The sequence below is a fragment of the Phytohabitans sp. LJ34 genome, from assembly GCF_052068095.1.
Classification (GTDB): Bacteria; Actinomycetota; Actinomycetes; order Mycobacteriales; family Micromonosporaceae; genus Phytohabitans.
This window is the reverse complement of sequence record NZ_JBQHDG010000018.1, coordinates 1-223,535: the sequence shown is the minus strand read 5'-3', so window position 1 is coordinate 223,535 and position 223,535 is coordinate 1. Positions and strand designations below refer to the sequence as shown.

The 223,535-nt window shown below is 70.7% G+C and carries 208 protein-coding genes, 21 tRNA genes and 4 pseudogenes (1 of these 233 running past the window's edge); 140 read left to right on the top strand and 93 right to left on the bottom strand.

The features are described from left to right. The 5 genes in view from ACTMTJ_RS30110 to ACTMTJ_RS30090 are tightly spaced (at most 11 nt apart) and all read left to right on the top strand, a layout consistent with a single transcriptional unit that may run on beyond the window. On the top strand, positions 1-1,597 hold the 3' portion of the coding sequence (locus ACTMTJ_RS30110) for a phage tail sheath family protein (protein WP_441221820.1). 5 nt of this gene lie to the left of the window's left edge; 1,597 of the gene's 1,602 nt are visible here — the last part of the coding sequence; the start codon falls outside the window, past its left edge; its stop codon occupies positions 1,595-1,597. 11 nt (positions 1,598-1,608) lie between these two features. Continuing rightward, positions 1,609-2,040 carry a phage tail protein gene (locus ACTMTJ_RS30105; protein ID WP_441221818.1) on the top strand — a complete coding sequence of 144 codons (432 nt, stop codon included), beginning with the start codon at positions 1,609-1,611 and terminating at the stop codon, positions 2,038-2,040. Next, a complete protein-coding gene (locus ACTMTJ_RS30100; RefSeq protein ID WP_441221816.1) occupies positions 2,037-2,393 on the top strand; it encodes a hypothetical protein in 357 nt (118 codons plus the stop codon). Before ACTMTJ_RS30105 ends, ACTMTJ_RS30100 begins: the two co-directional genes overlap by 4 nt. Next, positions 2,390-2,560: a DUF6760 family protein gene (locus ACTMTJ_RS30095; RefSeq protein ID WP_441221886.1), complete on the top strand. Its 171-nt coding sequence runs from the start codon at positions 2,390-2,392 to the stop codon at positions 2,558-2,560. The genes ACTMTJ_RS30100 and ACTMTJ_RS30095 overlap by 4 nt, the downstream gene beginning before the upstream one ends. Next, complete coding sequence (locus ACTMTJ_RS30090) at positions 2,553-3,011, top strand: phage tail protein (protein WP_441221814.1); 459 nt, start codon at positions 2,553-2,555, stop codon at positions 3,009-3,011. The genes ACTMTJ_RS30095 and ACTMTJ_RS30090 overlap by 8 nt, the downstream gene beginning before the upstream one ends. Before the next feature lie 171 nt (positions 3,012-3,182). Here ACTMTJ_RS30090 and ACTMTJ_RS30085 read toward each other — a convergent pair whose 3' ends face one another. Continuing rightward, positions 3,183-3,854 carry a hypothetical protein gene (locus tag ACTMTJ_RS30085; RefSeq protein ID WP_441221813.1) on the bottom strand — a complete coding sequence of 224 codons (672 nt, stop codon included), beginning with the start codon at positions 3,852-3,854 and terminating at the stop codon, positions 3,183-3,185. A gap of 379 nt (positions 3,855-4,233) precedes the next feature. Between ACTMTJ_RS30085 and ACTMTJ_RS30080 the strand changes: the two genes are divergently transcribed. From ACTMTJ_RS30080 to ACTMTJ_RS30045, 8 genes are read left to right on the top strand one after another with little or no spacing between them, the layout of a single operon-like run. Next, entirely contained in the window at positions 4,234-5,073 is an 840-nt protein-coding gene (locus ACTMTJ_RS30080) for an eCIS core domain-containing protein (RefSeq protein ID WP_441221811.1), read from the top strand. Between the two features lie 2 nt (positions 5,074-5,075). Next, positions 5,076-5,765, top strand: a complete 690-nt coding sequence (locus tag ACTMTJ_RS30075) for a CIS tube protein (RefSeq protein WP_441221809.1) — start codon at positions 5,076-5,078, stop codon at positions 5,763-5,765. Next, entirely contained in the window at positions 5,758-7,413 is a 1,656-nt protein-coding gene (locus ACTMTJ_RS30070) for a VgrG-related protein (protein ID WP_441221807.1), read from the top strand. Before ACTMTJ_RS30075 ends, ACTMTJ_RS30070 begins: the two co-directional genes overlap by 8 nt. A 10-nt stretch (positions 7,414-7,423) precedes the next feature. Then, positions 7,424-7,822 carry a PAAR domain-containing protein gene (locus tag ACTMTJ_RS30065; protein ID WP_441221805.1) on the top strand — a complete coding sequence of 133 codons (399 nt, stop codon included), beginning with the start codon at positions 7,424-7,426 and terminating at the stop codon, positions 7,820-7,822. Continuing rightward, positions 7,819-8,229, top strand: coding sequence for a GPW/gp25 family protein (locus ACTMTJ_RS30060; RefSeq protein ID WP_441221803.1), 411 nt, complete (start codon positions 7,819-7,821; stop codon positions 8,227-8,229). Before ACTMTJ_RS30065 ends, ACTMTJ_RS30060 begins: the two co-directional genes overlap by 4 nt. Further along, positions 8,226-10,184, top strand: coding sequence for a putative baseplate assembly protein (locus ACTMTJ_RS30055; RefSeq protein WP_441221801.1), 1,959 nt, complete (start codon positions 8,226-8,228; stop codon positions 10,182-10,184). Before ACTMTJ_RS30060 ends, ACTMTJ_RS30055 begins: the two co-directional genes overlap by 4 nt. Beyond that, positions 10,181-10,741, top strand: coding sequence for a phage tail protein (locus ACTMTJ_RS30050; protein WP_441221799.1), 561 nt, complete (start codon positions 10,181-10,183; stop codon positions 10,739-10,741). The genes ACTMTJ_RS30055 and ACTMTJ_RS30050 overlap by 4 nt, the downstream gene beginning before the upstream one ends. After that, positions 10,734-11,708, top strand: coding sequence for an NADase-type glycan-binding domain-containing protein (locus ACTMTJ_RS30045; protein ID WP_441221797.1), 975 nt, complete (start codon positions 10,734-10,736; stop codon positions 11,706-11,708). Before ACTMTJ_RS30050 ends, ACTMTJ_RS30045 begins: the two co-directional genes overlap by 8 nt. A 4-nt stretch (positions 11,709-11,712) precedes the next feature. Here the strand turns inward: ACTMTJ_RS30045 and ACTMTJ_RS30040 are convergent, their stop codons facing one another. Beyond that, complete coding sequence (locus tag ACTMTJ_RS30040) at positions 11,713-13,083, bottom strand: COG1470 family protein (RefSeq protein ID WP_441221795.1); 1,371 nt, start codon at positions 13,081-13,083, stop codon at positions 11,713-11,715. A gap of 391 nt (positions 13,084-13,474) precedes the next feature. Then, complete coding sequence (locus ACTMTJ_RS30035; RefSeq protein WP_441221793.1) at positions 13,475-15,403, bottom strand: hypothetical protein; 1,929 nt, start codon at positions 15,401-15,403, stop codon at positions 13,475-13,477. A gap of 638 nt (positions 15,404-16,041) precedes the next feature. Between ACTMTJ_RS30035 and ACTMTJ_RS30030 the strand changes: the two genes are divergently transcribed. Beyond that, on the top strand, positions 16,042-16,164 hold the full coding sequence (locus ACTMTJ_RS30030) for a hypothetical protein (RefSeq protein WP_441221791.1): 123 nt from the start codon (positions 16,042-16,044) through the stop codon (positions 16,162-16,164). Between the two features lie 38 nt (positions 16,165-16,202). On the opposite strand, the gene ACTMTJ_RS30025 is transcribed toward ACTMTJ_RS30030, so the two are convergent. Continuing rightward, positions 16,203-17,873: a hypothetical protein gene (locus ACTMTJ_RS30025; RefSeq protein WP_441221789.1), complete on the bottom strand. Its 1,671-nt coding sequence runs from the start codon at positions 17,871-17,873 to the stop codon at positions 16,203-16,205. 145 nt (positions 17,874-18,018) lie between these two features. Beyond that, positions 18,019-20,190 carry a glycoside hydrolase family 127 protein gene (locus tag ACTMTJ_RS30020; protein ID WP_441221787.1) on the bottom strand — a complete coding sequence of 724 codons (2,172 nt, stop codon included), beginning with the start codon at positions 20,188-20,190 and terminating at the stop codon, positions 18,019-18,021. A gap of 171 nt (positions 20,191-20,361) precedes the next feature. Between ACTMTJ_RS30020 and ACTMTJ_RS30015 the strand changes: the two genes are divergently transcribed. Further along, positions 20,362-21,780 carry an FAD-dependent oxidoreductase gene (locus tag ACTMTJ_RS30015; protein WP_441221785.1) on the top strand — a complete coding sequence of 473 codons (1,419 nt, stop codon included), beginning with the start codon at positions 20,362-20,364 and terminating at the stop codon, positions 21,778-21,780. Positions 21,781-21,822: 42 nt separating this feature from the next. Here ACTMTJ_RS30015 and ACTMTJ_RS30010 read toward each other — a convergent pair whose 3' ends face one another. Continuing rightward, entirely contained in the window at positions 21,823-22,470 is a 648-nt protein-coding gene (locus ACTMTJ_RS30010; RefSeq protein WP_441221783.1) for a slipin family protein, read from the bottom strand. Positions 22,471-22,932: 462 nt separating this feature from the next. On the opposite strand from ACTMTJ_RS30010, the gene ACTMTJ_RS30005 reads away from it, so the two are divergent. After that, entirely contained in the window at positions 22,933-23,346 is a 414-nt protein-coding gene (locus ACTMTJ_RS30005; protein ID WP_441221781.1) for a hypothetical protein, read from the top strand. On the opposite strand, the gene ACTMTJ_RS30000 is transcribed toward ACTMTJ_RS30005, so the two are convergent. The 3 genes from ACTMTJ_RS30000 to ACTMTJ_RS29990 all read right to left on the bottom strand — a co-directional run bounded on the left by ACTMTJ_RS30000 (position 23,322) and on the right by ACTMTJ_RS29990 (position 27,109). Then, positions 23,322-25,550, bottom strand: coding sequence for a heavy metal translocating P-type ATPase (locus ACTMTJ_RS30000; protein ID WP_441221779.1), 2,229 nt, complete (start codon positions 25,548-25,550; stop codon positions 23,322-23,324). The genes ACTMTJ_RS30005 and ACTMTJ_RS30000 overlap by 25 nt on opposite strands. Beyond that, positions 25,543-26,499, bottom strand: coding sequence for a hypothetical protein (locus ACTMTJ_RS29995; RefSeq protein WP_441221777.1), 957 nt, complete (start codon positions 26,497-26,499; stop codon positions 25,543-25,545). The genes ACTMTJ_RS30000 and ACTMTJ_RS29995 overlap by 8 nt, the downstream gene beginning before the upstream one ends. A gap of 64 nt (positions 26,500-26,563) precedes the next feature. Then, positions 26,564-27,109, bottom strand: a complete 546-nt coding sequence (locus tag ACTMTJ_RS29990) for a hypothetical protein (RefSeq protein ID WP_441221775.1) — start codon at positions 27,107-27,109, stop codon at positions 26,564-26,566. A gap of 119 nt (positions 27,110-27,228) precedes the next feature. Here ACTMTJ_RS29990 and ACTMTJ_RS29985 point away from each other — a divergent pair, with 119 nt between their 5' ends. Beyond that, complete coding sequence (locus ACTMTJ_RS29985) at positions 27,229-27,669, top strand: Hsp20/alpha crystallin family protein (RefSeq protein WP_441221773.1); 441 nt, start codon at positions 27,229-27,231, stop codon at positions 27,667-27,669. A 63-nt stretch (positions 27,670-27,732) separates the two neighbouring features. After that, positions 27,733-28,011 carry a hypothetical protein gene (locus ACTMTJ_RS29980; protein ID WP_441221771.1) on the top strand — a complete coding sequence of 93 codons (279 nt, stop codon included), beginning with the start codon at positions 27,733-27,735 and terminating at the stop codon, positions 28,009-28,011. 84 nt (positions 28,012-28,095) lie between these two features. On the opposite strand, the gene ACTMTJ_RS29975 is transcribed toward ACTMTJ_RS29980, so the two are convergent. The 4 genes from ACTMTJ_RS29975 to ACTMTJ_RS29960 all read right to left on the bottom strand — a co-directional run bounded on the left by ACTMTJ_RS29975 (position 28,096) and on the right by ACTMTJ_RS29960 (position 33,922). Continuing rightward, positions 28,096-28,737, bottom strand: coding sequence for a hypothetical protein (locus ACTMTJ_RS29975; protein ID WP_441221770.1), 642 nt, complete (start codon positions 28,735-28,737; stop codon positions 28,096-28,098). Between the two features lie 83 nt (positions 28,738-28,820). Then, on the bottom strand, positions 28,821-29,429 hold the full coding sequence (locus ACTMTJ_RS29970; RefSeq protein ID WP_441221768.1) for a hypothetical protein: 609 nt from the start codon (positions 29,427-29,429) through the stop codon (positions 28,821-28,823). Positions 29,430-29,501: 72 nt separating this feature from the next. After that, a complete protein-coding gene (locus tag ACTMTJ_RS29965; protein ID WP_441221766.1) occupies positions 29,502-31,076 on the bottom strand; it encodes an FAD-dependent monooxygenase in 1,575 nt (524 codons plus the stop codon). A gap of 92 nt (positions 31,077-31,168) precedes the next feature. Further along, positions 31,169-33,922 (bottom strand): ATP-binding protein, encoded by a 2,754-nt coding sequence (locus tag ACTMTJ_RS29960; protein ID WP_441221764.1) that lies wholly within the window; start codon positions 33,920-33,922, stop codon positions 31,169-31,171. Between the two features lie 687 nt (positions 33,923-34,609). Here ACTMTJ_RS29960 and ACTMTJ_RS29955 point away from each other — a divergent pair. The 7 genes from ACTMTJ_RS29955 to ACTMTJ_RS29925 all read left to right on the top strand — a co-directional run bounded on the left by ACTMTJ_RS29955 (position 34,610) and on the right by ACTMTJ_RS29925 (position 41,938). Then, positions 34,610-35,413: a 2-amino-3,7-dideoxy-D-threo-hept-6-ulosonate synthase gene (locus ACTMTJ_RS29955; protein WP_441221762.1), complete on the top strand. Its 804-nt coding sequence runs from the start codon at positions 34,610-34,612 to the stop codon at positions 35,411-35,413. Then, a complete protein-coding gene (locus tag ACTMTJ_RS29950) occupies positions 35,410-36,531 on the top strand; it encodes a 3-dehydroquinate synthase II family protein (RefSeq protein WP_441221760.1) in 1,122 nt (373 codons plus the stop codon). Before ACTMTJ_RS29955 ends, ACTMTJ_RS29950 begins: the two co-directional genes overlap by 4 nt. After that, positions 36,531-37,277 (top strand): amidohydrolase family protein, encoded by a 747-nt coding sequence (locus ACTMTJ_RS29945; RefSeq protein ID WP_441221758.1) that lies wholly within the window; start codon positions 36,531-36,533, stop codon positions 37,275-37,277. The genes ACTMTJ_RS29950 and ACTMTJ_RS29945 overlap by 1 nt, the downstream gene beginning before the upstream one ends. Further along, positions 37,274-38,566: a phenylacetate--CoA ligase family protein gene (locus ACTMTJ_RS29940; RefSeq protein ID WP_441221756.1), complete on the top strand. Its 1,293-nt coding sequence runs from the start codon at positions 37,274-37,276 to the stop codon at positions 38,564-38,566. The genes ACTMTJ_RS29945 and ACTMTJ_RS29940 overlap by 4 nt, the downstream gene beginning before the upstream one ends. A gap of 77 nt (positions 38,567-38,643) precedes the next feature. Next, complete coding sequence (locus ACTMTJ_RS29935) at positions 38,644-39,885, top strand: FAD-dependent monooxygenase (RefSeq protein WP_441221754.1); 1,242 nt, start codon at positions 38,644-38,646, stop codon at positions 39,883-39,885. After that, positions 39,806-40,450, top strand: a complete 645-nt coding sequence (locus ACTMTJ_RS29930; RefSeq protein ID WP_441221752.1) for an isochorismatase family protein — start codon at positions 39,806-39,808, stop codon at positions 40,448-40,450. Before ACTMTJ_RS29935 ends, ACTMTJ_RS29930 begins: the two co-directional genes overlap by 80 nt. A gap of 276 nt (positions 40,451-40,726) precedes the next feature. Continuing rightward, a complete protein-coding gene (locus ACTMTJ_RS29925; RefSeq protein ID WP_441221750.1) occupies positions 40,727-41,938 on the top strand; it encodes an aspartate kinase in 1,212 nt (403 codons plus the stop codon). Here the strand turns inward: ACTMTJ_RS29925 and ACTMTJ_RS29920 are convergent. Both ACTMTJ_RS29920 and ACTMTJ_RS29915 read right to left on the bottom strand, forming a co-directional pair. Continuing rightward, complete coding sequence (locus ACTMTJ_RS29920) at positions 41,928-43,913, bottom strand: CATRA conflict system CASPASE/TPR repeat-associated protein (protein WP_441221884.1); 1,986 nt, start codon at positions 43,911-43,913, stop codon at positions 41,928-41,930. The genes ACTMTJ_RS29925 and ACTMTJ_RS29920 overlap by 11 nt on opposite strands. 80 nt (positions 43,914-43,993) lie before the next feature. Continuing rightward, the gene (locus ACTMTJ_RS29915; RefSeq protein ID WP_441221748.1) at positions 43,994-44,230 is read right to left on the bottom strand and encodes a response regulator transcription factor; all 237 of its coding nucleotides are present in this window, start codon (positions 44,228-44,230) and stop codon (positions 43,994-43,996) included. 9 nt (positions 44,231-44,239) lie between these two features. Between ACTMTJ_RS29915 and ACTMTJ_RS29910 the strand changes: the two genes are divergently transcribed. Beyond that, positions 44,240-44,380, top strand: a complete 141-nt coding sequence (locus ACTMTJ_RS29910) for a hypothetical protein (RefSeq protein ID WP_441221746.1) — start codon at positions 44,240-44,242, stop codon at positions 44,378-44,380. A 124-nt stretch (positions 44,381-44,504) separates the two neighbouring features. Here ACTMTJ_RS29910 and ACTMTJ_RS29905 read toward each other — a convergent pair whose 3' ends face one another. Continuing rightward, positions 44,505-44,636 (bottom strand): hypothetical protein, encoded by a 132-nt coding sequence (locus tag ACTMTJ_RS29905; protein ID WP_441221744.1) that lies wholly within the window; start codon positions 44,634-44,636, stop codon positions 44,505-44,507. Between the two features lie 191 nt (positions 44,637-44,827). Here ACTMTJ_RS29905 and ACTMTJ_RS29900 point away from each other — a divergent pair, with 191 nt between their 5' ends. Continuing rightward, positions 44,828-45,850, top strand: coding sequence for a helix-turn-helix domain-containing protein (locus ACTMTJ_RS29900; protein WP_441221742.1), 1,023 nt, complete (start codon positions 44,828-44,830; stop codon positions 45,848-45,850). Here the strand turns inward: ACTMTJ_RS29900 and ACTMTJ_RS29895 are convergent. After that, positions 45,835-46,878: a hypothetical protein gene (locus ACTMTJ_RS29895; RefSeq protein ID WP_441221740.1), complete on the bottom strand. Its 1,044-nt coding sequence runs from the start codon at positions 46,876-46,878 to the stop codon at positions 45,835-45,837. The genes ACTMTJ_RS29900 and ACTMTJ_RS29895 overlap by 16 nt on opposite strands. A 68-nt stretch (positions 46,879-46,946) precedes the next feature. Here ACTMTJ_RS29895 and ACTMTJ_RS29890 point away from each other — a divergent pair, with 68 nt between their 5' ends. Beyond that, positions 46,947-47,348, top strand: coding sequence for a PPOX class F420-dependent oxidoreductase (locus ACTMTJ_RS29890; RefSeq protein WP_441221738.1), 402 nt, complete (start codon positions 46,947-46,949; stop codon positions 47,346-47,348). A gap of 107 nt (positions 47,349-47,455) precedes the next feature. Here the strand turns inward: ACTMTJ_RS29890 and ACTMTJ_RS29885 are convergent, their stop codons facing one another. Together ACTMTJ_RS29885 and ACTMTJ_RS29880 are read right to left on the bottom strand one after the other, a co-directional pair. Further along, the gene (locus ACTMTJ_RS29885) at positions 47,456-48,865 is read right to left on the bottom strand and encodes a glycoside hydrolase family 5 protein (protein ID WP_441221736.1); all 1,410 of its coding nucleotides are present in this window, start codon (positions 48,863-48,865) and stop codon (positions 47,456-47,458) included. Next, on the bottom strand, positions 48,862-49,923 hold the full coding sequence (locus ACTMTJ_RS29880; protein WP_441221734.1) for a LacI family DNA-binding transcriptional regulator: 1,062 nt from the start codon (positions 49,921-49,923) through the stop codon (positions 48,862-48,864). The genes ACTMTJ_RS29885 and ACTMTJ_RS29880 overlap by 4 nt, the downstream gene beginning before the upstream one ends. A gap of 208 nt (positions 49,924-50,131) precedes the next feature. On the opposite strand from ACTMTJ_RS29880, the gene ACTMTJ_RS29875 reads away from it, so the two are divergent. Genes ACTMTJ_RS29875 through ACTMTJ_RS29860 form a run of 4 tightly spaced genes read left to right on the top strand, consistent with a single transcriptional unit; the run spans position 50,132 to position 55,285 of the window. After that, positions 50,132-51,034 carry a carbohydrate ABC transporter permease gene (locus tag ACTMTJ_RS29875; protein WP_441221732.1) on the top strand — a complete coding sequence of 301 codons (903 nt, stop codon included), beginning with the start codon at positions 50,132-50,134 and terminating at the stop codon, positions 51,032-51,034. Next, on the top strand, positions 51,024-51,926 hold the full coding sequence (locus ACTMTJ_RS29870; protein ID WP_441221730.1) for a carbohydrate ABC transporter permease: 903 nt from the start codon (positions 51,024-51,026) through the stop codon (positions 51,924-51,926). Before ACTMTJ_RS29875 ends, ACTMTJ_RS29870 begins: the two co-directional genes overlap by 11 nt. A gap of 48 nt (positions 51,927-51,974) precedes the next feature. Then, complete coding sequence (locus tag ACTMTJ_RS29865; protein ID WP_441221728.1) at positions 51,975-53,267, top strand: ABC transporter substrate-binding protein; 1,293 nt, start codon at positions 51,975-51,977, stop codon at positions 53,265-53,267. Beyond that, positions 53,264-55,285, top strand: coding sequence for a hypothetical protein (locus tag ACTMTJ_RS29860; RefSeq protein ID WP_441221726.1), 2,022 nt, complete (start codon positions 53,264-53,266; stop codon positions 55,283-55,285). The genes ACTMTJ_RS29865 and ACTMTJ_RS29860 overlap by 4 nt, the downstream gene beginning before the upstream one ends. Positions 55,286-55,689: 404 nt before the next feature. On the opposite strand, the gene ACTMTJ_RS29855 is transcribed toward ACTMTJ_RS29860, so the two are convergent. The 3 genes from ACTMTJ_RS29855 to ACTMTJ_RS29845 form a co-directional block, all read right to left on the bottom strand. Beyond that, complete coding sequence (locus ACTMTJ_RS29855; protein WP_441221882.1) at positions 55,690-57,144, bottom strand: M20/M25/M40 family metallo-hydrolase; 1,455 nt, start codon at positions 57,142-57,144, stop codon at positions 55,690-55,692. Between the two features lie 128 nt (positions 57,145-57,272). Continuing rightward, positions 57,273-58,199: a serine/threonine-protein kinase gene (locus ACTMTJ_RS29850; protein WP_441221724.1), complete on the bottom strand. Its 927-nt coding sequence runs from the start codon at positions 58,197-58,199 to the stop codon at positions 57,273-57,275. Next, positions 58,196-58,456 (bottom strand): hypothetical protein, encoded by a 261-nt coding sequence (locus tag ACTMTJ_RS29845; protein WP_441221722.1) that lies wholly within the window; start codon positions 58,454-58,456, stop codon positions 58,196-58,198. Before ACTMTJ_RS29845 ends, ACTMTJ_RS29850 begins: the two co-directional genes overlap by 4 nt. Before the next feature lie 69 nt (positions 58,457-58,525). Here ACTMTJ_RS29845 and ACTMTJ_RS29840 point away from each other — a divergent pair, with 69 nt between their 5' ends. After that, entirely contained in the window at positions 58,526-59,386 is an 861-nt protein-coding gene (locus tag ACTMTJ_RS29840; protein ID WP_441221721.1) for a S41 family peptidase, read from the top strand. A gap of 80 nt (positions 59,387-59,466) precedes the next feature. After that, positions 59,467-60,540 carry a glycoside hydrolase family 19 protein gene (locus ACTMTJ_RS29835; protein ID WP_441221719.1) on the top strand — a complete coding sequence of 358 codons (1,074 nt, stop codon included), beginning with the start codon at positions 59,467-59,469 and terminating at the stop codon, positions 60,538-60,540. Between the two features lie 60 nt (positions 60,541-60,600). Here the strand turns inward: ACTMTJ_RS29835 and ACTMTJ_RS29830 are convergent, their stop codons facing one another. Continuing rightward, positions 60,601-61,242, bottom strand: a complete 642-nt coding sequence (locus ACTMTJ_RS29830) for a PaaI family thioesterase (protein ID WP_441221880.1) — start codon at positions 61,240-61,242, stop codon at positions 60,601-60,603. A gap of 111 nt (positions 61,243-61,353) precedes the next feature. On the opposite strand from ACTMTJ_RS29830, the gene rnhA reads away from it, so the two are divergent. Continuing rightward, complete coding sequence (rnhA, locus tag ACTMTJ_RS29825; protein ID WP_441221718.1) at positions 61,354-61,815, top strand: ribonuclease HI; 462 nt, start codon at positions 61,354-61,356, stop codon at positions 61,813-61,815. 18 nt (positions 61,816-61,833) lie between these two features. Here rnhA and ACTMTJ_RS29820 read toward each other — a convergent pair whose 3' ends face one another. After that, entirely contained in the window at positions 61,834-62,490 is a 657-nt protein-coding gene (locus ACTMTJ_RS29820; RefSeq protein ID WP_441221716.1) for a hypothetical protein, read from the bottom strand. Between ACTMTJ_RS29820 and ACTMTJ_RS29815 the strand changes: the two genes are divergently transcribed. Beyond that, positions 62,489-64,486 carry a histidine kinase gene (locus ACTMTJ_RS29815; protein ID WP_441221714.1) on the top strand — a complete coding sequence of 666 codons (1,998 nt, stop codon included), beginning with the start codon at positions 62,489-62,491 and terminating at the stop codon, positions 64,484-64,486. The genes ACTMTJ_RS29820 and ACTMTJ_RS29815 overlap by 2 nt on opposite strands. Continuing rightward, positions 64,477-65,130, top strand: coding sequence for a response regulator transcription factor (locus tag ACTMTJ_RS29810; protein ID WP_441221712.1), 654 nt, complete (start codon positions 64,477-64,479; stop codon positions 65,128-65,130). The genes ACTMTJ_RS29815 and ACTMTJ_RS29810 overlap by 10 nt, the downstream gene beginning before the upstream one ends. A 3-nt stretch (positions 65,131-65,133) precedes the next feature. Here ACTMTJ_RS29810 and ACTMTJ_RS29805 read toward each other — a convergent pair whose 3' ends face one another. Next, positions 65,134-65,550, bottom strand: coding sequence for a VOC family protein (locus ACTMTJ_RS29805; RefSeq protein WP_441221710.1), 417 nt, complete (start codon positions 65,548-65,550; stop codon positions 65,134-65,136). 64 nt (positions 65,551-65,614) lie between these two features. Then, on the bottom strand, positions 65,615-66,343 hold the full coding sequence (locus ACTMTJ_RS29800) for a siderophore-interacting protein (RefSeq protein ID WP_441221708.1): 729 nt from the start codon (positions 66,341-66,343) through the stop codon (positions 65,615-65,617). Between the two features lie 72 nt (positions 66,344-66,415). On the opposite strand from ACTMTJ_RS29800, the gene ACTMTJ_RS29795 reads away from it, so the two are divergent. Both ACTMTJ_RS29795 and ACTMTJ_RS29790 read left to right on the top strand, forming a co-directional pair. After that, positions 66,416-66,823, top strand: a complete 408-nt coding sequence (locus tag ACTMTJ_RS29795; RefSeq protein WP_441221706.1) for a MerR family transcriptional regulator — start codon at positions 66,416-66,418, stop codon at positions 66,821-66,823. A 49-nt stretch (positions 66,824-66,872) separates the two neighbouring features. Beyond that, positions 66,873-67,133, top strand: coding sequence for a hypothetical protein (locus tag ACTMTJ_RS29790; RefSeq protein ID WP_441221704.1), 261 nt, complete (start codon positions 66,873-66,875; stop codon positions 67,131-67,133). 19 nt (positions 67,134-67,152) lie between these two features. On the opposite strand, the gene ACTMTJ_RS29785 is transcribed toward ACTMTJ_RS29790, so the two are convergent. Together ACTMTJ_RS29785 and ACTMTJ_RS29780 are read right to left on the bottom strand one after the other, a co-directional pair. After that, complete coding sequence (locus ACTMTJ_RS29785) at positions 67,153-67,821, bottom strand: hypothetical protein (protein WP_441221702.1); 669 nt, start codon at positions 67,819-67,821, stop codon at positions 67,153-67,155. Between the two features lie 144 nt (positions 67,822-67,965). After that, a complete protein-coding gene (locus ACTMTJ_RS29780) occupies positions 67,966-71,433 on the bottom strand; it encodes a glycosyltransferase (RefSeq protein ID WP_441221700.1) in 3,468 nt (1,155 codons plus the stop codon). A 340-nt stretch (positions 71,434-71,773) separates the two neighbouring features. Between ACTMTJ_RS29780 and ACTMTJ_RS29775 the strand changes: the two genes are divergently transcribed. The 3 genes from ACTMTJ_RS29775 to ACTMTJ_RS29765 all read left to right on the top strand — a co-directional run bounded on the left by ACTMTJ_RS29775 (position 71,774) and on the right by ACTMTJ_RS29765 (position 73,274). Further along, on the top strand, positions 71,774-72,040 hold the full coding sequence (locus tag ACTMTJ_RS29775) for a lipopolysaccharide assembly protein LapA domain-containing protein (protein WP_441221698.1): 267 nt from the start codon (positions 71,774-71,776) through the stop codon (positions 72,038-72,040). Positions 72,041-72,137: 97 nt separating this feature from the next. After that, on the top strand, positions 72,138-72,674 hold the full coding sequence (locus ACTMTJ_RS29770; RefSeq protein WP_441221696.1) for a DUF5994 family protein: 537 nt from the start codon (positions 72,138-72,140) through the stop codon (positions 72,672-72,674). 210 nt (positions 72,675-72,884) lie between these two features. Beyond that, complete coding sequence (locus ACTMTJ_RS29765) at positions 72,885-73,274, top strand: STAS domain-containing protein (RefSeq protein ID WP_441221695.1); 390 nt, start codon at positions 72,885-72,887, stop codon at positions 73,272-73,274. Between the two features lie 70 nt (positions 73,275-73,344). Here the strand turns inward: ACTMTJ_RS29765 and ACTMTJ_RS29760 are convergent, their stop codons facing one another. The 7 genes from ACTMTJ_RS29760 to ACTMTJ_RS29730 form a co-directional block, all read right to left on the bottom strand. Continuing rightward, positions 73,345-74,076 carry an ANTAR domain-containing protein gene (locus ACTMTJ_RS29760; protein WP_441221693.1) on the bottom strand — a complete coding sequence of 244 codons (732 nt, stop codon included), beginning with the start codon at positions 74,074-74,076 and terminating at the stop codon, positions 73,345-73,347. 43 nt (positions 74,077-74,119) lie between these two features. After that, positions 74,120-74,845 (bottom strand): GAF and ANTAR domain-containing protein, encoded by a 726-nt coding sequence (locus tag ACTMTJ_RS29755; protein ID WP_441221691.1) that lies wholly within the window; start codon positions 74,843-74,845, stop codon positions 74,120-74,122. A 282-nt stretch (positions 74,846-75,127) separates the two neighbouring features. Then, the gene (locus tag ACTMTJ_RS29750; protein WP_441221690.1) at positions 75,128-75,463 is read right to left on the bottom strand and encodes an STAS domain-containing protein; all 336 of its coding nucleotides are present in this window, start codon (positions 75,461-75,463) and stop codon (positions 75,128-75,130) included. A 130-nt stretch (positions 75,464-75,593) separates the two neighbouring features. Then, positions 75,594-76,916 (bottom strand): AI-2E family transporter, encoded by a 1,323-nt coding sequence (locus ACTMTJ_RS29745; protein ID WP_441221688.1) that lies wholly within the window; start codon positions 76,914-76,916, stop codon positions 75,594-75,596. 26 nt (positions 76,917-76,942) lie between these two features. Then, positions 76,943-77,995, bottom strand: a complete 1,053-nt coding sequence (locus ACTMTJ_RS29740) for a fatty acid desaturase family protein (RefSeq protein ID WP_441221686.1) — start codon at positions 77,993-77,995, stop codon at positions 76,943-76,945. Positions 77,996-78,097: 102 nt separating this feature from the next. After that, positions 78,098-78,514: an ATP-binding protein gene (locus ACTMTJ_RS29735; protein ID WP_441221684.1), complete on the bottom strand. Its 417-nt coding sequence runs from the start codon at positions 78,512-78,514 to the stop codon at positions 78,098-78,100. Positions 78,515-78,656: 142 nt separating this feature from the next. Then, complete coding sequence (locus ACTMTJ_RS29730; RefSeq protein ID WP_441221682.1) at positions 78,657-79,649, bottom strand: diacylglycerol/lipid kinase family protein; 993 nt, start codon at positions 79,647-79,649, stop codon at positions 78,657-78,659. A 515-nt stretch (positions 79,650-80,164) separates the two neighbouring features. Between ACTMTJ_RS29730 and ACTMTJ_RS29725 the strand changes: the two genes are divergently transcribed. Continuing rightward, positions 80,165-80,728 carry a hypothetical protein gene (locus ACTMTJ_RS29725; RefSeq protein WP_441221890.1) on the top strand — a complete coding sequence of 188 codons (564 nt, stop codon included), beginning with the start codon at positions 80,165-80,167 and terminating at the stop codon, positions 80,726-80,728. A gap of 101 nt (positions 80,729-80,829) precedes the next feature. Here the strand turns inward: ACTMTJ_RS29725 and ACTMTJ_RS29720 are convergent. From ACTMTJ_RS29720 to ACTMTJ_RS29700, 5 genes and pseudogenes are all read right to left on the bottom strand, one after another. Beyond that, positions 80,830-81,211, bottom strand: a pseudogene (locus ACTMTJ_RS29720) (TCP-1/cpn60 chaperonin family protein); the annotation flags it as partial. Between the two features lie 61 nt (positions 81,212-81,272). Next, positions 81,273-81,347, bottom strand: a tRNA-Arg gene (locus ACTMTJ_RS29715). A gap of 61 nt (positions 81,348-81,408) precedes the next feature. Continuing rightward, positions 81,409-82,077, bottom strand: a complete 669-nt coding sequence (locus ACTMTJ_RS29710; protein ID WP_441221680.1) for a helix-turn-helix domain-containing protein — start codon at positions 82,075-82,077, stop codon at positions 81,409-81,411. A 377-nt stretch (positions 82,078-82,454) separates the two neighbouring features. Further along, positions 82,455-83,117, bottom strand: a complete 663-nt coding sequence (locus ACTMTJ_RS29705; protein ID WP_441221678.1) for a DUF305 domain-containing protein — start codon at positions 83,115-83,117, stop codon at positions 82,455-82,457. A gap of 3 nt (positions 83,118-83,120) precedes the next feature. Then, complete coding sequence (locus tag ACTMTJ_RS29700) at positions 83,121-83,981, bottom strand: DUF3105 domain-containing protein (RefSeq protein WP_441221676.1); 861 nt, start codon at positions 83,979-83,981, stop codon at positions 83,121-83,123. A 98-nt stretch (positions 83,982-84,079) separates the two neighbouring features. Here ACTMTJ_RS29700 and argS point away from each other — a divergent pair, with 98 nt between their 5' ends. From argS to ACTMTJ_RS29685, 3 genes are read left to right on the top strand one after another with little or no spacing between them, the layout of a single operon-like run. Further along, a complete protein-coding gene (gene argS / locus ACTMTJ_RS29695; RefSeq protein ID WP_441221674.1) occupies positions 84,080-85,723 on the top strand; it encodes an arginine--tRNA ligase in 1,644 nt (547 codons plus the stop codon). Positions 85,724-85,726: 3 nt separating this feature from the next. Next, complete coding sequence (gene lysA, locus ACTMTJ_RS29690; RefSeq protein WP_441221672.1) at positions 85,727-87,112, top strand: diaminopimelate decarboxylase; 1,386 nt, start codon at positions 85,727-85,729, stop codon at positions 87,110-87,112. Further along, positions 87,109-88,401: a homoserine dehydrogenase gene (locus ACTMTJ_RS29685; protein ID WP_441221670.1), complete on the top strand. Its 1,293-nt coding sequence runs from the start codon at positions 87,109-87,111 to the stop codon at positions 88,399-88,401. Before lysA ends, ACTMTJ_RS29685 begins: the two co-directional genes overlap by 4 nt. A gap of 297 nt (positions 88,402-88,698) precedes the next feature. On the opposite strand, the gene thrC is transcribed toward ACTMTJ_RS29685, so the two are convergent. Beyond that, positions 88,699-89,748, bottom strand: coding sequence for a threonine synthase (gene thrC, locus ACTMTJ_RS29680; RefSeq protein WP_441221668.1), 1,050 nt, complete (start codon positions 89,746-89,748; stop codon positions 88,699-88,701). 232 nt (positions 89,749-89,980) lie between these two features. Here thrC and ACTMTJ_RS29675 point away from each other — a divergent pair, with 232 nt between their 5' ends. From ACTMTJ_RS29675 to ACTMTJ_RS29660, 4 genes are all read left to right on the top strand, one after another. Beyond that, the gene (locus tag ACTMTJ_RS29675; protein WP_441221666.1) at positions 89,981-93,166 is read left to right on the top strand and encodes an efflux RND transporter permease subunit; all 3,186 of its coding nucleotides are present in this window, start codon (positions 89,981-89,983) and stop codon (positions 93,164-93,166) included. A gap of 136 nt (positions 93,167-93,302) precedes the next feature. Beyond that, the gene (locus ACTMTJ_RS29670; RefSeq protein WP_441221664.1) at positions 93,303-94,532 is read left to right on the top strand and encodes an MFS transporter; all 1,230 of its coding nucleotides are present in this window, start codon (positions 93,303-93,305) and stop codon (positions 94,530-94,532) included. Between the two features lie 48 nt (positions 94,533-94,580). Beyond that, the gene (locus tag ACTMTJ_RS29665; RefSeq protein WP_441221662.1) at positions 94,581-95,453 is read left to right on the top strand and encodes an SPFH domain-containing protein; all 873 of its coding nucleotides are present in this window, start codon (positions 94,581-94,583) and stop codon (positions 95,451-95,453) included. Between the two features lie 13 nt (positions 95,454-95,466). Next, positions 95,467-95,646 carry a hypothetical protein gene (locus ACTMTJ_RS29660; RefSeq protein WP_441221661.1) on the top strand — a complete coding sequence of 60 codons (180 nt, stop codon included), beginning with the start codon at positions 95,467-95,469 and terminating at the stop codon, positions 95,644-95,646. A gap of 214 nt (positions 95,647-95,860) precedes the next feature. On the opposite strand, the gene ACTMTJ_RS29655 is transcribed toward ACTMTJ_RS29660, so the two are convergent. Continuing rightward, positions 95,861-96,247 (bottom strand): hypothetical protein, encoded by a 387-nt coding sequence (locus tag ACTMTJ_RS29655; protein WP_441221659.1) that lies wholly within the window; start codon positions 96,245-96,247, stop codon positions 95,861-95,863. A gap of 35 nt (positions 96,248-96,282) precedes the next feature. Between ACTMTJ_RS29655 and thrB the strand changes: the two are divergent. The 4 genes and pseudogenes from thrB (at position 96,283) to ACTMTJ_RS29635 (ending at position 104,135) form a co-directional block, all read left to right on the top strand. After that, positions 96,283-97,235: pseudogene (gene thrB / locus ACTMTJ_RS29650) on the top strand (homoserine kinase). 218 nt (positions 97,236-97,453) lie between these two features. After that, complete coding sequence (gene rho / locus ACTMTJ_RS29645; protein ID WP_441221657.1) at positions 97,454-99,394, top strand: transcription termination factor Rho; 1,941 nt, start codon at positions 97,454-97,456, stop codon at positions 99,392-99,394. 203 nt (positions 99,395-99,597) lie between these two features. Then, the gene (locus ACTMTJ_RS29640) at positions 99,598-100,776 is read left to right on the top strand and encodes a nitric oxide synthase oxygenase (RefSeq protein ID WP_441221655.1); all 1,179 of its coding nucleotides are present in this window, start codon (positions 99,598-99,600) and stop codon (positions 100,774-100,776) included. Between the two features lie 65 nt (positions 100,777-100,841). After that, positions 100,842-104,135: a phosphodiester glycosidase family protein gene (locus ACTMTJ_RS29635; RefSeq protein WP_441221653.1), complete on the top strand. Its 3,294-nt coding sequence runs from the start codon at positions 100,842-100,844 to the stop codon at positions 104,133-104,135. Positions 104,136-104,155: 20 nt separating this feature from the next. Here the strand turns inward: ACTMTJ_RS29635 and ACTMTJ_RS29630 are convergent, their stop codons facing one another. Next, the gene (locus tag ACTMTJ_RS29630; RefSeq protein WP_441221651.1) at positions 104,156-105,052 is read right to left on the bottom strand and encodes a phosphatase domain-containing protein; all 897 of its coding nucleotides are present in this window, start codon (positions 105,050-105,052) and stop codon (positions 104,156-104,158) included. Positions 105,053-105,231: 179 nt separating this feature from the next. On the opposite strand from ACTMTJ_RS29630, the gene rpmE reads away from it, so the two are divergent. Further along, positions 105,232-105,456 carry a 50S ribosomal protein L31 gene (gene rpmE / locus ACTMTJ_RS29625; protein WP_441221649.1) on the top strand — a complete coding sequence of 75 codons (225 nt, stop codon included), beginning with the start codon at positions 105,232-105,234 and terminating at the stop codon, positions 105,454-105,456. 78 nt (positions 105,457-105,534) lie between these two features. Further along, complete coding sequence (gene prfA, locus ACTMTJ_RS29620; protein WP_441221647.1) at positions 105,535-106,623, top strand: peptide chain release factor 1; 1,089 nt, start codon at positions 105,535-105,537, stop codon at positions 106,621-106,623. Between the two features lie 27 nt (positions 106,624-106,650). Here the strand turns inward: prfA and ACTMTJ_RS29615 are convergent, their stop codons facing one another. After that, on the bottom strand, positions 106,651-108,204 hold the full coding sequence (locus tag ACTMTJ_RS29615) for a diguanylate cyclase domain-containing protein (RefSeq protein ID WP_441221645.1): 1,554 nt from the start codon (positions 108,202-108,204) through the stop codon (positions 106,651-106,653). An 88-nt stretch (positions 108,205-108,292) separates the two neighbouring features. Here ACTMTJ_RS29615 and prmC point away from each other — a divergent pair, with 88 nt between their 5' ends. The 19 genes from prmC to ACTMTJ_RS29520 all read left to right on the top strand — a co-directional run bounded on the left by prmC (position 108,293) and on the right by ACTMTJ_RS29520 (position 124,902). After that, positions 108,293-109,186 (top strand): peptide chain release factor N(5)-glutamine methyltransferase, encoded by an 894-nt coding sequence (prmC, locus tag ACTMTJ_RS29610; RefSeq protein ID WP_441221879.1) that lies wholly within the window; start codon positions 108,293-108,295, stop codon positions 109,184-109,186. Continuing rightward, entirely contained in the window at positions 109,186-109,836 is a 651-nt protein-coding gene (locus ACTMTJ_RS29605) for an L-threonylcarbamoyladenylate synthase (RefSeq protein WP_441221877.1), read from the top strand. Before prmC ends, ACTMTJ_RS29605 begins: the two co-directional genes overlap by 1 nt. Before the next feature lies 1 nt (position 109,837). After that, entirely contained in the window at positions 109,838-110,458 is a 621-nt protein-coding gene (locus tag ACTMTJ_RS29600) for an arsenate reductase/protein-tyrosine-phosphatase family protein (protein WP_441221643.1), read from the top strand. Continuing rightward, positions 110,455-111,105 carry an L-threonylcarbamoyladenylate synthase gene (locus ACTMTJ_RS29595; RefSeq protein WP_441221641.1) on the top strand — a complete coding sequence of 217 codons (651 nt, stop codon included), beginning with the start codon at positions 110,455-110,457 and terminating at the stop codon, positions 111,103-111,105. Before ACTMTJ_RS29600 ends, ACTMTJ_RS29595 begins: the two co-directional genes overlap by 4 nt. After that, complete coding sequence (locus ACTMTJ_RS29590; protein ID WP_441221639.1) at positions 111,102-111,956, top strand: lytic polysaccharide monooxygenase auxiliary activity family 9 protein; 855 nt, start codon at positions 111,102-111,104, stop codon at positions 111,954-111,956. The genes ACTMTJ_RS29595 and ACTMTJ_RS29590 overlap by 4 nt, the downstream gene beginning before the upstream one ends. Before the next feature lie 78 nt (positions 111,957-112,034). Next, a complete protein-coding gene (locus tag ACTMTJ_RS29585; RefSeq protein WP_441221637.1) occupies positions 112,035-114,101 on the top strand; it encodes a transglycosylase domain-containing protein in 2,067 nt (688 codons plus the stop codon). Positions 114,102-114,190: 89 nt separating this feature from the next. Next, complete coding sequence (gene glyA, locus ACTMTJ_RS29580) at positions 114,191-115,459, top strand: serine hydroxymethyltransferase (RefSeq protein ID WP_441221635.1); 1,269 nt, start codon at positions 114,191-114,193, stop codon at positions 115,457-115,459. Continuing rightward, positions 115,456-115,884: a hypothetical protein gene (locus tag ACTMTJ_RS29575; protein ID WP_441221633.1), complete on the top strand. Its 429-nt coding sequence runs from the start codon at positions 115,456-115,458 to the stop codon at positions 115,882-115,884. The genes glyA and ACTMTJ_RS29575 overlap by 4 nt, the downstream gene beginning before the upstream one ends. A gap of 203 nt (positions 115,885-116,087) precedes the next feature. Then, a complete protein-coding gene (locus ACTMTJ_RS29570; RefSeq protein WP_441221632.1) occupies positions 116,088-116,303 on the top strand; it encodes an AtpZ/AtpI family protein in 216 nt (71 codons plus the stop codon). Between the two features lie 15 nt (positions 116,304-116,318). Continuing rightward, positions 116,319-117,095 carry a F0F1 ATP synthase subunit A gene (atpB, locus tag ACTMTJ_RS29565; protein ID WP_441221630.1) on the top strand — a complete coding sequence of 259 codons (777 nt, stop codon included), beginning with the start codon at positions 116,319-116,321 and terminating at the stop codon, positions 117,093-117,095. 63 nt (positions 117,096-117,158) lie between these two features. Next, positions 117,159-117,386 (top strand): ATP synthase F0 subunit C, encoded by a 228-nt coding sequence (locus tag ACTMTJ_RS29560; protein WP_173039464.1) that lies wholly within the window; start codon positions 117,159-117,161, stop codon positions 117,384-117,386. Positions 117,387-117,412: 26 nt separating this feature from the next. Further along, complete coding sequence (locus tag ACTMTJ_RS29555; protein WP_441221875.1) at positions 117,413-117,949, top strand: F0F1 ATP synthase subunit B; 537 nt, start codon at positions 117,413-117,415, stop codon at positions 117,947-117,949. Then, positions 117,949-118,770, top strand: coding sequence for a F0F1 ATP synthase subunit delta (locus ACTMTJ_RS29550; RefSeq protein WP_441221628.1), 822 nt, complete (start codon positions 117,949-117,951; stop codon positions 118,768-118,770). Before ACTMTJ_RS29555 ends, ACTMTJ_RS29550 begins: the two co-directional genes overlap by 1 nt. A 40-nt stretch (positions 118,771-118,810) precedes the next feature. Beyond that, on the top strand, positions 118,811-120,454 hold the full coding sequence (gene atpA / locus ACTMTJ_RS29545; RefSeq protein ID WP_441221626.1) for a F0F1 ATP synthase subunit alpha: 1,644 nt from the start codon (positions 118,811-118,813) through the stop codon (positions 120,452-120,454). A 9-nt stretch (positions 120,455-120,463) separates the two neighbouring features. Then, positions 120,464-121,393: a F0F1 ATP synthase subunit gamma gene (locus tag ACTMTJ_RS29540; RefSeq protein ID WP_441221624.1), complete on the top strand. Its 930-nt coding sequence runs from the start codon at positions 120,464-120,466 to the stop codon at positions 121,391-121,393. After that, positions 121,393-122,832 (top strand): F0F1 ATP synthase subunit beta, encoded by a 1,440-nt coding sequence (atpD, locus tag ACTMTJ_RS29535; protein ID WP_441221622.1) that lies wholly within the window; start codon positions 121,393-121,395, stop codon positions 122,830-122,832. Before ACTMTJ_RS29540 ends, atpD begins: the two co-directional genes overlap by 1 nt. 118 nt (positions 122,833-122,950) lie before the next feature. After that, positions 122,951-124,087: an LCP family protein gene (locus ACTMTJ_RS29530; protein WP_441221873.1), complete on the top strand. Its 1,137-nt coding sequence runs from the start codon at positions 122,951-122,953 to the stop codon at positions 124,085-124,087. 85 nt (positions 124,088-124,172) lie between these two features. Beyond that, positions 124,173-124,454 (top strand): F0F1 ATP synthase subunit epsilon, encoded by a 282-nt coding sequence (locus tag ACTMTJ_RS29525; RefSeq protein ID WP_441221620.1) that lies wholly within the window; start codon positions 124,173-124,175, stop codon positions 124,452-124,454. Positions 124,455-124,464: 10 nt separating this feature from the next. Continuing rightward, positions 124,465-124,902 (top strand): DUF2550 domain-containing protein, encoded by a 438-nt coding sequence (locus tag ACTMTJ_RS29520; protein ID WP_441221618.1) that lies wholly within the window; start codon positions 124,465-124,467, stop codon positions 124,900-124,902. A 227-nt stretch (positions 124,903-125,129) separates the two neighbouring features. On the opposite strand, the gene ACTMTJ_RS29515 is transcribed toward ACTMTJ_RS29520, so the two are convergent. Continuing rightward, entirely contained in the window at positions 125,130-126,209 is a 1,080-nt protein-coding gene (locus ACTMTJ_RS29515) for a hypothetical protein (protein WP_441221617.1), read from the bottom strand. Then, the gene (locus ACTMTJ_RS29510; RefSeq protein ID WP_441221615.1) at positions 126,206-126,766 is read right to left on the bottom strand and encodes a cob(I)yrinic acid a,c-diamide adenosyltransferase; all 561 of its coding nucleotides are present in this window, start codon (positions 126,764-126,766) and stop codon (positions 126,206-126,208) included. Before ACTMTJ_RS29510 ends, ACTMTJ_RS29515 begins: the two co-directional genes overlap by 4 nt. Positions 126,767-126,830: 64 nt before the next feature. Here ACTMTJ_RS29510 and murA point away from each other — a divergent pair, with 64 nt between their 5' ends. Next, the gene (gene murA, locus ACTMTJ_RS29505) at positions 126,831-128,123 is read left to right on the top strand and encodes a UDP-N-acetylglucosamine 1-carboxyvinyltransferase (RefSeq protein ID WP_441221614.1); all 1,293 of its coding nucleotides are present in this window, start codon (positions 126,831-126,833) and stop codon (positions 128,121-128,123) included. Here the strand turns inward: murA and ACTMTJ_RS29500 are convergent. Then, complete coding sequence (locus tag ACTMTJ_RS29500) at positions 128,110-128,436, bottom strand: hypothetical protein (RefSeq protein WP_441221612.1); 327 nt, start codon at positions 128,434-128,436, stop codon at positions 128,110-128,112. The genes murA and ACTMTJ_RS29500 overlap by 14 nt on opposite strands. Before the next feature lie 80 nt (positions 128,437-128,516). On the opposite strand from ACTMTJ_RS29500, the gene ACTMTJ_RS29495 reads away from it, so the two are divergent. Further along, complete coding sequence (locus ACTMTJ_RS29495) at positions 128,517-129,371, top strand: 3-hydroxyacyl-CoA dehydrogenase family protein (protein WP_441221610.1); 855 nt, start codon at positions 128,517-128,519, stop codon at positions 129,369-129,371. 262 nt (positions 129,372-129,633) lie between these two features. On the opposite strand, the gene ACTMTJ_RS29490 is transcribed toward ACTMTJ_RS29495, so the two are convergent. Together ACTMTJ_RS29490 and ACTMTJ_RS29485 are read right to left on the bottom strand one after the other, a co-directional pair. After that, positions 129,634-130,422: an ABC transporter permease gene (locus tag ACTMTJ_RS29490; RefSeq protein WP_441221608.1), complete on the bottom strand. Its 789-nt coding sequence runs from the start codon at positions 130,420-130,422 to the stop codon at positions 129,634-129,636. A gap of 61 nt (positions 130,423-130,483) precedes the next feature. Continuing rightward, positions 130,484-131,329 carry an ABC transporter ATP-binding protein gene (locus tag ACTMTJ_RS29485; RefSeq protein ID WP_441221607.1) on the bottom strand — a complete coding sequence of 282 codons (846 nt, stop codon included), beginning with the start codon at positions 131,327-131,329 and terminating at the stop codon, positions 130,484-130,486. 64 nt (positions 131,330-131,393) lie between these two features. Between ACTMTJ_RS29485 and ACTMTJ_RS29480 the strand changes: the two genes are divergently transcribed. Then, a complete protein-coding gene (locus tag ACTMTJ_RS29480; RefSeq protein ID WP_441221605.1) occupies positions 131,394-133,394 on the top strand; it encodes a protein meaA in 2,001 nt (666 codons plus the stop codon). Here the strand turns inward: ACTMTJ_RS29480 and ACTMTJ_RS29475 are convergent. Genes ACTMTJ_RS29475 through ACTMTJ_RS29460 form a run of 4 tightly spaced genes read right to left on the bottom strand, consistent with a single transcriptional unit; the run spans position 133,377 to position 137,802 of the window. Next, entirely contained in the window at positions 133,377-134,057 is a 681-nt protein-coding gene (locus tag ACTMTJ_RS29475) for a hypothetical protein (RefSeq protein ID WP_441221603.1), read from the bottom strand. The genes ACTMTJ_RS29480 and ACTMTJ_RS29475 overlap by 18 nt on opposite strands. After that, positions 134,054-136,648, bottom strand: a complete 2,595-nt coding sequence (locus ACTMTJ_RS29470; protein WP_441221601.1) for an FtsK/SpoIIIE domain-containing protein — start codon at positions 136,646-136,648, stop codon at positions 134,054-134,056. Before ACTMTJ_RS29470 ends, ACTMTJ_RS29475 begins: the two co-directional genes overlap by 4 nt. Further along, on the bottom strand, positions 136,641-137,537 hold the full coding sequence (locus ACTMTJ_RS29465) for a hypothetical protein (RefSeq protein WP_441221599.1): 897 nt from the start codon (positions 137,535-137,537) through the stop codon (positions 136,641-136,643). Before ACTMTJ_RS29465 ends, ACTMTJ_RS29470 begins: the two co-directional genes overlap by 8 nt. A 4-nt stretch (positions 137,538-137,541) precedes the next feature. After that, complete coding sequence (locus tag ACTMTJ_RS29460) at positions 137,542-137,802, bottom strand: hypothetical protein (RefSeq protein ID WP_441221597.1); 261 nt, start codon at positions 137,800-137,802, stop codon at positions 137,542-137,544. 145 nt (positions 137,803-137,947) lie between these two features. Here ACTMTJ_RS29460 and ACTMTJ_RS29455 point away from each other — a divergent pair, with 145 nt between their 5' ends. The 5 genes and pseudogenes from ACTMTJ_RS29455 to ACTMTJ_RS29435 all read left to right on the top strand — a co-directional run bounded on the left by ACTMTJ_RS29455 (position 137,948) and on the right by ACTMTJ_RS29435 (position 141,409). Continuing rightward, positions 137,948-138,301, top strand: coding sequence for a GntR family transcriptional regulator (locus tag ACTMTJ_RS29455; RefSeq protein WP_441221595.1), 354 nt, complete (start codon positions 137,948-137,950; stop codon positions 138,299-138,301). After that, positions 138,298-139,185, top strand: a complete 888-nt coding sequence (locus ACTMTJ_RS29450; protein ID WP_441221593.1) for an ATP-binding cassette domain-containing protein — start codon at positions 138,298-138,300, stop codon at positions 139,183-139,185. Before ACTMTJ_RS29455 ends, ACTMTJ_RS29450 begins: the two co-directional genes overlap by 4 nt. Further along, positions 139,182-139,907 carry a hypothetical protein gene (locus ACTMTJ_RS29445; protein WP_441221591.1) on the top strand — a complete coding sequence of 242 codons (726 nt, stop codon included), beginning with the start codon at positions 139,182-139,184 and terminating at the stop codon, positions 139,905-139,907. Before ACTMTJ_RS29450 ends, ACTMTJ_RS29445 begins: the two co-directional genes overlap by 4 nt. Positions 139,908-139,920: 13 nt before the next feature. Further along, a pseudogene (locus tag ACTMTJ_RS29440) lies at positions 139,921-140,592 on the top strand (ABC transporter ATP-binding protein); the annotation flags it as partial. 70 nt (positions 140,593-140,662) lie between these two features. After that, positions 140,663-141,409: an ABC transporter permease gene (locus tag ACTMTJ_RS29435; protein WP_441221589.1), complete on the top strand. Its 747-nt coding sequence runs from the start codon at positions 140,663-140,665 to the stop codon at positions 141,407-141,409. A 3-nt stretch (positions 141,410-141,412) separates the two neighbouring features. Here ACTMTJ_RS29435 and ACTMTJ_RS29430 read toward each other — a convergent pair whose 3' ends face one another. Next, positions 141,413-143,725: an ATP-binding protein gene (locus tag ACTMTJ_RS29430; protein WP_441221587.1), complete on the bottom strand. Its 2,313-nt coding sequence runs from the start codon at positions 143,723-143,725 to the stop codon at positions 141,413-141,415. 39 nt (positions 143,726-143,764) lie between these two features. After that, complete coding sequence (locus ACTMTJ_RS29425) at positions 143,765-144,373, bottom strand: DUF4126 domain-containing protein (protein ID WP_441221585.1); 609 nt, start codon at positions 144,371-144,373, stop codon at positions 143,765-143,767. 89 nt (positions 144,374-144,462) lie between these two features. Here ACTMTJ_RS29425 and nucS point away from each other — a divergent pair, with 89 nt between their 5' ends. Further along, positions 144,463-145,122, top strand: a complete 660-nt coding sequence (gene nucS, locus ACTMTJ_RS29420; RefSeq protein ID WP_441221583.1) for an endonuclease NucS — start codon at positions 144,463-144,465, stop codon at positions 145,120-145,122. Between the two features lie 305 nt (positions 145,123-145,427). Here the strand turns inward: nucS and ACTMTJ_RS29415 are convergent, their stop codons facing one another. The 3 genes from ACTMTJ_RS29415 to pepN form a co-directional block, all read right to left on the bottom strand. Further along, on the bottom strand, positions 145,428-146,165 hold the full coding sequence (locus tag ACTMTJ_RS29415; RefSeq protein ID WP_441221581.1) for a hypothetical protein: 738 nt from the start codon (positions 146,163-146,165) through the stop codon (positions 145,428-145,430). A gap of 89 nt (positions 146,166-146,254) precedes the next feature. Further along, a complete protein-coding gene (locus ACTMTJ_RS29410; protein WP_441221579.1) occupies positions 146,255-146,824 on the bottom strand; it encodes a Uma2 family endonuclease in 570 nt (189 codons plus the stop codon). Positions 146,825-146,880: 56 nt separating this feature from the next. Then, positions 146,881-149,418 carry an aminopeptidase N gene (pepN, locus tag ACTMTJ_RS29405; protein ID WP_441221872.1) on the bottom strand — a complete coding sequence of 846 codons (2,538 nt, stop codon included), beginning with the start codon at positions 149,416-149,418 and terminating at the stop codon, positions 146,881-146,883. Between the two features lie 173 nt (positions 149,419-149,591). On the opposite strand from pepN, the gene ACTMTJ_RS29400 reads away from it, so the two are divergent. The 4 genes from ACTMTJ_RS29400 to ACTMTJ_RS29385 all read left to right on the top strand — a co-directional run bounded on the left by ACTMTJ_RS29400 (position 149,592) and on the right by ACTMTJ_RS29385 (position 152,871). Continuing rightward, the gene (locus ACTMTJ_RS29400) at positions 149,592-150,218 is read left to right on the top strand and encodes a mycothiol-dependent nitroreductase Rv2466c family protein (RefSeq protein WP_441221577.1); all 627 of its coding nucleotides are present in this window, start codon (positions 149,592-149,594) and stop codon (positions 150,216-150,218) included. 65 nt (positions 150,219-150,283) lie between these two features. Further along, positions 150,284-151,483, top strand: coding sequence for a DUF1015 family protein (locus ACTMTJ_RS29395; RefSeq protein ID WP_441221575.1), 1,200 nt, complete (start codon positions 150,284-150,286; stop codon positions 151,481-151,483). Continuing rightward, the gene (locus ACTMTJ_RS29390; RefSeq protein ID WP_441221573.1) at positions 151,480-152,391 is read left to right on the top strand and encodes an alpha/beta hydrolase; all 912 of its coding nucleotides are present in this window, start codon (positions 151,480-151,482) and stop codon (positions 152,389-152,391) included. The genes ACTMTJ_RS29395 and ACTMTJ_RS29390 overlap by 4 nt, the downstream gene beginning before the upstream one ends. A gap of 12 nt (positions 152,392-152,403) precedes the next feature. Then, the gene (locus tag ACTMTJ_RS29385) at positions 152,404-152,871 is read left to right on the top strand and encodes a ribose-5-phosphate isomerase (protein WP_441221571.1); all 468 of its coding nucleotides are present in this window, start codon (positions 152,404-152,406) and stop codon (positions 152,869-152,871) included. On the opposite strand, the gene ACTMTJ_RS29380 is transcribed toward ACTMTJ_RS29385, so the two are convergent. Next, the gene (locus ACTMTJ_RS29380; protein WP_441221569.1) at positions 152,868-153,227 is read right to left on the bottom strand and encodes a hypothetical protein; all 360 of its coding nucleotides are present in this window, start codon (positions 153,225-153,227) and stop codon (positions 152,868-152,870) included. The two genes, ACTMTJ_RS29385 and ACTMTJ_RS29380, sit on opposite strands and share 4 nt — an antisense overlap. A gap of 19 nt (positions 153,228-153,246) precedes the next feature. Beyond that, positions 153,247-154,476 carry a GNAT family N-acetyltransferase gene (locus ACTMTJ_RS29375; protein WP_441221567.1) on the bottom strand — a complete coding sequence of 410 codons (1,230 nt, stop codon included), beginning with the start codon at positions 154,474-154,476 and terminating at the stop codon, positions 153,247-153,249. A gap of 104 nt (positions 154,477-154,580) precedes the next feature. Here ACTMTJ_RS29375 and ACTMTJ_RS29370 point away from each other — a divergent pair, with 104 nt between their 5' ends. The 10 genes from ACTMTJ_RS29370 to ACTMTJ_RS29325 all read left to right on the top strand — a co-directional run bounded on the left by ACTMTJ_RS29370 (position 154,581) and on the right by ACTMTJ_RS29325 (position 165,828). Further along, positions 154,581-155,111, top strand: coding sequence for a hypothetical protein (locus tag ACTMTJ_RS29370; RefSeq protein ID WP_441221565.1), 531 nt, complete (start codon positions 154,581-154,583; stop codon positions 155,109-155,111). A 363-nt stretch (positions 155,112-155,474) separates the two neighbouring features. Then, on the top strand, positions 155,475-156,851 hold the full coding sequence (locus tag ACTMTJ_RS29365; protein WP_441221563.1) for a cytochrome P450: 1,377 nt from the start codon (positions 155,475-155,477) through the stop codon (positions 156,849-156,851). A 36-nt stretch (positions 156,852-156,887) separates the two neighbouring features. Further along, positions 156,888-157,712: a terpene synthase family protein gene (locus tag ACTMTJ_RS29360; RefSeq protein WP_441221561.1), complete on the top strand. Its 825-nt coding sequence runs from the start codon at positions 156,888-156,890 to the stop codon at positions 157,710-157,712. After that, positions 157,709-159,223 carry a prenyltransferase gene (locus tag ACTMTJ_RS29355; protein WP_441221559.1) on the top strand — a complete coding sequence of 505 codons (1,515 nt, stop codon included), beginning with the start codon at positions 157,709-157,711 and terminating at the stop codon, positions 159,221-159,223. The genes ACTMTJ_RS29360 and ACTMTJ_RS29355 overlap by 4 nt, the downstream gene beginning before the upstream one ends. A gap of 137 nt (positions 159,224-159,360) precedes the next feature. Beyond that, complete coding sequence (locus tag ACTMTJ_RS29350; RefSeq protein ID WP_441221557.1) at positions 159,361-161,742, top strand: sensor histidine kinase; 2,382 nt, start codon at positions 159,361-159,363, stop codon at positions 161,740-161,742. Positions 161,743-161,781: 39 nt separating this feature from the next. Then, complete coding sequence (locus ACTMTJ_RS29345) at positions 161,782-162,204, top strand: roadblock/LC7 domain-containing protein (protein ID WP_441221555.1); 423 nt, start codon at positions 161,782-161,784, stop codon at positions 162,202-162,204. A gap of 81 nt (positions 162,205-162,285) precedes the next feature. Then, complete coding sequence (locus ACTMTJ_RS29340) at positions 162,286-162,597, top strand: DUF742 domain-containing protein (protein ID WP_441221870.1); 312 nt, start codon at positions 162,286-162,288, stop codon at positions 162,595-162,597. After that, positions 162,578-163,174, top strand: a complete 597-nt coding sequence (locus ACTMTJ_RS29335; RefSeq protein ID WP_441221553.1) for a GTP-binding protein — start codon at positions 162,578-162,580, stop codon at positions 163,172-163,174. The genes ACTMTJ_RS29340 and ACTMTJ_RS29335 overlap by 20 nt, the downstream gene beginning before the upstream one ends. Positions 163,175-163,178: 4 nt before the next feature. Then, a complete protein-coding gene (locus ACTMTJ_RS29330) occupies positions 163,179-164,378 on the top strand; it encodes a CaiB/BaiF CoA transferase family protein (protein WP_441221551.1) in 1,200 nt (399 codons plus the stop codon). 25 nt (positions 164,379-164,403) lie between these two features. Next, positions 164,404-165,828: a glycoside hydrolase family 76 protein gene (locus ACTMTJ_RS29325; protein ID WP_441221550.1), complete on the top strand. Its 1,425-nt coding sequence runs from the start codon at positions 164,404-164,406 to the stop codon at positions 165,826-165,828. Here the strand turns inward: ACTMTJ_RS29325 and ACTMTJ_RS29320 are convergent. Further along, positions 165,825-166,385 (bottom strand): DUF305 domain-containing protein, encoded by a 561-nt coding sequence (locus tag ACTMTJ_RS29320; protein WP_441221548.1) that lies wholly within the window; start codon positions 166,383-166,385, stop codon positions 165,825-165,827. The genes ACTMTJ_RS29325 and ACTMTJ_RS29320 overlap by 4 nt on opposite strands. Positions 166,386-166,637: 252 nt before the next feature. Here ACTMTJ_RS29320 and ACTMTJ_RS29315 point away from each other — a divergent pair, with 252 nt between their 5' ends. The 5 genes from ACTMTJ_RS29315 (at position 166,638) to ACTMTJ_RS29295 (ending at position 172,604) form a co-directional block, all read left to right on the top strand. After that, positions 166,638-168,806, top strand: coding sequence for a discoidin domain-containing protein (locus ACTMTJ_RS29315; RefSeq protein ID WP_441221546.1), 2,169 nt, complete (start codon positions 166,638-166,640; stop codon positions 168,804-168,806). Between the two features lie 8 nt (positions 168,807-168,814). Then, entirely contained in the window at positions 168,815-170,092 is a 1,278-nt protein-coding gene (locus ACTMTJ_RS29310) for a DUF1996 domain-containing protein (RefSeq protein WP_441221544.1), read from the top strand. After that, entirely contained in the window at positions 170,089-171,132 is a 1,044-nt protein-coding gene (locus tag ACTMTJ_RS29305) for a LacI family DNA-binding transcriptional regulator (protein ID WP_441221542.1), read from the top strand. Before ACTMTJ_RS29310 ends, ACTMTJ_RS29305 begins: the two co-directional genes overlap by 4 nt. 69 nt (positions 171,133-171,201) lie before the next feature. Further along, on the top strand, positions 171,202-171,750 hold the full coding sequence (locus ACTMTJ_RS29300; RefSeq protein WP_441221540.1) for a SigE family RNA polymerase sigma factor: 549 nt from the start codon (positions 171,202-171,204) through the stop codon (positions 171,748-171,750). After that, positions 171,747-172,604 carry a hypothetical protein gene (locus tag ACTMTJ_RS29295; RefSeq protein ID WP_441221538.1) on the top strand — a complete coding sequence of 286 codons (858 nt, stop codon included), beginning with the start codon at positions 171,747-171,749 and terminating at the stop codon, positions 172,602-172,604. Before ACTMTJ_RS29300 ends, ACTMTJ_RS29295 begins: the two co-directional genes overlap by 4 nt. 76 nt (positions 172,605-172,680) lie before the next feature. Here the strand turns inward: ACTMTJ_RS29295 and ACTMTJ_RS29290 are convergent, their stop codons facing one another. From ACTMTJ_RS29290 to ACTMTJ_RS29265, 6 genes are all read right to left on the bottom strand, one after another. Then, positions 172,681-174,429, bottom strand: a complete 1,749-nt coding sequence (locus ACTMTJ_RS29290) for a discoidin domain-containing protein (RefSeq protein ID WP_441221536.1) — start codon at positions 174,427-174,429, stop codon at positions 172,681-172,683. Positions 174,430-174,538: 109 nt separating this feature from the next. Then, positions 174,539-175,027 carry a glycosyl hydrolase family 18 protein gene (locus ACTMTJ_RS29285; RefSeq protein ID WP_441221868.1) on the bottom strand — a complete coding sequence of 163 codons (489 nt, stop codon included), beginning with the start codon at positions 175,025-175,027 and terminating at the stop codon, positions 174,539-174,541. Beyond that, entirely contained in the window at positions 174,963-175,202 is a 240-nt protein-coding gene (locus tag ACTMTJ_RS29280) for a hypothetical protein (RefSeq protein ID WP_441221534.1), read from the bottom strand. Before ACTMTJ_RS29280 ends, ACTMTJ_RS29285 begins: the two co-directional genes overlap by 65 nt. Positions 175,203-175,257: 55 nt before the next feature. After that, complete coding sequence (locus tag ACTMTJ_RS29275) at positions 175,258-176,418, bottom strand: 5'-methylthioadenosine/S-adenosylhomocysteine nucleosidase family protein (RefSeq protein WP_441221532.1); 1,161 nt, start codon at positions 176,416-176,418, stop codon at positions 175,258-175,260. A gap of 73 nt (positions 176,419-176,491) precedes the next feature. Further along, complete coding sequence (locus tag ACTMTJ_RS29270) at positions 176,492-177,736, bottom strand: hydroxyacid-oxoacid transhydrogenase (protein ID WP_441221530.1); 1,245 nt, start codon at positions 177,734-177,736, stop codon at positions 176,492-176,494. After that, entirely contained in the window at positions 177,733-178,194 is a 462-nt protein-coding gene (locus tag ACTMTJ_RS29265) for an acyl-CoA thioesterase (protein WP_441221528.1), read from the bottom strand. The genes ACTMTJ_RS29270 and ACTMTJ_RS29265 overlap by 4 nt, the downstream gene beginning before the upstream one ends. 347 nt (positions 178,195-178,541) lie before the next feature. On the opposite strand from ACTMTJ_RS29265, the gene ACTMTJ_RS29260 reads away from it, so the two are divergent. The 20 genes from ACTMTJ_RS29260 (at position 178,542) to ACTMTJ_RS29165 (ending at position 181,862) form a co-directional block, all read left to right on the top strand. After that, positions 178,542-178,616 (top strand) — tRNA-Trp (locus ACTMTJ_RS29260). Between the two features lie 115 nt (positions 178,617-178,731). Further along, positions 178,732-178,807: transfer RNA gene (locus ACTMTJ_RS29255), tRNA-Pro, on the top strand. 32 nt (positions 178,808-178,839) lie between these two features. Then, the gene (locus ACTMTJ_RS29250) at positions 178,840-179,277 is read left to right on the top strand and encodes an HNH endonuclease (RefSeq protein WP_441221526.1); all 438 of its coding nucleotides are present in this window, start codon (positions 178,840-178,842) and stop codon (positions 179,275-179,277) included. Between the two features lie 38 nt (positions 179,278-179,315). Further along, a tRNA-Leu gene (locus tag ACTMTJ_RS29245) sits at positions 179,316-179,390 on the top strand. A gap of 87 nt (positions 179,391-179,477) precedes the next feature. Continuing rightward, a tRNA-Leu gene (locus ACTMTJ_RS29240) sits at positions 179,478-179,562 on the top strand. Positions 179,563-179,565: 3 nt separating this feature from the next. Beyond that, positions 179,566-179,639 (top strand) — tRNA-Asp (locus tag ACTMTJ_RS29235). Between the two features lie 13 nt (positions 179,640-179,652). After that, positions 179,653-179,726: transfer RNA gene (locus tag ACTMTJ_RS29230), tRNA-Ile, on the top strand. 5 nt (positions 179,727-179,731) lie between these two features. Then, positions 179,732-179,804, top strand: a tRNA-Arg gene (locus tag ACTMTJ_RS29225). A gap of 9 nt (positions 179,805-179,813) precedes the next feature. Continuing rightward, positions 179,814-179,902, top strand: a tRNA-Ser gene (locus ACTMTJ_RS29220). A gap of 1 nt (position 179,903) precedes the next feature. Next, positions 179,904-179,976, top strand: a tRNA-Lys gene (locus tag ACTMTJ_RS29215). A 1-nt stretch (position 179,977) separates the two neighbouring features. Continuing rightward, positions 179,978-180,053 (top strand) — tRNA-Met (locus tag ACTMTJ_RS29210). A gap of 1 nt (position 180,054) precedes the next feature. Then, positions 180,055-180,127, top strand: a tRNA-Val gene (locus ACTMTJ_RS29205). Positions 180,128-180,132: 5 nt separating this feature from the next. Next, positions 180,133-180,202, top strand: a tRNA-Glu gene (locus ACTMTJ_RS29200). 5 nt (positions 180,203-180,207) lie between these two features. Next, positions 180,208-180,279: transfer RNA gene (locus tag ACTMTJ_RS29195), tRNA-Asn, on the top strand. Between the two features lie 13 nt (positions 180,280-180,292). Next, positions 180,293-180,364, top strand: a tRNA-Val gene (locus tag ACTMTJ_RS29190). A 2-nt stretch (positions 180,365-180,366) separates the two neighbouring features. Beyond that, a tRNA-His gene (locus ACTMTJ_RS29185) sits at positions 180,367-180,443 on the top strand. Position 180,444: 1 nt separating this feature from the next. Further along, positions 180,445-180,515 (top strand) — tRNA-Tyr (locus ACTMTJ_RS29180). A 3-nt stretch (positions 180,516-180,518) separates the two neighbouring features. Then, a tRNA-Arg gene (locus ACTMTJ_RS29175) sits at positions 180,519-180,590 on the top strand. A gap of 5 nt (positions 180,591-180,595) precedes the next feature. Then, positions 180,596-180,669: transfer RNA gene (locus ACTMTJ_RS29170), tRNA-Cys, on the top strand. Between the two features lie 671 nt (positions 180,670-181,340). After that, on the top strand, positions 181,341-181,862 hold the full coding sequence (locus ACTMTJ_RS29165) for a hypothetical protein (RefSeq protein WP_441221524.1): 522 nt from the start codon (positions 181,341-181,343) through the stop codon (positions 181,860-181,862). Positions 181,863-181,924: 62 nt separating this feature from the next. Here the strand turns inward: ACTMTJ_RS29165 and ACTMTJ_RS29160 are convergent, their stop codons facing one another. Together ACTMTJ_RS29160 and fxsT (ACTMTJ_RS29155) are read right to left on the bottom strand one after the other, a co-directional pair. Then, positions 181,925-182,380: a hypothetical protein gene (locus ACTMTJ_RS29160; RefSeq protein WP_441221522.1), complete on the bottom strand. Its 456-nt coding sequence runs from the start codon at positions 182,378-182,380 to the stop codon at positions 181,925-181,927. Positions 182,381-182,490: 110 nt separating this feature from the next. Then, entirely contained in the window at positions 182,491-185,190 is a 2,700-nt protein-coding gene (gene fxsT, locus ACTMTJ_RS29155) for an FxSxx-COOH system tetratricopeptide repeat protein (RefSeq protein WP_441221520.1), read from the bottom strand. A gap of 428 nt (positions 185,191-185,618) precedes the next feature. Between fxsT (ACTMTJ_RS29155) and ACTMTJ_RS29150 the strand changes: the two genes are divergently transcribed. Genes ACTMTJ_RS29150 through ACTMTJ_RS29140 form a run of 3 tightly spaced genes read left to right on the top strand, consistent with a single transcriptional unit; the run spans position 185,619 to position 188,657 of the window. Beyond that, positions 185,619-185,816, top strand: a complete 198-nt coding sequence (locus ACTMTJ_RS29150) for an FxSxx-COOH cyclophane-containing RiPP peptide (RefSeq protein ID WP_441221518.1) — start codon at positions 185,619-185,621, stop codon at positions 185,814-185,816. A gap of 10 nt (positions 185,817-185,826) precedes the next feature. Further along, positions 185,827-186,993 (top strand): FxsB family cyclophane-forming radical SAM/SPASM peptide maturase, encoded by a 1,167-nt coding sequence (locus ACTMTJ_RS29145; protein WP_441221516.1) that lies wholly within the window; start codon positions 185,827-185,829, stop codon positions 186,991-186,993. A gap of 2 nt (positions 186,994-186,995) precedes the next feature. Next, entirely contained in the window at positions 186,996-188,657 is a 1,662-nt protein-coding gene (locus tag ACTMTJ_RS29140) for an aKG-HExxH-type peptide beta-hydroxylase (RefSeq protein ID WP_441221514.1), read from the top strand. Here the strand turns inward: ACTMTJ_RS29140 and fxsT (ACTMTJ_RS29135) are convergent. The 4 genes from fxsT (ACTMTJ_RS29135) to ACTMTJ_RS29120 all read right to left on the bottom strand — a co-directional run bounded on the left by fxsT (ACTMTJ_RS29135) (position 188,646) and on the right by ACTMTJ_RS29120 (position 195,201). Next, positions 188,646-192,545, bottom strand: a complete 3,900-nt coding sequence (gene fxsT / locus ACTMTJ_RS29135) for an FxSxx-COOH system tetratricopeptide repeat protein (RefSeq protein ID WP_441221512.1) — start codon at positions 192,543-192,545, stop codon at positions 188,646-188,648. The genes ACTMTJ_RS29140 and fxsT (ACTMTJ_RS29135) overlap by 12 nt on opposite strands. Next, on the bottom strand, positions 192,542-193,303 hold the full coding sequence (locus ACTMTJ_RS29130) for a TIR-like protein FxsC (RefSeq protein ID WP_441221510.1): 762 nt from the start codon (positions 193,301-193,303) through the stop codon (positions 192,542-192,544). Before ACTMTJ_RS29130 ends, fxsT (ACTMTJ_RS29135) begins: the two co-directional genes overlap by 4 nt. Positions 193,304-193,407: 104 nt before the next feature. After that, positions 193,408-194,592 carry an FxsC protein gene (gene fsxC, locus ACTMTJ_RS29125; RefSeq protein ID WP_441221508.1) on the bottom strand — a complete coding sequence of 395 codons (1,185 nt, stop codon included), beginning with the start codon at positions 194,590-194,592 and terminating at the stop codon, positions 193,408-193,410. Between the two features lie 535 nt (positions 194,593-195,127). Continuing rightward, positions 195,128-195,201, bottom strand: a tRNA-Pro gene (locus ACTMTJ_RS29120). A gap of 131 nt (positions 195,202-195,332) precedes the next feature. Here ACTMTJ_RS29120 and ACTMTJ_RS29115 point away from each other — a divergent pair. Continuing rightward, positions 195,333-195,403, top strand: a tRNA-Gly gene (locus ACTMTJ_RS29115). Between the two features lie 92 nt (positions 195,404-195,495). Here ACTMTJ_RS29115 and ACTMTJ_RS29110 read toward each other — a convergent pair. From ACTMTJ_RS29110 to ACTMTJ_RS29045, 14 genes are all read right to left on the bottom strand, one after another. Continuing rightward, positions 195,496-196,674: a site-specific integrase gene (locus ACTMTJ_RS29110; protein WP_441221506.1), complete on the bottom strand. Its 1,179-nt coding sequence runs from the start codon at positions 196,672-196,674 to the stop codon at positions 195,496-195,498. Beyond that, a complete protein-coding gene (locus ACTMTJ_RS29105; RefSeq protein WP_441221504.1) occupies positions 196,674-196,892 on the bottom strand; it encodes a helix-turn-helix domain-containing protein in 219 nt (72 codons plus the stop codon). Before ACTMTJ_RS29105 ends, ACTMTJ_RS29110 begins: the two co-directional genes overlap by 1 nt. Positions 196,893-196,912: 20 nt before the next feature. Then, on the bottom strand, positions 196,913-198,595 hold the full coding sequence (locus ACTMTJ_RS29100; RefSeq protein WP_441221502.1) for a replication initiator: 1,683 nt from the start codon (positions 198,593-198,595) through the stop codon (positions 196,913-196,915). 47 nt (positions 198,596-198,642) lie between these two features. Continuing rightward, the gene (locus ACTMTJ_RS29095; RefSeq protein WP_441221866.1) at positions 198,643-199,275 is read right to left on the bottom strand and encodes a DUF2637 domain-containing protein; all 633 of its coding nucleotides are present in this window, start codon (positions 199,273-199,275) and stop codon (positions 198,643-198,645) included. A gap of 59 nt (positions 199,276-199,334) precedes the next feature. Beyond that, positions 199,335-200,747: an FtsK/SpoIIIE domain-containing protein gene (locus ACTMTJ_RS29090; RefSeq protein ID WP_441221500.1), complete on the bottom strand. Its 1,413-nt coding sequence runs from the start codon at positions 200,745-200,747 to the stop codon at positions 199,335-199,337. After that, entirely contained in the window at positions 200,747-201,151 is a 405-nt protein-coding gene (locus ACTMTJ_RS29085; protein WP_441221498.1) for a hypothetical protein, read from the bottom strand. Before ACTMTJ_RS29085 ends, ACTMTJ_RS29090 begins: the two co-directional genes overlap by 1 nt. After that, a complete protein-coding gene (locus ACTMTJ_RS29080; RefSeq protein ID WP_441221496.1) occupies positions 201,148-201,312 on the bottom strand; it encodes a hypothetical protein in 165 nt (54 codons plus the stop codon). The genes ACTMTJ_RS29085 and ACTMTJ_RS29080 overlap by 4 nt, the downstream gene beginning before the upstream one ends. Continuing rightward, complete coding sequence (locus ACTMTJ_RS29075; RefSeq protein ID WP_441221494.1) at positions 201,309-201,524, bottom strand: AMED_5909 family protein; 216 nt, start codon at positions 201,522-201,524, stop codon at positions 201,309-201,311. Before ACTMTJ_RS29075 ends, ACTMTJ_RS29080 begins: the two co-directional genes overlap by 4 nt. Beyond that, on the bottom strand, positions 201,521-201,703 hold the full coding sequence (locus ACTMTJ_RS29070; protein ID WP_441221492.1) for a hypothetical protein: 183 nt from the start codon (positions 201,701-201,703) through the stop codon (positions 201,521-201,523). Before ACTMTJ_RS29070 ends, ACTMTJ_RS29075 begins: the two co-directional genes overlap by 4 nt. A 101-nt stretch (positions 201,704-201,804) precedes the next feature. Further along, positions 201,805-202,227, bottom strand: a complete 423-nt coding sequence (locus tag ACTMTJ_RS29065; protein WP_441221490.1) for a hypothetical protein — start codon at positions 202,225-202,227, stop codon at positions 201,805-201,807. A 113-nt stretch (positions 202,228-202,340) separates the two neighbouring features. After that, positions 202,341-203,069 (bottom strand): GntR family transcriptional regulator, encoded by a 729-nt coding sequence (locus tag ACTMTJ_RS29060; RefSeq protein WP_441221488.1) that lies wholly within the window; start codon positions 203,067-203,069, stop codon positions 202,341-202,343. A gap of 141 nt (positions 203,070-203,210) precedes the next feature. Further along, entirely contained in the window at positions 203,211-203,996 is a 786-nt protein-coding gene (locus tag ACTMTJ_RS29055; RefSeq protein WP_441221486.1) for a Scr1 family TA system antitoxin-like transcriptional regulator, read from the bottom strand. Between the two features lie 116 nt (positions 203,997-204,112). Next, on the bottom strand, positions 204,113-204,331 hold the full coding sequence (locus ACTMTJ_RS29050) for a hypothetical protein (protein WP_441221484.1): 219 nt from the start codon (positions 204,329-204,331) through the stop codon (positions 204,113-204,115). Then, positions 204,328-205,161 (bottom strand): helix-turn-helix domain-containing protein, encoded by an 834-nt coding sequence (locus tag ACTMTJ_RS29045; protein WP_441221482.1) that lies wholly within the window; start codon positions 205,159-205,161, stop codon positions 204,328-204,330. The genes ACTMTJ_RS29050 and ACTMTJ_RS29045 overlap by 4 nt, the downstream gene beginning before the upstream one ends. Here ACTMTJ_RS29045 and ACTMTJ_RS29040 point away from each other — a divergent pair. Beyond that, positions 205,145-205,612, top strand: coding sequence for a hypothetical protein (locus tag ACTMTJ_RS29040; RefSeq protein WP_441221481.1), 468 nt, complete (start codon positions 205,145-205,147; stop codon positions 205,610-205,612). The two genes, ACTMTJ_RS29045 and ACTMTJ_RS29040, sit on opposite strands and share 17 nt — an antisense overlap. Positions 205,613-205,642: 30 nt before the next feature. Here the strand turns inward: ACTMTJ_RS29040 and ACTMTJ_RS29035 are convergent, their stop codons facing one another. Beyond that, the gene (locus ACTMTJ_RS29035) at positions 205,643-206,224 is read right to left on the bottom strand and encodes a flavoprotein (protein WP_441221479.1); all 582 of its coding nucleotides are present in this window, start codon (positions 206,222-206,224) and stop codon (positions 205,643-205,645) included. A gap of 175 nt (positions 206,225-206,399) precedes the next feature. On the opposite strand from ACTMTJ_RS29035, the gene ACTMTJ_RS29030 reads away from it, so the two are divergent. After that, the gene (locus ACTMTJ_RS29030; RefSeq protein ID WP_441221477.1) at positions 206,400-207,650 is read left to right on the top strand and encodes a hypothetical protein; all 1,251 of its coding nucleotides are present in this window, start codon (positions 206,400-206,402) and stop codon (positions 207,648-207,650) included. 4 nt (positions 207,651-207,654) lie between these two features. Continuing rightward, a complete protein-coding gene (locus tag ACTMTJ_RS29025; RefSeq protein WP_441221475.1) occupies positions 207,655-208,194 on the top strand; it encodes an NUDIX hydrolase in 540 nt (179 codons plus the stop codon). Positions 208,195-208,691: 497 nt separating this feature from the next. Here ACTMTJ_RS29025 and ACTMTJ_RS29020 read toward each other — a convergent pair. Both ACTMTJ_RS29020 and ACTMTJ_RS29015 read right to left on the bottom strand, forming a co-directional pair. Further along, positions 208,692-209,279 (bottom strand): annotated as a pseudogene (locus tag ACTMTJ_RS29020) (MerR family transcriptional regulator). Between the two features lie 344 nt (positions 209,280-209,623). Further along, positions 209,624-209,962 (bottom strand): PadR family transcriptional regulator, encoded by a 339-nt coding sequence (locus ACTMTJ_RS29015; protein ID WP_441221473.1) that lies wholly within the window; start codon positions 209,960-209,962, stop codon positions 209,624-209,626. A 270-nt stretch (positions 209,963-210,232) separates the two neighbouring features. On the opposite strand from ACTMTJ_RS29015, the gene ACTMTJ_RS29010 reads away from it, so the two are divergent. The 4 genes from ACTMTJ_RS29010 to ACTMTJ_RS28995 all read left to right on the top strand — a co-directional run bounded on the left by ACTMTJ_RS29010 (position 210,233) and on the right by ACTMTJ_RS28995 (position 214,115). Next, positions 210,233-210,670, top strand: a complete 438-nt coding sequence (locus ACTMTJ_RS29010) for a hypothetical protein (RefSeq protein WP_441221471.1) — start codon at positions 210,233-210,235, stop codon at positions 210,668-210,670. Between the two features lie 387 nt (positions 210,671-211,057). Next, positions 211,058-211,759, top strand: coding sequence for a hypothetical protein (locus ACTMTJ_RS29005; RefSeq protein ID WP_441221470.1), 702 nt, complete (start codon positions 211,058-211,060; stop codon positions 211,757-211,759). Between the two features lie 728 nt (positions 211,760-212,487). Beyond that, entirely contained in the window at positions 212,488-213,192 is a 705-nt protein-coding gene (locus ACTMTJ_RS29000; protein ID WP_441221468.1) for a hypothetical protein, read from the top strand. A gap of 35 nt (positions 213,193-213,227) precedes the next feature. Further along, positions 213,228-214,115 (top strand): helix-turn-helix transcriptional regulator, encoded by an 888-nt coding sequence (locus tag ACTMTJ_RS28995; RefSeq protein ID WP_441221466.1) that lies wholly within the window; start codon positions 213,228-213,230, stop codon positions 214,113-214,115. A gap of 354 nt (positions 214,116-214,469) precedes the next feature. On the opposite strand, the gene ACTMTJ_RS28990 is transcribed toward ACTMTJ_RS28995, so the two are convergent. Continuing rightward, positions 214,470-216,011, bottom strand: coding sequence for an amidohydrolase family protein (locus ACTMTJ_RS28990; RefSeq protein WP_441221464.1), 1,542 nt, complete (start codon positions 216,009-216,011; stop codon positions 214,470-214,472). A 212-nt stretch (positions 216,012-216,223) separates the two neighbouring features. Here ACTMTJ_RS28990 and tig point away from each other — a divergent pair, with 212 nt between their 5' ends. From tig to clpX, 4 genes are all read left to right on the top strand, one after another. After that, positions 216,224-217,579, top strand: coding sequence for a trigger factor (tig, locus tag ACTMTJ_RS28985; protein ID WP_441221463.1), 1,356 nt, complete (start codon positions 216,224-216,226; stop codon positions 217,577-217,579). Between the two features lie 111 nt (positions 217,580-217,690). Then, on the top strand, positions 217,691-218,335 hold the full coding sequence (locus ACTMTJ_RS28980; RefSeq protein ID WP_441221461.1) for an ATP-dependent Clp protease proteolytic subunit: 645 nt from the start codon (positions 217,691-217,693) through the stop codon (positions 218,333-218,335). A gap of 10 nt (positions 218,336-218,345) precedes the next feature. Beyond that, positions 218,346-219,008, top strand: a complete 663-nt coding sequence (locus ACTMTJ_RS28975) for an ATP-dependent Clp protease proteolytic subunit (RefSeq protein ID WP_441221459.1) — start codon at positions 218,346-218,348, stop codon at positions 219,006-219,008. Between the two features lie 212 nt (positions 219,009-219,220). Next, positions 219,221-220,516: an ATP-dependent Clp protease ATP-binding subunit ClpX gene (gene clpX, locus ACTMTJ_RS28970; RefSeq protein WP_441221457.1), complete on the top strand. Its 1,296-nt coding sequence runs from the start codon at positions 219,221-219,223 to the stop codon at positions 220,514-220,516. Here the strand turns inward: clpX and ACTMTJ_RS28965 are convergent. Beyond that, positions 220,513-221,106, bottom strand: coding sequence for a helix-turn-helix domain-containing protein (locus ACTMTJ_RS28965; RefSeq protein WP_441221455.1), 594 nt, complete (start codon positions 221,104-221,106; stop codon positions 220,513-220,515). The two genes, clpX and ACTMTJ_RS28965, sit on opposite strands and share 4 nt — an antisense overlap. Positions 221,107-221,147: 41 nt before the next feature. Between ACTMTJ_RS28965 and ACTMTJ_RS28960 the strand changes: the two genes are divergently transcribed. Both ACTMTJ_RS28960 and ACTMTJ_RS28955 read left to right on the top strand, forming a co-directional pair. After that, positions 221,148-221,984, top strand: a complete 837-nt coding sequence (locus tag ACTMTJ_RS28960; protein WP_441221453.1) for an EamA family transporter — start codon at positions 221,148-221,150, stop codon at positions 221,982-221,984. Positions 221,985-221,993: 9 nt separating this feature from the next. Further along, on the top strand, positions 221,994-222,788 hold the full coding sequence (locus ACTMTJ_RS28955) for a carbon-nitrogen hydrolase family protein (protein WP_441221451.1): 795 nt from the start codon (positions 221,994-221,996) through the stop codon (positions 222,786-222,788). Positions 222,789-222,813: 25 nt separating this feature from the next. Here ACTMTJ_RS28955 and ACTMTJ_RS28950 read toward each other — a convergent pair whose 3' ends face one another. Next, on the bottom strand, positions 222,814-223,011 hold the full coding sequence (locus ACTMTJ_RS28950) for a hypothetical protein (protein ID WP_441221449.1): 198 nt from the start codon (positions 223,009-223,011) through the stop codon (positions 222,814-222,816). Positions 223,012-223,535 lie beyond the last annotated feature (524 nt).

The following is a 223,535-nucleotide window of genomic DNA, read 5'->3' as shown; positions in this document are numbered from 1 at the left end:
GGCCGTGGCCGCGTCGTACGGAGCGCCGGGCGTCTACATCGAGGAGCAGCCAAGTGGCTCGATGCCGATCGAGGGGGTGGGTACGGCGGTCGCCGCGTTCGTGGGCTTCACCGAGCGGTACGACGCCAACGAGGGTGACCCGACCGACCCGACCGGTGTCAAGCCGCAGCTCGTGACGAGCTGGCCGCAGTACGAGCGGGTCTATGGCGGCTTCGTGCGCGGCGCGATGCTCCCGCACTCGGTGCGCGGCTTCTTCGAAAACGGCGGCAGCGCCTGCTACATCGTGCGGATACCCGGCGGCAACGGGAACGGCGGCGACGGGCGCGCGACGCTGCGCCTGCCGGCGGCCGACCGGCCGGAGGTGGAGAGCCTCACGGTGTCGGCGCTCAACCCCGGGACGCGGGTCGAGGTGGAGGTCGTCCCGCCACCGTCGCCGGCCGAGGGGCAGGAGCCGGACGGCAAGCAGGAGTACACGCTGCGGGTCTACCAGGACGGATCGCTGCGGGAGGAGATCGGCGGTCTCTCGTTCGCCGGCAAGAGCCCGCGGGTGCTCGAGCGGACGGTCAACGAGCGGTCCAAGGTGCTGCGGGTGGAGATCTCGCCGGCGCAGGGGGTCTCGCTGGCCGAGCGGGTGCCGGCGCCGGGACGGTACACATTGGAGACGCCGGCGCTGGAGCCGGTGGCCGTCACCCCCGCCGACCTGGAGGGCTCGGTCACCGAGCGGACCGGCTACCAGGGGCTGGCGATCGCGGAGAACGTCACGATGGTGGCGATCCCCGACCTCTGCACGATCGCCGAGGACGAGGAAAAGTACCTCGCCATCCAGAAGCAGATCGTCGACTGGTGCGAGGCCAGCCGGCGGATGGCCATCCTCGACACGCCGCCCGGCCTCAACGCGACGCGGGCGCTGGAGTGGCGTAGCCGCCTCGGCCGGGATTCGGCCTTCGCCGCGCTCTACTACCCCAACCTCGTCGTGACCAACCCGCTCGCCCGACCCGGCGCCACCAACGGCGAGCTGTACCTCACCGTGCCGCCGGTCGGGCACGTGGCCGGCGTGTGGGCTCGCACCGACGCGGCCCGCGGCGTGTGGAAGGCACCGGCCAACGAGGCGCTGCGCGGCATAGTTCGCCTGGAGAACGACGTGACGAGCGGCGAGCAGGACCTGCTCAACCCGGACGGCATCAACTGCATCCGCTCGTTCGGCACGTACGGCACGAAGATCTGGGGTGCCCGTACGCTCGCGAAGACCGACCCCAGTTGGCGCTACGTCAACGTCCGGCGCCTGTTCAACTTCGTCGAGGAGTCCATCCGGCGAGGTACCCAGTGGGCGGTCTTCGAGCCCAACGACTTCGACCTGTGGCAGCGCGTCAAGCGGACCATCAACGCTTTTCTGCGCGGGCTGTGGATGCAGGGCGCGCTCACCGGCGCCACCGCGGACCAGGCCTTCTACGTCCTCTGCGACGAGAGCAACAACCCGCCGTCCTCTGTGGACGAGGGCAAGCTGATCGTCGAGGTCGGCATCGCCCCGGTCAAGCCCGCCGAGTTCGTCATCTTCCGGATCAGCCAGTGGCAGGGCGGTGGCGCGGCCACCGAGTGAGAGGAGCAGTCATGCCGGACCTCATGACCACCTTCAGCTTCGTCTTGGAGATCGACGGAGTGGAGCTGGCCAGCTTCCGCAAGTGCTCGGGCGTCGAGGCGGAGACCGAGACCATCGAGTACAAGGAGGCCACGAAGGACGGAAAGATGATCATCCGGAAAGTGCCGGGTGCGATGAAGTGGAGCGACATCACGCTGGAGCGCCGCATCGACGAGTCGAAGGCGCTTTGGGAGTGGCGCAAGCAGGTGCAGGAAGGCGACGTCGACGCCGCCCGGCGCACCGGCTCCATCGTCATCAAGGACTCGACGCATACGGAGGTCGCCCGCTGGAACTTCGAGGAGGGCTGGCCCTCGAAGTGGACCGGCGCCGAGCTCGACGCGGGGAGCAACGAGATCGCGACCGAAAAGCTCACGATCACGCACGAAGGGCTGAGTCGCGGATGAGCCTGCGCACCGAGTACCCGTTCACCCTGCCGAAGGGCTACGTCGACGAGCACGGCACACTGCACCGCACCGGCACGATGCGGCTGGCGTGCGCGCGCGACGAGATCGAGCCGCTGCGCGACCCCCGGGTCAAGGAAAACGAGGCGTACGCGACGGTCATCGTGCTCGCCCGGGTGGTGACCGAGCTGGGCACGGTGTCGCGGGTGACGACGAAGACGATCGAGTCGCTCTTCGTCAGCGACTTCGGCTACCTCCAGGACCTCTACCGCATCGTCAACTTCCAGGATCCGTCCATCTTGGACACGGTGGAGCCCGGGAACCCTTTCCCGATGGAGTCGGTGGAGGTGGGATAGGGCACTACGCGCACGACGAGCTGTGGCAGGAGATCGCCTACCTCGCGTACCACCTGCACTGGACCTTCGACAGCCTGCTCGACCTCGAGCACGGCGACCGGATCCGGCTGCTCCAGGAGGTCGGCGGTCTCAACGAGCGCGCATGGCAAGGAGTTCAGGGTGGCTGAGGCACGGACAATGGATCCACCGTTCGTGGGCAAGTTCAAGTTCGAGGTGGGCCCGGACCCGATCGGATACTTCACCGAGGTCTCCGGCCTGTCGGTGCAGATCGACGTCGAGGAGCTGGCGGAGGGCGGGCAAAACGCGTACACGCACCGCCTTCTGGGCCGGATGAAGTGGCCCAACCTCGTCTTCAAGCGCGGCCTCACCGACACCGACGCGCTCTTCAAGTGGCTGATGAGGTTTTCCGGTGAGGGCCTGACCGACGCCGGCAACAAGATCCAGCCGCTCGACGGCACGGTCAGCGTCCTCAACGCGCGCGGCGAACCCGTGCGCATCTGGTCCTTCTACGACGCCAAGCCGGTGCGGTGGAGCGGCCCGAAGCTCGCCGCGTCGTCCCGAGAGCTCGCGGTCGAGGAGTTGGAGGTGTGCCACTGTGGCTTCCGTTCCGGCGGCTGAGCCCGGCCGGCGCCGCGGCCTGCGACGCACCGTGGCGACGGCCATCCGCCGGCTGCTCCGGCGTGCGGCGCCATCCCGCCACGAGGCGGGCGTGGTCGCCGCGCTTCCCGTCCGCCCACCATGGACGCTGGCAGCCTGGTTGCGGCGGCATCGGGCGCTGGCGCCCGCGCGTCACCGCCAGCCTTCCCCGGTACGGCATGTGGCACACCCCCGGCGGCTGCCCATGTCGGCCGCCGGGACCCTGCCCAGACGCTCGTCGCCCACCAGCGTCACGACTCGCTTCCGGAGCCGGCCGGCGCCGGCCGCGGCAGCCCGGCCGAAGTTGCCACGCTCGGTGAACGCCAGGCCGGCGCGGGTCGCTGCCACGTGGTCGGCGCCGGTGCGCAGGGCGATCGCCGGCCGCCCAGAGACCACGACGCCGCCAGGCCGCACGCCGACAGGCCGCACGCCGCCAGCGGCGGTCCGTGTGTTTGCGGCGCCACAGGCAGCGCTGCCCCGGCCGGCCCCACTCTGGACGGTGGCCCGCAGCGCCCACACACCCGGAGCGACCAACACGGCCCCGGTGGGCAGCACGGCCCAGGTGAGCAGCGACACGGCCCGGGTGGGCAGCACGGCCCAGGTGAGCCGCGGCACGGCCCGGATGAGCAGCAGCACCGCTCTGCCGAGCAGCATGGCTCGGACGAGCGGCACAGCCCAGGCGAGCAAATCAGCCGTGGTGAGCAGCTCAGCCGCGGCGCCCGACATCTCGGCCGTGGCGGGGAGCATGCCGGTCGCGGCGAAGAGGATGCCCGTCACGGTGAGCGCGATGCGGAGCGCGCGAACCGCGGGATTGGTGCGGCCCATGGAGTGGGCGCCAGGTGGGCCGGAGGCAGCCACCCGAGCGCACGCGCGCTTGGAGCGGGCGCCAAATGGGACGGAGGCAGCCACCCGAGCGCGCGCTCGCCTCGCGACACCTGGCCGGAAGCAGCGTGAAGGTTTCGTGCCGCACCAGCAACCCGAAACCTTCCCGATCAGGCCGCAGCCCGCCCGGCAAGTCCACCCCGCGGCGCGGCAAGCCCACCGCGCGGCGCCGCCGTGGCCGGCGTCGTCGCCCACGAGGCCGCCGGCGCACGGGATGCCCACGATCGCCAGGCCCACCCCCGTCCGAGCGAGGCCGGCGCTGGCGAGGCGGCCGGCGAGTGGGCCGTCGTTCCAGCCGCCGACGGGCGCCGGGGACCTGCCGGTGGCCGGCTCGGCACCGCTGCCGCCGGGCAACGTGCCCGATCCGACTGGCACCGTGCGGCTGACGCCTTGGCGCTCGACCGTCCAGATGAGACAGCCGCGTAGGGTGGACGCCACACCGCGACGGCGCTGGGAAGCCGCGGTCGCCGCACGTCCGCTGGAAGCCCCGCGGGCGTTGCCCGCGCCCTACCGGGCGATGGCGGCCACGATCACCGGCGCGGCACATCCGCCCCGCTTCACCACCGGACCCGCGACCCGGCACGCCCTCGCCGCGGCGGGCGCTCTGGGCGCCACCACCGGATCCGTCGTGCACCTGCCCGGACCGCCCTCGCCGGCGACGGCGGCGGTACTCGCCCACGAGCTGACACACGCCCGGCGCCCGGTCCGCCGCCCGCGCTTCCTCCTCGCCGGGCTCGCGGGAGCGGTCGACGACGACGAACGCGCCGCCCTGGCGGCCGGTGGCCTACGCCAGGGTGGCATCCCGAACGACGCCGGCGGTATGAGCGCGGGCATCGTCGACCGGCTGCCCGTCGGCAGCGGCATGGGAGGTGTCACGGACGTCGCCGCCCGCGTCGCCCGCGCCACGCTCATCGAGGCCGGCGCGTCGACGCCGTCCCCGGGGCCGGTCATGGGAAACGCCGGCCCCACCACCCAGGAGGCGGTGCCAGCTCCCGCCGCCGCCCCCGTGGTCCAGGGCGGCGCGCCCCCCGGCGCCGCCGCTGGAGGAAAGACCACGGCCGGCCCGCAGCCGCTGGACGTCGAGCGGGTCGTGGAAGCGGTGGAGGAACGGCTCCTGCGCGAGATCGAGCGCCGGGGCGGCCGATGGGCGGGGGTGTTCTGACAATGACGGCACCGCAGGAAGCCACCGGACCGGCGAAGGCGCGCCTGCGCATCGAGCCGGGCAGCGACGAGATCACGTTCCTGTTCAACCCGGCCGAGCTGACGATCACCAAGGCCAACTCCTGGGACGCCGCGGAGGGCAAGGGCCGCAACGCGCCGGAGCTGCGTTTCCAGGCGGGCCAGCCGGGCACTATCGCGCTCAGCATCACGCTCGACACGACCAGCGAGGGCACCGACGTCACCAAGCACACGAGCAAGCTGCTCGATCTCATGAAGGTCAACCCCGCGCTGCCCGGCTCGGACTCGGGGCGTAACAAGGCCCGGCCGCCGTGGGTCGAGTTCCACTGGGGGACGCTGCACTCGTTCAAGGCGATCGTGGAGCGGTTGCAGATCAAGTACACGTACTTCGCGAGCAGCGGGATGCCGTTGCGGGCAAAGGCCGACCTCAGCCTCAAGCAGTGGATGGACGACGGGCTGAAGCCGCTCCAGAACCCCACCTCGCACACGCCCACGCTGCACCGCACCCACCGGGTCGTGCGGGGTGAGACCCTCGACCGGATCGCCGCCGCGCACTATTCCGACCCGACGCGGTGGCGGCTCATCGCGGAGGCGAACGCGGTGGTCGACCCGATCGCCGTGGCGGCGGGCACGCTCCTCGTCATTCCCGAACTGCCGGTGCGTCGCCGTGGCTGAGCAGAAACGCCTCGACGGCGTGGTGCTGACGGTGGACGGCCGCCCGCTGCCACCGGACATGTACGCGAACCTGACGCTCGCCCGCGTCGAGGAGTCGGTCCAGCTTCCCGACTACTTCGCGGTGCACTTCGACGACCCGCACTTCGAGCTGTTCGACCGAGGGCTGTTCGCGATCGGTACCCGGATAGAGGTGGCCTTCCGCGCGGAGGGCGACCCGGTGGTCGTCACCGTCGGCGAGGTGACGGCGGTGGCGGTCGAGCAGGGCACCGCGGGGCGGCACGAGCTGGTGCTGACCGGGCTGGACCTGACCCACCGCCTCGCCCGCGGCCCTAAGTCGCGCAGCTTCCAGCGGATGACCGACGCCGACATCGCGGCGCAGATCGGCGGCGAGCACGGCCTCACGCCCGATGTGGACAGCACCGGCGAGGTGCACGACTACGTGTTGCAGGCGAGCGAGAGCGACTACGCGTTCCTGCGGCGGCGGGCGGGGCGGATCGGCTTCGACTTCTGGATCAGCGAGCAGACCTTCCACTTCAAGCGCAAGCCGCGCGGCCCGGGCACCCCGCCGCCGCTGAAGTGGGGCGACAACCTGCGCCGCTTCTCCGTCCGCTTCGCCTCCGGCGAGCGCGCCGACGAGGTACAAATCAACGGCTGGGACCCGCTGGCGAAGCGGGCGGTGACCGGCCGGGCGAGCGAGGGCGACCCGGGCACCGACGCACCCGCCGCCGAGGAGATGGCCGCCGCCGCCCGTCGCGGCTTCGGCCGGGTACGGCGTTCCGCCGGCCAGTTTCCGGTGGCCGACCAGGCGGAGGCCGACGCGCTCGCCAAGTCGCTGCTGCTGCGTACCTCCGGCGGCGAGGTGGTGCTGCGCGGCGAGGCGGTGGGCGACCCGCTCCTGGGCGCCGGCGGCGACGTGCGGATCGAAAACGTCGGCTCCCGCCTCTCCGGCCGCTACCGGATCACCAGTGTGGAGCACGTGTACGGCGCCGGACGTCCGTACGTGACCAAGTTCGTCTGTGGCGGGAAGGAGCCGGCCGGGCTGGCCGACCTGGTCGGCGCGACCGGTGGTGGCGGGGTCGAGCGGCGCGGCTGGGGGAGCCTGGTCATCGGCATCGTCACCAACAACGCCGACCCGGAGAAGCTCGGCCGGGTGCGGGTGACGTTCCCGACGCTGTCGGTCGACGACGAGAGCACCTGGGCGCGGGTGGTCAGCCCGGGTGGCGGCCACAAGCGCGGCATGCAGTGGCTGCCGGAGGTGGACGACGAGGTGCTGGTGGGCTTCGAGCTGGAGGACAAGACCCGCCCGGTTGTCCTGGGTGGACTGTGGAACAGGCAGGACCCGCCGCCGCAGCCCGACGTCTGCGCCGGTGGCGTGGTGCAGGCGCGGGTGCTGGCCAGCCGGGGCGACTCACGGCTGGTGATGACCGACGACCCCACCCCGTCCGTGCACCTGTCGCTGGGCGGCGACAGCTGCCACGTTCACCTCGAACGCACCGAGTCGGCCCTCACCGGCGAGCAGAAGCTGGTCGTCTCCGCCACCAACGTGGAGATCAAGGCCACCCAGAAGCTCGCCCTCAGCGGCGCCCAGGTCGAGATCAGCGCGACCGGCCCGGTGACCGTGTCCGGCAGCCCGATCAAGTTGAACTGAGGGGGAAGGCATGCCCCAACCGGCGGCGCGCCAGAACGATCCGGTCACCGCGACGGACACCCACATCCTGCTCATGCCGTCGCCGGGCGGCCCGGTGCCGACCCCGACGCCGCTGCCGTTCGCGGGCCGGCTGGTGTCCGCACTGTCGACCGACGTCTTCGCCAACGGCCTCCCGGTCGCGGTCGTCGGCAGCGTCGCGCAGAACATGCCTCCCCACATCCCGGTGCCGAGCAGCTCGTTCAGCAAGCCGCCGACCAACCAGGGGCGGGTGGTCAACGGTTCGCCGACCGTGTTCGTCAACGGCAAGCCGCTGGCCCGCATGGGCGACCCGGTGATGACCTGCAACGACCCCGTCGACCTTCCGGTGGGCACGATCACCGCCGGCTCACCGGACGTGCTGGCCGGATGAACAGGCATGGCGACTTCGTCGGCAGCGGCTGGGGCTTTCCGGCCGCGGTCTCCCGTACGGGTGCGGTGCGGCTGCTCAGCGGGACGAACGAGCTGGACGGCGCCATCCGCATGATCCTCTCGACGGTGCCCGGCGAGCGGGTGATGCGGCCCGACTTCGGCTGCGCGATGTGGGGCCTTGTCTTCGCCCCGCTCAACGCGGCCACCCTCGGCCTGATCGAGCAGTCGGTACGCGAGGCGCTGGAACGCTGGGAGCCGCGCATCGAGCTGGATCTCGTGCAGGCACGACCGGAGCAGGCCACCGGCACGGTCCACATCGAACTCGAGTATCGCGTGCGGTCGACCAACGACACACGCAACCTGGTCTATCCCTTCTATACCATCCCCTCCGAGGAGCGAATGCCATGAGTTTGCCGGCACCAAACCTCGATGACCGCCGCTTCCAGGACATCGTCGACGAGGCCAAGCGACGGATCCCACGCCACTGTCCGGAGTGGACAGATCACAACGTCTCCGATCCGGGCATCGCGCTGGTCGAGCTCTTCGCCTGGATGACCGAGATGACGCTGTACCGGCTCAACCAGGTGCCCGACCGGCTGTACGTCAAGTTTCTGGAGCTGGTCGGCGTCGAGCTGTTCTCCGCCGTGCCGGCGCGGGCCGACCTGCTTTTCACCCTCACCGCGCCGCGCGCCGAACCGCTGCGGATACCGGCCGGCAGCCAGGTCAGCACCGAGCGCAGCGGCGACGAGGAGCCGGTCGTCTTCCTCACCGACACGGACCTGCGGCTCGTGCCGCCACAGCTCGTCGCCTGCCTGACTCCGAGCGGCGACCGGTTCGAAGACCGCTGGGACGACCTGCGCCGCGCGGCCGCCTCGGTGCGCCTGTTCGTCACGCTGCGACCGGACGACGCTGTCTACTTCGGACTCGCCGAGTCGGCGGCGTCGCACTTGCTGCGGCTCGACGTGACTACCGGGCCCGAGGGCGCCGGCGTCGACCCGCGCCGGCCGCCGCGCGTCTGGGAGGCGTGGGACGGGCGGGAGTGGCGCGACGTGCGCATCCTGGATGACACCAGTGCCGGCTTCAACTCGCCCGGCCAGCTAACGCTCCTCATGCCGCCGCGGCACGAGCCGCTCGCGCTCGGTGCGCGCCGCGCGCACTGGCTGCGCTGCCGGCTCACCCGCCCGGCGACCGGCCAGCCCGAATACCGCAACCCGCCCGAGCTCGAGGCGCTCTCCGTGGTGGCGCTCGGCGGCACGGCGACCGCGTACCACGCCGAGCCGGCCCCGGCGGAGCTGCTCGGCACCAGCGACGGCCGGCCGGGCCAGGTCTTCCAGGTGCGGCGGGTGCCGGTGCTGCCGCGCCGGCCCGAGGAGACGGTGCGGGTCGTGCTGCCCCGCCACGACCGTGGGTCCGAGCCCGAGGAGCAGACCTGGACCGAGGTCGCCGACCTTGCCGACGCGACCGCCGACGACACCGTCTTCACCTGGTCCGGGGCAAACGGCGAAATCCGCTTCGGGCCGCGGGTCGTCAGCCGCGACGGCACTGTGCGGCAGCACGGCGCCATCCCGCCCATCGACGCCCAGGTGTACGTCACCGGCTACCGCTTCGGCGGCGGCCGGCGCGGCAACGTGGCGGCCAACCGGCTCACCGTGCTCCACACGTCGATCCCGTTCGTCGCGGCGGTGACGAACCTCGACCCCACCCGCGGCGGGGTGGATCCGGAGACGGTGGAAAACGCGAAGCTGCGCGGGCCGATGCTGCTGCGCGGCGCCCGCCGCGCGGTCACCGCCGACGACGTGGTGCGCCTCACGCTGGACGCCGCGCCGGCGGTGGCACGCGCGCGCTGCCTGCCGCCGGAAGACCCGGGCGATCCGGCGCACCTGCTCGTGGTGCCGCGCGTCGACGTGCCGCCCGCCGCGCTCGTGCTCGACGACCTCGTCATCCCGCCGGAGTTGGAAGAGCAGATCAAGGCATATCTGGAACCCCGCCGCCTGCTCACCATGCGACTGCGGATCGCCACCCCGACGTACCAGGGGGTCAAGATTTTCGCCGAGGTCCGCGCGGCGACGGGTGTGCGGCCGGAGACCGTGCGCGAGCACACCGAGCAGGCCCTCTACGAGTACGTCAACCCGCTCACCGGCGGGCCGGGCGGCCAGGGTTGGCCGTTCGGCATGGACCTGCAACAGGGCGACGTCTACAGCGTCCTGCACGGCGCGCTCGGCGTGCGCAGCGTGGAGGCGGTCCACTTCATCACCGCCGACCTCCGTACCCAGAAGCCGATCCAGCAGGTCGACCAGCGGGTACGGCTGGCGCCCGCGTCGCTGTTCATGTCGTTCCAGCACCGGGTGGTGGTGCGGCAGTGACCGGCTGGTTGGTGACCCAACTGCCCCGCGCGATGGTGGCCGATCCCGTGCTGCTCGGGTTCGCGACCGCCTTCGAGGAGGTCGCCGACACGGTACGGGCCCGCATCGACAGCATCGAGCACCAGGTCGACGCCGGGCTCGCCTCGCCCGAGATGCTCCAGTTCCTCGCCTCCTGGCTGGGGCTCGTCCTGGAGCCCACCGATCCGCCCGCGTACCGGCGGGCCCTGGTCCGGGAGGTCGGCCGGCTGCTCGGCTGGCGCGGCACCCGGCACGGCATCGAAGGGCTGCTGGAGGCGGCCACCGGCGCCCGGGTGACCGTGGTCGACGGCGGCGGGATCTACGGGCGCGACGACCCGGTGCCCCCGGCCGATCCGGTGGTGAAGGTCAGCCTCGACCACACCGGCCACCTCAGCGAGGCGCAGGTGCGCGGCTTCCTGGAGGGGGAGCTGCCACTCGGCGCCCAACTCGAGCTGGATGTCCGCTACCCGGCGGCGGGCCCGACCCGCGGTCGTGCCCGGGTGCGGCCACCCGGCGAGGAAGGAGGCGGCGATGCCTGACGTCACCGGCCGGCAGAGCCTTACCTGCCCCGACTGTGGGACACCGGTACGGCCCGATCGCGAGCGCCTGTGCCCGAAGTGCGGCTACCTGCTCGCCTCGCTCCGCACCACACCGGAGCCGGCGGACTTCGGCCCGCAGCGCACGCCGGGGGAGAAGGGCGAAGCCACGAGCGTCATACCCGCGAGGCGGCCCGACCCCACCGGCACCGTCATCGACGGCGCGCCGCTGCCAGGACCCGGCGAGGTCGACTGTCCACGTTGTAGGGAACGGAACCCGATGGAGCGGGTCCGGTGCCAGCGCTGCGGGCTGGAGCTGCGTGTCCCGCAAGCGGTCGCGCCGCCGCCGCTCCCGATGGCGCCGCCGGCGCCGCCGGCGCGGTCAGGCTCGCTGGCGCGCAAGCTCCTGCCGGTGGCCGGCGCTGTCGTCGGCGCGGCCGCGCTGATCGGCGTGGCCGTCTTCCTCGCCGGCCGGGGGCCGGACCTCGACGGCGATCCGCCACCGGGTGGGGGCGGCGCGGCACCGCCGGGTCTGGTGCAGGTCGACCCGAGGAGTGTCCGCGCCAGCGCGTCCAGCACCAACCCGGACCGGGGTTTCGCGGTGACGAACACATTGGACGGTGACGCCGCCACGACGTGGCAGAGCGACGGCGGGCGGTTGCGCAGCAACGTCGGTGTACGGCTGACCTACCAGTTCGCCAACCCGGTGCAGCTCACCAGGATCACGCTCGTCAACGGCGACGGCCGTTCGCCCGACGACTACGCGAACAACCAGCGGGTCAAGCGGCTCCGGCTCACCAGCGGCTCGTGGTCGGCCCGCTGGAACCTGGACGACCGCGTCGAGCCGCAGACGCTCGACGTCGAGGCCGGATCGGTCAGCTCGCTGACGCTGGAGGTGGAAAGCACCTACCCGGGCGCCCGCTTCAAGGACCTCGCGGTCACCGAGGTCGCCTTCTACGTACGGTCGTGAGCCGTCACGTGGACGGGGTGAACCGGATCTCCACGATCTGCGCCGCGGGGACGGTGCCGTCGGCGGCGGGGAGGCCGCGTACCACCAGGAAGTCGATCTCGGTGCGCCGTTCCTCAGGGGTGACGGTCAGGTCGTTTTCGACGAAGCGGGTGTTGTCTTTGTAGAAGACCTCGAGTTGACGGGTCTCCTCGTCGCCCGCGACGGTGACCTGGATCGTGGAGACCGAGACCCGCAACCTGATCAGGACGGGCACGTCCGTGCACTCGTTTTCGTTGTTGGAAAGGGCGGCGGAAAGGGAGCGGCCGCTGTTGGCGTCTCCGGTGACCGCTACCGAGAACGCGTTCGCGCACTCCTGGCGCACGCCCTGCTCCGGCGCCCCGGAAATCAGAAGCCCGCGCCGCCGGAACGCGTCGTCGTCGAGTACCCCGTTGGCTGGTTCGCCGAAGGGTTGGGTGACATCGACGACCTGCGGGTCCGGTGGCGGTGGTCCGGTGGGTGAGGGTGCCTCTGTGGTGGGCGGCGCGCTGGGACTCGGCGGGGCCGCCGCGGACGGTGAAGCCGGTGGCACGACGGCGGGCCCGGAGGTGGCGACTCCGGGTGGCCCGGTGGCACCCGGGTCGGGCTCTTCTTCGCCGCCCCGGGCGATCAGCGCTCCGGCCAGCACGGCCCCGACCACCGCGACGACGGCACCCACCATGCCGGCGGTGCGCACCAACTTCGAGGCGAAACGGGGCCGCTGCACGAACGTGGCGGTGCCGGTGCCCCGGGCGCCGCCGCCGACGGCCTCGACGGTCAGCACCCGCTGCTTTTCCTTGTTCCACGGGACGGGCGCGTGGACGCTCAGGAACGAGTGTGCTGTCGCGCCCTGCGGCAGGTCGAGGACGGGCGGCTCGAACGTCGACGCGACCCGCCGCTCCGGGTCGGACGCGCCGAGTGCCAGCCGCACCGGCAGGTTGCCCCCGTTGGTGACCTGCACCGTGTACCGGGCGCCGCGGCCGCCGGTCGCGACCTCGGGATCGACCCGCACCGCGAGGTCGTCGACGGCCGCGAGGGTCAGCGGAAACTCCTCGCAGCGCGAGACCTCCGGCCGGTAGCGCGAGCGCACGAGGACGCCCAGCGTGTAGAGGCCGGCCGCGGCCGGCGACTGCTCGGGCACCGCGAGCTGCACGGTCGCCGTGGCGGTCTCGCCGGGCCGCAGCTTGGCGACGTCGGGCTCGACCCGCGCGGTCGCGCCGGCCGGGAGCCCGAGCATCTCGACCACGTAGTGCTCGACGATGTCGCTCGTATTTCGCAGTGTGACGTCGAAGTTGAACCGATCGCCGGGTGCCGCGTCAATCCGATTGATCGACACTGTCACCCGCAGTGGCAATGCCATCCCGCCTCCCGGATCCGTCTCACACGGGAGTCACGAGTCCAATGTGCCACGCACCCGGCGCCCCGTACACCAGCTTGCGGAAAGGCGACAGAGCCGCCGCGGGAGAGCCTTCCGGGTCGAGGCGGCTCTGGCTCCGCGCCTGGAAACCGAGGTTCCAGATAAACCTAGATTCCAGATAAAGATGTGAGCTACCGCGATGTCCGTCGTGGTCCGGACCGTTGCTCCCGCGGCCTTACCCGTCCGCTGTTGGTCGCGCTGACCCCGCCGGCTGCGCCGGCCCTTGTGGGCCGGCCGGAGCGGTGCCCGCGGGAGCATACGGTCTGCGACTGACGCGGACGCGGGAAAAACAGCTTGGAAACCACCACGACGGCAACCCCGAATCCGAAGTCCGCTAGTGCGGTGGATAGGGCGGCTGCTGCGGCGGCGGGTAGTACGGCTGCTGTGGCGCCGGATAGTGCGGCTGCGGCTGGTACTGCTGCGGCGGCGTGAGCTGGCCCGGCGGCACCTGGTTGACCGGCACCCCCGTGAGTGGCGCGGGACGGGAGACCGTCACCTGCTGGGGCGGCCCGGACACCGGGATCACCGCTTCCTGCGGCGGTGGCAGGGGCACGTCGTCGAGCGCGGCCATGGTCATGCGCGGCAGCGTGGTGATCGCCGGGTCGCACTCGACCGCCTGCACGACGGACCCTCTGCCCTCACCCTTGACCAGCAGCAACGCGTAGTCGGGCAGATCCTGGAGCACACGCGGCTCGACGGCGAACTCGTAGACCCGCTGGGCGGATGTCGCGTTGCTCCAGTTGGTGCCCGTGGCGGTCGACAGCGTCTGGCTCCAGTCACGGGTATGGCTCCAGTTTCGCGTGCGGCTCCAGAAGCTGCCGCCGTGCCGCTGCCCGCCGGAGGACCCGGAGTATCCGCCCTTGGTCACCGAATGACCCTCCGAAATGGAGTATCCCTCGGAGTCGGCGACCGTGTGCGTCTCGTTGCCGCCGAGCGTGCGGGTCAGCTGGCTGAGCACGAACTTGTGCTGCCGTCCGATGAACTCCGCCGCCTGCTGCGCCTCCTGGTGGTTGCCCAGGCGCATGAAGCAGACCTCGCCGCCGCCCAGCAGCTGCCGCGTCTGCTCGCGCAGGTGCTGGAAGAAAAGCACCAACCGCACGCCGCTCCGCTCGCACACGGTGGTCAACCGCTCGATGTGCTGGTGGTGCACCTCGTCGGCGCCCGACACGACGATCGAGCCGCCCTGGACCCGCCCGCGCATCACCTGCCGGATGAGCCACTGCACGATCAGATCCTTGAGCAGCTCGCCGTGCGCACTGCGACCGTCCCGGTCGGCGACGAGGCAGGACAGGTCGACGGCGGGCAGGTCGACCGCCGAGGCACCCATCGACTCCAGCGGGCGTAGGAAGCCCTCGATCCGCCGCAGGTGCGGATGCGCCTGGCGGCGCGCCTCGTCGGACATCAGGTCGCGCACCCGCGCGACCTCCGCGGGGCTCAGCGCCGGCTCACCCGAGCGGTCGGTCAGCACCCGCAACCCGGCGATCACGCGGGCCACGGTGATGTCGCCCCCGAGCACCTCGCAGATCTCGGTGAGGATCATCGTGTCCTGGCTCCGCTCCGCGCGGCTGCCGGTCTCCCGGTCGCCGTACATCGACTCCACCAGGCTGTCGACAAGCTCCCGCGTCTCCAGGCCGGCCGCCAGGTTGACCTGGTCGAGCTGCGACGGCAGGGCGGTGAGCCGGACGGTGCGGCGTGTCTCCTCGGCCAGGCTGAGCAGCTCGCCGCAGAGCGCCTCACCGGTGAAGTCGACCAACGTGACCGCACCCCGCGTGCTCAGCAGCGAACCGCCGAACACGGTGAGGAGGGCCTCCCAACCCCAACTCGTGCCACCGACGATGTCGACCCGGCGGTTTCCCGGCGCCGGCGCGGCCGCACCCCACTCGAACATCTGGTCGACCGCGGCCCGCTGGTGGTGGTCATGCGCCGCGCGGCGGGCGTTCCAGTGCGCCATGGCCTGCTGGTAGGCCTCCTGGACGCGCTGCTGCTCGCGCTGGAGCGCGCTCTTCGCGTTGTTGTAGACAAGCCACGGCAGGACGGCGGCGCCGGCGGCGGCCAGCCCGACGAGCAGGCCGAAGACCATCAGCCCGGTGCCGGCGCCCTCGCTGCCGGAGCTGGCCATGCCGCCACAGCACAGCAGCAGAAAGCCGAACCCACCGCCGATCCCGAGCACCAGCAGGATCCGCTTGGCCATCTGTGCCTGGTGCGTCGCCACGCGCTGCGCGAAGACGGGATTGACCATCTCCGGCACCGGCGGTGGCTCCATAAAGCGACGACGATAGAGATTTCGATCGCGAAAGATCCAACCAAGCCGCTCTCCAGGCACCGCGAGACGGCTCAATTGACCAGCGACTGGGACGGCGGCAGTCATGGTGAGGGGAGCACCTTTCGACGGCGAAAATCAATGTATGGCAGTCAAGCAGCAGCCGAGTCAAGAAAGAAGTCCACTATCGGCCTAACGCACAATCTGAGCGACTGGCCAACAATCGAATGGATGATCGGACGCCGGACACCACTTTGGGCCGACCCTTTCCGGCAAAGAATGACAGCGACCTTTCGGAGTAGGATCACGCGCCGTCGTGACGCCTTCAAGCAGATTCGCCCACGTCCGTGTCAGCTGCGGACATGCCTCGATCCGGTTTCTCTCCCGTCGCTTCGCCGAGGGGCATTGGGGGACAAACGGCCAACCGGAGCTTTGAGGCATCGCCGTAGCGCTTTCGGGGTCGGCTGTTTGTGGTCGGGATGTCGGCCTGAGATGGACGGCGTGCGGCCTCGCCAGCCGAAAGCTTGTGGGCCACGTGGCTCGGATGACGATTCGGGTCCAAGAACTGACAGTCCCATATGGACCCGCCGGCGTACGGTCCGCCGGTCAAGCTATTCCAGCACCTCGAAGGGCGGAGTCCTATGTCGACTATCAAGGCGGCCACCATCGGCGGCGGAGTCGCGGCGGCGCTCGGCGTGGCGGCCGTTGCCGTCACCCGTGATTTCGCCGTACTGACCGGACCGCTGCTCTGGTTTCTCTTCTGAGCGACCGCACCGCGGATGGCCGTCGGCCGGTCTCGGGGCTACAGCTGGATGATGTTGTAGTAGTCGAGGCGGTCGACGGTCAGCCTCAGCCTGCCCTGCCGGCACGAGAATGCCGGTGACTTCGACCCCGCGAAGTCCGGCGACACCACCGTGAGGCGTCGCGGGCACGACGGTACGTCAGCCTCCACAGTGAACCCGGTCTGTGGCGTGATCCCCTGGCTGTAGTTGTGGTTGACCAGGTGGATCGAGCGCCTTCCGGTGCCGCGCTGCACGAGCAGGCTCGCCGATACGTTGGCCGCACTGGCACGGACCGCCTGTGCGCCGATCGCGTTGTCCTTGAAGAGCGTGCGGTGCTCCTTGTAGAAGCGCGTGTACGTGGTGAAGAAGTCCATCATCCCCAGGTCGGTCGCGGTCGGGCTGCCAACCGTGTCCTTGAGGTGGAAGGACGGGAAGATGCCGTTCGCGTACGCCTCCGCGCCGAAGATCTGCCAGTAGTCCTTCTTCTCCTGCAACGGGAGGTTGAGGTAGTTGGTCATCATGTCGCTCGGCCAGTCGATGAATACGACGACCGGCACGGTGCCGGCGATGCGGGCGCTCTGGTCCTTCAGGTAGCGGTACTGCGACTGGAGCGACTTGGCGCCGTTGAGGTGCCCGTCGACCACGGGCACGTAGTCGGCGCCGCGGAAGTCGGGCGTCTGTTCGTCGGGGTTCCACGGATACATGCCGACGCTGTTGAAGTCGACGTAGGGCCAGAGGCCGTTGGAGGAGATGAGGAGTCGCTTGTGGACGGTGCGCCAGGCGTACGCGCGCAGCTCGTCCACCATCTGCTTCCAGTACCGGCGGATGTACGTGGCGGTGAACGACGTGTCCTCGGCGTACATCCGGTTGGCGACCACGCGGCCCCACTCGGGCGCCAGCGGGTTGGCCGCGTTGAGCGGGTCGAGGTTCCAGCCGCCCGCGCGCAGGTACTCCCGGTAGTTGAAGTTGGCGGCCAGGTCGCCGGCCGGCACGTCGCGGCGGAGGATGTTGTCGTCGGTCATCCCGAAGCGCGACTTCCAGTCGGCCGCGGTGTATGACGGGTACTTCGCCAGCAGGTACCGGTTGAAGTCGGCGATCGCGTAGTCGTCGAAGCCTTCGTTGCCGTTGAAGCCGTACTTCGAGCCGCCGCTGAAGCCCGCGTTGATCTCGTCGAAGTTGACCCCGTCGACGCCGCCGTCGATCTGGATCCGGGCCCAGGAAAGGAGGTACTGGCGATACTTCGGGTTGAAGATATTGCCGCGAAACGCGGGGTCCGGGACACCGATCTCGGGATGGGGCACGGTGTTGCCGTCAGCGTCCTTTGTGGCCATGTCCGCGAAGATTTCCGGCGTCGCGAAGTCTTTCTCGAAGATCACGCTGGCGGTGCCGCTGCCCATGAAGTTGATGCCCTTGGCGTGGTAGCGCCCGATCTGCGCGAAGTTGTAGTCGGACGCCTCGTCGCCGGCGGTGGACCACTTGCCGATCGCGCGGATGGTGGTGTCCGGGTCGAGCTCGTAGACCTGCGGATCCTCCTGGGCCACGTCGGACTGGCTGAACCCGTACACGACGAAGTCCGCGGGCCGGAGTGGGGTGGCGGTGGCACCCGTGGCCGGCGCGGACTGTGCCGCGGCCGTGAGCGCCACCGCCACGATGCCCGCTGACCAGCGTGTTACTCCAGATCGCCGTGGCATCGTGTCCCCCTGGCCGTAGCGCGGCGCTGCCTATCGACAGATTTCGAAAGCATATGCCGGCGCTATCAATATAGGAAGACGTCGATTTCAGCCGCCGGGTCCCGCGTAGACGTGAAGCGAAGCGGAGCGTCTTCGTGGGGTGGCGTCAGGGTCGCAGATCCTCCCGAGCGGCTATCGCGGCCGACATGATCGCGGTCCGTTCCTCCGCCGTGAGGCGGCCTTCCTCGACCCACTGGATCGAGACGCGCCGCACCTGCCCGAGGAACCGGTCGTGGTCGGGGAACGGAGCAGCCGCCCAGACCGCGTCGAGGAACCCGTCTCGATTGGGCACGCCGGAGTCTCGCGTGCCGAACACGACCGTCGGCTCGTGGCGCTTGAAGTAGATGTGCTGCGGCTGCGTGTCACCGATGTAGAGCGGGCGGAGTGTGTGGCCGTTCGTGGTGAAAACGCCACCGTCGCCCGCCGTGATCGCGTCGGACATGCCGCCGTCGAGTTTGACGTCCTTGTAGAAGGAGAACTGCCGGAACGACGTCTCCGCGCTCACCGCGGGCAGCACGATCGGACCGTTGAAGACAGTCTGCGTACCGGGGTCGTCGAGTGCCTTCTCCACCCGCAGCCGGAAGGGCAGCGAGACGCGGATCGTGTCGCCGGTGTGCCACCGCCGGCGCAGCCGCAGGTAGGTGCCGGGCTCCATGCGACCGCCCCGCTCGACGCCGTTGATCTCGACCCGGAAGCCGCTCGCCCAGGACGGGACGCGGAGGTGGATGTCGAGCCATCCCTCGCCCGTCACGGTCAGCGTGCTTTCCTCCTGCCGCGGGAAGTCCGTCTCCTGGCTGATCGTGAAGCCCCGCGCGGCCCAGTGCAATGTGGACCCGACATAGAGGTTGACGTAGAGCGCCGAGTTGTCGGCCGACCGGAAGTAGATTGACTCCTGGTACTTCGTGTGGTTTTCCAAACCCGTGCCGCCGCAGCACGTGCCCGTGTTGCCAAAGCCGCGCACGCTGCCCGGGTTGAGCGGCAGGAAGTACGTAACGCTGGGGCTGGTGGTGCTGTCCGTGTCGCGTCGCGAGCCGAGGATGTGGTTGAGCAGGCCCCGCTCGTAGTAGTCCATATAGGTCGGATCGGGGTCGTGGAAGAAGAGGTTGCGCGCGACCTTGAGCAGGTTGTAGGTCGTGCAGGTCTCGGCGCCGTTGCCGGCGATGGAGTTGGCGATGTTGCCGCGCGGTTGGAAGAGCTCGGCGTTGGTGTTTGCCGCGAGGTCTGGCGTGGCCGGCCAGGTGCCGCTGGTACCCCCGTGTGCGTACATGCGGTGCGGAACGACCATCCGCCAGAAGTTTTCCGCCGCCGCGTAGTACTCCTGCTCATCCGTCCGGTCGAAGACCCGCAAGTACCCCAGAAACTGTGGCACGTGCGTATTGGCGTGCAGCCGGGTGAGAATGTCGCGGTCTTCGACGCAGGCACCGAAGAGCGACTGGCGGTTGTCGAAGCACTTGGCCGTGACGAGATAGCGCTCCTCGCCGGTGATGGCGTGCAGGTCGGCCATGACCTCGTTCATCGCGCCGTACTCGCCGGCGATGTAGATCGACCACATCCGGTTGAGCGTCTCGCGTGGCAGCACCGAGAGCCGGCTGTGCACCCAGTCGCCCATCTTGGTCACGATGGACAGTGCCTGCTCGTTGCCGGCCAGCAGGTACGCGTCGATCAGGCCACGCATGATCTTGTGGCAGGTGTAGTACGGCGCCCAGATCGTCGGGTAGGTGGCGAACGACTCCAGCCGCACGAACTGCGTCTCCGGGTAGGCGGCCAGGAAGCCGGGATGGCTGTAGAGCCCGCTCGCGGCGAGCGCGTCCTGGCACTTTCCGAGCTCGGCGACGATGTAGTCGACCTTGTCGAGGAAGACCGCCTGACGCGTCGACGCGTACGCCTGGGCGAAGAGCGTGATGAGGTGGCCGCTGTAGTGGCCGCGCAGGTTGCCGGTCGCGTCGTCCCAGCCGCCGGGTGGCGAGGATCCGGCCGGCGTCGGCAGGCCCGCCGTCACCCGGAAGTTGTGCAGCACCCGGTCCGCCGGGTACGCGGCCGCGAAGGTGAGGACGCGGTCGCGCTTCTGGGCGAAGACCGTGCCGTCTCGCAGCGTCACCTGGTCGAGGGCGAACGGCTTGACCCGCCAGCTCGGGTTTCGGTCCAGGAACTCGGCCTGGGTGAGCGGCGCGGCCGCACCAGCCGCACCAGCGGTGCCGGCGACGGTCGGGCCGATGACGGCACCGACGCCCACCGCGCCGGCCGCCTTGAAGAGCCCACGTCGATCGATCGAAGTCATGGCATGCCTCCCCACAGGCGCTATCTGTTAGCGCGAACATGCCCGGCTTGATCACCAAGCCTAGCGAAGGTGGAGCCCGGTCGGAAGGCTCTGGACAGAACCCTTCCTGATCGAGGAATTCGCATACAGTGAGGCGTTCTCTCACGTCCGTCACTGGAGAAGGAGATCGCCTTGGGACTCACCCGCAAGCGGATGCTCGGCCTCATGGGCGCGACTGCCGCGGGGTCCGTCACCGCTTCGCTGAGCTCGTCCGCCGCCCAGGCCGCGGCGGCCCGCGGGACGGCCGCCGCCTTTACCGAATCGCACGTGATCCACCGCGACGTGTGCGTGATCGGCGGCGGCTCGGCCGGCACCTACACCGCCACCCGCCTCGGTGACCTCGGCAAGAGCGTGGTGCTGGTGGAGGCGAAGGACCGCCTCGGCGGCCACACCGAGACCTACCACGACCCGGTTACCGGCGGCACCGTCGACATCGGCGTCATCGTGTTCGAGGACGACCCGCTGGTGCACCGGCACTTCGGCCGTTTCGGGATCGACCTCGTGCCGGTCGGCGGCTTCGGGACCACCAACCGGTACGTCGACTTCCGCACCGGGCGCGCGGTCGACTACACGCCGCCGGTGCCTGCCGCGCTCCCCACCTACTTCGAGCTGATCAGCCGGTACGGGCCGATCGACACCGTCTTCAACCTGCCCGACCCGGTGCCGCAGGACCTTGTCGCGTCGTTCGCCGACTTCGTCGACAAGTACGATCTCGACTCGGTCGTGCCGCTCATCTTCAACTACGGCCAGGGGCTCGGCGACTTCCTCGACCTGCCCGCCGCGTACACGATCAACAACTTCGGGCTGGGCGTGGTGCGCAACATCCTGTCCGGCTCGTTCATCACCACCGCCGCGCACGACAACAGCCTGCTGTACGAGCGGGCCACCACCCACCTCGGCGACGACGTGCTTCTGGAGTCGCAGGTGCTCCGGGTCGACCGGTCGGCAGGCGAGGTGCGCGTGCTCGTCGCCACCCCGGACGGCGCCCGCCTGATCCGCGCCAAGAAGCTTGTCGTGACCATCCCGCCGCTGCTGCGCGGCTTCGCCGGCTTCGACCTCGACGCGGTCGAGCGGTCGCTGTTCGGCCAGTTCGTCAGCGGCGCCTACTACACCGGCGTCGTGCGGCTCTCCGGCGTGCCCGAGGGCGTCAGCCTGGAAAACGTAGCCCCCGAGACGCCGTACAACCTGCCGCCGCTGCCCGGCCTCTACCAGGTCAGCCCGACCGGCATCCCGGGGCTGTACAACGTCAAGTACGGCAGCCCGGCGCCGCTGCCCGCGGATCGGGTACGCCGAAACATCCGCGCGGACATCGAGCGGGTCGCGGCGGCGGGCACCTATCCGGTGAAGTTCGAGGACCTGGAGGTGTTCGCCAGCCACACACCGTTCGAGCTGCACGTGGCGCCGGCCGCCATCGCCCGCGGCTTCTACGGCAAGCTCCACGGGCTCCAGGGGCGCAACCGCACGTACTACACCGGAGCCGCCTTCCACTCGCACAACTCCACCCGCATCTGGAACGGCATCGAGGGCCTGCTCCCGTCGATCGCCGCCTGACCCCGCCCGCCGCGGGCCCGGTGTGCCGGGCCCGCGGCGAGGTCAGCGCGGTACGTAGCTCGGATCCGGGGTGAGGACGATCGTCGTGCCCGGGGTCGCGGCCGCCTGGATGGTGCGGAGCTGGAGCAGGGCCGGGTGGTCCTGTAGCAGCTTGGCGGCGTTGGCCAGCGCGCGCAGCGACGCGGCCTCGGCCCGTGCGTGCTCGAGCTCGGCCTTGCCGCGCTCGCGGGCGAGCAGCGTCTCGGTCGCCGCGCGGCGCAGCTCGCCGGGGAGCATCAGGTCCTTGACCGTGGCCGAGGCAAGCTCGATGCCGAGGCCGTCGAGGCGGGCGGCGGTCGCCTCCGCCAGACCGGCGGAGAGCCGGCCACGGTCGGCCAGCACGTCGTCGAAGGCGGTCGCGGCGACCGCGTCGCGGACGGCCAGCTGGGCGGCGTTGTAAAGGTCGTACTCGGCGCCGGCCGACGCCGTGAGAAACGCGTGCGGGTCGGTGACGTGCCAGACCACGAGCACGGAGACCTTGACGGTGATGCCGTCGCCGGTCAGCAGCTCCTGGCCCGGGACGAGCGTGCTGCGCTGTCGCATGTCGACGGTGAGCAGGCTCGAACGGCGGCCGTTGTAACGGTGCCGACCGGGCGGCAGCACCTTGACGAACCGCCCATCCGTGAATTGCACCCGTCGCTCCCAATCCATGACGGTTACCTTTGCCATCTCTCACCTCCATGAGCGTCCACATAGGCCGGAGCGAGCCCCGCGCCACCCCACGGTGGCACGGCGGGGGCATCCGCGACCGTGGTCGCGAGCCCGCATGGCCGCACCACCGCCGCCCTCGCGGGCAGGGTCGCGCGGGGCCGCCCTGTTGAGTAGAGGAGTCGAACCTCGGCCTGTCGGCTTTACCAGCGGTCGAAGACGCCTATACGCGGGACGCGGTCGGCGATGCCGGCGCGCCGCTGGACTGTCTCCACGAAGTACGGTACGGATCACACGCGCGCGGCGCACGCGCTTTTCGGGTGGCCGAAATCCTGCGCTTTCTGGCCGGATCGCAACTTGTCGATGACACCACACCAAGGTCATCGTTGATGCCGGCCGTGCACGGGGCTCGGCTGTCCACAATGGAATAACGGGGGAAAGATGCGCGTCTGGACGATGCGTGCGATGACGGCTGTCGTCGCGCTGTTTGTCGTGGTGTTGTCGAGCGGCCCGGCGCAGGCGGCGCCCGCCGAGCGGATCAGCGAGGCTCAGGTCCTCCAAACCGTCAACCGGTACAGCCCGGTGTTCGCGGTCTGGTACGCCGGCTCCCAGATCGAGCTGCGGGCCGGCTGGTACAACGGCTACCAGTACGGCTGGGCGCGGCTGGTGCCGGGACAGGCCAACTGGCGGGAGGGCGACGCGCTCGTCCTTCAGATCAGCCGCAATGGCGGTGCCGGCTGGGAGTGGGGTCCCACGCACCAGAACGTCGGCGACGGCGTCGCGCACACCGGCGGCGCGCTCACCTACGCGTCGCCCTCCTACCGCTTTCGGGCCTGCCTCTTCGACGGCTACGGCTACAACTGCACCGCACCCTGGTAGCTCCTGAAGGCGCGTAGCCGCAGGCTGTTGGACACCACGAAGACCGACGACAGTGCCATCGCGCCGCCGGCGATCATCGGGTTGAGCAGGCCCGCGGCGGCCAGCGGCAGGGCGGCGACGTTGTAGGCGAAGGCCCAGAACAGGTTTCCCTTGATGGTGCGGAGCGTGCGCCGGGAGAGCCTGATCGCGTCGACGGCGGCGGTGAGGTCCCCGCGTACCAGCGTGAGGTCCGCGGCCTCGATCGCCGCGTCGGTGCCGGTGCCCATCGCGAGCCCGAGGTCGGCCTGGGCGAGGGCGGCGGCGTCGTTGACGCCGTCGCCCACCATCGCGACGACCTTGCCCTCGTCCTGGAGGCGCTTGACCACGTCGACCTTGCCGGCCGGCAGCACCCCGGCGACGACCTCGTTGATGCCCACCTCGGCCGCCACGGCTTTCGCGACCGTCGCGTTGTCGCCGGTGAGCAGCACCGGGGTGAGGCCGAGCCGGCGCAGGGCGGCCACAGCCGTCCGGCTGGTGGGCTTGACCACGTCGGCCACCGCCAGCACACCGCGGGCGCGGCCATCCCAGGACACCACCACGGCCGTCCGCCCGGCGGCCTCCGCCGTCTCCATCACCGCCGCGAGATCATCTGGTACCGGCTGCCCGGCACCCAGCCGCCCCACGGTTACGCCGAGCCCCTCGACCGTGCCCCGCACCCCGACGCCCTGGGTGTTCTGGAAGCCCTCGACCGCGGGCAGCGCGCCGTGCTCGGCCGCGGCCTTGGCGATCGCGCGGGCGATCGGGTGCTCGGAGCCGGCCTCGACCGCGCCGGCCAGCCGCAGCACGCCGGCCGCGTCCTCACCGTCGCTGGCGGCGACGTCGACGAGCGTCATCTGGCCGGTGGTCACCGTGCCGGTCTTGTCCAGCACGACGGTGTCCACCGTGCGCGTCGACTCCAGCATCTCCGGTCCCTTGATCAGGATGCCGAGCTGGGCGCCCCGCCCGGTGCCGACCAGCAGCGCCGTTGGCGTGGCCAGGCCGAGCGCGCACGGGCACGCGATGATCAGCACGGCCACCGCGGCGGTGAACGCGGCCGTCGCGCCGTTGCCGGTGCCGAGCCAGTAGCCGAGCGTGCCGACCGCGATCGCGATCACGATGGGCACGAAGACCCCGGAGATCCGGTCGGCCAGGCGCTGCACCTGGGCCTTGCCGGTCTGCGCCCGCTCGACGAGCGCGGCCATCTGGGCCAGCTGGGTGTCGGCGCCGACCCGGGTGGCGCGCACGACGAGGCGGCCGCCCGCGTTGACCGTCGCACCGACGACCTGGTCGCCCGCGCCCACCTCGACCGGCACCGACTCGCCGGTCAGCATGCTCGCGTCGACCGCCGACGAGCCCTCCTCGACGACGCCGTCGGTGGCGATCTTTTCGCCGGGGCGGACCACGAAGTGGTCGCCCACCGCCAGCCGCTCGATCGGGATGCGCGTCTCGGTGCCGCCGCGCAGCACGCCGACGTCCTTGGCGCCCAGCTCCAGCAGCGCCCGCAGCGCGGCGCCGGCGCGGCGCTTGGCCCGGGTCTCGAAGTAGCGCCCGGCCAGGATGAACACCGTCACGCCGGCGGCCGCCTCCAGGTAGATGCTGCCGGAGCCGTCGCCGCGCTCGATCGTGAACCGGAACGGGTGTGTCATGCCCGGCTCACCGGCCGTGCCGAGGAACAGCGCCCACACCGACCAGCCGAACGCGGCCAGCGTGCCGATCGACACGAGCGTGTCCATCGTGGCCGCGCCGTGCCGGAGGTTGGTCCATGCGGCGCGGTGGAAGGGCAGGCCGCCGTACACGACCACCGGGGCGGCGAGCGTGAGCGACAGCCACTGCCAGTACTCGAACTGCCAGGCCGGCACCATCGCCAGCGCGATCACCGGGATGGTGAGCACCAGCGAGACCAGCAGCCGGGTGCGGAGCGGGTCGGTCTCCCGGGGCGCTTCCGGCTCGGGCGTGGGGACGGCTGCCGTGTAGCCGGTCTTCTCCACGGTGGCGATCAGGTCGGCCACGCTCACGGCCGGGTCGGCCACCGTGACGGCCGCCTTCTCGGTCGCGTAGTTGACCGTCGCGGTGACGCCGTCCATCCGGTTGAGCTTCTTTTCGATGCGGGAGGCGCAGGACGCGCAGGTCATGCCGCCGATTTTGAGCTCGATGAGGTTCATCACGCGCCCTCCTCCCTCAGTCATGGCTGTGCCCGTCGTCGTCGTGGGCCGGTGCCGCCGGCGCCGGGGGCAGCTCCGCGCCGCCCGCCACCGCGGTGAAGGCCGCCGTACGCACCTTCCCAGCATGCTGGAAGTCCAGGAACAGCCGGTACGCGCCGGCGGACGGGATCTCGGCGTAGAACGTGATGTCGGGGCCGGGAGCGGTCTTGCCGTCGCCCGGCTCGCCGTCCGGGTGCACGTGCAGGTAGGCGAGGTCGCCGTCGCGCAGCGCCACCAGGTGCCCGTACGCCGCCAGGTAGGGCTGGAGGTCGGTGACCGGCCGGCCGTCCTTGCTGACGCTGAGCGTGAGCTTGGCGGAGGTGCCCGGCACGAGGTCACCGGCCAGCGTCACCGTGTAGCCGTCGACGGTCGCCGTGCGCTCCGGAGCGGCAAGGGGAACGGGCCGGTAGTCGCCGCGCGCCGGCACGTCCACGCCGAGCGTCAGCGCCTCGTCGCGGGCGGCGGGCTGGAAGTCGGTGAAGATCCGATACTGCCCCGGCGCACCGGCCGCGAGCGGCACCGACCACGTGCCGTCGGCCGCCATCGTGGGGTGCACGTGCTGGAAGCCGGTCAGGTCGCGGCGCACCGCGATCAGGTGCAGCTCCTTGTCGTGGGTCGGCGTGAAGTCGGTCACGGCCTCACCGTCCGGCCCGACGATGCGAAAGCGGAACGGCGCCGGCTCGCCCACCGGGAGCGCGCCGCTGACCGGGGCGAGCCGGTAGCCCTCCTGTGCGACCTGGAGGCCGCCCGGCACTTCCGCCGCCGCGCTGTCGTGGCCCGCGCCGCTCTCGCCGTCGGCGTGTCCACCCCCGTCGTGGGCGGCCGCGGGTGGCACCGGCTCCGGGCCGCCCACCACCTTGCCTGCGCCCAGGGCCGCGGTGAAGACCGCCGCCAGCCCGAGGGCATAGCCGGCCATCCTGGTTGGCGTGTTCATGCCGTCAGCATACCTATACCCCCCTGGGGTATCAAGTGGGTCGGGCTCGCCCCGTGTGGCTGGTCTAGGGGCGCCGGCGGGCCTGCTCGCCGTCGTGGCGAGCCTGGTCGGTGTCGCGGGTGACACCCGCGACGCGGTCGGCGAGGCCCTCGTGTGCCTCGGGCAGGTGCTCGTGGGCGGCGGCCAGCAGCGGGATCAGCGCGGCCGGATCGTCGGTGCCGAGCGCCTCGTGCAGCCGCTCGAGGTCGGGCTGTGCCACCGGGCCGAGGTCGCTGAGCGCGCTGACCTGCCCCGCGAGCTGGCGTAGGTCGGCGCCGTGCTCCCTGGCCCACGCGGTGACGGCACGGTCGCCGGCGCGGCGGTCGCGCTCGGCCTGCACGCGCTGGTCTTGGGTGGCCCCCGGGATGTCGGCGTCGGTGCGGCGTAGGCGCAAGTAGCGGCGCTCGGCCGCCTGCCGGCTGGCCACGCCCAGTGCGGGTGCGAGCTCGGCCCAGCTCGCGCCGGCCGAGCGGGCAACGTCGATCAGCTGAGGCTCCCAGCCGTCCAGCAGGGCCCGCAGCTCGCGCAGCGCCACCAGGGCCTCCAGGGCAGGGTCGCGGGCCGGCGCCATCACGTGCCTCCAAATGTCATCATCAAGATGACGTCAGACTTGTCATCGTTACGATGACATGTTAGAACCATTGGCAGCGCATTGACACGTCCGTTCGTCGATTCGGGAGGTGGGATTTCATGTTGATGCGCACGGACCCGTTCCACACGGTGGACCGGCTTGCCCAGCAGTTCTTCGGCCTCAATTCAGCCGGCACCTGGTCGCGGCCCGCGTCGGTGCCGATCGACGCATACCGCGCGGGGGACGAGTTTCTGGTCGCCTGCGACCTGCCCGGCGTCGACCCGGACGCGATCGAGATCGACGTCGAGCGCAACGTGTTGACCATCCGCGCCGAGCGACGCCCACCCGAGCTCGGCGAGGGCGCGCGACTTCATCTTTCCGAGCGCCCGCTGGGGGTGTTCTCCCGGCAGTTGCTGCTCAGCGACGCTCTCGACACCGATCACGTCCAAGCCAGCTACGACAACGGCGTCCTGCTGTTGCGCATCCCGATCGCCGAAAAGGCCAAGCCCCGCAAGGTAGCCGTCACCGGCGCCGGCGACCGCAGGGCCATCAACGCCTGATCTCTCCAGGGCCGGGAGGAGCGGTTCGCCCGCCCGGCCCAGAGTGGCTGCGAGGTGGTGGTGATGTCCACGACGACAACCGACCGGGCGCTGCACGACGCGTTCCTGGATCTCGTCTGCGACGACCAGGATCTCGTGGACGCAGAGTTCGACGAGCTGATCGCCGCGTCGTGGACACCGCCACCACCCGCGCCGCGGGCCGTCCCCGAGCCGGCGGACCGTCCGCCGGCCGAGTCCCTCACGACCGCGGCCGATCCACCCGTAGCCGGCCGGTCCACCGCGCCCCGCACGCGGCCGGCCCGGCAGCGATCCCCTCCTCGTACACATGGGAAAGGCAGGTGACGAAGCCCCCACAGCACATCGCCAACCACGGGTCCCAGCCGGCACGGGCTGGGACCCGGTCGTTTCCACACCGTCGACGGCGGGTCAGCTGCCGCGCACGCCCAGGACGCCGGCGCGCGCGACCGGCGCGGGCAGCTCCGGGCCCAGGCTGGCGCGGGCCCAGTCGACCTGGTCGGGCCAGCGCGGGCGCATGAGGTGGTTGAGCCGGGCGCCGTCCGGGTGTACGCGGACGAGGCGAGTGAGGTAGGCCGCGCACCGCCGCCGCACGTACGCCTCGATCATCGACGCGTGGCGCTGTGTCACGCGTAGCCCGATCTTGATCTGCTCCTCCACGCGCGCGACCTCCGCCTCGGCCTCCTCCACGCGGGCGGCCAGGGTGTGCACCACTTCTCGCGGGAGCCGCTGGCCGGCCTCGCCGAACTCGACGGCGAGCGCGTCGCGGCGGGCGGACCGCTCCTTCAGCTCGGCCTCGAGGGCGGCCACGTCGAGCTGGTACGCGATCCACACCTTCTCGATGCGGCCGACGCCGAGCTGGCCGAGAACCATCATCCGCGGCGTAGTCAGCTCGGCCGCCGGGGTGCCCGGCCGCGCGTCCGTGGGCACCGAGGGGATGCCCTTCCGGCCGTCGCGGCCGGCGCACCACCAGTCGGAGAGGCGCGCGAACAGTCCGTACCGGATCGAGGGAGCGACGGGCTTGGTCCAGTCTTTGGAGCGCTTGTCTCTCATGCCGACCCTTCGTCTCGAGGGGAGAACGTCGAGTGTTCGGAAGCGCTGCCCCGTTGCCATGACGTAAATGCGTCGTTTTGCCGTCAAGTGGCCTGTCGGATGATGTCGCTCAGCTCGTTCGTCGCGCGGATCGCGGCCACTCGGCCACCCTTGATGATCATCAGGTCTTCCACCGCGCAGGCCGGCGGCGCGTGGTTGAGCGCGGCGGCCAGCCCCGGGTGCCGCGCCGCCCAGGCGCTCAGCGAGCGCGCCAGCGCGGCCTCCATCTCCTCGGCCGGCATGGGCTCGGCGGCGAACGTGGCCAGGAGGCCTTCGCGGTACGGCCAGAACGACCAGACCTTCGTCTCGTCGATGAGCTGGGTCACCGCGTCGGGCCGGCGGTAGCAGAGCGCGAGCTGGATCGAGTCGAGCCGCCCGTCCTGGATCAGGTCGTCGATCAGTGGATGTCGGGCGTGCGCGCCGGCGACCTCGTAGAAGGTGCTGCGGCTGCCTTGTGGACCGGCCGCCTCGACGATCCGCCGCCAGGTGAGCCGGATGCCCGGGTGCGTCGCGAGCAGCCGCGCCACGGAGCGGAAGTAGATCATCTTCGTGTGCCAGTGGTTGCGCTTGGGGGACCGGGTGGTGGAGAGGCGACGGTGCCACTCGCCGACAACGGTGTTGAACAGGTTGGGGTTGGAGATAGCCAGGGTCATGGTCCTGCCCTCTGTCGGTGCCTCACATTGGCCTGAGCCTGTCCGAACAGTCCGGTGTGACACATGACGTGTTCACGTGGTCTTGCGCCCGGTCACCAGGTCAAGCACGTTGTGCCAGTCGGCGGGCGCGGCACCGGCACGCCACGCGACGTGTTGATCCGGCCGCACGAGCACCAGTGGGAACCCCCAGCGGGCGCGCACGGCGGGATCCGCGGTGGCGAGGTGGTCCATCGGGATCTTGCGTTCGAGTGCGGCGTCGACGAGCGGCCGGCCCGCGGCGTCGTCGCTCAGGTCGACCAGGGTCAGCTCCGGACCCAGCCGGTCGAAGAGCTGCGATCCGTCGGCCATCCGTACCGCCGGGGCCCGACCGCCGGGTGCCACAGTGCACTTGACGCTGTCTGACGGAGAGCACTGTGGACGGTCGTCGGTCCAGATGACCGAGGACGCGAGCCGGTCGCCCACCTGGATGCCGGCGGTGCCGATCTGGTGTGGCTCCTGCTGGAGCACCTCGGCGAGCAGCTCTCGGGTCGCGCCGGCCTTCGCCAGGCGGCTGAATCTTCGCCGGGTCTCCAGGGCCCGGGCCAGAATCTCGCGGTCGATCAGCGCGCGCGGGCGCCGCTCCAGCTCGTAGCTGGCGAGCAGGCCGGGGCCGCCCCAGCCGTTGATCACCGCGGCGAGCTTCCAGCCGAGGTCGATCGCGTCGCCGACGCTGATGTCCGCGCTGTCGGAGACGGGGTGGAAGCGGTGGGCCGCCTCCCCGACCAGGTAGGCGGGACCGCGCTGGTAGGTGGCCGCGACCGCGAGCGAGTCGTCCCACTGGGTGACGCCGAGCACCTCGGCCGGGTCGAGCCGCACGCCGAGCATCGCGCGGAGCACGGCGACCGGATCGGTGGTGATCGGCTCGTCGGGCGCGAGGCCGAGATGGCCGACCCAGGTGTCGTTGTCGCCGCGGGATACGAGCGCGACGCCGCCGACGATGACGGTGGAGAGCCCGCGGCGCGCGAAGCGGCGGGTGAGGTCTTCGCTCCGGAAGTACACCGAGCAGTGCCGTGCCGGCGCGGCCAGCTGCTCCATCGGCACCTCCAGGCACCGCCGCACCGTGCTGTGCGCGCCGTCGCAGCCGGCGACGTGTCGCGCCTCGACGAAGTGGCGGTCGCCCGTGCCCGCCTCGATCAGCTCGACCACCGCGCCGTCGGGCTCGATCCGCAGCCCGGTGAAGGTCCAGCCCTCGCGCAGGTCGATCCGGGGGTGGCGGCGCACGGCATCGCGCAGCTGCTTGGCCAGCTTGGCGCCGGACACCCGCTGGTGGCCTTCTACCGGTGCGCCCCCGTCGTCGAGCGCCGTGCGCGCCGAGTCGCCCGGTGCGACGAGAATCGGGGGCTCGTCGAGGCCCTGGCTCCACTGCAACCCGGTCGGATGGTCGGTGGTCACGCCGTGCTCGCGGATCAGCTCGGTCAACCCCAGCCGCCGCAGCAGCTCCATGCTGCGCCCGGCCAGAAAGTCGAGGCCCGGATGCCGCGGCCCGGTCACCGCCCGCTCGACCACTATGGACGTGACATTGTGATGTGCCAATTCCAAAGCGAGAATTGCACCCACCGCCCCGGCTCCCACCACGAGCACCTCGGTACGCAGTGCTGGCGTAGCCAAGAGACCCCACCCCCCTGTCGCAGTCCCCGTTACGACGTTCCATGGCAATGTTTCGGGATGGCGGCCGATTACGGCATCACGTGCTTGCGCTATTACGGTCCTTCGCGGAAGAACCATGCGAGTGCGGCGCGTCTGTTGACGCCGAGTTTCGTGAATATCTTGCGCAGGTGGCTGTCGACAGTATGCCGAGAGAGGAAGAGTTCGGCGGCGATATCGCGGTTGCTTCGTCCCCTTGCGACCAAAATTGCGACCCGCAGCTCGGCCGGTGTTAGCGAGGCGAGTGGGGAAGGGGCCGGCGGCTCGTCGACGGGTGGCGGGCCGAGGCGCTGTTCGAGCCGGTGCCGGGCGCGTTCGGCACCGCAGTCGGTGGCGATGGACAGTGCCTCCTCGATCAGCGGCCGGGCCGCGTCGTCGTTGTCGCCGCTGAGGTCGGCCGCGTCTTCCAGCGCGGCGGCGAGCGCGAGCCGGTGGCGGGTGCTCCGGTAGCCGTCGACGGCGGCGCGGAGCCGGTCCTGGTCGCGGCGCAGGACGCCGTCGGCGTGTGCGGCGGCGGCGGTGAGGGCGGGCACGGTGGGGTTGCGTTCGGCGAGTTTGTGCGCGGCGGTGACCACGATCTCGGCCCGCTCTGGCTCGCCGGCCTCGACCGCGATGCGCACCAGCGTGGCGGCGGCGCCGGGGTCCTGGACGATCAGCAGCGACCGGTGCGGCATCGCGTCGTAGATGGTGGCGAGGGTTTGCAGTGCGGCGGCCGGGCCGGCGGTCGCCTCTTGCAGTACGCCCTCGGCCCAGGTGGCGTCTTCGGGTGCGGTGGTGATGCCGTCTGCCATCCAGCGGCGCATCCGGTCGATGTACCCGCGGGCCTGGTCGGTCTCGTCGCGCAGGACGGCAAGCCGGGCCAGACCGGCCAGCAGCGGCACCGCCAGGGCGTAGGCGGTGAGGTTTTCGGCGACCTCGACACCGGCGTCGGACTCGGCGATGGCTTCGTCCAGGCGGCCTTCGGCGGTCAGCAGCAGGGCCTGGAAGTAGTGCCACAGCGGCGTGGACCAGGCGGTGCCGAGGCGTTCGGATTCCTGCCGGCCGCGCCGCAGGGTCGTCGCGGCCTCGTCGACGCGGCCGAGGGCGGCCAGGGCGGCGCCGAGCCAGATCCGCGGGTGCCAGTGCGCGGCCTCGCCCCGCGCGCCGTCGGCTATTTCGGTGGCCTCGCTCGCGTAGGCGTAGGAGTCGTCCAATCGGCCTTCGGCCTGCGCGGCCAGGCTGCGGGCGGCGAGCCCGAAGACCGCCGCGCCGGGCTCCTCGGCCACCATCCCGGACTCGTACGCGCTGGAGCCGGAGCGGTCCGCCTCGCTCAGGTCACCGGTGTAGAACAGCGCGTGCGCGCGGACCGCCCACAGCCGGGCCCGGACCGCCTCCGGCACCTCGGGATAGCGCAGGCCCCGGTCGGCGTACTCCACCGCGTTGCGGTTTCGGCCCGCGTGCTTGAACGCCTCGGCGAGCCCGAGCAGCAACGCGGCCTCGATGCGAGCCTCCAGACCCGCGTGCAGGGCCGCCTCGCCCAGCTGCTGCGCCTGCTCCAACCGGCCGGCCGACGCGAGCAGCCGCACCGTGTCGGCGACAAGCTCGGCGCGGCCCGGGTCGTCGGTGCCGAGCACCTCCAGGGCGTGCACCATCAGGTCCGCGGCCGTGCTCGGCGCCACCGCGGCGACCTCGAGCGCCGCCTCGTGCAACAGCCCGACCGCCTCGCGGGTGGACCGGCCGCTGTTGAGCAGGTGCTCGGCCACCTCGACCGGTGAGCGCTCCTCCTCCCGGCCGATGACCGCCGCCTCCCGGTGGTGCAGCGTGCGGACGGCGCTGCCGAGCCTGCCGTAGACCGCCTGCCGCACCAGCTCGTGCGCGAACGCCAGGCCGTCACCCTCGTCGACGAGCACCTTGGCCGTGGTCGCTTCCTCGATCGAGGGCAGCAGCGCGGCCGGCGGGCTTTCGAGCAGTCGCGCGAGGTGGTCGACCGTGAACCTGTCACGCAACACCGACGCGGCGCCGATCATCTGGCGGGTCTGTGGGGACAGGCCGCTCATCGTCTGCTGGACGGTCGTGATGAAGCTCGACGGCAGCTGGTCACCCACGACGGTCGCCACCCCGTCGCGCACCAGCAGCTGACCCGTCGTCAGCAGCGCTTGCATCAGCTGCTCCAGCGCCAGCGGGTTGCCGTCGAAGCCGGCGGCCAGCGCCAGCACGGTGTCGTCCACTTTGGCCTTGACCACGCGGGAGCAGAGCTTTGCCACCGCGTCCTCGTCGAGCCGGCCCAGCACGATTTCCGGCGTGCCCTCCCGGATCAACCGCTCGACGAGGTGCTGGCCCGGGGTGCCTTCCTGCATCGGCCGGCGGGCGAACAGCCACCGCACCGGCGACGACGCCAGCGCGGTCACCAGCTCCCGCAACGCCAGGGCGCTGAACTCGTCAGTCCACTGTGCATCGTCGATCGCGATCACCAGCGGCTGCTGTGCCACGAAGTCTTCCAGGTCACCGGTCAGCCGGTCCAGCGTCCGCACCTGGTTTTCACCCGCCTCGGCGACCCACCCGAAGGCCTGCGTCGCCGGCTGGATCCGTTGCAGCGCCGCCGCCAGCGTGATGAACGGCGCCGCCCGGTCCAGCTCGAACGCCGCCCGCGAAGCCACCGCGAGACCCGCCTTCCGCGCCACGCCGACCGCCGTGTGCAGCAGGTTCGACTTGCCGATACCGGCCGCGCCGGTCAACACCAGGCACCCGCCAACCCCCCGCGCCGTGTCGGCGAACGCCTCATGCAAGATCGCCAATTCTCGGTCACGACCGAAAGTCGTCAGCGGATCCACCCCCCGGGGATCTTGTAACGCCCAACGTTAAGCGCAGATTCTTGTGGACAGCGGTGATCCAGTTAAGCAACCTTTTCGGATGACCTTGCTGGTGCCGCTCGTAGCCCGGTCATTTGCCGTACGGCACGGCGGCCCCGCCACTTGACAAGTTCGCCGCCGTCGCCCTGCCGAGTTCGGCCACCAATTCGAGCATCATCCGGCGGAGAATCGCAGGTCCGTTCTCTGTCAAAACGGACTTGATATGAAACCGGGTGCGCGGCTTGATCAACGCGTGGACGGCGCCGGTCGCAGGAGGTCGCCGGGCCGCGGGCCGGTGAGCGGGAGGTCCGGCCCGTCGGGCAGATCCCGGTCAAACCGCTGTAGTGGCACGTCCAAGCCGGTCGATGCGGCGAAATGACGAGCGTCGCGGTGGAGCCGTCCCCGGCGTCGACCATCGTCATCCACCGGCCCGCTGACGAGGAGTCCGGACGGGGAAATCCCGCTCCCGCCGGAAATCCGACAGTTCCCGATCGCGGGACGCCGGCGCGCCGCGGTGCCGGTACCCGACGGGGCGCCAGGGTCCGCCTCGCCAGTTACTACTCGAACAAGCGGTGCCGCTCGCCCCTACTCATTCGTGCAATGGGCGCGAATCGGCCGCACCCCTACCGTTTTCGACATGCGAATAATCGTGCTCCACGAGGAGCGGGAATGACTGTCAACAATACGATCGGCGGCCGGATCCGGCTACAGCATCTTTACCGGCACGATCCGTCGAGCCTCTTCGTCGTGCCGCTCGACCATTCGGTGACCAGCGGTCCGATCACCCGGAACGGCCAGCTCAACAGGCTTGTCGGCCAGCTCGCCGAAAACGGCGTGGACGCTGTCGTCCTGCACAAGGGCGCGCTCCGGCACATCGACGTGCGCTGGTTTAGGTCGCTGTCCCTCGTCGTCCATCTGAGCGCGAGTACGCGGCACGCTCCCGACCCGGACGCGAAATACCTCGTGTCCTCGGTGGCGGAGGCGCTGCGGCTCGGCGCACACGCGGTGAGCGTGCACGTCAACGTCGGCTCGGAAACGGAGGGCCGGCAGATCGGCGACCTGGCCGCCGTCGCCGAGGCGTGCGACCGCTGGGGCGTACCCCTCGTGGCGATGCTCTATCCGCGCGGGCCGAAAGTCGCCGACGGACGCCTGGCCGACCTCGTCGCGCACGCGGCCGTCATCGCCGCCGATCTCGGCGCCGACCTGGTCAAGTCCGCGCTGCCGAAGGCGGCCAGCGGAATCACGGAGGTCACCGCGAGCTGCCCGGTGCCGGTCCTGGCGGCCGGCGGCTCGGCGTCGTCCGGCGCCGACGGCGCGCTGCGCCACCTGGCCGAGGCCATGCGCGCCGGCGCGGGCGGCATCGCCGCCGGACGCCTCGTATTCACCGCGACAGATCCAGCGGCGATGGCTCGCCGCGTCGCCGCGCTCGTCCACGACCGGACGGCGTCCACGGTCCTGGGAGGGACCCGATGAGAAGGGAACCGTCGATGAAACAGTGCTGGCTCGACATCCGATCCGCCGGCGAGTCGGCGCCGGCGCTCTGCCAGGAGGCGCTGCACCACGGCTTCGACGCGATCGTCGCGGCCGACCCCGCCGACCTCGCACCGCTGCCGCCGACGGTTACGCGCGTGCTGCTGCCCGCCGGCCCCGAACTACCCGACGACTTCGGCGCGGCCGACCTTGTCGTGGTCGACCCGGCCGTGCACGGCACGCCCGACCAGCTGGCCCAGCGGTATCCGGACCGGCGGTTCGGCGTTTTCATCGAGGTCACCGATCAGGAGAGCCTGGACCGGGCGTGCGCGAGCGTCCGGCGGGACGCGTGCACGGTGATCAGCTTCCGCGACCCGACGTACATCCCGCTGGAGATCGTCCTCGCCGCCGCGGCGGACGCGTCCGGCCTGATCATCACCGTGATGGAGCGGCTGGCCGACGCGTCCGTGCACCTCGGCGTCCTCCAGCACGGGCCGGGCGGGCTGATGCTCGCGCCCAGCGCACCGGGCGAGGCGGCCCGCCTCCGGGACGTCGTGACGAGCAAGCCGGGCGCGATCCAACTCGTCACGCTCACGGTCACCGGCGTCACCCACGCCGGCATGGGCGAACGGGCCTGCGTCGACACCTGCACCTACCTGGAGAAGGACGAGGGCATCCTGGTCGGCTCGCGGGCCAAGGGGATGGTGCTCTGCGTGAGCGAGACCCACCCGCTGCCGTACATGCGGACGCGGCCGTTCCGGGTCAACGCCGGCGCGATCATGTCGTACACCCTCGCCGACTCGGAGCGCACACGGTACCTGAGCGAGCTCGCCGCGGGCGAGACGGTGCTGGCGGTCGGCGCGGACGGGCGCACCCGGCACGCGATCGTCGGGCGCGTCAAGATCGAGACCCGCCCGCTGCTCTCCATCGACGCCGTGTCCGACGACGGGCAGCGGGTCAACGTGATCGTGCAGGACGACTGGCACGTGCGGATCCTCGGCCCGGGCGGCGCGGTGCTCAACTCCACCGAGCTCCAGCCCGGCGACCGGATCCTGGGCCACCTGCCGCAACGCGAGCGGCACGTCGGGTACCCCATCGACGAGTTCTGTTACGAGCAGTGATGTTCGACTTCCACGCGAGGTTGGGTCCTGGCCCGGACGCCGCGGGCGCGCTGCTCGCGGCGATGGACGGTGCCGGCATCGAGCGGGCCGCCGTATCCGCCGGCGGCCTGCTGGACCTCGACCGCCTCTCCACGCAGATCGTCGACGGCGGCCGCAGCGACGTGGCGGTGGACAACGGGCGCACCCTCGCGCTCGCTCGTGACACAAGCGGCCGGCTCCTGCCGTTCTTCTTCGCCGACCCGTGCCGCGACGTCGCCGTGTACCGGGCCGCCGCGCCGCGCTACCGCGGGCTGGAGATCTCGCCCGCGGTGCACGGCTTTCGTCTCGACGACCCGGCGGTGGCCGCGCTCGTCGAGACCGCGGCGGCCGCACGGCATCCGGTTTACCTGGTGTGCCTGGCCCAGCCGGGCACGCGCACCGGCGACCTGGTGACCCTCGCCCGCCGCTTCCCGGAGGTGACCTTCGTGTACGGACACTGTGGACACACCGGGCTGGACGCGAGTGGCCTGGCCACGATCGCGCCCTGCCCGAACATCGTCGCCGAGACGTCCGGCTGTTACACGGCCGCGGCCGCACTGGCGCTGCGGCGGCTCGGCGCGGAGCGGGTGGTGTTCGGCACCGCGTACCCGCTCCAGCACCCGCGGGTGGAGATCGTGAAGCTCGCGGCCGTCCCGATGAGCCGGGCGGACCGCCACCTCGTCATGGCGGCGAACGCGTGCCGCCTGCTCGGAGAGGAGGAGTCGTGAACCTGCCACGGATCGGCGACTGGCACGGGTATGACGAACTGCGCCGGATCCAGGACACGCACCTCGTGGAGACGTTGCGGGCGGCGGCGCGCTCCCCGTTCTACCGGGCGCGCGGGGATGTGCCGACCAACCGCGCCGAGCTCGGGGACGTCGCGCTGACCACGAAGCGGGACCTGCGCGAGGCGTACCCGTTCGGTCTGCTCGCCGTCGACCGGGCCGAGCTCGCCACCTACCACGAGTCGAGCGGCAGCAGCGGCGCACCGACGTCGGCGTACTACACGGAAGGCGACTGGCTGGACCTGACCGAGCGGTTCGTCCGCAAGCCGGTCGGTATCCACCCGAGCGACATGTTCCTCGTCCGGACGCCGTACTCCCTCATGCTCACCGCTCACCTCGCGCACGCCGCCGCCCGGATGTGCGGCGCGACGGTCGTGCCGGCGGACAACCGGTCGCTCGCGATGCCGTACTCCCGTGTGGTCCGGGTGCTGCGCGACCTGGACGTGACACTGACCTGGTCGCTGCCGACCGACGCGTTGCTGTGGGCGGCGGCGGCCGCCCTCGCCGGCCACCGCACCGACCGCGACTTCCCCGCGCTGCGCGCGCTCATCGTCGCCGGCGAGCCGCTCAGTGCGGCGCGCCGCGACCGGATCGCCGCGCTGTGGGGCGCACCGGTGGTGGAGGACTACGGCGCGACGGAGACCGGCAGCCTGGCCGGGGTGTGCCCGCATGGCAGCCTGCACCTCTGGGCCGACCGCGCCATCTTCGAGGTGTACGACCAGGCGACGGGACGTACCGCGCCCGACGGCCGGGGCCAGCTCGTCGTCACGCCGCTCTTCCGCGAGGCAATGCCACTGCTCCGGTACAACATCGAGGACGAGGTCGAGGTGGCGTACGGCACCTGTGCCTGCGGCTGGTGGCTGCCGACCGTCCGGGTGCTGGGGCGCACCGCCTTCGACTGCCGGACCGCCGGGGTGCCACTCACCCAGATCGGCCTGGAGGAGCTCGTGTTCGGCCTGCCGGCGGAGTACGGCGTGCTCTTCTGGCGGGCCCGTGCCGGTAGCACCCGTCTGCGGGTCGAGATCGAGGTGGCCGACCGGCACCGCGCGCCCGCCGTCGCCGCGCTCGTGGCGGCGATCGGCCGCACCTACGGCATCGACGCCGAGGTGGTGCCGGTGCCGCCGGGCGGGCTCGTGCCGGCTCCGCTGCTGACCGCTACCGCCGACGTCATGAAGCCCCGCGGTCTCTTCCGCGAGGACGAGGACTGGGCCAAGGCGCTGCGGTATTACTAGCCGCCTGATCGTGCGGGCAGCGCTGTAGGTCGATCACTGAGTCTGGTGGCAAGCTCGCTCACCAAGTGGAGGGTCCGATGCGGGTCGCCGTTGTCGGCGCGGGTGTTGGCGGCCTCGTCACCGCCGCGTCACTGGCCCTGGAGGGCGTGCGCTGCACGGTCTTCGAGCGCTCCGGCGGGCCGCCGGACGTGGGCGGCGGCATCCAGATCGCGCCGAACGGCGCGCGGGTGCTGCACCGGCTGGGCCTCGGGCCGGCCCTGCGCGCCGTCGCGACCCGGCCCGCCGCCGTGGAGCTGCGGCGGTGGCAGGACGGCCGGCTGATCGGCCGCACCGAGCTCGGCCCCGCGGCGGAGGAGCGGTACGGCGTCCCGTACTACGCGCTGCGCCGCACCGACCTGAGCCGCATGCTCCTGCACGCGGTCGAGGCCCGGTGCGGCGCCGGCACCGTCCAGTTCGGACAGCAGTGCGTCGGCCTCGACGAGTCGCCGTACGGCGTCCGGCTGCGGTTCGCCGGCGGACAGGCGCACGACGCGGACATCGCCGTCGGCGCCGACGGGATCCACTCCGTGGTGCGGCGCGCACTCGCCGGGGACGCCCCGCGCTTCACCGGCCACACGGTCTATCGCGCGCTGATACCCGTGGCCCGGCTGCCGTGGCTCTCCGGACCGCACCGGATCACCGTCTGGTTGGGCCCGCGACAGCACTGCGTCTGCTATCCCGTCGGCCGCTCCGGCGCGGTCAACCTCGTCGCCACCGTGGAGTCCGATCATTCACCGGAGGGGTTCACCCGCGGCGACGCGGGCCGGCTGGCCGACGCGTACCAGGGCTGGCACACGAACGTGCGGCGCATGTTGGCCGCCGCGGACCACCTTGTCCACCATGGACTCTTCGACCGGACGCCGCTGCGCGGCTGGCACCGGGGTCGCATCGTGGTGGTCGGCGACGCGGCCCACCCGATGCTGCCCTTCCTCGCGCAGGGCGCGACCCAGGCCATCGAAGACGCGGCCACCCTCGCCGCGTGCGTACGCGACCCGGGCGGGCTGGCGCGGTACGAGGCGCTCCGCCGCCCGCGCGTCGACCGCGTCGTGGCGGCGGTGCGGGAAAGGGCCGTGCGCATGCACCTTCCCGACGGGCCACGTCAGCGGCAGCGCGACCGCGAGCTCGCCGGCGCCCAACTGTCCGATCAGGACTGGCTGTACGGGTGGGACCACCCGCCTCGATCACGAACGGAGCCCTCCGATGTCGATCCCGACCATCGCGCCGTACCCGATGCCGACGGTGGCGCAGCTGCGCCCAGGCCCAGCGGAGTGGCGGGCTGACCCGCGCCGTGCGGTGCTGCTCATCCACGACATGCAGCGGTACTTCTTCTCGTTCTTTCCACCGGATCGATCGCCGGCCAAGCACCTGCTCGCCAACATCGGCGAGTTGCGAAGCACGGCCGCCGCACTAGGGATCCCCGTCGTGTTCACCGTCCAGCCTGGACAGGTGTCCCGCGCCGACCGCGGTCTGCTCTACGACGTATGGGGCGAAGGGATGTCCGACGCGGCCGAGGCGAGGGGCGTCGTCGAGGAGATCTCGCCTGGCCCAGGCGACCTGGTGGTGACGAAGTGCCGCTACAGCGCGTTTCACCGCACCGGGCTCGCGGCACACCTGGCGGCGGTGGGGCGCGACCAGCTGATCGTCTGCGGCGTCTTCGCGCACATCGGTTGCTTGCTGACCGCCTGTGACGCGTACTCGCACGACATCCAGCCGTTTCTGGTGGCGGACGCGGTCGCGGACTTCACCGCCGAAGACCACCTCATGGCGCTCGACTACGCCGCCCGGCGCTGCGCGGTGACCGCGACCACGGAGGATCTCGTCACCGCACTCCGCGCCTGTGGCTAGCCGACAAGCGCGCCATGCGGTGACGGTCAGCGCTGCGAAGTCCTGCCATACCGCGCGCACCCGCTCCTCCGAGCCCACCTGGACGAGCAGGTCGTACACGCCACGGCTGGCAGCGAGGACGTCGGCACCGCCCAGCGCGATCCGCAGCTACGCGCTCGGCTCGACGAGCGCGTTTTTTCGACTTTCGGTGCTCCACACTGTTGTCTACAAAGGACTGTGGCTACTACTCGCATTGGCGGTGGTTGCCACAGGGCCGCTCCGCATAGCGTGGTGTACATGACGACGGTAGTGCAGAAGTACGGCGGCAGCTCGGTGGCGACAGCGGCGCGGATCGCCATGGTGGCCGAGCGGATCGCGCATATCCGGTCCGCTGGGTGGCCGGTCGCCGTCGTGGTTTCGGCGACCGGGGACACCACCGACGACCTGCTGCGGCTGGCAGCTCAGGTCAGCGGCGTGCCCCACCCGCGCGAGACCGACCAGCTGCTCGCCACGGGTGAGTGTGTCTCTGCCGCGCTGCTGGCGATCGCGCTGCGGGACCGGGGCGTACCCGCGGTGTCGCTCACTGGCGGCCAGGCGGGCTTCCGGGTAAGCGGCCCGCACGGCGGCGGATTGGTCGAGCGCGTGTGCACCGGGCGGGTTCGCGGCCTGCTGGCCGATGGCAATGTCGTAGTCGTTGCCGGCTTCCAGGGCGTCAACGACGCCGGCGACGTGGTGACGCTGGGGCGCGGGGGCTCCGACACCTCGGCGGTCGCGCTCGCGGCCGAGCTCGGCGCGCGTGTCTGCCGGATCTACACGGACGTCGCGGGTGTCTTCACGGCAGATCCCCGGATGGTACCGAGTGCGCGGCTGCTGCACCGGCTCCCGTCCGACGTGATGGCCGAGCTGGCCTTCGCCGGCGCGCGGGTCCTGCACGCCCGCTCCGTTGAGCTCGCCAGGATGTCCGATGTGGACATCGAAGTGCGCGACGCGGCGTCAGACGAGCCTGCCACCGTAATCGAGTGCCGTTCGAGTGGGCTGGAGAGCCGCTCCTACGTCGTCGCGGTGGCACACGACACCGACGTCGTACACCTGACGGTCGACGGCGGCGTCCCGCCGGGCGACCTGCTCGACCTCCTCGCGGACCAGGCCGCGCCGCCGGACCTGCTGTCGTACGCGGCGGCCGGGCCGCGGTGCGGCTTCACCGTCACCGCCGCGGGTGCCGCCCGGTTGAGTGAGCCGCTGGCCGGCCTGGCTGCCGCGTACGGCGGCCATGTGTTGACCGATGCGGCGGCCGGCAAGGTGTCGGTGGTCGGCACCGGCCTCCTGAGCCGGCCGCACCTCACCGGCCGCGTCCTAACCACGCTGTCCTCCGCCGGCATCGCGCCCACCTGGATCGGGGGCAGCCAGATGCGCGTGTCCGCGGTGGTGCCGGCGGCCGAAACCGTACGCGCGGCGACCGTCCTGCATCGTGCGTTCGGGCTTGACCGGGCTGTTCCCGTCAGGCGGTGAGGCGGCCGCCGTTTCCCAGCACGTGGCCGCCATACGCGACCAGTGGTGGGCAGCGGCGCAGAAGGGCCGCCGTGTACGCGGCTGCCGCGGCCGAGGCGTACGGCCGCCAGACGTGGTCGAGGTGGCTGTCCGCGTAGTCGCTGATGCCCCGCACGACGAGATACTGCCGGCCGGCCGCGAAGGCTGCTGTGCCGACGCCGTGCCCCTCCATCTCGATCGCGCTGATCTCCCAGCGGCCGGCGATGGCGTCGCGGGAGGCGGCGCTCCGCACGGAGCGGTCGGCGCTGCCGATCGCGGCATAGTGGACCTTCGGTCGGTTCGGACGATGACCGCTACGTTCTGCCCGTGGATGCCGGATTCGCTCCGCGTGCGGGTCGTCACTGGCGTGCAGCCGGTCGGTCGAGCTTGGCGGGCGGGCGCAATCCGGCAGTGCCGCGATGATCCGGTCAAGCTCGGCCTCCCATGGGCGCAGGCCCGCCCGCTCCTCCCCGGCGAGCAGCAGCGCCTTCGGGGTGAGCAGGGCCGACGGCGGGGGAAACGCCTGGCGTGGGCGGACGCCACCTACTTCGTCGCCGATGTGGTCGTACGCGACGATCCCCCACGTGGCCACCACGATGTCGCCGAGGCGTACGTGACGCTCGGGCCGCTTGGGCGCCGGAATGCCGGCGGCGACGCCCACCAGTACCACCTGATTGATCGACGCGAAGCCGCCGAACATGCCGGTGACGCCCGCGGCGGCGGCCGGGTTGGCCGTGCCGCCGAGCAGTGTGAGCGCGACCTGATGCGGGTTGTCCGGATCGGCGCTCGGCATGGTGCCCAGCACGTACGTGGCGTAGTCGCCGTCGATCACCCGCACCTCCGGATCGGTGATCGTCTGGCGCACCGCGGCGAACTCTACGGGCAGCGCCGTCACCAGGCCGATCGTGGGCGCCGGAGTGGCGGCGAGGGCACTGCGTACGTTATGCACAGCGACCCGCTCGCGGGTGCTCTCCAGGTACGACTGGTCGGCCTCAAGCTGCTGCACCAGCCGGTCGGCCACACGCCGGTCGTCGGTGACGAAGCCGCACGCGTCGGCCGCGGAGACGCGGGCCACCATGTTGTCCCGAGCCAGTCCTACCGAGGTCGCCATGTCGCGAAGGGAGGCGATCGAGACGGTCAGCTTCTCGACGTCGGCCGCGCCTTCGTACGCGGCCTCCAACCCGGCTTCGGCCCGCTGCCGCACACGGCCGTGGTATCGGACCCGCGCCGCGTCGAGGAGATACTGGGTGAACGGTGCCGCGTCGCGGTCGCTACCGGACCAGACCCAGGCGGTGAGGCCCGCGCGGTTGTGGGCTTCGGCGAGCACGACGAAGCGGCGCTCGGTGGCTACCTGAAGCCGCGGCGTCAGCTCCCACATCGCACGCCCTGCGGTCATGACCCCGGAGTTCAGCCAGCCGTCGTCCTCGGCCAGAAGGAGGCCGGCGGACGAGGCGATTTGGTCGAGCGCGCGAAACGGAGACGCCGCCGGGGGCGCCAGGCCGAGGTAGAGACGCGCGACGCCGAGCATCGGGTCGCCGACCTCCGCCACCACGCTGTCCCAGTCGCGGTCGAGGCCGGCCCACCCGACACCCCGCTTCGATGCGGACGCGCACATCAGGATGGAGAGGGTGAGCACGTCGCGGTCGCGGCGCAGGAGCATCCGTACAGTCGCGGCGGGGTCCCGCGCCGCGGCGACTGTTCCCATGGCCGGCGGGCCTGAGGGCAGGTCGACCGGCATGTCAAGGGTGGGCACGGTGGCACCGAGCAGTATCCGGCAGCGGCGCCAGATCTCGCCGAGCCGCGCGAACGCCCTCGCGGCTCCCGGGCCGGCAACCGGTGCGAAGTAGTGCACGGCCAATCCTTGCCGGGTGACGTACACACCGGACACCGGCCGCACCGGTCCGTCCCGCGCCAACTGCTCGTCCGGGTCGTCCAGGTCGACGCCCAAGTCGTGCACCAAGCGATCACGGAACACCAGGGCCGGCCGCATCGCCGGCAACTCCTCGTGGACCACCGCCCACTCCCGTCGGACACGTCCTACTGCGTGATGTCGATGGCTGGTTGGTGCGCTTGAACAATGCGGGCCAGGCTCACCCGGGAGTCGATCGCGAGCTTCTTGAAGACCTGTCGCATGTGGAAGTTCACCGTGTGCGGCGAGATCCGCAGGCGGTTCGCGATCTGCTGGTTCGTCAGCGCGTGTCCGGCCAGCCGGGCCACCGTTCGTTCGCGCTCGGTCAGGCAGGTCCACCTCGAGTCGTCGGGCTGCCGCTCCATCGGGGCAGCGTGCGGAACCGCACGGGGTACCTGCCGGCGCCCTTCCATACGGCGTCCGGGCTCCGCGACACGGCCCTCCTCCGCGACGACCGCGATGACGATGACCTGGTGTCGGTCGACGCCGAGCAGTTGGGCGACAAGTTCGGTTAGCCCGCGCACGCTGAGCCGCGTGGTCACCGCCGGGCCGGTCGGAAACGGATTGGGACCTTCGTAAAAGCTTGTGTTTGCCGGACGCATTCGAGACACCCCACCTGGACGCGTTTCTGCATGTCGCCTAGCTCAGCCAGGCGCTCACCAAGGCGGCGATCAGCCACCGGATCAGCCCGTAGATCAGGTCGGCGACGTCGCCGCCGTCGATCTGAATGCCTTCCTGGAGCCGGTCGTTGAAACCTCGACGTGGATGCATTTCACACACCTCCCGCTCCTGCCCGAGAGCCCCGGCTCGTGACGCCGATCTCCCGCCAGTGCGACAATTTCGCGTGGAAAGAGCATCGAACGAGACATGCCCCGGGCAGCCGGATTACGGGTGTCCGCGAACGTCCGCGACGGCTCGGGACATCACCCACCGCGCGGCCAGGAGAGGACGGGAGAGGCGGGATGACCCACGCGGAGCGGCCACCCGACCCGACCAGCCTCCACACCCTCGACGACCTGGTGCAGGCGTTCAACAAGCTGCGGCGGCGCGGCGCGCGCAAGGGCCAGGTGCGGCTGTCCGTGCGCGACCTCGCGGCGCGGACCAAGCGCGCGCCGAGCACGCTCGACGCGTACCTGCGCGGCACCCGGCTGCCACCCTCCGACGTGTACGAGGACCTGCTGCGCGCGCTCGGCGTCGAGGTGACGGCGATGCGCCCGTGGCTCGATGCGTGGGAGCGGATCGCCGACGGCTGGCCCGCCCGGCAGCCGGCGTCCCGAGCGACCACTCAGGCCGCCGGAAGGTCGGAGCCCATCCACTTCAGCGAGACGTTCTACCGGCTGACCGGGGAGAGATATCGCCCGGACACCCTCGTCGGCGTCATCACCGGAGACATCCGTCGGGTGCGGATCGCCGACGTCTGGGTCAACTCCGAAAACACCAACATGAGGATGTCGCGCTTCGAGGAGTACTCGATCTCGGCGATCGTGCGGTTCGAGGGTGCGAAGCACGACGGCAACGGCCACGTGGTCGAAGACACCATCGCGAACGAGCTGGCCAGCAAGGTGGCTGGGCGCGTGCCGCTCGCGCCTGGCTCGGTCGTCACCACCGGATCCGGCGAGTTGGCCGACCACAACCGCGTGCGGCACGTCATCCACGTAGCGGCCGTGCGGGGCGAGCCGGGCGAGGGCTATCGCCAGGTCCCCGACATCGGGCGGTGCGTCAGCAACATCCTCGTCGAGGCGGAGCGGCTCGCCGCCGTCGGCTCGGTCCGCAGCGTGTTGATCCCCCTGCTCGGCACCGGCGTGGCCGGCGGTCAGCTGGAGCCCACCGTCCACACGATGGTGAGCAGCATCGTCGACCACTTCACCTACCACCACGAGGGAGCCCTACGCGTGGTGTATCTGCTGGCGACCACAGGGCCGGAGCGGGACGTGTGCCGCGCCGTGCTGGCCGGGGGTCCTTTCGAGCCTCAGGAGCCGTCGTAGCGGTGCGCCAGGCGGGCGGCGAGCAGGTCGGTCACGGCTTTGTCCGGGTGGGTGCGGCCGAGGTAGTCCAGAGTGCTCTTGCGTAGCAGGTGCGGCTCCCGTTCGAAGACCTTCTGGGCCGGCGTCGCCATCTTCCGCAAGTCTCGGGCCCGCACGGCGAGCAGGCGGTCGAAGAGGTCGCCGTCGCGCCCCGGAGGCGGCCGCCAGCCGTCGAACAGGCGGGCCACCTCGACCGCGTGCACCAGCGGGATGACGAGCACGAGGTGCCACAGCTCCGGCCAGGCCCGGCGGCCCGCCAGGGTGCGGACCAGGTAGTCCCGTTCCACCTCGGTCAGCGCCCGCCGTCCGAAGCCGCCACCGCTGAGGACCCGTACCAGATCGATGCCCTCGATCTCGCTCATCGCGGCCCGCAGCCGTCGCCGCAGCCGCTGTGGTGCGCGCCGGTAGGCGCGCGCCAGCAGCCCGCTGTCCGGGTCGAGCTCGCGGTAGCGTGCCACCTGCCCGGTCAGCACGAACAGCGCGGCCCGTGCCATCGGGTCGTCGGGCGTGTATCCACGGTCTCGGCAGATCGCGACCGCGTGCGACACCACCAGATCCGAGGTGCCGCCGCTGAGCGCGGCCGCGTACGTCTCGGCCGGCGTCGCCAACCCCAGCACGATCCGGCTCGACCGGCGCTCCACGCCCTGGGTCGCGGGGCGGCCGTCCAGCTTCTCCCACAGCCGACGGTCCGGTGTGGACAGCCATGCCGACCAGGCCGAGTCCACCGCGTCGTCCGGCAAGGGCCGCGGGTTGTCCAGCAGGATTTCTCGTATCCGCGGGTCCGCCGCGTGCGCGCGCCACAGCAGCGACAGCACCGGACCGGAGGCGACCAGCGCGAACTCCCTGGCCGAGGCGACCACGTCCGGGTCGGGGTCGTCGACAAGCGCGCGCAGCCCGCAGGCGACCTCCTCGGGCGTGGGAGCCGGCGGCTCCGGGAGTGGTGCCGGGCGCGCGCGCCTGCGCCTCCACCGCTTCAGCCACCGCCACATCGCCATCCATGATGCAACGCGTCCGGCGACTGTGACGACCCGGAGCCCACCGCGTAGCCTTGGTTCGCGTGGAGATCGAGAAGGCGCGCGAGTTCGTGCGGCGCAACCACCGAGCGGTCCTGACCACCTACTTCCCGGACGGCCGGGCGCAGCTGACGCCGGTGACCGCCGGTGTCGACGAGGCCGGGCACGTGGTGATCAGCTCCCGCCAGCACCTGGTCAAGACCCGCAACATCGCCCGCGACCCCCGCGTCGTGCTGTGCGCCCTCAACGACGGCTTCTTCGGCGAATGGCTCTACGTCGAGGGCACGGCGGAGATCGTCCGCCTGCCCGAGGCGATGGAGCCGCTGGTCGACTACTACCGCCGCATCTCCGGCGAACACCCCGACTGGGACGACTACCGCGCCGCCATGCACCGTGACGAGCGCGTCCTGCTCCGCATCACCATCACCCGCGCCGGCCCGGGCTGACCGCCACCCTGCCCTGTCACCGGTGACTATTTCCCGGTTCGAGCTGGCGATCCCAGCCACCGCCGCCGCCTCCCGAGCCCGCGCGGCCCGACCGGGATGACGAAGAGTCAGCTGGCGACGACCTGCTCGCCGCCATCGACGAGGTGCTCGCGCAGGGCGTTCGCGAGCGGAGTGCGGCGCACACACCGGCCGAAGGCGAATGAGCCGGCCAGATCCTCCGCCTCCGTCGGGGTCACACCGTCGAAGCAGCGGGCGAAGTCGCCGACCAGCGGCTCGGCCAGCAGGATGTGCCGCACCAGCAGGTTGACCCACGGGCGGCGGCCCCACGGATACGGCTCGAACTCGGGAAACTCGCGGGCGAACAGCTCTTCGATCGGGGCCATCACGTCGCGGATGCCGGTGTCGACGCCGCCCCACGAGTCGACGCCGAGCCGTGCCTTCTTCTCCAGCACCGGGGCGATCCGCCGCAGGTACGGGCTCTCCGGGTCGGCGTACACCAAGCCCTGCAACCCGATGTCCTTGTACGTCCACAGTGCCCAGCTGGCGCCGTGGGCGCGGTAGATGTCGAGCTGGTCGCGGAGCAGCCGCAGCCGTGACTCGTCCCGCTCGGGATCGCCCGTGTACACCGGGCCGAACTCGCCGATCCAGATGGGCGTGCCGGTCCGGCGCATGAACTCGGTGCGCCGCAGGAACGTCTCCTCGACCACCCCGCGGTCGAAGTACTCGCCGCGCGCCATCCCCGGGTATTCACTGCCGGCCGCCATCCCGGGCAGGGCGTAGTCGTGCGCGGTGTAGACGGTGTTGGCGAAAGGCTCGGTGAACGCGGAGAAGTCGGTGGAGTAGCGGTTTCCGTCGAGGAAGAGCACGTGTCGCGGGTCGACCGCGCGGATGGCCCGCTCCAGCCGCGTGTAGAACGGGCCGATCGCCTCGCCGGAGGCGTCGGCCGGCTCGTTGACCGGGTTGTAGCCGGCCACCACGGGATTGTCCCGGTAGCGGTCGGCGAGCGCCTCCCACAGGTGTATCACCCGGTCTTGGAAGTGGCGGTGGGTCCAGAACGAGGCCCAGTGGGTGGGGTTGTCGCTGTGCCAGTGCTGGTTTTGCGCGCCGGGCAGCGCGTGCAGGTCGAGGATCGCGTAGAGGCCCGCCTCGGCGCAGAGCCCGATCGCGCGGTCGAGCCACGCGAAACCCTCGGCCTTGTGGGCGAACGGCCGGTCGTCGTCTTCGAAATGCCGGTAGTTGAACGGGATCCGCACCGAGTTGAGACCGATCGACGCGAGGTACTCGGCATCGGCGGTGTCGAAGAAGTCGGTGAGGAAGCGGTCGAAGTACCGCTTGTAGCCTTCCGCGCCGAGCACCCGGCGGAGCGCCTTGCGCTGCTGCGACTCGGTGCCGGGATAGCCGGTGATGAAGTTTTCCATGTTGAGCCAGCCGCCCAGGCCGACACCGGCGAGCGTGACCGGCTGCCCGGCCTCGTCGACGAGGCGCTCTCCGTCGGCCTCTATCCACTGTAGAGTCATGCAGGAACCGGTCCCGTCGTGTCGCGTACGAGCAAGCGTGGCTGAAAGCGAGCATCGTAGCCCGGGGGAGCGCCGCTCATCAGCGCCCACAGCCGCTCCCACGCCTGGCGTCCCAGCTCGTTTTTCGGGATGGAGGCGGTGGTGAGCGGCGGTGTGGTGTAGCGGGCGAACGGGATGTCGTCGAAGCCGGTGAGCGAGAGCTGGCCCGGCACCGAGACGCCCAGCTCGTGCAGCCCGCTCAGCGCGCCGAAGGCGACCATGTCGTTGAACGCCACCACCGCGGTCGCGCCGCTGGCGAGCACCGCCTTGGCCCGCGCGTGCCCGGCCTCGAACGTGGAGCCGCAGTCGAGCTCGGTCAGGTGGAAGCCGGGGCTGCCGGCCGCCTCCGCGCGCAGCGTCACGAGCCGGTCGGTGTTGGAGGTGCTCGCCGGCGGACCGGCCAGGTACACGAGGCGGCGGTGCCCGTACCCGAGGAGATGGGCGACGATCGCGCGGATGCCCGCGTGGTAGTCGACGGAGAGGGACGGCACGGCGGTGCCCGGGATCTCCCGGTTGAGCAGCACGAGCGGCGCCAGCCGCTCGTGCAGCGCGCGCAGCTGCGTCTCGGGGATGCGCGAGGAGGCGAGCACCAGCCCGTCCGAGCGGCGCCGTGCCTCGACCGCGAGGATCTGCTCGGCCTCGGCGTTTTCGTTGGACTCGGCGACCATCAGGCGATGGCCCTGCGCGCCCGCGGCGGTGCTGAGGCCGCGCAGGATGTCCTGGAACATCGGGTTGGCCAGGTCGGGCACGATCAGCGAGACCGTGCTCGTGCGCCCCAGCGCGAGGCTGCGGGCCAGGAGGCTCGGCTCGTAGTTGAGCGCCTCGGCGGCCGCGCGCACGCGGGCGGCCAGCTCGGGGGCGACCGTCGTGCTGCCGTTCATGACCCGGGAGACGGTCGCGCGGGAGACTCCCGCGGCGTCCGCGACGCGGCTGATCGTGGCCGCCGTCGGATCGCGGCGGACGCCACCGCGGCGAGCCCGCGGCTTGCTTCGGTGTGCGTCGTCGGTGTCGAGACTCATGGCGTCGCTCCCTGGGTGCCCATGTCCAGTGCGAACGTCTTCGCCGGGTCAAGATACCGGTTACTCGACGGCCCTGGCAATCGGTTCCCCGGCCGTCTCCACAGCCAGCTTCGTCCGGTTTGTCCTTCATTGAAACGTGAAAACTGATCGTTGACAGCACATTAGGGCTCTGTTAGAAACTGGTTTCACGCATACGAAGGGTGCTCCGATGAGCGAGCGCAGCCTCAAGAGCAAGGGAAGCCGGCGGGAGGACCGCGCCGCGTACGTCTTCCTGCTTCCCTGGTTCATCGGCATGGCGGTCTTCACGGTGGGGCCGATCCTGGCCTCGCTCTACCTCTCGTTCACCGACTACACCCTGCTCAGCCCGCCGGAGTGGCTCGGGTTGGACAACTACAAGCAGATGCTCGACGACCCCCGGCTGCACAAGTCGCTGGTCGTCACGTTCGAGTACGTGTTCGTCTCCGTGCCACTCCAGCTCGGCCTCGCCCTCGCGCTCGCGATGCTGCTCAACCGGGGCGTGCGGGGCCTGGCCTTCTACCGGTCCGTGTACTACCTGCCGTCGCTGCTCGCCGGCAGCGTCTCGATCGCGATCCTGTGGCGGCAGATCTTCGGCAGCGAGGGCCTGGTCAACCAGATCCTCGACCTGGTCGGCATCCAGGGCACGAGCTGGATCGCCAACCCGGACACCGCGCTCGGCACGCTCGTGGTGCTCAACGCGTGGACCTTCGGCGCGCCGATGGTGATCTTCCTGGCCGGCCTGCGGCAGATTCCCACCTCGTACTACGAGGCGGCCTCGGTTGACGGCGCCGGTGCCGTGTCGCAGTTCTTCCGCATCACGCTCCCGCTGCTCACGCCGATCATCTTCTTCAACCTCGTGCTCCAGATGATCGACGCGTTTCAAAACTTCACGCAGGCGTTCGTGGTCAGCGGCGGGAAGGGTGGGCCGGTCGACTCGACGCTCGTCTACACCCTCTACCTGTACGACCGGGGCTTCGGGTCGTTCGACATGGGCTACGCGTCCGCGCTGGCCTGGGTCCTGCTGGTCATCATCGCGGTGCTGACCGGTGTCAACTTCCTCTTCGCGAAGAAGTGGGTCTTCTATGGCGACTGACACGATCGCTCCGGCCGGCCCGACGGTCGGCGCGCCACCCGACCGTCCGCCGGGAGCGCGGAGCACCAGCCGGTCGCGGCGGTTCGGCAAGCACGTCCTGCTCGTCGTGCTCGGCATCGCGATGCTCTACCCGCTGCTGTGGATGGTCTCCAGCTCGTTCAAGCCGACCGAAATGATCTTTCGCGATCCGTCCATCTGGCCGCGCGAGGCCGACTTCGCCAACTACACCGAGGGCTGGACCGCGCTGGCCCACCCGTTCCACTTCTACCTGTGGAACTCCGCGGTCATCGCGTTCTTTTCCGTGGTGGGCAACCTGCTCTCCTGCTCGCTCGCGGCGTACGCGTTCGCCCGGCTCAAGTTTCGCGGGCGCACCGTCTTCTTCGCGATGATGCTCTCCACGCTGATGCTCCCGATCCACGTGCTGATCGTCCCGCGCTACGTGCTCTTCTCCGAGCTCGGCTGGATCAACACCAACCTGCCGCTCATCGTCCCGAAGTTCTTCGCCACGGACGCGTTCTTCATCTTCCTGATGGTGCAGTTCATCCGGGGCCTGCCGCGCGAGCTCGACGAGGCCGCGCGGATGGACGGCTGCGGGCACTTCCGCATCTACTGGCGGATCATCATGCCGCTGTCCCTGCCGGCACTGGCCACGTCGGCGCTGTTCACCTTCATCTGGACCTGGAACGACTTCTTCAGCCAGCTCATCTTCCTCACCGACCCCAACCTCTACACCGCACCCGTGGCGCTCAACTCCTTCTTGGACGGTCAAGGGGAGAGCGCGTGGGGGCAGCTGTTCGCGATGTCCATTGTGGCGCTCGTGCCGATCTTCGGGTTCTTCCTCGCCGGCCAGCGCTATCTCACCCAGGGGCTGGCCACGACGGGCCTCAAGTGATCGCCCCGGGCATTTGGTGAATCGTTCCAACAAACGAAGGGACCTCAGATGAGAACCAGACGGCGCCTCGCCGCCGCTTTCGTCGCCGGTGCCACGCTTCTCGCCGCCGCGGCCTGCGGTGGTGACTCGGGCGGTGACAGCGGTGACGGCCCGGTGGAGATCCGCTTCTCCTGGTGGGGCAACAACGACCGCGCGGAGACCACCAAGAAGGTCATCGCCGCGTTCGAAGCCAAGAATCCCGGCATCAAGGTGACCGGCGACTTCGCCGACTTCAACGCGTACTTCGACAAGCTCGCCACCGAGGTCGCGTCGGGGCGTGGGCCGGACGTCATCACGCTCGGCGGCGCCTACCCCCGCGAGTACGGCGGTCGCGGCGCGCTGCTCGACCTCTCCCGGGTCAGCGCGGAGCTGAAGACCGACAAGATCGACCAGGCCGCGCTCGGCAACGGCAAGTTCGACGACAAGCAGTTCGGCGTGCCCACCGGTGTGAACACGCCGGTCATCATCGCCGACCCGGTCGTCTTCGAGAAGGCCGGCGTACCGCTGCCCGACGACGCCACCTGGACCTGGGACGACTTCGTGCGCATCGCCACCGACGTCGCCAAGAAGTCGCCCAAGGGCACCTACGGCGTCGCCGACCCGACGAAGAGCGACACGCTCGACGTCTTCTCCCGCCAGCGCGGGGAGGCGCTCTACACGCAGGACGGCAAGCTCGGCATCAGCAAGCAGACGCTCACCGACTGGTGGACGATGACGACGAAGCTCCGCGACGCCGGCGCCTCGCCACCCGCCGCCAAGACCGCCGAGCTGGCCGGCCAGCCCTCGCCCGAGCAGACGCTGATCGGCCGCGGCCTCGCCGGCATGCAGGTCGACTGGAGCAACCAGCTCGGCGCGCTGCGCAAGGCCTCCGGGCACCCGCTCAAGCTCCTGCGCTACCCGGGTGAGAGCAGCGCCCAGCAGAAGGGCATGTGGCTCCAGGCGTCGCAGGTCTACACGATCAACGCGAAGAGCAAGCACCCCAAGGAGGCGGCGAAGCTCGTCGACTTCCTGGTCAACACCGAGGACGCGGGCAAGCTCATCCTCACCGACCGGGGCATCCCGGCAAACTCGGACGTGCTCAAGGCGATCCTCCCGGCGCTCAACGAGGACCAGAAGGCGCAGGCCGAGTTCATCGAGACGGCGACGCCGACGATGGGCCCGCCGCTGGTCATCGGCCCCGAGGGCTCGACCGACACGCCCGACATCCTCACCCGCCTCAACGACGAGGTGCTCTTCAACCGCAAGACGCCGGCGGCGGCCGCGGACGAGTTCGTCAAGCAGGTCGAAGCGGCCATCCAGTGATCGATCGGCGCGAGCTGGCCGCGCGGCACGCGGTCGACGTGACCGGGATCGCGTCGGGGTCACCGCTCTCCGTCGGCAACGGCGAGCTCTGTTTCACGGTCGACGTCACCGGGCTGCAAACCTTCCCCGGCCTCTATCCCGTGGAAGACCGGGACGGATCGGAGCCCGGGACGCTGCTGGCCACCATGTCCCAGTGGGGCTGGCACAGCGTCCCGGGCGCCGAAGACCTCGCCGACACCTACCGGTTGTACGACACGCCGCGCGGGCCGGTGCCCTATGTGGACATGCTGGGCGAGGTGACCGGCACCGGGGAGGCGCCGGCCTCGCGCGCCGAGTCGTGGCTACGCAACAACCCACATCGGCTCGACCTCGGCCGGATCGGCTTCGTCCTGGACGGACGGCCGGTGCCGCCCGGCGACGTCACCGGCGTGCGGCAGCGGCTCGACCTGTGGACCGGCGTCATCGAGAGCCGGTTCCTCCTGCTGGGCACACCGGTGACGGTCACCACGGCCTGCCACCCCGACCGCGACGTGCTCGCCGTGCGGGTCGTCTCCGCGCTGCTCGGCTCCGGACTCGCGGTGCGGATCGCGTTTCCGTACGGGTCGCAGTCGTGGAGCGTCGCGGCCGACTGGACGCGGCCGGACGCGCACACGAGCACCCTGCGGGGCGGTCGTGTGTATCGCGTCCTCGACGACACGCGGTACACAGTAGACATCGCTGTGACGGGTGGATCGGTGCGGCAGACCGCGGCGCACGAGGTGCTCGTCTCGTCCGCGGACGTGCTGGAGATGGCAATCGGCTTCAACGCGTCGGTGGGCTTCGACGAGACCGTGCGGGCGTCCGAGGCGGCCTGGCCCGCCTTCTGGCGGAGCGGCGGCGCCGTCGAGCTCGCCGGCAGCACCGACCCGCGCGCCACCGAGCTGGAACGCCGGATCGTGCTTTCCCAGTACCTCACCCGGATCCACTGCGCCGGCTCGCTGCCACCGCAGGAGACCGGCCTGATGGTCAACAGCTGGCGGGGCCGATTCCATCTGGAGATGCACTGGTGGCACGCCGCGCACTTCGCGCTGTGGGGGCGGCCCGAGCTGCTGGAGCGGAGCCTGCGCTGGTACACCACCGCCCTGCCCGGCGCCCGCGCCACCGCCCGCCGGCAGGGCTGCGGCGGTGCCCGCTGGCCCAAGCAGGTCGGCCCGGACGGGCGGGAGAGCCCCAGCCCGATCGGCCCGTTTCTGGTCTGGCAGCAGCCGCACCCGATCCACCTCGCCGAGCTGGTGCACCGGGCGACCGGTTCGCCGGAGACGCTGGAGCGGTACGCCGAGATCGTCTTCGAGTCCGCCGCGTTCATGGCGGCGTACGCCGCGAAGGGCGAACGCGGCTATCAGCTTGGCCCGCCGCTCGTGCCGGCCCAGGAGTCCTACGGCGACATCCGCGCCACCGTCACCAACCCCACCTTCGAGCTGGCGTACTGGGCGTGGGGCCTCCACGTCGCCCAGCGCTGGCGGTCACGGCTGGGCCTGCCGCCCGAGCCACTGTGGACGGAGGTGGCCGACCACCTGGTCCGCCCCCTCGTACGAGACGGCGTGTACGCGGCGATCGACGTCCCGCCGTATACGGTCGCCGACGACCACCCCTCGATGCTGTACGCGCTCGGGTTCGTCCCGCCGACCGACCTGGTCGACCCCGAGGTCATGCGCGCCACGCTCCACTCGGTGATGTCCACATGGGACTGGTCGAGCACGTGGGGTTGGGACTACCCGGCGATCGCGATGACCGCGACCCGGCTCGGCGAGCCGGCGACCGCGATCGACGCGCTGCTGATGCCGGCCGCGAAGAACACCCACCTGCCCAACGGCCACAACCGCCAGACCCCGTCCCTGCCGATCTACCTGCCCGGCAACGGCGGCCTGCTGGCGGCCGTCGCCCTGATGGCAGCCGGATGGGACGGCGGCCCGCCAACGCCGGGCTTCCCCACCGAAGGCTGGCACGTCCGCCACGAAGGCCTCAACCCGTCACTCTAGAGACTTTTCGGAGTCGGGTGGCCTCGACCCCTTATTTAGACAGAGGTTTGAGCTACCGCGATGTCCGTCGTGGTACATACCGCTGCTCCCGCGCCTCACCCGTCCGCCGCTGGTCGCGCCGGCAGTCGACGTTTGTCCACAATGTCTGTTCCCGGATCGGCGAACCTGGAAGCAACAGGGATTCCGTCGCCGCGGGTAACCGTCAGGATGGCGGAGGTAGGGCCCGCGAAGACCGCCATGGGGGCTTGTTTCGCGGACGTGGCAGCGCGGGTCGGGGATTTCGGCGAGCGCTGCGAGCCGCCGACCTGCGCGGTCTCCGGCGGGAGCGGCGGCCCGCAGCTGACGCGGATCCGGGAAATCCGCTTTGAAGGGACGTCACGCGTACCTTCCAGCACGCACCTGGGCTAGCTCGCGGTTATCCGTACGTCGTCGACGCCGGCTTCGACCAGGCTGGCGCCGGAGGCGTCCGCCGCCTCCACGAGCACGCGTACCTGTTGCCCCTGGTAGGCGGAGATGTTCCAACTGCCCGTGGCCCAGGCGCCGTTGCGGTTGGCGGCCGCGCCGGGCTGCGTGAAGAGTGCCGTCGTGCCGCCACTGTGCACGATGGACACCCGGAAGAAGTCGGCGCTGGAGGAGTTGCTGCCGTGCGCCAGATACCAGGAGAGCGACAGCGTGAGCGTGCCGCTGGGCAGCGCGATGGCCGGCGAGCGGGCACTCGTGGCGCCACCGTCGATGTCGAACGTGCCCGCGTCGGTGCCCGCCGCCGCCCCCGTGACAAGGTCGTTCACGCCGGAGACGGTGGTGCCGAGCTGCTTGGCGCCGCTGGATGTGGTGGCGGCCGGGTCGGCCCGCTCCCACGCCCCGGTGGTGGCCGTGTCGGTGCCCGAAGGGTTGGTGGTCCAGCCGGTGGCGGTCTCGAAGGTGTCCGACCAGATCGTCGCCGGCGCGGCGCCGGTGGCGAGTGTCCACAGTGCATACGCGGCGGCGTCCCCGGCCCGGTCGAGCACTGTGTCGGAGATGTTGCTCGGGTAGGTGTCGCAGGCGCGGTGGTAGCACGGGTCGAACGCGCTCTGCGTGCCGCCCCACTTGGCCACCTGCGCGGCCGTCTTCACCCGTGACGCGCCGGCCGCGACGCCCGAGGTCTGCACGCCGATCGCGTTGAACGAGGCGTCGTCGGAGCGGCCGGCGCCCTCGGTGTTCTCCTCGGTCTGTACGCCGATCGAGTCGTAGTAGGCCTTCAAGACCTGGCCCACGCCGGACGTGATGCGGTTGACGAAGTAGCCGCCGTTGGTGGAGGCCACCATGTCGAAGTTGAAGTATCCGCGGATCCGTGCCCGCTCGGCGGCCGCCAGCGTGTTGGCGTAGAACTCCGAACCGTTCAGCCCCTGCTCCTCGTCGGTCCAGAACGCGAATCGCACGTGCCCGGTGAGGCTCGGGTTGGTCGCGGCGAGCGTCAGCGCGATCTCCAGCAACATCGACGAGCCGGAGGCGTTGTCGTTGATGCCGGGCCCGGCCGCCACGCCGTCGAGGTGCGCGCCGAACATGTACACGTTGTTCGGGTCGCCGCCGGGCCAGTCCGCGATGACGTTCGGCCCGGAGCCCGCAGTGCAGCCGGAGGTGCAGTTTTGCCGCACGACGGTGTAGCCGGCGGCGGTGAGGCGGTTGGCCACGTAGTTGACCGAGGCGGTGTAGCCCGTGGTGGTCGACCGCCGGTTGCCGCCGTTCGCGGTGGCGATCGACTGAAACTGCTGAAGGTGCGCCTTGACGTTCGTGAGGGAGATGTCCGGGATGGCGACCATCGCTGTGGCCGGCGCCGCCGGCACGGCCAGCGCCACCGCGACGAGCGGCAGCGCCGCCATCGCACGCAGGATCGACGAGGGTCTCACGCGACCTCCTAGGGCCCAGGGAACGCCGGGGTTACCGGCAGCCGCAGGATATGGCGCGCGCGAAGCGATAGAGAAGACTCAATAACCTACCTAGGTCGAGGTTATGACCAACCGGTCGCCAGGATGACCGCGACGGTGGCGGTCGCGGCCAGCACGAAGGTGGCCACCGCGAGCTGGATGCGGGTGAGCCGGGCCAGCGCCGCCTCCTCCGGGGAGCGCTCCGCCGGCTGCGGTACGCCCTCCGCGATCGGCCGCAGCCAGCGCTCGACGGCGTCGGCGTCGGCCCGCAGGCTGGGATCCCGCTCCAGCAGGCGCAGCAGGATCGGTGCCAGCGGACCGGCCCGGCGCATCGGGTCGGGCGGTTGGCTGGCCAGTGCGACAAGCGTCGCGGTCGTCGTCTCCCGCTGGTACGGGGCGCGTCCCTCGACCGCCGCGTACAGCGTCGCCCCGAGCGACCACATGTCGGTGGCCGGTGTCGAGGCGCCGTCGCGGACCCGTTCCGGCGCGATGTACTGCGGCGACCCGATCAGCGCCTCCGTCCGGCCGGACCCGCCGGCCCGCACGGCCAGGCCGAAGTCGGTGAGCACCACCCGCCCGTCGTGGCCGACGAGCACGTTCTGCGGCTTGATGTCACGGTGGATGATCGAGGCTCCATGTGCCGCCCTCAGCCCGGCGAGCATGCCGAGTCCGACCCGGGCCGCCTCGCGCGGACCGAGCGGACCGTCGCGGACGATCACGTCGAAGAGGGAGCGGGACGGTACGTACTCCATCACGATCCACGGCCGGTCGGTGTGCAGGATGTCATGGATCTGCACCACGTTGGGGTGGTTGAGCGAGGCGGCCGAGCGGGCCTCGCGCAGGCTCTGTTGGACGGTGGCGAACTGCCCCGAGTCGGGCGCTATCACCTCCTTGACCGCCACGTTGCGGCCAAGCATGTCGTCGGCGGCCAGCCACACCTGGCCCATGCCGCCACTTCCGATCGCCTCCCTCAGCCGGTAACGGCCGGCGATCACGGTCCCGGTGGTCACGAAAGCGATTCGGCGCCCGCCGGCCGCGGGATTGGTCCGGGGTTGCTTTTGATCAGGCGCGCCATCGGCCACCACACGGCGAGCTGGAGCAGGGCCAGCACCAGCGTGAACGGCAGCAGCGTCCACACGCCCGCACCCTGCGCGCTCGCCCCGGCCAGCCAGGGGAGGGCCGAGCCGCCGACGACGGAGCCCGCGTTCATGACGCCGATCGCGGAGGGCACCAGGCGGGCGGTGGTGAGCAGCGGCACCACGGCCATCGCGGGGTTCGCTCAGAGCGTCACATCTGAGTGGCCGCGTTCCGGAAATCTGGCCTTAGCGTGTGCCACATGATCTCTGCCCTCATCACCCGCCTAGCCGGGTGGCTGCGCTCGCTTCCGCCGCCGCACGAGCGCTACGAGCAGCTCGCGGCGGCGCTGGTTCGCGATTTTGGCGGCCGCGCCGACCCGATCACCGCCGCCGCCTGCGCCGAGATCGAGCGGGTCGCGTGGCGCTACTCCCGGCACCTGCTGCTCACCTTCGACCCGGACGGCACCGACCCGCCGCACGAAGTCGCGCCCGGCTGGCCCGAGCCGGACCCGGCGGTGATCGGGCCCGCGGCCGCCCAGGTGCGCGAGGTGTCCAGGTTGGACGGTGGCGCCTGCCTGATTCGCGTCGACGGCTTCGACGCGCTCCGCATCGCCCAGCCGTACCTCGACGGCGCGTTCGCCCTCGCCCGCGGGGCGACCCGGATCCTGCTCGACCTGCGGGCGAACGGCGGCGGACACCCGGAGACGGTCGCGTACATCGCCGCCCGGCTCCTCGGCGACCAGGCGACGCACCTGTCCGACGTCACGTACCGGGACCACACCCGCCAGTGGTGGACGCCCGACCTGCCCGAGGGCACGGCGGTGCCAGTCGAAACGCCGGTGGCGGTGCTGGTCAGCCGCCGCACGTTCTCCTCCGGCGAGGCGCTCGCCTACCATCTGTGGGCCCGCGGCCGGGTCACGGTCGTCGGCGAGCGGACGCCCGGCGCCGCCGACCACATCACCGAGATCCGGCTCGCGCCCACCGTCGTGGGCCAGGTGCCCATCGGATACGTGACGGACGCTCTGACCGGCACCAGTTGGGAGGGCGGCGGGGTGGTGCCGCGGGTCGAGTGCCCCGCGTCCGAGGCTGTCTCCGCCGCGCTCGAACATGGTTCCAAGTAACTGTTAGGAAGCTTTATTTATCGTGTTACGCTCTCACCTCATCGATGAACATCACGACCACACATCGAGGAGGTGACCACGTGTCGAAGGTCCGCACGATCGCGACGGTGGCGGCACTGGTGATCGGGGGTGCGCTGGCGGCGATCGTGCCGATGGCCACCGCGTCCGCGGCCGCCTGCGCGGCGCCGTGGCAGGCGTCGTCCGTCTACACAGGAGGAATGACGGCCTCGCACAACGGCCACAACTGGCTGGCCAAGTGGTGGACCCAGGGCGAGGCGCCACCCGGCACCTCGGGTGTCTGGGCCGACCAGGGCACGTGCGGCGGCACCACCCCGCCACCGAGCACCTGCAACCACCCCAACTGGGTCGCCGGTCAGTGGTACACCACCGGCGCGATCGTCCGGTACACCAACGGCCAGTACTACATCGCCGAGCACGACAACCCGGGCTACGACCCGACGATCAGCACCTGGTACTGGGAGCCATACACCTGTAGCGGCCAGCCGCCGGTGACCACGCCGCCGCCGTCGGGCAACGGTTTCGTGGTGAGCGAGGCGCAGTTCAACCAGATGTTCCCGAGCCGGAACTCGTTCTACACGTACTCCGGGCTCGTCGCCGCGCTGAACGCGTACCCCGCGTTCGCCCGCACCGGCAGCGACACGGTCCGGCGCCAGGAGGCGGCCGCCTTCCTCGCGAACGTCAGCCACGAGACCGGCGGCCTGGTCCACGTCGTCGAGCAGAACACCGCCAACTACCCGCACTACTGCGACGCCAGCCAGCCCTACGGCTGCCCGGCCGGCCAGGCGGCGTACTACGGCCGCGGCCCGATCCAGCTGAGCTGGAACTTCAACTACAAGGCGGCCGGCGACGCGCTGGGCCTGCCCCTGCTCACCAACCCGTGGCTGGTGCAGAACGACGCCTCGGTCGCCTGGCGCACCGGCATCTGGTACTGGATGACCCAGAACGGCCCCGGCACGATGACCCCGCACAACGCGATGGTCAACAGCCGCGGCTTCGGCGAGACCATCCGGAGCATCAACGGCTCGCTGGAGTGCAACGGCCGCAACCCGGCCCAGGTGCAGAGCCGCGTCAACAACTACACGCGGTTCGTCCAGATCCTCGGCACCACACCCGGCGGCAACCTGACCTGCTGACCGCGCGACGAGGCACAAGGTAGACACTGCCCCGGGCGGCGCGCGAACGCCGCTCGGGGCTCAGCGGGCGATCGCGATCCAGGTGGCGCGGGCGCGGGCCACCTCGTCACCGTCCTCGCCGTACAGCGTCGTGTGTACCAGCGCCTTTCGGCCCTCGGTCTCGGCGAGCGCGCCGCGCACCACGCACCGCTCGCCCGGAGCGGGCATCCGCGCCACGCGTACCGCGATGCGACCCAGCACGTACGGCCGGCCGCCCTGGATGACGGCCCAGCCGCCCGGGCAGTCGAGGGCGGCCCAGACCACCGGATGCGAGACGTCGTCGGGGACGCTCCACGGTGCGGCGGTGGTGCCGTCGTCGAGCGCGCCCGGGAAGATGCGCAGCCCGTCGGCGCGCTCGGGCCCGCAGACGTAACAGGTGGGGAACGGGTGCTCCGCGAACCCCGAGTAGCGGGTGGCGGCGTCGGCCGCGTCGGCGTACCCGACCGGTGGGACCGTGATCGTGATCGCGCCGGCCGCGCCGACCTCGGCCACGACGGCGCCGTCCTGGGTCTGGATCTTGCCGTCGGCGGGGACGAGCGGGGTGTCGAGCGGTGGGGGCATGCGGAGTGTCACCTCATGGGTGTCGTCGCCGGCGAAGACGCCCGCGCTGTAGCCGCCATTGCCCGAGCCGGGTGGCCCGTTGAAGCGTGCCGGGATGATCATCTTGTGCCCCCCCAAGAAGTTCTCCGTCCGCACCCATCACAACACCTGAGGAGGGCGGCATGCGCAAGCGCGACGGCGCGTCGGCCGGTGGGCATTCGGTATGTTGCCCGAGTGGTCGTGGACATCTACACCGACGGTGCGTGCAGCGGCAACCCGGGCCCGGGTGGCTGGGGCGCCCTCCTGCGATACGGCGCACACGAAAAGGAGCTCTGCGGGGGCGAGGCGGGTGCGACCACCAACAACCGGATGGAGCTCATGGCCCCGATCCGGGCGCTGGAGAGCCTGACCCGGCCGGCGGTGGTGCGGATACACACCGACAGCACCTATGTGCGCAACGGCATCACCAAGTGGATGCCCCGGTGGAAGAGCAACGGCTGGCTGACCTCCGCCAAGGAGCCGGTCAAAAACGCGGACCTGTGGGAGCGCCTCGACGCCGCGGCGCGCCGGCACGAGGTCGAGTGGTTGTGGGTCAAGGGCCACGCCGGGCACGTGGAAAACGAGCGTGCCGATCGCCTGGCGGCCAAGGGGCTGCGCGAGGCGGCCGTGGCGGCCGTCGAGCGCAGCCCACTCTGACGTCGTTCCCGCGATGCTCTAGCGCCGCCACAGCGCGACGCTCAGGCAGACCGCCCAGAGCAGAGCCGCCGGTATCGCGTACGCGCCGATCTGCGCGGCGACGGCGACCGCGATCACGAGTGCGGCGCCCAGGCCGACGTACCCGATCCAGCGCGGCAGTGCCGCGGTGCGGAGGGTGACGACCGAGATCGCGGTGATGGTCAGCGCGAGGGTCGTCATGACGGGCAGGTTGAGCAGGGTGTAGTTGAGTGCGGTCGAGTAACGCAGCACGTCGAGTGACGGCAGCGGCTGGTCCATCCGGTCGACGAGGTGGGCGACCACCCCGCGCAGCGCCGCGGAGACGAGCAGCGTGGCGGTGAAGGCGGCACCCATCGCCCGCGCCAGGGCCAGCCACGCCGGCGCGCCGGACGCGGTAGGGATGCGGCGAAGGTGGCTGACGACGACGGCGAGCAGGACAGCGGCGGCCATGGCGCAAACGCCGGATACCGTCCCGGCGAGCCGGTTGCCGGAGTCCTGCCACCACGCGAGCAACTCGGCGTCGGTCGCGTCGCGGGGCACGTTGACGCTGGCGACCGTCCAAAAGAGGCAGACGGCGAAGAGCAGGGCGGCGACCGATGCCACCCGGGCGGCGACGGTGGTGGTCCGGTCGGTGGTGGGTGTGGCGGTGATAGTCATGGCCTCGATCGTCGGCGTGCGGCGGGCGCCGTACGACCGAGCAGGCCCGGAACTTGTCCTCAGGGCTGTCCCTGAGACGTTCGAGCCGATCAGCTGCGACGATGAGCGGATGGGAGCGGCCACGCGCTTTCTCGCCCGGGCGCTGACCTGGCCGCTGCTGCCGGCCATGGTCGCGACGACGCTCGCCGACCACGCCCGGCTCGGCGACCTGCCGTACGTCGTGGCGATGCTCGCGTGCTGGCTCGTGGGCGTGGTGCTGACCTGGCGGGCGGTCCGGCAGCCGGCCGGGTGGGCGTTCCTGGGGCTGGGCACCGCGATCGCCTGGGGCGGCTTCACCGAGGAGTTGGCACTGCGGACGGGTGACCCGCTGCTCGCCACGTTCGCGGACTCGAGTTGGGTGTGGTGGTTCGTCTTCGCCGCGCTCGCGGCACAGCTCACGCTGCCCGGCCGGATCCGGCCGCGCCGGCTGCCACTCGCCGCCGCCGCGCTGGGAGTGGTGTCCCAGCTGCTGATGCTGCTGCGGCCCCGCCCGCTCGAGGCGCCGTTCGCGGGCATGCGCAGCCCGTGGGCGGTCTCGCGGCTTGGCGGAGTGGTCGACGCGCTGTCCTACGCCGCCGTCCTCGCGCTCGGGCTGTGCCTGCTCGCCTCGGTCTTCGCGCTGGTACGCGCCGCCCGCCGTGTGCGGGACGACGAGCGCCGGCAGCTGCTCTGGCTCGTCGCCGGGTTCGTGCCGCTCGCGCCGGCGGTCGTCGCCGGGTTCGCACTGTCCTACCTGGGCCACGACGGCCTCGCCGGCTGGCCGCTCACCGTCGCGTTCGTGGCCCTGGCGGCGGGCGCCGCGCTGTCCGTCCTGCGCTACCGGCTGTACGACGTCGAACGGGTCGTCTCCGAGTCCGCGGCCTACGCGCTCGCCTCCGGCGCGGTCGTCATGGCGTTCGTACTCGTGGTCGTGGTGATCAGCCGGACCACCCCGCTGGGCGAGACGTCGCAGCTCTCGACGGTCGCGGCCACGCTCGCCGGCGTGGCGGTGGCGCGGCAGTCGTACGTGTGGGCCCGCCGCGCCGCCGGCCGCCGGCTCGACCGAGCCAGGTTCGACGCGGTCGACGCGGTCCGCCGTGGCCTGCGCGCCGCGCCCGTCGACCTGGACGTGCTCGTCGCGCACGCGTTGGACGACCCCGGTGCGCGCGTGCTGTACCCGACCGCGCGTGGCTGGGTGACCGAGCACGGCCGGGTCGTGAGCCCCGGCGCGCACACCGTCGACGTGCGGGGCGCGAAGCTGGAGTTCGACCCGCGGCGGGTCGACCGCGACGTGGTGGTCGCGGTCGCCGCCGAGGCCGCCGCCGAGATCGACAACGTCGCGCTGCGCGCCGAGCTCGCGCGCCAGCTCGCGGTGGTGACCGAGTCGCGCGCCCGGCTGGCCACCGCGCACCAGGACGAGCGCCGACGCCTCGAGCGAGACCTGCACGACGGCGCCCAGCAGCGCATCCTCGCGATCGCGCTACAACTGCAATCGGCGCGGCTCAACGGCGCGGTCGACATCCTCCGCGCCGAGGTCGACCGCGCGGTCGTCGACCTCGGTCACACCGTGCAGGAGCTGCGCGAGCTCGCGTCGGGCATGCAGCCAGCGGCCCTGGCCAGCGGCGGTCTGCTCGCGGCGGTCGCGGACGTGGCCGAGCGCATCCCGGTCCCGATCACCTACGAGGTGCCCGACCGCCGCTTCGACGCCACCGCCGAGGGCACGGCCTGGTTCGTCGTCGCCGAGGCGGTCGCCAACGCCGTCAAGCACGCCTCGGCCGGCAGCATCCGCATCGACGTGGAGCACGGCCGTGGTGGGCTCACCGTGACCGTCTCGGACACCGGCGTCGGCGGCGCCGACCCCGAAGGTCACGGCCTGCGCGGCCTGCACGACCGGGTCGCGGCCGCGGGCGGCTCGCTCACCGTGACAGACCTTGAGCCATCGGGTACAACCGTGCAGGCGGTGCTGCCGTGCGAGTAGTCATCGCCGACGACTCCGCTCTCCTGCGCGAGGGCCTGGCCCGGCTGCTGGCCGAGGCCGGCGTCGACGTGTGTGCGCTCGTCGGCGACGCGGCCGCGCTGGCCGGCGCCGTCGCGGAGCACCGGCCCGACGTGGCGGTGGTGGACATCCGGATGCCGCCGACCTACACCCACGAGGGCGCGGCCGCGGCGGTGGAGCTCAAGGCCGACCACCCGCAGCTCGGCGTGCTGCTGCTGTCCCAGGCGATCGAGACCCACTTCGCGTCGCGTCTGCTGGAGCGGCACGCGGAGCGGTTCGGCTACCTGCTCAAGGACCGCGTCATCGACGTGCCGACGCTGCTCGGGGCGCTGCACACCATCGCGGCCGGCGGCACGGTGCTGGACCCCGACGTGGTCCGCCACCTGATGCGCGGACACTCCCGCCGCAATCCCGTGCTGTCGCTCACCGGCCGGGAGCGGGACGTGCTCGCCCTGATGGCCGAGGGCCGGTCGAACGCCGCCATCGCCGAGCGGCTCGTGGTGAGCCCCAAGACCGTCGAGAGCCACATCGCCAACATCTTCAGCAAGCTCGGCCTCGAAGACACGCCGGACGACCACCGCCGGGTGCTCGCCGTGCTGGCCGCGCTCCGCGCGGGTGCCCCTTGACCGTCAGGTCGCGAAGACCTGTGCGTCGTCGGCGAACGCCTTGAACTCCAGCGCGTTGCCCGCCGGGTCGAGGAGGAACATCGTCCACTGCTCGCCCGGCTGCCCCTCGAAACGCACGTAGGGCTCGATGACGAACCCCACGCCCGCGGCGCGCAGCCGCTCGCTGAGCTTGTGAAACTCCGGGACGGTGAGGAGCAGCCCGAAGTGCGGCACCGGCACGTCGTGCCCGTCGACCGGGTTGTGTATCCGCTCCGCGCGGGCCGGCGCCAAGTGGGTGACGAACTGGTGGCCGTGCAGATTCCAATCCACCCAGGTGTCCGAGCTGCGCCCCTGCTCCAGGCCGAGCACCTCACCGTAGAACCGGCGCGCGGCGGCCAGATCATCGACCGGCACGGCCAGATGGAACCGCGGAATGGTCATCGCCTTCTCCCAGGCTGCGTCCCTCTGGGTACCGTAGCGTGGCTCCGTCCACAATAAAACGGTCTCAGTCCAAGCCGGTTCTGCCGGGCGCCCAGAAGGGCTTGACGACGGTCGCCTTCCGGGGCCAGCCGCGCTCGTGGGTGAGGTGTCGCCGCACGACTTGGCAGGTGCGCGCCTCACCGGCGATGTAGGCGACGCCCGGCTCGGTCGGCAGGTCGAGAGACCGCAGCGCCCGCAGCAGCGGCCCGTCGTCCTCGGGGGTGGCGGTGTCCCGGTACACCCAAGTGAGCTCGTCGTGGCGCGGCAGCGGGAGGCGGTCTTCGGGACCTTCGAACTCGAGCACCGCGTAGGCGCGCTCGGCGGGCGGCAGAGCGCGGAGCATCGCGCCGAACGCGACCGACGCGGTCTCCTCCCCGACGAACAGGTGGAAGGGCGCGCCGTCCTTCAGGACGAGCCGGCCCTCGGGCCGGGTGAAGGACACGCGCTGTCCGATATGGACACTGTGGGACCAGCGCGCGCCGGGCCCCGGCTCGGGATGGTCCACTATGCACAGATCCAGGCAACCACCGGCGTCGTAGTCCCAGATCGAGTAGGTGCGCAGCGTGTCGCGGAGGCCGCGAAGCCAGTTGCTCGGCGCGCTGATGTCGCCGACCAGCAACCGGATGTGCTGCCCGGGGGTCCATGCCAGGTCGCGCAGCGACGGGCCGGCGACCCGGATCCGGCGCGCGCCGCGGGTGAGGTCTTCGACGGCGTCGACGGTGCCATTCAAGAGGAAGCGGTCCAGGACACTCATCGGGTGCGGACCGCCGGATGCTCAAGCCGGTCTTGCTTGCTCATGGCGGCCATGATGCAGGTTAATGTGCACATGAAGTCAAGCGCCGTCGACGACGACCTGACCATAGGTGGGTTGGCCCGCAGGTTTGGCCTGGCGACCCACGTCCTGCGCCATTGGGAGAGCATGGGGCTGCTCGCTCCGGGTCGCGCCGCGGGTGGGCAGCGCCGCTACGGCCACGCCGACATGATGCGCGTGGCCATCGTGTTGATGGGTAAGGACGCCGGCATCAGCCTTCGCGAGCTGAGCGCGATGCTGGCGACGGGCAACCCGATGGACCGCGCGGACCTGCTCCGCCGGCACGTGGCCGAGCTCGACCGGCGGATCGCCCAGGCCCAGGTGGCGAAAGACCTCATCGAAGAGGCGCTGTCCTGCCCGTTGAACTTCGAGGAATGTCCACGTGCCCGCGAGCAGATCGAGGCACGCATACCATCCGCCTGACGCCGTGGTGAAAGGGTTCTGAAAGGGGTGCCGTGCTGGACTCGGCACCATGACCCGTTTCCGTAAGTTCGCCGTCGGTGCCGCGCTCGTCGGCATCCTCACCGCGAGCGGCCTCGCGGCCGCCGCGCCGGCCGGCGCCGCCGGACAGGCAGCGTCGGTCAGCCCGAAGATGTGGCTGGAGTACGGCGCGTACGGCTCGCTGGAGGAGTGCGACATCGCCCGTGCGCTCCACGGGCCGATAACCACGCAGTGCAGCTGGAAGTTCTACGACTGGGCGCATTTCGGCTGGTACTTCGGCTCCAACCACTGAGGACAGTGCTGGCCTGCGTTCATCCGCGGATGACTCCTTCGATGGATGGTGCTTTCCCAGCCCGGTATTTCACACGGTCTTCGGCGGTGCTGCCGTCGTGCGTGATCGGGGCGACGAGCCACGGCGCGAGGGCCGGCTCCAGGCGCCGCCGCTGATGCGCCCGCCGGTGGCGGACCATGTACGCGATGGCCACCGGGATGGCGACGATCACGCTCAGCGGGATCCGGTCCGCCGGGTAGAACGACACCCAGATGAGCACCACCATGCTCGCCCAGGCCCACGCACTGACCGCCGCGGGTTGCCGCAGCACCACCATGTACAGGATGAGTATCAGCGCCACGAAGATGGCGGGATGCCACGAGAACGGCGTGCGGTGGTGGGCCTGGACGGCTATCCCGGTGACCACCGCGCCGACCCAGGCCACCCGCCAGGCCAGCAGGGGACGGGTCACCACGAGCAGCAGAGGTGCCGCGAGCGCCGCGCCGGCGAAGGCGCAAACCCACGTCGGGAGGCCGGATTTCGCGTCCAGGTAGGTGGCCGCGCCGTACGCGAGGTACGCGGCCCCGGCCGAGGCGAGAAGCCACGCCGCCATGCGCCGTCCGGGGTTGGTCGGTGGTCGCACGTCGTCCGCGCCGGCGAGGAACACCCGCAGCCCGCGCCCTGCGGCGACGATTCGTCTATCTGTCATGCCGCGGAGGGTAGGTCCGAGACGTCGCGCCGGTCGTGATACCACAGGTCCATTCGCATGCCATACCCGCGTATCAGCCGCCGGCTTCGCGCGGTGGACACCCCCGTACGCTCCCGGCGCCCAGCACCGATCAGCAACGGAATCTCAGGGCTTGCGGCACTCGTCGAGGAGTTGGATGGCCGCGGCGGACCAGGTGTGGGCCTGGGCCAGGCGGGTGCGTAGGCGGGCGGCGTCGGCAAAGGCAGCCTCCCGGTCGCGCAGGACGCCGGCGATGGCCTTGCTCCAGGCGGTTGCGTCGGTCTCCAGGTTGCCGGTGACCGGGACGACGACGCGCGCCCTCGCCTCTTCGTCGAGCGTCTCCTCCAGGAGCTTGCCCAAGCCGCTCTCCTCGCTGATCAGCGCCGGCGTACCGGCCTGGATCGCCTCGACGCCCACCAGGCCGAAGCCCTCGGCCCGGGACGGCACCAGGACCAGGCTGGCCGCACGCAGATCGATGCCCAGGTCCTCGTGGTCAGTGGAATAGGACCGGACGATCGGCCGCCGGGCGAGCGGGTTGTTGGCCCAGGCCACCAGCTTCTCCACGAGCTCCGCGGACGTATTGTCGGGCGCGCCGCGGACCTTGAGCTCGAGTTTTTCGGCCCGCGGGCCCCGGTCCGCGGCCGCTAGGGCGACCGCCCGCGCGGCGATGTCGAGGCCCTTCAGAATGGCATCCTCCGCGCGGCCGAACAGCAGGATCGACCATGGCCCGCCGGGCGGCGGCGTCCGGGCGACGGCAACGTCGGCCACGTCGAATCCGGGATCCATTCGGCTGACCGAGGTGACCCCGAGGGCGGAGAAATCACGTACGTAACGGTCGTAGAGCCGAGGCCCGACAGCGACGACCCGGTGCGCGTCGCGCCCCAGGTTCCATTCCTCCCTGGTCCGCTCTTCGGCTCGCACGGCGGTGTCGTCCTTGCGGTCAGTCTTCAACCATTCGATCTCGTCGGGCGCCATGTGGATGAAGTGCACGCGACGGGCGTCTGGGAAGTGGTCGCGCAGGTTCTCCGCAGCGCGGCCGGTCACCCGGCCGTGACCGATGATGATGTCCGGCTCGGCGCCGGGCGGAAGCTCCGGTCGCCGGGAAAGGATGTCGGAGACCGAGCCGCCGTGCATCTTGAGCGGTCGGACGAGCGTCACGTTCGCGTCCGCGGCTTCCTGGCGCTCGGTCTCCGATGCCTTCGGGGCAGTGCAGAAGACCCGCGCGCCGGCCTGGGCCAGGGCGGTGCACAGCTGGCGGTTGAATGTGCTGAGGCCGCCGTGCACCGATCGCCATTCCGTGGCGACCGCGAGGACGACCGGTCCCTGCTCGGGCGCTGCTGAACTTTCTCCCATGCGGGTCTCCTCGGCGTGGCGGTGCTGAGGTAAGACGGGTCCGCCGTACTGGGGGCGGTGGACGTTCGAGGGCAGGCCCGTGATCGACGGCGGCAGGATCGGGAAGTGCAGCGAGGGATTGAACTCACCCTGAGTCGCGATCCGGCGATCCCACAGGCTCAGCAGGCTGTCCCGGATCTCGTCCGGCTTGGCTGGCGGATCGTCGAGGTACCGGGCCAGTTCGCGGCGCGCCTCGCGCGGGCGGCCAGCCATCAGTTCGATCATGGCGGCCAGCCAGTCCTTTCCTTCGACCGGCATCCGGCGTCTCGACTTGTCCTCCTTGCGGGCGTCGGCCAGTGCCATCCGCGCCCTGGCCGGTTCGCCGACGGCCAGGCAGCCGATCGCCTCGCACATCGACAGGTGCACCAACGGCCGTACGGCACGGGCCTCGCGCGCCCGCTCGATGCTCTCCGCCCAGCGGCTCTGATGCTGTAGCAGGAGGACGTCCGCGAGCAGGGCCTGGGGCTGGAGCTCGCGGCGCGTGTGCAGCCAGTCCCGGGTCTCCCGCAAGAGCGCCGGATCGGTTTCGCCCGTGGCGTAGAACAACGCGTGCTGGGCCAGGCGGGGTCGTTCGTCCGAGAGCCCCTGGCAGCCCTTGCGCAGCTCGGCCACGGCCTCGGCAACCCGGCCGTCGTGGGCGAGCGCGGCGCCCAGTTCGACGTAGATCCTGGCCTTCCGCGTCATGACGTGGGGGAGCGCTTCCCGGCTCGCCGCGGCTGCGGCCGCGAAGCCATCGAGCTGACGGACCAGCTGGATCCAGTGCAACCACGGGTAGGGCTCGGCCTGTCCGACCGTGGCACGTTTCGCGTACGTGAGCGCGCGGCGCCGATCGTCCGGGCCACCACGCGCCCAGAGCAGATGCGATAGGTGGTAGCTCAGCGGGGGCGCGTCGACGTCGGTCAGGTACGCGCCGAGCAGCGCGATCCGTCCATCCCGGTCCACGGCCTGCTCGGGGAGGTCCCGAACCCATTCGTAGCGCGCAAGGTAGAGGCGGACTCGGGCCGAGATGTCGTCGCCGAACTCGTCGGCCTGTGCCTTGTCCAGATGGCGCTCGGCGTCGTCGAGGGCGGTGGCCAGCCGGGTTTCGCTGACCTGGCCGAGGTCGCGGGTCAGCAGCGGGCGGGCGTACCACTCGCCGGCCCGCCGGTGGGCGGCGCGCCACGCGGTTTCGTCGCCGTGCCTCCGGACCGTATTGAGCTCGCGGACCACCGGATGCACCCGGACCAAGATCTGCGCGGATGCCGAGCCCTGCCGGACCGGGCGGGTCTCCAGCAGGTAGCGGTCCACAAGTTCCCGGACGATCCGGCCGGTGTCGCCGAGCCGCCCGATCATCGCGGTGCGCAGGCCGTCGTCGGCCCACTTGTCGAGCACGGAGAGGTCGTTGAGCGCGCTCAACGCAGGTTCGGAGAGACCCTCGGCCGCCTTCCGTACCAGGTCGATCTCTATGGCGTTGATGAGTGCGGGGTCGGGGGCGATTCCGGGGTCCGGCCCGAGCAGTTGGTCCAAGGCGTTCTTGCCGAGCAGTCTTGCGAGCAGCCGGAGGATGCGCGGGTTGGCCCCGAGCCGCTCGACCGTCCGTTCCCGCTGGTCCACCGGGAACCAGTCGTCCGGGTCGACGTCGGAGTCGAGGTTGGCGAGAACGATGTTGATCGCGTCTGTGGTGGGCGGCGCGGGCAGCTTGGCCACATGGAACTGCCCGGTCCACCGTGGATCGATCTCGCGGTTGGACAGCAGCCACAGGGCGCCCGCGGGTGCTCGCGACACCAGCTTGCCGAGTTCGTCGGCGAACGGGGACACGGGCCGGCCCGCCGGGTCGAGCAGCCGCTGGAACTCGTCGATCACGACCAGCACGTCGCGACGCAGCAGCACCCGAAGCTCGGTGAACAGGCCGCGCTGCGCACCGAACTCCATTTCGGCCTGCTCCATCTCGGACCGAAGATCATCGAGCAAGGCGGCCTCGGCGTCGATGGGGCTGTCTTCGCCACGAGGCTGTGCGTCGACGAGAACACAGGAAAGACCCTGCTTCCTGGCCCGCTCGATCAGCGGCGACACGATTCCTGTCGACTTCCCGATGCCGGGCAGGCCGGTGATGATGGCGCCACGGCGCAGTCCCGATCGCCACGAGTCCCACAACGCGGCCGCGATGGCCTGACGTTCCTGCCCGTCCAGACCGGGAACGGATCGCTCGTGATCGCCTGCCATGCCACCTCGCTCACACCGATGCCGCAGCGGCGGCGGGAGTCGATGAACTCAAGGTTACTGATTGGACCGCCAAACTCGCCGAGCCTACCGTCAACCGCACCCCGGCCCAGCCCTGGACCGGCGGGCAGTCGGGCGTCGCCCGGCCGATAAGCCACCAAGTCGACCGAACGGGTGTACGATGTGGGTATCCCGGAATCGACGACATCCCACCGCTGAGGTGCCCGCCACGCCGGCCCACCCCGAGGGGGACGTCATGTCCAACGACCTACGTCGTGTTCGAAGCGGTTCCGATGACCCGGCCACCGCGGCGTCGCGGGGAGTTCCGGAGACGACACCGCCGATGACAACCGCCAACCGGGTGCCTCGTACCCGCACCAGCGCCGCCTGGTTTGGTATCTGTGCCGCCGCGTTGCTTTTCGTGGTGCTGATCGTGTTCATGTTGCAGAACACCCGCAGCGTGCGGGTCGACTTCCTGTGGATGGACGGCAGCCTGCCGCTGGCGTTGGCGCTGCTGATGGCGGCCGTGGGCGCCGCGCTGCTGACCATGGTGGTCGGGGCCGCCCGGATCACCCAGCTACGCCGCCGCCTGTCCCGCCAGCGCCACTGACCGGACCCGGCACGTCTCGGGGCATCTCCAGACCACCGCACCGTCAACCAGCCGCCGACCGCCGGATCCCGATCCGACGGCGGGCGAGGAGTCGACCATGGCCGCCACATCTGCCGCCGCACGCATGACCACCACCTCGTTGACACCGCCATCGACCCCACGCCTGCGGATGGAACCCACCGGCGCACGCCGCACCCTTCTGGACGGCGCCTGGTGGCCCCGCTCCACCGACCCCGTCGCCGAGCTGCCCGGCCTGGTCCTGGCGATCGACAAGCTCCGCGGACCGGTCACGCGACTGGTCCTGGCCGCCGCCGGCTGGGACAGCCATCCCCGCCGCCTCGGCCTAGCCGGCCGTGTCCTGCGGCTGGGCTACTTCAGCAGCCAACCGGTCAGCCTGTTGACCGCGATCTGCGGCAACGACCGGATCGACCTGCTCGTCGTCCCACCCAACACCGCCGAAGGCACCGCCGACGCGGCCATGGTCTTGGCCGCCGCCACCACCAACCTCGTTCACGCCCAACACATCCTCCTGGCCGTCAGCACCCCCACCACACGCCCGATCGACGGCACCGCCGAGGACGCCTGGGAGGCCGAAGGCGGACGCACCGGTCCCACCCCAACCCGGGCGATGTAGGACCCGCATCAGCCCGGTTCGGCTGCTGCTACGCATGCCGCCATACGGCGACGACGGCGGCAGCGACGTACGTCGACCGGGCTCAGATCGTCAAGGTGCTGCCGTCCAGAGGGCTACACCACAGAGCCGGCTGGCCTACCGGCTGGGCCCAGTCCCCGCCCGCTCACCACACAATCGTTGAGGCACGCTGGGCTGGAGGAACAAATGTCCATGACCACATTTTCGCCGGTGACCGCATTGGCGCAGCTACACATCGACACCACCTATCCTTCGGCGGTCACGGCCCGCGTCGCCGTGGTCGGCGAGGTCGACCTGGCAACCACGCCGATGCTGCGCGAGCGGCTACTGCGCCTGTTGCGCGACCGGAGTCCGGACCTGCTCGACGTCGACCTGGCCGGGGTAACCTTCCTGGACTGCACCGGCCTTGCCGCACTTGTCGCGGTGCGCGACGCCGCCATCCAAGCCGGACACCAGATGCGAGTCAGCCACCCGCAACCCATCGTCCGTCGAGTGTTGGAGGTCACCGGGCTGCTCGCCGTGTTCACGGCCGCGACGACCGTTTCCGGTGCCGCGGGATCCGGACACTCGGCAGCCAGATGACCGGCCACGAGATCCTCGCCTTGGTCGTCAGGACCGCCCGCCTCCCGTAGGCGGCAGATCCAGGGCCGGGTCAGGGGTTGACGAGTCCGGGGATGCCAGTCGGATCCGTGACGATCATGCGCGCGACGTCGCCGATGCGGCGGTTGTGGGCTCGGGAGTAGGCCCGGATGAGGGTGAACGCCTCGTCGATGCTTACCGCGCGGGCTTGGGCAATGGCGCCTTTGGCTTGTTCGATGATGATCCGGCTGTTGAGCGCGCCTTGCAGTTGCTCGGTGAGTAGCTCGCTGCGGCGGATGGCGCGTTCTTGGAGCAGGCCGATCGCGGCGATGTCGGCCAGGGCCTGCACGATGGGCACGTCGGCGTCGCCGAGGCTGGGGCCGGGTTCGCGGCCGAAGACGTTGAGCGCGCCGATCACCTGGTTGCGTAGCCGTAGCGGGAAGGCGTGGACCGAGCGGAAACCAGCCGCGGTCGCGCGGGGCGCGAAGCGCGGCCACCTGCTGGTCGCGTCGGCCAGGTCGGCGTTGACCACGGGTGTCGCGGTGTGGAACGCGTCCAGGCACGGGCCTTCCCTGTTTTGTACCTGGAAGAGCTCCAGGAGCTTGGTGTTCTCATCGGAGGCGGCTAGGAACTCCAGTTGGCCGCGCTGGTCGGCCAGCAGCAGCCCGACCGCGGCGGCCTCGACGAGGGTGGCGGTGCGGTCGGTGAGCATGTGCAGGAAGTCGATGAGGTCGAACTCGTCGACCAGGGTGTCGGCGACCTCGACGAAGACCCGGGCGAGCCGTTCAGCGGAAACGGTGGTCATGACTGCCTCACAGCCCTTTCCAAAATCTGGGTGGATGCTTCGCTCATGGCTGGTCTCGGTCGAACCGTAGCCGGCGGGCGACCACATCTCGCGCCACCTCGGCCAGTGGGCGGCCCTCGGCGAAGGCGTAGGCCCGCAGCCGCGCCATCGCCTCGGCGAGGGGAACACCGAGCTGGACCATGACCATGCCCTGAGCCTGGAACAGCTCTGCCCGGCCTTCCATCGCCTCGGCCAGCCCGTCGGCGGTCGCGCCCGGGCCCGCACGCTCTTGCCCATCCAGCAGCGTGCCCACCGCGACATCCGCGAAGACCAGCGCCTGCCCCAGCTCCTTGCCGGTCAACGGTCCGGGCCGAGTCCGGAACAGGTCCAGGACGCCCAAGCGGCTCGCGCCCACCTGCAACGGGAACGCGAACACCGCACGGACTCCGCTGTCGTGGACGGTGGGCGTGTAGACCGGCCACCGGTGCACCGCCCCGTCCGCCAGGTCGGGTATCAGGACCGGGCGGCGGGCTTGGAAGGCGTCGATGCAGGGCCCTTCACCCAACACGAACTGCACCTCCTCGAGCCGCTCGGTCGCCGGATCGGAGGCGGTGGCCAGGCGCCGCACCCCGTCCTCGGCCATCAGGCTCACACCCGCTCCCGACACTCCCAGCGCCTGGGTGGCCACCGCGCACAGCCGTTGCAGGAAACCAGCCATGCCGGTCCCGGCGTTCAGGCCGGCCGGCTGCCGCGCGATGAGCGCTTTGATACGGGCGGCATAGTCATCCATCCGCTGTCACCGGCTCGCCCAGCGCACGGTCCGCGACCTCGTGCCACGTCGATGCCGCACCAGACCGCTGGTCATCTTCACGGCTGCACCTTTCCGCAGGTCAGGCACTACCAGGGACCAGAGCAGCCACGGGTCGACATTCCCGCTCGACCCTACCGCGACAAGGCGGGCCCCGTCGCGGCCGGAACGCCCGTTTCCCCACACGGCAAGCCCATGAACCCGGCGTCCTCCCAGTGGGCCCGCGGCAGGAACACGCTTGCCGGTGGACCGTACGAACGGGGGCTAAACGTCGCCGCCGACAAAAGCGGCCGGTCGGGACGTCAGCAAGGCCAGCGTGTTCACCAAATCCAGCACCTCGCGGACGAATGCCCGCGGCTGGGTAACGATCAGGATCTGCCCGCGGCGGCGTGCGTCGAGGCAGGCGCCCACGAGTTCGCCGATACCCGCACAATCCAAGAAGGTGACCTCGCGAAGGTCCACTTCGGTGATCGTCGGGGAAGCGGCGACGACGGCGTGCAGGACGTCGTGCAGTTCCTGTTGGACGGACATGTCGATCTCGCCGGACAGCAAGACTTGAATCCCATGGGGCGTCTTACGCATCTGATGGGAAAGGATCACGACGCACCTGCTCTCGGACCTCAATCGGAGCGGCAGCCAACCCGCTCCTAGACCGCCAGCGCCGAGGTCCGGGGCGATGGTCCATCACTGGGGAGTCTAGCCGCGGTCGCGGCGGATCGCAGCCGGCGCGTCATCCGGCGAGGTGAGCGGCGGACCGGTTGGTTCGCGCTCGTCCGGCCTCTTGAAGGCGTTCGGCTTCCGCCTGGTCGTCGTCGGTTGGTTCGGTGCCCGGTGGAGTGTGGTCCGGGGTGGGTTCGCCCGTGGGGTGCGCGACCAGGTATCGCACGGCGGTGTTGCCGACCGCGAGCAGCGGGACGGCGACCAGGGCGCCGACGATGCCGGCGGTGACCACGCCGATGGCGATGGCGAGGATGACGGCGAGGGGATGCAGGGCGACGGCGCGCCCCATGATGAGCGGTTGCAGGATGTGGCCTTCGAGTTGTTGGACGCCGATGACGATGGCGAGCAGGATCAGGGCGCTGACCGGCCCCTGGGTGACCAGGGCGACGAGGACCGCGACCGCGCCGGACAGGGTGGCGCCGATGACCGGGATGAACGCGGTCAGGAAGACCAGGGCGGCCAGCGGCAGCGCGAGCGGGATCCGCAGGACGGCCAAGCCGATGCCGATGCCGACCGCGTCGACGAAAGCGACCAGGACGGTGGCGTGCACATAGGACACCAGGGTGTGCCAGGAGTAGTGGCCGGCGCGGGCCATCGGCAGGCGGGCGGGACGGGGCAGTAGGCGGCAGACGAACCGCCAGATGCGGTCGCCGTCGCGCAGGAAGAAGAACAGGGTGAACAGAACCAGGAAGAATCCGGCGACCACCTCGCCGACGGTGGTGGCGGTACTCAACGCACCGGAGGTCAGCATGCCCTGGTTGTCGGAGAGCCGCTGCTGGAGGCTGTCGATGCTGTCGCTGATCTGCGTCTGTGAGATGTGCAGCGGGCCGCGGGCCAACCAGCTCTGAACCTCGTCCACGCCTTCCCGAACCTGGGTGGACAGGTCGTCGAACTGGGAGACGAAAGTCTGCACGATCAGGCCGAGACCGCCGAGGACGACCAGTAGCCCGGCGACCAGGACGAGCGCGGCCGCGACCGACCGGTTCATCCCGCGCCGGCGCAGTGCGGCGACCACGGGCTGGAACAGGGCCGCGAGCAGTAGCGCCACGGCGACCGGGATGACGACGAGGCGGAGCATGCCGACCAGCCGCAGCAGCACGTAGCCGGCGGCGACGAAAAGGATCAGCCGCCACGCCCAAGCCCCCGCGACTCGTACACCTGGGGGCAGGCCGTCGTCGACGGTCGGCGCTGGCCGCACCATCATCACGTGGTCCGGCCCGGAGCCGGTGACGCCGTCGGCGTCGGCGTCGGCGTCGAAGGGTGGCGGGCCGGCGCTCTGCGCGGCGGCCAGTCGGGCCCGGGCCCGCTCACGCACCGAACGTGTCCACCTCATCGCGGAACCATCCATCCTTGTCCGTGTCATTGCCCTGTGCCAGGTGATCGTCCGACGGCGTCGAGGTGGCGTAGTCCCTGCGCGTACGAGGCGATCAGGCTTGTCTCCATGTAGGACACCCGATGGGTCGCGCAGAACCGCCGGACGATGTGCTGGGCCTTGGGCAGGTTGGCTCGAGGCATCGACGGAAACAGGTGGTGCTCGATCTGATAGTTGAGGCCGCCCAGGACGTTGTCGGTCAGCCAGTGACCGCGCACGTTGCGGGAGGTGAGGACTTGGCGGCGCAGGAAGTCGGCTTCCTGCGCCGCGGTGAGCTCAGGCATGCCCTTGTGGTTGGGGGCGAAGGAGCAACCCAGGTACAGGCCGAACAGGGCCTGGTGAACGGCGATGAAGGCCAGGGCCTTGCCAGGTGGCAGGACCAGGAAGACGAGCGCGAGGTAGCCGGTGAGGTGCATGCTCACCAGCAGCAGTTCGCGTAGGTGCGCGCGTGTGCGGTCTGCCAGCAGGTACCGGACGCTGGCTACCCGCAGGTTGAGTGCCTCCAGCATCAACAGTGGGAAGAATCCCCAGGCCTGGTAGCGGTAGAAGAGGCGGGCGACACGACCGCTGGCCTGTGCCTGTCCGGCGAAGAACACGAGGGCGCCGGCGCCGACGTCCGGGTCCTTGTCCTCGTGGTTGGGGTGGGCGTGGTGGCGGTTGTGTTTGTCGACCCACCAGCGGTAGCTGAAGCCGACGCCGAGGTTGGCGAGTAGGACACCGAGGATGTGGTTCGCGCGCCGGGACGTGTAGATCTGGCGGTGGCCGGCGTCGTGGCCCAGGAAACCGAGCTGGGTGGAGACCACCGCCCAGTACGGTGCCAGCGCGAGCTGCCACCACGAGTCGCCGATCAGCAGGAGCGCGGCCACCGCGACGACGCCCATGGCCGCGGCGGCTGACAGCCGGCGGGCGTATGAGCCGGGACGCCGCTCCAGCAAGCCGGCGTCCTTGACCTGGCGGGAGAGCTCGGCGTAGTCGCTACCTCGCGGCGGCGCCGCGGACCTGGCGACAGGCGTGACGGTAGGGGCTTGCGTCGACTGCATCCGGGCTCCAGCGATACGTGGCAAATGTGGGGTTGCCTCGCCGGGGTCCGGAGCGAAGATTGATGAAATACCCAGCCCGTGCCGCATCTAACATGCGAGCCGTCATCCGGTCGGGGTATCGGTGAATTCCAGACGCTTGGTAAACCACACGGTGGTGCCGTGCTCGAGGTCGCTGGTCACGATGACCTGATCGGTCAGCAAGTCGATCAGGTACAGGCCGCGTCCGGACGCGGCAGTCGGTTGGGGTCGAGGGGCCTGTGCGTCGTAGACGAAGCCGGCTCCTTGGTCGACCACCTCGACGTCGCATCGGCCGTCCGTGACGTTCACTCTCACGACGTAGGCGTCGGTGCCGTCGGCGTGCGCGACGACGTTGCCGCAGGCCTCGCTGACCACGATGGCGAACTGCTCACGGCAGGCCCGCGTCACCTCCAGGGCCGACAGGGCGGCGCTGACGACGGTGCGGGCCATCCGAAGGCTCTCGACCTCACGGGGCAGGCACAATGTGATGCTCACTGGCATACCTGCCTCGGACAACGGTATCGCCTCGCCCTCAGCGGTTGCGCCGAATGTTGCGCCTCACCCCACACACTGCCCACACGACGCGGTCCCAACCGTCGCTCGCCGCGGCGTACGGTTCGCGTAGCCCTCGCCGAGGGTTTGTTCAGGCCGTTGTAGCAGGCTTTGCGAGGCGGTGGCCGCGCTCGGCGGCCGCGTCGGCGTCCTCGGCCAGGTCCGGGTGGTCGGCCGGTTGCGGCACACACATCCAGAGCGCCTTCGGCTGTACCTGTACGTCCAGCAGCCGGCCGATCTGGATGAGGTCGCCGTCGAGCTGGCGGGGCTGTGCCCGATCGCTGGCAATCTCCACGCGGGTCCCGCGGAACACCTCCATGGAGGGCACCCGTTCCTTGCGCCGCAGGACCGCCCAGCCCAGCGCCAGCCAGTGCCGCAGGAGGCGCGGTGTCAGGATCGCGACGTCCAGCAGTCCGTCGTCCGGGCGTGCCTGGGTCAGCAGGCGTACGCCCCCCTGTAGTCGTCCGACGTTGGCCACGAGCACCGTCTGTGCCTTGCGCCGGATCGGCTCGCCGCCGTCGATGCGGACGGTGACGTTCATCCGGCGGTCCCTGATGTGTCGTAGGGCTCCAACTACGTACGCTGGCCATCCGAAGCGTGCCTTCGCGGTGTCCGAGGTCCCATCGAGCATGCGGGCGTCGAAGCCCATGCCGGCCATCACGGTGAAGTGCTGCCCGTCGACCTCGCCCACGTCCAGCCGGCGCAGGCCGCCTTCCAAGGCCACCTCGAGCCCGGCGGCCACGTCGGTGGAGAGGCCGAGGTTCGCGGCCAAGAGGTTGCCGGTACCCGCCGGCAGGACCGCCATCGCGGTGTCCGTGCCCACGAGCGCGGAGACCGCCGAGAGGATGGTGCCGTCTCCGCCGGCGACGAAAACGATCTCCGCGCCAGCTGCGACCGCGGCCGCGGTCTGGCTGCGTCCGGGCTCCTCCGGAGTGGTCTGGTACCACCGCGGTGCCGGCCAACCGGCCGCGGTCAGCGTGCCGTCCACGCTCGCGCGGAAATCGTCGAGGTCGTCAACCTTGACGGGGTTGACGACCACGGCTGACCGGACCGGCCGGGCCGCGGATCTCTGCGCGACGTCCATCAGCTCGGCCGCGCTATCAGGTCTGGTGTCCGGTCGCTCGGCCGGGCGCCATGCACAGCGCCGGGAAGCAGCCGTCTGGTGAGGGTTCGCGGCAGGCGGCCGGATGTTGGCGACGCGACCGGATGGCTCATGAGGGTGGTAATCGGGTCTCCTGAGGTGTGAAAGCGGGACCGCGCTGGCGCGGGCGGGGGCAACAATTGATTGTTTGACATGTATACCCGTCAAATCTCCGGGCAAACGAAGCCGACGGATGCGGCGAGGTGACGGCGGGCACGTCGCCCGGCGGGTTGCCGTGATGGCTGTGGTTATCCCAGGTGAGGCGGGCCACGAATTGGCCGGTTTGGTTTGCCGGGTCATGCGGTGGGCATCCACTTCGCATCCCCTGCGGTGGCCCGCGAGAAACAGGCGACGCGTGAGATGGCCCCGTCGACTTTCGGCCACCGCCAGGACGACCACCAAGGTACGGCCGAAACGGGTCGTGTCCCATTTCGATTTATTGGCACGAGGAGTGCAACATGAACGAACGCAATACGGTTGTCCGTACCCTGCACGACATGGGCGCGGCGATTTGGTTGGGCGGTTCCTTGATGGGAGCCGTCGGTCTCAACGGTGCGTCCAAGGACGTGCGCGACTCCCGCGACCGGGTCCGGGTGGCCTCGGCGGGGTGGGCCCGGTGGGCTCCGGTTTCCGCGGCGGCGGTCGGCGCCCACGTGGTCGGCGGTCTCGGTCTGTTGTTAGCCAATCGTGGCCGGGTTCGCGGCCAGTCGGGCGTCACCGCGAATACGGCGATCAAGACGGCCCTGACCGTGGTCGCGATCGGCACCACCGTCTACAGCGGTGTACTCGGTGCGAAGCTGGCCAAGGCCGGCAAGGTGGAGGCCGAGAGCGGCGCTGTGGCGTCGCAGGAAACGCCGGACGACATCGCCACCGCGCAGCAGCAGTTGCGGGGTTTGCAGTGGGCCACGCCCGTGCTGACCGCCGCCATCGTCGCGTTGGGATCGCAGCAGGGTGAGCAGCAACGCCCCGGGCAGATGCTCGGCGGCTTCACCGCCAAGGTCGCCCGGCTCGCCGGTCGCTGATCAATATCGGTTGGCGTATGGGCGGGGCAGCGGCCGGCGGGGGCCGGCCGCCGCCTCACCACCTCCGCCTCCACCCTTGTCCTACTCCGCCGTCTCCGCCGCTTCTCGACGACGAGCATCTCGGTGGTCGGAAACAGAGCGGCGATCGACGCGGCGTTTTGTAGCGCGCAGCGGGTGACCTTGGGCGGGCTCGACGATGCCCGCCTTCGAACATATCCACGTACTCACCGGTGGCGGCGTTGCGGCCGCGGCCCGGCGGAAGGGCCTCGACCTTCTCGGCCACCACGCCGCCTTCGAGGCCGGCGTTGACGACGATCTGCCGCAGCGGCGCGGTGAGCGCGACTCGCACGATGTTGGCTCCGGTGGCCTCGTCCCCGGTCAGGTCGAGCTTGTCGAAAGCGGTCGCCGCGGCGTTGGCCAGCGCCACCCCGCCACCGGGCAGCAGGCCTTCCTCGACGGCGGCTTGGCGTTACGCACGGCGTCCGAATGCTGCTGGCCACCGTCAGCGCCTGGCAACGGGCCGTAGAGCGTTTACTCGTGCGTGTGGTGCCCCCGGCAGGATTCGAACCTGCGCTCCCGCCTCCGGAGGGCGGTGCTCTATCCCCTGAGCTACGGGGGCTCAGCGACCCACGAAGACTAGCAGGTGCGGGCGTGCCGGACCGAACCGACACCGCCGGGCCCTAGCGGGCCCGCTCACAGCTCGGCAGAGCGTGCAGCACCACGCCGTCCGGGACCCGGCGGGGCCATTCCGCGCATGACCACGAGCCGTCCGCGACGACGTGGGTCAGGCGGCCGGAGGTCGGCAGGAGGCGGGTCAGGAAGTCGCGTGGTAGCTCGGGTTCGGTGGTGACCATGAAGCGGACCCAGCCGCGGGTGGAGATGGCCGCGACGACCTCGGTCGCCGGGGTTACGCCGTGCAGGCGGGTCTTGCCGGCCCAGTAGACCTCGGCGCGCTGCTGCTGCGCGGCGCGGCTGATGGCGGGGTAGACCTCGGCCTGCCAGCGGACCACTGACTCGGCGCACAGGGGGCAGGCGCGGTCTACCGGTTCGCGGGTGGTCAGGCCCCAGGCGCGGAGGTACCGGGCGGCAGCGGCCGGGCTGAGCGGGATGTTGTGGAGGCGTTCGACGAGGGCGGCCACGGACTGGCGGCTCCACAGGGGACCGGTCAGGTTGAGTTGGTCGGGGAAGCGGTCGCGCATGGTTTCGATCAGGGCGATCTCCTGGTCGCGGGTGAGTACGCCGTGGCGGCGTCGGGCGGCCACCGCGCCGTCGCCGCCGGCTCGGTAGCGGCGGCACCAGTGTGCGGCTTGGCGGCGGGCGTCACTGAGTGAGCCGCGGCGCCCATCCACGGCCGGGCCGACGTCGACAGCAGCATCCGAGGAGGGCGTGGAGCTGCTGACCGGGGCAGGGCCTGGCGAGGTCGCGGGGATACCGGAGGTCGGCAGCGGCCGGCGCGGCGCCACCGGCCTGACGCCACCGGCGTCGGGACCGCCGCCTGCCGACACGGCGCCGCCGGCGGGGAGAGAGCTGGCGGGAGCGCGGAACGCTACCGGCGTCCCCGGCGTGGGTCTCGCGGCCGCGCCCGGCTGGGGGGCGGCGGGATGGGAGAACAGCAGTTCCAGGCCGGCGGCGGACGGCGGACGGCGACATGGCGAAGCAGCTACAACAACCCCCACGCCCGGACAACGACGGCAAAAGGGTCAGGTAGCGCTAGGTAGTCAGAAAACTACTGAATGCGACTGAGGATGCTCCGCATGTTGTCGATCTCGCCCTGCTGGGTGTTCTTCATGCGCTGGGCGGCCTCGGTGACCTGCTCGTTGCCGGACTGGTCGAGGATCGCGTCGACCATGTGGATGCCACCGAGGTGGTGCTTGATCATGAGGTTGAGGAAAAGGACGTCGAGCTCGTGGCCGCGCGCGGCCTCAAGCTGATCCACCTCCGCCTTGGTGGCCATGCCGGGCATCAGGCCGCCGTCGCGCATCAGCTTTTCGCCGTCGGGCATCCAAGCCATCGCGGGCTCGGAGCCCGTCGGGTCGAGATCCCACTGGCGGAGCCAGGTCTGCATGATGCCGATCTCGCCCTGCTGGCCCGTGGCGATGTCGACGCCCAGCTGCGTGACCGCGTCGTCCTGCCCGTACTTGAACGCGACCAGCGCCATCTGGATCGCCTGCGCGTGATGCGTGGTCATGTCGCGGGCGAACCCCGCCTCGGCAGAGCTGTCGCCGGGGCGGGTGAGGGTCGGCGTGAGCCAACCCGCCGCGTACCCGAGCAAGAGGCCGACCACGACGGAGAGCGCCAGCGCCGCCGTGCCGAAGCGCCGCCCGGCGGCCCCGCGTGAGGGGCCGTCGGGCGAGGTCGCCGCCTCTGGGGACGCGGCTGTGGCCACCACCGCTCAGCCGCCCTGCTGTTGCTGCTGCTGCGGGAGGTTGCGCGGCTCGCTGCCCGTGGCGGTGATGCCCTGGGCGCAGAGGGCGGTCGGGCCCTCGACGGAGGCGTTGACGCGCAGCGCCTTGATGAACTCGTCGATGCGGCCGTCGTTGGCGTTGTCGACCTTGAGCTGGTAGCCCCACGCCTGGATGGAGATCGGCTTGTCCAGGCCCGGGAACGGGCTCATCAGCAGCTTTTCCTTGCCGCGCACCTTCTCGGCGAGCTTGTCGACCTGGTCCTTGGGCAGGTCGGGGCGGTAGGTGATCCACACCGCGCCGTGCTCGAGGCTGTGCACCGCGTGCTCGCTGGCGATCTGGGCGTCGTAGACGTCGCCCATGCAGTTTTGCCAGTCGTTGTTGTGCTGGCCGCCGACCGGCGGGCTGACCGGGTACTGCACCTTGCCCTGCACGTGCTGGCCGCCCTGGGCCATCGCCGGGTCTTTCTCCCGGTAGTTGACGATGCCGTCGATGTCGGCGGCGCGGTCTTCCCAGGAGCGGGAGCCCTGGAACGCCGCGTACGCGCCGTAGCCCACGATGGCGACCGCGAGCAGGCCGACCGCGACGAAGAGCGCGATCGGGCCCCAGCTGCGGCCCTGGCTGACCTTGACCGGCGTGATCGGCTTGCGCGGGCCCTTGCCGCCGCCGCCCTTGCCCGCGCCGCCGGGCTTGCCGCCGCCGGCGCCACCACCCTTGCCACCCGAGGAGCCGGAGCCGCCCTTGCCGCCACCGGACGTCTTGCCCGATGAAGCAGAGCCAGCCGGCGCCTTCTTACCGGTGCTGACCACGGACGGACGGCGCTGGTCGCCGGCCGGGGTGCTTATGCTCATGGTGCCTCGTCTGGTCGGTCGGTCACGGGGGTGGCGGATCGAGCGCGGGCACAGGGTCGCCGCCGAGGGACCCACTGTACCCCCGCTAGCATTGCTCGGTGACTCCCGCCAAGCTCGCTGAGGCTGTCCTCGCCGCTGCCCACGCGCTCTTTTCCGAGCGTGGGCTCGATCCTGCCGCTCTGCCAGCATCGACCACTGTCGAGCGCCCGCGCAACCCCGAGCACGGCGACTACGCATCGACGATCGCGCTTCAGCTGGCGAAGAAGGTGGGGGTCCAGCCCCGTGACCTGGCGTCCGGCATCGCCGACCACCTGGGTCGGACACCCGGGGTCAAGTCGGTCGACATCGCCGGTCCGGGCTTCCTCAACATCAGTCTCGACACGGCCTCCGCGGGTCAGCTCGCCCGCGTCGTGGTGCAGACCGGCCAGGGGTACGGGCACAGCGACCGCCTCGCCGGCCAGAGGATCAACCTGGAGTTCGTCTCCGCCAACCCGACCGGGCCGGTGCACATCGGTGGCGCGCGGTGGGCGGCGCTCGGAGACGCGCTCGCCCGGCTGCTCCGCGCCACCGGTGCCGACGTCGGCACCGAGTACTACGTGAACGACGCCGGTGCCCAGATCGACCGCTTCGGCCGCTCGCTGTTCGCGGCGGCCGAGGGGCGGCCGGTGCCCGAGGACGGCTACGCGGGTGCGTACATCCAGGAGATCGCCGACGAGATCAAGAAGGAGCACCCGGACGCCGACGAGGCGACGTTCCGGGTCGAGGGCGTGGCGAAGATGCTGCGTGAGATCCGCGCGTCGCTGGCCGAGTTCGGCGTGCCGTTCGACCTCTTCTTCAGAGAGTCCCACCTGCACGAGAGCGGTGAGCTCGACACGGCACTGGCCCGGCTGCGTGACCAGGGCCACGTGTACGACGCGGACGGCGCGATCTGGCTGCGCACCACCGACTTCGGCGACGACAAGGACCGGGTGCTGCGCAAGTCGGACGGTGAGTGGACCTACTTCGCCGCCGACTGCGCCTACTACCTCGACAAGCGCGAGCGTGGCTTCGACCGGCTCGTCATGCTGCTCGGCGCCGACCACCACGGATACATCGGCCGGATGCGGGCGATGGCCGCGTGCTTCGGCGACGACCCGGAGCGCTCGCTGGAGATCCGCATCGGCCAGCTCGTCCACCTGGTCAAAGACGGCGAGCCGCTGCGGATGAGCAAGCGGGCCGGCACGGTCGTGACGATCGAAGACCTGGTGGAGTCGATCGGGGTGGACGCCGCGCGGTACGCGCTGGCTCGCTTCTCCTTCGACTCGCCGATCGACATCGACGTCGACCTGTGGACCCGCAGCACCCGCGACAACCCGGTCTACTACGTGCAGTACGTGGCCGCGCGTACCGCCAGCGTCGCCCGCAACGCGGCCGAGGTCGGGCTGACCCGCGGCGAGGCCGACGACTTCCGCCCCGAGCTGCTCGGCCACGAAAAGGAGCAGGACCTGCTCAAGGCGCTCGGCGACTACCCGGCGATCGTGGCCGCGGCGGCCGAGCTGCGCGAGCCGCACCGCGTGGCCCGCTACCTGGAGGAGCTGGCCGGCTCGTACCACCGGTTCTATGACAACTGCCGCATCCTCCCCATGGGTGACGAGCCGATCGGTGATCTGCACCGCGCGCGGCTGTGGCTCAACGACGCCACCCGTACCGTGATCGCCAACGGACTGGACCTGCTGGGCGTCTCGGCGCCGGAGAGGATGTAAGGCTTGCGCGCGCACGAAGCGGGGGCACTGCACGGAGAGCTGGGCAGCACCGGGCCGGCCTGGCTCCGTACCCCCGAAGACGTCAACGTGATCCTGCCGCAGCTGTGGCCCAGCGGCGTGGCGCGCGCCGCCGACGGCGCGCTCGCCATCGGCGGGGTCAGCGTCCGCGACCTGGCGGAGGAGTTCGGCACCCCGGCGTACGTCCTCGACGAAAACGACCTGCGCGAGCGCTGCCGCGACTTCCTGGCGGCGTTCGCCGGCTGCGACGTGTACTACGCGGGCAAGGCGTTCCTCTGCCGGGCCGTGGTGCGGATCATCGCCGAGGAGGGGCTGCACCTCGACGTTTGCACCGGTGGCGAGCTGGCCACCGCGCTGTCGGCCGGGATGCCGCCGGAGCGGATCGGCTTCCACGGCAACAACAAGTCGGTGCCCGAGCTGACCCGCGCCGTCGAGGCCGGGGTGGGGCGGATCATCGTCGACTCGTTCCACGAGATCGAGCGGTTGACCGAGATCGCCCGCAGGCTGGACAAAACGCCCGCCGTGCTGCTGCGGGTGACGGTCGGCGTCGAGGCACACACACACGAGTTCATCGCGACCGCCCATGAAGACCAGAAGTTCGGCTTCTCGCTGTCGGGCGGGTCAGCTTTCACAGCCGCCGCAAGGATCATCGACGACGGCGTGCTCGACCTGCGCGGGCTCCACTCGCACATCGGCTCGCAGATCTTCGACACCAGCGGCTTCGAGGTCTCCGCCCGCCGCGTGCTTGGGCTCCAAGCGCAGATCCGCGACGCCCGCGGTGTCGAGCTGCCCGAGCTCGACCTGGGCGGCGGCTTCGGCATCGCGTACACGACGCAGGACGACCCGGCCTCCCCGTCCGACCTGGCCAAGCGGCTCGACAAGATCGTGGCCGACGAGTGCGAGTCGCTGCGGCTGGCGCTGCCCCGCCTGTCGATCGAGCCGGGGCGGGCGATCGTGGGGCCGGCCGTCTTCACGCTGTACGAGGTGGGCACGGTCAAGGACGTCGACGGTATCCGCACGTACGTGAGCGTCGACGGCGGCATGAGCGACAACATCCGCGCGGCCCTCTACGGCGCGACGTACTCGGCGACGGTCGCCTCCCGCGCCTCGACCGCGCCACCCATCCTCGCCCGGGTGGTGGGAAAACATTGCGAGTCCGGTGACGTGGTCGTTAAGGATGAATTCCTGCCCGCCGACGTGCAGCCCGGAGATCTTCTCGCCGTGCCCGGCACCGGCGCGTACTGCCGGAGCATGGCGAGCAACTACAACCACGTGCCGCGGCCTCCGGTGGTTGCGGTGCGTGACGGGCGGGCGCGTGTGATCGTCCGGCGGGAGACCGAAGACGACCTGCTGGCATTGGATGTGGGATGAAGCCTGTACGGGTGGCGCTGTTGGGGTGCGGCACGGTCGGCTCGGAGGTGGTCCGGCTGCTGCACCAGCAGGCCGGTGACCTCACGGCCCGGATCGGCGCCGCGGTGGAGATCGCCGGCATCGCCGTGCGGCGGCTCGGCCGTGATCGGGGTGACCTGCCCGTCGACCCGGCGCTCTTCACGACCGACGCGCTCGGCCTGGTCAAGCGCGACGACGTCGACGTGGTGGTCGAGGTTGTCGGCGGCATCGAGCCGGCCCGCACCTGGCTCGTCGAGGCGCTCCGGAGCGGCAAGAGCGTGGTCACCGCCAACAAGGCGCTGCTGGCCGAAGACGGCGGCTCGCTGCACGACGCGGCCACCGACGGCGGCGCCGACCTCTACTACGAGGCGGCGGTGGCCGGCGCGATCCCGCTGCTGCGCCCGCTCCGCGAGTCACTGCACGGCGACACGATCACCCGCGTCACCGGCATCGTCAACGGCACCACCAACTTCATCCTGTCCTCTATGGACGCTACCGGCGCCGGTTTCCAGGAGGCACTGGAGGAGGCCACCGCCCTCGGCTACGCGGAGGCCGACCCCACGGCAGACGTCGAGGGCTTCGACGCGGCGGCGAAGGCGGCGATCCTCGCGTCGCTCGCGTTCCACAGCCGGGTGAGCGCCGCCGACGTGCACCGCGAAGGCATCACCGAGGTCACCGCCGCCGATATGGCCAGCGCCAAGGCGATGGGCTGCACGATCAAGCTGCTGTGCATCGCGGCGCGCGTCGACGACTCGGTGAGCGTGCGCGTGCACCCGGCGATGATCCCCCGGTCACACCCGCTGGCGAGCGTCGGCGACGCCTTCAACGCGGTCTTCGTCGAGGCCGCGGCCGCCGGCCAGCTCATGTTCTACGGCCGCGGCGCCGGGGGCGCGCCGACCGCGAGCGCCGTCCTCGGCGACATCGTCGCGGTCAGCCGCAACAGGCTCGCCGGGGTACGCGCCGCGAGCGAGTCCCGCTACGCCGACCTGCCGATCCGCCCGATGGGCGAGGCGGTCACCCGCTACCACATCAGCCTCGACGTGGCCGACCGCGCCGGCGTGCTGGCCGCGGTGGCCGGCGTCTTCGCCAAGCACGACGTCTCCATCGCCACCGTCCGCCAGTCCGGCCGCGGCGACGAGGCGGTCCTGGTGATCGTCACCCACGCCGCCCCCGACGCCGCACTCGCCGCCACGGTGCGCGAGCTCCAGCAGCTCGACATCGTCCGCTCCATCGCCAGCGTCCTCCGCGTCGAAGGCATAGAGGCCACATAAGACGTCCGCGACGGGTCCAGACCCAATCCCACAATGCTTTAAGTGCCTATTTGCCCGCGTCCGTGGTTGGCAGCGGTCCGTATGCTCCCGCGGGCACCGCTCCCGGCCGGCTCCTCGCCCGAGGGGCTCGTCGAAACCCCGGCCGTCCGCTGCCGGGTCCGCCGTTGGTCACGGTCCAGTGCGGCGCAGCCGCTGGGGTGAGCTTTGCCAGCGGCGGACGGGCGAGGCCGCGGGAGCAGCGGTCGGGACCACCGCGGACGTCGCGGTAGCTCGCAATCTCCGGGTTTGGAAGATCCTCTAGGCGAGGTCGAGGGCCCGCGCGGCGGCGAGCACGTCGAGCTGGATGGTCGTGGGGGACGGGGCGGTGGAGATGGCCCACTCGGGGTCCTTCAGGCCGTGGCCGGTGACCGTGCAGACCACTGTGGAGCCGCGGGCGACACGGCCGGCCTCGGCTTCCTGGAGCAGGCCGGCGACGCTGGCCGCGCTCGCCAGCTCGACGAAGACGCCGACCTCGCGGGCGAGGATCCGGTAGGCGGTGAGGATCTGGCGGTCGGTCACGGCGGCGATCAGGCCGCCCGACGCGTCGCGGGCGTCGACCGCCTTGGTCCAGCTCGCCGGGTTGCCGATGCGGATGGCGGTCGCGATCGTGGACGGCTCGGGGACCACCTTGCCGGTGACGATCGGGGCCGCGCCGGACGCCTGGAAGCCGTACATCTTCGGCGCGCGCGTGGCGTTGCCCTCGTCGAGGTCTTCCTGGTAGCCCAGCCAGTAGGCGGTGATGTTGCCGGCGTTGCCGACCGGCAGGCAGTGGATGTCGGGCGCGTCGCCGAGCGCTTCGACGATCTCGAAGGCGGCGGTCTTCTGGCCGTGGATGCGGTCGATGTTGACGGAGTTGACCAGCGCCACCGGGTAGTCGAGCGAGAGCTTCGAGGCGAGCGACAGGCAGTCGTCGAAGTTGCCGCTGACCTGGAGCAGGCGGGCGCCGTGCACGAGTGCCTGCGCCAGCTTGCCGAGGGCGATCTTGCCCTGCGGCACGAGCACCGCGCAGGTGAGGCCGGCGCGTGCCGCGTACGCCGCGGCGGAGGCCGAGGTGTTGCCGGTCGAGGCGCAGATGATCGCCTTGGAGCCGCTCTCGACCGCCTTGGAAACGGCCAGCGTCATGCCCCGGTCTTTGAACGAGCCGGTCGGGTTGGCCCCCTCTACCTTCAAATAGACGTCACAGCCCAGCCGGGAGGAAAGCACGGGAGCGGGCACGAGCGGCGTGTTGCCCTCGTACAGCGTGACGACCGGCGTGGACTCCGTGACCGGTAGGCGGTCCCGGTACTGCTCTATAAGACCCCGCCACATGGCGATTCTCCTGTCTCGCGTCGCAGGTCCAGGATGCCCCACCCTCGCGCGCGCGGGTGTTCCCCGGCCGGCCAATAACCACCTACCGGGACGGGTCGCCCACGGAAAGAGTGAAAAGCGAGACGGAGGGGGCAGGTGAGGCCGGATGTCCTAGACCGCACCAGAGTGACGACCGCTAAGGTGAGCGCCGCATCCCTCGTGCGTTTCCCCACCCCTTGGAGTGAGCTCCGACATGTCGTTGTTCGCCAGACTCAGCCTTGCCAACCGCGGTCTGGTCGCGCTCGTCGCGGTGGTCGTCACCGCGTTCGGGGCGTTCGCCATCCCCTCGCTGAAGCAGCAGCTGCTGCCTTCGCTGGAGTTTCCCGCGGCGTTCGTGGTGGTGCCCTACCCGGGTGCCGCGCCGGAGATCGTCGAGCAGCGCGTGACCGAGCCGATCGAAAACGGCGTGCAGGGCATCGCCGGCCTCAGCAAGGTGACCTCCACGTCCAGCGAGGGCTCGGCGAGCATCCAGGTCGAGTTCGAGTTCGGCACCGACCTCGACGACGCGGTCAACAAGCTCCAGACCGCGCTCAACAGGGTGGAACCGCAGCTGCCCGACGGGGTGGAGCCGCAGGTTTTCGCGGGCAGCACCGACGACCTGCCGGCGATCGTGCTGGCCGCGTCGAACGCCGGGGGAGGCGACCAGAAGGAGCTGGCCAACCGTCTGGAGCGCACGGTCGTGCCCGAGCTGGAGGGGATCGACGGCGTTCGCACGGTCGAGATCACGGGGGCCCGCGACCAGGTCGTGACCGTCACGCCCGACCCGGCGAAGATGGCCGCCGCGCGCCTCGACGCCCGTGCCATCGGCGCGGCGCTCCAGGCCAACGGCGTGGCCATCCCCGCGGGCGGGCTCACCGCCGACGACAAGACGCGCACGATCCAGGTGGGTACACCGATCGCGACCATCGACCAGCTGCGCGAGCTGTGGCTGGCACCCGGCCCCGGCGCCCGCCCCGTGCAGCTCGGCGCGGTGGCGGTGGTCGAGCCGGGCCTCGCGCCGCCGACCGGGTTCACCCGCACCAACGGGCAGGACAGCCTCGGCATCGCGGTCACCGCCGCGCCCGACGGCAACGCGGTGGAGATCTCGCACGAGATCCGCGACCGGCTCGCGGCGCTCGGCGAGAGCGGGGGCGCGGCGCTGACCGTGGTGTTCGACCAGGCGCCGTTCGTCGAAAAGTCGATCGACAGCCTCACCACCGAGGGACTGCTCGGCCTGCTGATGGCCGTCCTGGTGATCCTTGTCTTCCTGCTGTCGGTGCGCTCGACGCTGGTTACCGCCGTGTCGATCCCGCTGTCGGTGCTCGTCGCGCTGATCGCGCTGTGGGTCGGCGACTACTCGCTCAACCTGCTCACGCTCGGCGCGCTCACGATCGCGGTGGGGCGGGTGGTCGACGACTCGATCGTCGTATTGGAAAACATCAAACGCCATCTCGGGTACGGGGAGGACAAGCGCCGCGCGATCCTCGACGGCGTGAAGGAGGTGGCCGGCGCGGTCACCGCGTCGACGCTCACCACGGTGGCGGTGTTCGCACCGATCGCGCTCGTCGGCGGGTTCGTGGGGCAGCTCTTCGCGCCGTTCGCGATCACGGTGACCGTGGCGCTGCTCGCGTCGCTGCTCGTCTCGCTCACGATCATCCCGGTGCTGGCGTACTGGTTCCTCCGCCCGGCCACCGGCGCCGGCGACGAGGCGAGCGTGCGCCGGGCCGCCGAGGAGCGGGAGCGGCACAGCTTCCTTCAGCTCGCGTACCTGCCGGTGATCAGCTTCGCCACCCGGCGGCGGTGGGCCACGGTGGGCATCGGCTTGGCGGTGCTGCTCGGCACGTTCGGGCTCTCGACGCAGCTGAAGACCAACTTCCTGGACGACTCCGGCCAGGACACGTTCGTGATCAGCCAGGAGCTGCCGCCGGGCACCAGCATGGACGCCACCGACGCGGCCGCGCGGCAGGTGGAGGGCGTGCTGGCGGGCCGGGACGACATCGAGTCGTACCAGGTGACCGCCGGCGGGGGCGGCGCGCCGTGGGAGGGCGGCGGGGTCACCGCGGCGAGCTTCTCGGTCACCGTCAAGGACGGGGTCGACTCCGGTGCCGTGCAGGACGAGCTGCGGGAGCGGCTGACCGGGCCCGGAGAGATCACCGTGGGCGGTGGCGGCGGTGGGCCGGGTGGCGCCTCTGCCGACGAGCTCCAGGTGATCGTCCAGGCCGCCGACACCGAGACGTTGGCGCGGGCCACCGACCAGGTCCGCGAGGCGATGGCGGGGACGCCGGACGTCGACCAAGTGAGCACCAGCCTCTCGGCCGACGTGCCGCGCCTCGACGTGGTGGTCGACCGGGCCACCGCCGCCCGCGTGGGCCTCACCGAGCAGGCGATCGGCCAGCTCGTCGCGCAGATCATGCGCGGCGCACCGGTGGGCCAGGTGGCGCTCGACGGGGTGCAGCAGGACGTGGTGGTCACCAACCCCAACCCGCCGGCCACCGTGGAGGCGCTGCGGTCGTACCGGATCGGCACCTTCCGGCTCGACGACGTCGCCGACGTCGACGAGGTCTCCGGGCCGGTCGAGATCACCCGGATCGACGGCGAGCGCAGTGCCACCGTCACCGGCACCGCGACCGGCTCCAACGTGGGCGCCACGACCGCCGCGCTGACCGAGCGCCTGGAGGGGCTCGACCTGCCGCCGGGCGCCACGTACCAGATCGGTGGGGTGAGCGCCGACCAGGCGGAGGCGTTCGCGGACCTCGGGCTGGCCGTGCTCGCCGCGATCGCGATCGTCTTCCTGATCATGGTGGCGACGTTCCGCAGCCTGATCCAGCCGTTCATCCTGCTTGTGTCGATCCCGTTCGCGGCGACAGGGGCGATCACCCTGCTGCTGGTCACCGGCACCCCGCTCGGCGTGCCCGCGCTGATCGGCGTCCTCATGCTCGTCGGCATCGTGGTCACCAACGCGATCGTGCTGATGGACCTGATCAACCAGTACCGCCAGCAGGGCATGCCGGTGCTGGAGGCGGTCGTCGAGGGCGGGCGGCGCAGGCTGCGGCCGATCCTCATGACCGCGATCGCCACCATCTTCGCGCTGCTGCCGATGGCGTTGGGACTCACCGGCGAGGGCGGCTTCATCTCGCAGCCACTCGCGATCGTGGTCATCGGCGGCCTGATCAGCTCCACGCTGCTCACGCTGGTGCTCGTGCCGACGCTGTACACGATGGTGGAGAGCTTCAAGGAGCGGTTCCGCCGGCCTGAGGTCGCCTTCGTCGGTCCGGCGCCGCGCAACGGCCACGAGCCGCTCGTCGCGCCGCCGCCGGCCAAGCCCTCGGCCGCACTGATCGAGGGCACCGACCAGTTCGAGGTGCTTCGCCTACCAAAGATCAAAAAACCGACCCAGTAAGCGAGCGAGTTGGCGCGGCGGCGTCTGGACGGAGCCGCCCCGCCGACGTAGTCGGGGTTTCGGGGTGGTGGAGGAAGACGTCGCCTTGGGCGCCGCACGAGCGAGCGAATCAGGCGGCACAGTAACGTTTGCGTACGTGGCGTCTCCCCTCTCGGTCCTTACGCGCAACCGCGACTTCCGTAACCTCTTCGTCGCCGAGCTCGTGGTTTTCGGCGCCGACTGGTTCGTCATGGTGCCGCTGCTGGTCCTCCTGCCGGAGCTGACCGGCAGCGGCGTCTGGGGCGGGCTGGTGCTGGCCGTCGACACCGGGCTTGTCGCGCTGCTGTTACCGGTGACCGGCACGGTCGCGGATCGGTTCGACCGGAAGAAGCTGCTCGTCATCTCCAACATCGCCGCGCTGCTCGCGGTAATGCTGCTCCAGACCGTGCGAGGTGCGGGCGCGGCGGCGCTGGCGCTCGGGGCGATCGGGGCGCTGGCGGTGGCCAAGGCGTTCTACTCGCCGGCGGCCCAGGCCGCGCTCCCCAACGTCGTGGACCCCGAAGATCTCGCCGCCGCCAACGCCGTCGCCGGCTCGGCGTGGGGCACGATGGCCGTCGTCGGCGCGTCGCTGGGCGGGGTGCTGAGCGCGGCGTTCAGCCCGTACACATGCTTCTGGGTCGCCTCGGCCAGCCTGGCCGTGGCCGCCGGACTGGAGTGGCGGATCCGCCGGCCCCTTCAGGCGCCGCGGGAGAGCGCCGAGGTCCACCCGCGTACCTGGACCGCGATCCGCGAGTCGCTCGCGTACATCGCCCACCGGCCGCGCGTGCTGGCGCTCGTCACGGTCAAGTCCGCGGTCGGGCTGGGCAACGGCGTGCTCACCGTCTTCCCGTTGCTGGCCGGCCGCTTCGGCGCGGGCGCGGTGGGCGCGGGGCTGCTCTTCGGCGTACGCGGCGCGGGCGCGCTGGTCGGCCCGCTCACGATGCGCAAGGTGCTCGGCCACCGCTCGTGGCTGCTGCCCGGCCTGGCGATCTCGATGTCCGCGTACGGCCTCGCCTACCTGGGCGTCGCCATCGCGCCGTGGTTTCCGCTCGTGCTGGCGCTGGTCTTCGCCGCGCACTTCGCCGGTGGCACCAACTGGATCCTGTCCAACTTCGCGCTCCAGGGCGAGGTGCCGGACCGCCTGCGGGGCCGGGTCTTCGCCGCCGACCTGATGCTCGCCACGCTCTCCATCTCGGTCAGCCAGCTCGCCGTCGCCGCGCTGGTCGACCACGTCGACGGGCGGGCGCTGATCGCCGGTTGCGCGACGGTCACCCTCGTGTACGCGGTCGGCTGGCGCATCGCCACGCGCGGCCTGGCCGCACCCGCCGTGGCGGAGGAAGCTCCCTGACGCTATCGTAGTGATATCACTTTGCTATCGAGGTTGTCGGGAGTCGTCATGGAGAGACCGGCTTTCCGGGTTTCCGGGTTCGCCGCCGTAGCAGCCCTGTTCGTGCTCGCCGTTGTCGGGCTGGTGGCGATCCTCGCCACGTCGGGCGGTTCGGACAGCTCGACGGCGCTGAGCATTACCGCCGTCTCGACGGCATACGCGGTGGTCGCCGCCGTGGCGGCGACCGGATTTACCGTCGTCAACCCCAATGACGCCCAGGTGGTGCAGTTCTTCGGGCGGTACGTGGGCAGCATCCGCGTGGCCGGCTTCCACTGGACGTTGCCGCTGACCGCCAAGCGGCGCGTCACGCTCCGCGTGCGCAACTTCGAGACCGCGCGGCTCAAGGTCTCCGACGCGGACGGCAATCCGGTGGAGATCGCGGCCGTCGTCGTGTGGCGGGTGGTCGACTCGGCCAAGGCCGCGTTCGCGGTGGACGACCACGTCGAGTACGTGGCGGTGCAGTCCGAGGCGGCCGTGCGGCACATGGCGACCAGCTATCCGTACGAGGCGCACGACAGCGGGCGGGCCAGCCTGCGGGACAGCTCGGTGGTGAGCGAGGAGCTGACCCAGGAGCTGCGTGAGCGGGTCGAGTTGGCCGGCGTCGAGGTGCTCGAGTCCCGCACCACCCACCTGGCGTACGCGCCGGAGATCGCCCAGGCGATGCTGGCCCGGCAGCAGGCGAGCGCGATCGTGAGCGCCCGGTTCAAAATCGTGGAGGGCGCCGTGGGTATGGTCTCCAACGCCCTCGACCGACTCCGCGACGAGCATGTCGTCGAGCTCGACGAGGAGCGCAAGGCGCAGATGGTCGCCAACCTGCTCGTGGTGCTCTGCGGCGACCGTGCCGCCCAGCCGGTGGTCAACACGGGCTCGTTGTACGGCTGACCCGAGGAAACTCATGCCCGAGCGCAAGAAACTCCTGCTCCGGCTGGACCCCGACGTCTACGACGCGGTGGCCAGGTGGGCCGCCGACGACCTGCGCAGCGTCAACGCCCAGATCGAGTTCGCGCTCCGCCTGGCCCTGAAGCAGACCGGCCGCTCACCGCGCCGTCCACCCCCGGACCCCACCGACGACTAGCGCCCGCGGCTCGACGCCGCGCCGCGCGCCCCCCGGCCTGGCCCCAAGAGGGCTGCCGTTCACCTGTCTGGCCGGGGATACGGGAGCCCTCCGCGGAATTCACGCCCAAGAGGGCTGCCCTCTTGGGACAAGGCGGCGGTGGGGCTTGCACCGCGGGCCCGGCGGCCCGCGGGAGCATGCGGTCCGCAGGTGACGCGGACGGGGGTAAATATGGTCAGAGCGCCTGGATGTGCCGGTCGTCCTGAGGCATGGGAAACGCCGGTGGGGCGGCAGGGCGGGCGCCGGCCAGGACGGCGGCGATGACGAGGGCCAGGCCGGTGGCGTGGATCAGCGTGAGGACCAGGCCCACCGCCGCCGTGATCAGGCCGAACTCGCGGGCGTTGAAGTCGCCGTCGGCGTAGACCCAGATGTAGCTGCTGGTCCAGGCGACGCCGAGGAGGATGCCGGCGAGCAGCACCGCGCAGCCGGATGTCGCCAGGGCGCGGGCCCGGCTCGTGAGCGTGTGGCGGCGGGTGGCTACCAGCACGAGGCCGACCACGAGCACGATCAGCGCGGGGAGCTGTGCCACGAACTGGATGGCGACGTACGCGAACTCGTCCACGGAGCCACCCTAGGAACGCCGATCAAGGCCCTACCATGGCCCCCGTGGCTCCCTCCTTCGTCCCCGGCGACGTGCGCGTACACGCCCCGGCCACCAGTGCCAACCTCGGCCCCGGCTTCGACGCGCTCGGGCTCGCGCTGGCGCTCTACGACGAGGTCTCGGCGCGGGTCGTCGACGGCGGCGTGGCGGTCGAGGTGAGCGGCGAGGGCGCCGGCGAGTTGCCGACGGACGCGTCCCACCTCGTGGTACACGCGATGTTCGCGGCCTTCGACGAGCTGGGCGGCCGGCCGCCGGGTCTGGCCGTGTCGTGCCTCAACCGCATCCCGCAGGCGCGCGGTCTCGGCTCCTCGTCGGCGGCGATCGTCGCCGGCATCCAGCTCGCCCGCGGGCTTGTCGTCGACGGGCAGCGTCGGATGGACGACGCCGCGGCGCTGCGCCTCGCCGCCGGCATCGAGGGCCACCCCGACAACGTGGCACCCTGCCTTCTTGGCGGCTTCACCATCGCGTGGACGGACGATGCGGGCGCTTTCGCCGTGACCCGGCGCCCGTCGCAGGTCGTACAGCCGACGATTTTCGTGCCCGCGGACCGCGGGTTGACCGCGGAGGCGCGGGCGGCGTTGCCGGCGACGGTGCCGCACGCGGACGCCGCGCGGTCGGCGGGCCGGGCCGCGTTGCTGGTCCACGCGATGACCGAAGACCCGGCGCTGTTGCTGCCGGCGACCGAGGACCGGCTGCACCAGCACTACCGCGCTCCCGGCATGCCGGCGACGTTTGCCCTGGTCACGGCGTTGCGTGAGGCGGGTGTGGCGGCTGTGGTGAGCGGGGCGGGACCCTCCGTGCTCGCGCTGTCACCGGTGCCGGAAGATTTCGCACCGGGAATGGGTTGGGCGGCACAACGGTTGGGAGTAGATGTCACCGGGGCCCGCGTTGAGGGGGTACACTGGGACACGCCGAGCGGACCACTGTTGCCGCAGGTCCGATGAGTTGATTACGCTCTGGCCCTAGCACAGTCGCGAGGCAATAGATCTCTGCGTGGCGGCGCACCCCGAAGCTTTCGGCGGTCAGTTCGTCTTATCCGCTGCTTAGGCCCACCGCTGCTGTGTTACAAACTCCCGCCCTGTTACGTGAGGCGGGTGCACCGAGGCCGCCCGGCCACCAGAGGATCGTCGATCCGGGCAGCCCCGGCCTATCGAGGGAAGGAATCCATTGAGCGACACCACCGACGTGACGTCGGATGTCACCAACGTCGCTGACCAGGCCGCCACCGGCACCGCGCGCCGTGCGCGCCGCGGCACGGGGCTGTCGGCGATGCTGTTGCCGGAGCTCCAGAGCCTGGCCGCGTCGCTCGGCATCTCCGGTACGGCCCGGATGCGAAAGGGCGAGCTGGTCGCCGCCATTTCCGAGCGCCAGGGCGGCGGGGCCGACGGTGCGGGTGCACCGCGCCAGCGGGCCGAGGTCGCGGCCGCGGCCGCGCCGGTTCGCGAAGAGGTTCGGGCCGAGGTGCCCGACACCACCGACACCGAGCGTCGTGGCGGCGACGCGCCCGTGACCGTGACATCGACCGTGACATCTCCCGAGCCGTCGTCCGACGGCGAGGAGCGCGAGCCGCGTTCGCGCCGGGCCTCGCGGCCGGCGGGTCCGCCGGAGTCCCGCGGCGACGGTGCTTCCGACGAGACGGAGCGCGCCGAGCGGAGCGACCGCGGTGACCGGGGCGAGCGGGGCGAGCGGGGCGAGCGGGGCGAGCGCAACGAGCGGGGTGACCGCGAGTCGCGTAACAACCGCGACCGCAACGAGCGCGGCCCGCGCAGCGACCGCGGTGACCGCGGCGACCGGGCCGAGCAGCGCAACGAGCGCGACCGTGATCGTGACCGCGACGGCGACGACGACGGCGATGAGAGCGGTGGCCGGCGGAGCCGGCGCAGCCGCTTCCGTGACCGCCGGCGCGGCCGTGGCGAGCGGAGCGAGGGCGGCAGCAGCAGTGGCGGCGGGAGCAACGAGCCGCAGGTGACCGAAGACGACGTGCTCGTGCCGGTCGCCGGCATCGTCGACGTCCTCGACAACTACGCGTTCGTCCGCACGACCGGCTACCTCTCGGGGCCCAACGACGTCTACGTCTCCATGTCGCAGGTCAAAAAGTACGGCCTGCGCCGGGGCGACGCGGTGACCGGCGCGGTGCGCGCCACCCGCGATGGCGAGCAGCGCCGCGACAAGTACAACCCGCTGGTCCGGCTGGACACCATCAACGGCATGGACCCGGACGAGGCGCGGCGGCGCCCCGAGTTCTACAAGCTGACCCCGCTCTACCCGCAGGAGCGCCTGCGGCTGGAGACCGAGCCGCACATCCTGACGACACGGGTCATCGACCTCGTCATGCCGCTCGGCAAGGGCCAGCGCGCGCTGATCGTCTCGCCGCCGAAGGCGGGTAAGACGATGGTGCTCCAGGCGATCGCCAACGCGATCACCCGCAACAACCCCGAGTGCCACCTCATGGTCGTGCTCGTCGACGAGCGGCCCGAAGAGGTCACCGACATGCAGCGGTCGGTCAAGGGCGAGGTCATCGCGGCCACGTTCGACCGCCCGCCGCAGGACCACACGACGGTCGCCGAGCTCGCGATCGAGCGGGCCAAGCGCCTTGTCGAGCTGGGCCACGACGTGGTCGTGCTGCTCGACTCGGTGACCCGGCTCGGCCGGTCGTACAACCTGGCGGCACCGGCGAGCGGCCGGATCATGTCGGGTGGTATCGACTCGACCGCGCTCTACCCGCCGAAGCGCTTCCTCGGCGCCGCCCGCAACATCGAAAACGGCGGCTCGCTGACCATCCTCGCCACCGCGCTGGTGGAGACCGGGTCCATGATGGACACGGTCATCTTCGAGGAGTTCAAGGGCACGGGTAACGCGGAGCTCAAGCTCGACCGCAAGATCGCCGACAAGCGCGTCTTCCCGGCGATCGACATCAACCCGTCCGGCACGCGTAAGGAAGAGATCCTGCTCGCGCCGGAGGAGTTGGCGATATCGCACAAGCTGCGCAAGGTGCTCCACTCGCTGGAGTCGCAGGCCGCACTCGACCTGCTGCTCGACCGCCTCAAGCAGACGCGGACCAACATCGAGTTCCTCATGCAGATCGCGAAGTCGACCCCGGGGGAGTAGCAGCCCTCTACTGCGCGCGCCCCGGCCAGCGGAAGCTTGGCCGGGGCGCAAGCTTTTTGTCGGCGGTACGACACGAACCGGCCGATCGCACACACCGTGCGACTTCTGCGTGACTCCGCGTGAAAACGTCCTCACACTCCGCCCGTCACCACGTCCTCTGGTGACTCACGAGGGGGGTACGGACGTCAGCTGAGGAGGCGCAGATGACGGTGCCGGGCTACAGAAACGTGCCCGCCGAAGAGTGGGATCCGACCTCGCCGGCAGATCCCATGGAAGCCGAGGAGTTTCTCCGGCTCTGCTACACCGAGCAGCCCAGGCTCGGCCCGGTGGAGCCCCGACTCGCGGTGGTCCGCGCGCAGATCGCCGCCACGGGGACGTACAGGCACACATCCGAGGAGCTCGTCTGGGGCGCGAAAGTGGCCTGGCGCAACGCGAGCCGGTGCATCGGCCGCCTGTACTGGCGCAGCCTCACCGTGCTCGACCGGCGCCGCGCGCACACCGCGGACGAGATCTTCCGGCTCCTGGTCCGGCACCTGAAGGTCGCCGGCGGCGGGAGTGCCATCCGTCCGGTCATCTCGGTGTTCGCGCCGGCGAGACCGGGCCGCCCGTACGCCCGGGTGTGGAACGAGCAGCTCATCCGGTACGCCGGCTACCGCACTGAGGGAGGCGTCGTCGGCGATCCCCGGTACGTCCCGTTCACCGACGCGATGCGCGAGATGGGGTGGCGGGGCTCGGGAGGGCCGTTCGACGTACTGCCGATCGTGGTGGAGTCGCCGGGCGAGGGTCCGCGCCTCTTCCAGCTGCCTGAGCGGGCCGTGCTGGAGGTGCCGATCACGCACCCCGAGCTGGGCTGGTTCGAGCGCCTGGGCGTGCGGTGGCACGCGATCCCGGCCATCTCCAACATGCGGCTGCGGATCGGCGGCGTGGACTACCCGCTGGCGCCGTTCAACGGCTGGTACATGGGCACCGAAATCGGGGCCCGCAACCTCGCCGACCCGGACCGGTACAACCTCCTACCCGTGGTGGCTCGCGGCCTCGGCCTGGACACGTCGCACGAGGCGACGCTGTGGCGGGACCGCGCGCTGGTGGAGCTCAACCGGGCCGTGCTGTGGTCGTTCGCCCAGGCCGGTGTGAAGATCTCCGACCACCACACCGAGTCGGGACGCTTCCTCGCCCACATGCGCAACGAGGAGAAGGCGGGGCGGCCGGTGCCGGCGGACTGGACCTGGATCGTGCCGCCGATGTCCGGCGGCGCCACAGCGGTCTTCCACCGGTACTACCACGAAGCGGACCAGCGCCCGAACTTCTACCTCGACCCCGGGGCGGCGGCGCTGGCCCGCGGGGCCGGGGTGCGACCCGCGCTGGTCGCGGCCGCCGCCTGAAGTTTTCTTTCAGTTAGACATGGAGCTATTGAAAGTTCCATGCGAGATCAGGTTGACTGGCCGCCATGCGGCGTGTGGCTGTTCTCGCTCTCATCGTGCTCCTTGGTGTCCCGGCGCCGGCGGCGGCAGCTCCGGCGCCGGCGCCCCCACCGGCCGTCGACGCCTTCGACGACATCGAAACCGACAAGCGCACCCGGCCGGTCGCGCCGGGGCTGACGCTGACATCCTTCGACCGCTACCACGCCGCCGGGTGGCTGCGCGCCGACGCGCTCACCGCCGACCTGTCCGGCAAGCTGAGCGTCGACTACGTCAACTCGGGCGAGGTCGCCAAGACCGAGCCGCTGCGCAAGGCCGCCGACCGCACGCGCGCGGTCGCCGCGGTCAACGGTGACTTCTTCGACATCAACGCCTCCGGCGCCGCGCAGGGCATCGGCATCCAGAGTGGACAGCTGATCCAGTCGCCGGTGCAGGGGAGCGTCAACGCCGTCGGCATCACGGCCGAAGGTGTCGGCAAGGTGATCCAGGTCTACTTCGACGGCACGGCGGTGCTGCCCGGTGGCACGCGGGTGACGCTGACCCAGTTCAACAACATGGTGCAGCCGGGCGGCGTCGGCGCGTTCACGGCACTCTGGGGCTCGTACGACCGGAAGCGGGCGGTCGAGGGCGCGGCCCGGGTCACCGAGGTCACGCTGAGCGGCGGCGCGGTCGCCTCGGTCGCGGGTGCGGCCGGCAGCGGCCCGATCCCCGCCGGCACCACGGTGCTGCTCGGCCGCGACGCCGGGGCCGACGCGCTCGCGGCGCTCAAGCCGGGCGACGCGGTCGACGTGTCGTACGCGCCCCGCTCCTCGGACGGCGGCCCGCTCAAGGCGGCGGTGGGCGGCCGCCAGGTGCTCGTCAAGGACGGCGTGCCGCAGGACATCGGCGACGTCACGCCCGAGCCACGCACCGCGGTCGGCTTCTCCCGGGACGGCCGCCGCATGTACCTGCTGACCGTCGACGGTCGCCAGGCGGACAGCCGAGGTGTCACGCTCACCGAGCTCGGCCGCCTCATGGCGGAGCTGGGCGCGCACAACGCGCTCAACCTCGACGGCGGTGGATCGTCCACTTTGCTGGCTCGCGAGCCCGGCCAGGCCGCGGTGCAGGTGGAGAACAGCCCGTCCGACGGCTCCGAGCGGCCGGTGCCGAACGGCCTCGCGCTGTACGCCCCGGCCGGCTCCGGCCGGCTCGCCGGCTTCTGGGTGGAGACCGCCACCGACCCGGCCGCCGCACCCGGCACCGGGCCGGTCCGCGGCGGCAACCCCGACCGCGTCTTCCCCGGACTCACCCGCCGCCTGACCGCCGCCGGCTACGACGAGACCTACGGCCCGGCATCGGGTACCCCTTCGTGGCGGGCGACGCACGGGGTCGTGAGCCGCGACGGCGTCTTCCGCGCGCTCCTGCCCGGCACCGCGACCGTGACCGCGTCTCGCGAAAGGGCGTCCGGCAGCGTCAAGCTCAGCGTGCTCGGTCCGCTGGACCGCATCGAGGCGACGTCTTCGCGGCTCGGCTTGGCGGCGCTTGGTGCGGGCACGCTCGGCGTGGTCGGGTATGACGCCGAGGGCAACAGCGCGCCGATCGAGCCGGCCGACGTGCGGCTCGACTACGACACCTCGCTGCTCGACGTGTCGCCTTCCGGCAACGGCTTCTTCACGGTGCGCGCCAAGAAGGACGTCGGTGCCGGCATCGTCACCCTCCACGTCGGACAGTCCACTGTGGCCGTTCCGGTGACCGTGGGGCTGGAGGACGTGCCGGTGGCGATGTTCGACGACGCGGCGACCTGGAAGTTCAGCCACGCCCGCGCCGCCGGCTCGGTCGCCCCGGCGCCGGGCCACACCGGCACCGGACTCAAGCTCTCGTACGACTTCAGCCTCTCCACGGGTACCCGCGCGGCGTACGCCGACCCGCCGGCCTGGATCGCGGTGCCGGGACAGCCGCAGGCGTTCGGCATGTGGATTTACGGCAACGGCAAGGGCGAGTGGGCCCGCCTCCACCTGCACGACGCGCTCGACCAGCAGCACGTGCTGAGCGGCCCGCTGGTGACCTGGACCGGCTGGCGCTACGTGGAGATGGCCGTGCCGGCCGGCGTGCAGTACCCCGTGCGGGTGCGCCGCTTCTACGTCGCCGAGACCCGCCCGGACGCCCAGTACACCACCGAGATCGTCGTGGACGACATCGTCGCCAAGGTGCCGCCGGCGATCCAGCAGCCCGCCGTGCCGCTCCGCACCGACAAGGTCGTGATCCGCGACGGCACCGTGGACGGTGCACAGTGGCGGTTCGCGGTGATGTCCGACGCCCAGTTCGTGGCGGCCGCCCCGGACAGCGACCTCGTCGCGCAGGCCCGCCGCACGCTCCGCGAGGTCAAGGCGGCCCGGCCGGACTTCCTGGTCGTCAACGGCGACTTCGTCGACACCGCCACCGAGGCGGACTTCGCGCTCGCCAAGCGGATCCTCGACGAGGAACTGGGCGGCGAGCTGCCGTACTACTACGTGCCCGGCAACCACGAGATCATGGGTGCGCCGATCACGAACTTCCAGGCGGTGTTCGGTGCCACGTCACGCGTACTCGACCACAAGGGCGTCCGCTTCGTCACCCTCAACTCCTCGACCGGTACGTTGCGGGGCGGCGGGTTCGACCAGGTGAAGCTGCTCCGCGAGGCGCTGGACTCGGCCCGGACCGACCGCCGCGTGAAGTCAGTGGTCGTGCTGCACCACCACCCGCCGCGCGACCCCACGCCGGCCAAGGCGAGCCAGCTCGGCGACCGCAAGGAGGCCGCGATGCTGGAGGACTGGCTGGCCGACTTCGAGCGCCGGTCCGGCAAGAGCGCCCTCTTCGTCGGCTCGCACGTGGGCACGTTCCACGCCGACCGGGTCGACGGCGTGCCGTATGTCGTCAACGGCAACTCGGGCAAGGGCCCGTCTTCGGCGCCGCACCTGGGTGGCTTCACCGGCTGGACCCACTTCGGCGTCGACGCGCGCGGCGAGGTCGTGGCGGAGACCCAGGCGCACGTGGACTCGCTCGCCGTCACCGCTCCGCCCACGGCGCCGCGCGGCACTCCGGTCGACGTGGCGGCGGTGGTCGCCCAGAGCGGCCGGCAGGTGCCGGTGGCGCCGCCGGTGAGCGCCGACTGGAGCGCCTCGCCGAGCGTCCACATCGGATCCGCGTGGGGCGTCCGGCCGTGGCACTCGGCATGGTTCGACCCGTCGACGGGCGAGCTCGTCGCGCTCCGGTCGAGCGGCTCGGTCGTCCTCGCCGTGACGGTGAACGGGGTGACCGCCCGCGCGACGGTCACCCTGTCCGCACCCCAAAAGGCGGCCGCCTAGCGTGGAGGAGCAGTCGTGGGTCAGAAGTCGCCTTCCGCTACCTGAAATACCGTCAGGCCCAGCTCGCGCCACATCTTGACGACCTGCATGCGGTCGTCGAAGACGCCGACCACGTGGTAGCGGTCGCGGACCTCGTGCTCGAAGATTTCGCGCTTGACCACCGCGTCGCGGCGGGAGTCGTAGAGGTCGCGCATGTAGAGGGCCTCGTACGGGACGCCGACGTAGCGGTCCAGCCACGCCTCGGTGTCCGCGCGGGCGGTTTCGTCGCGCCCGGTGCAGTACACGATGGCGTGGCCGGCGGCGTGCATGGCCCGCACCGCGGCGATCACCGCGTGATGGGGCTGGTCTTCGCCGACCCGGCTCATGTCGTACGGGCTGCGGTCGCCCATCAGCGCCACCGTGCCGTCGATGTCGACAAGGACGATCTTCGGGGCGCCGGGTGGCGGGTCGTAGACCACGGCCGGGCGGCCGGGGGTGACGTCCGGCACAGGAAGGGGCAGCGTGCGCCCCGCGAGGTGCCGCTCGTACATCCGCCGGATCGCGTCCTCGCCGACCCGCTCGGACTCGGGGCGGTCGGCGTCGCGGCGTACGCACTCGTCGACCGGTACGTCGGTGAAGTCGTGCACCTCGAAGGTCGCGCCGAACCGGGCGGCCATCTCGGCCCACTCCCGCACCAGCCGGGCCGAGAGGTTGGTGTCGTCGACGCAGACGTCCGCACGGGCGCGGAGCAGCGCCTCCACCTGCGCCCGCTGCACGGCGGTGACCTGCCCCTCGGCCCACGTGGTGAAAAGCCGGTCACCGTGGAGCATGCGGCGCAGGTCGTCGCGGTTGACCCGGACCACGCCGGGCTGGAGTTTGCGCGCGAACGTGGTCTTTCCGGACGCGGGCAACCCTCGCGTAATGATCAAGCGCGGCATCGTCTACAAGCATGCCAGCCCGGGAATGCCACCTGGGATCCCCGCGTTCCACCCATCGGCCAGTCATGGCACACTGGTCAATCGGCCAAGGTTCCGGTTCACGCCGGAGCGGCCCGCCCTCAGGCGGCGGTCCGTGACGATGGCGACCCGGCGACCACCAACGAAAGGACCGAGGCAGCATGAAGCCCGACATCCACCCGCAGTACGTCGTGACCGAGGTCACCTGTTCCTGCGGTAACACCTTCACCACCCGTAGCACGGCGAAGAACGGCGTGATCCACGTCGAGACTTGCAGCGCGTGCCACCCGTTCTACACGGGCAAGCAGCGCGTGCTCGACACCGCCGGCCGGGTCGCGAAGTTCCAGCAGAAGTACGCCAAGGCTGCCGCCAAGAAGGCCAAGTAGCTACCCCGACGGCGCCCGCCCCTCGGTTTCGAGGGCGGGCGCCGTTCTTTGTATTCACCGGACGCGAGGGGTAAGCACATGAGCACCGATCGCCTCAGCGGGCTGCTGGACGAGTACGCCGAGCTGGAGAAGCGGCTCGCCGACCCGGCCATCCACGCCGACCAGAACACGGCTCGGCGGGTGGGCCGGCGCTTCGCCGCGCTCACCCCGCTGCACAAGGCCGCGGGCGAGCTGGAGCAGGCGCGCGCCGACCTGGAGGCCGCCCGCGAGCTCGCCGCCGAAGACCCCTCGTTCGCGGTGGAGGCCGAGGCGATCGCGGCCAAGCTGCCGGCACTGGAGGAGCGGCTGGCGGAGTTGCTGATCCCGCGCGACCCGCACGACGCCAAGGACGTGATCCTGGAGATCAAGGCGGGCGAGGGCGGTGAGGAGTCCGCCCTGTTCGCCGGTGACCTGCTGCGCATGTTCCAGCGGTACGCGGAGCGGCACGGCTGGGTCACCGAGGTGATCGAGGCGCAGGACTCGGACCTGGGCGGCGTCAAGGACGTCTCCGTGGCGATCAAGACCAAGGGCGTCCCCGAGGGCGGCAACGGCGTGTGGTCGCGGCTGAAGTGGGAGGGCGGCGTCCACCGCGTGCAGCGGGTGCCGGTCACCGAGTCACAGGGGCGGATCCACACCAGCGCGGCCGGCGTGCTCGTGCTGCCCGAGGCCGAGGAGGTCGACGTCTCGATCGACCCCAACGACCTGCGCATCGACGTCTTCCGCTCGTCCGGCCCGGGTGGCCAGTCGGTCAACACCACCGACTCGGCCGTGCGGATCACCCACCTGCCCACCGGCATCGTGGTCTCCTGCCAGAACGAGAAGAGCCAGCTGCAAAACCGCGAGCAGGCGATGCGGATCCTGCGCGCGCGGCTGCTCGCCGCCGCCCAGGAGGAGGCCGACGCGGCCGCCTCGGACGCCCGCCGCTCGCAGGTGCGCACCGTCGACCGTTCGGAGCGGATCCGCACGTACAACTACCCGCAAAACCGGATCACCGACCACCGCATCGGCTACACCGCGTACAACCTGGACCTCGTGCTGGCCGGCGACATGGACGGCCTGCTGGACGCGCTCGCGGAAGCCGACCGCCAGGCCCGGCTGGCCGGCGACACCGAGCTCAAACGGACCTAAACCCTTCAAACCAAAGATTTGAGCTGGCTAGGACGCGACGGGCTGGGGGCGGGCGCCAGGTTTGGACATCAGCATCGCGCGGTCGGCGAGCTCGAAGGCGGTGCCGAGCGCCTCGCGCAGGTTGGCCGAGGCGCTGACCTCGGCGAAGCCGACGCTCACGCCCACCGGGGTGCCGGGCACGAGCGACTCCCACTCTTCGGCCTCGATGGCCGCGCCGATGCGGCGGCCGACCTCGGCCGCCTCGGCCATGCCGGCGCCGGGCAGGACCACCACGAACTCGTCGCCGCCGTAGCGGGCGACGAAGTCGCCGCGGCGCATGACCCTGTTGATGACGCCGGCGACGCGCTGGAGCACAAGGTCGCCGGAGAGGTGGCCGTGCGCGGTGTTGACCGCCTTGAAGCCGTCGAGGTCGCAGACGCCCACCGTGGCCCGCTCGCCGCGGGCGACCATGGCCGCCACGTAACGCTCGAGGTGGCGGCGGTTGGCCATGCCGGTCAGCGGGTCGGTCAGCGCCTCGTCTTCGTAGCGCGAGACGGCGCGCCGCATGTCTTCGTGGTCGAGGCGGGCGGCGATGCCCTCGACGTACACGTCGCGGAGGCGGTCGCTGCGCTGGGCGGCGAGCCGGAACGCGTGCCGGTCGGCCCGGTGCGCGGCCGCGTGGTCGCCGGCCCGCGCGTAGGTGAGGCTGCGCAGGCGGGCGTGCTCGGCCGGCCCCAGCGTCTCGCTCGACACCGCCACGGTCTCCAGCCGGGTGAGCGCCTCGATCGGGCGGCCGGACGCCATCGCCAGGCACACCTCGCCGAGCATCCGCAGGTCGCGGGCGCGGGCGCCGTCGCCGCCGTCGGACAGCAGCCGGGCCGCCTGGCGTGCGGACTCGGGCGGCTCGCCCAGCGCGGCCCGGCGGGCGATCGCGTACCCGTACGCCGCGCGGCCGCTCGGTCGGAGCCTCGCCGCGCCGTCGCCGTCGAGGAAGCGCTCGGCGTCGGCGGTGATGTCGCGCAGGACGCGCAGGCATCCGTCGGTGTCGCCGTTGTGGTCGAGCGCGACCGCGTTGCGCAGCCGGATGCCGGGCGCCGCGAACGTCTCCGGCGTCACCTCCGCGGCCGCGGCCACCTGGCGCGCCTTTTCGATCGCGCCCAGCGCGTGGCCGTGGAAGCCGAGGTAGGAGTAGGCCATCGCCAGGTCATTCCACGCCACGGCGGTGTCCCAGTCGGCGTCTTCGACCGTGGCCATCGCGCGGGCGCTGTGCACGAGGTGGGTCACGCACCGCTCCAGCGCGCCCTGGTGCTGGGCGGCGAGCGCGGCGAGGGCGTGCAGGTTTCCCAGCAGGAGCGGCTCGCTGAGGTCGCGGATAGCGTCGAACGCCATCTGGACCGCCACGTTGTACTCCGCGGTGCGGCCGAGGTTTATCAAGGCGGCGACCCGCTGCACCAGGGCGTCGGCGCGCGTCAACGGGTCGTCGGTGGTGGCGAGGACCTGGTCGAGCAGGACGCACGCCTCGGCGGAACGGCTGCTTTCTTGCAGCCTGCGGGCCTTTCGGAGCGTTTCGGCCTGGTCGGTGACCTGGTCGAGCCAACTCACACAAGCCTCCTAACCCCCGGAAGACCCCGGCGCCCCCGCGAGCCGTCGCGTCGGCCCGCTGTCCAATGATTATCTCGTGACACGCCATATGGAACAGCCCACGGGAGGGACGGATCGGACACGGGCGTTGCAAGTGATCTCCCGTGCCACAAACGACCTGTCCAGAGTAGGTATGCCATCGGCTCGAGTCGATGCTGAGATCCTGGCGGCGCACGTCCTCGGCGTGCCTCGCGGGCGGTTGGCCCTGATAGATGGCTTTACGGACAATCAGCTCGCGGAGTTCGAGGCGCTCGTGGTCCGGCGCGCGGGCGGTGAGCCGGTGCAGCACCTGGTGGGCAGTGCCGGGTTCCGGCACCTGGAGCTGGCGGTGGGGCCCGGCGTCTTCGTACCGCGGCCGGAGACCGAGCTCCTGGCCGGCTGGGGGGTCACTTTGATAACAGTCGGTGAGACGGTCGTCGATTTGTGTAGCGGCTCGGGTGCGATCGCGCTCGCGGTGGCCAACGAGGTGCCCGGCGCCCGGGTGTACGCCGTCGAGCGTTCCCCGGCCGCCCTGACCTGGCTGCGCCGCAACGCCGGGGCGCGGGCCGCCGCCGGTGACGCGCCGATCCACGTGGTCGAGGGTGACGCCACCGATCCGGCCGTCCTCGCCGACCTCGACGGCACGGTGGGCGCCGTGCTCTGCAACCCGCCCTACGTGCCCGCCGGCGCGCCGGTACCCGCCGATGTGGCCGGCCACGACCCGGAGGACGCGGTCTTCGCCGGCGGGGACGGCCTGGCGGTGATCCGGCCGGTGATCGCGCGGGCGGCGGCGCTGCTCCGGCCGGGTGGGGTTTTCGGGGTGGAACACGACGATTCGCACGGTGCGGCGGTGCCCGCCTTGCTCGACGCGAGCGGATGCTTCACCGACATCGAAGACCATCGTGATCTGGCTGGCCGGCCGCGGTACGCGACCGCCACCCGCGTGGCAGACTGCACACCGTGATGCTCTATGACTGCCGGTCGCTGGCCGACCGCGACCGAGGCATCGCCGCGGCGATCGAGGCGGTCAAGAACGGCGAGCTCGTGGTGCTCCCGACCGACACGGTGTACGGGATCGGCGCGGACGCGTTCACCCCGTACGCGGTGACGGCCCTGCGCGACGCCAAGGGCCCCGGCCCGCAGGCGCCCCCGCCGGTGCTGGTCGGCTCCCGCCACACGCTCGACGGCCTGGTCTTCATGCTGCCCAAGCTGGCCCGCGACCTGGCCGACGCGTTCTGGCCGGGCGCTCTCACGATCATCGTGGAGCACGCGCCGAGCCTCCAGTGGGACCTCGGCGAGACCGGCGGGGCGGTCGCGGTGCGCATGCCGCTGCACCCGGTGGCGCTGGAGGTGCTCCGGGAGACCGGCCCGATGGCGGTGTCGTCGGCCAACAAGCTCGGCCAGCCGGCGGCGAAGACCGCCGAGGAGGCCCGCGAGCAGCTCGGCTACGCCGTGCGGATCTACCTGGAGGCGGGCGCCTCGGTCGACCCCGAGCCCAGCACGATCGTCGACCTGACCGGTGACGTGCCGCGGCTGCTGCGCGCCGGCGCGATCCCGTTCGAAAAGATCCGCGACGTCGCGCCGGAGATCGTGGCCCAGGACGCGGAGTCCTGACGTGCCGCCCTTCACGGTCCTGCATGTGTGCATGGGCAACATCTGCCGCTCCCCGATGGCCGAGCGGCTGCTCGACCGGGCGGTGCGCGAGCGGCTGGCCAAGGTAGGCGCGGCCCCGCCGGCCGAGGAGCTGCTGCACAGCCACAGCGCCGGCACCGGCGGCTGGCACGCCGGCGAGGAGATGAACCCGCCGGCCGCGCGCCAGGTGCGGGCCCGCGGCGGAGACACCAACGGATTCCTCGCCCGCAAGCTCCGCTCAGACCTGATCGACGCCGCCGACCTCGTCCTCACGGCAACGGCCGACCAGCTGGAGTACGTGGTGGCGCTGCGCCCCGACGCGGCCGCGCGCACGTTCGTGCTCGGCGAGTTCGGCCGCCTGCTCGGCACCGTCGACCTCACCGCCCTCCCGGCCGCGGAGCCGACACCCGACGCCGTGTACCACCGGGGGGTCGCGCTGGTCGAGGCGGTCAACTCCGCCCGGGGCAGCTCACCGGCCCTGGCCTCCGACGACCTTGACGACCCGTGGGGCCGCGGCGACCAGGCGTTCACCCGCGTGGCCGACGAGATCGAAGACACCGTCGACCCGCTCGCCCGCGCCATCATGCCGGAGGCGGTCCAGTGACCCGTTTCCACGTCCTCGCGCCGTCCACGCACTCCGGGCTGCTGCGGCTCGCCGACGCGGAGTTCGTGGCCGGGCGCCTGCGCGACGGTGGGTTGGCCGTGCTGCCCACCGAGACCGGCTTCATGCTCGCCGCGCTGGCGACCTCGCTGCCCGCCCTGCGCGCGGCGTTCGACGTCAAGGAGCGTGACTACGCGCACGCCATGCACGTGGCCTGCGCGTCGATCGGCATGGCCGCGCGCTACGCGGAGCTCTCGCCTGCGGCGCGGCGGGTGATGGGCGCTTTCACACCCGGCCCGCTGACGGTGGTGGTGCCGCAGACCGGCGCGCTGCCCGACGAGATGGTCACGCTCGGCGGCACGGTGGGCATCCGGGTGCCGGACCACCCGGCCACGCTCCAGGTCATCGCCACCCTCGACGCGCCGGTGACCGCCACCAGCCTCAACCGCTCCGGCGAGGAGACCCGGCCGTACGACCGGGAGCTGCTGGACGAGCTGCCCTGGGGCGACGCGCGCGACGTGCCGGTGGTGGAAGACAAGTCGGCGGTGCGCTACCCGGCCGCTTCGACGCTCGTGCGCCTGACCGGCCCGGCACCCGAGGTGCTCCGCGCGGGGCCGGTCACCGCGGAGGAGATCGCCGCCGCGCTTTGAACGGTCCGGCCGCCGGCTACGTATCCCAGCCCGTGAAGGTGCTCTGCGCGCTCGCCGCGGCCGCGGTGGTGGTGCTCGCCGTGCCCGGCACCGCCCAGGCACACGGTGCGCTCACCAACCCGGTGAGCCGGCTGGCCGCGTGTGGCACCGAGGGCACGAGCGCCGGCTCGGCGGCGTGCGAGGCGGCGCTCGCGGCGAGCGGCCGGCAGCAGTGGGCCGACTGGGACAATCTGCGCCTGCCGGACGTGGGTGGGCGGGACCGCGAGGTGATCCCGGACGGCAAGCTGTGCAGCGCGGGCATCGACCGGTACGCCGGGCTCGACCTGGCCCGTGCCGACTGGCCGACCACGCGGCTGACGTCCGGGGCGAGCTTCGCGTTCTCGTACGCGGGGACCATCCGGCACGAGGGCACGTTCAAGCTCTATGTCACCCGGGACGGCTACGACCCGAAGCGGCCGCTGGCGTGGTCAGACCTGGAGAGCAAGCCGTTCCTGTCGGTGGCGGACCCGGCGTTCCGCGACGGTGCGTACCGGATGAAGGGGACGCTGCCGGCGAACAAGAGCGGGCGCCACCTGATCTACACGATCTGGCAGAATTCGAGCACTCCGGATACGTACTACTCGTGCTCGGATGTGGTTTTCGTGAAGCCGGCGGCGAAGCCCGCGGCACAGCCCGTGCCCAAGCCGGCGAAGGCGGAGAAACCTACCGCCACGGAGGCGCCTCCAGCTCCGGCATCCGCTCCCGAGCCCGTCTCCAGCACCAGCGCCCTCCCGCTCATCGGCGGTGGCGCGGCGGTGATCGTCGTCCTCGGCGCGCTCTTCGCGGTCCTCCTCCACCGACGGCGATCCTGACGGGCGTGCCGCTGAGAGTTACCTGACAATCCGCCCCAGACGTGGTTTACCGGGGCCTGTCGTGGCAAGTCTTGGCGGGTGCGTGCCCGGTCTGTGCTCTCCAAACTCGTGACCCTTGTCCTCTGCGGCGTGCTCGCCGGCCTGGCCCTGGCCGCGGCGGTCTTCCCCGCCAACGCGGTGCTGGCACTGACCGCCAAGTCAGCCAGCGACGCGTTTCTGGACCTGCCCAGCGACCTGAAGACGCCACCGCCCGCCCAGCGCTCGTACGTCTACGCCAACGACGGCAAGACCCTGATCACCAGCTTCTACGACGTCAACCGCGAAGACGTGCCGCTCGACGACGTGGCGCCGGTCATGCAGCAGGCGATCGTGGCGGCCGAGGACGCCCGCTTCTTCGAGCACGGCGGCGTCGACCTGCGCAGCGTCATCCGTGCCTTCGTCGCGAACGGCTCCGGCGGCAAGGTCGAGCAGGGCGCCTCGACGCTGACCATGCAGTACGTCCGGAACGTGCTCAAGACCGACCCCGGCCTCAGCGAGAAGCAGCGCGAGGAGGCCACCGCCGACACCGCCGGCCGCAAGATCCAGGAGATGCGGTACGCGGTCGCGCTCGAGCAGGAGCTGTCCAAGCAGGAGATCCTCAGCCGGTACCTGAACATCGCGTACTTCGGCGCCGGCGCGTACGGCATCGCGGCGGCCAGCGAGCGCTACTTCGCCAAGGAGCCGGACAAGCTGACGCTCGCCGAGGCGGCCCTGCTCGCCGGCCTCGTGCAGTCGCCCGACGCGGACAGCCCGATCGGCGGCGACAAGGACCGGGCGCTGGAGCGCCGGGCCTACGTGCTCGACTCGATGGCCCGTACCGGGAAGATCACTCCCGCCCAGGCGGCCGAGGCCAAGGCCGAGCCGCTCCGCCTCAAGCCCACCGAGATGCCCAGCGGCTGCACCGCGGCGAGCGACAACACGTGGGGCTTCTTCTGCGACTACGTGCGGCAGTGGTGGATGGCCCAGCCGGAGTTCGGCGCGACGCCGCAGGACCGCGAGCGCAACCTGCTCCAGGGCGGGTACTCGGTGGTCACCTCGCTCGACCCCGATGTCCAGAAGGCGGCCCAGCGCAACGTGCTCGACGTGTACGGGTACGGCAGCGACCGCGCGGCGCCGATGGCGGTCGTCCAGCCCGGCACGGGGCGCGTGCTCGCGATGGCCGTCAACCGCCACTACAGCCTCAAGGACACCACCAACCAGCTGATCGCCGGCGGCGGTGCGATCGACGGGTACCAGGCCGGTTCGACGTTCAAGCTTTTCACGATGCTGGCCGCGCTGGAGTCCGGGCGGAGCCTGGACACCGGCTTCGACGCTCCCGCCCGCTTCGTCTCCCAGTACCCGGCCAGCGGCGAGGGCAGCTGCGACGGCAAGTGGTGCCCGAGCAACGCCAACCCGTCGTGGATGGACGGCTACCGCACGATGTGGACCGGCTTCGGGCGCTCGGTCAACACGTACTTCGTGTGGCTGGAGCAGCAGGTCGGCGCCGACAAGGTGGTCGAGATGGCGCAGCGGCTGGGCATCACGTTCCGGGCCGACAGCGACGCCAACTTCGCGAAGGACAACGCGGCCGGGTGGGGCTCGTTCACGCTCGGCGTCGCGGCCACCACGCCGCTCGACCTCGCCAACGCGTACGCCACGGTGGCCGCCGAGGGCATGTACTGCAAGCCGACGCCGGTGCTGTCGATCACCGACCCGTCCGGCAAGAAGGTGGCCGCCGGTGACCCGAAGTGCGAGCGGGTGGTGAGCGAAGACGTGGCCCGCGCGGCCACCGACGCGGCGCGCTGCCCGGTCGGCGACCAGTCCGCGTTCAGCCGCTGCGACGGCGGCACCGCCGAGCAGGTCTCGCAGATCCTGGGCGGGCGGCCGGTGGCGGGCAAGACGGGTACCTCGGAGGACGCCTCGACGGAGTCGTTCGTCGGGTTCACCCCGGAGCTGGCGGTCGCATCGATCGCCGCCAACCCGGACGACCCGCAGGATCACGTCGGCTCGGCGATCCAGCGGGACGTGGTGATCGCGGTCGCCCGCACGATGGCCTCCGCCCTTTCCGGCCAGCCGGAGAAGGGCTTCACCCCTCCGAGCGCCGGCGCCGCCTTCGGCGGCCCCTAAACTGCCCCAATGAGCGAGCGGAGCGAGCGAATCAGTGGGCACAGCGTTTTTGGAGCCTCGTGCCCGCCCGCAGCGAAGCGAGGACGGGCATGAGCGTTTTCTGGGGGCCTGACTTCGCGGCGCTCGAGGCCACCGACCCGGAGATCGCCGCCGTGGTGCTCGGCGAGCTCGACCGGGTGCGCGGCGGCCTCCAGCTCATCGCGAGCGAAAACCTGACCTCGCCGGCGGTCCTCGCCGCGCTCGGCTCGACGCTGACCAACAAGTACGCGGAGGGATACCCCGGGCGGCGCTACTACGGCGGCTGCGCCGAGGTCGACAAGGCTGAGCAGATCGGCATCGCGCGGGCCAAGGAGCTGTTCGGCGCCGACCACGCCAACCTCCAGCCGCACAGCGGGGCGAGCGCCAACCTCGCGGCGTACGCGGCGCTGCTCCAGCCGGGCGACACGGTGCTCGCCATGGACCTGCCGCACGGTGGCCACCTGACCCACGGCAGCAAGGTCAACTTTTCCGGCAAGTGGTTCGCCACCGTCGGGTACACCGTGCGCAAGGACGACGAGCTGATCGACTACGACGAGGTGCGCGAGCTGGCGCTGGCGCACCGCCCGAAGATGATCATCTGTGGCGCCACCGCGTATCCCCGGCTGATCGACTTCGCCACGTTCCGCGAGATCGCCGACGAGGTCGGCGCCTACCTGCTGGTCGACGCGGCCCACTTCATCGGGCTCGTCGCGGGCAAGGCGATCCCCTCACCGGTCCCGCACGCCGACGTCGTCACGTTCACCACGCACAAGGTGCTCCGCGGGCCGCGCGGCGGCATGATCCTGTGCCGCGCCGGGCTGGCCGAGCGCATCGACAAGGCGGTCTTCCCCTTCACCCAGGGCGGGCCGCTGATGCACGCCGTCGCCGCGAAGGCGGTCGCCCTCCGCGAGGCGTCGCTGCCCGACTTCCAGGGGTACGCGACGCAGGTGGTCAAAAACGCGCAGGCGCTCGCCGCCGGGCTGGCCGCCGAGGGGATGCGGCCGGTCTCCGGCGGCACCGACACCCACCTGGCGCTGATCGACCTGCGCGACGTGGGCGTCACCGGGCGGGAGGCGGAGGAGCGGTGCGACGCCGCCTCGATCACACTCAACAAGAACGCGATCCCGTACGACCCGCAGAAGCCGATGGTCGCCTCCGGGATCCGGGTGGGCACGCCGAGCGTGACCACCCAGGGCATGCGGGAGGCGGAGATGCGGCAGATCGCTGGGCTGATCGCCAAGGCGGTGCGCACCGACCCGGCGGCGGGCGGGCGCACCCTCGACGACGTGCGCACCGAGGTCGCCGAGCTGGTCCGCACCTACCCGGCGTACCCCCGATGACGGCGCCGGCGGAGGTCACGGACGACGGGCGCTGGCGCCTGCGGCACCTGCCCACGCTGCTGGTGACGAGCGCGGTGGCCATCGTGCTCGGTGCGATCGTCGGCGGGCTCACCCGGGGCGGGGCCGGCGCGCTCGGCGCGGCGATCGGCGTCGCCTTGCCCAGCGCCAGCTTCACACTGTCCACAGTGGTGCTCGCCTGGGCCGACAAGCAAAATCCCCGCCTCGTGCTGCCGTTCGGCGTCGGGCTCTACGTGATGAAGTACAGCCTGCTGGCCGGCGTGATGATCCTGGTCGGCACCAGCGACTGGCCCGGCCTCGTGCCGTTCGGCTGGGGTGTTGCCGCGGGGATCGTCGCCTGGACCGGCGTGCATATCTGGTGGCTCACCCGGGTATGGCCACGTTCGCGCGAACGCGCGATCCAATAGGCAGGGCATCGACAAGCGGCTACGGAGTGACCGGCGTCTCATCCAGATGGCGAACACCCGGCGAACGGCGGGCGACTGGAGTGGCGTTGGAGGAGTAGCGTACGGGCACAGACGACTCCAGTCTCTCAGCCGCCCGCACAAGGCTCTTGCGTGGGGGGTGAGTCGCACCCTCAACAATCCTCCCTGATATGGTTCGGCGCGTCATGGCCGGTGACCAATCCCCCCAACCTCCTGACGGCGGCGGTGCCGGGCAGGGGTGGGTGGCGATTAGCTATCTCATCGCGGGCATCGCGGTGTGGGGCTTCATCGGTTGGCTGGTCGACCGTTGGCTTGATCTCGGTGGCATCGCGATCGGGATCGGATCGGTGGTCGGCGCGGCCGGGGGCATCTATCTGGTTGTCCGCCGGCTGGGCGTCTAGAGGAGGGGCAGGGTCTTGAGCACCAGTCTTGCGGCGGAGATCCCGTGGCCGCCAAGCGTCGAAGACTTCTACCTGCCGCCGATCGTCGATGGCACCAACCCCTGGTTCACGAAGGTCACGGTGCTGGTGTGGGTGGCGGTCGCGGCCCTCATCATCTTCTTCCTCGTCACCTACCGTGACCCCAAGCTGGTGCCGACCAAGCGGCAGTGGATCGCCGAGTCCATCTACGGATTCGTGCGTAACAACGTGGCCAGAGACCTGATCGGGCACGACGGGATCCGGTTCGCGCCGTACCTGACGACGCTCTTCTGCTTCGTGTTGCTGACCAACCTTTTCGGCATCATCCCCGGCATCCAGATGTCGCCCAACTCGCACATCGCGTTCCCGGCGATCCTCGCGGTGATCAGCTGGGTGCTCTTCAACTTCGTCGGCATTCGCCAGCACGGCTTCGCGAAGTACATGAAGAACTCGCTTATCCCACCGGCGCCCTGGTTCATCCTGCCGTTGCTGGTGCCGATCGAGTTCATCTCGACCTTCGTCTTCCGGCCGTTCACGCTGGCGGTCCGGCTCTTCGCGAACATGTTCGCCGGCCACATGATCCTGCTGGTGTTCACGCTCGGCGGCTTCGTAATGCTCAACTCGAACGCCTGGCTCGCGCCGGTGTCCGTCGTGTCGTGGCTGATGGCCATCGCGCTGACGTTCCTCGAGGCGCTGGTCATCGTCCTTCAGGCGTACGTGTTCACGGTCCTGACCGCGAGCTACGTCCAGGGCGCGCTCGCCGAAGAGCACTGATCTGTAAGTTCTGTCGTCCCGCGCGTGACCGACACGCCGCGATAACCAGGAGGAAGTACAGCTATGCCACTGCTCGCTGAGGTAACGGGCAGCACCGCCGCCATCGGCTACGGCCTGGCCGCTATCGGCCCCGGCATCGGCGTCGGCCTGATCTTCGCCAGCTACGTCCAGGCGACTGCGCGCCAGCCCGAGTCGTCCCGCCTGACCCAGCCGTTCGTCTGGATCGGCTTCGCCGTGGTCGAGGCGCTCGCCCTGCTGGGTGTCGCGTTCGGCTTCATCTGGGCTGGCTGACAGCCTTCCGAAGGGAGGTTCCCATGTTGGAATTGCTCGCCGCCGAGGGGGCCGAGGAGCACAACCCGATCATCCCGCTCTGGCAGGAGATCGTGGTCGGCACCGTCGCGTTCGCGCTGCTCTGCTACGTGCTGATGAAGTTCGTCTTCCCGCGCATGGAGCAGACCTTCAAGGCGCGGGTCGAGGCCATCGAGGGTGGCATCAAGCGGGCCGAGGCGGCGCAGGCCGAGGCAAACCAGCTGCTGGAGCAGTACCGTGCCCAGCTGGCCGAGGCACGCACGGACGCCGCCCGGATCCGGGACGACGCGCGCGCCGACGCCGAGGGCATCCGGCAGGACGTCCTCGCCAAGGCGCGGGAGGAGTCCGACCGCATCATCGCGGCGGGCAAGGAGCAACTCGCGGCCGAGCGGGCGACCATCGTCCGCGAGCTGCGGGCCGAGGTCGGCACGATCGCCGTCGACCTCGCCAGCAAGATCGTGGGTGAGTCGCTGGCCGACGAGGCGCGGCGCAAGGGCACGGTCGAGCGGTTCCTTTCCGACCTCGAGAGCACCGGGGCCCGCTGATGCAGGGAGCCAGCCGGGAGTCGTACACCGCCGCCGCCGAGCGGCTGGAGGCGCACGCCCGCCGGGCCAACCCGGAGACGATCGCCGGCACCGCCGCCGACGTGCTCGCGGTGGCCGACCTGCTGCGGCGCGAGCCGCGGCTGCGCCGGGCGCTCTCCGACCCGGCCCGCGGCGGCGAAGACCGCCAGGGTCTGCTGTCCGGCCTGCTCGGCAACAAGGTCGGCAAGCCGGCCGTCGAGATGGTCGGCGCGCTCGTCACCGGGCGGTGGTCGGCGCCGTCCGAGCTGCTCGACGCGACCGAGCGGCTGGGCGTGGAGGCCCTGCTGGCCAGCGCCGAGCGCGGCGGCGACCTCGGCGAGGTGGAAGACGAGCTGTTCCGTTTCGGGCAGGTCGTCTCCGGTGACCCGGCGCTCGCCGGTGCGCTGGGCGACGTCGTCGCGCCGCCGTCGCAGCGGGTCACCCTGGCGAAAGCGCTACTCGACGGGAAGGCCAAGCCGGTGACCGTCCGGCTGGTCGAGGTGGCTCTCGCCGGCTTCGGGGGGCGCTCGTTCGACGGCGCGCTGACGAGGCTTGTCGAGCTGGCCGCGGATCGGCGGGACCGCCAGGTGGCATACGTCACCGTGGCCGCCGCGCTGACCGACGAGGAAGAGCGCCGGCTGGGCGCCAAGCTCGCCGAACTGTACGGTCGAGAGGTCTCCGTCAAGCAGGTTGTGCGGCCGGAGATCCTCGGCGGGATGAGCGTGCGGGTCGGCTCCGACCTGTACGACGGCACGGTCCTGCGCCGGCTCACCGATACACGCAACGCGCTCGCGAAGCGCTAAGGCCCGCTTTGTACCACTCGAACCCAGAAGGAAGCTGAGGATGGCCGAGCTGACCATCTCGACGGAGGAGATCCGCGGCGCCCTGGAGCGCTACGTCTCCTCGTACACGCCCGACATCTCCCGCGAGGAGGTCGGCACCGTCTCCGACGCGGGTGACGGTATCGCCCACGTGGAGGGCCTGCCCTCGACGATGGCCAACGAGCTCCTGGAGTTCGAGGACGGCACGCTGGGCGTGGCCCTCAACCTCGACGTCCGCGAGATCGGTGTCGTGGTCCTGGGCGAGTTCGCCGGCATCGAGGAGGGCCAGCCCGTCAAGCGCACCGGCCGCGTGCTCTCCGTTCCGGTCGGCGACAAGTTCCTGGGCCGCGTGGTAAACCCGCTCGGCGCGCCGATCGACGGCCTCGGCGACATCGAAAACGAGGGCTTCCGCGAGCTTGAGCTCCAGGCGCCCAACGTGATGGCCCGCCAGCCGGTGAAAGAGGCGCTCCAGACCGGCATCAAGGCCATCGACGCGATGACCGCGATCGGCCGGGGCCAGCGGCAGCTGATCATCGGCGACCGCAAGACCGGCAAGACCACCGTCGCGCTGGACACGATCCTCAACCAGCGGGCCAACTGGGAGTCCGGCGACCCGGCAAAGCAGGTGCGCTGCATCTACGTCGCGATCGGCCAGAAGGCTTCCACGGTCGCGTCGGTGAAGGGCATCCTCGAAGAGCACGGGGCGATGGAGTACACCACCATCGTCGCCTCGCCCGCCTCCGACCCGGCCGGCTTCAAGTACCTCGCGCCGTACGCCGGTTCGGCCATCGGACAGCACTGGATGTACGCCGGCAAGCACGTCCTCATCGTCTTCGACGACCTGAGCAAGCAGGCCGAGGCCTACCGCGCGGTGTCGCTGCTGCTGCGCCGCCCGCCGGGCCGCGAGGCGTACCCCGGTGACGTCTTCTACCTGCACTCCCGGCTGCTGGAGCGCTGCGCCAAGCTCTCCGACGAGATGGGCGGCGGCTCGATGACCGGCCTGCCGATCATCGAGACCAAGGCCAACGACATCTCGGCGTTCATCCCGACCAACGTCATCTCGATCACCGACGGCCAGATCTTCCTGGAGGCCGACCTGTTCAACCAGGGCGTGCGGCCGGCGATCAACGTGGGCACCTCGGTGTCCCGGGTGGGTGGCGCCGCGCAGGTCAAGCCGCTGCGCAAGGTGGCCGGCCGGCTGCGGCTCGACCTGGCCCAGTTCCGCGAGCTCGAGGCGTTCGCCGCTTTCGCCTCCGACCTCGACCGGGCCTCCCGCAACCAGCTCGAGCGCGGCTCGCGCCTGGTCGAGCTGCTCAAGCAGCCCAACTACTCGCCGTACCCGGTGGAGGAGCAGGTCGTCTCGATCTGGGCCGGCACCGAGGGCAAGATCGACGACGTACCGGTCAACGAGGTGCGGCGGTTCGAGTCGGAGTTCCTCGAGTTCCTGCGCCACTCGTACAAGCCGACCCTCCAGTCGATCGCGGACAACAACTGGGACGACGACATCACGAACGCACTCGACGAGGCGATCGCGAAGTTCAAGCAGATGTTCCTTGCCACGGAGAAGAGCCCGCTCGGTCACGAGGAGGAGGCCAAGGCCCTCGAGGGCGAGCAGGAGCACGAGACCGTGACCCGCTACCGCGACACCCCCACCGAGAAGCAGTAGGGACGATCGATGGCGGCCCAGGTTCGCGTTCTTCGTCAACGGATCCGCTCGGCGAAGTCGATGAAGAAGATCACCAAGGCGATGGAGCTCGTCGCGACGAGCCGCATCGCCAAGGCCCAGGCACGGGTGGCGGCTTCCCTGCCGTACGCCCAGGCCATCACCGGCGTGCTGACGGCGCTCGCGTCGAACGCCAGCGTCGACCACCCGCTGCTGACAGCGCGCCCCCAGGTGCGGCGGGCCGGGGTGCTGCTCATCACGAGCGACCGCGGCCTGGCCGGCGGCTACAGCTCGAACGCGATCAAGACGGCCGAGTCGCTGATGGCGCGCCTGCGAGAAGACGGCAAGGAGCCGGTCCTGTACGTCATCGGCCGCAAGGGCGTGACGTACTACCGGTTCCGCAACCGGCCGATCGAGGCGAGCTGGACCGGCTTCTCCGAGCAGCCGGCGTTCGCGGACGCGCGCGAGGTGGGTGAGACGCTGATCAAGGCGTTCATCCACGGCGCGGACGACGGCGAAGACCACTCCGGTCCGGATGGCGTGCAGGGCGTTGACGAGTTGCACATCGTGTACACCGAGTTCAAGTCGCTGATGACGCAGGCGCCGACAACCCGGATCATCGGTCCTATGGAGGTCGAGGACCGGCCCCGGTCGGAGGGTCTGCTCCCGGCGTACGAGTTCGAGCCGGAGGCGGAGGCGCTGCTCGACGCGCTGCTGCCCAAGTACATCAACACGCGCATCTACGCCGCCCTGCTCGATTCGGCGGCGAGCGAGTCGGCGGCCCGCCGGCGCGCGATGAAGAGCGCGACGGACAACGCGGAAGACATGATCCAGAGCTACACGCGCCAGATGAACTCCGCGCGTCAGGCCGGGATCACCCAGGAGATCAGCGAGATCGTCGGCGGCGTGGACGCGCTCGCCGCGGCGGGAAGTGATGTGTGATGACTGCTCCAGCAGAGACCAAGACCGCCACGGGCCGCGTGGTCCGGGTCATCGGCCCGGTCGTCGACGCCGAGTTCCCGCGCGACGCGATGCCCGAGATCTTCAACGCGCTGCATGTCGACGTGTCGCTCGCCGAGGGTGACAAGACGCTGACCCTGGAGGTCGCCCAGCACCTGGGTGACAACCTGGTCCGCGCGATCTCGATGCAGCCCACCGACGGCCTGGTCCGGGGCGCCGAGGTGCGCGACACCGGCGCGCGCATCTCGGTGCCGGTCGGCGACGCCACCAAGGGCCACGTGTTCAACGCGATCGGCGAGTGCCTCAACCTCAAGGAGGGCGAGAAGCTCGAGATCAAGGACCGCTGGGAGATCCACCGCAAGCCGCCGGCGTTCGCCGACCTCGAGCCGAAGACCGAGATGCTGGAGACCGGCATCAAGGTGCTCGACCTGCTCGCCCCGTACGTGAAGGGCGGCAAGATCGGCCTCTTCGGTGGCGCCGGCGTGGGCAAGACGGTGCTCATCCAGGAGATGATCATCCGGGTCGCCAACAACTTCGGTGGCACCTCGGTGTTCGCCGGCGTCGGCGAGCGCACCCGCGAGGGCAACGACCTGATCCTGGAGATGACCGAGACCGGCGTCATCGACAAGACCGCGCTGGTCTTCGGCCAGATGGACGAGCCGCCGGGCACCCGCCTCCGGGTGGCACTGTCGGCGCTGACGATGGCCGAGTACTTCCGCGACGTGCAAAAGCAGGAAGTGCTGCTCTTCATCGACAACATCTTCCGGTTCACCCAGGCCGGTTCCGAGGTCTCCACGCTGCTCGGCCGCATGCCGTCGGCGGTGGGTTACCAGCCGACGCTGGCGGACGAGATGGGTGAGCTCCAGGAGCGGATCACCTCGGTCCGCGGCCAGGCCATCACCTCGATGCAGGCGATCTACGTGCCCGCCGACGACTACACCGACCCGGCGCCGGCCACCACGTTCGCCCACCTGGACGCGACCACCAACCTGGAGCGGTCGATCTCCGACAAGGGCATCTACCCGGCGGTCGACCCGCTGGCGTCGTCGTCCCGCATCCTCGCCGCCGAGTTCGTGGGGCAGGAGCACTACACGGTGGCGTCCGAGGTCAAGCGGATCCTCCAGCGCTACAAGGACCTCCAGGACATCATCGCGATCCTCGGCATGGACGAGCTCTCCGAAGAAGACAAGATCACGGTGGGCCGGGCCCGCCGGATCGAGCGCTTCCTGTCGCAGAACACCTACGCGGCGAAGGTCTTCACCGGCATCGAGGGCTCCTTCGTGCCGATCAAGGACACCGTCGAGGCGTTCAAGAAGATCAGCGAGGGCGAGTACGACCACTTCCCCGAGCAGGCCTTCTTCATGTGCGGCGGCCTCGATGACCTGGAGCGCAACGCCCGCGAGCTGATGAAGAACGACTGATCCTTCTTTCGGGGTGTTCTGCACCTGTTCGGCCCGAGGCGTCCGCCATATCCGGCGGGCGCCTCGGTCTATGCCGGGCTAATTTTGGGTAGCACACTTTCACGCCCTCTGATCCGTCATACCTGTAGAGGGGATCCGTGATGGGAGGGTCGAGTTGGGCAAGGCTAAGCGTCGACTGCCCAGATGGGCCGTGCTGTGCACCATTTTCGGCACGTTGCTCGTCCTGGGCAGCGGGGGCACGCTGCTAGCCAGTGAGGTGCTGCTTTCCCGCTACGAGGGCTCGGTCAAGACCGCAGACCTGTTCGGCGACCAGGCCGCCGCGTCCGAAGAGCCGAAGACCGACATCAAGGGCCCGCTCAACATCCTGCTGGTCGGCATCGACCCCCGGCTCGACAACCCCAACGAGCCGCCCCGCTCCGACTCGATCCTCATCCTGCACGTGCCCGACGCGCACGACCGGGCGTATCTCTTCTCGCTCCCGCGCGACCTGCTCGTCGAGATCCCACCCTTTCCGAAGGCTGACTTCGGGGGCGGGCGCGACAAGATAAACGCCGCGATGGCGTACGGCAGCCGCGTGCCCGGCCAGGAAAAGCCCGACTCGGCGAAGGGTTTCGAGCTGCTGGCCATGACCATCACCCGCTACACCGGGATCAAGCGGTTCGACGCCGGCGCGATCGTCAACTTCCAGGGCTTTCGCAAGATCGTCGACGCCATGGGCGGGGTGACGATGACCCTCGACATGGACATCCGCTCCGAGCACCTCAAGCCGGACGGCAGCGGCCGCGACGGCAACCCGAGGGGCGACGGCTACGTGGGCTCGCAAAAGCTCTACAAGAAGGGCACCCACCACCTCAAGGGCTGGGAGGCGCTCGACATCGTGCGGCAGCGCAAGACGGTCGGCGGCGACTACGTGCGGCAGCGCCACCAGCAGCAGTTCTTGAAGGCGATGGTCGACCAGGCGTTCAGCAAGGACGTGGTGACCAACCCGCTCAAGCTCGACAGCGTGCTGCGCGCCGCCGGGCAGTCGCTGACCTTCAACGGCCGCGGCCACAGCGTGGTCGACTACGCCATCACCTTGCGCAATATCCGTTCCAGCTCGATCACCATGGTCAAGCTGCCGGGTGAAGGCGTGGGCAAGGGCAGCAACTACCGCGGCGAGCGGCTCCTGCCTCCGTCCGAAGACTTCTTCGACGCGGTGCGGCGCGACACCGTCGATACGTTCATGGCCTCGCACCCCGAGCTCGTCAACAAGTGACTGTGTTACACGCCACCCTCGTGGGGGCGGGTGCCGGTCGGCTGACTAGACTCGCTGTAATCCCCAGAGTTGCCGAGGAGACAGCGTGGCAAGCCAGCTGCACGTCGAGGTCGTAGCCGTCGAGGAAAAGGTCTGGTCCGGCGAGGCCGAGATGCTCGTCGCGCGGACCACCGAGGGTGAGCTGGGTGTGCTCCCCGGCCACGCGCCACTGCTCGGCCAGCTGGCCGAGCCGAGCCAGGTCCGGGTCAAGGTCTCCGGCGGCGAGGAGATCGCCTACGACGTGGCCGGCGGCTTCCTCTCCATAACGGACCAGGGCGTGACGGTGCTCGCCGAGAGCGCCGAGCAGGCCACTCCAGCCGCCCGCTGACGGCGCGCCGATGCTGGTCTTGGAGTGGATCGGGGTCGGCGTTCTCATCCTGCTCGCCTTCGTGGCGATCCTGTTCGTCCGCCGTGCCCTCATGGCCGGCTCCGGCACCATCAGGCTGAGTCTGCGCGTGTCCACAATGCTCGATGGCCGCGGCTGGTCACCCGGCATCGGCCGCTTCGTCGGTGACGAGCTGCGCTTCTACCGCTTTCTCAGCCTCGCCATCCGCCCCAAGCGCCGCCTCTCCCGCAACGGCCTGGTGGTCGAGCGGCGGCGCAAGCCCGAGGGCCAAGAGCTGATGAGCATGCCCGCCGACTGGGTGATCCTGCGCTGTGTCAGCCACCAGGCGCCCGTCGAGATCGCCATGGCCAAGTCGACGGTGACAGGCTTCATGTCGTGGCTGGAGGCCGCCCCACCCGGGGCGGTCTCCTCGTTTCTAGCCACCCACTAGCCATCCTTCTCGGTCCCGCTCGCTCCAGCGCCCCGGACCCCGCGTATCGCGCGGCCATGCTGTCGAGCTGCCCCGTCTATCGGGTGAGGCCGCGGGAGCAGCGGTCCGGACCACGACGCACATCGCGGTAGCTCAGGACAAGATCTACTCAAGACAGAGACTCGGGCTGCCGCGACGAACATCTGGCGATAGCCAACCGACGAGCCCGGAGAAACGGCGCACGAGTGTTACGGCGCGGTCGTGAGCCAGAGGCGGGCATCCGTGCCGTCATCCGTGGCCAGGAGCACGGTGTCGCCGTGCACGGCGATCGCGGCGACCGTCTCGGCCGTCACCGGCAGGGACACCGGCATCGTGGCCTCCGCCCAGGTCGTGCCGCCGTCGCGCGTGGTCCACATGCGGCATGTGGAGCCGGTGGCGGCCGTGACGACCGCCAGCCCGCCGGGCGAGGCGGCGGCCAGGCTCAGGAAGCGCCAGCCGCCCGCGTCGCCGAAGCCACCGCGTCGCTGCCAGGTCTTGCCGTCGAACCACCACGCGCCGGCCGGGCCGACGCCCAGCGTGCCGTCGCCGTGCGGGGTGACCAGCGCGAGCGGGCCGCCCACCGGGACCGGAGCCCACGTCGCGCCGTCCTCGGAGGTCCAGGATGCGCCGGTGAGCGTGGCCCCGTACGCCTCGCCGGCCACCAGCCAGCCGCCACCCGGCAGGGGTGCCACGTCCGTGCCACGGGCGGACGATCCCGGCGCGACGAGCGAGCGCTCGAAGGTCGCCCCGTCCGCCGAATGCCACAGCGCGGGGCCGGGGGAGCCGTCGGGGCCGAGCCAGTTGCCGACGATCGCCCACGTGGCGGGTGGGGCCAGTGAGGCGGCGGCCGCGCCGACACCGACCGAGTCCTGTCCGCCGAACTGGGTGAACGCCGGCTCGTACTCCAGCCAGCTCCCGTCCGGGCGGCTGCGCCACGTGCTCGTGCGCGGGTTGCCGTGCGCACCGCCCGACGCGGCGCCCACCGCCACGGCGTCGGCGCCCCGGCAGGCGACCGTGGAAATCGTGCTCTGTCTGCCGTAGAAGCTGACGGGCGCGAGCCGCACCGCGGTCCAGGTCGTGCCGTCCGTGCTCCGCCAAGCCGCGGGTCCGGTCGCCAGCCCACCCACCGCGAGCCAGTGATCGTCGCAGAAGGCGACGTCCTGGACGGTGGCGCCGGCGGCTGGGAAGGTGACCTCCCGCCAGGTCAAAGCCTGCGGCGACGAGGGTGACGAGGGCGATGAGCAGGACACGAGCGCCAGCACACCGAAGACCAGCGCTCCACGTCTCATCGATTGGCGCCCGGCACCCAGAGCACGTCGCCGTCGGGATTCGCCGTTCTCGCCAGGATGAACAGCAGATCCGACAGCCTATTGAGATACTTTGCCGGGAGGGTGCCGGTTCGTTCGGGATCGGTCTCCACGAGCGTCCACGCCGCACGCTCGGCGCGGCGCGCGACCGTGCGCGCCACGTGCAGCAGCGCGGCACCCGGTGTGCCACCCGGCAACACGAAGGAGTCGAGTGTGGACAGTCGCGCGTTGAAGTCGTCGCACCAGCCCTCGAGGCGGGTCACATACGCTTCGGTCACCCTGAGCCCCGGCTCCGACGAGGGATTCGCCAGATCGGCGCCCACGTCGAAGAGGTCGTTCTGCACAGTGGAGAGCACCTCCCGCACGTCGTCGGCGAGCTGCCCCAGCGCGAGCGCGACCCCGATCGCGGCGTTGCACTCGTCCACGTCGGCGTACGCCGAGATGCGCGGGTGGGTCTTCGACACCTTCTCGTTGTTGACGAGCCGGGTCGTGCCGGTGTCGCCGGCTTTCGTGTAGATCCGGGTGAGGTGGACGGCCATGAGCCTTAGCGTACGACCGTCAGCGCTCACCGCCGCCGACACGGCAGCGGGCGGGGCTTCTACGATGGCCGACGTGGATGTGATCCAGGTGCTCGGTGGGGCGCGGCTGGCGGGCGAGGTACACGTCGTCGGCGCCAAGAACTCGGCTCTCAAGCTGATGGCGGCGGCGCTGCTGGCGCCCGGCCGGAGCGTGGTGAGCAACATCCCTCGCATCACGGACATCGCGATCATGGGCGAGGTGCTGCGGCGGCTCGGCTGCACGGTGGAGTACGCCGGCGACGAGGTCTCGATCGACGTGCCGGAGGAGACCGGCACGGAGGCCGACTACGACCTCGTGCGCCGGCTGCGCGCCTCGATCTGCGTGCTCGGCCCGCTGCTGGCCCGGCGCGGGTTCGTGCGGGTGGCCCACCCCGGTGGCGACGCGATCGGCGCGCGCGGGCTCGACATGCACATCGACGGCCTGGCCCGGATGGGCGCGGAGATCACCGGCGAGCACGGCTTCGTCATCGCCTCGGCGCCGCGCGGGCTGCGCGGCGCGACGATCTGGCTCGACTTCCCGAGCGTGGGCGCGACCGAAAACCTGCTGATGGCGGCCGTGCTGGCGCGTGGTGAGACGGTCATCGACAACGTGGCCCGCGAGCCGGAGATCGTCGACATCTGCACGATGCTCACCGAGATGGGCGCGCGCATCGAGGGGGCCGGCACGTCCACGCTCCGCGTGCAGGGTGTGCGCGAGCTGCGCCCGGTGCGTCACGCCACCATCGGCGACCGCATCGTGGGCGGCACGTGGGCGTTCGGCGCGGCGATGACACAGGGAGACGTCACCGTGACCGGCGTCGACCCCGCCCACCTGGAGATCGCCCTCGACAAGGTGATCTCGGCGGGTGGGCTGGTGGAGACCCGGCCGCACGCGTTTCGGGTGCAGATGGACCGGCGGCCGACCGCGGTCGACGTGGTCACGCTGCCGTTTCCAGGCTTTCCGACCGACCTCCTGCCGATGGCGATCGGCCTCGCCGCGGTGAGCGACGGTTCCTCGCTGGTCACCGAAAACATCTTCGACGGCCGCTTCATGTTCGTAAACGAGATGGTCCGGCTCGGCGCCGACATCCGCACCGACGGGCACCACGCGGTCGTGCAGGGGCGGGAGCGGCTTTCCAGCGCGCCGGTGCGGGCCACCGACATCCGGGCCGGCGCCGGGCTGGTGATGGCCGCACTCTGCGCCGACGGGATGACCGAGGTCTCCCACGTGCACCACATCGACCGCGGCTACCCGGACTTCGTGCCGAACCTCCGGGCCATGGGCGTCAAGGTCGAGCGGGTCGCGGCGCCCGAGGAGCCGACCTTCACGTTCCAGTAGAGGAGTCGCGTTCCAGCACCCGCCGCGCCCGTCCGGCGTCGTCCGGAAACACGAGGATCTTGATGAGCCCGTCCAGCCCGGTCGAGAACGTGGAGCGGATGCCGGCCTGCCGCAGCGTGCTCCGCACCGCCTGGGCCATCTCCAGCCGGTCGACGAGCGCGGCCACCCGCAGCAGCCCGAAGTCGTCGGCCAGTGGGGGTGTCGCCTGGAGCTGGTCCCGCGCGAGGGCCCAGCGCAGCACGGCGGCCATCACACCCACGACCGCGAACGCGATCAGCGGCCCGACCAGGTACCAGCTGTCGGCCAGCGCCATGGCGTCAGTGTGACACCTCAAGGTCATCCTGAATGGTCGTTTAGCATCCATCCACAGGGAACGAGTTGAGGAGTGAGAGCATGGCGGGTCGACTGGCGGTCATCGGGGCCGGTCTGATGGGTTCGGGCATCGCCCAGGTAGCGGCGCGGGCCGGTTGGACGGTTACCCTTCGTGACCTTGATGACACCGCGACGCGGCGGGGCGTGGAGGGCATCCGGCGCTCGCTGGAGAAGTTCGCCAGCAAGGGCACGATCGAGCCGGGCGACGTCGAGGCCGCGCTGGGACGCGTCACCACGACCACCGACCTCGAGGCGGCGGCCGAGGCCGACATCGTGGTCGAGGCGGTCTTCGAGCGGCTCGACGTCAAGCAGGAGGTGTTTCGCCAGCTCGACAAGATCTGCGGACCCGAGGCGGTGCTGGCGACCAACACGAGCGCCATCCCGGTCACCCAGATCGCCGCCGCCACCCAACGGCCCGAGTCGGTCGTGGGCACGCACTTCTTCTCCCCGGTGCCGATGATGAAGCTCTGCGAGCTCGTCCGCGGATACAAGACCTCGGACGCCACGCTCGCCACCGCGCGGGCCTTCGCCGAGGAGATCGGCAAGACGTGCGTGGTGGTCAACCGCGACATCGCCGGCTTCGTGACCACGCGCCTGATCGCCGCGCTGGTGGTCGAGGCGGTCAAGCTCGTCGAGTCGGGCGTGGTCTCGCCGGAAGACCTCGACGTCGCGTGCAAGCTCGGCTTCGGCCACGCGATGGGCCCGCTCGCCACCACCGACCTGACCGGCGTCGACGTGCTGCTGCACGCCACCCGCAACATCTACACCGACACCGCCGACGAGAAGTTCTTCCCGCCGGAGCTGCTCCAGCGCATGGTCACCGCCGGCGACCTGGGCCGCAAGACAGGAAAGGGCTTCTACGACTACAAGGCCTAAATTCATTTGAGCTACCGCGACGTCCGTCGTGGTCCAGACCGTCGCTCCCGCGGCCTCACCCATCCGCCGTTGGTCGCGGTTACCCTTCAAGCGCTCCGACCGTCGGGATAGCGCAGGCGAGTGGTGGGCGCGGCGCCGCACTTTAGGCGCCGCGCCGCTCTCTCCGCACGATGGTCGTGTGGCGCGGAGGGTGAGGCCGCGGGAGCAGCGGTCCGGACCACCGCGGACGTCGCGGTAGCTCAAATCTTTTGTTGTGAGGGGCCTAGCGGCTGTACTTGTTTTGCCAGCTGAAGGTGCGGACGCAGAGGACCAGGCCGACCACGCACCAGGCGGCCAGGATCAGCGCGACCTTGCCCAGCTCCCAGCTGCCGGCCGGCTCGGCGGCGGCGAACGAGTTGGGGAGGAAGACCGAGCGCAGGCCCTGGCACATCCACTTGAGCGGGAAGATCGCGGCGACCTGCTGCATCCACACCGGCAGGTCGGTGAAGACGAAGAACACGCCCGAGATGAACTGGAGCACCAGCGCCACCGGGGTGACGACCGCGGTGGCGCCGCGGGCGTTGCGGGGCACCGACGAGAAGGCGATGCCGCACAGCGTGCAGGCGCTCAGCCCGAGGATCGAGACCCAGGCGAACGTGAACCACTTGCCCGCCGACGCGGGGGCCTCCAGGTCGAAGAGGGCGATCGAGACGGCCAGCAGGATCGCCACCTCCGCCACGCCGATGCCGGCCACCATGAGCACCTTGCCGGCGAAGTAGACCCATTTGGGCATCGGTGTGCCGCGGTAGCGCTTGAGGACCCCTTTGTCGCGTTCGATGGGGATCTGGATGGCCAGGCTCTGGAAGCCGACCGTCATTAGGCCGGTCGCGATCATGCCGGTGATGAAGTACTGCGTGAACTTGACCCCCGGCGCGATGTCGCCGTCGAAGATCGAGGCGAAGATCAAGATCATGATGACCGGGAACGCCATCGTGAAGACGACCGCCTCGCGGCTGCGCGTGAACTGCTTCAGCTCGACGATGCCCTGCCGCCGGGCGAGGTCCACGCTCACTGTGCCGCCGTCCTTCGCTCGCTCACCGTCGTCGTGGGTAGGCGTCGCCTGCCGCGCTCGCTCACGCTGCCGCTCCGATCATGCGCAGGTAGACGTCTTCGAGCGTGGGACGGGTGACGGTCAGGCCGGGGATCTCGCCGTCGAAGCGCGCGGCCAGCTCGGCCACCAGCGCCGTCGGCGTGTCGCTCTCCGCGGACTCCACCGTGCCATCGGGGGTACGCCACGAGACTGTGGCAGGCGCCTGCTCCCGGTGGCCCAGCCGGCTCGGCTCGGCGACCTCGACCAGCCGCCCGCCCGCGATCACCCCCACCCGATGGGCGAGTGCCTCGGCCTCGTCGAGGTAGTGGGTGGTCAGCATGATCGTGGTGCCGGCGGTGTTGAGCTCGCGGATCAGCTGCCAGAACTCCCGGCGTGCCTCCGGGTCGAAGCCGGTCGTCGGCTCGTCCAGGAAGAGCAGCTCGGGGCGGCCGACGATGCCGAGCGCGACATCGAGCCGCCGCTTCTGCCCGCCGGAGAGGCCGTGCGTGCGCGCCTTCGCCTTGCCGGTCAGCCCGACGCGCGCGATCACCTCGTCGGGGTCGTCGGGCTTGGGGTAGAACGCGGCGAAGTGACGCACGAGCTCGCCGACGGTCAGCTCCTCGAACTCGCCGGTGCCCTGGAGCACGATCCCCACCCGGGCGCGCCATTCGGCGTTCGCGGCGGCCGGGTCGTGGTCGAGAACCCGCACCTCGCCGCCGTCGCGCTTGCGGTAGCCCTCCAGGATCTCCACCGTCGTGGTCTTGCCGGCCCCGTTCGGGCCGAGGAGGGCGAAGACCTCGCCGTGCCGTACTTCCAGATCGAGCCCGGCGACGGCGGCGATGTCGCCGTACGACTTGCGCAGCCCGTGCGCCGAGATCGCGAATTCCATGGCAGACACAGTAGTGGCCATTTTCACCAGCCAAAGTGACTGAACGGTAACTTAGGATGCTCGTATGGAGAGTCGCCTCCCCGAGCGGGACCGGCCCTGGGTCATGCGGACCTACGCCGGTCATTCGTCGGCGGCCGCGACCAACGCGCTCTTCCGGCGCAACCTGGCCAAAGGGCAGACCGGTCTCTCGGTCGCCTTCGACCTGCCCACCCAGACCGGGTACGACCCGGACCACGAGCTCGCCGCAGGGGAGGTGGGGCGGGTCGGCGTGCCGGTGGCGCACCTCGGCGACGCCCGCGCGCTCTTCGCCGGCATCCCGCTGGCCGAGGCAAACACCTCGATGACCATCAACGCGACCGCGATGTGGCTGCTCGCCCTCTACGTGGTCGCGGCCGAGGAGCAGGGCGCACCCACCGCCGGACTGACCGGCACGACGCAGAACGACGTCGTCAAGGAGTACCTGTCCCGCGGCACCTACATCTTCCCGCCCGGCCCCTCGCTCCGGCTCACCACCGACACGATCGCCTGGACGGTGGCGAACGCTCCTCAGTGGAACCCGGTCAACGTCTGCTCGTACCACCTTCAGGAGGCGGGCGCGACGCCGGTGCAGGAGGTGGGCTTCGCGCTCGCCACCGCCGTCGCGGTCCTCGACTCGGTGCGCGACAGCGGCCAGGTGCCGCCCGAGCGGACGGGCGACGTGGTGCAGCGGGTCTCGTTCTTCGTCAACGCGGGCGTGCGCTTCGTCGAGGAGATGGCGAAGATGCGGGCGTTCGCGCGGCTGTGGGACGACCTGACCCGCGAGCGGTACGGCGTGGCCGACCCCAAGCAGCGCCGCTTCCGGTACGGCGTGCAGGTCAACTCGCTCGGCCTGACCGAGGCCCAGCCGGAAAACAACGTGCAGCGGATCGTGCTGGAGATGCTCGGCGTGACGCTCTCCCGCACGGCGCGGGCGCGGGCCGTGCAGCTGCCGGCGTGGAACGAGGCGCTCGGCCTGCCCCGCCCGTGGGACCAGCAGTGGTCGCTGCGCATGCAGCAGGTGCTGGCGTACGAGTCTGACCTGCTCGAGTACCCCGACCTCTTCGACGGCTCGCACGTCGTCGAGGCGCTCGTCGGCTCCATCGTGGACGGTGCACGGGTGGAGCTGGAGAAGATCCTCGACCTGGGCGGCGTGGTGGCGGCGGTGGAGACCGGCTACCTCAAGAGCGCGCTGGTCGCCTCGCTCGCCGAGCGGCGTCGCCGGCTGGAGGCGGGCTCCGACGTGGTGGTCGGCGTCAATAGGTTCACCGAGACCGAGCCGTCCCCGCTCACCGCCTCCGGCGCCGAGGCCATCGAGCAGGTCGACCCGGCGGCCGAGCGGGCCGCCGCCGAGGCGGTGCGAGCCTGGCGCGCCGGCCGTGACCAATCCACTGTGGACGCCGCGCTCGCCGCGCTGCGCGCCGCGGCCGCGGGCACCGGAAACCTGATGCCCGTGACGCTCGACTGTGTACGGGCCGGCGTGACCACCGGCGAGTGGGCCGGCGCGCTGCGCGAGGTCTTCGGCGAGTACCGGGCGCCGACCGGGCTCTCCGCCTCGGCCGCGATGCGGGAGGACGCCACGCTCTCGGATGTGCGGGCGCGGGTAAGTCGCACCGCGCGCGACCTCGGCACCGGGCGGCTGCGCCTGCTGGTCGGCAAACCCGGTCTCGACGGGCACTCCAACGGCGCCGAGCAGATCGCGGTACGCGCCCGGGACGCCGGTTTCGAGGTGGTGTACCAAGGGATCCGGCTGACGCCGGCGCAGATCGTCGCCGCCGCGGTCGAGGAAGACGTCGACATCGTCGGGCTGTCGGTGCTCTCCGGGTCGCACCTGGCGGCCGTGCCCGCCGTGCTCGACGGGTTGAAGGCGGCCGGGCGCGCGGACCTGCCGGTGGTAGTCGGAGGCATCATCCCGCCCGCCGACGCCGGCAAGCTCCGCGAAGCCGGCGTGGCAAGGGTCTTCACCCCGCGCGACTTCGCCCTGACGTCCATCATGGACGAGCTCGTGACCGTGGTGCGCGCGGCGAACGGCCTAGCGGGCGAAGAGTAGCGACAGGCCGCACCCCGCCGCCATGCCGCCGAGCACGATGAGCCCGATGGCGCCGGTGTCGAGGCGGCTGCCGAACCGGCGCCCGACCCAGAGCGCCGCCGGCGGCACCCCGGTGAACGGGGCGATCAGAAACGCGAGCCAGCCCAGCAGGCGCAGCGGCCAGGCCAGCTCGGACTCGAAGTGGGCGAGCGTGACGAGCCCGCCGGCGACCAGCCCGGTCATCGTCGCGGCGGTCGCGCCGAGCGGCGGCAGCAGCGGCAGAAGCCACCGTGGCAGCGGCGCCCGGGGTGCCCCGCGCCGCACCTTGTCGATCCGCTTGGCGGCGCCGTCGAGCAGCTCTCCCGGTGGTCCGTCCGGCAGGTCGCCGGCCCGAGCGGGCGGCGGCAGCTCGCCCAGGCGCCGCACCCGCGCCCACCAGCCGGCGCTCCGGCGCAGCTCGTCCCAGAGCCGCGCCGCCTCCCGGTCCACCTCGACCACGGCGGCCGCGGCCGCGCCGGTCCGGCGGTCCGCCTCGAACGCGGCCGCGTCCGCCCGGGCCAGGTGTGTCGCGGCCGCACCCGCGCACTCCTGGTAGGTGCGCTCGGCGGCGGCCAGCTCCGCGTCCCGCTGGCTCGCCGCCACCGCGAGCGCCTCCACGAGCCGCCGGTACTCGCGTACCGTCACGAGCCCACCTCGTACGGGATGATGACCTCCGGCGCGCGGTGCACCGCCCGGTCGAAGAAGAGCGCGCGGTGCGGGCGCGGATACCAGGCGGGGCCGCCCGGTTGGGGAGAGAGCGGCGACAGCTCGTTGCCGTGCACGTCGAGAGCCACCCACGCACCGATCGCGTCGAAGCGGGCGCCCACCCCGCCGAGGTCGTCGCGGAGCCGGCTGACGCCGCGCCACCAGCCGAGCACGTGTATGTGCCGCTCGGGTCCGCGGGCCAGCACCTCGCGCAGCGCCGGCAGGCGCCCGGCGGCGGCGTCCCACGCGTACCCGATGACGTAGTGCGGCGGCCCGGCGGGCGCGTCGGTCAGCTCCGCGAGCAGCTCGCCGGCGGTGTCCGCGTCGTACCAGCGGGCGCCGGGCAGCGCGGCGTGCAGCAGGCCGGCCGAGACGGAGGCGTCGTCGTCGAGGCATACGACGCTGAACCGCGCGTCATCGTCCATCGTGGCCAGTGAGCGGCCGGCGGCGCCCAGGACCGCGCACGCCTCCTCCACGCGTGTGCCCAGCACGGCAAGGTTGCGGCCGGGCGCGCGGGGCAGGCGGAGCACCGCCGGCCGGGGCTGTACGTCGATCGTCTCCCCGAGCACGGCACCGTCGACGTCCGCGGGGCAGGAGTAGGGCGGTATCGCGTCGCCGTCGAAAAGGCGCGGTGGCTCCAGGCCTTCGGGGCGGGCGTGCCACAGCTTCTCCTGCAAAGCCCGCCACGCGCCCCGGTCGCTGGCGTCGGGCAGGCGGACGATGCGGTTGGCGTCGGGCACCCCCGAGTCGGCGTTCACCACCGCGTGGAAGCGGGGGATCACGTCGGCGGCGAGGTTGGTGTCGGCGAGGATGCGGCGCGCCTTGGGCAGCGCGATCCGGAGCGTGAACTGGGCGACCAGCGCGGACCGTCCCCACAGTGCCTCGATGCCGGAGACGTCCTGCGAGGCGAGCACGAGGTGGATGCCTTGCGAGCGGCCCCGCCGGGCCAGGTCTTCCAGCAGGCCGACCGCCTCGGTGGCCATCGCGTCGCGGCCGGCCAGCAGCACCTGGAACTCGTCGATCACCGCCACGATCCGCGGCCAGTGCCCGCTCGGGTCCTCGGAGCGCAGCTCGGCGAGCTTGGTGGCCTCGTGGCGTTTGGCGGCGTGCGCCCGGCGGCGCAGCTCCTCGCCGAGATGTCGCAGCAACGCCAGCCCGAACTCGCGGTCGCCGTTGACGTTGACGCCGACCAGCCGCACCTGGGGCAGCCAGCTCGGGTCCCGCCGCCCCGGGGCGAAGCGGGCGAACGACACGCCCTCCTTGAAATCGAGCAGGTACAGCGCCAGCTCGTCGGGGGAGTACCGGGCGGTGAGCGAGCCGAGCCAGGCGTAGACGAGGTTCGTCTTGCCGGAGCCGGAGGGGCCGCCGATCAGCGCGTGCGGTGGGTCGTCGCCGAGCAGCACCTCGACCAGCTCGCCGTCCGGGCCGTCGCCGAGCGGGGCGGCCAGCCCGGTGGCCGAGCACTCGGTCCAGAGCTTTTCCGGCGCCAGGTCGGCGAACTGCGCGGGTGGCGGCCCGGCCAGCAGCAGCTCGGCCAGCTCCCGGCAGGCCGCGGCGATGCGGTCGGCGGCGGGCGGCGGGTCGAGCCGCACCGGCAGGTCACCCGTCGTACCGCAGGCGGCCGTGCTTCCGTGCACGGCGACGTGCTCCACAGTGGGGTGTGCCTCCATCGGCAGCCCACGGGCGAGCACGTGCACGCCGCAGGCGACGCCGGTACGCACGATGCGGTCGAGCTGGGCCTGCTGGGCGGTGGTGAGGTCGGCGGCGGTGGCCGCGTCGCCGAGCAGCACGACAAGCCGCCACGGCTCGGGCCGGCGGGCGGCGGTGGCGGCGGTCAGCTCGGCCAGCGACGCGTACTCGCCGGCCAGGACGCTCTCGTTGATGCGGCGGATCTGCTCCACCAGGTCGTCGAGCATCCCGGTCAGCCCGCCCGGCCCCACGAACGTGAGCAGGTCCGCGTTGCCCAGCGGCGCGAACCCGGCGAGGCTGCCGCCGAGCTGCTCGGGGTCGTACACGGTGAGCCGCACCTCGCCGGGACGCGTGCTGCCGAGCACGCGCAGGAGCAGTCCGGCGATCACGCCGTCCACAGTGGATGGATTGCCGGTGAAGGAGAGGTGGGCCAGGTCGAGCAGCGGCACGAGCGCGGGGATGGTCGCGGCCATCGGCTCCTGCCCCAGCGTCCCGATGCGGAAGAGCCCGGGACGCCGCCCGCGCTCCGGCTCGGTGGGGCGCCAGGTGCGCCACGACGCACCCGCCGCACCGGGTGCGCAGGACGCGGCGACGGCCGCCAGGTCTTCGGCGATCGTGCCGGCCGTGAGCTCGAAGTGCTCCCGGATCTCCCGCCGGGCCGCCGCACGCGCGGCGGCCAGGGCGGCGAGCCGTTCGCTGTGCTGGGCGTGCGCCTCGTCCCGCTCGTAGTGCGCCTCGTCGCGGGCCACCTCGGCAGCGGCCAGCGACGCCCGGGCCAGGCCGCGCGCCGCCGCGAGGTCCCGCCGCACTCCAGCCACGATCCCTTGCCGACCGCTAGCCACGGCGCTCCTTCTCCTCGCGCTCCTTGGCGTCACGTTCCTCGGCCTTGCGAAGCTCCTCGGTCACCTTGGCCAGCTCGTCCGGCTCCCGGTCGGTGGCGCGCAACAGGATGCCGACGAGCACCGCGGCCGTGACCGCCGCGTCCACCGGGTGCGTGCGCTCGTCCGCCTTACGCTCCGGCGGCGGGGCGTAGCAGGCGCGGGCCAGCAGCTCGTCGACCACCACCTCCTCGACCGCCGGCAGCAGCTTGCGGACGCGGGGGAGAACCTCCTTCCGTACACTGGGAAGGTCCTCTTTGGAGGGTGGATGGCCGAGCAGCTCCGCGGCGAGGAAGCGCAGCGGCGCCGGCGCCACCGCGGACAGTGCCAGACCCACGGCCGGGTCCACCGCGACCAGCTCCCGGCGCAGGCGGGCCCGGTCCTCGTCCGGCACCGCCTTGGCGCAGCGGTGCAGAAGGTCCACCGTGGACTCCGCGCCCCGCTCCGGGCGGCTGCCTGACCGCTCGGTCAGCTCGTCCACCCGGTCGGCCCAGAAGTGGGTGAGCGTCGGGGGCCCGGCCTCCGCGGCCGGTCGCCGTGGCGCGGCCGGTGCCAGCGCCGCGTGCCAGTCCTTGTCCGGCGGGGGTACGGCGTCGCGTGGCAGCCCGATCGAGACGAGGTAACCGGTGAGCGCCTCCCGGGCGGCGATCATCGCGCCGGCGGCGTGGTCGAGGTGCTCGCCGGCGGCGGTGAGCGTCGGCGTGGGGGCGGCCGTGGCGCTGGCCCGCATCACCCAGGCGAGCAGTCCGTTGGCGGTACGCAGCCGGTCGGCGGCGGTCGCCACCTGACCCACCGGAAGCTCCTCGCCGACCTCCTGGATCCGGTACGCCAGCGCGTGCAAGAGGGAACTCATGACATCACAAGGCGGCGGCGTACTGCTGGGCCTGCTCCATCGCGCCGAGCGTGGCGCTGAGGCAGTCCTCGAGCTCGGTGGCGGCCTGCGCGAGCGCGGCCTGTGCGGAGGTGACCGACTCGTGCCCGCTGCCCTCGACCGCCGCGGCGAGGCTGAGCTGCGCCTCGCCGAGCTTTTCGTTGGCCGCCCGGACGGCCTCCTGACCCTCCTGCACATGCTGCATCGCGGCATCGATGGCCGCTTTCACCTCGGCGACGCTCGCCACTGGGTACCCCCTTGCCCGGACAAACGGTGCAATCGTATCCGCATTCGTCCTATTTACCTGAATCGCCCCGCCGTTGCGGTCTGTGGTTCTTCGGTGCTACGGTTCATCAGTCAAGTAATGAACCTAAGAACCTTGAGGTGCTCCCGTGTTCGACGACCGGAGTCCGATCTATCTGCAAATCGCCGACAAGATCAAAGAGGACATCCTGAGCGGGGCACTTGGGGAGGACGAGCAGGTCATGTCCACCAACCAGTACGCGAGCTTCTACCGGATCAATCCCGCCACCGCGGCCAAGGGCTTCCAGCAGCTCGTCGAGGAGGGCGTCCTCTACAAGCGGCGCGGGATCGGCATGTTCGTCAGCCCCGACGCCCGCGAGAAGCTGCGCGGCCAGCGGCGCGAGCGCTTCTTCGAGGAGGTCGTCGACGCCATGATCACCGAGGCTCGCGTGATCGGCATCTCCCTGGACGAGATCGTGCGCCGGATCGAGGGGGCGAAGTGACGCTGTCCCTGGAGGTCAACGACCTCACCGTCCGATACGGCGACACGGTCGCCGTCGACGGCCTGACGCTCAAGCTCGACGGCGGCAAGATCTACGGGCTCCTCGGGCGCAACGGGTCGGGCAAGACCAGCGTGCTGTCGGTCGTGGCCGCGTTTCGCCGGCCGAGCGGCGGCGCGGTGCACGTCGACGGTGCCGAGCCCTTCGAAAACGCGGCCCTCACCCGGCAGATCTGCTTCGTGCGCGACAGGGTCGACGCGCAGGACGGCGACTGCGTGCGAAAGGTGCTGCGGACCGCCCGAGCGCTGCGCCCCAACTGGGACGAGGAGTACGCGCAAGCCCTGGTCGAGCGCTTCGACCTGCCGCTGAAGAAGCGCATCAGCGCCCTCTCGCGGGGTGCGAAGTCGGCGCTCAGCGTCACGATCGGCCTGGCCGCGCGGGCGCCGCTGACCATCTTCGACGAGTCCTACCTGGGGATGGACGCCCCTTCGCGCTACGCGTTCTACGACGAGGTGCTCAGCGACTACATGGCACACCCGCGCACGGTCATCGTCTCGACGCACCTGATCGAGGAGGTCGGCTCCCTCTTCGAGGAGGTCGTGATCATCGACAAGGGCCGCCTTGTGGCGCACGACGAGACCGAGGCGCTGCGCGGCCGGGGCGTCGCCGTCACCGGGCCGGCCGACGCGGTGGAGGCGTTCACCGTGGGCCGCACGGTGCTGGGCGACCAGCGGCTGGGCGGCACCCGCTCGACCACGGTCTACGGCCAGCTCACCGACGAGGAGCGGACCCGCGCCCGCGCGGCCGGCCTCGACCTGGGGCCGGTCGGGCTCCAGGATCTCTTCGTCCACCTGACCGCACACGAGGGCGCGGAGGCGCACCGATGACCACCAACACCGCCTCGATCGTCTCGCGCGCCCAGCTGCGTTCCAGCGTGCAGATGGTCGTCGGCTACTGGGCCATCATGATCCCCGTCTACGCGGCGATCGTCATCGCGATCGTGACGGCCGGAGACACCGACGTCAGCATCTGGGCCACCTCCGGCGGCTCGGCCCCCAAGTACTTCCTGCTTGCCGTCGGCGTGATGCTCACGACGGTGCACCTCCCGGTGTACGTGGGCAACGGGGTCACCCGCCGCGACTTCGCCTACGGCGCCTCGATCTTCATCCTCGTGGTCGCCGGCCTGTACGCGGTCCTCATGACGCTCGGCTACGTCTTCGAGTACTCCGTCTACTCCGCCGCCGACCTCATGGGCAACCTCGCCGACCCGTACCCGGTGCGGTCCGTCGGCGACGGGCTGACCCAGCTGGTCGCCGAGTTCTTCGTCGCTATCACCTACCTGTGCTGCGGCTGGCTCATGAGCACCTGCTTCTACCGGTTCGGCACCTGGTGGGGCATCGTCCTCATCCCGGTGACGCTCCTGCCGGCTGTGGTCACCGAGATGGGCTTCGACTCGCTCTGGGCCGGCTACGCCATCAACAACGGGCTCGGCGTCGACCGCCCGCCGCTGCCGGCCGGCGTGCTCATGGCGGCAGCGGCCATCGCCGCCGCCTGGTTCGTCAACTTCGCGCTCATCCGCGCGGTCGCCATCAAGAAGGTTTCCGGCTGAACGGGGAGGGACCATGCCGGTCATCGAGATTTCCAACCTACGCAAGGGGTACGGCGACACCGTCGCTGTGTCGGACGTGTCGTTCACAGTGGACAGTGGCGAGATCTTCGGGATCCTCGGCCCCAACGGCGCGGGCAAGACGACCACTGTGGAGCTGCTCAGCGGCTTGCGCCGGCGCGACGGGGGCGCCGTGCGGGTACTCGAAAAGGACCCGGACCGCGACGGCGCCGCGCTGCGCGAGCTCGTCGGCGTACAGCTCCAGGAGAGCGAGCTGCCCGAGCGGATCCGGGTGTGGGAGGCGCTGGAGCTGTACAGCTCCTTCTACCGCGAGCCGGCCGACTGGCGCGAGCTGCTCGACGTGCTGGGACTGTCCGCGCGGCGCACCGCCCGCTACGGCACGCTTTCCGGCGGGCAGAAGCAGCGGCTCTCCATCGCGCTCGCGCTCGTCGGCGACCCCCGGGTGGCGGTGCTCGACGAGCTGACCACCGGGCTCGACCCGGCGGCCCGCCGGGAGACGTGGGCGCTGATCGAGAGCGTCCGCAACAGGGGCGTCACGGTCGTGCTCGTCACGCACTTCATGGACGAGGCCGAGCGCCTCTGCGACCGGGTCGCCGTGATCGACGGCGGCCGCACCGTGGCGGTCGACACGCCGGCCGCCCTCACCGCCAAGTTCCAGGCCGAGCGCGGCCTCGACCGGGCCACGCTCGAAGACGCCTACCTGGCCCTCACCGGCCACGAGATCGGGGTGTAGCGCCATGTCCACCGCAGTCGTACGACTGACCATTGTGGAGTCCAAGCTCTTTGTGCGAGACCCGATGGGCGTCGTCATGGGCGTCGCGTTTCCCGCGGTGCTGCTGCTCCTGCTCGGCTTCGCGATCCCCGGTTTCCGGGACGTGGCCGACGACCTCGACGGCCTGCGCCCGATCGACATCTACGTGCCGATCGTGCTCGCGATGGCGATCTGCACGACGAGCGTGAGCGTGCTGCCGACCTACATGGCGACATACCGGGAGCGGGGCGTGCTGCGCCGGCTCGCCGCCACGCCGGTCGGCCCGGTCAAGCTGCTCGGCGCGCAGCTCCTGGTCAACGGCGTCGCCACCCTCGTGGCGGTCGTGCTGGCCGTGGCGGTTGGCGCGGCCGCGTTCGGCGTCGACCTGCCCCGGCAGGTGCTGGGCTTCCTGGCCGCGCTGGTGCTCGGCACGGCCGCGATGTTCGCCGTGGGCCTGCTGATCGCCGCGGTAGCGCCGCGCGCGAAGACCGCCACCGGGATCGGCATGCTCGTGTACTTCCCGATGCTCTTCTTCGCCGGCGTCTGGACCCCCGGCCCGGTCATGCCGGACGGCCTGCGCCGCGTCAGCGACTTCACCCCGCTGGGTGCGGCCTCGCAGGCGATGCAGGACGCGTGGACCGGCACGTTTCCGTCCGCGCTCCACCTTGTCGTGATGGTGGGCTACGTGCTCGCGGCCGGCGCCCTGGCCGCCCGCCTGTTTCGCTGGGAGTGACTCCTACCAGCCCTCTAGGCGCTCCTGGAGGCTCTCCCGGCGGCGGGCCGCGTCGGGCAGGTAGGTGTCGCCGATGAGCGCCTCGGCCGCGCGCCACTCCGTCCGCGCTTCCGCCTCGCGACCCAGATCAGCCAGCGCGTGGGCGCGCAGCAGCCGCGTCCGCCCGCTGCGCACCGGGTCGCGGAGCCGCTCGAACTGGGCGATCGCCGCGTCGTACGCCGTCACGGCCTCGGCGGGGCGCCCGGCCTCCGCGGCGATCTCGCCCATCGCCTGGTGTGCCAGGCCGATCCCGATGCCCTGGCGGATCGCTTCGAAGAGCTCCAGTGCGGCGCGCATGTCGCGGTTGGCGTCGTCGTATCGCCGCTCGTCGAAGGCGAGCCAGCCGCGCTCGATCAGCCCGAAGCCGTACGCGAAGCGGTCGTTGCCATCCCGCGCCAGCTCCAGCGCCTGGGCGTTGAGCGCGACCGCCTCGCGCCGCCGGCCGGTGAACCGATAGGCGGTACCCAGCCCGAGCAGTGTCCACGGTCGACGGTGGTCCTGCGCGGTGGGCATCAGCTCGCGGGCGCGCTCCAGCACCGGTGCGGCGAGCTCGGGCTGCCACGTCGTGTTGAAGAGCGTGCCGAGTGCGACGCGTGCCTCGACCTCCTCGTCGACGTCGCCCAACTCGACGAAGAGGTCGAGCGCCCGCTCCAATGCGGACCGCGCGTCGTCGAAGCGGCTGAGGTCGCGCAGGCACTCGCCGTACACGGTGAGCGCCTCGGCCTCGGCGGCGCGGTCACCGAGCCGTTCGGCGATGGCGACGGCCTCCGTGGCCGGCTCCAGCGCGCGCGTCACCTCGCCCGCGTTGCGGTAGGCGGACGACACCCAGCGCAGGGCCCTGGCGCGCCGTGCCTCGTCACCGAGCGCGGCCGCGGCGACCGCCGCCTCCCGCCACAGCGCGAGGCGGTCCGGGTGGTCGGCCGAGTCGGTGAGCAGCGGGTGCACGGTGTCGACGATCGTCCAGGCCGCCTCGTACGCACCGACCGCCACCGCGTGGCGTACGCCGGCGACGATGTTGTCCCGCTCCTCGGTGGCGGCGTGCGCGGCGAGCCAGTCCAGATAGGACGCCGGAGTGTACTCGCGTTCCTCGTCGGAGAGGCGCCCCTGTGCGAAGAGGCGGAGCAGGTCGTGCAGCCGGTAGCGGTCTGGCGCCGGCGACTCGACAAGGTGCATGTCGACGAGCCGCTCCAGCGACGCCGACGTGGTGGCCTCGTCGAGCTGTGCCAGCGCTGCCGCCGCGGCCGGGCCGAAGACGCGGCCCGGGTGAGAGCCGGCGCGGCGAAACACCACGCGGTCCACATCGGACAGCTCACTGTAGGACGCCTCGAAGCTGGAGCGCACGGCGAGATCCTCGTGCTCCAGCTCCCTGAGGCGGCGGCGTTCGTCGGCGAGCCGGTCGGCCAGGTCGCTCGGCGTCCACGCGGGCCGGGCCTTGAGCCGCGCGGCGGCGATGCGCACGGCCAGCGGGAGGCCGCCGCACAGCTGGACGATTCGGGCGACGCCATCCGGGTCGGCTTCCACGCGCGCGTCGCTCGCCGCCCGCGTGAACAGCTCCCGCGCGTCCGCCTCGTCGAGGCCGCCGAGCGGGTGCGAGACGGCGTGCGGAAGGTTGGCGATGATCGGCCGGCTGGTGATCAGCACCAGGCAGCCCGGGCCGCCGGGCAGCAGCGGGAGCACCTGGGCCGCGTTGCGGGCGTTGTCGAGCACGATGAGCATCCGGCGGTCGGCGATCGCCGAACGGTAGCGGGCCGCCAGGTCGTCCAGGCCGCCGCGCCGCTCGTCTTCGGGCACGCCGAGCCGCTCCAGAAAGCGGGTGAGCACCTCCTCCGGCGCCACTGGGTCCGGGTCGGGGTCGGCGCCGCGGAGGGTCGCGAAGAGCTGCCCGTCCGGGTACTTTTCGACGCGTTCGTGCGCGACGTGCAGGGCCAGAGTGGACTTGCCGGCGCCCGGCGGGCCGGACACAGCGAGCACGCGGCAGCCGTCGGCGAGCACCCGGTTGACCGCGGCGAGGTCGGACTTGCCGGCGAACGTCGTGACGGCGGCCGGCAGCTCGCGCGGGACGGAGACGGTGGGCTTCGCCCCCGGGGGCTGTTGCAAGATCGCCAACGCGACGGTGATCGCGCCGAGCAGCGCCACCGCCGGCCAGGCCAGCCAGGAGACACCGCTGAGTGGGCCGGGCAGCGTGCCGCCGGTGGCAACGTTTACCGCCACGGCCAGCATCACCGACAGGAGACCCGAGGTCACCGCGATCAGCACGATCGGCCGGCCCTCGCGCACGCGCTCTCCTGTTGTCTCGCAGGGGGCGCGCCCCTCTGGTCAGACCCGGAAGCCGGCGGCCCGCGCGGCCTGGCGCTCGCGCTTTCGCTCCCGCCGCCGCCGGACCAGCCAGACGAACGTGAACACTATCGCGACGAGGAAGACCAGCACCAGGAACGGCATCACGATCGCGACTACCGACATGGATACGCTGGTGAAGTCCTCGGCGGTGCTGGCCACGGGAGCCCCGACGCCGGCCGTGCCCGCGTTGATGACCGGCCGCGCGGCCGCCTTGATCCCGTGCATGCCGAGGGCGATCAGCACGCCGGCGACGACCGGCATCCACTGGCCCGTCTCGCCCGGATCGGTCACCAGCACGGTCTCCGAGCTGGAGCCCGCGCCGAAGGCGAGCCCGCCGGCGGTGGGACGGACGACGGTCTGCACCACGTCGTTGACGCTGTCGACCATGGGGATCTTGTCGGCGAAGAACTCGACCGCGAGCAGCAGCGCCAGGATCGTGATCACCCAGCCGTTGCCCAGCCAGCTCCAGCCGCTGGGCAGCTCGATCAGGTCGGTGTAGCGCGCCAGCAATCCCATCGTGAGCAGGGGAATGTACGCATTCAGCCCGGCCGAGGCGGCCAGGCCCGTACCGGTGAGCGCTTCCAACACGTGTCCCAGCATCGCACCGCCACGCCACTTGGGCAGGCCTCTCGGCGGGGCCCGCGCCGCCCGCCGCGCACCTTGGCTAGTCTCTCGGGGTGCGGTTGGTGATTGCGCGGTGCTCGGTGGACTACGTCGGACGGCTCTCGGCGCACCTGCCGCCGGCGACGCGGTTGCTCATGGTGAAGGCGGACGGGTCGGTCTCGATCCACGCCGACGACCGTGCGTACAAGCCGCTCAACTGGATGAGCCCGCCCTGCCGGCTGGAAGAGGCCCCGGGCGTGTGGCGGGTGGTCAACAAGGCCGGCGAGGAGCTGCGCATCACGCTGGAGGAGATCTTCCAGGACAGCTCCTACGAGTTGGGCATCGACCCCGGCCTGCAAAAAGACGGCGTCGAGGCACACCTGCAAGAGCTGCTCGCCGCCAACCCGACTACCCTCGGCGACGGCTACACGCTCGTGCGCCGCGAATACATGACCGCGATCGGCCCGGTCGACCTCCTCTGCCGCGACGCGTCCGGCGCCGCGGTGGCCATCGAGGTCAAGCGCCGCGGCGAGATCGACGGCGTCGAGCAGCTGACCCGCTACTTGGAGCTGCTCAACCGCGACCCGCTGCTCGCGCCCGTGGCCGGCGTCTACGCCGCTCAGGAGATCAAGCCACAGGCCCGCGTGCTGGCCGAAGACCGGGGAATCCGCTGCGTGGTTGTCGACTACGACAAGCTCCGCGGCATCGAGCGCGACGAACTGACCCTCTTCTAGAGACCTCTCTGGACCGGGGTGACGCCGTCGTGGCGTGGCTCAAGCTGGGTTTACCCCGGGTCCGGGTCCGCGGTGCAAGCCCTCGGCTTTGTCATCCCGCGGGCCCGCCACCAGATCTTGTGCGTACCAAGCGGGCCGGCCTCGCCAACCACGGTCCGTGACGCACCCTCAGCAGGCTCAGGTAAGAAACTCCGAGGACCACGACGGACAGTGCGGTAGCTCGAATCTCGATCTCTGATGGGTCTCAAGGACCGCTGAGACAGACGCCGCCCTGACCCCCGAAGCTCTCAGGAAGCGACGCGCCGTCAGTGTGGGTGGTAGAGGGCGGTGCGGACGGTCTGGACCAGCTCGTAGGGGTCCTTGTAGAGGTCGGCGTCGGTGAAGTAGCACATGCGCCAGCCGCGGGTCGCCAGCCAGTTGTGCCGGGGCTGGTCGACGCGGGTCTCGGCCTCGTAGAGCACGGCCACGCGCTCCTCGGCGTAGCCGAGGTCGACGCGGCAGCGCAGGCGGCCGGCGTCGTCGTAGACGGCGAGCTGGGGCTCGGGCGGGGGGAGCAGGCCGTCGTGCAGGGTCAGGCGCAGGTGGCTCTCCTGGCGGCAGGCCGCCCGCGGGTCGGCGAGCCGCACCAGCTCGCGGGCCTGGCGCACGCCGCGGAGGCCTTCGTGGCGGGCCACCTCGTCGGCGAGGTCGTCGAGGGTGCAGGCGCCCACCCGCAGAGCGGCGTCGAGCACGGCCAGCGCGTCGTGGCGGCCGAGCTGGCGGGCCAGGTCGACCGCGCACCGGGCCGGGCCGAGGCAGCGCAGGCCGAGCACGTCACGCACCTCGGCGAAGGGCAGCACCGCACCGTGTGCGGCGACGCCCCGGCGCTGTGGCAGGGGTGTGCCGGCCGGCACCGTGACGTGCAGCTCGTTGGTCGGCACGACACCGAACCCGTAGAGCATCGCGGCCGTCTGGTGGGTGAGCACCGCCGCCGGAGGCAGCACCCGCACCGCGGCGCGCAGGCGCTCGACGTCGGCGGCGGGAGCCTCGTGCACGTCAGTCATGGCGGTAAGGATCGGCCCGCCCAAGGGTCAGGCGCCAGCGCCCGCCACGCGCCTGTGGACGGCTGGGGTGCCTGTGGAAAACGCCCTGATCACGCCGAAGTGTGGTAGGTGTTCCACGTCGCCGGTGCCACCTGCACCGCGTAGGGCAGCTCGGCGGTCACGCACTGCCCCGGGTTGACGCTGCGGTGCAGGTCGTAGTGGCCGGCGGCGGCGCGGTTGTAGAGGTGCGCCACCGGGCCGTTGCTGGTGCGCTCGATCCGCCAGAAGGCCTCGATGCCCGCGTCCGCGTACAGGCCCGGCTTGACGCACCGGTCGAAGCGGCGGCTGCTCGGGCACTCCACCTCGACCACCAGCGCGACGTCGTCCGGCTCGGCCCACGCGCCACCCTTGGGGCTGCCCGGGCGGAGGACGGTGACGTCTGGCGTCAGGTAGCTGCCGCCCGCGTGCACGCCCACGCCGGTGGTGACGGTCCAGCCGGGCGGCACGGCGGTGCGCAGGTCGGCGGTGAGGTGCTCGACGAGGCGCTGGTGGTCGTCGTCGAGTGGGGCGCTCACGTGTAGCGCGCCGTCGACGATCTCGTATCGGTGATTGTCATGGGGAAGGCCGCGCAGGTCCGTCGCCGACCACGGCCGGTCAGGCGCCTCGAGTCGGGGTGTCACGCTGAACCACCTCCTCGTGGCCCAGCCTACCGACGGCGCCGCGCGACGCTAGAGGATCAAGAAAGAGCGTCGCGCGCGCGGGCCTTGAGCGCCCGCACGACACCGTCCTTGCCCTCCGCGACGAGGCGGCGCAGCGGACCGGGGTGGCCCTCCTGCGCCAGCCACGCGTCGGTGGCCGCGACGGTCGCCTCGTCTACCTGGTAGGCCGGGTAGGCCAGGGTCACGAACTCCTGCGCCGGCTCGCTGTCGCGCCGATCCCACACCTGGCGGACGGTCGCGAAAAACGGCTCGACGTACTGCGCGGTGAGCCGCACCTGGGTCGGGTGCTGGAAGCCCTGAAGCAGCGACCGGTGCTCCCAGTTGGGCAGCGCATCCTCGCCGGTGAGCCGCCGCCACACCTCGGCCTTGCCCTCGGGGGTGGGCAGGAGCGCCCGCGCGTACGCCGCCTCGCGCTCACCGCTGGCCGTGCGGTCGCGGGCCAGCTCGGCCTCGATCTCGTCGGCGCCGAGTACGCCCTTGGCGGCCAGCGACTGCACCAGCGACCAGCGCAGCTCGGTGTCGATGGTGAGCCCGTCGGGCACCCCGGCGCCGTCGAGCCAGCCGCGGAGCACCGCCAGGTCGGCGGCGTCGCGGGAGGCCGACGCGTACGCGCGGGCCCAGGCGAGCTGGAAGCCGCTGCCCGGCTCGGCGGCCGCGACCGACGAACGCGCGGCGCCGGCGAGCGCGGCCCAGCCGGATGGCGCCCAGGCCGGGTCGGCGTAGAAGGCGAGCGTGCTCTGCGCCTGCCGCAGCGTCGCGGTGACGAGGTTGATGTCGCGCTCGGCGGGCAGGCCGGCCACGACCAGCGCGACGTAGTCGCGGGCGGCGAGCTCGGCGTCGCGCACCATGTCCCACGCGGCGGCCCAGCACAGCGCGCGGGGGAGCGAGGACTCGAAGCCGGCGATGTGCTGCACCACCGTGGCCATCGAGCGCTCGTCGAGCCGCAGCTTGGCGTAGGTCAGGTCGTCGTCGTTGAGCAGCAGCACGTCGCCCGCCCGCACGCCGGTGAGCTGGACCAACCGCGTCTCTTCGCCACTCACGTCGACCTCGAGCCGGTCGCGCCGCACCAGCCGGTCGTCGACAAGGTCGTAGATGCCGACACCGATCCGGTGGGTACGCAGCACCGGGAAGTCGGTCGGCGCCTCCTGGAGCACCGACACCGAGGTGTACGTGCCGTCGGCGCCGATCTCGACCCGCGGCCGCAGCGTGTTGACCTGTGCGGTCTCCAGCCACTGCGCGGCGAACTTGCGCAGCTCCCGCCCGGACGCCACCTCGAGCTCGCTGAGCAGGTCGTCGAAGGTGGCGTTGCCCCACGCGTGGCGGCCGAAGTAGGACCGGAGGCCGGCCAGGAACGCGTCCTCGCCGACGTACGCCACGAGCTGCTTGATCACGCTCGCGCCCTTGGCGTACGTGATGCCGTCGAAGTTGACCTCGACCGCGGCCAGGTCGGGCATCTCGCAGTAGACCGGGTGGGTGGAGGAGAGCTGGTCCTGCCGGTAACCCCAGTTCTTACGCACGGACAGGAAGGTGGTCCACGCGTCGGAGAAGCGGGTGGCGTTGGTGTTGCACCAGTGGCTCGCCCACTCGGCGAACGACTCGTTGAGCCACAGGTCGTTCCACCAGCGCATCGTGACGAGGTCGCCGAACCACATGTGGGCCAGCTCGTGCAGGATCGTATTGGCCCGCTGCTCGTGCTCGAAGTCGGTGACCTGCGAGCGGAAGATGTAGTGCGCCTCGGCGTGCGTGACGCAGCCGAAGTTTTCCATCGCGCCGGCGTTGAAGTCGGGCACCCACAGCTGGTCGTACTTGGGAAGCGGGTAGCGCACGCCGAACTGGCGGTGGAAGTAGTCGAAGCCCTGCGTGGTGATCGTGTGCAGCTCGGCGTCGTCCATGTACTGGGCCATCGAGGCGCGGCAGTAGTAGCCCATGTCGATGCCGTCGTGCTGGTGACGCACCTCGTGGTAGGGCCCGGCGCAGAGGGCGGTGATGTAGGTGCTCATCCGCGCCGACGTGTCGAAGTGGACGGTCTTGGTGTCGCCATCCTCGCCGACGGTGGCGACCGGGGAGTTGGAGACCACCTTCCAGTGCGGCGGCACCGTCGCGTGCCAGGTGTAGACGCTCTTGAGGTCGGGCTGGTCGAAGCAGGCGTAGACCCGCTGGGCGTCGGCCGTCTCGAACTGGGAGTAGAGGTAGACCTCCTTGTCGACCGGGTCGACGCTGCGGTGGAGGCCCTGACCGCTGGCGGAGTAGAAGAAGTCGGCGTCGACCACGAGCGTGTTGTCCGCGGCGAGGCCGGTGAGCACCAGCCCGTCTTCGGCGGACCACGCGGAGATGTCGACCGGCTGGCCGTTGAGCTCGGCCGAGCGCACACGCTGGGCCGCGACCTCGATGAACGTCGAAGCGCCCGGCTCTGTACAGCGGAAGGAGATCTGTGTGGTGGAGCGGAAGGTCTGATCGCCGTCGCCGGCCCCGGAGAGATCCAAGGCGATGTCGTATCCGGTGACCTCCAGCAGGCGGGCGCGCTCGGCCGCCTCTACCTGGGTCAGGTTGCGCACTCCGGCCACGGTGGTCTCCTGCCTCTCCGCCATCGTCGTCGACGGCCTGATCGAGCGGTCCTGGTCGACAGCCCGTCGAACGAGTCTGTCATGCCAACCTCACCAGATCCTGGGTGGCCCAGTTCACGGACTGTGCTGATGCCGCTGACCGTCCGGCGGAGGAGGATGAACACATGGTTGAGCGTTCATCAGTTGACATGTGGTTCGACCCGATCTGTCCCTGGGCGTGGCTCACTTCCCGTTGGCTCCTCCAAGTGGAGAAGGTGCGCCCGATCGACATCCAGTTCCACGTGATGAGCCTTTCCATGCTCAACGAGGGCCGCGAGCTGTCCGAGAAGTACCGGAAGAGCATGGACAACGGATGGGCGCCGGTGCGTATCTGCATCGCCGCCGAGCAGGCCTACGGCCCTCACGTCCTGCGCGACCTCTACACCGCGCTCGGCAACCGGATCCACCCCGGCAAGCAGGAGCGGGGGCCGGAGCTCTACCGGGCCGCGCTCGCCGAGGCCGGCCTGGACCTCGACCTCGCCGACGCGGGTGAGTCCACGGAGTACGACGCGGCGCTGCGGGCCAGCCACGACGCCGGGATGAAGCCGGTCGGCCTGGACGTGGGCACGCCGGTGATCCACGCGCCGGGCCCGGACGGCGGCGACAAGATCGCGTTCTTCGGTCCGGTGATCACGCCGGCGCCCAAGGGCGAGGCCGCGGGCAAGCTCTGGGACGGCGTGCTGCTGGTCGCCTCGACGCCCGGTTTCTACGAGATCAAGCGCACCCGAGACGCTCGACCAGTGTTCGACTGACAGACCTTGGGACGCCACCAGGGTGTCGGTCGTCACACCAGTGCGCGACGGTACCGTCACGCGCTATGACGATCGTGCACCCGATCGCCCGGGCCTGGATCACCACCGGCGGCACCGGCGCGCAAAACTACGACGAGTTCGCCGATGACGCCGAGATCACTTCGATCATCGCCGAAAACCCGCACAGCGCCCTGGCCGTCGAGATGCCGCACCGGGCGCCGGAGAGCCTCGGCACCAGCTTCACGGACGCCCTGCCGGCCGCGGTGGAGCGGCTCGCCGAGGCCAAGGCGGACGGCAGCTACACGCCCGCCGAGCAGGTCATCGCGCTCTACCGCATCACCGCACCGGGTGAGGCGCCGGCATACGGCGTCTTCGCCATGGTCGAGACCGAGCAGATCTCGACCCGCGCCGACGAGCCCGGCCTGGTGATCCGCAACGAAGACGTCTTCATCGAGAAGGTGCGCGAGCGGGTGGCGCTCGCCGAGGCCACCGGCCACCTGCTGTCCCCCGTGCTGCTGCTCCAGACGGGCCGCGGCGACGAGCTGCACGCCGCGCTGGCCGCCGCGACCGACCGGGCCGGTGCCCCGGCCGCGACCGACGTCGACCAGGCTGGCCGCACCCACGCCGTGTGGCTTGTCGGCCCCGGGCCGGAGCAGGACGAGCTGGCCGCGCTCGCCGCGGGCGGCGAGCTCGTCGTCGCCGACGGCAACCACCGCAGCCTCGCCGCGCAGACCGGCGGCCTGCCGCTCTTCCTGGCCGTGGTCACCACGCCCGACTCGGTCACCATCCAGCCGTACAACCGGCTGGTCAGCGAGCTGACCGTGCCCGTGCCCGAGCTGCTCGACCGCCTGCGCGCGGCCGGCGCCGAGGTGCGCGCGGAGGCTGGGCCGCCGTCGGTGCCGGCTGCCGGAGGCACCGTCTACCTGTACTCGGGCGGCGCGACGCACGCGGTCACGCTGCCGCCGGCGCCGGGCGCGAGCGCGGTGGACAACCTCGACCACGCGCTCGTCGAGCGGGTCGTGCTGCGCGACGCGCTCGGCCTCGACCCGGGCGACAAGCGGATCACGTACGTGGGCGGCGACTACCCGGCCGGTTGGCTCGCCGGCGAGGTCGACGCCGGCCGGGCCGAGCTGGCCATCCTGATCGCGCCGGTGACCGTCGACGACTTCGTCTCGGTCAACCTGGCCCGGCAAAAGCTCCCCCGCAAGAGCACCTGGTTTACGCCGAAGGCGCGCGGCGGCCTCGTCCTGGCGCAGCTGAGATGAGGCTCCACCCGCAGGTGGCGGCCTCGCTGGCGGCGCGGCCGCGGCTCACCCAGGAGCATGTGCCCGCCGACCCGATGGCCCAGCTGCGGGCCACCCGGGCGGCGATGGAGGCCGCGGTCGACCAGGAGTGCGGCCCGCCGATCCCGCTCGCCCAGGTGTCCGATGTGGACGCGGACGGGGTGCCCTGCCGGCTCTACGTCCCGGTGCCGGGCGCGCCCGTCCTGCTCTACCTGCACGGCGGCGGCTGGACGATCGGGAGCGTGGAGACGGTCGACCGGCTCTGCCGGCGGATCGCCGATCGGTCCGGGTGCGCGGTGCTCTCGGTGGACTACCGGCTCGCGCCCGAGCACCCGTGGCCTGCCCCGCTCGACGACGCCGAGACCGCCGTGGCCTGGCTGCGCCGGGTCGCCCCCGGGGTGGACGTCACCCGGGTCGCGGTCGGCGGCGACAGCGCCGGCGGCCAGCTCGCCGCGGTGCTCGCCCGGCGGCACCGCGACGCGGGGACACCGGTGGCGTACCAGGTGCTGCTCTACCCCGCGATCGACCCGTCGATGTCCTCCGAGTCGTACCGCGAGATGGGCGACTACGGCCTCGATCCGACCGCGATGGCGCTTTCCTGGGCGATGTACCTGGGAGACGAGGGAAAGTCGGAGAGCCCCGATGTGGCGCCGCTCGCCGCCGACCTGGCCGGCCTGCCGCCCGCGCTGATCCTCACCGCGGAGTACGACGTGCTCCGCGACGAGGGCGAGCGGTACGGGGAGGCACTCGTCGCGGCCGGCGTGCCGTGCGTGGTCGCCCGCTACCTCGGCGTCAACCACGGGTGGGCGCGCAAGCTCGCGCTCTTCGACGCGGCGGGCGCGGCGGCCGACCAGGTGGCGGCCGGTCTCCGCGCCGCACTGATCGCCTGACAGACTGCCCCCATGCGCGTCTACCTGGGATCCGACCACGCCGGCTACGAGCTGAAGGTGCACCTCGTCAACTACCTCGGCAAGCAGGGGTACGAGACGGTCGACGTCGGACCGCACGCATTCGACCCCGAAGACGACTACCCGGCGTTCTGCCTGCACACCGGCGCCCGCGTGGTCGCCGACCCGGGGAGTCTCGGCATCGTGATCGGCGGCTCCGGCAACGGCGAGCAGATCGCCGCCAACAAGGTCGCCGGCGTGCGCGCGGCCCTCGCGTGGAACATCGAGACGGCTCAGCTCTCGCGCCAGCACAACGACGCCAACGTCGTGTCGATCGGTGCCCGCCAGCACACGCTCGACGAGGCGTCGGCGCTGGTGGAGGCGTTCTTGACCAGCACGTTTTCCGGCAGCGAGCGGCACGCGCGGCGGATCAAGCAGGTCGCCGCGTACGAGGACAGCCGCGAACTGCCGCCGCTGCCCTAACGCGTGCCGCGAGGTGGGTCGTCGCGAGGCACCCAGTTTCGCCGCACGATCACCAGCCGCTCCTGTGCCTCGGCCAGGTCGGCGTCGGTCGGCCGGGCCGCGTCGCGGGCGCGCATCGCGGCGCTGATCCCCACCTGTGACGAGCCGGAGCCGACCAGGCCGCGCAGCCCGCGCTCGGTCTCCCGCTCGTCGGGGGCGCGGGCCGGCGGATCGGGGTCGAGCACCTCGGCCGTCACCGCGGAGGCCGCCGCGTCCGGGTCGGTCGGCTCGCGGTAGTCGTCCGGGGGCCGCGGGCGGGCGGGCCGCCCAGCCGGCCCCTGCCGCAGCCGGCGCCGCCTCCGCTCAGGTTCCGCCATGCGGTCGACCGTACCCGCCTCAGAAAACTTCTGGGGAGATCGGCATGCGGTGCCAGCCGAAGGCGGTGCTCGCCGCGTTGACCGCGCCGGGGCGCAGCTCACGTACCCGCCCGGCACCGGCGAGGGCGGCCAGCGAGGTGCCGCCGAGGTAAGCGGCGCCCACGTCCACGATGTCGCAGGCCAGGTCGGCCGCGGCGTCGGTGCGCTCGCAGGTCGCCCCGCCGGGTCCGCCCGCGACGCGCCACCGGCCGGCGTTCTCCGGCAGCAGCGGGTCGCTCACGTCGAGGACTACGTCGAAAGGTGCCGTGTACCGCCGGGCGGCGAGCGCCGCCGGCAGGTCGACCACTCGCACCCAAAGGCCGTCCGAGAGGTGCGTGTCGAGCCGCGGCGCGTCGTCGACCATGTGCAGCAGCGGGTCGTCGACCGCCGCGAACCCGTACATCACCCGGCGGGCCAGGTCGATGCCGAGCAGGAAGCGCCACAGTGCCGCGTACGCGACGGGGTTGGCGGCGGCGATCTCCGTGACGTGCACCTCGGCGTTCGGGCCGGTGTTGGTCCAGCCGGACTTGGTGCGCCACATCGCGTACCCGTCGATCCCGCCGTCGCCCTCGTGCACGACCGCGCGCCGCTCGGTGGCACCTTCGCGGTAGATGGCGAGGTCGGCGACCACCGTGGCCCAGCCGGCCTCGTCACGGCTCGACCAGCCCGGACGCTCGGGGCGCAGCGTGTCGTACACCTTGGTCAGCTCGGGCAGGAGATCGGCCGGTGTCCCGGCGCGGAGCCGGGGCGGCGCGGTGGCCGCCGGCAGCGTGACCTGCCGGTTGTCGATGGCGAGCTCGAGCCGCGTGGAGGCGAGGCCGTAGCCGAACCGCGGGTAGATCCGCGCCTCGCTCGCCCACAGCACGGCGATCGGCTCCCGCCCGGCGTCGCGCACGTCCCGGAGCTGGCGGTGCATCAGCCGGGTGAGCAGCCCTCGCCTGCGGTGGGTGGGCGCGACGCCGACGCCGGTGACGTGCGCCGCGGGCAGTACGGCGCCGGGGACGGTGAGCTCGCGCGTGAGCGCGGCGGCGTGGCCGACCACGTCCGGCCCGTCGGTGACGACAAGCGCCCGGTCCGCCTCCCAGACGCGCCGGTCGAGGTCCTGCGCCTCTTGATCGAGGGCGCGGTGGAAGAGGGCGAACAGCAGCGCCGAGGCCTTCGGGAAGTCGTCCGGTGTGGCGGTGCGGAGGGGTAGATCGGCGTCCGTCATCCGTTCTGTGTAACTGATCGGCGGCAGCCTGTGCGACTGGTTTGTCGCCTCGCTCACCGTCAGTACCCTCGGACGAGAGGGAATCCGGTCGGGGGGAGGAGATCATGGCAGACCAGACCCAGCCATGGGCCGAGCGGACGGTGGACATGCCACCAGCACCGCCCCCGCCACAGCCGTACCAGCGGGGCGTCGCCCAGGTCCAGCCCAGGGTGACCGCACCGCAGGCGGCGCACGAGCCGACCGGCACCGGGTGGCCGGAGCCGGGGCCCGACCCGCGGTGGGCGCCGCCGCAGGGATACCAGCGCGGCCAGTGGCGGATCGGCAGCGGGTGGACGGTCTTCGGGGCGCTCGTCGCGTTCATCTGCTGGGGCATCTGGGCGATTTCTACCCGCACGGGAGACCTGACCAGCCCCGTGCTCACGTTCGTGCTCTCGCTCGGCGTGGCCGCGGGGCTCTTCGCGCTCTGCCGGCTGGTCGGCAAGATCGTCCTCGAGCGCCAGCTCGGCCGCCCCCGGCGCGGTGCCCGGGTCGCCCACCTGATCACCGGGGTCTTCCTGGTCGGCGTCGGCGTCGCCTACCTGCGCCAGACCGAGTGGGTCATGGACGCGTTCAACTGGGTGCGAGGGCTCTTCTGAGGTGCGCCCGGCGCCGGGCGAGGTCCTCCACTTTTCCGAAGACCCCACGATCGAGCGCTTCGTGCCGCACGTCGCGCCGACGTCCAGACGAGGTCATCGAAAGCTCCCTGGGCTGGAGCGGCATCCGCCTGCGAACGCCCGACCCGGGTGCGCCGACAGGGGAGTTGATCAGGGATTAGGCGGGCGTTTCGGACGGCATGTCACATCGCGAACTCCCTGATCAAGAACGCGACAGGCATCGATGGTCCGAAATGTCTGATGTTTGGGTGAGTGCTCAAACAACTTCCACGTGCGGCATTTCTAGATCGCTTTGAGTGATCCTCGATGTGCAGGGCGTCACGGGGGGTTTAGGGGGTCACCACCATGTCGTCAGTAGTCGATGCCGCGCGCGCCCGGAAAGCGCGTCGCATCCCAGTCCACCGCACCCTCCCCAGGTTCGTCAAAGATCCGTTCAGCGTCCTCAAAGACGTGGGTCGGGAGGCGGACGGTGAGATCGTCCGGCTGGATCTGGGCGTGTTCCGGCCCTACCTGCTGACCCACCCGGACCACGTGCAGCACGTGCTTCGCACCAACTCCGACAACTACACCAGGGGTGGCCGGTTCTGGCGGCCCCTGCGTGGCCTGTTCGGCGACGGCATCCTCGGCGAGGGAGCGTCCTGGGAGTGGAGTCGCCGGATCCTTCAGCCGGTATTCACGGCAAAGTACGTGGAGTCGTTGATGGACCGCATCGCCGTGGCGGTCGAGGACGCAGTCGACGACCTGGCGCGCGTCGCGACCGCGGGCGAGACCGTCGACGCCGCCCAGGAGATGAGCCGGATCGTCTCGCGTACGGCCGTCGACGTCCTCTTCGCCGGCCGCATCTCGGCCGTGGACGCGAAGCGGGTGGTCGACGCGGTGGACACGATCGGCACCTCCGTGGTCCTGCGGATGTCGCTGGGCATCACGTCGATGACCGTCCCGTTGCCCGGTGACCGCGCCTTTCGCCAGGCGGTGCGCACGGTCGACGAGGTGATGACCCCGCTGGTGCGCCAGGCCCGCAGCCAGCCGGACGACGGTGACGACATCATCTCGCTGCTCTCCCGGGCGCATGGCCCGGACGGGCGGGAGCTGACCGAGCGGCAGGTGCGGGACGACCTCGTCTCGATGTTCGTTACCGCCAACGAGACGACCTCGGTGATGATGACCTGGCTCTTCCCCGTGCTCCAGGCGCACCCGCGGATCGCGGTGCGGGTGTACGACGAGGTGGACCGCGTGGTCGGCGGCGGGCCGATCCGGGGCGCGCACGTCGGCGGCCTGCGCTACACGCAGGCGGTGCTCGACGAGCTGCTGCGCCTGTACCCGGCCGCCTGGGTGTTCCCGCGTCACGTGCTGCGCACCGACGTGATCGATGGCGTGCGGATCCGCGGCGGCTCCACGGTCCTCGTCACCCCCTTGGTGACGCACCGGCTGGAGCGGTTCTGGGAGCGACCCGAAGACTTCGAGCCCGAGCGCTTCCTCGCCGAGCGCCACGCGCGCCTGCACCGGTACGCGTACTTCCCGTTCGGTGGCGGGCCCCATCAGTGCATCGGCAAGTACTTCTTCCTGGTGAAGGCGCTGATGATCGTGGCTAGCGTGTTGCGTCGGTTTCGGCCGCGGCTGCTCAGCACGACGATCCCCGAGCCGGTGGTGGCGGCGTCGTTCCGCCCCGGTCCGGGCATCGCGATGACCCTCACGCCGGTACAGCGCCGGCTGGCGGCGTAGGTGCGCCCGTCCGCGGAGAGCGGGCGGATCTGCGCCGTGGCCGGCCAGACGCAACGCGAGATGCTCCGGTGGGTCGAGGCGTACCCGTCACTGTTCTCGGCGAAGCCCTTCGACGCCACGCTGTACAGCACGCTGTCTCTCGCCACCGCGTTCAGCGGGCCGTCGCTCGACAGTGGACAGCAGCGGATGGCGAACGCGGCCACGTTGTGGTGCTTCGCCCTCGACTGGCAGGTCGACTACGTAGCGACCTCGGCAGCGGAGGCCACCGCGATCGCGCGCCGGTGCCTGGCCGTGGCGGGCGGCGCCGCACCCGAGCCGGACGACGAGCTGGGCGCCCTCCTCGCGGAGATCCGCGGCGAGCTCGCCGGGGCGGAGGCGTTCGCGGTGCTCGACCCGGTCTGGCGCGACGAGCTGCGCCGGATGCTCGACGGGATGGTGCGGGAGCACCAATGGAAGGCACCCGACGCGTCCCGGCCGTCCTTTGAGGAGTATCTCGCGAACGCCGACAACTTGGGGTTCTCGTTCGTATTCGTGGCGCACTGGATCCACGCCGGTCCACCTCCGTCCGTTGTGGACATCGATGACGTTCGAGTGGCAAGCTGGGCCGTGCAGCGCGTGATCCGGCTGCTCAACGATCTGGCTACGTACGAGCGGGACGTCAAGTGGGGTGACCTCAACGCGTTGATGCTCGGTCTCGACAGGACAGATGTCGCTCAGCGCGCGCACACTCTCGCTGCCGAGGCCCGCCGGCACCTCGATGCCGTGCGGGACCGTCAGCCCGCTCTGTCCGACTACATGGAGCGGCAGATGGACTTCTGTTTCGGGTTCTACGGCGTCACCGACTACTGGGGTGCGCTGTGACGATCGAGGTCACCGCGGCGCCGGTCGACGTGGCCGCGGCGGCGCGTGAGCTCGTCGCCGGGCTCCGGCTCGACCCCTGGGGGCGGGTGAGTCCGTCCGTCTACGAGACCGGACGGGTCGCCGCCCTCGCGCCCTGGCTCGACGGGCACCGGTCACGGATCGACTACCTGCTGGCCAGCCAGCGTGCGGACGGCGGCTGGGGTGGCCCGGACGGGTACGCCCTGGTGCCCACCCTCAGCGCCATCGATGCCCTGCTCGCCGCGGCGGACGAGGGCGCAGCCGTCCAAGCCGCCGCGGAGCGGGGCCTTTCCGTCCTCGCCGGCTGGCTTCGCGGCGTACCGCTCGTGCCCGACACGCCGGCGATCGAGCTGATCGTGCCCGCGCTCATCGAGTCGATCAACGGCCACCTCGCGCGGTCCGGCCGAAACCGGCTGCCACCGTTCGCGCAGATCGACGGCGCCGCCCTCGCGGGTGTCCGGGCCGTACTGGCGATGGGCCGGACCGTACCGGAGAAGTTGTCGCACGCCTGGGAGGTCGTCGGCCCGCTGGCGAGGACGGCGGCCTTCCCGGACGGGCTCGGACTTGTCGGCGCCTCGCCCGCGGCGACCGCCGCCTGGCTGCGCGACCGTGACGGGTCAAGCCCGGCCCGGCGCTATCTGGAGGCGGTCGCTCGGCACCACGGTGGACCGGTGCCGTGCGCGGCGCCAATCACCGTGTTCGAGCGTGCCTGGGCGCTCAACTGGCTCGCCGAGGCGGGCATCCCGCTCTCCGTGCCGACCTCGCTGATCGTCGAGCTCAGCGCCGCCGTCGGTGCGGCCGGCGCGCCGGCCGCACCGGGGCTGCCGCAGGACGCGGACACGACCTCGGTGGCGCTGTCCGCGTTGATCCAGCTTGGCGCCCGCCGGGAGCCGGTGAGCCTCTGGGCGTACGAGACCGAGAGTCACTTCTGCACGTGGCGTGGCGAGGATGGTGAGTCGGTCAGCGTCAACGCACATGTGTTGGAGGCTTTTGGTCACTATCTGGCCGGACGTCCGGACCATCCGGATCGTTACATCGACGCAGTCGAACGGCTCACCGCGTGGCTTGTGGCGCGGCAAAGTCCCGACGGATCGTGGCAGGACCGCTGGCACGCATCGCCTTTCTACGCCACCGCCTGCTGCGCGTTGGCTTTGGACCGGTTTGGCGCGGGGCCGGCCGCGCGGGCAGCGGTCGAGAAAGCTGTCGAGTGGGCGGTCACCACCCAACGGCCGGACGGCTCTTGGGGCCTCTGGCAGGGCACCGACGAGGAAACCGCGTACGCGACGCGCATTTTGCTGACCCGTCCGGACGGCCTGTCCGCACAGGCCGTCGCCCGTGGCTATCCGCTGCTTTTACATTCGATCCGAACCGGTTCCGTCGACACATCGGGTGATCCGCCGATGTGGCACGACAAAGATCTCTATTCGCCGAAGGTGATCATCCGCGCGGCGATGCTGGCCGCCTTGCACCAGGCACAATGCCACTTTTCATGATCACTGATGGGATTCCTGGTCGGTCCGATGTAGACATCCGAGGCTTGAGGGGACGCTCGCGACATTGCTAGGGTGCCCGGGGTCTGTCACCCTCGCCGGCGGTTGGGACTGGTGCGATGAGATTCCGCAGCTCAAACGTGCGGACCAAGATTGTTGCTCTGCTCCTCTCGCTTTTCGCGCTGTGGGCGTTCGCCGCTTACGTCACGCTGCGAGAGGGGTTGAACCTCCTCTCGGTCAGCACGCTGGACAGCAAGGTCGCTCAACCGGGTGACGCGCTCATCCCTGAGCTGCAAAAGGAGCGCCGGCTCTCCCTCGTCTACCTGGCCGACCCCGGCACGCCGCAGCGGGAGGCACTGGCCGCCCAGCGAGCCCGCACCGACGAGGCTCGCGCCGCCTTCGAGGCGAGCGCCCGCGACAGCAGCGTCGGGGCCCTCGGCAGTGACGAGCTGGAAAAGGACATCGACGAGGTTTACCGCCAGCTCGCCGAGCTCGGCGGTGCCCGCGATGCCATCGACCGGCGCACCGTGGCGCGTGAGCCGGCCGCGACGGCGTTCACCGACGTGCTCAGCGCGATATTCGCCGCCTACGACTCGCTGGCCACCCTCGACGACAAAGAGATCGCAAAGGACGTCCGGGCGCTCATCGAGCTGGTTCGGGCCCGAGAGCTCCTGTCGCAGGAAGACGCGTGGGTCGCGGGTGTGCTGGCCACCGGACGGTTCGCCGCTGGCGAGCACCAGGAGCTCGTCCAGTTCGTCGGCGCCCAGCGCTTCTACGCCGACCTGGCCGCGTCGGGGCTGCCCGACGAATACCGGGCCAGCTACGACGAGACGGTCGGTGGGTCGGCGTTCAACACCCTGCGCGCCATGGAAGACCGCCTGGTCCGGACCAACGGCACGAGCGCGTCGCTGCCGGTCTCCCCGGCCGAGTGGGACGCGGTGACGGACTCGGTCCTGGCCGAGTATCAGGAAATGATCGTGACCAGCGGCGACGACATCGTCGACCGGGCCATGCCCGTCGCGATCGCCGTGGTCGTGCGGCTCGTCCTGGCCGGTGGTCTCGGCCTGCTCGCCGTCATCGCGTCGATCATCGTGTCGATTACGACGGCGCGGGCGCTGGTGCGGCAGCTGGAGCGGCTCCGCACGGCGGCGTGGGATCTGGCCAACACCCGCCTGCCTGGCGTCGTCGAGCGCCTGCGCGAGGGTGAGAAGGTCGACGTGGCTGCCGAGTCGCCACCACTCACGTTCGGCAACGACGAGATCGGCCAGGTCGGTCAGGCGATCAACGCGGTCCAGGAGACCGCCATCCGGGCCGCCGTCGACCAGGCCGAGCTGCGCCACGGCGTCCGCGACCTCTTCCTCGGCCTGGCCCGGCGCAACCAGGCGCTGGTCCACCGCCAGCTCAAGGTGCTCGACGAGATCGAGCGGCGGGAGACCGACGCGCACGAGCTCGCCGACCTCTTCAAGGTCGACCACCTCGCCACCCGCATGCGGCGCAACGCGGAAAACCTCATCGTGCTCTCCGGCGCCGTGCCGGGCCGCCGGTGGCGCAACCCGGTGCCGTTCGTCGACGTGGTTCGGGGCGCGGTCGCCGAGGTGGAGGACTACACGCGGGTCTCGGTGCTGCCGATCGACATGGCGTCGCTCTCCGGCCGGGCGGTCAGCGACGTGATCCACCTGCTCGCCGAGCTGATCGAAAACGCCGCCTCGTTCTCCCCGCCGTACACGATGGTCAACGTCGGCGGGCAGAAGGTGGCCAACGGCTTCGTCGTGGAGATCGAAGACCGCGGCCTGGGCATGAGCGAGCTGGAGCTCGACGCGGCGAACGACCTGGTGAGCAACCCTCCGGAGTTCAACCTGTCGAGCACCGCGCGTCTCGGCCTGTACGTGGTGGGCCGGCTGGCGGAGCGCCACGGCATCGACGTGCGCCTGCGCCGCTCGCCGTACGGCGGCACGATGGCGATCGTGCTGATCCCGTCCGCGCTCGTCGTCACCGACCAGGCGGACGAGGAGCCGCCGGCAGGTGCCGAGCCCGAGACGGCGGAGGTCGCCGAGAAAGACCGGCGGCTGCGTGCCTACCAGTCGCTGCGGGCCACCGCCGAGGCAACACCGGAGGCGCCGGTCTCACCCGCGCCGGTGATCGCCCGTGCCCGGGTCACCCCACCGGAGCGGCTAGTGGAGACCGAGCTGCCCACCGCGGGCCAGCCGCCCGTGCCGACCAACGGCAGCGCCCATCCCGAGCCGCCCCGTGACGCGGTCACCCTTACCCCGTCCGGGCTGCCGTGGCGCGTACGCCAGGCGAGCATCGCCGCGCCGCTGCGGGAGACATCGCCCGCCCCCGATCAACCGCCGGCGCCGGCGCCGCGTACTCCTGAGCAGACCCGCAACATGATGTCGTCCTACCAGTCGGCCACGCGGCGCGGTCGTGCCGAGGCGGAGCGGCGGCTCGGCGCGGAGCAGCCGCCGCGGCCGGCCGAGCCCGACCGGTCGGCGCCGACCGGCGACACCGAGCCTTCCGCATAACCCCCGCTCGCCACGTTCAGCGCAGAAAGAGGTCCACAAGTGGCCCAGACGGCAAGCTCCGTCAGTGACCTGGCTTGGTTGCTGGACGACCTGGTCGAGCGGGTCGACGAGGTCAAGCAGGCCGTGGTGCTGTCCGCGGACGGCCTGCTCATCGCCGCGTCGCGTGATCTGAGCCGCGAGGACGCCGAGCATCTCGCGGCCGTCGCGTCCGGTTTCCAGAGCCTGGCCCGGGGCGCCGGCCGCCAGTTCAAGGGCGGCAGCGTGCGGCAGACCATCGTGGAGATGGACACCCTCTTCCTCTTCGTGACCGCCGCGGGCCAGCGCGCCAACCTGGCGGTGCTCGGCACGGAAGACGCCGACGTCGGGCTCGTCGCGTACGAGATGGCGATGCTCGTGACGCGCGTCGGCCAGTTCCTCACCACACCCTCGCGGTCCGCCGTGAGCCCGCACGACGGGAGGTGACGCTTGGACGCCCTGACACCGGGACCCGACGAAGAGGTCTGGCACGACGACGAGGCCGGCCCGGTCGTGCGCCCGTACGCGATGACCCGAGGCCGCACCGCACCCGCGCGGGGCGAGTTCGACCTGATCTCGCTGGTGGTGGCCACGCGCTCGGTCCCGTCGATCGCGGCCGGGCTTCAGCCCGAGCACGTCACCATAATGCGACTGGCCCAGCGGCCGCTGTCCGTCGCGGAGATCGCCGGCCACCTCACGCTCCCGCTCGGGATCGTGCGCGTGCTGCTCGGCGACCTGCTGGACAAGGGGTACATCCTGGCCCGTGAGCCCCAGCCGGCCGCGCACATGCCCCCTGAGCGGATCTTCAAGGCGGTGATCAATGGGCTCCGCTCTCTCTGAGGAGACGACGGACGCGGATATCCCGATGGCGATCAAGGTGTTGATCGCCGGCGGTTTCGGAGTCGGCAAGACCACCCTCGTCGGCGCGGTCAGCGAGATCCGCCCGATGCGCACCGAGGAGGTGATCACCGAGGCCAGCGTGGGTGTCGACGACACCTCCGGCGTGGAAGCGAAGACCACCACCACCGTGGCCATGGACTTCGGGCGCATCACCATCTCCGACGAGGTCGTGCTCTACCTGTTCGGTACGCCGGGGCAGGACCGCTTCTGGTTCGTGTGGGACGAGCTGTCGATGGGCGCGGTGGGCGCCGTCGTGCTGGCCGACACGCGCCGCCTCGCGGAGAGTTTCCCGTCGATCGACTACTTCGAGGGGCGGGGCACCCCGTTCATCGTGGCGGTCAACTGCTTCGACGGCGCGCCCCGGTACACCGCCGAAGACGTCAAGCTCGCCCTCAACCTCGACCCCGACGTGCCGCTGCTGCTCTGCGACGCGCGGGAGACCTCCTCCGGCAAAAACGTGCTGATCACGCTGATGGAGCACGCGATGACCAAGGCGGGCACGGCCCTGGCAGGGTAGGGGTGTGGGATCCCTGTCCGGCCTGCTCGTCGCCGACTTCAGCCGGGTGCTCGCCGGCCCGTACGCCACCATGCTCCTCGCCGACCTCGGCGCCGACGTGGTCAAGGTGGAGCGCCCGGGCACCGGCGACGACGTCCGCTCGTGGGGCCCGCCGTACGCGGACGGCGAGGCCACCTACTTCCTCGCGGTCAACCGCAACAAGCGTTCCGTCGCGCTCGACCTCGCCGCGGAGGAGGACGCCGCGACAGCGCGCGAGCTGGCACTCCGCGCGGACGTGCTGGTGGAAAACCTGCGGCCCGGCACGATGGCCCGCTTCGGCCTCGGCTACGAGCGGCTGCGCGCGCACAACCCGGGCCTCGTCTACTGCTCGGTGACCGGCTTCGGCGCGGGGGAGGGCGCCGCGCTGCCCGGCTACGACCTGCTCGCCCAGGCGGTCGGCGGCCTGATGAGCGTCACCGGTGAGCCGGACGGCCCGCCCATGAAGACCGGGGTGGCGCTGGTCGACGTGATCACCGGCCTGCACGCCGCCCTCGGCATACTCGCCGCGCTGCGCCACCGCGACCGCACCGGCGAGGGGCAGCGGGTCGAGGTCTCGCTGCTGTCGTCGCTGCTTTCAGCGCTCACCAACCACGCTTCCGGATACGTCGCCGCCGGTGTGGTGCCCGCGCCGATGGGCAACCGGCATCCGAGCATCGCGCCCTACGAGGTCTTCGCGACCGCCGACCGGCCGCTTGTCGTCGCGGTGGGCAACGACCGCCAGTTCGCCGCGCTCTGCGCCGTGCTCGACCGCCCGGACCTCGCCGCCGATCCGCGCTTCAAGACCAACGCCGGCCGGGTCGCGGCGCGAGCGCCGCTGGGCGAGGCACTCTCCGCTTCGTTTTCATCTGGTACCGCCGCCGACTGGTATGCCGCTCTGACCGTTGCCGGGGTCCCGTGTGGACCGATCAACGACTTGGCCGGCGCGTTCGACCTCGCCGCCGGGTTGGGTCTGTCGCCGGTGGTGGAGGTGCCCGACGAGCGCCGTGAGCGCCCGGTCCGCCAGGTCGCCAACCCGATCGGCCTGAGCGCGACCCCAGCCGCCTACCACCTGGCCCCGCCCCGCCTCGACGAGGATCGCGACTGGGTGCGGCGGCTGCTCGCCACGCCTCGCTCCACGCCGCCTTCCATGCCGCCTTCCGTGCCGCCAGACAACGTTGACATTTAACTTTATTCATAGTTATCGTTCTAGTGTGTTGGGGAGCGCTCTCACAGCCGCCCTCGTCCTGGTGGCCCAAGCGGCCTTCGCCGGGCCCGCCGCGGCGGCGACGATCTGCAACCGCTACTGCGACGGCCGCGACCCCGCGCTGTCGCCCGCCGACCGCCAGCCGGTCAGCGCCACCGTCCACGGCCGTCGCATCGTGTCGCACTTCAACGACACCGACGCGATGGGTTGGGCCTCCATCGAGAACGGAAACGCGGGCGACGAGGTGTGGCTCGACCGCTCGTTCGACGGCGGGCGCACCTGGGCGTCCGGCAGCCGGCTCGGCGTCACCACGATCCCGGCCGGCCAGCGCGGCTGGCGCACGCTGATGTTCAACGTGGACGATTGGGCCACGCAAGGTGTCGGCGCGCTGCGCGCCTGCGGCAAGGCCGGCGACCGCCCGGAGATCGCGTGCACCCCGTGGGCGCGCACGACGTGGAACGCGGGAAACCGCCGCACCGCCGCCGCCACCGCACTGATGATGTTCTACGACAGGGGCACCGGCCTCTTCGCCACGACCGGCTGGTGGAACTCGGCCAACGCGCTCACCGCGCTCGTCGACAACATCCGCATCACCGGGATGATCAGCTACCGGTACGCGATCGCCAACACCTACGACCGCAACCTCGGCGCGCACTGGGGCAACTTCACCAACGACTACATCGACGACACCGGCTGGTGGGGTCTGGCCTGGGTCGCCGCGTACGACCTGACCGGCGACAGCCGCTATCTCGCCACCGCGCGGGCGGACGCCGAGCACATGCACCGCTACTGGGACGGCACCTGCGGCGGTGGCGTCTGGTGGAGCACCGCGCGCACGTACAAGAACGCCATCTCCAATAGCCTCTACCTACAGCTCAACGCCGCGCTGCACAACCGCATCCCGGGCGACACCGTCTACCTTCAGCGGGCCCGCGCCGAATGGCAATGGTTCCAAGGCACCGGGATGCTCAACGCGGCCGGCCTCGTCAACGACGGCATCGACCTGTCCACGTGCCGCAACAACGGCCAGCCCGTCTGGTCGTACAACCAGGGCGTCCCGCTCGCCGGCCTGGTCGAGCTGCACCGCGCGACAGGCGACGCCACCCTGCTGACCGCCGCACGCCGGATGGCCGGCGCCTCCACGACGAACGGCACCCTCAACCCGGGCGGCGTCCTGGCCGACCCGTGTGAGAGCGGCAACTGCGGTGCGGACGGCCCGTCCTTCAAAGGCATCTACGTGCGCGGCCTGCGTGCCCTCAACGCCGTGCTCGCCGACCGCCCGTACACCGCGTACCTGACCCGCCAGGCGGACACCGCGTACGCCCGCGACCGCAACGCCTTGGACCAGTACGGGTTGCGCTGGGCCGGCCCACTCGACACGACCGACGCCGCGCGGCAGCAGAGCGCCCTGGACGCGATGAACTCCGGTTAGAGCGCGTCCAACCGTCCACGTTGGGCGGTGCGGGAGCGTTCGATGTCGGCGGCGAGGGCCTTCGCCGCCGGCTCCGTGCCAGACTTCTGCTCCGCCTGGGCGAGCCGGATCGACTGGTCGATGTGCGCGCGCATCGCCGTCGTGAAGATGTACGCCGCGTCGCCGGCTGTCGCGCGCTCCAGCGCGGCGACCGTCTGGGCGGTGGCCATGCCCGGCATGTCGTGCCCCTCGTGCGGGTTGGTGGCGGGACCACCGGAGCGCGCGTGCAGGGCCTCCAGCCTGGCGAGCTCGTCGCGGTGCTCGGTCGCCAGGCGGCGGGCCAGATCCTTGAGTGCCGGATCAGCCGTACGGGCGAGCATCAGGTCGAGCACCTTGAGCGCGCGCTCGTCCATCGCGATCGCCAGCTGGAGCCAGGCGGTGTCGGTGACGCTGAACCCGGTGGCGGGCGCGGCGGTCACCGGCGCCGCGGCCTGAGGGGCGGGCTCGCGCGGGTCGCCGCACCCCAGTACGACCGCGAGCACCATCGCGAACGGAACCGCCCGACGGACAACGCGCACGTGTCCCGTTATACCGCACCGGCCTGGGGAGCGCTCTCCTCGGATGCCGCTTAGACATTTCTGTAAGGCGTACAACGGTTTGATCTGCCCGAAGTGCGCGTCGCGTCGACGCGTCCACTACCTGCGAAAACGCATCGAGGCATTGACACCTGGCCATGAAGGGGTCACAGTAGCGTCAGGAGAGCGCTCTCTTATCGGCGTGGCACATGTTGCGACAACTACACAGCTGCACACCACCCGAAGGAGAACCCGATGGATCGGGCCACCCCACCGCCCGGCGCATCCTCTCGCGGCGTCCCCCGCCGCGGCCTCGCCACTCTGATCGCCGCCCTTGTCGCGCTGCTCGGCGGCTACGTCGTCGTGGCGGCGTCCTCGGCCGCGGCGGCCGAAACGCTGCTCTCGCAAGGGCGGCCTGCCATGGCGTCGTCCACCGAGTCCGCCGCCTACCCCGCTTCCGCCGCCGTCGACGGCAGCACGGGCACCCGCTGGTCGAGTGCGTTCAGCGACCCGCAGTGGATCCAGGTCGACCTCGGCGCCGCCGTGCCGCTCACCCGGGTCGTGCTCAACTGGGAGGGCGCGTACTCCCGCGCGTTCACGATCCAGACCTCGATTGACGCGACCACCTGGACCACCGTCCACACGACGGCCGCCGGCACCGGCGGCGTCCAGAACATCGCCGTTACCGGCACCGGCCGCTACGTGCGGCTCAACTCCACCGCCCGCGCCACCGCCTGGGGCGTCTCGCTCTGGGAGTTCCAGGTCTACGGCGACACGGGCACGTCCGCCTGCGGCACCGCGAATGCCGCGCAGGGGCGCCCGGCCACCGCCTCCTCGACACAGAACGCCGGCTTCCCCGCCGCCAGCGCCGTGGACGGCAACACCGGCACCCGTTGGTCGAGCGCCGCGTCCGATCCACAGTGGATCCAGGTCGACCTCGGCGCCAACTACCCGATCTGCGGCGTCACGCTCCACTGGGAGGCGGCGTACGCGACCGCGTTCCAGGTCCAGGTCTCCAGCACCGCATCGACGTGGACCACCGTCTACTCGACCACCACCGGCACCGGTGGCACGCAGGCGCTGGCACTGAGCGGCACCGGGCGGTACGTGCGGGTCGTCACCACCGCGCGCGCCACGCCGTACGGCGTCTCGCTGTGGGAGTTCCAGGTGCACACGGGTACACCGACGCCGCCGCCCACCACTCCGCCGACCACCCCGCCGACGAGCCCGCCACCGGGTGACTCGGTGCTGCTGTCGTACAACAAGCCGGCCTTCGCCTCCTCCAACCAGCACGACGGCACCTGCTGGGAGTGCGTGCCGGCGCGCGCGTTCGACATGGACCCGGCGAGCCGCTGGGCGACCGCCAATCCGGCCGGCTGGGTCGACCCCGGCTGGATCTACGTCGACCTGGGCGCCACCGCCACGATCCGCCAGGTCGTGCTCCAGTGGGACCCGGCGTACGCGTCGGCGTACCAGATCCAGGTGTCGTCGAACGCGAGCACCTGGACGAGCATCTACTCCACGACGACCGGGCGCGGCTTCAAGGAGACGCTCGACGTCACCGGCACCGGCCGCTACGTGCGCATGTACGGCACCGCCCGGGGCACGCCGTACGGGTACTCACTCTGGGAGTTCCAGGTCTACGGCACCGGTGGCAACCCGACCGCACCACCGGCGCGGCCCGCCGACCCGACCTTCCCCGCCAACCGTCTGGTGTGGAGCGACGAGTTCAACGGCGCCGCGGGCAGCAAGCCGGACCCGGCGAAGTGGACGATCGACCCGGGCACGGGCCAGAACAACGAGGTGCAGTACTACACGAACAACAACAACGTGCAGATGGACGGCACCGGCTCGCTGGTCATCGAGGCGCGCCGCGAGGCCGCCGGCGGGCGGGAGTACACCTCGCACCGGATGAACACCGGCAACAAGTTCCACGTCCAGTACGGACGGATCGAGGCCCGGGTGCGGGTGCCCAAGGGCAACGGCCTCTGGCCGGCGTTCTGGATGATGGGCGCGGACTTCCTCACCGGCCGTCCGTGGCCGTACAACGGCGAGATCGACATCATGGAGGTCCTCGGCCGCAACACCCTCGAGGGCTACTCGACGCTGCACGCGCCCGCCTACAACGGCGGCGCCGGCTACGGCCAGAAGTACACGGTGCCGGGCGGCGCGGACCTCTCCGCGGCCTTCCACGTGTGGTCGGTCGAGTGGGACAGCAAGGGCATGACCTTCAAACTCGACGGCAACCCGGTCTTCGTCGCCAGCAAGGCCACAGTGGAGTCGACGCGCGGCCCGTGGGTCTTCGACCACCCGTTCTACGTGATCCTCAACCTCGCCGTCGGTGGCGACTTCCCCGGCCCGGTCGACGGCACAACGCCGTTCCCGTCCCGCATGTACGTCGACTACGTCCGTGTCTACCAGTAGGAGTGACAATGCAAGCCGCTGGATGCAGGAAGGGCACGCTCGCTGTCGCCTTCCTCGCACTGCTCACCGGATACATCGTCGTCAACGGGTCGCGGGCTGACGCGGCCGACCCGTTGATCTCGCAGGGGCGCACCGTCACCGCCTCCTCGACGGAAAACGCCGGCACGCCCGCCTCCGCCGTGGTGGACGGAAACAACGGCACCCGCTGGTCGAGCGCGTTCTCGGATCCACAGTGGATCCAGGTCGACCTCGGTGCCGCCGCGACCGTCAGCCGGGTGGTGCTCAACTGGGAGGGCGCCTACTCCCGCGCGTTCACCATCCAGACGTCGGCCAACGGCAGCAGCTGGAGCACGGTACACACGACCACCAACGGCACCGGTGGCGTGCAGGATCTCACCGTCTCCGGCTCGGGGCGGTACGTGCGGCTCAACTCCACCGCCCGTGCCACCGCGTGGGGAGTCTCGCTGTGGGAGTTCCAGGTGTACGGCGCCGGCGGCGCCGCCCCGCCACCGCCGCCGTCCGGCCCGATCGTGCGGGTGTCCGAGTTTCTCGCCGACTGTCCGTTCAGTCACCGGCTGCCGGACGACCCGATCGTCTTCCCGAACCTGCCCGGCGCCTCACACATGCACAGCTTCTTCGGCAGCCGGGTCACCGATGCCTACAGCGATGTCTCCGACCTGTTGAACGGTGCCAGCAACTGCAACCCCGCCGTGGACACCTCCTCGTACTGGGTGCCCACGTTCTATGTGAACGACCAGCCGGTCGAGCCGGTCACCGGCATCTTCTACTACCTCGGCGAGGGCGTGAACAACGACGTCATCGCCCGCATCCAGCCGTTCCCGCTGGGCCTGCGGATCGTGGCCGGCAACGCCAAGGCGACCGCGCCCGACGCGACCACCATCTCCCGGTGGTCGTGCCTGCACCACAACGAGGCCGGCGCGTCCAAGGACTTCCTTACCTGCCCGGCGGGCAGCATGATCGAGTCCTATCTGGACTTCCCGCAGTGCTGGAACGGGCGCGACCTCGACTCGGCCGACCACAAGAGCCACATGGCCTACCCGGTCGCCGGCAACTGCCCGTCCACCCACCCGGTGCCGGTGCCGAAGCTCCGCCAGGTGCTCCGCTACCCGGCAAACGGCGACCCGTCCCGCTTCCGCCTCTCGTCCGGCCGAGGGTTCACCATGCACGGTGACTTCTTCAACGCCTGGCCGGTGGCCGAGCTGGAACGGCGGGTGCGCGACTGCATCCGGCCGATCATCAAGTGCGGAGTCAACGGGACGCCGTGACGGACGAACAGTCCCGCCGGCCCGGCGACGGGCCGGCGGGACGCCCCACGCTGGAGGAGGTGGCTGTCGCGGCGGGCGTGTCGCGGGCCACCGTTTCCCGGGTCATCAACGCGGTGCCCACTGTGGACCCGCGCATCCGGGCGGCCGTCGAGCGCGCCATCGCGGAGATCGGCTACGTGCCCAACCTCGCCGCCCGCTCGCTCGTGACCCGCCGCACCGACTCGGTGGCGCTGGTCATCTCCGAGCCGCCGGGCCAGGGTGCTTTCCTCAACCGGCTCTTCACGGATCCGTATGTCGGCCGGGTCACCGCCGGCGCACAGGAGGTGCTCCGCCCCGAGGGCATCCACCTCGTGATCATCCCGGCCGACCCGCCGGGGCACCACCTCGTGCTGCGGTACCTGCGGCAGGGCCACGTCGACGGTGTGCTGCTGATCTCCAATCACAGCGCCGATCCGCTGCCCCGCCAGCTGCACGACATGCATGTGCCGGCGGTGCTCTCCGCCCGCCCGGCCCGCCCGGTGCCGCACAGCTTCGTCGACGTCGACCAGCAGGCCGGCGCCCGTATCGCCGCCGAGCACCTGCTCGCCCTGGGCCGCCGTCACCTGGCGACGATCTGCGGCCCGCAGGACATCCCGCCCGGCCGCGAGCGGCTCGCCGGCTTCCGGGCGGCGGCGGGCGGTGACGTCCCCTACCTGGCGGGTGACTTCACCCGGGCGAGCGGCGAGTCGGCCTCCCGCCGGCTGATCGAGCGGCACCCCGAGGTAGACGGCCTCTTCGTCGCCAACGACCTGATGGCCGAGGGCGCGGTGCGCACGCTGCGGGAGCTCGGCCGCCGGGTGCCGCAGGACGTGGCCGTGGTGGGCTTCGACGACAGCAGCGCCGCCCTCGACGCCCGCCCGCCGCTCACCACCATCCGCCAGCCGGTCGAGGAGATGGCCGGCGAGATGGCCCAGCTGCTGCTCGCGACGCTGCGCGATCCGCGCCGTACCCCCAGGTCTGTCATCTTCAGTCCGTCCCTGATCGTGCGCCAGTCGGCCTGATCGGCTGGCCCGACCAACCGGATCGGTGGTTGGCTACGTGTCTTACCCGACCGAGGAGGACGGGAGGGCGTGGTTGTGGGACTACTGGGGCGCGGCGGGCACGAGGACGACTTCGTCGCCTACTACGCGGCGCACGCCAACCAGCTACGCAACACCGCGTACCTGCTGTGCGGTGACTGGCACCTCGCGGAAGACCTGACCCAGACCGCGTTCACCAAGCTCTACCAGGCGTGGCACCGGATCGAGCGGCACGACGTGCTCGACCAGTACACCCGGCGGGTCCTGGTGCGCGCGTTCCTGGACGAGCGGCGGCGGCCCTGGCGGCGCGAGCACGCCACGGTGCCCGGCAGCGCGGACCTGGACGCGGTCGCGCCAGACCAGGGGCGGCCCGACGAGCGGGTCGTGCTGCGCACCGCGCTGGCCCGGCTGCCGAAGCGGCGCCGCGCGGTGCTCGTGCTCCGGTTCTGGGCCGACCTGTCCGTGGAGCAGGTGGCCGACATCCTCGGTTGTTCCGCCGGCACCGTGAAGAGCCAGACCGCGGACGGCCTGGCCGACCTGCGGCAGGTGCTGGGCGGGGCGCTCGACGACCTGAAGCGACCGCTTGGAGGGCGGCAGTGAACGAGGTAAGGACGATCTGCGAGCTGGCGTTGGACGAGCCCGCGCCCCCGCTTCGAGACGGCGCCGCGGCGCTGGCCATCGCCCGCCGGACCACCGCGCGGCGCAACCGGCTGCGCGTGGCCGGCTCCAGCGCCGTGGCCGTGGCGGTCGCGGGCGTGCTGGCCACTCCGGCGGTCGCCGGATGGCAGGCGGCCCCGGCACCGGACGCCGGCCCGGCCACCGAGACGACCGCCGCCCAGCCGGCGCCGGCGACCACCGCGCCGGCCCCGCCGCCGAGCGCCCACGCGGGGCCCGTGCACGGCCGCGCGATGGCCGCGGTACTGAAGGCCGCCGTGCCGCCCGGCCACACGGTCACGAAGGTGGACGGCCTCAGCGACGACAAGACCGTGTACTCCCGCAAGCACCGCCTGGAGCCGGGCAGCCAGCTGATGGCCGCGTACACACAGGTGGAGATCGCGGCCGGCGGCGGTGAGGGGCAGCTGATGGCGGTCATCCTGTACGACGGCAAGAAGGCACCGAGCGGCGATCTGTGCGCCCCGGAGCACGCCGGCAGCAAGGCCGACGCGGCCTTGCCGTGCGAGGTGGTCACGGTGAACGGCGTGCCGGTCAAGGTCACCCGCCAGCACGACCCGGAGTACGGCGAGGTCATCTCGGCGGTCCGGTTCTTGGACGGCGGCGAGCTCATGGTCTCGTCGTGGCAGGGCATCCCCAGCTACGAGCCGGACGGCAACCTCCCCCCGGACGCGGTCGACAAGCAGCCCGAGGGCGACGACCACCGCCCGCCGCTGGCCGACCCGCCGCTCAGCGCCCAGCAGGTGGCCGAACTGGCCGCCGACCCGGCGATGCTGCCCTGACCCGGTTGCCGTTTGCGGCGAGCGCAACTCGCCGTGATGGCCGGGGCCGTCCCCCACGGCGGCCCCGGCCACGGTTTCACCAGCCCACGGCGATCAGCAACCACTGCGGGTTGCCGCGCGAGACGAACGAGGACTGGTCGGCGTAGTCGTCGTACGGGAAGCCGTACGACAGCTTGCCGATGGCGTGGTCGTGCCAGAAGCGCGAGTAGTAGTTGGCCGGGGCCGTCTGGTAGTACAGGCTTGGGTTTCCCCACTGCGACTGCGGCAGGTGTGCGACGTGCCGGTTGAGCGCGGCGCACATGCCCGGGTTGTTGGCGAGCGGCCCGGCGCACCCGAAGATGTCCGAAGTGGACGCCGAGAAGCCAACCGAGGACGCGTAGCTGGACATGTAGCTCTGGTACTGCCCACCGGATTGGAACTGTGGCGAGTTGCCCGGCGAGGGGATGCGGTAAGGCGCCTGGATCTGCGCCAGATGGTCGAACTCGGCCGGCATCTCGTCGACGAACCGCTGGAACGTCGCCGCCCGGTCCTCCGCGAACGTGGCCTGGTCCTCGCCGACCGCCACGTCGTAGCCGTCGTGCGCGCGCAGCCGCATGGCGAGCTTGAGCCCGAACGCGTCGACCCGCGTGGTGTTGCCGTTGAAGACCGCCGGCCCGACGGTGAACTCGATGAAGTCCCAGTACTGCGAGTTGGGCGAGCCGAGGTAGAAGTACATCCGCCCGGCCGTGTTGACCGGCATGTCGAAGTACGGCTGCTCGGCGATCGAGCGCGTCTGCCCGTTGTAGCTCCAGTACACCTGGCTGTCCGGGTACCTGCCGTTGGTGCGGTTGAGGATCTTCAGCATGACGACGTTCTGTGCCGGCGGGATGCTGGCCGTGTCACCCCAGAAGTCGCCCGGCGGCTGGGTGGTCGGCGGGGGAGTCGTGGGCACCGAGCCCGTGGTGCGGACCGCGAACTCCCACAGCGAGTACCCGTACGGCGTCGCGCGTGCGGTGCCGTTCATCCGCACGTACCGACCGGTGCCGCTGACGTTGAGCGTCTGCGTGCCGCCGGTGCCGGTCGTGGTGCTGTAGACGTTCGTCCACGTGCTGCCGTTGGTCGACACCTGGATCTGGAAGGTGGAGGCGTACGCGGCCTCCCAGCTGAGTACCACCTGGCAGACGGTGACCGAGCCGCCCAGGTCCACCTGGATCCACTGTGGATCGCCGAACGCGCTCGACCAGCGGGTGCCCGTGTTCCCGTCGAAGGCGTTGCCGGCGGCCAAGGTGGCGTTTTCGGCGGACGAGGCGGTGGCCGGCCGGCTCTGCGCCGCGTTGGCGGTGCCGCACCCGCCCGTGGTCGCGGTGCCGTACACCTGGAACTCCCACAGGGAGACGCCGTAGGCCGTGCCCCGCGCGGTAGCGTTGACCCGCACGTAGCGGCCCGTGCCGCTGACCGCGAGCGTCTGCACACCGCCGGTGCCGGTGGTGGTGCTGTAGAGGTTCGTCCACGAGGTGCCGTTCGTGGAGACCTGGATCTGGAAGGCGGACGCGTAGGCCGCCTCCCAGTTGAGCACCACCTGGTCGACCGCCGCGGTGGCGCCGAGGTCCACCTGGATCCACTGTGGAACGCTGAACGCGCTCGACCAGCGGGTGGCGGCGTTGCCGTCGACGGCGTTCGCGGCGGGGAAGGTGGCGTTCTCGGTCGAGGAGGCGGTGGCCGGCCGCCCCTGCGAGATGAGCGGGCCGGCCGCGTTGGCCGTGCCCACGGTGACGACCGCGTAGCCGCCGAGGAGGAGGACGGCGGCGGCGACGAGGGGACTGAGGCGGTGGGTTCTCCTGCTCATGGCTGCTCCCGTGCATGGGTGAGAGAGCGCTCTCTAACACGGTGAGCGTGGTCGATGCGCGCCGGTCCGTCAAGGGGCGTCCCGAAACGTTTCGGGACGCCCCTGCTGATCAGAGCCCGGTATGGAGCGCGTTCATCAACGTGCCGCCGGCGGTGTCGCCGGACATCTCCCAGATCATCCCGCCGAGCAGGCCCTTCTGCTTCAGCCAGGCGGTCTTCTGCCCGATCGACCAGGCGTCGTCGAAGCTCCACCACTGCCCGCCCGGCCCCGTGTAGCAGTAGCTGGAGACCGACTGGCCGGTACGCCCCGGCTCCCACGAGTTGTCCGAGCCGGCGCCGTGGAAGTCGTAGCCCTGCACGTTCGCGAAGTCCATAGACTCGAACACCCCGCCCGGCCCGATGTCCCAGCCGGCCGCGATCTTCGCGGGGTCGGCCGGCGTGAAGGCGGTCAGCAGGTACCGCTTGCCGGTGGTCACGCTGAGGGCGTCGAGCTGGCGGCGGAACTCGGCCATGAGCGCCGTGTTGTTGGCCTTGTCAGCCGGGCTGACGTGGTTGCCAGGGTGCCCCTCCGACCCCGGCCACTCCCAGTCGAGGTCGATGCCGTCGAAGATGCCGGCCGCGCTGCCCGGTCCGCCGGCGCCGTTGTACGTGGGCAGGTTGCCCCTTGATGTAGATGTCGACGCAGGAGCGGACGAGCTTCTCCCGCGACGCCGGAGTGGCCGCCGCGTCGGAGAAGAACTTGGAGTACGTCCAGCCGCCGATCGAGATGAGCACCTTATTAGGAAACTCTCCTAATAGTGGGGCTATAAAGTTACATGCGTCAATATCGCTACGGCATGGTCCGCGCGATGACGAGGAGGGCCTTGACCTTCCCGGCCAGGTCGGCGACGTCCATGAGCAGGCCGCGCAGCCTCATCAGCGACAACACCACGGCGGGCCGCTCTCCCGGGTCACTGGCCAGGTCCAGCTCTCGCATCGCGGCGGCGTACGTATCCTCGTCCAGCCCGCCCGCGGCCCAGGCCCGATGCAGGAGCTGCCGCAGCTCGTGCAATCCGTCCACGAGGTCGGCGCTCCGCGACGCCCGCCGGTCGACGGGAAGGTCGTAGGTGGGCGGCGGCCCGTCCAGGACGACCGGGCCCTCGATCCGTCCGGCCTGGATCGAGACGTGGGCGTTGCCCTGGGCGATGTTCGTCGTCGTGTCGCCCGACCGGTGACGGTCGGGTCCGGCCGCGCCACCCGGCAACTCGCGTGCCAACAGCTCGGCGAACGTCGTGGCGAAGGCGGCCGCGTTGGTGGCGGCCCTGGACTGCCAGCCGGCGCCGTCCGTCGTCCCCTTCGTGCCGTCCGCGCGGTCGCTGATGCCGCGAACCACGACCACCGGCAGCGAGCGGTTGACGTGGCCGGCTTGCGCGACGCCAGCCGCCTCCATCTCCACCGCCAGGGCGTCGTTGTAGACGTCTCTGATCCAGCGCGCCTGGTCGGAGATCGCCGAATCCTGCACGACCTCGCCGGCGGCGATCGGCCCGATGCGCGCCACCGGGACGGCGCCGCCGGGCGGAAGCGAACGGGTCCATCCGCCGCCGCGCACCAAGCGGTGGGCGAGTTGCTCCGCTTCATGCGCCATCTCCCAGGCACGGGGGCGGGCCTTCAGGCCGTCGTCCTGACTCGTCGCTCCGTGGTAGGCGTAGACCCGGTTGGCGACCACAACGTCGCCCAACATGACGTGGCCCCAGAGGGCGCCGGCCACCCCCACGAAGAAGACCGCCGCCGGCGAGAACTCCGCGATCGCCCGCTCGGCGAGCGCCGCCGCAGACTGGTTTCCCACGCCCGTAAGGCCGAGCGCCGCCTGGGTTTCGCCATCCGGGAGGAGCCCGATCTCGTACCGAGTGCCGGCCCGGTGGCGGTGTGCGCCAAGCGCGGTCATCCGCGCGCGAACGGCCAGGTACTCCACATCCAGCGCGGTGAGGAAGACGATCGGCACCTCGGTCATCGGTTGCGAGGCTAGCCAGCCCGCGCCACGTGCGGAAAGGTCAACGCATCGATTGTCCGTGATCTGCCATCGGTTACCAGAGGCTGAGCGAGCGGGTGAAGATGCCCGCCAGGTCCTCTCCCGTCACCGGAAGCGGCGCGATCGCCAGCAGCCGCTGCTGCTTCAGGGCACCGCCCACGAGCGTCTCGATGTCGCCTTCGCCGTAACCGACCGCGGCGATCCCGTTCGGCATGCCGATGTCGCGCATCAGCGCGGTCAGCACCGCCGGCAGGTCGTCGCCGCCCAGCAGCTCGGCCGCGCGGCGGTGGCGCTCCGAGCTGGAGGGGTGCGTGAACCGGAAGGCCTCCCGCGCGGTAAGCGCGACCGCCATGCCGTGCGGCACAAGCGGCTCGCCGTCCGGGTAGCCCGCCGGGTGGAAGTCGCGCACGCCGCCGGCGATCGGGTACGCGTTGGCGTGCGGGATGTGCACGCCCGCGTTGCCGAAACCCATGCCGGCGAACGTGGCTGCCAGCGCCATGTCCGTGCGAGCCGCCAGGTCGTCGCCGTTCGCGACGGCGGTGCGCAGCGACCGGGCGAGGAGCGCCAGCGCCTTCTCCGACCACATGTCGGCCACCGGGTTGGCGCCGCAGTACGGCACGCGCTGCGCCGGCTCCTTGGCGTCGAACTCCGTATAGGGCTTGGCCGTGTAGCTCTCCAGCGCGTGGCAGAGGATGTCCATGCCACTCGCCGCCGTGACCTCCGGCGGCTGGGTCGCCGTCAACAGCGGGTCGACCACGGCCAGCGTCGGGCGCAGGCGTGCGTGGCTGATCCCGGTCTTGAGCTTCAGCTCCAGCACATCGAGTACACAGACGGTCGTGCTCTCCGCGCCGGTGCCCGTCGTGGTCGGCACCGCCACCAGCGGCTTGAGCGGCTGCTCAGGAGCGCGCCCGCCGCCCACTGGCGGGTTGAGGTACTCCATCAGGTCGCCGGGGTTGGTGGAGAGCAGGTTGACGGCCTTGGCCGTGTCGATGCACGACCCACCGCCCACGGCCACGAACGCGTCCCACGGACCGGAGGCGCGGGCCGCCTCGACGGCGTGGCGCATCGAGGCGTCGGTCGGCTCCACGTGTACGTCCGCGAAGACCTCCGCCACCACCCCGTATCGCCGCATGGCGTCGGCGACCCGCCGCGGCGCGCCGAACGCGGCCACGCCGGGATCGGTGATGACGAGCACCCGCCGCGCGCCGAGCTGGCTGAGGTCGTATCCGATCTCGTCGGCCGCACCGGCGCCGAACTTCAGCCGCGGTGCGGCGTACGTGAAAATGGTCTCCCGGGTCATCTCTCCTCCACAGTGGACTGCAAGAGCCGCAGCGCGGCCCGGATCCGGTCGGGCACCGGCACCGGCCGGCGGGACTCCCGGTCGACGTACACGTGCACAAAACGCCCCGCGGCCGCCGGCGCCTCGTCGCGCGGCCCGAAGAGCGCCAGGCGGTAGACGACGCTGGAGCTGCCCAGCCGCTCCAGCCCGAGCCCCGCTGTCACCACATCCGGAAAGCGGAGCTCCGCGAAGTACCGGCAGCGCGTCTCGACCACCAGTCCGATCGCCGGCAGCCGCCGGATGTCCGTGCCGGTGGCCTCGATGAGCCAACCGTTGACCGCCGAGTCGAACATCGCGTAGTGCACGACGTTGTTGACGTGGCCGTAGACGTCGTCGTCCGCCCAACGGGTCGGCAAGTCGCGCAGCACCGGAAAGTCGCCGCGTCGCAAGGCCCTCGGGTCACCGTCGATGGGATCCACGACCGTTAGCTTTCCACACTGGGGAACATCGGTGCCTAAAAGGCTGTTGCGTCACAGGAGATCGCCGCTTACCGTATTACTACAACGTTCCACACCGACCAGAGGAGTCACCGACATGTTCCGGCACGCCTACTCCGCACCGCAGCGGCTCTCGCTGCGCTGTCCGGTGGGCATGCCGTCAGTCGGCCGACCCATCGATATCAAGGCGAACGAAGAGCTAGCCCCGTATGGCGGGCGGCGACGGTAGCGCGGACGTAGTAGCGCTCAGCCGCCCACCCAGCCAGGGATAGGGCGGCTTTTTCGTTGCACAGCAACGCATCTTCCTCGTGTGACACTGCTCAGCCCATAGGGGTGTAGCTCAGTCCGGCCAGAGCGGCGGTCTCCAAAACCGTAGGTCGCAGGTTCGATTCCTGTCGCCCCTGCTTTGCCCTGCGCGAGTAACGCGCGGCGGCATTGAAGTTTGAAAACTCCACAGTGGATGGCATGACACGAAAGGCGCCCAGCCGCGCTGTTTCTACGGTGACGGCTGGGCGAAATCGGGAACGACCGGCTCGGTGACCGGGCCTGATTTGGGATCAGGAAACGCGGGGTTCGACTCCCCGGTTCCCGACCACATATACGTCACTGCGAAGAAGGGAGGATCCGGTGGAAGTCCTTGTCATCAACGCCGACCTTGGCCCGCTCCACCGGGTCAGTCTCCGCCACGCCGTGCGGATGCTCGTCCGGCGCGTGGCCGAGGTACACGAGGCACACCCCGACCGGCTGATCGGCATCTACCCGGTGCCCACGGTCGTCCGCCTCGTCCGCTACGTCGTGACGAAGTGGCGGTACACCGCGGGCCCCGCGTGGTCCCGCGCGGGCGTCCTGGCCCGCGACGGCCGCCGGTGCGCCTACTGCGGTGGGCTCGCCACGACCGTCGACCACGTTGTGCCCCGCTCCCGCGGCGGCCGCAACACCTGGCTGAACACTGTCGCGGCCTGTGATGGCTGCAACCAGCGCAAGGGCGACCGCACCCCCGCCGAAGCGGGCATGCGGCCGCTCTACGAGCCGGCGACCCCGTCGTGGGCGTCGCTCGCGCGCTGATGGATGCGGCCGGCGCCGTCACGGGCGCCGGCCGCCCAGCCCTCGTAGCCCAACCGGCAGAGGCGCCGTCCCGAGATGGCGGTCACGTGCGCGTTCGACTCGCGCCGAGGGCACACATACACCGATGGGGTGGGTGCTGGTGCACAGCGTTGCCTTGCAAGCTCCGCGTCCGCGGTTCGATACCGCGTCACTCCACGCTCGTGCTCGTGATGGAATCCGGTAGACATGCCGCGCTCAGAATGCGGTGCCCCAAAGGGCGTGGGAGTTCGACTCTCCCCGAGCACACATGCCGACGTAGCTCAGCTGGCCAGAGCAGCCGCCTGTCGAGCGGAAGGTCGCGGGTTCGAGTCCCGTCGTTGGCGCGTACAGTCCCGTCCCGCCGTGGCCCGCGTGGTAAGGGCGTCGCTCTGATAAGGCGAAGGCAGGTGGTTCGACTCCACCCGGCGGGACTCATGCCCTGGTGGCGCAGTGGATAGCGCACCTGACTACGAATCAGGAAGCCGCAGGTTCGAATCCTGCCCGGGGCACGCTTTCTGGGAGAGGCCAGCCGATTGGTGCCGGCGCCCGTCTCGAAAACGGTGTAGGGCTCAGGCCCGTGTGGGTTCGACTCCCACCCTCTCCTCCACGCGCCGGTAGCTCAGCGGCAGAGACAACCGCCTCTTAAGCGGTGGGTCGTGGGTTCGAGTCCCACCCGGCGTACTGCGGTGTAGGGAAGTTCGGTCGTTCCCGCGGGCCTCATAAGCCCGAGATCGCCGGTTCGAATCCGGCCACCGCCACGTCCCGATGGCCCAGTTGGTAGGGCGCCGCCTCGACACGGCGGAGGTCGACGGTTCGAGTCCGTCTCGGGGCACGCGACGCGCGTTCGGCTATGGGTAGGCCCCTGGTCTTTCACACAGCGAAGCGGGTTCGAGCCCCGCACGCGCGACTCATTCGGATGTCGCCCAACAGGCAGGGCCCGCGGCTGTTAACCGCGTGATCCCGGTTCGAATCCGGGCGTCCGAGCGCACGTTCCAATGCCCGTGTAGCTCAACGGAAGAGCACCGCTCTTACAAAGCGGAGGCCGGGGGTTCGACACCCTCCGCGGGTACGGTGGCTGTGGTGTACCGGAGGTGCACACCAGATTGTGGCTCTGGAGGGCGCGGGTTCGACTCCCCGTAGCCACCCCAAGCAGGCGCTCATGCGGTGTGAGGCGCTGCCTGTAAAGCAGTGGCCCGTGGGTTCGACTCCTGCCGCCTGCACATGCCCTCGTAGCGCAGCGGAAGCGCGCGGCCCTCCGAAGGCCGAGGCCGCTGGTTCGAATCCAGCCGGGGGCGCGCACGGTCGAATGCCCGAGTCTGGTCAGGGGGCGGTCCGCAAAACCGTCATACGCGGGTTCGAATCCCGCTTCGGCCTCGAATGCCATCCACTGTGGACCGCGTGAGCGCGGGCGCTGGCTGCTCGGCCGTCCCTCATAAGGACGGTGTGCCCGGATCGACACCGGGGCTCACGACATTTGCTAGTCCATCCAATGAGGAGTGTGGGAGGTGACGGAGATGCTGTGGTGCCGACTGGGCAATGGTTCGGAGTGGGGAACGGCGCGGCGCGTACGTGGCCGTCCCGGCAGGCGTCGTGGTCGCCGGGCATCCTGACGGATGCCCGGCGGCGCTCGTCGGATGGCGATGAGCACGTCTAGCCACATCGGCGCCTAGAGAGCTCCGGATTCCTGGTAGGCTCCGTATGCGACGCGGCCCCGGCAGCACCGGGGCTGACAGCGATTCAGGCAGATACCTCTGGGTCAGTAGCCCGCGGGGCATGCCCTCGACCGTCAGGTTCTACAACGCCCGCGCAGGTCCGAGCGGACCTGCGCCACGCGTTGTGTCCGTCGTAGGAGAGATCAGCATGGTGTACCAGTTTCTGGCACACAGAAGCCCCAGCAAGAGCCGCGTATTCGCCCTCGTCAGGACCGGCGAGGATCACCTTGAGGCGGTTACGACTCTCGGCGCCGCGGATGCCGATGTCACCGACGCCTCGTCTCGGCGCTCAACTCCTACCTTGCGGAACGTGACGAGGGTCCGCTGCACGCCGTGCTCGATCGCCTGCCGGACGCGGTGCGCATCGCTGTGCGGAGCTTCGTGCGGGAGCGATGCGCGTTCGAGTTGGGTGCTTTCACCGGCTACGGACCGATCGACGAAATCCGCCTGTGCTACTTCAGCCATGCGGATGAGGAGTTCATCCAGTACTTGGACGCCGCATACGTCATCGGCCTCGGCATCCGGGCGACCAACGAACTCGGAAGTGCGGGCGACGTCAGCTGGGAGGTCCAGCTCCTGTCGGACGAGGTGTTCGTCCCGGCGGCCGCCGAGTCGAGAACCTGGACGTTGCCGCAAACTCCGGTCCTACGCACCTGGACGAGCGAGGAGGCGGTGCGTGATCCCGTGGTCAGCGCTGTCGCCGTCGCGAGGAAGGCCAGTGACGACGGATACTGGGTCCGTCTGCACACCCTGGCCAAGGGCGACGGTGAGGTCGAGATGGACAGCACCTCGACCTCGACGTTTGTCGTCGATGTCTTCGACGCTCCCATCCCTCGCTCCGCGCACGACGAGTGACTCCGTGGGCCAAGCGCGACCGGCGGCGGATCGCGATGCCGCGGCCATCGGCTCCAGAGTGACTACAGCGCGATTTTGGCGCGCGACGCGGCGAGGCGGCGGGCGCCCGGCATGTGCGACGTGAAGAGCCACGACTCGGCGGCGCAGCGGCGGCAGGCGCGTGCCGTGCCCACCTGCCGCCGAAAGCCGTGCGGGTCGACGACGAGCAGCCGGTGGCGCTCCTCGAGCTGGTGGCCGCAGCGGCGGCACACGCCCAGGTCGACCTGGGTGGTGGTGTACGAGTAGTGCCGCTCCGCGTACCGGATCTGCTCGGCCGTGACGCCCTTGACCTTTAGGTCAGGATTGCGCGGCGGCCCACCGAGCAGGCCGCCGAGCACCGAGTGGGAGACCGCGTCCGCACCGCCCGCGAGTGGGTGGAACACGCGGCGGATCCGGCCGAACGCGTCGCTCGAATGGGCGGCCAGCCACTGGTCGTCGGCTTCCGTCCGCCACGGCTCCCAGCTGTCCCAGGCGACCACCCCTCGACGATACTCCCGGAGTCCGGTGGGCCGGGCGGGTCAAACCGCGGTCCGCCACCCCCGCTGGTTGGTTCCCCGTCGTGCGTCCACTGGGTAGGCGCACGCCCAACTCAGGTGGGCGGCGGCTCGATGTCGCACTCGATCCGCTCGCCCCGCTCCGCCCTCCGTACGTCTGGATGTGCCGGGCCCAGCAGCCGTCCGAGCTCATCGACCGCCTCCCGACGGCGCGCCTCGCCGGCCTTCTGATCCCCGGACGCCGACACGTCGAGGGCGAGGTTGGCCGCGCACGCCCAGGTCTCCGGGTGGTTTGTCCCGCGTACCCTGCGAAGGGCGTCGAGGGTCCGTTCGCCGAGTGCCGCGGCCGCCTCGTGCAGACCGCCGTGCGCCAGGCCGGTAGCCAGGCCGGTCGCGACCACCAGCGTGTACGGATGGTCCGGGCCGAGAACGCGCCGCATCTCGTCGAAGGTGCGCTCGTCCACCCGATGCGCCTCTCGCCACCGGTCCAGAGCGCGGAGGATGGCCGCCAGGTTGGCGGCGGCGGCGAGCGTGTGCGGGTTGAGGTCGCCGAAGATCCGCCGGTACCGGGCAAGCGCCTCGGTAGCGAGGCTGCGCGCGCCGATGGGGTCGCCGACGGTGCGCAACGCGTTGGCGTAGCTCATCATCGCGGCGAGCGTGTGCTCGTGGTCCGGCCCGAACCGCTGCTGGCTGGCTTGATAGTTGCGCCGGGCCTCGTCCACCGCCGCGCCGTGCTCACCGAGCTTGCGCAGCGCGATCGCCACTGTGCGTCCCGCCCGCAGCAAGTCGTCACTGCGATTGCCCTGCCGCTGCGCCATCATCGGCACGTATCTTCGCTGGAGATCGTGTGCCTCCTGGTAGCGGCCCAGGTCGTACAGGTTTCGAGCGAGGTTTCGGATGGAAACGAAAGTACGTGGGTCTTCGTCTCCGTAGCGCGATCGCAGCGTCTCGACGAGCTTCGCATCGATCTCGTGCGCTCGGCTGATCTCGCCCGTGAGGCGCAGGTTGACGGCGAGATTGCTGAGGGCATTGAGGGTGCGCACGTGTTGGGGTCCGTACAGGCGCCGCAGCCGGTCAACGCGGTCTTCGTCGAGCGCGAGCGCCTGACGGTAGTCGCCGGTGACGCGCAAGAAGTAGGCGGCGATCGTGACCATGGCGAGTGTGTGGGAGTGGTCGGGGCCGTAGTGCGGGCTCTCGCGGAGGGAGGCCAACGTCTCGAAGATCATTGATCGGACGTCGTCGTAGTGGCCGAGGGCGAGTAGCGCGTAGGCGAGGTGACGGGTCGCGAGCGTGGTCAACTCGTGGTCCGCGCCGAGGCCGCCCGCGTCCGGCGGCCGGCTCCACGCGTCGACCGCCGCCCGGCCCAACCGGGCGGAAGCCTCCAGGTCGCCGACCCGCTCCAAATACCGGATCTGGTCGAGCACGGCGGTGCGGGCCGGCATCTGGCTGGAGTTGATCGCGTCGGAGGCCAATAGGTGTGTTCCGACCTCCGCGTGCATCGTCCACGTCACCGGATTGTCCGGGTCGCCGGGGTTGGCCGCGCCGAGCAGCCGGTGTACCTCGCCGCGGATGCGGGAGGTCTCGTCCGCGCTGAGCCGCTCGCGCAGCACCAACTGCACGAGCCGGTGCACCTGGATCCGCTGGCTATCCAGGTCTAACCGAGCGAGTCCAAAGCGTCCGATTTCGCCGACGATCCGTTCCAGTGCGTCGGGCTGATACAGCACGCGGCTCAGCGGTGGCGCGATCTCGCCGTCGCGGCCGCTGCGAAGCACGACGAGGGACACCGGGTCGGGTGCCATGAAGGCCAGGATTTCAAGCAACTGAGCGGCTGCGGGCACCTCGTTGGCGAGGCGGGTGAAGGCGAGGTCCACGAGGGCGACCACGTTGGCGGGTGAGCCGGTCGGGCGCCCGGTGGAGAGTAGGTCGTCCATGTGCGCCGCGAAGAGCCGTAAATACTCGGCGACCGGCATTCCGGTCGCCTTCTGCATCGACCGCACCTGGGCCAGCGCGAGGGGCAGGTCGCCGAGCCGCTCGGCCAGCTGGTCGAAATCCTCCACCGAGCCGGCGGCACCGGTGCCGCGGAGGAAGGCGATGCTCTCACCGCGCCTGAACACGTCAACCGCGAGTGATCCACTCGACGCGGCCCAGACGGGGTTGCGTGACGTCACGATCGTGTGGCCGCCAGCGGACGGCAGCAGCGGCGCGACGTCCTCACGGAGGTCGGCGTTGTCGTAGACGACCAGCCAACGCAGGGCGCTCGTCTCCAGAGCGTCGAGCACCGCGCGGGCGGCCTGCCGTATGTCGGTCGCATCCGGAAGGTCCAGCCGCTCGCCCAGGGCCGCCAGGGCGGCGACCGCCTGCGACGGATGCTCTGCCGGAACCCACCAGACCACGTCGTAGTCGTCGGCCCAGCGGTGGGCGTACTCGGCGGCGAGCTGAGTCTTACCCACGCCGGCGAGGCCGTAGAGGGCGAGCGGGACGCGTGGTGCGCGCAGCAGCGCTTCGCGGACCTGGGCTAACACGCCATCCCGCCCCGTGAACGCGGGATTGCGTCCGGGAAGGTTGGTCACGAGGGCGCGGGTGGAACGAGGCTCCGCGGCTCGGCCCGGTGGTGAGGGCGCGGTGTGCGCCTCCACCGATGCTGACTCGCCGGTCGGGTCCGATGCGGCGAGCCACAACCGGTGAAACCGGCGCACCTCCTCGTCGGGATCCCGGCGGTTGACCGCCCAGTCAGCGAGCTGCCGCACCACGCACTCGACTTTGACCCACCGGGTGAGCGCGGTGCCGCGGAGCATCGCGCTGATCGTCTCATGGCTGACGGTGTCGCGAAAATCTTCGCGATCCCTGATCGCGGCACTGATCCGTCGCACACCGGGCTTTCCCGCGTCGCGATGTAAGTCGCGGAGGGCGAGGACTAAATCTCGTAAATGTCCGTCAGGTGGCCGGCCGAGATTTGGTCCTGCCACCGCCACGCCGCACTCCCTGGGCTTCGATGGTGTCAACGATCGTCAAAGTCCGTCAAGCGACGGTAGTCAATTGAAGGCGCAGGGGCGATGGTCCGTCAAGCCTTGTCGAACTACGACAGAAATGTGATGTCTACGAACCTCGTAGCGGAGCATAGAAGCGTGGCGCCCGGAATCTGATTGGCTTTTCGGCCGCCACGACGACCATCACCGACCGGTACAGGTGCGACCCCCCGAGCACCTGGGAAGGCGAGGGCCCGATGAGCGACAACGGACAGAAGCTGATTCCGACCGCGATGGTCGACGCCGCGCACCGGCCGTTGCGCGAGCTGTTGGCCCTGCGCGAGTCCGGCGACAGCGCGCTCGACCATTGCCTACGGCGTGTGGCGGAGGAGGCGGCGAACGGCTCGCGCAACCGGGTCGCGGCCTTCAACGCTTGCCTTCCCCGTCCGAGCTGAATCACCGACGATGCGGACCACGCCAGTTGGCACCCCGTTCCGGCAGTTCATCGTCAAGCTGCACAGCCGGTGCAACCTGTCCTGCCGGTACTGCTACGTCTACCACCATGTGGATCAGAGCTGGCGTACCCGGCCGAACGTGATGTCGCCGAAGACCGTCGCCGCCCTGGCTATGCGGATCGGCGAACACGCGCGGCGGCACGGACTTCCCGAGTTGCTCGTGGTCCTGCACGGCGGGGAGCCGCTGCTAGCCGGCCCTGATGTCATCGATGCCGCCGTCGGTGCCATCCGGCGTGCGGTTCCCGCCAGTACGCGGGTCGATGTCACCTTGCAGACCAACGGCACGTTGTTGGACGACCGATTTCTCAAGGTGTTTCACCGCCGCGAAATCGGCGTCGGTGTCAGCGTCGACGGTGGATCGGTCGCGCACGACCGGCACCGGCGATTCGCCGACGGCCGGCCCAGCTTCCATCTCGTACGGCGTGCCCTGCGGACCCTGAACCAGCCCGAGCATCGTGACCTCTACGCCGGCCTGCTGTGCACTATCGACCTGGCAAACGATCCGGTCGGCGTGTACGAGGATCTGCTCGAGTTCGACCCGCCGCAGCTTGACCTGCTGCTGCCGCTCGGAAACTGGGTGCACCCGCCACCCGGCCGGGAGCCGGGCGCGGCCGGCACGCCGTACGCCGACTGGCTCATCCCCATCTTCGACCGGTGGTTCGCCGCTCCGCGTCGCGAAACGGCCATCCGCCTGTTCGAGTCCCTGATCACCCTGCTCGTGGGCGGCGAGAGCCACACCGAAGGGCTGGGTTTCAACTCGCCGGACGCGATCACCGTGGAAACGGACGGCGCGCTGGAACTGACGGACGCCCTCAAGACGACGGCACAGGGCAAGGGCGCGACCGGATACAACGTCCAGCGAGACGGGTTCGACGTGTTGGTGGATCACCCGGGGGTACGGGCACTGCGCCGGCTCTGGGGGGATCTCGCGCCCGCCTGTCGCGCCTGTCCCGTCGGCTCCGTCTGCGGTGGCGGGCAGTTCTCACACCGGTACGGGCCGGACGGCGGGTTCCGGCATCCGTCGGTGTACTGCGCGGACCTGTTCAAGCTCGTGGGGCACGTCCGGAAGCGGTTGGAGGCGGAACTGGCCGTCCGCCGGCTCGCCGCGAGCGCCTGAACATGGACCGGTACACGCTCACCCGCGATCAGTTCCTCAGCCTCGCCAGCGGATACGGGACGCCGGACGCGATCGCCGTCCTGACCGACGGCCGGCTCGCCCGGCAACGCCTGCTCGTACTCGGCGCGGTGGAACGGGTAGGTCCGGCGGCGCGGGACGCCCTCGGCCTGCTCGCCGACGTGGAGGCGGCCGCGCCAGCCGCTGTCGAGCAGGCCCTGCGGCATCCGTTTCTGGAGGTATGGGCCGCGCGGACGCTGCGAGCCAGCGCCGAGCGGGCGCGCGCCGGCTATCTCGCCGCGCTCGCCGCGGCGGCCGCCACCTCGGCCGGGATAACCTTCGAGCTCACCCTGCCGGCGGTGCGTGATGGGTTGGTACTGCCCGGGGTGGGCGCCGCCACCGGCCTTGGGCACGGCGCGGTACGGCTGCGTGGCGACGGCGAGCGGCTGACATTCGAAGGCACCGCACGGCGCATTCGGCTCGATGCCCCGTTCTCCCGCGAGTCGCCGCATTGGCGGCCGGCACGCAGGATTTCCTTGGGCTCAGGGCCACACGCGCTCTCGCTCCTCGTCGAAGACGTCGACCCCTACCGGCGCTGCTACACCCATCCGGTCGCGCGCCGGCTGCCGGCCGCTCGGCTGGAGCGCCTCGCGCGCGCGTGCGAGGACGCGTGGCGCATCCTCGTCCGCGAGCAGCCGCGGCACGCCGCGGGCATGCGCGCGGTACTGCGTGCCCTGGTACCCCTGCGGGACCCCGCGCCGGGAGCCGTGGTCAGTGCCACGTCACGCGAGGCGTTCGGCGCGGTCGCACTGTCCGCACCGTCCGATGTGGATCGCCTTGCCGAGGCGCTGTTGCACGAGTACCAGCACGCTAAGCTGAGCGCGTTGGCGGACCTGGTGCCGCTCTGCGAGGCCGGCGGTCCGGCCCGGTACTACGCGCCCTGGCGCCCGGATCCACGACCCGCCGGACCTCTTCTGGACGGCGCGTACGCGTACACGGGCGTGACCGCGTTCTGGCGAGCGCGACGGCGCACCACCGCCGGTGAGGCGGCTCGGTTGGCCGAGTTCGAGTTCGCGTACTGGCGCCGGGATACCCTCGCCGCGCTGCGGCAACTCGCGGAAGGCGGAGAGCTGACCGCCTACGGCGAGTTGTTTGTGCGGCGGCTGCGGCGGTCCGTGGTCCGATGGGCGGCGGAGCCCGTTTCGGAGGATGCGGGGCGGGTCGCGGTACGGTACGCCGTGGCGAGCGAGGTCGGCTGGCGTCTCGCCCACCTCGCGGTGGACGGAGCGGAGGCGAAGGCTCTGGCGGGCGCGTGGGAGGAGGGGAGGTCGTGCCCTCCGATATCCGCCGCACGCGTCGTCGCCGGGGCACCACGCGTCGCCCAGACCGCGCGCGAGGCGTGGCTGGGTGGCGACCGGCCGCTCCCCGACGTGGCGCCGACCGTGCTCGCGCAGCGTGCGGCGCGGACCGGCGACGCCGACGACTGGGTGGCGTTCGCCGTGGCCCTGCACGTGGCAGACGAACGCGACGCTCGGGCGGCCGTGCTCCGGCCGGAACTGATGTGCGCGGTCGCCGACCGTTTGCGCGCGGCCGGTTATCCGCTCGATCTCGTCCCGCTGGCGCGGTGGCTGGCGGCGGGCCTGCCCGACGAGGCGTCAGATCGGTAGCGGCTCGATGTCGACGTCGATGCGCATCCAGTCACCCGCGGACCTGGCGTAGGGGTGTTCCGCACCCAGTGTGTTCCGCAGCCGCTGAGTGGCATCCGCGTGCGACGCCTCGGCCCGGTCGACGTCTTCGGAGCGGTGGCTGATGGCGTAGTTGACCGCCGCGGCCAGCACGGTGGGATGCTCCTCCGGCAGGGCCTTGCGCAGCCGCGAGTACGCCGCTTCGTCGCGCTGCCGCGCCTCGGCCCGCGCGCCGTCCGCGTACAGCGCGTTGGCCAGCGTGAGGAGGCCGGTCAGCGTATGCGGGTGGCGCGGGCCCAGGCTTGCCTGGAGCCGCTCGGTGGTGCGTTCCGCCAACCGCCGGGCGCTGTCGACGTCACCGGCCCAGCGCCGGAAGATACTCAGGTTGTTGCCGGCGGCCAGCGTGAGCGGGTGGTGCTGCCCCCACAGCTCCCGGCAGACGCCGTAGATCTCCTCACCGGCCTTGCGGGCGTCTTCGTGCTGGCCCAACGCCCACTGCACGCACGTCAGCTCCAGCCGGCAGGCGATGGTGTCGCGATGCCGGCCGCCGAACAGGCCTTCCGTGCGGGCATAGGTCTGCGAGATGAGATCGCCTGAGGTGGTGAGGTCGCCGAGCCGGCGCAATGTGACCGCGAAACTCTTCGCCGCACGGAGGGTTTGCGGGTGTTCCTGGCCGAGTGTCTCGGTGCAGCCGTTCGCGGCGGACTCGTCGTTGTTTCGTGCACGGGCCAGGTCACCGAGCTCTCGAAGGTCGGTGCCGAGATTGTCCTGAGAAGACAGTGTTGCCGGATGCCGGTGTCCCAACACCTTGCGCCGCCGTTCCAGGGTTTCCCGGTCGAGCCGGGCAGCCTCGGAGAACTCCCCGACCAGCCGTAGCGAGGTCGCTAGGTTGCTGACTGCATCCAAAGTCAGGGGGTCGTCGTCGCCGAGCACGGAACGCATCGCTTCGGCGGTGCGCTCGTCCAACTCACGCGCGTCGTGGAACTGGCCCCGAGCCCGGAGATCCGCGCCGAAACTGGAGGCGGCGCGCAACGCGTATGGATGCTCCTCGCCCAGGGTGGCGCGGAGCCGGGCCAAACTCTCCTTGTTGAGCTCGTACGCCTCGTCCTCGTTGCCCCCGTAGCGCAACGCCACCGCCAGCTCGTAGTTGAGCCGGAGGGTGGAGGTGTCGTCCTGACCGGTGCGGGGCGACCATTCGCGCAGCGCGGCGCGGGCAAGCTCTTCGGCGCTCGCGACGTCAGCGCGCTTCCACAGGTAGCGGACCGTGTCGATGACCAGCAGGCGTACTTCAGGTGCTTCGGACTCCAGCACCCCGGAGGGTTGCAGGTGAGGGCGGAGCGCCTCGTAGACCTTCCAGTTATCCCCATTGTCCGGGCTGCCCCGCTCGACGGCGGCGAGCACCGTGTGCACGTCGGCGCGCCGCTCCGCCTGCTCCTCCTCGGTGAGCCGGGAACGGATGATCTCCTGGGTGAGCCGGTGCATGACCACGCCGGTGCGCGGTGCGCCGGTGTCGACCCGGGCGAGCGCGTACCGTCCGATCTCCCTGTTGAGGGTGGCGTGCAGCATCGGGTCGTGCATGCGTGGATCGATCGGGGTCAGCAGCTCGGTAAGGCGCTTGTTGGAGACGAGCCGGTACGGGATGGCCTCCGGCGCCATGCACGCGTACAGCTCTGCCAGCCGGGCCGCCGCCGGGTTGCGCTGGCGCAGCTCGTCGTAGGCGACGTACACAGTGGACGTGATGGTCTCCCGGTACTCGTCCGGGGCGCTCTCCTCCATGGCACGCGCCGCGCTGCCTTCCAGCAGGCGCAGGTAGTCTTCGACCGCCATGCCAGTGGTCGCCAGCCAGCCGCCGGCCTGCTCCACAGCGAGTGGCAGGTCGCCGACGCGAGCGGCGAGTCGCCGGGCGTCGCCCTCGGCGATCTGGGAAACCCGGCGCCGCAGCAGCTCGACGCTCTCCTCGCGCTGAAACACGTCGATGTCGAGCATCGGCATCCGCGCGCTCCACTGTGGATTACGCGAGGTGATCAGCGTGTGGCCGGCGCCGGTCGGCAGCAGGTCTTCGAAATCGCTCGGCGCGTCGGCGTTGTCGAACACCACAAGCCAGCGCCGGGTCGGGCTGCCCACGCGCAACGCCTCGAGCACCGCGGCGACCTGGGTCTCCACGTCGGTACCTGGCTTGAGTTTCAGCCGTTGCGCCAGGTCGGCCAGGGCGATGCGGCCGCGGCCGGGCTGGGTGGCGGAGATCCACCACACCACGTCGTAGGCGGCCGCGAAGCGGTAGACGTACTCGATCGCGAGCTGTGTCTTGCCAACTCCCGGCAGGCCGGTGAGCGCGAGCTGGCTGCCGCTGGTGCCGCTCGCCTGTAGGCGGTCGCGGATCTCTTCCAGCAGCGCGCCCCGACCTGAGAAACGGGCGTTGCGGCCGAGCTGGAGGTTCCAGTACTCCACCCCCACCGACGGATAGCGGATCTCGGCCGGCTCGGCGTACAGGTCGTCCGGGTGGCGCAGCCGGCTGCCCCCACCGCCGAGCGCCGGAGCCAGCATCTCGAGCGTCCGATCCTCCGGCACGCCCATGGCGTCGACCAGCGATCGCGCCGCTGGGGCGGGCTCCAGCGGGGTGGCGTCGACGCGAAGGGTGACGTGGAAATGCGAGTCACCGGACGCGACCCGCTCGGCCGCCAGTCGGGACAGCCGGCCCGCCTCGGCGTAGCGGACCAGGTCGCGGGAAACAATGGTGATCAGCCGGTTTACGCCCTCGAGGCTCGGCACCGGGTTGCGCACGCAATACAGCCGCACCCGCTGCCCGGCACCGCCCAGGCGGTCGCGCAGCCACTCCGCCCAGATGCGGTCCAGCGGGGCGTAGGCCACGAGCACGGTCATCGGCTCGGGTGGCGTGGACTGCTCGAAGGCGCGAACCACCGCCATCCGCTCTGCGTCTCCAATGGACAGTGGCTTGCAGTCATGGCCCGCGATGCGGCCGGCCAGCCGTAGATAGCGGGCGAGCAGCGAGCCACCCGCCGACGACGTGTCACCGAAGACGGCCAGCACTTCTTCGTAGGCGTAGTAAGGGATGTACGGCACTTCCATGCTGTCCCAGTAGGTGGCCGAATCCTCGCCCTCCAGGAAGGTCAGGTACGGCTCGAAGCTGCGCCGGGCGAAGCTGCGCCCCCGGTCGAGCTTCTGCTTTTCGCCGGCGTCGATGCGGGTCGGCAGGGGAAAGACGACGGCGTCGCACTGGCTCATGATGGATTGGGTCATCGCGACCGCGCCGACGGTGCTCTGGGTGTTGAGCGTGAAGCAGTTGACCACTATGTCGGGGAGTCGGATCGTGCAGATCCCAGCCGTGTCGCTGCTGCCCGTGCGGCTGTCGATGAGCACGAAGTCGTAGGCCTTGCGCATGTTTTCGGCCAGCGCGTCGATCAGCCAACCGCCGCGCCGCTTGCGCCAGAAGGAATCCCAGTCGAAGGTGCTGACCTTGGTGACGTAGGCGCTGTCTTGCCGGCCGGCGGGTACGAAGTCGACGACGCCGCCGGACGGGAAGTCCCACGTGAGCGAGACCGCGTAGTCCTCGATCTGCGCGAGCTCGGCGAAGCGCTCGGGCCGGGCGCCGGACTGCATGGTGGCATCCGAGTATTGGCGCACCAGGTCGAGGATCCCGTCGGACTGGCGGATCTGCTTGTCCTGGAGGAACGGGTGGAAGTAGCGGTGCAGACCCGGCGACTCGAGGTCCCAGTCGATCGTGAGCACGCGGTATCCGTTGGCGGCGAGAAGCCAAGCCACATTCGCCAGTGCCATCGTGCGACCGGTGCCGCCCTTGTACGAATAGAAGGTGACGACGCGCCCGGAGTGACGAGGATCGTTGCCACTCATCGCGAGTCGCCTCCTGAATGATCGGGCGGGATGGGGTTCAAGCGGGGCATGTTGTTGGGTGGGGCTGGTGGCCTCGACCGCCGCGGTGGGCCGCCCGACGGCCTGGGGCCGCGCGGAGGCCGCGATCCACCGGCTGGCGCGATCCCGTCGTCGCCGCCGTCGGGAAAGGCTGGCTCGATGTCGTCGAAGGCCGGGCGGCCGCGCTCCGGCGGGATCTCGTATCGCTTGTTGAGCTCGACGACGTGCAACGCGAGCCCACTCACGAAGTTGTAGTAGGCGTCATGGTTTTTGCGCAGCAGCATCAGCTTGCGCAGCCCCTGGACGTGGTACTCGTCGCCGAACGTCGCGTCCCGGTACTGGTAGTGGGCCGCGACGGGCGGAAACCCGGTCGGCACGACCCACAGCAATGGAACGAGGGAGGCGGGATGACCGGCGACCCGGGCCGGTGCCTTCGCCATCCGCCGGGCGAAGATCGTCCATTCCTTGCCGCACGCCGGGCGCTCGAAGTAATGGTGGCTGCACAGGGCGAGGAAAACCTGACACGTGCACAACGCTTCGACCAGCGCCGGCGACCAGCGCTGGCCGGCCCGCAAGGTGCTGTCGCAGAAACCGATACGGTCGTCGGACCAGCCTGAATGCAGCCGCACGTCATGGCTCAGGTCGTTGTGAAACTTCTGCACCAGCTCGTCGTCTGGGCCCGAATCATGCGCATAGCTGACGAAGTAGCGGAGCCTACTTGTCGCACGATTGTTGGGCACCTGGTCACTCCCGAGGTCGCCGCCGCCCGGGCGAGGGGATGGAGGGGTATCGAGGGTGCCGGCCGGCATTGACCGCAGTTCAGTGTAGGGCGCTGCCGCAAGCATCAGGGTCCACTCAGTAGTGGTCGTTCACCTGGATAGTCGCCGGCGGGAAGATGATGCACCGGTCCATCGCGAAAGACCTGGTTGCGGGCCTCTTCGATGGCCCTGATCAAATCGGCGTCGAACCGATCCGGCGTCTCGATCTCGCTGCGGAAGAGCGGATCCCGCCGCCGGCTCGCATCGCGAAAGGTGCGCCGCAGCGCGAACCCGAGATCGTCGCGGTTTCGGGTGGTCTCGTCGTCAGCCAGGTTTGCCGGCACGAGCACCGCGGTGTTGCCGAGGCCGCGCCGGTCGATCTCGGCGAGCATCCGCCGGTAGGTATCCAACCGGGTGGCCCACCAGTCGACCAGCAATACGACTATCTGGTTGTCGCGCCGGGCTTGTTCGAGCCGGTCGAGGAAGTCGTCCAGCGACCCGACGTCGGACTGGAGGAGCGCCTCCGCGGCGACCGACTGGGCATGGTGGGCCAGCGGCACCGTCAGCGCCGGCAGGTACGGACGCCAGTCCTCGGGAGACGGCCCGTAGAAACGCACGTCTTCTCGCACCTTGTCCATCTCGTCGCGGCTCGCGGCCGCGACGGCGAAGTGGACGTGCGGCGTACCCGCCAAGCCCTGGTCCGTGGGATCGTCCGCCATCGTCGAGACGCTGGGTGTGTCGGCCAGCGCCGGAATCGAAGCCAGGACCGGCGGGCTGTCGGCGGCGGCCGCGACGATCTCCCGCGCCACGTCGGCGACGAAGGTCTCGTACCGCTCGCGGAGTCCCCGCAACTTCACGAGTTGGCGGACCCCGCGCCGGGTGCCGCCATACTCGGGCACGAGGGTGGCGCTCGCGAGCTGGGGCATCGGGTCGGCCAGCGCCCATGCCAAGACGATCAGTGCCGGCGACCCGGAGCCGGGCTCGCGACCCTGGCGGCGCAGGCGCTCCTCGAAGATCCACAGCTGGCGCCCGCACGCCTCGTTCAGCGCGTAGCGAGGGGACCACAGGGCGACGAACACATCGGACTCGGCAAGGGCCGGCACCATGCCCGCCGGCCACGCTTCGAGAGTGGCCGGGACACCGCCGGAGAATCCGCACTCGGGCTCCGGCTGGCCGGTCAATGTGGACACAGCGCGCCGGAGGTCAACGAAGAGCTGCCTGACGTGTAGGTCGTCCTCGCCAGCGGCCCAGCTCAAGAAGAAATTCGGCACCTGTCCATTCCTTCGGTGGGCCGGAAGCTTTCGATCGTGGTTTCCGCCGGGGCGCCGAGTATGGGGTCGAGCACGCCGCCCGGTGTTGACCGAGAATCGGACAGTCGTGCCGCGAGGGGGAGGTTATACCTCTCCACATCGGTGGGCAATCCGGGTCTTGACGGCGCGCTAACGGCTGACTTGCGCGTGCGCGATGTTCCGTGCCTGGTCATGGCTTGCCTGCCGGGAGTCGCCAGCGCGACCGTAACGAGGGCATAACAACATCTGCTGGCATTCCACAACCTCCCCGGCTTGAGCGCACCTCCCACATAGGCCACTAACGGTGTCCTGAGCATGCAAGCCACCGGATATCAGCTTAGCGACAGTTGGCCCGATTACTCCCGAAAGCCGGCTGTGTCGCTCGGTTAAGCCGGGCTCTTTAGTCGCTGTCGGGATCGCGACGCCTGCTCGCCGGCGCGGCCGAGGGCCCAGGCCGGTTCCCTGACGACGGGACTCCGGCACAGCCCGTGTTTATGCAGGTCAGATGCCTGTCAAGTCGGGGTGGCGGGATTTGAACCCACGGCCCCTCGCTCCCAAAGCGAGTGCGCTACCAAGCTGCGCCACACCCCGTGCGCTGAGAAGTCTATGCGGTCACCTCGACGGCCGGCGCAACGCCCCGCGCGGGCCGGCCGGATGCCGCGCGCGCCCGACCGCCCCGACCCAGTACTCTGGTGGCGCGCCCCGGCATAGTCGGGGCACGCGCGGGCGTAGCTCAATGGCAGAGCTTCAGTCTTCCAAACTGACGGTGCGGGTTCGATTCCCGTCGCCCGCTCTCTAGTCCCGGCCCAGGTCAGAGCCAACTTTTCATCGATGACTGTGCCCCGCATGGGCTGCTTTTCGATCTTGCGTGCCATTGGCGTGCCACTAGCCGACGCGTGCCAGCTGACCGTCGTCCGGGTCGTCTGGCTTGCGCCGGTTGTTCCGTTTTGGATCTTGCTTCGAGATCCGCTTGTCCATGCCGGCCGCGATCTCGCGGTCGCGCTCGCTGGTCGCGTGCTGGTAGATCAGCGCGGCCCGCATGCTGGAGTGCCCCATCCGGTGCATCAGCTCGCGCGTGCTCGCTCCTGTCGACGCGGCGAGGTTGTTGCCCGTGTGGCGTAGGTCATGGAAGTGGAAGCCGTCAGGCAGCCCCACGGCGGCGACGGTCGCCTTCCACCTCACGGCCCGTCCGAAGTTGCCGGTCCGCAGCAGCGCTCCCTTGTCGCCGGTGAAGACCAGGGCCTCCGGGGTGGGCGCGACGTGTTGGAGCAGGTGCGGCTTGAGCGCGGTCACTGCGGCCGCCGGAAGTGTGACGGTCCGGTTGCTCGCCTCCGACTTGGGCGGCCCGAACTCCATCCGGTTGCGCAGCGCGGCCAGCTTCCGGGGCACCCGCACCACGGCAGCCGCCAGGTCGACATCGGACCGGCGCAAGGCGGCCAACTCGCCCCAGCGCAGTCCGGAGAACGCCGCCACGAGGATGAGCGCCCGAAACCGGTCAGGCACCGCTTCGGCCAGCCGGTACACCTGGGCTACGGTCGCCACCGGTCGCTCCGGGGTGTGGTACCTGTCGTATCCCTTGATGCGGCATGGGTTCTGCCGAATGATCTCGTCTTCCTTGACCGCCGTGTTCAGGATCGCCCGCAGCAGCGAGTACGCCTTCACCGCTTGCGGCTCCGGCGTGCCGCCGTCGAGGAGCTTCTTGCGCCACGTGCGGATGGTCTGGGGCCGGATCGTGCCCAGGGCGAGGTCTGCAAGGTACGGGCGGATGCGTAGCCGGTACAGGTCTTCGTAGTTCTCGCGAGTGCGTGGAGCGAGCCTGCGTTCTGCGATCCACTGCTGGGCGTACTCACCGAGCAGCACCTCACCCGCCTCTGGCGCCGCCCAGTCGCCCTTGATGATCTCGGACTCGACGATCGTGAGCCACTTCTCCGCCTGCTTCTCCGTCTCGAACGTGTTCGGCGCCGTCCGCTCGATGCCGTCCGGTCCGAGGTACCGCGCCTGATGGCGGCCGGACGGAAGCTTGCGGACGTTGCCGAAACGGCGGCGGCCATTTCTCCTGGCCATCAGGCAGACTCCCTCAGGTAGCGGCGCAGCTGCGCGCGACTGATTGGTACGACGCGGTTCTTCTCGATGTAGGCCGCCACGGCGGACGCTTCGAAGCGCACCAGCCGGCCAACCTTGACGTACTCGATGAGCCGCTCAGCGACGAGCCGGCGCACAAATCGGGGTGTTGCACGGAGTCGAGCAGCGACCTCATCGGCGGTCAGCAGCTCGTCATCCATCCGGCGTCCTCCTTCTCCGGTCATGCGGCCTGCGGGTTCGGTCGCTGAGTTGCCGAAAGGCGTTGTCTGGCTTGGTGCAACTCTGTGCGCCATCGGATGCGTGCGGAGACGGCGCGTAGGATGCGGTGTTCGAGTGGTGGGATGTCGGGGTCGTCGGGCCGAGCCAGTTCGAAGGTGTACCGGTCGGCTTGGGGTTGTTCCTCGGTGTCCGCCAGGCCACCGCCGAGGATGCTCCTGATCCACGCTCGGTTGTCTGCGCGGTGGTCGGTGAGGGTCTTGCCGGACCATTGCCGAGAGACGAGCACGCGTCGGCCGGTGAAGCCGAGGGTGTTGCGTTGGTGGACTTTGCCGGAACAGCGTCCGGGTGTCAGGCCCGCCTTGACGCCGTCCGGCTGGATTCCGTAGAGCAGCCAGTTGGCGCAGGTAGGCGAGCACGGCAGGGTGGCCAACGCGGCGTGGAGCCGGTCGAAGTGCGCCCGCTGCGCGTCCGATTGCGGCGCGGCGTGTTCGGTGAGGTCTTTGGTGACGTATTTGGTGACGTAGCGGATGGCGCGTTCGGTGTCTTTGCCGCCGGCTTCGATGCCGCGTGCGTCGATCCGGCCGAGCCGGGCGACGTAGGCCGGTTCGGCGTCCTCGTCTTCCAGTTCGTCCAGTGCCTTGCTCCAGCTGCGCAGTGGTTGCTTGGTGCGTGGGTCGAGGTAGGCGCCCTGGTCGGTGTCCCAGATCGGCGGTCGGTCCACTGTGTACTTCGGTTGGTCGAAGGCCGGCCACCAGACCTGGTGGTAGGTCGCGCCGGCTACCTGTTTGAGCAGCCGTCGGGGCAGGGTGCCGCGGATCGCGAAGTGTGCGTGTGGGGCGAGGCGGCGTTGGAGCTCGACGGCGCCGGCGTATTGGACGTTCCACCCGGCGGCGCGGCGTAGGTTTTGCCACCAGCGGTCCAGGACGCGGGCGAAGTGGATGGCGTCGAGTGCGGCCCGCCGGTAGTCGTAGCTGGCGGGGTCGATCGGCGTGCCGAGCACGTCGTCTCGCTGGCCGTGCCTGGTGCCACATTCGCAGGGCAGGACGTAGGCGCCGCGCCGGATGTGCTGGTGCACCGACCCGTGGGAATCGAGGGTGAGGGTGACCAGCATCGAGGGCCGGTGGGTCTTGCCAGTCCTGCCGGCGTAGACCCGCCCGACGGTGCGCGCGTCGACCGGCAGGCGGGGCAGGTCCGGTGAGTCCTGGCGCCGCCTGGTGGACCGCTTCCGGCGCGGCCGGTGGTCGTCCCGGTCGCGCGGAGTCAGGTGCCCGCGCAGGCTCGCTTGTGCGAGATGTTCGTCTACCTCGGTGGTGGCGGCGTCGAGGTCGGCCAGCTGGGCGGCCCGCTCGTCGGGTGTCATGGGTTCGTACATGAGTTGTTCGCGGGCGAACTCCAGGTGTGCGCGGTAGCGGATCAGCTCCAGCACCTCGCCGGTAGGCCGGTCGGCTTGCACGGCCGGTTCGTCGGCCAGGTGCCAGCCTTCGCGGATCTGCTGGATACGGAGACGGCGGTTGCGTTCGGCGCAGGGCTTGCACTTGGCGGCCAGCCGCGCCCCGCAGGGCACTTCGACGACCTCGGTGAGGCCGGTGTGGGTGTCGGTGCGGCGTAGGGCGAGGGGGCGGACGCAGACGCCGTGTTGTTCGGCGAGCAGGCGTAGGGCGTCTTTGGCGAGGGGTTGGCGCATTCGGGCGGCTCGGGAGCCCGGTCGCGGGTCGACGGGATGGGGCTCGGTCACTGGTCACCTCCAGCGGGTGTGTTGCCGTTGCGGGACGGGAACCCGGTGACCGGGACCAGTGCCCGACTTGGTGTGTCCCGTTGGCGGATCTGCCGCAGCAGTTGCGATGCGGTGCTGTTGCCGATCCGCATTGCCGAGCGCAGCTCGTCGCGGGTGATCGGCCGCCCGGTCGCGGCTTGATGCTCGTGTGCGATCTGGCGTGCGGTTTGGAGCATGTCGACGGTCACGCCGTCCCGGTCGTCCTCAGGGTTGACCTGCGGCGGTACGGGCTCGGGACCGTCGTCCTGTGCCGTCCCGGCCCGGTCCGGCGCGGCGGGGACGGTCAGGACGAGCTTGGACAGGCCGAGGAACGCCAGCGCCGGAACGGCGGACAGCAGCCACCCGGACAGGCCGGGCTTGGCGACCGCGAGCTGCGCGGCCAGGGACAGAGCCACCGCCGCCACCAGAAGCGCCAACGGGTAGCCGATGGAGCCACCGGCCCGCCGCCGGCGGCGGATGGTCAGGAGGGCGGCGAGGGGGATGAGTTCGGAGATGGCGGCGTTGGCCCAGCCGAACCAGTCCCCGGTCCCGGCAGGTGAGTTGTGCATGGTCCAGTCGTGCACGTGGGTGAACGAGGCCGCGCCGGCCATAGTCCCGACAGTGATGAGGATGAGGACCAGGACCACGCCCTCGACACGTTCGCTGCGGGTCACAGGGCACCACCGCCCGGCCGGGCGTAGTCGCGGACCAGTTGGGTGATGTCGTGGTCGGTGAGGTAGGAGAACCGGACCCGGACCGGTTCCCGAACCCCGTCCAAAGCGACATAGCCGATCCCCGGCGCGGTCTCCGGGATCTGATCGCAGAGAGCCCCGCGGTCCCGAGCACCGTCGCCCAGGACCATGTCCACCTCTTCCTTCTCGACCAGCCGAAGGCCGATGCGGGTGGGGAACAGGTTCCGGAACGGCAGCACCTCTTTGCGTGGATCCTGGAGCGCGGCGATGACGTGGACGCCGACCGCGCGGCCTTGGGACAGCAGCAGGCCGAGTGCTTCTTTGATGCGTTCTTTGACTTTGCGGTCGGTGATGTAGGCGGTCAGTGCGGCCAGCTCGTCGATCAGGATGACGATCAGCGGATCCGCGGGCGTGGGCACGTGCTGCCGGGATGTGCCGCGTAGTCGGGCGGCCCGGTGGCGCATGCGTTTGACGGCCTCTTCCAGGACGCCGGCCATGCGGTCGGGGTCCTCGTAGGCGAAGCGGGCGAACAACGGCGTGCCGGCGGCCAGTTCCATGCCGCCTTTGGGGTCGAAGACCCACAGCTCCACCAGCCCGGAGCGGATGCCGCCAGCGAGGGCTCGTATCAGGGACCAGATGACCGAGCCCTTGCCCGAGTTCGTCGCCCCGGCGATCAGCAGCTGCGAGCCGGTCAGCCGCAGCTGGTAGACGTCCCCGTCCTCCCGGATACCGAGGGGCAGGGCGGTGAAGTCTGGTACGCCGGCCACTGGCAGCGGGGCGACGAGCGCGGCTAGCGGGTCGCGGCGCAGGAACCGTAGCGTCACCCGGTCCGGCTTCGCGGCGGCATACGCGCGGCCGTCGCGGAGCCGGAACGTGTATGCCAGCCGGGGCGCGGCGGTGGCCCAGTCGTCGGGGATCTGCCCGGGTAACAGTCGGACGGTGACCTCGTCCCCGAAGGAGTCGGAGCGGACTTTGCCGAGGCGGGGGATGTACCGGTCGCCGTCGAAGACGGTCGCCAGGCCGCAGGTGGCCATCGCGGACGCCCACCGCCGCCGGTACACCCACACCCGACGCCACCGACCGACCAGCGGATACCAGCCAAACCGCAGCCACGACGCGGGATGCAGCTGCCACCACGTGACGCAGCCGCCGGTGAGGACGAGAACCGCGGCGACGAGGACGACGGTCCCGTACTCGGCCCGCACCCACACCGCGAGGCCGGCCGGGACGGTGAGCCACCAGTACCGGACCGCCAGGACGACGACACGGGCCAGGCCCCGGCCAATCCAGACCAGCAGCATCAGCCAACCGGGAACACGCCACATCGGCACCCGCACGTTCAGTGGCGCGGTGGGGATTTTGTCGCCGGGAATGACGTTGATCAGCGGCATCAGCGGCCACCGCCAGTGTTGGCCGGCCGGGGCGGAAGCTGCGCCAGCGCGCCGGCACGACGGGCGTCCCTGCGACGCACCGAAGCCGACACGGCCGGAGCTTTTCGGGTCCGGGTGCGCCTGCCGCGCGGTGGCGCGGGGACGTGCTTGGTCATGGTGGGCAGCCATTGGCCGCGACCCAGCACTGCGCGTGCATCGGTGGGATCGGCGACGTGCGGGGTGATCGTGGCCGGATCCATCCGGCGCAGCCGCACCACGGTGCGGGCCAGGGTGGCGGCAGCGGCGGAGATCTCGACCAGGGCGGCGACCCGGAGCACGTCGACCGGGCAGCCGGTGTATAGCTCCCGCGCCGCCAGGATGCCCGGCGCGGCGAGCCGGCGAACGGTGATGCGTCGAGGGGTCACAGCACCCACCACCCCGGCCGGGCAAGAGTGCGGCGGCAGGTCTTGCACGCCATGTGCTGCAAGTCGAACCGGCGCGGCTTGACCCAGCGCAGGCAGTGCGGGCAGCGGATCTCGTCGACCAGTGACGGCCGCCGCCGGCGGAAGAGGCGAGGCAGCTTCATGACCGTCCCTCCCGCAGTTCGGCGGCCCGCCGTCGGGCCGTATCGACCAGCTCGACGGCTTCGGCGTGCAGGTAGCCGTCTGTGTCGGCTATCCGCTGGAGCAGGTCGGCTTTGCGGTCGAACCACTCGGTCCGCTCCGTAGCCGAGGCGGTCAGCCCGGGAATCGACTTCAGGAGCGCGGACAAGTCAACGGCGAACGAGGTTCCGGTCATCGCGACCACCCCTCGGCCCAGACCAGACGAAGCCCGTGGGCCGGGTTGGCGACGATCGAGCAGGCGTCGCAGATGAACACGTGCGGCGGCATCGCGGCGAGTTCGTCGCAGATCTCGCAGTGTCGCCACACCTCCCCGCGGCCTGTAGACGTGCGGAGAAGGTGGATTACGGTGGGCACCACGGCCCTCCCTTCCAAGCGAGGGGAAACGGGTTGGGTGCGGGGCGGACCGGAGTCTCTTGGCGGGGAAATCGGCCCGCCCCGCTTGTTTGGATTTGCGATCACGCAACCGGCGCGGACGCGGCAGCCGGTAGGACGGCGGTAGCGCGTAGCGAGTACGCCATCCGGGCTTTGCACGAGCCGGTGGCCTTGCACCGCTGCGAGTCCACATAGGGCGTCAACGTGAGCCCGTCGAACGCGATCGACGGCGGATAGCCCGGCACCATCGAGGCCGGCAGCACCGGCCGATGCGCAGCGATCACCTTCACCTTGACCTCGGTGGACCGGCCGAACCGGCCCGCTTCCGGGTCGAGGTCCATGACCCGGACGACCCAGACACGTTCGCCGGAGTCCTTGTCCCTGGCCTGGTCGTCCGCCTGGCCACGCCGGTCGAAGTCGAGCTGCGCGTCGACGCCGAGGCCGAGCGCGCCGTGTGGGAACACGTACTCGAACGGGACCGGGACCTTCAACGACAGGGGAACCACTGATCAACCTCCCAGCTTGCCGCTAGAGCGACAACTTGACTTGTCGAGTTGTCGTCAAGCATAGCTCGACAACGATGAGCGTCAAGGAAGTTGATCGATGGATCTGAAGAACCTCAGTGGAGCGGGAAGGAGTCCTCCAACTCGTGCCGGTTGGCAGGCAGGACCGCGTCGACGGCGAGCTGTGGTTTTCCGGTGATGTCGAACACCGTGATGAGCAGGGTGAGGACGCTGTCGCGGCGACCGATCTTCAACAGCTCCGACTCCTCGGCGGTGGGCAGACGGGCGGATAGTCGTTCGGTGGCGTGGTCGAACTGGACGTCCTTGCGCTGTCCCAGATGCCGCAGCACGCTCCCGCTGATGGGTTCCGGCTTGCCGATTTCGGTGCTGGCGGCCAGTTCGACCGGCACGTACAAGGTGGACAGTTCCACCGGCCCGATCTCAGCGACGACCAGGCGGCGGCGGGCGATGACCGGGGTTTCCGGGTCCAGGTCCAGGGCGACCGCGGCTCGGTTCGGGGCCATCACCGGGCCGACCCGTAGCACCGTGACGGCGGCGTCCTCGGCCTGGTCCAGCAGGCCGGCCACGTGTGCCGGTGCCCGTCGTGCGGCGGCGCCTGGGCGGGAGCGGACGAAGCGGCCCTTGCCCTGTTGGGACTCGATCCAGCCGTCCTGCTGGAGGATGCCCAGCGCACGGACGATGACCGGGCGGGATGCGTCGAACTCGGCGGTCAGCTGCGCTTCGGACGGGATAGCCGTCCCCGGTGGGTAGGTGCCGTCCTCGATCCGCTGTTGGATCGCATTGACCACAAGGACGTATTTTGGCGGCGCAACCTCGATAGGCATCCGCGCACCACCCCTCATCAGCTCGACCACTCGTCTTGTCAAGACCCTAGCTGAGATTGTGAATGTTGGGAAAGGCCCGAGTGGGTGACCGTGCCTCGGCACAGCGCTGCGAGGACTGACACGTCCGGCAATCCCAGCGGATCAGGTCCGCTGAGCGGCGGCCTTCTCAATCAGCTGGTGGGAGGTGCCGGCGTCGAGGGCGCTGGTGCGGAGTGCGCGGTAGGCCTCGATGGTGCGGTCGGCGATCCGTCCTTCGAGGTAATGGTGTCCGGCGAGGGTGTGTTGGTAGGCGACCGGCGGGTGGTGGTGGAACCGGAAGACGGTGAACCCACCGGTAGTGGTCTGTCGGGCGGTGGGGTTGGCCAGGACCTGCACCTGCACGTAAGGCAGCGACACCAGATGGGTCAGCCGTCCCGAGCCGAGCTGGTGGACCAGGGCGTCGCCAGGTTCCGGGCGCAGCGCTGTCTCCGCGATCACCAGCTCCACCGGCACAGTCGGGTCGGCTGTGGACGGCAGCGGCTCGACGGGTAGGACGGTGGCGAAGATCTGCATTTTGGTGGCCTGCCGGATGAGCCAGTCGAGGGTGATGAATGACGCGTCCGCCCCGTCCTCGCTGTGATCCGGGTGGTCGCCGGTGTCCCAGTGGTGCAGCCGCCAGGCGTGGTCGACGATGGTCAGCAGCCGCTCGCGCAGTTGTACGTCGTGGACGCGGTAGAGGTCGAGCAGGGTGGTGACGTCGCCGCGGCTGATCGGCCAGTCGGCCCACTCGAACCGGTCCCACAACCCCTGTGGCCGCCCGGTCGACGCGGCCACGTCCGCGAGGGTCAGGCCGCGTTGCTCGCGCAGGGCGCGCAGCTGTTGACCGAGCCATCGTGCCCGCAGTGTGCGCACGAACGGTTGATCGGCCGGCGGTGCGGGGATGGGCATGTCCGGGTTCCTCCGTGACGTGGCAAGGGACAGATAGGGGTCTGCCGCCGCCCCTAGGCGCTTTGTTCTGTCTGGGAGTCGGGGCGGCGGCAGACCGGTCTATCGCGGGTGTGCGGCTATTGGCCCGGCTCGGCGGCGGTGGTGTGGGGTTGGGTGTGGGCGTAGTGGACGCCCGCGGTGAACGCCTGATGGGCGCTGATCACCGCGATGGCCAGGCTTTCGCACTGCTCCGCCGTGACAGGGATGCCGAGCCGTTCGCATTCAGCGGCGACCGCCTGCGCGGCCGCCGCGACCGCGGCCCGAGTGGCGTCGGAGTCGAACGGGATCATGCTCATACGGTTTCCTTCTTCCGATCAGAGGGGGTGGCGGCGTGGATTTCCTCGGCGATAGTGGCGATCAACGCCATCGACTCGGCGTGGCTCAGCGCGGTCTCCTGGATGCGTTCGAACGCCTGCATGTAGGTGTTGGCGGCGTTGGCTTCCAGCACGGCCCGGCCGGTCAGCTGCTCCAACACGGCCACCGCCGGGTACGGGGGCCGCAGCTGGCAGACGGTGAACGCGCCGGACAGGCCGGGATGCCAGCCGGTGTACCGGGGTAGCACCCGCACGTGGACGTGTGGTCGTTCGACCACCCGGCCCAGGTGCTCCAGCTGGGCGGCCAGCACCAGCCGGCCGCCGATCGGCCGATGTAGCAGGTCTTCTTCCAGGATCGCCAACAGGCGCATCGGCGGCTTGGCGTCCAATATCTCCTGCTGCCCGATCAACCCGCGCAGCCGCGAGTCCACCAACTGCGCCGGCGCCTTCGGATCCGCGCGACGCAACAACGCTTCGGCGTAGTCGCGGGACTGCAACAACGGCGGGACCACTCCCGGCGCGTACACGAACAGCTCCTCGGTACGCGACTGGATCCACCACGGATCCAACTGCGGCTGATCGTTGACCCCAGCCGTCTCGGTGTCCTTCATCCCGTCGACCTGCCACTGACACACCCGCCAGGCGTTACGGGCCATCGACAGCAACTCCTCACGCTCGTGTTCGGCGTAGACGCCGTACACGTCCAACAGCGCGGCCACGTGATCAGCCCGAAACGGCCACTCCGCCCGCTCATAGCGGGCCAACGTCGAAAATTCGACGCCGAGGAACGCGGCGATGTACTTCAACGTCAAACCACGCTCCTCCCGCATCCGCCGCATCCGGTCACCCAACAACTGGGCACGCAACGAATGCAGAAACGTCTCCCGCTTCGTCGGCACCACACACCTCCTACTCCGGGCCGCGCCGGACAACCGGCTGCCGCGGTCACTGTTCGATGTGGAGGGCGCCGGGGCGGGCGGGGGCAAACATCGCGGCGACCGAGGTCCGTACGCCCTGGCACACCGTTTTGACACCCGCCCCGGCACCCGGTTTCACGACCCCGCCGACACGGGCACCCCGGCGCAGTCCGGGCACGTGCGCCGCCGCAGGCTCACCGGCGACTCACCCGCCCGCACCACACCCCGCGCGCTGGACAGCCGCCAACCACGGCCCTCACAGGAACGGCATTGGCTCGAGACGCTCGGCTCGGTCATGCCACCGACAATCTCGTGGCAGCCTGCGGCAAACCATTACAGCGACTGATACAAGGAGCGGATACAGGTGACCGGCTGGTCAGCCAGCCCCACCGGCAACCGCGGACACCCCAGCCGCATCCAACACAGCCGCCCACGGAAACGCGTCGATACGCTCCCCGCCCGTCCCAGGTGGGTGCGGCTCCCACCCGCCAGGGCCGAACAGCACCCGGACGCCCTCGGACCGCAGCGACTCGACCGCAGCCACGAACGGCTTGCGTCCGGCCAACGCCGCGTTGACAAATGGCAGCACCGCGACGGGGACACCGCGCCCGATAGCTTCGGCCGCCGTGCTGAGGGCGTAGGTGTCGCTGATCCCCAGAGCCAGCTTGCAGATCGTGTTGAACGTCGCCGGTGCGACCACGAGCGCGTCGGCCTCCGATAGCGAACGTCGTACCTCTCCTGGCCGGCGATGTTCGCTGATCACGGGATTGCCGGTCAGCGCCTCCAGCTTCGCCACGTCCAGGAAAGCCAACGCGGACGGTGTGGCAGCCACGTCGACGCTCCAACCCCTGTTCAGCGCCAGCTCGACCAACCGATACGCGTCGGGCGCAACACCAGCTCCGCACACTACGGCCGTGAGGATCCGATGATCTCGCTCCGCCACAGGTCTCCCGTCCATCCTGGATGCGCTTCTTCGCCGTACGCTATCGCCGATTCCAGCCGCACCGCATCGTTGATCGAATACACGATCGAGTCGGTGGTATTCGACGGACGCTGATGGCACGCGTAGCCTCAGAGTTGGTCTCACATCCGCCGTGTCAGGGGGTGCCGTGCCACCACGCTCGTCCGGTCGCTTGGACGTCCCGATCGAATTCTGGGAACGTGACGAGGTCAAGAAAGCGTTGGCGGCCCGCGACATCGGGGGACTATTCCGGCTCGTGCGCCAGCACGCTGGCGCAAGCCAAACGACCATCGGCATCGCGGTGGGGATGCCCCAAGGCCAGATCAGCACGATCATGAGCACCGGCCCCCGGCAACGCCGGATCTCCGCCTACGCCGTGCTGGAGCGCATCGCGGATGGTCTGCGGATCCCGGACCACGGCCGCCAGCTCCTGGGCCTCGCAACGCAAACTGTGAAGGGTGGCGACGATCCACAAGATCCGGACCCATGGTCCCTTGCCGCCGCCCTGACGCGGTCTTCGATCGACGCAGCGATCATGGACCGATTTGAGCGCCTGGTGCTGGTGCAAGCCATGCGCTACCCGTCGACACCGCCGACGGTCATGTGGCCGACGATTCGCCAGGAGCTGCAACGAGCCGAGGCGGCCCTGGCCGAGCGACAGACGCTGTCGATTCAACGAAGGCTCGTCAACGTCATCGGAACGCTGTCGGGCATAGCCGGCAACCTGAGTGTCGACCTCGGCCGCCCAGCCCGCGCGCTCGAATACTTCGACGTCAGCTGGGTGGCAGCCGACGAGGCCGCCAACAACGACCTGGCGGCATGGTCGCTGGCGCTCCAGAGCATCGACCCGTTCTTCCGTGGATACGGGGACGAAGCCGCAAGCCTGCTCGACCAAGCAGCCGAGCTGGCGGACTCCGAGTCAAGCGCACGGCGCCGCGCGTGGGTCGCCGCGCTACGAGCTCGGGCGCACGCCGCCGCTGGCAACGCGAGCACCGCGGCTCAAGCACTCGAAAGCGCCTACGCCGCCATCGACCAGGCCGAACCCAAACGCAACGGCACCGACTTCTTCGACCGCGACCGCCTCGACGGCATCGCCGGCACCACGTACTTGTTGATGCGCGACACCGAGCGCGCGACGGCCCTCATCAGCGCCGCCACGGACCGACGCCCGTACGCGGACGCCAAAGGAAGAGCGCTGTTGACCCTCGAACTGGCCGCATGTCACCTCATCGACCAAGAGCCCGACGAGGTGGTCGCACTGATCGGCGAAGCTCTCGACATCGCGGACGGCCAGATCGTGAGACCGATCATGATGCGATCGCGCGAGCTGAGATCACGCATGGGAACCTGGCGAGACACCGCAGCGGTCAAGGCGCTCGACGCGCGCCTGGCCACGCTCCGAGACCTCGACCAGGGAAAGTGAGCACATGCGTTGGTTGGTACGCGGCACCCAGGCGGTCTTCCAGAGTCCTTGGGTCGAGGTATGGCTCGATGATGTCGAGCTGCCCAACGGGCAGCACATCGAGCACTACAACCTTAAGTTCCCACGACCATCAGTGACCGCCGTGGTCGTCGACCAGGACCGGACACTCCTGCTCTGGCGACACCGCCACATCACCGACTCGTGGGGCTGGGAGATCCCCGCCGGCTGGGCCGATCCGGGCGAGGATCTGGCGGAGGCGGCCGCTCGCGAGGTACGCGAGGAGACCGGGTACCAGCCGCGGAGCATCGAGCCGTTGACGACGTACAACGCCCTGAGCGGCATCAGCACGATGCGCTTCAACGCCTTCCTGGCAACCGATGTCGTCCAAACCGGCGAACCAGTGGACAAGTCCGAGTCGAGCCGCGTCGAATGGATGCCCCTCGCGGAGGTGCCAAAGCTTGCCGCCATTGGACAGATCACGGACGGACCTTCTCTAACGGCACTGTCCTACTACCTCGGCATTTACCGTCCGCAGCAGCTCTGATGAACGCCCCTGTGGCCCATCCCATTTAGGACCATCAGCCGACGTACAGTCGATGGTGTCTCCAGTCGGCTGTGAGCGTGTCGGTTGTGGGAGGCTGTGGGCGATGGCGTGAGAACTTCTGTACGTCTTCAAGGCGGCCCGAAACGGGCCGCTCGCGCCGCCGCCTGGGCGCGCGCCCACCGCGCCGCTGGCGCTCTGCGGCGGACACGCCTAACACCCGTCGGCTGGCACGAAGATGCGAACACCCAGGCTGCCAAGACTTCAGCGGTTCCCGGGTGTTGATGTTGATGGACCGGCAGCCGGCCGGGCGCCGGGCCGAGCTGGGCGCGGCGTAGCCGCGGGTTACGGCCGTGGCGCGACTCGCTGCCGGCCGCGGCGGGGCGGGCGGCGCGGAGTGTGCGGGGCCGCCCCTTGAAGCCCAAGGGCGCTACGCGTCGCAAGCGACGGCCGCGAGCGGCCGCCCTTGACCTTGGAGCCTCTGCGACCCCTGAGGCCGGCTAGCGCCGGCAGGCCGGGGCCTGCCCAGGATGCGCGCGCCGCCCGCCCCGCCGCGGCCTCTTGGCGACGTGGCGGGGCGTCAAGCTCTCCTTGACGACGGACCCAGGGGCAGGTCGAATCCTTACCTACTCCAAGGTGTCGCTTGGCAGATGAGACAGGGAGCCACCAATTTCCTTCGATGCCCCTCCGATTGCGATGCCGAACACCCCTCGCCCACCCTGCAACAAGTCGACGACTTCCTCTGGAGAGTGACATTCGTAAACCGCGCGCCCATCAGAAATCAATGTGATGCCTTCAAGGTCGCTAAGGTTACGAGCACGGATGGTGTCGATCGCTGATCGCAGGTTCTCCAGCGAAACGCCTGCGTCAAGAAGCCGCTTGACGACCTTTAGAACAACTAAGTCCACGAATGAATACAGACGCATCTTACCTGAATCAGATACATCGCGAATCGACGGGACCACCAAGCCGGTACGCGCCCAGTAATCGAGCTGCCTGTAGCTGATGCCCACGGCGTGACACGCCGTCACGCCACGATATCCGACAACGCCTGCCACAACACCGGCAAGATCCGAATCGACTGGCAGAACCCGCTTCTCATCAGACTGCGCTGTGGACCGGCTGGCATCGAACGCCCGGATAATGGCACCAGTAGAGGTAAGAGCACCGAAGGCACAGCGCATACCTCGCCACAGGCGCGTCACCGGAACCGCCTCCGCACCTCGCAGGTACTCATGGAGATCCGCTTCCCAGCCCGCCAGGTTATCGTCCCGGATTTCAGGCGGCAGCCTGCGCGAGGCCAGTCGCAAAAGACACTGCGGCGCCCTATCCAGGCGACTACGGATTTCTTCGCTGAGAAGATCGCCGAGGGATGTGGCGATGGCAAGCATCACGATAGCCACGCCGACGCCGACCAGCCAGGTGACAATATTCACGCGACGCCACCCTCAGGCAGAAGCCAACCACTGATTGATGTGGAGGGTGCAACCTCCTGATAGAAGGCCGCCAGGCCCCGGCGCGCACCAACGACGCCACGCTCGCTAAGCCGATACAACCTTCGCGGTGGCCGTCCTTCCTTCGCTGGATCAATATTCTCCATCGTCGCCTCCAGCCAACCCGCTGCGAGAAGGCGTGCCAATAAGGGATACATCTTCCCGCTCGGGAAGCCTGTCAGCCGCATGAGTTCGTAGCCGTGCCGCGAAGCTCCGACGTCATCGACGAAGACGCGCAGCACGGCCGCAACGGCGCGTGTGATTCGGACTTCCTCCATGAGTAACAATCTTACATAGGGGATCCCGTGGGATCCACGACACGCCGAGGCACGGCGACCGATCCGATTTGCTGGGCCGTCTTGGGGCCGCCCCGGGCTGCCGTCGGGCCGGCAGATGCCGACCAACGTTGACCACCAACGACCATCGATGCCAGGAGAATTGCCAGGTCAGCGGCCCACCGCCGAACGCGAGTAGGACTGCGACGGACGAGTCGGCCTGTACGCCGGACTCTGCCGGGTAAGTTTGCGGCGACCGTCCACGATTGGACCGTGGAAGCCATCTCAGGGCTCCTCGGAGCCGTCATTGGCGGCATCCTTGTCGTGCTCGGTGAGGTTGTGCGTCGCCGAGCAGACTCGCGGCACGTCGACGTGGAACGGCTCACGGAGGCCGCGACTGTATTCGTAGCGCAGTACGGACGCTTGGTCGGCCAGCTTAGAGACGCGCACGAGCGAGCCTTGCCGGCTGGTGACACCTTTGCCGTTCGTCCTGATCGGTACGAAGTGACGTCGCGCTTCTTCATGACACCTGGCTCGCAGGAACTCCGTCCGACGGCAACTCAAGTGATCAAGGCGTACCAGCACTTGGCCAAGCTTCCGAGCGAGAAGCCTGCCACCGATGAAGGATTCAGTCGATACATCGACGCGGAGAAGGCGTTCGCCGCCCAGGTCCGATCGATCGTTCGGCGTGGCTACGTCGCCCGCGGCTAGGTTAGACGGCGACGGCTGCGGCAGGCGCAGTACACCAGAGAAGTACAGCAACGCCAACGACCGGACGAGGCCGGCCCGATCCGACCAAGCTGTCTGATCTCGCATCGGACACCACGCACGTTGCCAGCAGTTCACACCGAAGCGGTTCGGCCGAGGCCCAGTGGCCAGATCGGCGCGACGCCTGTCCGAGGGCTTGAATGCATAGCGCTGTCGACGCCAGCGTCTGCCGATTCGTTCTCTTCTGGATCAAGGCGCCGCGCAAGCGCGGCGCGCCGTACGCGCTCGCGGATCGTCCTGCGGGCGGGCCTCCGGCCCGTCCTCGGCCGCCCGCGGCGCGCCGCAACGCCAGTACGACGCGAACTTCGGCAGGCACACTAGCCTCTGGACGTGACAAGGTTTCCGGGGCTGGAACCGGTGCTGACGACCGGCGGCCCTACAGAACGCGCTCAACGCTTCTTGGCCAGCGCCTTCGACTCCGTAGCCGCGCTGTTTGAGGATCACTACCCTGTCGTGCGTGCTCAACGCGACGCGGCGCGTGGGCGTCTTACCCACATCGAGCAAGACATCTTCAGATCCGCCATCGTGTTCACCGGTGCTGGCCTGGACGCCACGCTCAAGGAGTTGGTCCGGAGTGTCGTGCCGCTCCAAGTCGACCGGTCTGACAAGGCAACGTCGAAATTCCGTGACTTCGTTGCGACGAACCTCGGTGGGTCTCAAGGCGATGCCGTCAAGCGCCTCGCTGACATACTCATAACCCCAAATCCTCGGCAAGCAATCGTCGAGTCCTACGTCAGGCACCTGACGGGATCCAGCCTCCAGTCAGTGCAGCAGGTTCACGACACACTCAGTGCGCTCGGTCTTGGTGAGCGCGCCGCGTTGTATCGCGAGGCGCGTACCCTGCAGGATCTCTTTGAAGCCCGGAATCAGGTTGCACACGAGCTAGACCTTGTCTTTCCTGAGAGACAAGGTGATCGCCATCGCCGTGAGCGGAGGATCACGGCGTCGCGCAATCTCTGCCACGGTGGGCTCAACTTCGCTCAGCGGGTAATCAACGTGGTGGCCGAGGAGCTCCAGCCGACCCCTGGCTAGCGTCACAAGAGAATCTCGCCGGGGCTCCGCCCCGGACCCCGGCCCTTCCTTGGAGATCGGGGGAGGTCGGTCACCCGGCGGGATCTCCTCGGTCGGGCACGGGGACGGCTGCCCGAGAACCTCCGGCCGCGCCAAGGCCAAGCCGCTTCGCGGTCGCCTTCGGCGAGCCTTGACCCGGCCGGAGAACCTCGGGCAGGGGCGAGCCTGCCCGACCGAGGAGATCCCGCCCACCACCGCCAGCGCTGCGCGCGGCAAAGCCGCCGCCACGGCAAGCCGCCCCGGACCTACGGCCCGGAGCGGTAATCCGTTGTGGCAGCGGCAATCCGCGCAAGATCCGGCGTGCCATCCACGTGCCAGAAGCCCGTGTCCACAGAGGTCACCGGAGGGCACGAGCGGGCATCACAACCCAGGCATCAGCCAGGCGAAATAGACGAACAATGATGCCGCGACAAAGGCTTCCAAACTGACGGTGCGGGTTCGATTCCCGTCGCCCGCTCCAGTGTCCAAGTAGCTCGACAGCCTGATCGACCGTCGCCGGCCGCAACCGGCCGGTAGGGTGCGTCCGTGCCAGAACGGACGGAGGTCGCGTGGTCTCTGCGGCTTGGTTGAGGCGCCTGGGCGAGGACGGGTTGGCCGAGCTGCTCCGGCGGCGGCCGGAGGCGTTGGCGCTGCCACCGCCGGACCGCCGAAGACCTTCGCGCCATGGCCCGCCATCTGGTGTCAGACCGGTGGGCCGCAAGGCCGAGATACTCGATCAGGTGCTCGACCGGCTCCGTGACCCGGAGCAGGTGCGAGCCGTGGTCGCCGGCGCTCCTGATGACGTACGTGACCTGCTGGCGAAGGCCGCGGCCGGCGGCGAGGTCGAGCCGGATCCCAGGCTCTACAGCTACTACGGCGGCCGGTCACAAAGGCCCCAGGCATGGGCGATCGAACGCGGCCTGCTGATGCGCGGCTCCGGGTGGGACGGCGGGCTGACCATGCCGGCCGAGGTGGCCTTGGCGCTACGTGGACCTGGGTACGCGGCGCCGTTCGAGTCCGTGCCGCCATCCGTCGAGCGGTCGGCGGCCGACCCGGTGGCGACGGCGCGCGCGGCGGCTGCCGCTGGCGCCGGGACGGTGCGTCTGGTCGCCGACCTTCTGGAGGCTGCCGGTAAGAGGCCTGTGCCGACGCTTCGAAGCGGTGGCATCGGCCCGCGCGAGCTGAAGCGGACGGCGAAAACGCTCGGTTATCCCGAGCCGGACATACGGCTCGCGGTATCGATCGCCGCGCAGGCCGGTCTGCTATCGCACGCGGACGAGCAGGTGGCGCCGACGGCAGGCTACGACGGATGGCGGGAGCGCGAGCCGGCGAGCCAACTGTCCACACTGCTGATCGCGTGCCGACGGCTGCGGCCGGTGCGGTCACGCCCGGCGACGTCGACGCCGGCACCGTAGAGCTCCGTGCGGCCGTCATCGCGGCCGCGTCGGAGGTGGAGGCCACCACCATCGACGACCCCCGGGCGCTGGCTGATCTGGTCATCTGGCGGCAGCCACTCGCGTTCGGCGATCCCGCGACCGCACCGGCACGGGCCGTCGCATGCTGGCAGGAAGCCGCCCTGCTCGGCCTGACCGGCGCGGGCGCGGTCACTCCAGCCGCCCGGGCACTGCTCGGCGGTGCGGACGACCTGACCGTGGTACTCGGCGACGTGGGCTCCACCCAGCACGAGGTCCGACTTCAGGCGGATCTCACCGCCGTCGTCGCGGGCAGCCCTGAGGCCGCGTTGAGCGCCTTGCTCGATCTGGCGGCCGAACCCGAAACTCGTGGCGTCGGGCTGCGTCAGCTCGCCCCGACCGTGCTCGCCGCCGCCGTCCCGCTGCACGATGTCCTTGCCGCGCTCCGCGGCGCGGGCTACGCCCCGGTCGCCGAAGGCGAGGACGGTGCACCGATCCTGGAGCGGGCGGTCGACCACCGTGCATCCGCCAGTCCTTCCCGCGCCGTACGCGCCAACAGCCCAGCAAGGCCCCGGACGGCCGCGCCGCGTCGGACAGCCACCCGCGCCGACGCTGCCAGCCTTGCGCGGAAGCTGCTCGCCGCGCCCGACGAGACGCTGACACCGATTACACCGTCGCTCGATGCGGTACGGCGTTCCGCCACCCGTCTCGGCACGAGCGAAGCGCGGATGCTGGCCCACGCGATCGACCACCGCCAACCGGTGACGATTAGCTACGTCAACCGGGACGGCAACCCCAGCAGCCGCACGATCGACAGCCTCCAACTCACCGGTGGATATTTACTAGCGTGGTGCCGGCTCCGCGAAGACGAGCGCTGGTTCAACCTGAAGCGGATTGTCGGCGTCCAACCCGCCGATCTGGTGTGAGTGCGTACCGTTTTTGGAGATATGTCCCGGGTCCGCGTCAGCGGCGGACCGCCGCTCCCGCCGGAGACCGCGGCGGCCGGCGGCTCGCGGAGCGAGCCGAAATCCCCGACCTCCGCTGCCACGCCCGCGCCGCAAGACCAAACCCATCCCCCTCCGCCTGATTACACCTCGTTACCGACGCGGGAAGGGCTTGTCTCGCGGACCCGGCAGTGGAGGTCGGGGATTTCGGCGAGCGCCAGCTCGCCGCCGACCGGAGCGGTGCCCGCGGGAGCATACGGTCCACAGCTGACGCGAACGCGGGCAAATATGCCTTTGAAAGCTCGCGACGAGCATGCCCCTGATCCGACGGGCTCCCTAAACGCGGGTCGGTGCGGCGTGGCAGGCGCAGCCGGCGGCCGCGGGCACCACGCCCGTCGGGGCCTTGCGCTGGACGGCGGCCTCGATGTCGGCGAGCATCCGCCGCCGGGCCGCCGGATCGATGAGGTGGCCGCGCACGAAGACGCTGTCGATGCGGGTGGTGTTGGTGATGTCGCGGAGGGGGTCGGCGTCGAGCAGCACCAGGTCCGCCACCTTGCCGCGCTCGACCGTGCCCTGGTCGCGGCGGCCGAGGCTCCGGGCCGGCTCGAGGGTGGCCGCGCGCAGTGCCTGCGCGGGTGTGAGGCCGGCGAGCACCAGAAGGCGCAGCTCGTCGTGCAGGCTGAAGCCGGGCAGCAGGTAGGCGGTGCCCAGGTCGGTGCCGGTCATCAGCGGCACTCCCGCGCGGGCCAGCTCGCCGGCCAGGCGCAGGCGGCGGGTGAAGAGCTCGCGGCGCTCGGCGCTCTCCCGTGGCGTGCGGCCCTTGAGGTAGATGTTCTCGGTGGCCCACTGCCAGTAGCCGAGGGTGTCCGCGCTGGCGTACCGGAAGCGTGGGTCGTCGTGCGGCACGTCCTCAGGTGTGTCGCAGGTCCAGTGCACCGTGAGCGTGGGCGTGACGTGGGTGCCGTTTCGGGCCAGCCGCTCGAAGACGCGGGCCGCCTTTCCCCGGTCGTAGCCGCGGGCGGCCGCGTACTCGATGGGGTGGAGCTTGGTGAACCACCCCGCGTAGTCGCCGCCGTCGACCCGGATGCGGGCGATCTCGCGGCGCAGCCGCTGCTCGTCGCGGGAGGTGTCGTACCAGAACTCGAAGAGGTGCTCGATGCTGTGCAGGCCGGCGTCGCTGGCCTCGGTGATCTGCACGAAGTCGGGCACGTGTCCGAGGAACGGGATGCCCACCCGGCGCGCCTCGGCGGCGATCGCGTGAAACGACTCGCGGGACAGGCGGGTGTAGGTCTTGACGAAGTCCGCGCCGGCCTCCGCTTGCTGGCGTACGGCGGCGCGTCCCTGGGCGGCGTCCGCCACCGCTATATATGACACGCCGAGGCCCTCCCAGAGCGAGGGCGCGCCGTCGACGATCGCGCTGCCGACCGCCCAGCGCGGGCCGAGGCGGGTGCCGGCCTCGATCTCCCGCCGCCAGCCACGCACCGCGTCGCTGGCCGACATCTGGCGGGTGGTCGTGACGCCGTTCACCACGTACATCTCGGGGTCGGTCGGGTCGATCTCGGTCGCGTGCGTGTGCATGTCCGCCAGGCCCGGGATGAGGAACTTCCCGCGGCCGTCGACCACCCGCGCGCCGTGCGGCACGGGCACGCGGTGGGCGTCGCCGGCGTCCAGGATGTGGCCGCCGCGCACCAGCACGTTCTGGTGGCGTCGCGCCCCGCCGGCCCCGCCGGCCGCGTCGATCACGGTGACCCCCGTCACCGCCGTGATGCCCGTCGGGGTGGCGTTCGCCGCCTCCGCGCGCCGCATACCTACGGCCGCTCCCGCCGCACCCGCCGCCGCTCCAGCCAGCACCGAACGCCGGGAAATCGCGCTTGCCATGATCACTCCCCAAGTTGTCGTCGTCCGTCATCGACAACCCTCGCGGCGGCGCGGCCGCGGGTCAGTAGGGCTGGGAGCCCAGGTCGGGTGGGGAAACCCCTACCTCGGGGTGGGTCACCCGCGTGGCCGCTCTACACTCGACCGAGCCGCTATCGCGTCCGCGTGACGCCGCCCGGCACTCAAGCCTGAAAGATCCATCGAGGAGTACGCCTGTGAAGAGCACCGTCGAGACCCTGAGCCCGACCCGGGTGCGGCTCGCCATCGAGGTGCCGTTCGTCGAGCTCGAGCCGAGCCTCAAGAAGGCGTACCGGGAGATCGCCTCCCAGGTCCAGATCCCCGGCTTCCGGCGCGGCAAGGTGCCGGCGGCGGTGATCGACCAGCGGGTCGGCCGCGCCGCGGTGATCAACGAGGCCATCCAGGAGGCCATTCCGGCCCAGATCCTGGCCGCCGTGCGCGAGCACGACGTGAAGATGCTCGGCCGTCCGGAGCTGGAAAACTTCCCCGAGGTGGAAGACGGCCAGCCGCTGGTCTTCACCGCCGAGATCGACGTGCGGCCGGAGATCACCCTCCCCGACCTCTCCACGATCGAGATCAGCGTCGACGAGCTCCAGATCGCCGACAATGAGATCGACGACCAGGTCAGCGGGCTGCGCGAGCGCTTCGCCACGCTCAAGACGGTCGAGCGGCCGGCCCAGGAGGGCGACTACGTCCAGATCGACCTCGCCGCGACCGTCGACGGCGAGGAGGTGCCGGGTGGCTCCGCCACCAACATCTCCCACGAGGTGGGCAGCAAGCAGCTCCTCCCCGGCCTCGACGAGGTGCTGGTGGGCATGTCGGCCGGCGAGTCGAACACGTTCGTGACCCAGCTCGTGGGCGGCGACTTCGCCGGCCGCGACGCGGACGTCTCGGTGACGGTCCGCACGGTCAAGGAAAAGCAGCTGCCCGAGCTCGACGACGAGTTCGCCCAGCTGGCCAGCGAGTTCGACACGCTCGACGAGCTCCGTAACGACCTGCGCGAGCGGGTCACCCGGGTCAAGAAGGTCGAGCAGCTCTACGCGGCCCGCGACAAGGCGCTCGCCGAGCTGGTCAAGGTCGCCGACGTGCCGGCCCCCGAGGGTGTCGTGCGCGAGGAGGTCGATCACCGCAAGCAGGCGATGACCGACCAGCTGGAGCGGATCGGCGCCTCCCTCGACGAGTACCTGTCCGCGGAGGAGAAGACCGAGGAGCAGATCGACGCCGAGCTGACCGAGGCGGCCACCGAGGGCGTCAAGATCCAGCTGCTGCTCGACACGCTCGCCGACGCCGAGGACGTGCAGGTCTCCGACGACGAGTTCGGCCACGAGATCATGCACCGGGCGCAGCGGGCCGGCGTGCAGCCGCAGCAGTACTACGACCAGCTCGTCCGGTCCGGCACCGCCGGCGCGATCTTCGGCGACGTCCGCCGGGGCAAGGCGCTCGCGCTGGTCATGGAGCGGGTCAAGATCACAGACGCGGCCGGCAACGAGCTGAACATGGACGACCTCCGCGGCGGGAGCGCCGACGAGCACGATCACGACCACGACCACTGACATCTGGTACGGCCGCGGCGGCGCGCCCGTGCGCTGAGAGCGAACGTGGCGGTCGTGGCTCCCGGCAGTGGATAAGGTCGGTCGTACGGAGACAATTGCGAAGGGCTTGCCATGACCGATCAGCATTTTCCTGTGATGCCCACGCGGGCGATCGAGGCCCGCGGCGGCGACGCGCTCAGTGGCAACCTCGACGACACGGTCTACAACCGCCTGCTCAAGGAGCGCATCGTCTTCCTGGGCAGTGAGGTGACCGACAACGTGGCCAACCGCATCTGCGCGCAGCTGCTGCTGCTCGCGGCGGAAGACCCGTCCCGCGACATCTACCTGTACATCAACTCGCCCGGTGGCTCGGTGTACTCCGGCATGGCGATCTACGACACCATGCAGTTCATCGACAACGACGTGCAGACGATCGCGATGGGCATGGCCGCGTCGATGGGCCAGCTGCTGCTGTGCGCCGGCACCTCGGGCAAGCGGTTCGCGCTCCCACACGCGCGGATCATGATGCACCAGCCGTCCGGTGGCATGGGGGGCACCGCCTCCGACATCGCCATCCAGGCGGAGCAGATGCTGTACACGAAGCGGATGTTCCAGGAGCGCGTCGCGTTCCACACCGGGCAGACCCAGGCGCAGATCGAGGCCGACTCCGACCGTGACCGCTGGTTCACGGCTCAGGAGGCCAAGGACTACGGGTTCATCGACCACGTGATCACCGGGGCGACCCAGGTCCCGTCCGGCGCCGGCACGCTGAGCTGAGGAAGACACCATGACTGAACTACAGATCCCGGCGGGCCTTCGCGAGGTCCACAACCGGTACATCATTCCGTCGTTCGTCGAGCGCACGTCGTACGGGGTGAAGGAGTCCAACCCGTACAACAAGATGTTCGAGGACCGGATCATCTTCCTCGGGGTGCAGGTAGACGACGCCTCGGCCAACGACGTGATGGCGCAGCTGCTGACGCTCGAGGGCACCGACCCCGACCGTGACATCACGATGTACATCAACTCGCCCGGTGGCTCGTTCACGGCGATGACGGCGATCTACGACACGATGCAGTACGTGCGTCCCGACATCGTGACGGTGTGCCTCGGGCAGGCGGCCAGCGCGGCCGCGGTGCTGCTGGCGGCCGGCACGCCGGGCAAGCGGATGGCGCTGCCGCACTCGCGGATCATCATCCACCAGCCGGCCACCGAGGGCGGCTACGGGCAGGGCTCGGACATCGAGATCCAGGCCCGGGAGATCATGCGGATGCGCACCCAGCTGGAAGACCTGCTGGCGGTGCACTCACGGCAGCCGGTCGAGAAGGTCCGCAAGGACATCGACCGCGACAAGATCATGACGGCCGAGGAGGCCAAGGAGTACGGCCTGGTGGACACCGTCCTGGCCAGCCGTAAGAAGGGCCTCGTCGCCGCGGCGAGCGCCAGCTGACCCACGCGGGAGTCAGGGGTGTGCCGGTGCTCCTAAACTGGCTAGCCCCTGACACACCCATTTTGGGGGTCGGAATACGCCCAAGCAGCGGGTAACGTCGAGGTGCACAGCGCATGCCCCGGCCCTCCCGGGGCGCGATCGAGGATCCACGAGGCAGGACAGTCCTCAGGCCAGGGCCGGCTTTCCGGCCGATGAGCGCAGGGAGAACGTAGGTGGCACGGATCGGCGACGGCGGCGACCTACTAAAGTGTTCGTTCTGCGGAAAATCGCAGAAGCAGGTCAAAAAGCTCATCGCGGGGCCGGGGGTCTACATCTGCGACGAGTGCATCGACCTGTGCAACGAGATCATCGAGGAAGAGCTGGCCGAGTCGGGCGAGGTCAAGTGGGAAGAGCTTCCCAAGCCCATGGAGATCTGCCAGTTCCTCGACCAGTACGTGGTGGGTCAAGACCAGGCCAAGAAGGCGCTCGCCGTGGCGGTCTACAACCACTACAAGCGCATCCAGGCAGAGGCGGCCGGCGCGCCCGGGTCCAGTGGTGAAGCGGTCGAGTTGGCCAAGTCCAACATCCTGCTCATCGGCCCCACGGGCTGCGGCAAGACCCACCTGGCGCAGACGCTCGCCCGCATGCTCAACGTGCCGTTCGCCATCGCCGACGCGACCGCGCTGACCGAGGCCGGCTACGTCGGCGAGGATGTCGAAAACATCCTGCTCAAGCTCATCCAGGCGGCCGACTACGACATCAAGCGCGCCGAGACCGGCATCATCTACATCGACGAGGTCGACAAGATCGCAAGGAAGAGCGAAAATCCTTCGATCACGCGCGACGTCTCGGGCGAGGGTGTGCAGCAGGCGTTGCTGAAGATCCTGGAGGGCACGGTCGCCAACGTGCCGCCGCAGGGCGGGCGCAAGCACCCCCACCAGGAGTTCATCCAGATCGACACGACCAACGTCCTGTTCATCTGCGGTGGCGCGTTCGCCGGCCTCGACCGGATCATCGAGTCGCGCGTCGGCAAGGGCGGCCTCGGCTTCGGCGCCCACCTGCGGGCCGTCTCCGACCGCTCGACCGACGACATCTTCAGCCAGGTCATGCCGGAAGACATGCTCAAGTTCGGGCTGATTCCGGAGTTCATCGGCCGGCTCCCCGTGATCACCACGGTGCGAAACCTCGACCGTCAGGCGCTCATCAAGATCCTGACCGAGCCGCGCAATGCCTACGTGAAGCAGTACCAGCGCCTCTTCGAGCTCGACGGCGTGGAGCTCGAGTTCGACATCGCCGCGCTCGAGGCGATCGCCGACCAGGCGATGCTCCGCGGCACCGGCGCCCGTGGCCTGCGCGCCATCATGGAGGAGGTCCTCCTCTCCGTGATGTACGAGGTGCCCAGCAACCCCGACGCCGCCCGCGTCCTGATCACCCGCGAGGTGGTCATGGAAAACGTGTACCCGACGATCGTCCCGCGCGAGTTCACCGGGCGCCGCCGTCGCGAGCACCGCGAGGAAAAGACCGCCTAGCCGGTCCTGCGGTCCCACTCGGTGTTGGGCACGATCGCGACCATCATCAGCCGGGTCTCGTCGCTGCCGTCATTGCGGTAGGTGTGGGCGCGGTCGGCCAGAAAGTCGATCGTCTGCCCCGGCTCGACCGTGTGGTCCACCCCGTCCACCGTGAGCGTGAGCGTGCCGCTCAGCACGTGGAGCACCTCGCGGGTGCCGGGCATGTGGTTTTCGGAGGTGTGGCGGTCGCCCGGGGCGAAGCGCCACTCCCAGAGCTCGACGAAGCTCGGGTCGTTCATGCCGCGCAGCAGGCGGCCGAAGCTGCCCTCTTGCCCCTGCCACAGCCGGGGCGCGGTCTCGGCGTCGGAGACGCGCACCGTGCGCTCCTCGGCCGGCTCCAGCAGCCGCGCGATCGTCACGCCGAACGCGTCGGCGATCCGCACCAGCGTCCCCACGCTGGGGTTCGTACGCGCGCCCTCGATCTGCACCACCATGCCCTTGCTGACCCCGGACCGGCCGGCGAGCTCGTCGAGGGACCAGCCGCGCGCGGTGCGCAGCGCGCGGACGTGCCCCGCCACCGCCGCGGTGAGCGCGGCCACAGTCTCGGTCAATGGAGTGTCCTTCACGGTCATTATTGTGATACGACTGCACGGTGACTCCCATTGTGCTCGCCGCGCTGTCCGCCCTGATCTGGGGCACCGCCGACTACTCCGGCGGACGGGCGTCGCAGCGTGCCCACCCACTCGCGGTCGCCGTGATCTCGCAGGCGCTGTGCCTGCCCACGGTCGCGCTCTGCGTGATCCTGCTGCCCGGCACCCCGACCGCGGCTGACCTGGCATGGGGCGCGAGCAGCGGCCTGGCCGGCTTCGTCGGGATCGTGCTGCTCTACCGTGCGCTCGCCGGCGGCGCGATGGCGGTGGTCGCCCCGCTCGCGGCCGTCACCGCGGCGATCGTGCCGATCGGTGTCGGGCTGTTCACCGACAGCGCGCCGGGGATGCTGGCCCTCGGCGGCGCCGGACTCGCGGTCGTCGCCATCGGGCTGGTCAGCCTGACGCCGCCGCAGGCCGGCCGCGCCCCGGTGTCGCCGCGGCTGATCGCGACGTCGCTGGTCGCCGGCGTGTTCTTCGGGCTCTTCTTCGCGCTGCTCGGCCAATCAACCGAAGAGGCGGGGATGTGGCCACTCGCCGCCGGACGGCTCACCTCCGTCGGGGTCGGCGCCGCGATCCTCCTGGGTACCCGCACGGCCGCGCGTCTCTCCCGTCCGGTGCTGGGCTGGGCGGCGGTGGCCGGCACGCTGGAGATCATCGCGAACGCGTTCTACCTCGCCGCGGCCGTCCGCGGGCACCTGAGCATCGTCGCCGCGATCGCCGCGCTCTACCCGGCGAGCACGGTGCTGCTCGCGCTCGCCGTCGACCGCGAGCGGCTGCGGCCGGTGCAGATCGCGGGTCTCGGGCTCGCGGCCACGGCGCTCGTGCTCGCGACCACGTAGCCTGGCGGCATGCGCGTCGCCGTGTGCCAACTCAACGCCCGCGAAGACCGTGCCGCCAACCTCGCCGCCGCCGGCGAGCTGCTGGAGAAGGCCGCCGCGAGCGGCGCCGACCTGGCGATCCTCCCCGAGTACGTCGACTACCTCGGCCCCGGCGCCGGCGCGCCCAAGCCGGAAGGGATCGACGGCGAGTTCGCGGCACACTTCTCGGCCGCGGCGCGTTCGTTGGGGATGTGGGTGCTGGCGGGGTCGTTCCACGAGACAGGCCCGGACGCCGAGCGGACGTACAACACCTCGCTCGTGTTCGACCGCGGCGGTGAGCTGGCCGCCAGCTACCGCAAGATCCACCTGTACGACGTGGAGATCCCCGGCCGGGTGTCCTACCAGGAGTCCCGCACCGTGGCCCCTGGCGCGGAGACGGTGGTCGTCGACGTCGAGGGCGTGCAGGTCGGCCTGTCCATCTGCTACGACCTGCGCTTTCCCGAGCTCTACCGGCGCTTGGCCATGGCCGGCGCGCAGGTGCTGGTGGTGCCGGCCGCGTTCATGATGCACACCGGGCGCGACCACTGGGAGGTCCTGCTGCGGGCGCGGGCGATCGAAAACCAGTGTTACGTGCTGGCGGCTGGGCAGATCGGCGACCACGAGCCGGGGCGCACGTGCTTCGGCCGGAGCATGGTCGTCGACCCGTGGGGCACGGTGGTCGCCCAGGCGCCGGACACGGTTGGCGTCACCGTCGCGGATATCGACCTGTCCCGGCTGGCCACGATCCGTGAGGAGCTGCCCAGCCTGGCAAATCGGCGGCTCTGAGGGGCGGTGCGGCGGTGGCGGCGAGTCAGCTCCAGAGAACGCCGATGACTGTGAGGCCGACCACGACGCCGCCGCTGATCAGCATCATCGTGGTCATGCGGGATGGTCCGCGCATGATGAGGCGGTGCACCGAGCCCACGATCGCGACGAGCACGACGGCACCGATGACGATCTGCCAGAAGGGCAGGAGCAGGCCGAGCAGCGCGTCTTCGGCGAGGACCATGAGCCCAACTCTTCCACGCTCGGCGGGTGATCGCGGACCACGGCGCGGCTCCTGGCGCTCGGGCGCGTCGAGACAGTGACGATAACCGATTTGCGTTCTGCGGATCGCCCGCGTAACTTTCTCTCTGCCCACAGGGGACGGACATAACGGCCGAAACCAGGGCGCGGGCGGTGCGATCGACCGGGCAGCCGGATTTGAGATTGCGAAGCCGACCGGGTAAGGTAGACAAGCCGGCAGGAGCCGGGCGGATGTGGTGCCAAGCACCGATCGGCCGGTCTGCAAGCTTCCCTCGCAAGACCAACTCACCGGGCGACCGGTGTGCCGTGGCGCGGGGACCAATTGGGCGATGCGAAGTTGGGCCAAAGATCCGGCTTGACACCGCGAAGTCGACCAGGTAAGTTAGGCAAGTTGCCCCGAGAGCGGGGCCCCCGAGACGGGGGTTTCGGATCGCGGTGTGTGTTTGTTCTTTGAGAACTCAACAGGGTGTTTGTATAAGCCAGTGCCAAGTTTGGTTTATTTTTCCC

Coding starts and splice junctions, on each gene's coding strand:
- ACTMTJ_RS30105 (WP_441221818.1), top strand. CDS start 1,609: ATGCCGGACCTCATGACCACCTTCAGCTTCGTCTTGGAGATCGACGGA.
- ACTMTJ_RS30100 (WP_441221816.1), top strand. CDS start 2,037: ATGAGCCTGCGCACCGAGTACCCGTTCACCCTGCCGAAGGGCTACGTC.
- ACTMTJ_RS30085 (WP_441221813.1), bottom strand. CDS start 3,854: ATGGGCCGCACCAATCCCGCGGTTCGCGCGCTCCGCATCGCGCTCACC.
- ACTMTJ_RS30075 (WP_441221809.1), top strand. CDS start 5,076: ATGACGGCACCGCAGGAAGCCACCGGACCGGCGAAGGCGCGCCTGCGC.
- ACTMTJ_RS30065 (WP_441221805.1), top strand. CDS start 7,424: ATGCCCCAACCGGCGGCGCGCCAGAACGATCCGGTCACCGCGACGGAC.
- ACTMTJ_RS30060 (WP_441221803.1), top strand. CDS start 7,819: ATGAACAGGCATGGCGACTTCGTCGGCAGCGGCTGGGGCTTTCCGGCC.
- ACTMTJ_RS30055 (WP_441221801.1), top strand. CDS start 8,226: ATGAGTTTGCCGGCACCAAACCTCGATGACCGCCGCTTCCAGGACATC.
- ACTMTJ_RS30045 (WP_441221797.1), top strand. CDS start 10,734: ATGCCTGACGTCACCGGCCGGCAGAGCCTTACCTGCCCCGACTGTGGG.
- ACTMTJ_RS30040 (WP_441221795.1), bottom strand. CDS start 13,083: ATGGCATTGCCACTGCGGGTGACAGTGTCGATCAATCGGATTGACGCG.
- ACTMTJ_RS30035 (WP_441221793.1), bottom strand. CDS start 15,403: ATGGAGCCACCGCCGGTGCCGGAGATGGTCAATCCCGTCTTCGCGCAG.
- ACTMTJ_RS30030 (WP_441221791.1), top strand. CDS start 16,042: ATGTCGACTATCAAGGCGGCCACCATCGGCGGCGGAGTCGCGGCGGCG.
- ACTMTJ_RS30025 (WP_441221789.1), bottom strand. CDS start 17,873: ATGCCACGGCGATCTGGAGTAACACGCTGGTCAGCGGGCATCGTGGCG.
- ACTMTJ_RS30020 (WP_441221787.1), bottom strand. CDS start 20,190: ATGACTTCGATCGATCGACGTGGGCTCTTCAAGGCGGCCGGCGCGGTG.
- ACTMTJ_RS30010 (WP_441221783.1), bottom strand. CDS start 22,470: ATGGATTGGGAGCGACGGGTGCAATTCACGGATGGGCGGTTCGTCAAG.
- ACTMTJ_RS30005 (WP_441221781.1), top strand. CDS start 22,933: ATGACGGCTGTCGTCGCGCTGTTTGTCGTGGTGTTGTCGAGCGGCCCG.
- ACTMTJ_RS30000 (WP_441221779.1), bottom strand. CDS start 25,550: ATGACTGAGGGAGGAGGGCGCGTGATGAACCTCATCGAGCTCAAAATC.
- ACTMTJ_RS29995 (WP_441221777.1), bottom strand. CDS start 26,499: ATGAACACGCCAACCAGGATGGCCGGCTATGCCCTCGGGCTGGCGGCG.
- ACTMTJ_RS29990 (WP_441221775.1), bottom strand. CDS start 27,109: ATGGCGCCGGCCCGCGACCCTGCCCTGGAGGCCCTGGTGGCGCTGCGC.
- ACTMTJ_RS29985 (WP_441221773.1), top strand. CDS start 27,229: ATGTTGATGCGCACGGACCCGTTCCACACGGTGGACCGGCTTGCCCAG.
- ACTMTJ_RS29980 (WP_441221771.1), top strand. CDS start 27,733: ATGTCCACGACGACAACCGACCGGGCGCTGCACGACGCGTTCCTGGAT.
- ACTMTJ_RS29975 (WP_441221770.1), bottom strand. CDS start 28,737: ATGAGAGACAAGCGCTCCAAAGACTGGACCAAGCCCGTCGCTCCCTCG.
- ACTMTJ_RS29970 (WP_441221768.1), bottom strand. CDS start 29,429: ATGACCCTGGCTATCTCCAACCCCAACCTGTTCAACACCGTTGTCGGC.
- ACTMTJ_RS29955 (WP_441221762.1), top strand. CDS start 34,610: ATGACTGTCAACAATACGATCGGCGGCCGGATCCGGCTACAGCATCTT.
- ACTMTJ_RS29950 (WP_441221760.1), top strand. CDS start 35,410: ATGAGAAGGGAACCGTCGATGAAACAGTGCTGGCTCGACATCCGATCC.
- ACTMTJ_RS29945 (WP_441221758.1), top strand. CDS start 36,531: ATGTTCGACTTCCACGCGAGGTTGGGTCCTGGCCCGGACGCCGCGGGC.
- ACTMTJ_RS29935 (WP_441221754.1), top strand. CDS start 38,644: ATGCGGGTCGCCGTTGTCGGCGCGGGTGTTGGCGGCCTCGTCACCGCC.
- ACTMTJ_RS29930 (WP_441221752.1), top strand. CDS start 39,806: ATGTCGATCCCGACCATCGCGCCGTACCCGATGCCGACGGTGGCGCAG.
- ACTMTJ_RS29925 (WP_441221750.1), top strand. CDS start 40,727: ATGACGACGGTAGTGCAGAAGTACGGCGGCAGCTCGGTGGCGACAGCG.
- ACTMTJ_RS29915 (WP_441221748.1), bottom strand. CDS start 44,230: ATGGAGCGGCAGCCCGACGACTCGAGGTGGACCTGCCTGACCGAGCGC.
- ACTMTJ_RS29905 (WP_441221744.1), bottom strand. CDS start 44,636: ATGCATCCACGTCGAGGTTTCAACGACCGGCTCCAGGAAGGCATTCAG.
- ACTMTJ_RS29900 (WP_441221742.1), top strand. CDS start 44,828: ATGACCCACGCGGAGCGGCCACCCGACCCGACCAGCCTCCACACCCTC.
- ACTMTJ_RS29895 (WP_441221740.1), bottom strand. CDS start 46,878: ATGTGGCGGTGGCTGAAGCGGTGGAGGCGCAGGCGCGCGCGCCCGGCA.
- ACTMTJ_RS29885 (WP_441221736.1), bottom strand. CDS start 48,865: ATGACTCTACAGTGGATAGAGGCCGACGGAGAGCGCCTCGTCGACGAG.
- ACTMTJ_RS29880 (WP_441221734.1), bottom strand. CDS start 49,923: ATGAGTCTCGACACCGACGACGCACACCGAAGCAAGCCGCGGGCTCGC.
- ACTMTJ_RS29875 (WP_441221732.1), top strand. CDS start 50,132: ATGAGCGAGCGCAGCCTCAAGAGCAAGGGAAGCCGGCGGGAGGACCGC.
- ACTMTJ_RS29870 (WP_441221730.1), top strand. CDS start 51,024: ATGGCGACTGACACGATCGCTCCGGCCGGCCCGACGGTCGGCGCGCCA.
- ACTMTJ_RS29865 (WP_441221728.1), top strand. CDS start 51,975: ATGAGAACCAGACGGCGCCTCGCCGCCGCTTTCGTCGCCGGTGCCACG.
- ACTMTJ_RS29855 (WP_441221882.1), bottom strand. CDS start 57,144: ATGGCGGCGCTGCCGCTCGTCGCGGTGGCGCTGGCCGTGCCGGCGGCG.
- ACTMTJ_RS29845 (WP_441221722.1), bottom strand. CDS start 58,456: ATGGCCGTGGTGCCGCTGCTCACCACCGCCCGCCTGGTGCCCTCCGCG.
- ACTMTJ_RS29840 (WP_441221721.1), top strand. CDS start 58,526: ATGATCTCTGCCCTCATCACCCGCCTAGCCGGGTGGCTGCGCTCGCTT.
- ACTMTJ_RS29830 (WP_441221880.1), bottom strand. CDS start 61,242: ATGATCATCCCGGCACGCTTCAACGGGCCACCCGGCTCGGGCAATGGC.
- ACTMTJ_RS29815 (WP_441221714.1), top strand. CDS start 62,489: ATGGCCTCGATCGTCGGCGTGCGGCGGGCGCCGTACGACCGAGCAGGC.
- ACTMTJ_RS29820 (WP_441221716.1), bottom strand. CDS start 62,490: ATGACTATCACCGCCACACCCACCACCGACCGGACCACCACCGTCGCC.
- ACTMTJ_RS29805 (WP_441221710.1), bottom strand. CDS start 65,550: ATGACCATTCCGCGGTTCCATCTGGCCGTGCCGGTCGATGATCTGGCC.
- ACTMTJ_RS29800 (WP_441221708.1), bottom strand. CDS start 66,343: ATGAGTGTCCTGGACCGCTTCCTCTTGAATGGCACCGTCGACGCCGTC.
- ACTMTJ_RS29795 (WP_441221706.1), top strand. CDS start 66,416: ATGAAGTCAAGCGCCGTCGACGACGACCTGACCATAGGTGGGTTGGCC.
- ACTMTJ_RS29790 (WP_441221704.1), top strand. CDS start 66,873: ATGACCCGTTTCCGTAAGTTCGCCGTCGGTGCCGCGCTCGTCGGCATC.
- ACTMTJ_RS29785 (WP_441221702.1), bottom strand. CDS start 67,821: ATGACAGATAGACGAATCGTCGCCGCAGGGCGCGGGCTGCGGGTGTTC.
- ACTMTJ_RS29780 (WP_441221700.1), bottom strand. CDS start 71,433: ATGGCAGGCGATCACGAGCGATCCGTTCCCGGTCTGGACGGGCAGGAA.
- ACTMTJ_RS29775 (WP_441221698.1), top strand. CDS start 71,774: ATGACAACCGCCAACCGGGTGCCTCGTACCCGCACCAGCGCCGCCTGG.
- ACTMTJ_RS29770 (WP_441221696.1), top strand. CDS start 72,138: ATGGCCGCCACATCTGCCGCCGCACGCATGACCACCACCTCGTTGACA.
- ACTMTJ_RS29765 (WP_441221695.1), top strand. CDS start 72,885: ATGACCACATTTTCGCCGGTGACCGCATTGGCGCAGCTACACATCGAC.
- ACTMTJ_RS29760 (WP_441221693.1), bottom strand. CDS start 74,076: ATGACCACCGTTTCCGCTGAACGGCTCGCCCGGGTCTTCGTCGAGGTC.
- ACTMTJ_RS29755 (WP_441221691.1), bottom strand. CDS start 74,845: ATGGATGACTATGCCGCCCGTATCAAAGCGCTCATCGCGCGGCAGCCG.
- ACTMTJ_RS29745 (WP_441221688.1), bottom strand. CDS start 76,916: ATGAGGTGGACACGTTCGGTGCGTGAGCGGGCCCGGGCCCGACTGGCC.
- ACTMTJ_RS29740 (WP_441221686.1), bottom strand. CDS start 77,995: ATGCAGTCGACGCAAGCCCCTACCGTCACGCCTGTCGCCAGGTCCGCG.
- ACTMTJ_RS29735 (WP_441221684.1), bottom strand. CDS start 78,514: ATGCCAGTGAGCATCACATTGTGCCTGCCCCGTGAGGTCGAGAGCCTT.
- ACTMTJ_RS29730 (WP_441221682.1), bottom strand. CDS start 79,649: ATGGACGTCGCGCAGAGATCCGCGGCCCGGCCGGTCCGGTCAGCCGTG.
- ACTMTJ_RS29725 (WP_441221890.1), top strand. CDS start 80,165: ATGAACGAACGCAATACGGTTGTCCGTACCCTGCACGACATGGGCGCG.
- ACTMTJ_RS29700 (WP_441221676.1), bottom strand. CDS start 83,981: ATGAGCATAAGCACCCCGGCCGGCGACCAGCGCCGTCCGTCCGTGGTC.
- ACTMTJ_RS29685 (WP_441221670.1), top strand. CDS start 87,109: ATGAAGCCTGTACGGGTGGCGCTGTTGGGGTGCGGCACGGTCGGCTCG.
- thrC (WP_441221668.1), bottom strand. CDS start 89,748: ATGTGGCGGGGTCTTATAGAGCAGTACCGGGACCGCCTACCGGTCACG.
- ACTMTJ_RS29675 (WP_441221666.1), top strand. CDS start 89,981: ATGTCGTTGTTCGCCAGACTCAGCCTTGCCAACCGCGGTCTGGTCGCG.
- ACTMTJ_RS29665 (WP_441221662.1), top strand. CDS start 94,581: ATGGAGAGACCGGCTTTCCGGGTTTCCGGGTTCGCCGCCGTAGCAGCC.
- ACTMTJ_RS29660 (WP_441221661.1), top strand. CDS start 95,467: ATGCCCGAGCGCAAGAAACTCCTGCTCCGGCTGGACCCCGACGTCTAC.
- ACTMTJ_RS29640 (WP_441221655.1), top strand. CDS start 99,598: ATGACGGTGCCGGGCTACAGAAACGTGCCCGCCGAAGAGTGGGATCCG.
- ACTMTJ_RS29635 (WP_441221653.1), top strand. CDS start 100,842: ATGCGGCGTGTGGCTGTTCTCGCTCTCATCGTGCTCCTTGGTGTCCCG.
- ACTMTJ_RS29630 (WP_441221651.1), bottom strand. CDS start 105,052: ATGCCGCGCTTGATCATTACGCGAGGGTTGCCCGCGTCCGGAAAGACC.
- rpmE (WP_441221649.1), top strand. CDS start 105,232: ATGAAGCCCGACATCCACCCGCAGTACGTCGTGACCGAGGTCACCTGT.
- prfA (WP_441221647.1), top strand. CDS start 105,535: ATGAGCACCGATCGCCTCAGCGGGCTGCTGGACGAGTACGCCGAGCTG.
- prmC (WP_441221879.1), top strand. CDS start 108,293: ATGGAACAGCCCACGGGAGGGACGGATCGGACACGGGCGTTGCAAGTG.
- ACTMTJ_RS29605 (WP_441221877.1), top strand. CDS start 109,186: ATGCTCTATGACTGCCGGTCGCTGGCCGACCGCGACCGAGGCATCGCC.
- glyA (WP_441221635.1), top strand. CDS start 114,191: ATGAGCGTTTTCTGGGGGCCTGACTTCGCGGCGCTCGAGGCCACCGAC.
- ACTMTJ_RS29575 (WP_441221633.1), top strand. CDS start 115,456: ATGACGGCGCCGGCGGAGGTCACGGACGACGGGCGCTGGCGCCTGCGG.
- ACTMTJ_RS29570 (WP_441221632.1), top strand. CDS start 116,088: ATGGCCGGTGACCAATCCCCCCAACCTCCTGACGGCGGCGGTGCCGGG.
- ACTMTJ_RS29560 (WP_173039464.1), top strand. CDS start 117,159: ATGCCACTGCTCGCTGAGGTAACGGGCAGCACCGCCGCCATCGGCTAC.
- ACTMTJ_RS29550 (WP_441221628.1), top strand. CDS start 117,949: ATGCAGGGAGCCAGCCGGGAGTCGTACACCGCCGCCGCCGAGCGGCTG.
- atpA (WP_441221626.1), top strand. CDS start 118,811: ATGGCCGAGCTGACCATCTCGACGGAGGAGATCCGCGGCGCCCTGGAG.
- ACTMTJ_RS29540 (WP_441221624.1), top strand. CDS start 120,464: ATGGCGGCCCAGGTTCGCGTTCTTCGTCAACGGATCCGCTCGGCGAAG.
- atpD (WP_441221622.1), top strand. CDS start 121,393: ATGACTGCTCCAGCAGAGACCAAGACCGCCACGGGCCGCGTGGTCCGG.
- ACTMTJ_RS29520 (WP_441221618.1), top strand. CDS start 124,465: ATGCTGGTCTTGGAGTGGATCGGGGTCGGCGTTCTCATCCTGCTCGCC.
- ACTMTJ_RS29515 (WP_441221617.1), bottom strand. CDS start 126,209: ATGAGACGTGGAGCGCTGGTCTTCGGTGTGCTGGCGCTCGTGTCCTGC.
- ACTMTJ_RS29510 (WP_441221615.1), bottom strand. CDS start 126,766: ATGGCCGTCCACCTCACCCGGATCTACACGAAAGCCGGCGACACCGGC.
- murA (WP_441221614.1), top strand. CDS start 126,831: ATGGCCGACGTGGATGTGATCCAGGTGCTCGGTGGGGCGCGGCTGGCG.
- ACTMTJ_RS29500 (WP_441221612.1), bottom strand. CDS start 128,436: ATGGCGCTGGCCGACAGCTGGTACCTGGTCGGGCCGCTGATCGCGTTC.
- ACTMTJ_RS29495 (WP_441221610.1), top strand. CDS start 128,517: ATGGCGGGTCGACTGGCGGTCATCGGGGCCGGTCTGATGGGTTCGGGC.
- ACTMTJ_RS29485 (WP_441221607.1), bottom strand. CDS start 131,329: ATGGAATTCGCGATCTCGGCGCACGGGCTGCGCAAGTCGTACGGCGAC.
- ACTMTJ_RS29480 (WP_441221605.1), top strand. CDS start 131,394: ATGGAGAGTCGCCTCCCCGAGCGGGACCGGCCCTGGGTCATGCGGACC.
- ACTMTJ_RS29465 (WP_441221599.1), bottom strand. CDS start 137,537: ATGAGTTCCCTCTTGCACGCGCTGGCGTACCGGATCCAGGAGGTCGGC.
- ACTMTJ_RS29445 (WP_441221591.1), top strand. CDS start 139,182: ATGACCACCAACACCGCCTCGATCGTCTCGCGCGCCCAGCTGCGTTCC.
- ACTMTJ_RS29435 (WP_441221589.1), top strand. CDS start 140,663: ATGTCCACCGCAGTCGTACGACTGACCATTGTGGAGTCCAAGCTCTTT.
- ACTMTJ_RS29415 (WP_441221581.1), bottom strand. CDS start 146,165: ATGACTGACGTGCACGAGGCTCCCGCCGCCGACGTCGAGCGCCTGCGC.
- ACTMTJ_RS29400 (WP_441221577.1), top strand. CDS start 149,592: ATGGTTGAGCGTTCATCAGTTGACATGTGGTTCGACCCGATCTGTCCC.
- ACTMTJ_RS29395 (WP_441221575.1), top strand. CDS start 150,284: ATGACGATCGTGCACCCGATCGCCCGGGCCTGGATCACCACCGGCGGC.
- ACTMTJ_RS29390 (WP_441221573.1), top strand. CDS start 151,480: ATGAGGCTCCACCCGCAGGTGGCGGCCTCGCTGGCGGCGCGGCCGCGG.
- ACTMTJ_RS29385 (WP_441221571.1), top strand. CDS start 152,404: ATGCGCGTCTACCTGGGATCCGACCACGCCGGCTACGAGCTGAAGGTG.
- ACTMTJ_RS29380 (WP_441221569.1), bottom strand. CDS start 153,227: ATGGCGGAACCTGAGCGGAGGCGGCGCCGGCTGCGGCAGGGGCCGGCT.
- ACTMTJ_RS29375 (WP_441221567.1), bottom strand. CDS start 154,476: ATGACGGACGCCGATCTACCCCTCCGCACCGCCACACCGGACGACTTC.
- ACTMTJ_RS29370 (WP_441221565.1), top strand. CDS start 154,581: ATGGCAGACCAGACCCAGCCATGGGCCGAGCGGACGGTGGACATGCCA.
- ACTMTJ_RS29365 (WP_441221563.1), top strand. CDS start 155,475: ATGTCGTCAGTAGTCGATGCCGCGCGCGCCCGGAAAGCGCGTCGCATC.
- ACTMTJ_RS29340 (WP_441221870.1), top strand. CDS start 162,286: ATGACCCGAGGCCGCACCGCACCCGCGCGGGGCGAGTTCGACCTGATC.
- ACTMTJ_RS29335 (WP_441221553.1), top strand. CDS start 162,578: ATGGGCTCCGCTCTCTCTGAGGAGACGACGGACGCGGATATCCCGATG.
- ACTMTJ_RS29315 (WP_441221546.1), top strand. CDS start 166,638: ATGGATCGGGCCACCCCACCGCCCGGCGCATCCTCTCGCGGCGTCCCC.
- ACTMTJ_RS29310 (WP_441221544.1), top strand. CDS start 168,815: ATGCAAGCCGCTGGATGCAGGAAGGGCACGCTCGCTGTCGCCTTCCTC.
- ACTMTJ_RS29290 (WP_441221536.1), bottom strand. CDS start 174,429: ATGAGCAGGAGAACCCACCGCCTCAGTCCCCTCGTCGCCGCCGCCGTC.
- ACTMTJ_RS29275 (WP_441221532.1), bottom strand. CDS start 176,418: ATGACCGAGGTGCCGATCGTCTTCCTCACCGCGCTGGATGTGGAGTAC.
- ACTMTJ_RS29270 (WP_441221530.1), bottom strand. CDS start 177,736: ATGACCCGGGAGACCATTTTCACGTACGCCGCACCGCGGCTGAAGTTC.
- fxsT (WP_441221520.1), bottom strand. CDS start 185,190: ATGCTCCGCGGCACCGCGCTCACCCGGTGGGTCAAAGTCGAGTGCGTG.
- ACTMTJ_RS29150 (WP_441221518.1), top strand. CDS start 185,619: ATGAGCGACAACGGACAGAAGCTGATTCCGACCGCGATGGTCGACGCC.
- ACTMTJ_RS29145 (WP_441221516.1), top strand. CDS start 185,827: ATGCGGACCACGCCAGTTGGCACCCCGTTCCGGCAGTTCATCGTCAAG.
- ACTMTJ_RS29140 (WP_441221514.1), top strand. CDS start 186,996: ATGGACCGGTACACGCTCACCCGCGATCAGTTCCTCAGCCTCGCCAGC.
- fxsT (WP_441221512.1), bottom strand. CDS start 192,545: ATGAGTGGCAACGATCCTCGTCACTCCGGGCGCGTCGTCACCTTCTAT.
- ACTMTJ_RS29110 (WP_441221506.1), bottom strand. CDS start 196,674: ATGGCCAGGAGAAATGGCCGCCGCCGTTTCGGCAACGTCCGCAAGCTT.
- ACTMTJ_RS29105 (WP_441221504.1), bottom strand. CDS start 196,892: ATGGATGACGAGCTGCTGACCGCCGATGAGGTCGCTGCTCGACTCCGT.
- ACTMTJ_RS29100 (WP_441221502.1), bottom strand. CDS start 198,595: ATGCGCCAACCCCTCGCCAAAGACGCCCTACGCCTGCTCGCCGAACAA.
- ACTMTJ_RS29095 (WP_441221866.1), bottom strand. CDS start 199,275: ATGGCCGGCGCGGCCTCGTTCACCCACGTGCACGACTGGACCATGCAC.
- ACTMTJ_RS29090 (WP_441221500.1), bottom strand. CDS start 200,747: ATGCCGCTGATCAACGTCATTCCCGGCGACAAAATCCCCACCGCGCCA.
- ACTMTJ_RS29080 (WP_441221496.1), bottom strand. CDS start 201,312: ATGAAGCTGCCTCGCCTCTTCCGCCGGCGGCGGCCGTCACTGGTCGAC.
- ACTMTJ_RS29075 (WP_441221494.1), bottom strand. CDS start 201,524: ATGACCGGAACCTCGTTCGCCGTTGACTTGTCCGCGCTCCTGAAGTCG.
- ACTMTJ_RS29060 (WP_441221488.1), bottom strand. CDS start 203,069: ATGCCTATCGAGGTTGCGCCGCCAAAATACGTCCTTGTGGTCAATGCG.
- ACTMTJ_RS29055 (WP_441221486.1), bottom strand. CDS start 203,996: ATGCCCATCCCCGCACCGCCGGCCGATCAACCGTTCGTGCGCACACTG.
- ACTMTJ_RS29050 (WP_441221484.1), bottom strand. CDS start 204,331: ATGAGCATGATCCCGTTCGACTCCGACGCCACTCGGGCCGCGGTCGCG.
- ACTMTJ_RS29040 (WP_441221481.1), top strand. CDS start 205,145: ATGTACTTCAACGTCAAACCACGCTCCTCCCGCATCCGCCGCATCCGG.
- ACTMTJ_RS29035 (WP_441221479.1), bottom strand. CDS start 206,224: ATGGACGGGAGACCTGTGGCGGAGCGAGATCATCGGATCCTCACGGCC.
- ACTMTJ_RS29025 (WP_441221475.1), top strand. CDS start 207,655: ATGCGTTGGTTGGTACGCGGCACCCAGGCGGTCTTCCAGAGTCCTTGG.
- ACTMTJ_RS29015 (WP_441221473.1), bottom strand. CDS start 209,962: ATGGAGGAAGTCCGAATCACACGCGCCGTTGCGGCCGTGCTGCGCGTC.
- ACTMTJ_RS28990 (WP_441221464.1), bottom strand. CDS start 216,011: ATGGCAAGCGCGATTTCCCGGCGTTCGGTGCTGGCTGGAGCGGCGGCG.
- ACTMTJ_RS28980 (WP_441221461.1), top strand. CDS start 217,691: ATGACCGATCAGCATTTTCCTGTGATGCCCACGCGGGCGATCGAGGCC.
- ACTMTJ_RS28975 (WP_441221459.1), top strand. CDS start 218,346: ATGACTGAACTACAGATCCCGGCGGGCCTTCGCGAGGTCCACAACCGG.
- ACTMTJ_RS28955 (WP_441221451.1), top strand. CDS start 221,994: ATGCGCGTCGCCGTGTGCCAACTCAACGCCCGCGAAGACCGTGCCGCC.
- ACTMTJ_RS28950 (WP_441221449.1), bottom strand. CDS start 223,011: ATGGTCCTCGCCGAAGACGCGCTGCTCGGCCTGCTCCTGCCCTTCTGG.